211 protein-coding genes, 3 tRNA genes and 3 pseudogenes (2 of these 217 running past the window's edge) are annotated in these 227,822 nt (G+C 56.8%); 96 read left to right on the forward strand and 121 right to left on the reverse strand.

Annotated features, from left to right (window positions below; translation table 11 throughout):
• Positions 1–85 (forward strand): annotated as a pseudogene (locus tag NWP14_RS03050) (XdhC family protein) (its annotated part extends 707 nt beyond the left edge of the window); the annotation flags it as partial.
• 83 nt (positions 86–168) lie between these two features.
• Here NWP14_RS03050 and arcC read toward each other — a convergent pair.
• The 5 genes from arcC to ygeW all read right to left on the reverse strand — a co-directional run bounded on the left by arcC (position 169) and on the right by ygeW (position 6,286).
• Positions 169–1,101 carry a carbamate kinase gene (gene arcC / locus NWP14_RS03055; protein WP_095103001.1) on the reverse strand — a complete coding sequence of 311 codons (933 nt, stop codon included), beginning with the start codon at positions 1,099–1,101 and terminating at the stop codon, positions 169–171.
• Between the two features lie 12 nt (positions 1,102–1,113).
• Positions 1,114–2,520 (reverse strand): dihydropyrimidinase, encoded by a 1,407-nt coding sequence (gene hydA, locus NWP14_RS03060; RefSeq protein WP_375214754.1) that lies wholly within the window; start codon positions 2,518–2,520, stop codon positions 1,114–1,116.
• Positions 2,521–2,571: 51 nt separating this feature from the next.
• Positions 2,572–3,783, reverse strand: a complete 1,212-nt coding sequence (locus tag NWP14_RS03065; RefSeq protein WP_095103004.1) for a YgeY family selenium metabolism-linked hydrolase — start codon at positions 3,781–3,783, stop codon at positions 2,572–2,574.
• Positions 3,784–3,844: 61 nt separating this feature from the next.
• A complete protein-coding gene (gene dpaL, locus NWP14_RS03070) occupies positions 3,845–5,044 on the reverse strand; it encodes a diaminopropionate ammonia-lyase (protein WP_331850363.1) in 1,200 nt (399 codons plus the stop codon).
• Between the two features lie 60 nt (positions 5,045–5,104).
• The gene (gene ygeW / locus NWP14_RS03075) at positions 5,105–6,286 is read right to left on the reverse strand and encodes a knotted carbamoyltransferase YgeW (RefSeq protein ID WP_095103007.1); all 1,182 of its coding nucleotides are present in this window, start codon (positions 6,284–6,286) and stop codon (positions 5,105–5,107) included.
• A 485-nt stretch (positions 6,287–6,771) separates the two neighbouring features.
• Here ygeW and NWP14_RS03080 point away from each other — a divergent pair, with 485 nt between their 5' ends.
• From NWP14_RS03080 to NWP14_RS03090, 3 genes are all read left to right on the forward strand, one after another.
• Positions 6,772–8,550: a sigma-54-dependent Fis family transcriptional regulator gene (locus NWP14_RS03080; RefSeq protein ID WP_346431378.1), complete on the forward strand. Its 1,779-nt coding sequence runs from the start codon at positions 6,772–6,774 to the stop codon at positions 8,548–8,550.
• A gap of 272 nt (positions 8,551–8,822) precedes the next feature.
• Positions 8,823–10,472 (forward strand): OFA family MFS transporter, encoded by a 1,650-nt coding sequence (locus NWP14_RS03085; protein ID WP_375214755.1) that lies wholly within the window; start codon positions 8,823–8,825, stop codon positions 10,470–10,472.
• Positions 10,473–10,623: 151 nt separating this feature from the next.
• A complete protein-coding gene (locus tag NWP14_RS03090; protein ID WP_095103016.1) occupies positions 10,624–11,259 on the forward strand; it encodes a carbonic anhydrase in 636 nt (211 codons plus the stop codon).
• Between the two features lie 4 nt (positions 11,260–11,263).
• Here the strand turns inward: NWP14_RS03090 and NWP14_RS03095 are convergent, their stop codons facing one another.
• Both NWP14_RS03095 and NWP14_RS03100 read right to left on the reverse strand, forming a co-directional pair.
• Positions 11,264–12,382, reverse strand: a complete 1,119-nt coding sequence (locus tag NWP14_RS03095; protein ID WP_375214756.1) for a hypothetical protein — start codon at positions 12,380–12,382, stop codon at positions 11,264–11,266.
• A 221-nt stretch (positions 12,383–12,603) separates the two neighbouring features.
• A complete protein-coding gene (locus tag NWP14_RS03100) occupies positions 12,604–13,488 on the reverse strand; it encodes an SDR family oxidoreductase (protein ID WP_095103020.1) in 885 nt (294 codons plus the stop codon).
• A 558-nt stretch (positions 13,489–14,046) separates the two neighbouring features.
• Between NWP14_RS03100 and NWP14_RS03105 the strand changes: the two genes are divergently transcribed.
• Positions 14,047–14,196, forward strand: a complete 150-nt coding sequence (locus NWP14_RS03105; protein ID WP_331850402.1) for a hypothetical protein — start codon at positions 14,047–14,049, stop codon at positions 14,194–14,196.
• 43 nt (positions 14,197–14,239) lie between these two features.
• Here the strand turns inward: NWP14_RS03105 and NWP14_RS03110 are convergent, their stop codons facing one another.
• Positions 14,240–15,850, reverse strand: a complete 1,611-nt coding sequence (locus tag NWP14_RS03110; RefSeq protein ID WP_375214757.1) for an FAD-NAD(P)-binding protein — start codon at positions 15,848–15,850, stop codon at positions 14,240–14,242.
• A 730-nt stretch (positions 15,851–16,580) separates the two neighbouring features.
• Between NWP14_RS03110 and NWP14_RS03115 the strand changes: the two genes are divergently transcribed.
• The gene (locus NWP14_RS03115) at positions 16,581–18,848 is read left to right on the forward strand and encodes a TonB-dependent siderophore receptor (protein WP_375214758.1); all 2,268 of its coding nucleotides are present in this window, start codon (positions 16,581–16,583) and stop codon (positions 18,846–18,848) included.
• Between the two features lie 307 nt (positions 18,849–19,155).
• Here the strand turns inward: NWP14_RS03115 and NWP14_RS03120 are convergent.
• The 5 genes from NWP14_RS03120 to NWP14_RS03140 all read right to left on the reverse strand — a co-directional run bounded on the left by NWP14_RS03120 (position 19,156) and on the right by NWP14_RS03140 (position 21,207).
• Positions 19,156–19,232: transfer RNA gene (locus NWP14_RS03120), tRNA-Val, on the reverse strand.
• Positions 19,233–19,235: 3 nt separating this feature from the next.
• Positions 19,236–19,312, reverse strand: a tRNA-Val gene (locus tag NWP14_RS03125).
• A 4-nt stretch (positions 19,313–19,316) separates the two neighbouring features.
• Positions 19,317–19,393: transfer RNA gene (locus NWP14_RS03130), tRNA-Val, on the reverse strand.
• 570 nt (positions 19,394–19,963) lie between these two features.
• Positions 19,964–20,389 carry an acid resistance repetitive basic protein Asr gene (gene asr / locus NWP14_RS03135; RefSeq protein WP_375214759.1) on the reverse strand — a complete coding sequence of 142 codons (426 nt, stop codon included), beginning with the start codon at positions 20,387–20,389 and terminating at the stop codon, positions 19,964–19,966.
• 188 nt (positions 20,390–20,577) lie between these two features.
• Positions 20,578–21,207 carry an NADPH-dependent F420 reductase gene (locus tag NWP14_RS03140; protein WP_095103029.1) on the reverse strand — a complete coding sequence of 210 codons (630 nt, stop codon included), beginning with the start codon at positions 21,205–21,207 and terminating at the stop codon, positions 20,578–20,580.
• Positions 21,208–21,314: 107 nt separating this feature from the next.
• Between NWP14_RS03140 and NWP14_RS03145 the strand changes: the two genes are divergently transcribed.
• A complete protein-coding gene (locus tag NWP14_RS03145; RefSeq protein ID WP_331850370.1) occupies positions 21,315–22,223 on the forward strand; it encodes a LysR family transcriptional regulator in 909 nt (302 codons plus the stop codon).
• Between the two features lie 35 nt (positions 22,224–22,258).
• Here NWP14_RS03145 and mdtK read toward each other — a convergent pair whose 3' ends face one another.
• Positions 22,259–23,632 carry an MdtK family multidrug efflux MATE transporter gene (gene mdtK / locus NWP14_RS03150; RefSeq protein ID WP_095103033.1) on the reverse strand — a complete coding sequence of 458 codons (1,374 nt, stop codon included), beginning with the start codon at positions 23,630–23,632 and terminating at the stop codon, positions 22,259–22,261.
• A gap of 216 nt (positions 23,633–23,848) precedes the next feature.
• On the opposite strand from mdtK, the gene NWP14_RS03155 reads away from it, so the two are divergent.
• Positions 23,849–24,484: a riboflavin synthase subunit alpha gene (locus NWP14_RS03155; protein WP_095103035.1), complete on the forward strand. Its 636-nt coding sequence runs from the start codon at positions 23,849–23,851 to the stop codon at positions 24,482–24,484.
• A 171-nt stretch (positions 24,485–24,655) separates the two neighbouring features.
• Here NWP14_RS03155 and cfa read toward each other — a convergent pair whose 3' ends face one another.
• The gene (cfa, locus tag NWP14_RS03160; protein WP_095103037.1) at positions 24,656–25,804 is read right to left on the reverse strand and encodes a cyclopropane fatty acyl phospholipid synthase; all 1,149 of its coding nucleotides are present in this window, start codon (positions 25,802–25,804) and stop codon (positions 24,656–24,658) included.
• Between the two features lie 298 nt (positions 25,805–26,102).
• Positions 26,103–27,287 (reverse strand): purine nucleoside transporter PunC, encoded by a 1,185-nt coding sequence (gene punC, locus NWP14_RS03165; protein WP_095103039.1) that lies wholly within the window; start codon positions 27,285–27,287, stop codon positions 26,103–26,105.
• Between the two features lie 112 nt (positions 27,288–27,399).
• On the opposite strand from punC, the gene punR reads away from it, so the two are divergent.
• The gene (gene punR, locus NWP14_RS03170; protein ID WP_123708176.1) at positions 27,400–28,311 is read left to right on the forward strand and encodes a DNA-binding transcriptional activator PunR; all 912 of its coding nucleotides are present in this window, start codon (positions 27,400–27,402) and stop codon (positions 28,309–28,311) included.
• A 17-nt stretch (positions 28,312–28,328) separates the two neighbouring features.
• Here punR and purR read toward each other — a convergent pair whose 3' ends face one another.
• The gene (gene purR, locus NWP14_RS03175; protein ID WP_095103044.1) at positions 28,329–29,354 is read right to left on the reverse strand and encodes an HTH-type transcriptional repressor PurR; all 1,026 of its coding nucleotides are present in this window, start codon (positions 29,352–29,354) and stop codon (positions 28,329–28,331) included.
• Positions 29,355–29,648: 294 nt separating this feature from the next.
• Between purR and NWP14_RS03180 the strand changes: the two genes are divergently transcribed.
• Together NWP14_RS03180 and NWP14_RS03185 are read left to right on the forward strand one after the other, a co-directional pair.
• Positions 29,649–29,738, forward strand: a complete 90-nt coding sequence (locus NWP14_RS03180; protein WP_004862736.1) for a YnhF family membrane protein — start codon at positions 29,649–29,651, stop codon at positions 29,736–29,738.
• Between the two features lie 163 nt (positions 29,739–29,901).
• A complete protein-coding gene (locus NWP14_RS03185) occupies positions 29,902–31,068 on the forward strand; it encodes an MFS transporter (RefSeq protein WP_095103046.1) in 1,167 nt (388 codons plus the stop codon).
• Positions 31,069–31,107: 39 nt separating this feature from the next.
• On the opposite strand, the gene sodB is transcribed toward NWP14_RS03185, so the two are convergent.
• Together sodB and NWP14_RS03195 are read right to left on the reverse strand one after the other, a co-directional pair.
• Complete coding sequence (sodB, locus tag NWP14_RS03190) at positions 31,108–31,689, reverse strand: superoxide dismutase [Fe] (protein WP_095103048.1); 582 nt, start codon at positions 31,687–31,689, stop codon at positions 31,108–31,110.
• 119 nt (positions 31,690–31,808) lie between these two features.
• Positions 31,809–32,693, reverse strand: coding sequence for a C40 family peptidase (locus tag NWP14_RS03195; protein WP_331850374.1), 885 nt, complete (start codon positions 32,691–32,693; stop codon positions 31,809–31,811).
• A gap of 337 nt (positions 32,694–33,030) precedes the next feature.
• On the opposite strand from NWP14_RS03195, the gene NWP14_RS03200 reads away from it, so the two are divergent.
• A complete protein-coding gene (locus NWP14_RS03200) occupies positions 33,031–33,378 on the forward strand; it encodes a Grx4 family monothiol glutaredoxin (RefSeq protein WP_095103052.1) in 348 nt (115 codons plus the stop codon).
• Positions 33,379–33,430: 52 nt separating this feature from the next.
• Here NWP14_RS03200 and rnt read toward each other — a convergent pair whose 3' ends face one another.
• The 7 genes from rnt to NWP14_RS03235 form a co-directional block, all read right to left on the reverse strand.
• A complete protein-coding gene (gene rnt / locus NWP14_RS03205; protein ID WP_375214760.1) occupies positions 33,431–34,078 on the reverse strand; it encodes a ribonuclease T in 648 nt (215 codons plus the stop codon).
• 106 nt (positions 34,079–34,184) lie between these two features.
• On the reverse strand, positions 34,185–34,592 hold the full coding sequence (gene gloA, locus NWP14_RS03210; RefSeq protein ID WP_041147656.1) for a lactoylglutathione lyase: 408 nt from the start codon (positions 34,590–34,592) through the stop codon (positions 34,185–34,187).
• Positions 34,593–34,791: 199 nt separating this feature from the next.
• Positions 34,792–35,967: a YncE family protein gene (locus NWP14_RS03215; RefSeq protein ID WP_331834345.1), complete on the reverse strand. Its 1,176-nt coding sequence runs from the start codon at positions 35,965–35,967 to the stop codon at positions 34,792–34,794.
• A 70-nt stretch (positions 35,968–36,037) separates the two neighbouring features.
• On the reverse strand, positions 36,038–38,257 hold the full coding sequence (locus NWP14_RS03220) for a TonB-dependent receptor domain-containing protein (protein WP_375214761.1): 2,220 nt from the start codon (positions 38,255–38,257) through the stop codon (positions 36,038–36,040).
• 225 nt (positions 38,258–38,482) lie between these two features.
• A complete protein-coding gene (locus tag NWP14_RS03225) occupies positions 38,483–39,274 on the reverse strand; it encodes an energy transducer TonB (RefSeq protein ID WP_331834344.1) in 792 nt (263 codons plus the stop codon).
• A complete protein-coding gene (locus tag NWP14_RS03230; protein ID WP_375214762.1) occupies positions 39,271–40,137 on the reverse strand; it encodes a ChaN family lipoprotein in 867 nt (288 codons plus the stop codon). Before NWP14_RS03230 ends, NWP14_RS03225 begins: the two co-directional genes overlap by 4 nt.
• A gap of 235 nt (positions 40,138–40,372) precedes the next feature.
• Positions 40,373–41,206 (reverse strand): oxidoreductase, encoded by an 834-nt coding sequence (locus NWP14_RS03235; protein WP_375214763.1) that lies wholly within the window; start codon positions 41,204–41,206, stop codon positions 40,373–40,375.
• A 164-nt stretch (positions 41,207–41,370) separates the two neighbouring features.
• Between NWP14_RS03235 and NWP14_RS03240 the strand changes: the two genes are divergently transcribed.
• On the forward strand, positions 41,371–42,303 hold the full coding sequence (locus NWP14_RS03240) for an AraC family transcriptional regulator (RefSeq protein WP_095103067.1): 933 nt from the start codon (positions 41,371–41,373) through the stop codon (positions 42,301–42,303).
• On the opposite strand, the gene NWP14_RS03245 is transcribed toward NWP14_RS03240, so the two are convergent.
• Complete coding sequence (locus NWP14_RS03245) at positions 42,292–42,942, reverse strand: GntR family transcriptional regulator (RefSeq protein WP_095103069.1); 651 nt, start codon at positions 42,940–42,942, stop codon at positions 42,292–42,294. The genes NWP14_RS03240 and NWP14_RS03245 overlap by 12 nt on opposite strands.
• 228 nt (positions 42,943–43,170) lie before the next feature.
• Between NWP14_RS03245 and NWP14_RS03250 the strand changes: the two genes are divergently transcribed.
• From NWP14_RS03250 to NWP14_RS03275, 6 genes are read left to right on the forward strand one after another with little or no spacing between them, the layout of a single operon-like run.
• Positions 43,171–44,031: an alpha/beta hydrolase gene (locus tag NWP14_RS03250; protein WP_375214764.1), complete on the forward strand. Its 861-nt coding sequence runs from the start codon at positions 43,171–43,173 to the stop codon at positions 44,029–44,031.
• A gap of 12 nt (positions 44,032–44,043) precedes the next feature.
• Positions 44,044–45,150, forward strand: a complete 1,107-nt coding sequence (locus NWP14_RS03255; protein WP_331834339.1) for a C45 family peptidase — start codon at positions 44,044–44,046, stop codon at positions 45,148–45,150.
• Positions 45,151–45,163: 13 nt separating this feature from the next.
• The gene (locus tag NWP14_RS03260) at positions 45,164–46,708 is read left to right on the forward strand and encodes an ABC transporter substrate-binding protein (protein WP_331834338.1); all 1,545 of its coding nucleotides are present in this window, start codon (positions 45,164–45,166) and stop codon (positions 46,706–46,708) included.
• 18 nt (positions 46,709–46,726) lie between these two features.
• Positions 46,727–47,668 (forward strand): ABC transporter permease, encoded by a 942-nt coding sequence (locus tag NWP14_RS03265; RefSeq protein ID WP_045858579.1) that lies wholly within the window; start codon positions 46,727–46,729, stop codon positions 47,666–47,668.
• Positions 47,665–48,486 (forward strand): ABC transporter permease, encoded by an 822-nt coding sequence (locus NWP14_RS03270; RefSeq protein ID WP_095103077.1) that lies wholly within the window; start codon positions 47,665–47,667, stop codon positions 48,484–48,486. The genes NWP14_RS03265 and NWP14_RS03270 overlap by 4 nt, the downstream gene beginning before the upstream one ends.
• Positions 48,486–50,123, forward strand: a complete 1,638-nt coding sequence (locus NWP14_RS03275) for an ABC transporter ATP-binding protein (protein ID WP_189339909.1) — start codon at positions 48,486–48,488, stop codon at positions 50,121–50,123. The genes NWP14_RS03270 and NWP14_RS03275 overlap by 1 nt, the downstream gene beginning before the upstream one ends.
• Positions 50,124–50,200: 77 nt before the next feature.
• Here the strand turns inward: NWP14_RS03275 and NWP14_RS03280 are convergent, their stop codons facing one another.
• The gene (locus NWP14_RS03280; protein ID WP_375214765.1) at positions 50,201–51,298 is read right to left on the reverse strand and encodes an alkene reductase; all 1,098 of its coding nucleotides are present in this window, start codon (positions 51,296–51,298) and stop codon (positions 50,201–50,203) included.
• Between the two features lie 53 nt (positions 51,299–51,351).
• Entirely contained in the window at positions 51,352–51,951 is a 600-nt protein-coding gene (locus NWP14_RS03285; RefSeq protein ID WP_331834336.1) for a TetR/AcrR family transcriptional regulator, read from the reverse strand.
• Between the two features lie 143 nt (positions 51,952–52,094).
• On the opposite strand from NWP14_RS03285, the gene NWP14_RS03290 reads away from it, so the two are divergent.
• Complete coding sequence (locus tag NWP14_RS03290; RefSeq protein WP_076946795.1) at positions 52,095–52,334, forward strand: DUF1289 domain-containing protein; 240 nt, start codon at positions 52,095–52,097, stop codon at positions 52,332–52,334.
• Positions 52,335–52,382: 48 nt separating this feature from the next.
• Positions 52,383–53,279: an aldo/keto reductase family oxidoreductase gene (locus NWP14_RS03295; protein WP_331834335.1), complete on the forward strand. Its 897-nt coding sequence runs from the start codon at positions 52,383–52,385 to the stop codon at positions 53,277–53,279.
• Positions 53,280–53,375: 96 nt separating this feature from the next.
• Here NWP14_RS03295 and NWP14_RS03300 read toward each other — a convergent pair whose 3' ends face one another.
• Genes NWP14_RS03300 through NWP14_RS03310 form a run of 3 tightly spaced genes read right to left on the reverse strand, consistent with a single transcriptional unit; the run spans position 53,376 to position 56,543 of the window.
• Positions 53,376–55,400 (reverse strand): FUSC family protein, encoded by a 2,025-nt coding sequence (locus NWP14_RS03300; protein ID WP_375214766.1) that lies wholly within the window; start codon positions 55,398–55,400, stop codon positions 53,376–53,378.
• Positions 55,400–56,296 (reverse strand): HlyD family secretion protein, encoded by an 897-nt coding sequence (locus NWP14_RS03305; protein WP_095103088.1) that lies wholly within the window; start codon positions 56,294–56,296, stop codon positions 55,400–55,402. The genes NWP14_RS03300 and NWP14_RS03305 overlap by 1 nt, the downstream gene beginning before the upstream one ends.
• A 10-nt stretch (positions 56,297–56,306) precedes the next feature.
• Positions 56,307–56,543, reverse strand: a complete 237-nt coding sequence (locus tag NWP14_RS03310) for a DUF1656 domain-containing protein (protein WP_346431395.1) — start codon at positions 56,541–56,543, stop codon at positions 56,307–56,309.
• Between the two features lie 170 nt (positions 56,544–56,713).
• Here NWP14_RS03310 and slyA point away from each other — a divergent pair, with 170 nt between their 5' ends.
• Positions 56,714–57,154: a transcriptional regulator SlyA gene (gene slyA, locus NWP14_RS03315; RefSeq protein WP_071844932.1), complete on the forward strand. Its 441-nt coding sequence runs from the start codon at positions 56,714–56,716 to the stop codon at positions 57,152–57,154.
• Between the two features lie 121 nt (positions 57,155–57,275).
• On the opposite strand, the pseudogene NWP14_RS03320 reads toward slyA, so the two are convergent.
• Positions 57,276–57,863, reverse strand: a pseudogene (locus tag NWP14_RS03320) (MASE4 domain-containing protein).
• Between the two features lie 123 nt (positions 57,864–57,986).
• Positions 57,987–58,454 carry an outer membrane lipoprotein SlyB gene (gene slyB / locus NWP14_RS03325; protein WP_095103095.1) on the reverse strand — a complete coding sequence of 156 codons (468 nt, stop codon included), beginning with the start codon at positions 58,452–58,454 and terminating at the stop codon, positions 57,987–57,989.
• Between the two features lie 363 nt (positions 58,455–58,817).
• Here slyB and anmK point away from each other — a divergent pair, with 363 nt between their 5' ends.
• The 5 genes from anmK (at position 58,818) to pdxY (ending at position 63,515) form a co-directional block, all read left to right on the forward strand.
• Positions 58,818–59,942 carry an anhydro-N-acetylmuramic acid kinase gene (gene anmK / locus NWP14_RS03330; protein ID WP_375214767.1) on the forward strand — a complete coding sequence of 375 codons (1,125 nt, stop codon included), beginning with the start codon at positions 58,818–58,820 and terminating at the stop codon, positions 59,940–59,942.
• A gap of 91 nt (positions 59,943–60,033) precedes the next feature.
• Entirely contained in the window at positions 60,034–60,357 is a 324-nt protein-coding gene (gene mliC / locus NWP14_RS03335; RefSeq protein ID WP_095103098.1) for a C-type lysozyme inhibitor, read from the forward strand.
• Between the two features lie 57 nt (positions 60,358–60,414).
• Complete coding sequence (gene pdxH / locus NWP14_RS03340) at positions 60,415–61,071, forward strand: pyridoxamine 5'-phosphate oxidase (RefSeq protein WP_375214768.1); 657 nt, start codon at positions 60,415–60,417, stop codon at positions 61,069–61,071.
• A gap of 247 nt (positions 61,072–61,318) precedes the next feature.
• Positions 61,319–62,593, forward strand: coding sequence for a tyrosine--tRNA ligase (gene tyrS, locus NWP14_RS03345; RefSeq protein WP_095103101.1), 1,275 nt, complete (start codon positions 61,319–61,321; stop codon positions 62,591–62,593).
• A 61-nt stretch (positions 62,594–62,654) separates the two neighbouring features.
• Positions 62,655–63,515: a pyridoxal kinase PdxY gene (gene pdxY, locus NWP14_RS03350; protein WP_095103105.1), complete on the forward strand. Its 861-nt coding sequence runs from the start codon at positions 62,655–62,657 to the stop codon at positions 63,513–63,515.
• A gap of 46 nt (positions 63,516–63,561) precedes the next feature.
• Here pdxY and gstA (NWP14_RS03355) read toward each other — a convergent pair whose 3' ends face one another.
• The 13 genes from gstA (NWP14_RS03355) to blr form a co-directional block, all read right to left on the reverse strand.
• Positions 63,562–64,167: a glutathione transferase GstA gene (gene gstA / locus NWP14_RS03355; protein WP_375214769.1), complete on the reverse strand. Its 606-nt coding sequence runs from the start codon at positions 64,165–64,167 to the stop codon at positions 63,562–63,564.
• 108 nt (positions 64,168–64,275) lie between these two features.
• A complete protein-coding gene (dtpA, locus tag NWP14_RS03360; protein WP_095103113.1) occupies positions 64,276–65,781 on the reverse strand; it encodes a dipeptide/tripeptide permease DtpA in 1,506 nt (501 codons plus the stop codon).
• A 607-nt stretch (positions 65,782–66,388) separates the two neighbouring features.
• Positions 66,389–67,027 carry an endonuclease III gene (nth, locus tag NWP14_RS03365; protein WP_095103115.1) on the reverse strand — a complete coding sequence of 213 codons (639 nt, stop codon included), beginning with the start codon at positions 67,025–67,027 and terminating at the stop codon, positions 66,389–66,391.
• The gene (locus NWP14_RS03370) at positions 67,027–67,731 is read right to left on the reverse strand and encodes an electron transport complex subunit E (RefSeq protein WP_095103117.1); all 705 of its coding nucleotides are present in this window, start codon (positions 67,729–67,731) and stop codon (positions 67,027–67,029) included. Before NWP14_RS03370 ends, nth begins: the two co-directional genes overlap by 1 nt.
• Before the next feature lie 3 nt (positions 67,732–67,734).
• Positions 67,735–68,355 carry an electron transport complex subunit RsxG gene (gene rsxG, locus NWP14_RS03375; protein ID WP_375214770.1) on the reverse strand — a complete coding sequence of 207 codons (621 nt, stop codon included), beginning with the start codon at positions 68,353–68,355 and terminating at the stop codon, positions 67,735–67,737.
• 9 nt (positions 68,356–68,364) lie between these two features.
• Positions 68,365–69,417, reverse strand: a complete 1,053-nt coding sequence (gene rsxD, locus NWP14_RS03380; protein WP_346431397.1) for an electron transport complex subunit RsxD — start codon at positions 69,415–69,417, stop codon at positions 68,365–68,367.
• Positions 69,418–71,592: an electron transport complex subunit RsxC gene (gene rsxC, locus NWP14_RS03385; protein ID WP_375214771.1), complete on the reverse strand. Its 2,175-nt coding sequence runs from the start codon at positions 71,590–71,592 to the stop codon at positions 69,418–69,420.
• The gene (gene rsxB / locus NWP14_RS03390) at positions 71,585–72,163 is read right to left on the reverse strand and encodes an electron transport complex subunit RsxB (RefSeq protein ID WP_095103126.1); all 579 of its coding nucleotides are present in this window, start codon (positions 72,161–72,163) and stop codon (positions 71,585–71,587) included. Before rsxB ends, rsxC begins: the two co-directional genes overlap by 8 nt.
• 1 nt (position 72,164) lies before the next feature.
• A complete protein-coding gene (rsxA, locus tag NWP14_RS03395) occupies positions 72,165–72,746 on the reverse strand; it encodes an electron transport complex subunit RsxA (RefSeq protein WP_095103128.1) in 582 nt (193 codons plus the stop codon).
• Positions 72,747–72,824: 78 nt separating this feature from the next.
• On the reverse strand, positions 72,825–73,265 hold the full coding sequence (locus NWP14_RS03400) for a DUF2569 domain-containing protein (protein WP_095103130.1): 441 nt from the start codon (positions 73,263–73,265) through the stop codon (positions 72,825–72,827).
• Between the two features lie 179 nt (positions 73,266–73,444).
• Positions 73,445–73,660: a transcription modulator YdgT gene (gene ydgT / locus NWP14_RS03405; RefSeq protein WP_041147653.1), complete on the reverse strand. Its 216-nt coding sequence runs from the start codon at positions 73,658–73,660 to the stop codon at positions 73,445–73,447.
• Positions 73,661–74,024: 364 nt separating this feature from the next.
• Positions 74,025–75,395 carry a GH1 family beta-glucosidase gene (locus tag NWP14_RS03410; protein ID WP_095103132.1) on the reverse strand — a complete coding sequence of 457 codons (1,371 nt, stop codon included), beginning with the start codon at positions 75,393–75,395 and terminating at the stop codon, positions 74,025–74,027.
• Between the two features lie 115 nt (positions 75,396–75,510).
• Positions 75,511–75,648 (reverse strand): division septum protein Blr, encoded by a 138-nt coding sequence (gene blr / locus NWP14_RS03415; protein ID WP_072051871.1) that lies wholly within the window; start codon positions 75,646–75,648, stop codon positions 75,511–75,513.
• Positions 75,649–75,838: 190 nt separating this feature from the next.
• On the opposite strand from blr, the gene NWP14_RS03420 reads away from it, so the two are divergent.
• A complete protein-coding gene (locus NWP14_RS03420) occupies positions 75,839–76,879 on the forward strand; it encodes an oxidoreductase (protein WP_331834328.1) in 1,041 nt (346 codons plus the stop codon).
• Between the two features lie 37 nt (positions 76,880–76,916).
• Here NWP14_RS03420 and add read toward each other — a convergent pair whose 3' ends face one another.
• The gene (gene add / locus NWP14_RS03425; RefSeq protein ID WP_375214772.1) at positions 76,917–77,918 is read right to left on the reverse strand and encodes an adenosine deaminase; all 1,002 of its coding nucleotides are present in this window, start codon (positions 77,916–77,918) and stop codon (positions 76,917–76,919) included.
• Positions 77,919–78,139: 221 nt separating this feature from the next.
• On the opposite strand from add, the gene NWP14_RS03430 reads away from it, so the two are divergent.
• The 4 genes from NWP14_RS03430 to metQ all read left to right on the forward strand — a co-directional run bounded on the left by NWP14_RS03430 (position 78,140) and on the right by metQ (position 81,419).
• Positions 78,140–79,090: a GNAT family N-acetyltransferase gene (locus NWP14_RS03430; protein WP_375214773.1), complete on the forward strand. Its 951-nt coding sequence runs from the start codon at positions 78,140–78,142 to the stop codon at positions 79,088–79,090.
• Positions 79,091–79,324: 234 nt separating this feature from the next.
• On the forward strand, positions 79,325–79,540 hold the full coding sequence (gene cspA / locus NWP14_RS03435) for an RNA chaperone/antiterminator CspA (RefSeq protein ID WP_041145816.1): 216 nt from the start codon (positions 79,325–79,327) through the stop codon (positions 79,538–79,540).
• 528 nt (positions 79,541–80,068) lie between these two features.
• On the forward strand, positions 80,069–80,257 hold the full coding sequence (locus NWP14_RS03440; protein ID WP_071844929.1) for a cold-shock protein: 189 nt from the start codon (positions 80,069–80,071) through the stop codon (positions 80,255–80,257).
• Positions 80,258–80,603: 346 nt separating this feature from the next.
• Positions 80,604–81,419 carry a methionine ABC transporter substrate-binding lipoprotein MetQ gene (metQ, locus tag NWP14_RS03445; RefSeq protein WP_095103142.1) on the forward strand — a complete coding sequence of 272 codons (816 nt, stop codon included), beginning with the start codon at positions 80,604–80,606 and terminating at the stop codon, positions 81,417–81,419.
• Between the two features lie 44 nt (positions 81,420–81,463).
• Here the strand turns inward: metQ and NWP14_RS03450 are convergent, their stop codons facing one another.
• The 3 genes from NWP14_RS03450 to yedE form a co-directional block, all read right to left on the reverse strand.
• Positions 81,464–81,910: a GNAT family N-acetyltransferase gene (locus NWP14_RS03450; RefSeq protein WP_095103144.1), complete on the reverse strand. Its 447-nt coding sequence runs from the start codon at positions 81,908–81,910 to the stop codon at positions 81,464–81,466.
• Between the two features lie 281 nt (positions 81,911–82,191).
• Positions 82,192–82,425: a sulfurtransferase-like selenium metabolism protein YedF gene (yedF, locus tag NWP14_RS03455; RefSeq protein ID WP_041145813.1), complete on the reverse strand. Its 234-nt coding sequence runs from the start codon at positions 82,423–82,425 to the stop codon at positions 82,192–82,194.
• A complete protein-coding gene (yedE, locus tag NWP14_RS03460; RefSeq protein ID WP_095103146.1) occupies positions 82,422–83,633 on the reverse strand; it encodes a selenium metabolism membrane protein YedE/FdhT in 1,212 nt (403 codons plus the stop codon). The genes yedF and yedE overlap by 4 nt, the downstream gene beginning before the upstream one ends.
• Positions 83,634–83,897: 264 nt before the next feature.
• Here yedE and NWP14_RS03465 point away from each other — a divergent pair, with 264 nt between their 5' ends.
• Entirely contained in the window at positions 83,898–84,926 is a 1,029-nt protein-coding gene (locus NWP14_RS03465; protein WP_095103148.1) for a CorA family divalent cation transporter, read from the forward strand.
• 84 nt (positions 84,927–85,010) lie between these two features.
• On the forward strand, positions 85,011–85,370 hold the full coding sequence (locus NWP14_RS03470; RefSeq protein ID WP_331834325.1) for a TonB family protein: 360 nt from the start codon (positions 85,011–85,013) through the stop codon (positions 85,368–85,370).
• A 52-nt stretch (positions 85,371–85,422) separates the two neighbouring features.
• Here the strand turns inward: NWP14_RS03470 and NWP14_RS03475 are convergent, their stop codons facing one another.
• Together NWP14_RS03475 and malX are read right to left on the reverse strand one after the other, a co-directional pair.
• Entirely contained in the window at positions 85,423–86,595 is a 1,173-nt protein-coding gene (locus tag NWP14_RS03475) for a MalY/PatB family protein (RefSeq protein WP_375214774.1), read from the reverse strand.
• A 49-nt stretch (positions 86,596–86,644) separates the two neighbouring features.
• On the reverse strand, positions 86,645–88,237 hold the full coding sequence (malX, locus tag NWP14_RS03480; protein WP_095103154.1) for a maltose/glucose-specific PTS transporter subunit IIBC: 1,593 nt from the start codon (positions 88,235–88,237) through the stop codon (positions 86,645–86,647).
• 172 nt (positions 88,238–88,409) lie between these two features.
• Here malX and NWP14_RS03485 point away from each other — a divergent pair, with 172 nt between their 5' ends.
• Positions 88,410–89,438 carry a Mal regulon transcriptional regulator MalI gene (locus NWP14_RS03485; protein WP_095103156.1) on the forward strand — a complete coding sequence of 343 codons (1,029 nt, stop codon included), beginning with the start codon at positions 88,410–88,412 and terminating at the stop codon, positions 89,436–89,438.
• Positions 89,439–89,464: 26 nt separating this feature from the next.
• Here NWP14_RS03485 and NWP14_RS03490 read toward each other — a convergent pair whose 3' ends face one another.
• A complete protein-coding gene (locus NWP14_RS03490; protein WP_375214775.1) occupies positions 89,465–91,009 on the reverse strand; it encodes a YdgA family protein in 1,545 nt (514 codons plus the stop codon).
• Between the two features lie 98 nt (positions 91,010–91,107).
• Complete coding sequence (gene manA, locus NWP14_RS03495; protein WP_375214776.1) at positions 91,108–92,286, reverse strand: mannose-6-phosphate isomerase; 1,179 nt, start codon at positions 92,284–92,286, stop codon at positions 91,108–91,110.
• A 196-nt stretch (positions 92,287–92,482) separates the two neighbouring features.
• Here manA and fumA (NWP14_RS03500) point away from each other — a divergent pair, with 196 nt between their 5' ends.
• Together fumA (NWP14_RS03500) and fumC are read left to right on the forward strand one after the other, a co-directional pair.
• Positions 92,483–94,129, forward strand: coding sequence for a class I fumarate hydratase FumA (gene fumA, locus NWP14_RS03500; protein WP_375214777.1), 1,647 nt, complete (start codon positions 92,483–92,485; stop codon positions 94,127–94,129).
• Between the two features lie 204 nt (positions 94,130–94,333).
• Positions 94,334–95,734, forward strand: coding sequence for a class II fumarate hydratase (gene fumC / locus NWP14_RS03505; protein WP_375214778.1), 1,401 nt, complete (start codon positions 94,334–94,336; stop codon positions 95,732–95,734).
• Here the strand turns inward: fumC and tus are convergent.
• The 3 genes from tus to rstA form a co-directional block, all read right to left on the reverse strand.
• Positions 95,724–96,656 carry a DNA replication terminus site-binding protein gene (tus, locus tag NWP14_RS03510; protein WP_375214779.1) on the reverse strand — a complete coding sequence of 311 codons (933 nt, stop codon included), beginning with the start codon at positions 96,654–96,656 and terminating at the stop codon, positions 95,724–95,726. The two genes, fumC and tus, sit on opposite strands and share 11 nt — an antisense overlap.
• A gap of 73 nt (positions 96,657–96,729) precedes the next feature.
• On the reverse strand, positions 96,730–98,031 hold the full coding sequence (gene rstB, locus NWP14_RS03515; RefSeq protein ID WP_375214780.1) for a two-component system sensor histidine kinase RstB: 1,302 nt from the start codon (positions 98,029–98,031) through the stop codon (positions 96,730–96,732).
• A gap of 15 nt (positions 98,032–98,046) precedes the next feature.
• Entirely contained in the window at positions 98,047–98,763 is a 717-nt protein-coding gene (gene rstA / locus NWP14_RS03520; RefSeq protein ID WP_095103170.1) for a two-component system response regulator RstA, read from the reverse strand.
• A gap of 127 nt (positions 98,764–98,890) precedes the next feature.
• On the opposite strand from rstA, the gene NWP14_RS03525 reads away from it, so the two are divergent.
• Entirely contained in the window at positions 98,891–99,226 is a 336-nt protein-coding gene (locus tag NWP14_RS03525; protein ID WP_045858494.1) for a GlpM family protein, read from the forward strand.
• Here the strand turns inward: NWP14_RS03525 and folM are convergent.
• From folM to ydgH, 3 genes are all read right to left on the reverse strand, one after another.
• The gene (folM, locus tag NWP14_RS03530; protein WP_095103172.1) at positions 99,223–99,948 is read right to left on the reverse strand and encodes a dihydromonapterin reductase; all 726 of its coding nucleotides are present in this window, start codon (positions 99,946–99,948) and stop codon (positions 99,223–99,225) included. The genes NWP14_RS03525 and folM overlap by 4 nt on opposite strands.
• Before the next feature lie 36 nt (positions 99,949–99,984).
• On the reverse strand, positions 99,985–101,367 hold the full coding sequence (locus tag NWP14_RS03535; RefSeq protein WP_346431409.1) for an amino acid permease: 1,383 nt from the start codon (positions 101,365–101,367) through the stop codon (positions 99,985–99,987).
• 178 nt (positions 101,368–101,545) lie between these two features.
• On the reverse strand, positions 101,546–102,496 hold the full coding sequence (ydgH, locus tag NWP14_RS03540) for a DUF1471 family protein YdgH (RefSeq protein ID WP_095103176.1): 951 nt from the start codon (positions 102,494–102,496) through the stop codon (positions 101,546–101,548).
• Between the two features lie 520 nt (positions 102,497–103,016).
• Here ydgH and pntA point away from each other — a divergent pair.
• The 3 genes from pntA (at position 103,017) to NWP14_RS03555 (ending at position 106,297) form a co-directional block, all read left to right on the forward strand.
• Positions 103,017–104,546: a Re/Si-specific NAD(P)(+) transhydrogenase subunit alpha gene (gene pntA, locus NWP14_RS03545; protein WP_095103178.1), complete on the forward strand. Its 1,530-nt coding sequence runs from the start codon at positions 103,017–103,019 to the stop codon at positions 104,544–104,546.
• 10 nt (positions 104,547–104,556) lie between these two features.
• On the forward strand, positions 104,557–105,945 hold the full coding sequence (gene pntB / locus NWP14_RS03550; RefSeq protein WP_095103180.1) for a Re/Si-specific NAD(P)(+) transhydrogenase subunit beta: 1,389 nt from the start codon (positions 104,557–104,559) through the stop codon (positions 105,943–105,945).
• A gap of 163 nt (positions 105,946–106,108) precedes the next feature.
• A complete protein-coding gene (locus NWP14_RS03555) occupies positions 106,109–106,297 on the forward strand; it encodes a YdiH family protein (RefSeq protein WP_041145794.1) in 189 nt (62 codons plus the stop codon).
• Positions 106,298–106,443: 146 nt separating this feature from the next.
• Here NWP14_RS03555 and uspE read toward each other — a convergent pair whose 3' ends face one another.
• From uspE to ogt, 3 genes are all read right to left on the reverse strand, one after another.
• Positions 106,444–107,394: a universal stress protein UspE gene (gene uspE / locus NWP14_RS03560; RefSeq protein ID WP_095103182.1), complete on the reverse strand. Its 951-nt coding sequence runs from the start codon at positions 107,392–107,394 to the stop codon at positions 106,444–106,446.
• Between the two features lie 136 nt (positions 107,395–107,530).
• Complete coding sequence (gene fnr / locus NWP14_RS03565) at positions 107,531–108,283, reverse strand: fumarate/nitrate reduction transcriptional regulator Fnr (protein WP_095103185.1); 753 nt, start codon at positions 108,281–108,283, stop codon at positions 107,531–107,533.
• A 195-nt stretch (positions 108,284–108,478) separates the two neighbouring features.
• Positions 108,479–108,994 carry a methylated-DNA--[protein]-cysteine S-methyltransferase gene (gene ogt / locus NWP14_RS03570; protein WP_095103187.1) on the reverse strand — a complete coding sequence of 172 codons (516 nt, stop codon included), beginning with the start codon at positions 108,992–108,994 and terminating at the stop codon, positions 108,479–108,481.
• An 821-nt stretch (positions 108,995–109,815) separates the two neighbouring features.
• Here ogt and smrA point away from each other — a divergent pair.
• Positions 109,816–110,379, forward strand: a complete 564-nt coding sequence (gene smrA / locus NWP14_RS03575; protein ID WP_375214781.1) for a DNA endonuclease SmrA — start codon at positions 109,816–109,818, stop codon at positions 110,377–110,379.
• Here smrA and NWP14_RS03580 read toward each other — a convergent pair.
• A complete protein-coding gene (locus tag NWP14_RS03580) occupies positions 110,376–111,182 on the reverse strand; it encodes an IclR family transcriptional regulator C-terminal domain-containing protein (RefSeq protein ID WP_041145790.1) in 807 nt (268 codons plus the stop codon). The genes smrA and NWP14_RS03580 overlap by 4 nt on opposite strands.
• Positions 111,183–111,349: 167 nt before the next feature.
• Here NWP14_RS03580 and NWP14_RS03585 point away from each other — a divergent pair, with 167 nt between their 5' ends.
• The 9 genes from NWP14_RS03585 to NWP14_RS03625 all read left to right on the forward strand — a co-directional run bounded on the left by NWP14_RS03585 (position 111,350) and on the right by NWP14_RS03625 (position 119,803).
• Positions 111,350–112,036, forward strand: coding sequence for a 3-oxoacid CoA-transferase subunit A (locus NWP14_RS03585; RefSeq protein ID WP_331834315.1), 687 nt, complete (start codon positions 111,350–111,352; stop codon positions 112,034–112,036).
• A 10-nt stretch (positions 112,037–112,046) separates the two neighbouring features.
• On the forward strand, positions 112,047–112,703 hold the full coding sequence (locus NWP14_RS03590; RefSeq protein WP_331834314.1) for a 3-oxoacid CoA-transferase subunit B: 657 nt from the start codon (positions 112,047–112,049) through the stop codon (positions 112,701–112,703).
• 10 nt (positions 112,704–112,713) lie between these two features.
• Positions 112,714–113,916, forward strand: coding sequence for a 3-oxoadipyl-CoA thiolase (gene pcaF / locus NWP14_RS03595; protein ID WP_375215091.1), 1,203 nt, complete (start codon positions 112,714–112,716; stop codon positions 113,914–113,916).
• A gap of 9 nt (positions 113,917–113,925) precedes the next feature.
• Positions 113,926–115,278 carry a 3-carboxy-cis,cis-muconate cycloisomerase gene (locus NWP14_RS03600; RefSeq protein ID WP_375214782.1) on the forward strand — a complete coding sequence of 451 codons (1,353 nt, stop codon included), beginning with the start codon at positions 113,926–113,928 and terminating at the stop codon, positions 115,276–115,278.
• A complete protein-coding gene (gene pcaD, locus NWP14_RS03605; RefSeq protein WP_375214783.1) occupies positions 115,268–116,032 on the forward strand; it encodes a 3-oxoadipate enol-lactonase in 765 nt (254 codons plus the stop codon). The genes NWP14_RS03600 and pcaD overlap by 11 nt, the downstream gene beginning before the upstream one ends.
• On the forward strand, positions 116,025–116,414 hold the full coding sequence (pcaC, locus tag NWP14_RS03610) for a 4-carboxymuconolactone decarboxylase (protein WP_375214784.1): 390 nt from the start codon (positions 116,025–116,027) through the stop codon (positions 116,412–116,414). The genes pcaD and pcaC overlap by 8 nt, the downstream gene beginning before the upstream one ends.
• Positions 116,415–116,598: 184 nt before the next feature.
• On the forward strand, positions 116,599–117,054 hold the full coding sequence (locus tag NWP14_RS03615; RefSeq protein ID WP_375214785.1) for a MarR family transcriptional regulator: 456 nt from the start codon (positions 116,599–116,601) through the stop codon (positions 117,052–117,054).
• A 24-nt stretch (positions 117,055–117,078) separates the two neighbouring features.
• Positions 117,079–118,257 (forward strand): efflux RND transporter periplasmic adaptor subunit, encoded by a 1,179-nt coding sequence (locus tag NWP14_RS03620; protein ID WP_095103203.1) that lies wholly within the window; start codon positions 117,079–117,081, stop codon positions 118,255–118,257.
• A gap of 10 nt (positions 118,258–118,267) precedes the next feature.
• Positions 118,268–119,803 (forward strand): DHA2 family efflux MFS transporter permease subunit, encoded by a 1,536-nt coding sequence (locus tag NWP14_RS03625; RefSeq protein WP_375214786.1) that lies wholly within the window; start codon positions 118,268–118,270, stop codon positions 119,801–119,803.
• Positions 119,804–120,231: 428 nt separating this feature from the next.
• Here NWP14_RS03625 and fumA (NWP14_RS03630) read toward each other — a convergent pair whose 3' ends face one another.
• Both fumA (NWP14_RS03630) and NWP14_RS03635 read right to left on the reverse strand, forming a co-directional pair.
• Complete coding sequence (fumA, locus tag NWP14_RS03630; RefSeq protein WP_375214787.1) at positions 120,232–121,881, reverse strand: class I fumarate hydratase FumA; 1,650 nt, start codon at positions 121,879–121,881, stop codon at positions 120,232–120,234.
• Positions 121,882–121,934: 53 nt separating this feature from the next.
• Positions 121,935–123,446, reverse strand: a complete 1,512-nt coding sequence (locus tag NWP14_RS03635; protein ID WP_095103208.1) for an anion permease — start codon at positions 123,444–123,446, stop codon at positions 121,935–121,937.
• Positions 123,447–124,080: 634 nt separating this feature from the next.
• On the opposite strand from NWP14_RS03635, the gene NWP14_RS03640 reads away from it, so the two are divergent.
• A complete protein-coding gene (locus NWP14_RS03640) occupies positions 124,081–126,858 on the forward strand; it encodes a flavocytochrome c (RefSeq protein ID WP_375214788.1) in 2,778 nt (925 codons plus the stop codon).
• 54 nt (positions 126,859–126,912) lie between these two features.
• Positions 126,913–127,866 (forward strand): FAD:protein FMN transferase, encoded by a 954-nt coding sequence (locus NWP14_RS03645; protein ID WP_375214789.1) that lies wholly within the window; start codon positions 126,913–126,915, stop codon positions 127,864–127,866.
• On the opposite strand, the gene dcuR is transcribed toward NWP14_RS03645, so the two are convergent.
• Positions 127,847–128,566, reverse strand: a complete 720-nt coding sequence (gene dcuR / locus NWP14_RS03650) for a two-component system response regulator DcuR (protein ID WP_095103214.1) — start codon at positions 128,564–128,566, stop codon at positions 127,847–127,849. The two genes, NWP14_RS03645 and dcuR, sit on opposite strands and share 20 nt — an antisense overlap.
• Positions 128,563–130,182 (reverse strand): sensor histidine kinase, encoded by a 1,620-nt coding sequence (locus tag NWP14_RS03655; RefSeq protein WP_331834307.1) that lies wholly within the window; start codon positions 130,180–130,182, stop codon positions 128,563–128,565. The genes dcuR and NWP14_RS03655 overlap by 4 nt, the downstream gene beginning before the upstream one ends.
• Before the next feature lie 174 nt (positions 130,183–130,356).
• Between NWP14_RS03655 and NWP14_RS03660 the strand changes: the two genes are divergently transcribed.
• The 3 genes from NWP14_RS03660 to NWP14_RS03670 all read left to right on the forward strand — a co-directional run bounded on the left by NWP14_RS03660 (position 130,357) and on the right by NWP14_RS03670 (position 134,338).
• Positions 130,357–131,277: an N-acetylmuramic acid 6-phosphate etherase gene (locus NWP14_RS03660; protein ID WP_095103571.1), complete on the forward strand. Its 921-nt coding sequence runs from the start codon at positions 130,357–130,359 to the stop codon at positions 131,275–131,277.
• Between the two features lie 266 nt (positions 131,278–131,543).
• Positions 131,544–133,196 (forward strand): malate dehydrogenase (quinone), encoded by a 1,653-nt coding sequence (mqo, locus tag NWP14_RS03665; protein WP_331834306.1) that lies wholly within the window; start codon positions 131,544–131,546, stop codon positions 133,194–133,196.
• Positions 133,197–133,411: 215 nt separating this feature from the next.
• The gene (locus tag NWP14_RS03670; RefSeq protein WP_346431421.1) at positions 133,412–134,338 is read left to right on the forward strand and encodes a LysR substrate-binding domain-containing protein; all 927 of its coding nucleotides are present in this window, start codon (positions 133,412–133,414) and stop codon (positions 134,336–134,338) included.
• Here NWP14_RS03670 and mdcH read toward each other — a convergent pair.
• The 9 genes from mdcH to NWP14_RS03715 form a co-directional block, all read right to left on the reverse strand.
• Positions 134,328–135,230, reverse strand: coding sequence for a malonate decarboxylase subunit epsilon (gene mdcH / locus NWP14_RS03675; RefSeq protein WP_095103220.1), 903 nt, complete (start codon positions 135,228–135,230; stop codon positions 134,328–134,330). The genes NWP14_RS03670 and mdcH overlap by 11 nt on opposite strands.
• Entirely contained in the window at positions 135,230–135,847 is a 618-nt protein-coding gene (locus tag NWP14_RS03680) for a malonate decarboxylase holo-ACP synthase (protein WP_346431423.1), read from the reverse strand. The genes mdcH and NWP14_RS03680 overlap by 1 nt, the downstream gene beginning before the upstream one ends.
• 1 nt (position 135,848) lies before the next feature.
• Positions 135,849–136,808 carry an AEC family transporter gene (locus tag NWP14_RS03685; protein ID WP_095103224.1) on the reverse strand — a complete coding sequence of 320 codons (960 nt, stop codon included), beginning with the start codon at positions 136,806–136,808 and terminating at the stop codon, positions 135,849–135,851.
• A 341-nt stretch (positions 136,809–137,149) separates the two neighbouring features.
• Entirely contained in the window at positions 137,150–137,950 is an 801-nt protein-coding gene (gene mdcE / locus NWP14_RS03690; protein WP_375215092.1) for a biotin-independent malonate decarboxylase subunit gamma, read from the reverse strand.
• The gene (locus NWP14_RS03695; protein ID WP_375214790.1) at positions 137,950–138,783 is read right to left on the reverse strand and encodes a biotin-independent malonate decarboxylase subunit beta; all 834 of its coding nucleotides are present in this window, start codon (positions 138,781–138,783) and stop codon (positions 137,950–137,952) included. The genes mdcE and NWP14_RS03695 overlap by 1 nt, the downstream gene beginning before the upstream one ends.
• Positions 138,776–139,075, reverse strand: a complete 300-nt coding sequence (gene mdcC, locus NWP14_RS03700; protein ID WP_331834303.1) for a malonate decarboxylase acyl carrier protein — start codon at positions 139,073–139,075, stop codon at positions 138,776–138,778. The genes NWP14_RS03695 and mdcC overlap by 8 nt, the downstream gene beginning before the upstream one ends.
• Positions 139,076–139,092: 17 nt before the next feature.
• Positions 139,093–139,935, reverse strand: a complete 843-nt coding sequence (locus NWP14_RS03705) for a triphosphoribosyl-dephospho-CoA synthase (protein WP_375214791.1) — start codon at positions 139,933–139,935, stop codon at positions 139,093–139,095.
• Positions 139,935–141,590 carry a malonate decarboxylase subunit alpha gene (gene mdcA / locus NWP14_RS03710; protein WP_346431427.1) on the reverse strand — a complete coding sequence of 552 codons (1,656 nt, stop codon included), beginning with the start codon at positions 141,588–141,590 and terminating at the stop codon, positions 139,935–139,937. Before mdcA ends, NWP14_RS03705 begins: the two co-directional genes overlap by 1 nt.
• A 205-nt stretch (positions 141,591–141,795) precedes the next feature.
• Positions 141,796–142,830, reverse strand: a complete 1,035-nt coding sequence (locus tag NWP14_RS03715) for an AI-2E family transporter (protein WP_375214792.1) — start codon at positions 142,828–142,830, stop codon at positions 141,796–141,798.
• Positions 142,831–143,386: 556 nt separating this feature from the next.
• On the opposite strand from NWP14_RS03715, the gene mdtJ reads away from it, so the two are divergent.
• The 3 genes from mdtJ (at position 143,387) to NWP14_RS03730 (ending at position 146,327) form a co-directional block, all read left to right on the forward strand.
• On the forward strand, positions 143,387–143,749 hold the full coding sequence (gene mdtJ, locus NWP14_RS03720) for a multidrug/spermidine efflux SMR transporter subunit MdtJ (protein WP_095103237.1): 363 nt from the start codon (positions 143,387–143,389) through the stop codon (positions 143,747–143,749).
• Positions 143,736–144,065, forward strand: coding sequence for a multidrug/spermidine efflux SMR transporter subunit MdtI (gene mdtI, locus NWP14_RS03725; protein ID WP_095103239.1), 330 nt, complete (start codon positions 143,736–143,738; stop codon positions 144,063–144,065). Before mdtJ ends, mdtI begins: the two co-directional genes overlap by 14 nt.
• 105 nt (positions 144,066–144,170) lie before the next feature.
• A complete protein-coding gene (locus NWP14_RS03730) occupies positions 144,171–146,327 on the forward strand; it encodes a putative bifunctional diguanylate cyclase/phosphodiesterase (protein WP_375214793.1) in 2,157 nt (718 codons plus the stop codon).
• Positions 146,328–146,330: 3 nt separating this feature from the next.
• Here NWP14_RS03730 and NWP14_RS03735 read toward each other — a convergent pair whose 3' ends face one another.
• Together NWP14_RS03735 and NWP14_RS03740 are read right to left on the reverse strand one after the other, a co-directional pair.
• A complete protein-coding gene (locus NWP14_RS03735) occupies positions 146,331–147,143 on the reverse strand; it encodes a serine protease (protein ID WP_095103243.1) in 813 nt (270 codons plus the stop codon).
• Positions 147,144–147,802: 659 nt separating this feature from the next.
• Complete coding sequence (locus tag NWP14_RS03740) at positions 147,803–148,720, reverse strand: LysR substrate-binding domain-containing protein (RefSeq protein ID WP_346431430.1); 918 nt, start codon at positions 148,718–148,720, stop codon at positions 147,803–147,805.
• 116 nt (positions 148,721–148,836) lie between these two features.
• Between NWP14_RS03740 and NWP14_RS03745 the strand changes: the two genes are divergently transcribed.
• Both NWP14_RS03745 and NWP14_RS03750 read left to right on the forward strand, forming a co-directional pair.
• On the forward strand, positions 148,837–149,451 hold the full coding sequence (locus tag NWP14_RS03745; RefSeq protein WP_375214794.1) for a LysE family translocator: 615 nt from the start codon (positions 148,837–148,839) through the stop codon (positions 149,449–149,451).
• A gap of 36 nt (positions 149,452–149,487) precedes the next feature.
• Positions 149,488–149,742: a hypothetical protein gene (locus tag NWP14_RS03750; RefSeq protein ID WP_346431431.1), complete on the forward strand. Its 255-nt coding sequence runs from the start codon at positions 149,488–149,490 to the stop codon at positions 149,740–149,742.
• A 164-nt stretch (positions 149,743–149,906) separates the two neighbouring features.
• Here the strand turns inward: NWP14_RS03750 and asr (NWP14_RS03755) are convergent, their stop codons facing one another.
• Both asr (NWP14_RS03755) and NWP14_RS03760 read right to left on the reverse strand, forming a co-directional pair.
• Positions 149,907–150,332, reverse strand: coding sequence for an acid resistance repetitive basic protein Asr (gene asr, locus NWP14_RS03755; RefSeq protein ID WP_331834294.1), 426 nt, complete (start codon positions 150,330–150,332; stop codon positions 149,907–149,909).
• 160 nt (positions 150,333–150,492) lie between these two features.
• Positions 150,493–151,980 (reverse strand): carboxypeptidase M32, encoded by a 1,488-nt coding sequence (locus NWP14_RS03760; RefSeq protein WP_375214795.1) that lies wholly within the window; start codon positions 151,978–151,980, stop codon positions 150,493–150,495.
• A 276-nt stretch (positions 151,981–152,256) separates the two neighbouring features.
• On the opposite strand from NWP14_RS03760, the gene NWP14_RS03765 reads away from it, so the two are divergent.
• Positions 152,257–152,349: a KPN_01571 family protein gene (locus NWP14_RS03765; RefSeq protein ID WP_223261803.1), complete on the forward strand. Its 93-nt coding sequence runs from the start codon at positions 152,257–152,259 to the stop codon at positions 152,347–152,349.
• Between the two features lie 33 nt (positions 152,350–152,382).
• On the opposite strand, the gene NWP14_RS03770 is transcribed toward NWP14_RS03765, so the two are convergent.
• Positions 152,383–153,633, reverse strand: coding sequence for an MFS transporter (locus NWP14_RS03770; RefSeq protein ID WP_331834292.1), 1,251 nt, complete (start codon positions 153,631–153,633; stop codon positions 152,383–152,385).
• 118 nt (positions 153,634–153,751) lie between these two features.
• Between NWP14_RS03770 and NWP14_RS03775 the strand changes: the two genes are divergently transcribed.
• The 3 genes from NWP14_RS03775 (at position 153,752) to bioD (ending at position 156,945) form a co-directional block, all read left to right on the forward strand.
• Positions 153,752–154,654 (forward strand): LysR family transcriptional regulator, encoded by a 903-nt coding sequence (locus NWP14_RS03775; protein WP_331834291.1) that lies wholly within the window; start codon positions 153,752–153,754, stop codon positions 154,652–154,654.
• Between the two features lie 124 nt (positions 154,655–154,778).
• Entirely contained in the window at positions 154,779–155,999 is a 1,221-nt protein-coding gene (gene mlc, locus NWP14_RS03780; protein ID WP_095103577.1) for a sugar metabolism global transcriptional regulator Mlc, read from the forward strand.
• Between the two features lie 250 nt (positions 156,000–156,249).
• On the forward strand, positions 156,250–156,945 hold the full coding sequence (gene bioD / locus NWP14_RS03785; RefSeq protein ID WP_095103253.1) for a dethiobiotin synthase: 696 nt from the start codon (positions 156,250–156,252) through the stop codon (positions 156,943–156,945).
• Here the strand turns inward: bioD and NWP14_RS03790 are convergent.
• The 5 genes and pseudogenes from NWP14_RS03790 to NWP14_RS03810 all read right to left on the reverse strand — a co-directional run.
• Positions 156,907–157,212 (reverse strand): annotated as a pseudogene (locus NWP14_RS03790) (chloride channel protein); the annotation flags it as partial. The gene bioD and the pseudogene NWP14_RS03790 sit on opposite strands and share 39 nt — an antisense overlap.
• 86 nt (positions 157,213–157,298) lie before the next feature.
• On the reverse strand, positions 157,299–157,907 hold the full coding sequence (gene dmsD / locus NWP14_RS03795; protein ID WP_346431433.1) for a Tat proofreading chaperone DmsD: 609 nt from the start codon (positions 157,905–157,907) through the stop codon (positions 157,299–157,301).
• Positions 157,908–157,932: 25 nt separating this feature from the next.
• Positions 157,933–158,790 carry a DmsC/YnfH family molybdoenzyme membrane anchor subunit gene (locus NWP14_RS03800; protein WP_375214796.1) on the reverse strand — a complete coding sequence of 286 codons (858 nt, stop codon included), beginning with the start codon at positions 158,788–158,790 and terminating at the stop codon, positions 157,933–157,935.
• 11 nt (positions 158,791–158,801) lie between these two features.
• Positions 158,802–161,237, reverse strand: coding sequence for a selenate/tellurate reductase subunit YnfE (gene ynfE, locus NWP14_RS03805; RefSeq protein WP_375214797.1), 2,436 nt, complete (start codon positions 161,235–161,237; stop codon positions 158,802–158,804).
• A gap of 147 nt (positions 161,238–161,384) precedes the next feature.
• Entirely contained in the window at positions 161,385–161,648 is a 264-nt protein-coding gene (locus NWP14_RS03810) for a DUF1161 domain-containing protein (protein WP_375215093.1), read from the reverse strand.
• A gap of 103 nt (positions 161,649–161,751) precedes the next feature.
• Here NWP14_RS03810 and NWP14_RS03815 point away from each other — a divergent pair, with 103 nt between their 5' ends.
• On the forward strand, positions 161,752–162,462 hold the full coding sequence (locus tag NWP14_RS03815) for a YnfC family lipoprotein (RefSeq protein WP_095103260.1): 711 nt from the start codon (positions 161,752–161,754) through the stop codon (positions 162,460–162,462).
• Here the strand turns inward: NWP14_RS03815 and speG are convergent.
• Both speG and NWP14_RS03825 read right to left on the reverse strand, forming a co-directional pair.
• Positions 162,456–163,016: a spermidine N1-acetyltransferase gene (gene speG / locus NWP14_RS03820; RefSeq protein ID WP_375214798.1), complete on the reverse strand. Its 561-nt coding sequence runs from the start codon at positions 163,014–163,016 to the stop codon at positions 162,456–162,458. The two genes, NWP14_RS03815 and speG, sit on opposite strands and share 7 nt — an antisense overlap.
• 70 nt (positions 163,017–163,086) lie before the next feature.
• A complete protein-coding gene (locus NWP14_RS03825; RefSeq protein ID WP_095103264.1) occupies positions 163,087–163,428 on the reverse strand; it encodes a DUF1283 family protein in 342 nt (113 codons plus the stop codon).
• 148 nt (positions 163,429–163,576) lie between these two features.
• On the opposite strand from NWP14_RS03825, the gene NWP14_RS03830 reads away from it, so the two are divergent.
• The 7 genes from NWP14_RS03830 to NWP14_RS03860 all read left to right on the forward strand — a co-directional run bounded on the left by NWP14_RS03830 (position 163,577) and on the right by NWP14_RS03860 (position 171,864).
• Positions 163,577–163,903, forward strand: coding sequence for a YnfA family protein (locus tag NWP14_RS03830; protein WP_290018672.1), 327 nt, complete (start codon positions 163,577–163,579; stop codon positions 163,901–163,903).
• 222 nt (positions 163,904–164,125) lie between these two features.
• Positions 164,126–165,340 carry a D-mannonate dehydratase ManD gene (gene manD, locus NWP14_RS03835; RefSeq protein WP_095103268.1) on the forward strand — a complete coding sequence of 405 codons (1,215 nt, stop codon included), beginning with the start codon at positions 164,126–164,128 and terminating at the stop codon, positions 165,338–165,340.
• A gap of 10 nt (positions 165,341–165,350) precedes the next feature.
• The gene (locus tag NWP14_RS03840) at positions 165,351–166,355 is read left to right on the forward strand and encodes a Zn-dependent oxidoreductase (RefSeq protein ID WP_331834284.1); all 1,005 of its coding nucleotides are present in this window, start codon (positions 165,351–165,353) and stop codon (positions 166,353–166,355) included.
• A gap of 51 nt (positions 166,356–166,406) precedes the next feature.
• Entirely contained in the window at positions 166,407–167,783 is a 1,377-nt protein-coding gene (locus tag NWP14_RS03845; protein WP_331834283.1) for an MFS transporter, read from the forward strand.
• 397 nt (positions 167,784–168,180) lie between these two features.
• Positions 168,181–169,515: an MFS transporter gene (locus NWP14_RS03850; RefSeq protein ID WP_095103275.1), complete on the forward strand. Its 1,335-nt coding sequence runs from the start codon at positions 168,181–168,183 to the stop codon at positions 169,513–169,515.
• A 161-nt stretch (positions 169,516–169,676) separates the two neighbouring features.
• On the forward strand, positions 169,677–171,140 hold the full coding sequence (locus NWP14_RS03855) for a mannitol dehydrogenase family protein (protein WP_331834282.1): 1,464 nt from the start codon (positions 169,677–169,679) through the stop codon (positions 171,138–171,140).
• A gap of 292 nt (positions 171,141–171,432) precedes the next feature.
• Positions 171,433–171,864, forward strand: coding sequence for a universal stress protein (locus NWP14_RS03860; protein ID WP_041145735.1), 432 nt, complete (start codon positions 171,433–171,435; stop codon positions 171,862–171,864).
• 53 nt (positions 171,865–171,917) lie between these two features.
• On the opposite strand, the gene NWP14_RS03865 is transcribed toward NWP14_RS03860, so the two are convergent.
• Both NWP14_RS03865 and ydfG read right to left on the reverse strand, forming a co-directional pair.
• Entirely contained in the window at positions 171,918–172,604 is a 687-nt protein-coding gene (locus NWP14_RS03865; protein WP_331834281.1) for a GntR family transcriptional regulator, read from the reverse strand.
• A gap of 89 nt (positions 172,605–172,693) precedes the next feature.
• A complete protein-coding gene (gene ydfG, locus NWP14_RS03870) occupies positions 172,694–173,443 on the reverse strand; it encodes a bifunctional NADP-dependent 3-hydroxy acid dehydrogenase/3-hydroxypropionate dehydrogenase YdfG (protein WP_375214799.1) in 750 nt (249 codons plus the stop codon).
• A 194-nt stretch (positions 173,444–173,637) separates the two neighbouring features.
• Between ydfG and dcp the strand changes: the two genes are divergently transcribed.
• Positions 173,638–175,683, forward strand: coding sequence for a peptidyl-dipeptidase Dcp (gene dcp / locus NWP14_RS03875; protein WP_375214800.1), 2,046 nt, complete (start codon positions 173,638–173,640; stop codon positions 175,681–175,683).
• A gap of 631 nt (positions 175,684–176,314) precedes the next feature.
• On the forward strand, positions 176,315–176,518 hold the full coding sequence (locus tag NWP14_RS03880; protein ID WP_095103286.1) for a hypothetical protein: 204 nt from the start codon (positions 176,315–176,317) through the stop codon (positions 176,516–176,518).
• Between the two features lie 122 nt (positions 176,519–176,640).
• On the opposite strand, the gene ydfZ is transcribed toward NWP14_RS03880, so the two are convergent.
• Complete coding sequence (ydfZ, locus tag NWP14_RS03885; protein WP_133599646.1) at positions 176,641–176,844, reverse strand: putative selenium delivery protein YdfZ; 204 nt, start codon at positions 176,842–176,844, stop codon at positions 176,641–176,643.
• A 451-nt stretch (positions 176,845–177,295) separates the two neighbouring features.
• On the opposite strand from ydfZ, the gene NWP14_RS03890 reads away from it, so the two are divergent.
• Positions 177,296–177,505: a hypothetical protein gene (locus tag NWP14_RS03890; RefSeq protein ID WP_133599647.1), complete on the forward strand. Its 210-nt coding sequence runs from the start codon at positions 177,296–177,298 to the stop codon at positions 177,503–177,505.
• 332 nt (positions 177,506–177,837) lie between these two features.
• Here NWP14_RS03890 and NWP14_RS03895 read toward each other — a convergent pair whose 3' ends face one another.
• Complete coding sequence (locus NWP14_RS03895; protein ID WP_223261804.1) at positions 177,838–178,008, reverse strand: YnfU family zinc-binding protein; 171 nt, start codon at positions 178,006–178,008, stop codon at positions 177,838–177,840.
• A gap of 358 nt (positions 178,009–178,366) precedes the next feature.
• Positions 178,367–179,221 carry a PLA/ORN/TER family class A beta-lactamase gene (gene bla, locus NWP14_RS03900; RefSeq protein ID WP_331834279.1) on the reverse strand — a complete coding sequence of 285 codons (855 nt, stop codon included), beginning with the start codon at positions 179,219–179,221 and terminating at the stop codon, positions 178,367–178,369.
• Between the two features lie 287 nt (positions 179,222–179,508).
• On the opposite strand from bla, the gene NWP14_RS03905 reads away from it, so the two are divergent.
• The gene (locus NWP14_RS03905; RefSeq protein WP_045859573.1) at positions 179,509–179,769 is read left to right on the forward strand and encodes a hypothetical protein; all 261 of its coding nucleotides are present in this window, start codon (positions 179,509–179,511) and stop codon (positions 179,767–179,769) included.
• 84 nt (positions 179,770–179,853) lie between these two features.
• The gene (locus NWP14_RS03910; RefSeq protein WP_095103294.1) at positions 179,854–180,942 is read left to right on the forward strand and encodes an AAA family ATPase; all 1,089 of its coding nucleotides are present in this window, start codon (positions 179,854–179,856) and stop codon (positions 180,940–180,942) included.
• A gap of 37 nt (positions 180,943–180,979) precedes the next feature.
• Here the strand turns inward: NWP14_RS03910 and NWP14_RS03915 are convergent, their stop codons facing one another.
• Positions 180,980–182,245 carry an MFS transporter gene (locus tag NWP14_RS03915; protein ID WP_095103296.1) on the reverse strand — a complete coding sequence of 422 codons (1,266 nt, stop codon included), beginning with the start codon at positions 182,243–182,245 and terminating at the stop codon, positions 180,980–180,982.
• A gap of 256 nt (positions 182,246–182,501) precedes the next feature.
• Positions 182,502–185,609 (reverse strand): beta-galactosidase, encoded by a 3,108-nt coding sequence (locus NWP14_RS03920; protein ID WP_375214801.1) that lies wholly within the window; start codon positions 185,607–185,609, stop codon positions 182,502–182,504.
• A gap of 221 nt (positions 185,610–185,830) precedes the next feature.
• On the opposite strand from NWP14_RS03920, the gene NWP14_RS03925 reads away from it, so the two are divergent.
• Entirely contained in the window at positions 185,831–186,895 is a 1,065-nt protein-coding gene (locus tag NWP14_RS03925; protein WP_331834277.1) for a LacI family DNA-binding transcriptional regulator, read from the forward strand.
• A gap of 355 nt (positions 186,896–187,250) precedes the next feature.
• On the opposite strand, the gene NWP14_RS03930 is transcribed toward NWP14_RS03925, so the two are convergent.
• Entirely contained in the window at positions 187,251–187,451 is a 201-nt protein-coding gene (locus NWP14_RS03930) for a hypothetical protein (protein ID WP_095103300.1), read from the reverse strand.
• Between the two features lie 211 nt (positions 187,452–187,662).
• Between NWP14_RS03930 and NWP14_RS03935 the strand changes: the two genes are divergently transcribed.
• Together NWP14_RS03935 and map are read left to right on the forward strand one after the other, a co-directional pair.
• Positions 187,663–187,881 carry a ParD-like family protein gene (locus NWP14_RS03935; RefSeq protein ID WP_095103302.1) on the forward strand — a complete coding sequence of 73 codons (219 nt, stop codon included), beginning with the start codon at positions 187,663–187,665 and terminating at the stop codon, positions 187,879–187,881.
• The gene (map, locus tag NWP14_RS03940; RefSeq protein ID WP_331834276.1) at positions 187,862–188,641 is read left to right on the forward strand and encodes a type I methionyl aminopeptidase; all 780 of its coding nucleotides are present in this window, start codon (positions 187,862–187,864) and stop codon (positions 188,639–188,641) included. The genes NWP14_RS03935 and map overlap by 20 nt, the downstream gene beginning before the upstream one ends.
• A 64-nt stretch (positions 188,642–188,705) precedes the next feature.
• On the opposite strand, the gene NWP14_RS03945 is transcribed toward map, so the two are convergent.
• Positions 188,706–189,038 carry a helix-turn-helix domain-containing protein gene (locus NWP14_RS03945; protein ID WP_095103307.1) on the reverse strand — a complete coding sequence of 111 codons (333 nt, stop codon included), beginning with the start codon at positions 189,036–189,038 and terminating at the stop codon, positions 188,706–188,708.
• Between the two features lie 111 nt (positions 189,039–189,149).
• Here NWP14_RS03945 and gstA (NWP14_RS03950) point away from each other — a divergent pair, with 111 nt between their 5' ends.
• Both gstA (NWP14_RS03950) and NWP14_RS03955 read left to right on the forward strand, forming a co-directional pair.
• Positions 189,150–189,794 carry a glutathione transferase GstA gene (gstA, locus tag NWP14_RS03950; protein WP_346431441.1) on the forward strand — a complete coding sequence of 215 codons (645 nt, stop codon included), beginning with the start codon at positions 189,150–189,152 and terminating at the stop codon, positions 189,792–189,794.
• A gap of 57 nt (positions 189,795–189,851) precedes the next feature.
• Positions 189,852–190,061, forward strand: coding sequence for a hypothetical protein (locus NWP14_RS03955; protein WP_095103311.1), 210 nt, complete (start codon positions 189,852–189,854; stop codon positions 190,059–190,061).
• A gap of 185 nt (positions 190,062–190,246) precedes the next feature.
• Here the strand turns inward: NWP14_RS03955 and NWP14_RS03960 are convergent, their stop codons facing one another.
• Positions 190,247–191,662 (reverse strand): PLP-dependent aminotransferase family protein, encoded by a 1,416-nt coding sequence (locus tag NWP14_RS03960; RefSeq protein ID WP_375214802.1) that lies wholly within the window; start codon positions 191,660–191,662, stop codon positions 190,247–190,249.
• Positions 191,663–191,760: 98 nt separating this feature from the next.
• On the opposite strand from NWP14_RS03960, the gene NWP14_RS03965 reads away from it, so the two are divergent.
• A complete protein-coding gene (locus tag NWP14_RS03965) occupies positions 191,761–192,564 on the forward strand; it encodes an arylamine N-acetyltransferase (protein WP_346431443.1) in 804 nt (267 codons plus the stop codon).
• Between the two features lie 102 nt (positions 192,565–192,666).
• Here NWP14_RS03965 and NWP14_RS03970 read toward each other — a convergent pair whose 3' ends face one another.
• Positions 192,667–193,914, reverse strand: coding sequence for a diguanylate phosphodiesterase (locus NWP14_RS03970; protein WP_331834272.1), 1,248 nt, complete (start codon positions 193,912–193,914; stop codon positions 192,667–192,669).
• Between the two features lie 291 nt (positions 193,915–194,205).
• Between NWP14_RS03970 and NWP14_RS03975 the strand changes: the two genes are divergently transcribed.
• Complete coding sequence (locus NWP14_RS03975; protein ID WP_346431444.1) at positions 194,206–194,814, forward strand: glutathione S-transferase; 609 nt, start codon at positions 194,206–194,208, stop codon at positions 194,812–194,814.
• Positions 194,815–194,942: 128 nt separating this feature from the next.
• On the opposite strand, the gene NWP14_RS03980 is transcribed toward NWP14_RS03975, so the two are convergent.
• Positions 194,943–195,404, reverse strand: a complete 462-nt coding sequence (locus NWP14_RS03980) for a GNAT family N-acetyltransferase (RefSeq protein WP_095103320.1) — start codon at positions 195,402–195,404, stop codon at positions 194,943–194,945.
• A gap of 146 nt (positions 195,405–195,550) precedes the next feature.
• Between NWP14_RS03980 and NWP14_RS03985 the strand changes: the two genes are divergently transcribed.
• Positions 195,551–197,020 carry a PLP-dependent aminotransferase family protein gene (locus NWP14_RS03985; protein WP_375214803.1) on the forward strand — a complete coding sequence of 490 codons (1,470 nt, stop codon included), beginning with the start codon at positions 195,551–195,553 and terminating at the stop codon, positions 197,018–197,020.
• Positions 197,021–197,162: 142 nt separating this feature from the next.
• On the opposite strand, the gene NWP14_RS03990 is transcribed toward NWP14_RS03985, so the two are convergent.
• Positions 197,163–197,951 carry a MipA/OmpV family protein gene (locus NWP14_RS03990; protein WP_375214804.1) on the reverse strand — a complete coding sequence of 263 codons (789 nt, stop codon included), beginning with the start codon at positions 197,949–197,951 and terminating at the stop codon, positions 197,163–197,165.
• A 124-nt stretch (positions 197,952–198,075) separates the two neighbouring features.
• On the opposite strand from NWP14_RS03990, the gene NWP14_RS03995 reads away from it, so the two are divergent.
• The 4 genes from NWP14_RS03995 (at position 198,076) to NWP14_RS04010 (ending at position 204,290) form a co-directional block, all read left to right on the forward strand.
• The gene (locus NWP14_RS03995) at positions 198,076–198,771 is read left to right on the forward strand and encodes a response regulator (RefSeq protein WP_095103324.1); all 696 of its coding nucleotides are present in this window, start codon (positions 198,076–198,078) and stop codon (positions 198,769–198,771) included.
• Positions 198,768–199,955, forward strand: coding sequence for a cell wall metabolism sensor histidine kinase WalK (locus NWP14_RS04000; RefSeq protein WP_095103325.1), 1,188 nt, complete (start codon positions 198,768–198,770; stop codon positions 199,953–199,955). The genes NWP14_RS03995 and NWP14_RS04000 overlap by 4 nt, the downstream gene beginning before the upstream one ends.
• A gap of 88 nt (positions 199,956–200,043) precedes the next feature.
• Complete coding sequence (locus NWP14_RS04005; protein ID WP_375214805.1) at positions 200,044–201,192, forward strand: efflux RND transporter periplasmic adaptor subunit; 1,149 nt, start codon at positions 200,044–200,046, stop codon at positions 201,190–201,192.
• An 8-nt stretch (positions 201,193–201,200) separates the two neighbouring features.
• Complete coding sequence (locus NWP14_RS04010) at positions 201,201–204,290, forward strand: efflux RND transporter permease subunit (RefSeq protein WP_375215094.1); 3,090 nt, start codon at positions 201,201–201,203, stop codon at positions 204,288–204,290.
• A gap of 110 nt (positions 204,291–204,400) precedes the next feature.
• Here the strand turns inward: NWP14_RS04010 and NWP14_RS04015 are convergent, their stop codons facing one another.
• Positions 204,401–207,517 carry a multidrug efflux RND transporter permease subunit gene (locus NWP14_RS04015; RefSeq protein WP_375214806.1) on the reverse strand — a complete coding sequence of 1,039 codons (3,117 nt, stop codon included), beginning with the start codon at positions 207,515–207,517 and terminating at the stop codon, positions 204,401–204,403.
• 85 nt (positions 207,518–207,602) lie between these two features.
• Entirely contained in the window at positions 207,603–207,998 is a 396-nt protein-coding gene (locus tag NWP14_RS04020) for a transporter (protein WP_331834265.1), read from the reverse strand.
• Positions 207,999–208,512: 514 nt separating this feature from the next.
• Here NWP14_RS04020 and NWP14_RS04025 point away from each other — a divergent pair.
• Positions 208,513–209,217, forward strand: coding sequence for a response regulator (locus tag NWP14_RS04025; RefSeq protein WP_095103335.1), 705 nt, complete (start codon positions 208,513–208,515; stop codon positions 209,215–209,217).
• A complete protein-coding gene (locus NWP14_RS04030) occupies positions 209,214–210,287 on the forward strand; it encodes an ATP-binding protein (RefSeq protein ID WP_095103337.1) in 1,074 nt (357 codons plus the stop codon). The genes NWP14_RS04025 and NWP14_RS04030 overlap by 4 nt, the downstream gene beginning before the upstream one ends.
• A gap of 47 nt (positions 210,288–210,334) precedes the next feature.
• On the opposite strand, the gene NWP14_RS04035 is transcribed toward NWP14_RS04030, so the two are convergent.
• The 5 genes from NWP14_RS04035 to NWP14_RS04055 form a co-directional block, all read right to left on the reverse strand.
• The gene (locus NWP14_RS04035) at positions 210,335–211,219 is read right to left on the reverse strand and encodes an ATP-grasp fold amidoligase family protein (RefSeq protein ID WP_375214807.1); all 885 of its coding nucleotides are present in this window, start codon (positions 211,217–211,219) and stop codon (positions 210,335–210,337) included.
• Between the two features lie 196 nt (positions 211,220–211,415).
• The gene (locus NWP14_RS04040) at positions 211,416–212,084 is read right to left on the reverse strand and encodes an ATP-dependent Clp protease proteolytic subunit (protein WP_095103341.1); all 669 of its coding nucleotides are present in this window, start codon (positions 212,082–212,084) and stop codon (positions 211,416–211,418) included.
• Between the two features lie 427 nt (positions 212,085–212,511).
• Positions 212,512–213,051, reverse strand: a complete 540-nt coding sequence (locus NWP14_RS04045; protein ID WP_375214808.1) for a GNAT family N-acetyltransferase — start codon at positions 213,049–213,051, stop codon at positions 212,512–212,514.
• 288 nt (positions 213,052–213,339) lie between these two features.
• Positions 213,340–213,546, reverse strand: coding sequence for a DUF1471 domain-containing protein (locus tag NWP14_RS04050; RefSeq protein ID WP_095103345.1), 207 nt, complete (start codon positions 213,544–213,546; stop codon positions 213,340–213,342).
• 29 nt (positions 213,547–213,575) lie between these two features.
• Positions 213,576–214,505: an aromatic alcohol reductase gene (locus tag NWP14_RS04055; protein WP_375214809.1), complete on the reverse strand. Its 930-nt coding sequence runs from the start codon at positions 214,503–214,505 to the stop codon at positions 213,576–213,578.
• Positions 214,506–214,648: 143 nt separating this feature from the next.
• Between NWP14_RS04055 and NWP14_RS04060 the strand changes: the two genes are divergently transcribed.
• Entirely contained in the window at positions 214,649–215,551 is a 903-nt protein-coding gene (locus tag NWP14_RS04060; RefSeq protein ID WP_331834351.1) for a LysR family transcriptional regulator, read from the forward strand.
• A 27-nt stretch (positions 215,552–215,578) separates the two neighbouring features.
• Here the strand turns inward: NWP14_RS04060 and NWP14_RS04065 are convergent, their stop codons facing one another.
• Positions 215,579–216,220 carry an HD domain-containing protein gene (locus tag NWP14_RS04065; RefSeq protein WP_375214810.1) on the reverse strand — a complete coding sequence of 214 codons (642 nt, stop codon included), beginning with the start codon at positions 216,218–216,220 and terminating at the stop codon, positions 215,579–215,581.
• Between the two features lie 118 nt (positions 216,221–216,338).
• On the opposite strand from NWP14_RS04065, the gene NWP14_RS04070 reads away from it, so the two are divergent.
• Complete coding sequence (locus tag NWP14_RS04070; RefSeq protein WP_370525582.1) at positions 216,339–217,298, forward strand: GlxA family transcriptional regulator; 960 nt, start codon at positions 216,339–216,341, stop codon at positions 217,296–217,298.
• 83 nt (positions 217,299–217,381) lie between these two features.
• Here NWP14_RS04070 and NWP14_RS04075 read toward each other — a convergent pair whose 3' ends face one another.
• The 3 genes from NWP14_RS04075 to NWP14_RS04085 all read right to left on the reverse strand — a co-directional run bounded on the left by NWP14_RS04075 (position 217,382) and on the right by NWP14_RS04085 (position 218,595).
• Positions 217,382–217,591 carry a DUF6434 domain-containing protein gene (locus NWP14_RS04075; RefSeq protein ID WP_095103355.1) on the reverse strand — a complete coding sequence of 70 codons (210 nt, stop codon included), beginning with the start codon at positions 217,589–217,591 and terminating at the stop codon, positions 217,382–217,384.
• Positions 217,592–217,710: 119 nt separating this feature from the next.
• Positions 217,711–217,926, reverse strand: a complete 216-nt coding sequence (locus tag NWP14_RS04080) for a DUF6500 family protein (RefSeq protein ID WP_331834255.1) — start codon at positions 217,924–217,926, stop codon at positions 217,711–217,713.
• Positions 217,927–217,935: 9 nt separating this feature from the next.
• On the reverse strand, positions 217,936–218,595 hold the full coding sequence (locus tag NWP14_RS04085; RefSeq protein ID WP_375214811.1) for an epoxyqueuosine reductase QueH: 660 nt from the start codon (positions 218,593–218,595) through the stop codon (positions 217,936–217,938).
• 447 nt (positions 218,596–219,042) lie between these two features.
• Between NWP14_RS04085 and NWP14_RS04090 the strand changes: the two genes are divergently transcribed.
• Both NWP14_RS04090 and NWP14_RS04095 read left to right on the forward strand, forming a co-directional pair.
• Complete coding sequence (locus NWP14_RS04090) at positions 219,043–220,128, forward strand: sensor domain-containing diguanylate cyclase (RefSeq protein ID WP_095103359.1); 1,086 nt, start codon at positions 219,043–219,045, stop codon at positions 220,126–220,128.
• A gap of 330 nt (positions 220,129–220,458) precedes the next feature.
• Entirely contained in the window at positions 220,459–221,151 is a 693-nt protein-coding gene (locus NWP14_RS04095) for an EAL domain-containing protein (protein ID WP_375214812.1), read from the forward strand.
• Between the two features lie 582 nt (positions 221,152–221,733).
• Here the strand turns inward: NWP14_RS04095 and NWP14_RS04100 are convergent.
• The 7 genes from NWP14_RS04100 to ftrA form a co-directional block, all read right to left on the reverse strand.
• Positions 221,734–223,506 carry an EAL domain-containing protein gene (locus NWP14_RS04100; RefSeq protein ID WP_375214813.1) on the reverse strand — a complete coding sequence of 591 codons (1,773 nt, stop codon included), beginning with the start codon at positions 223,504–223,506 and terminating at the stop codon, positions 221,734–221,736.
• Positions 223,507–223,828: 322 nt separating this feature from the next.
• Positions 223,829–224,311: a glutathione peroxidase gene (locus NWP14_RS04105; RefSeq protein WP_375214814.1), complete on the reverse strand. Its 483-nt coding sequence runs from the start codon at positions 224,309–224,311 to the stop codon at positions 223,829–223,831.
• A gap of 315 nt (positions 224,312–224,626) precedes the next feature.
• On the reverse strand, positions 224,627–225,637 hold the full coding sequence (gene gap, locus NWP14_RS04110; protein ID WP_375214815.1) for a type I glyceraldehyde-3-phosphate dehydrogenase: 1,011 nt from the start codon (positions 225,635–225,637) through the stop codon (positions 224,627–224,629).
• Between the two features lie 78 nt (positions 225,638–225,715).
• The gene (locus NWP14_RS04115) at positions 225,716–226,696 is read right to left on the reverse strand and encodes a GlxA family transcriptional regulator (RefSeq protein ID WP_375214816.1); all 981 of its coding nucleotides are present in this window, start codon (positions 226,694–226,696) and stop codon (positions 225,716–225,718) included.
• A gap of 297 nt (positions 226,697–226,993) precedes the next feature.
• The gene (gene mgtS, locus NWP14_RS04120) at positions 226,994–227,089 is read right to left on the reverse strand and encodes a protein MgtS (RefSeq protein WP_004102377.1); all 96 of its coding nucleotides are present in this window, start codon (positions 227,087–227,089) and stop codon (positions 226,994–226,996) included.
• A gap of 169 nt (positions 227,090–227,258) precedes the next feature.
• Positions 227,259–227,474 carry a DUF4177 domain-containing protein gene (locus NWP14_RS04125; RefSeq protein WP_095103364.1) on the reverse strand — a complete coding sequence of 72 codons (216 nt, stop codon included), beginning with the start codon at positions 227,472–227,474 and terminating at the stop codon, positions 227,259–227,261.
• Positions 227,475–227,527: 53 nt separating this feature from the next.
• A protein-coding gene (gene ftrA, locus NWP14_RS04130; RefSeq protein WP_095103366.1) for a transcriptional regulator FtrA crosses the window boundary here: on the reverse strand, positions 227,528–227,822 show its end. 719 nt of this gene lie beyond the right edge of the window; 295 of the gene's 1,014 nt are visible here — the last part of the coding sequence; its start codon lies off the right edge, out of view — the gene reads right to left on this strand; the stop codon is at positions 227,528–227,530.

Here is a 227,822-nt window from a genome sequence, read left to right on the forward strand (position 1 = left end):
GCACGAGATTGCCGTCAGCGTACTGGCCGAGATCCTGCAGATTAAAAATCAGGCTCCCGGCGGTCTGATGATGTCTGTACATCCGGAAATTGAGGGACAAAAAGCGCTGACGACCGCATGATGCGACTCCCCCGCGACGGAGGCGAGGGGCCGCTGGCGCCGGGTTGGCTACCCCTCAATCAGCGTCCCCGTTTTTCCTTCTATCCCTTCCCGGGCCTTGCTTAGCATGGTAATTAAGGCCCGGCGCCCAGGCCGCGAGCGGGCGAACGCCGCGGCGGCTTCGACTTTCGGCAGCATAGAGCCTTTGGCGAAATGACCTTCGGCAATAAAGCGGTCGATATCGTTAAGCGAGAGCCTGTCCAGCCATTGCTGATTAGGCTGGCCAAAGTTGATCGCCACTTTTTCCACCGCGGTGAGGATAATCAGCATATCGGCATCGATCGTGGCGGCGAGCCTGGCGCTGGCCCGGTCCTTATCAATGACCGCGCTAACCCCGCGCAGGTGGTTCCCCTCGCGGATCACCGGGATACCGCCGCCGCCGACGGTAATCACCACCTGTCCGGCATCCATCAGCGCCTTCACCGTCTCTTTTTCGATAATATCGACGGGCTCCGGGGAGGCCACCACCCGACGATAGCCGCGCCCGGCATCCTCTTTCAGCGTGTAGCCCTGGCGGATCAGAACCTGGGCTTCCGCTGCGCTGAAGAATGAGCCGATGGGTTTGCTGGGATCGCGGAAAGCTTCATCGGCGGCGTCAACCTCAACCTGGGTGATCACCGTGGCGACCGGAACGGGCATCCCGCGCGCGAGCAGCGCCTCACGCAGCGCATTTTGCAGATCGTAGCCAATATACCCCTGGCTGAGCGCGACGCAGACCGACATCGGCAGCATCGGGGTATGGGCCTCGGTTTTGGCGGCGGCCTCGAAGGCCAGATTGATCATCCCGACCTGCGGGCCGTTGCCGTGCGTCACCACGACCTGATGCCCCTGGGCAATGAGATCCACAATCGCCTGCGCCGTTTGCGTAACGGCCTGCATCTGTCCGGCAAGATCGTCCCCTAAGGCATTCCCGCCGAGGGCGAGAACAATTTTCTTACTCATGGATTCCTCTCTTTAAAGGCGTGCGCCGCGCGCCAATGCCTGCGCGGTTGAAAAAGGGTTACGGCGTATAAAACGGCCTTGTCCGGCGCTGCCGGTAAAGGTGCCGTTGCTGAAAATGACCCTGCCATGAGACAGCGTCTGGCGGATGGCGCCCTGGCAAATAAACCCCTCCCACGGCGAGTAGTCGGCGTTGTCGTGGAGCTGCTGGTGGCGGATGGTGGTGGTTCGTCGCGGGTCGATAATGACCACATCGGCATCCGCGCCGGGCGCCAGCAGGCCTTTTTGCGGCCAGAGGCCAAACAGCTTCGCCGGAGTGGCGCTGGTGAGCGCCACGAAGCGCTCCGGCGAGATCCTTCCGCTCATCACGCCGTGCGAAAACAGCAGCAGCAGGCGGTTCTCAACCCCGGGAAGGCCGTTCGGACAGCGGCTAAAATCGCCGCCGGATAGCTGCCGCCGCTGGGCCATCGAGAAGGCGCAGTGATCGGTTGCCACCACGTCAATGGCGCCATCGGCTATGCCGCACCACAGCGCGTCGTTGTTGCTGGCGTTGCGCAGCGGCGGGCTGAGCAGAAACTGCAGCGCGTCATCACGCTCATAGCAGCGATCGTCGAGCAGCAGATACTGCGGGCAGGTTTCGACCCAAACCGGCTGTCGACGCGCCTGGGCAAGGCGGAGATAATCGAGCCCCAGTCGGTTAGACAGGTGCACGATATACAGCGGCGCGTTGCCGGCAAGCCGGGCCAGGTTGATCGTCCTGGCGATGGCTTCGGCCTCGCACTCCGGCGGACGACTCAAGGCGTGGTAGCGGGGCGCGGTTTTGCCGGCGGCGAGAAATTCGGCGCGCTTTTGCGCAATGGCGGCATCGTTTTCCGGGTGGACGGTGGTGAGCGCTCCGGCGTGATGCAGATGCTTTAGCGCCTGAAGCACCTCGTCATCGTTCAGCTTGTACTGGTAGGTTAAATAGAGCTTAAAGCTGCTGATCCCTGCCTCAACCATCGACGGAATTTCATCAAGAATGGCGTGGTTGATATGCTGAATAACGCCGTGAAAGCTGTAATCGATTGTCGCTTTGTAGGCGGCGTAGCCGTGGTAGGCTTCGAGCTGATGGTGCAGCCGGCAGCCGGCTGGCCCGAAGCCCATATGATCGATAATGGTCGTTGTTCCGCCGCAGGCGGCGGCGCGGGTACCGGTAAAAAAATCATCACAGCTGCGGGCGAGGCCGGTATCAATATTGAAATGCGTGTGGACGTCCACGCCCCCCGGCATCACGTAGCATCCCTCGGCGTCAATTATTTCGCAGGGTTGCTCCACGGCGATGTCTGCCGCCAGCTGGCTAATTAACCCGTTTTCAATCAGCAGGTCCTGTTTGGCCTGGCCGTCAGCGTTGACGACGGTGCCATTTTTAATCAGTACGCGCATAAAAAGCTCCAGACTCCCGTCGCAGGCGGCGGGAGGGATTGCGGATCATTATTATTCTGTTGCCAGCCAGCTAAGTGGGATAGCGGCGTACATTGCGGCGCAGGTCACGAGGTGCGATTTCCAGGTTTTTTCATTCGGGGCGTGGGCTTCCGGCTCTTTGCCGGGGCCAAAGCCAATGACCGGGATCCCGTGACGGCCCATGATCGAAACGCCGTTGGTAGAGAACGTCCATTTATCGACCACCGGCGCTTTGCCGAACAGGCCTTCATAGGCGTTGCTGAGCGCCTGGACGGTAAAGTGGTTCTCCTCTACTTTCCAGGTCGGGAAATAGCACTCGGTGGGGTAGACGAGGCCGGTCCAGGAAGGGCGATCGTAGTTGTACATCGACACCACGGCCCCCGTTTTTTGTACCGCCGGCAGGGCGCGGATTTCGTCCAGCGCGCCTTCCCAGGTTTCTCCCCAGGTCAGGCGGCGGTCGATGGAGACGGCGCAGCTGTCGGCGACCGCGCAGCGGCTTGGCGAGGTAAAGAAGATTTCCGAAACGGTCAGGGTACCTTTGCCGAGGAAGTCGTCGTTGCCCAGATGTCGGGAAAGGTCCTGCAGTTCGTTAAGAATCGGCCCCATTTTGAAAATAGCGTTATCGCCGCGTTCCGGCGCCGAGCCGTGACAGCTGACCCCCTGTACGTCCACGCGGATCTCCATGCGCCCGCGCTGGCCGCGGTATATCTGGCAGTCGGTGGGCTCAGTGCTGACCACGAACTCGGGGCGAATGCCGGACTGCTCGATGATGTACTGCCAGCAGAGGCCGTCGCAGTCCTCTTCCTGGACGGTGCCGGTCACCAGCAGGGTATACTCATCCTCCAGGCCCAGGTCTTTGATGATTTTTCCGGCATACACCATTGAGGCCATGCCGCCTTCCTGATCCGACGTCCCGCGCCCGCCGATCAGCTCGTCGGTCTCCATACCCTCGTAGGGGTCGAAATTCCAGTTTTTGATATTGCCGATGCCCACGGTATCGATATGCGCATCCATTGCCACCAGGCGCGGGCCGTGGCCGATATAGCCGAGTATGTTGCCCATCGGGTCGATTTCAACTTTGTCGAAACCGACCTTCTCCATCTCTTCTTTTATTCGCTGGACGACGCGCTTTTCGTCGCAGCTTTCGCTGGGTATGGCCACCATATCGCGTAAAAAGCGGGTCATGTCCTGCTGGTAGTGGTTGGCTCTTTCGAGAATCAGTTTGAATGGAATTTGCTTTGCCATGGATTCGTTCTCCGGTCCTGTTTTCCCGCCGCGCGGGATGAGTTGAAAAGTATGCTGAGGCCTATCGCGTCGCCGGGTGTTTGCCTTCCCAGACCACTTCCCGGTAGTGCTTCACGTCGGTGTCACCTTCGGTGCTGATGACCAGCACGATGGAGTCGCTGTCCAGCCTGAGCTTGTGCATTAGCGCTTCGCGCTGGGGATGAAAATGTACGGCGGCCAGCACTCCGAGACCGACGGCGCCGGACTCGCCGGAAATCACCCGCGGATCGTCGCCGGTGGGGTTACCCAGCACGCGCATCCCGAGGGCGGCAACGGCGTCCTGACAGGAGATAAACTGGGTGGCGCAGTTGCGCAGAATTTCCCAGCCCAGCGGGTTGGGTTCGCCGCAGGCCAGGCCGGCCATGATGGTGGCCATTTCGCCGCCGACGTTGACGATTTGGCCTTTAACGCCGGAGCGGTATAAACAGTCGGCCAGCTCAGGTTCGATAATCACCGAATGCAAATTGTTGGCGCCATAGGCGTCGACCAGGTAGCCCAGCACGCCGCCCGCCATCGCGCCGACGCCGGCCTGCAGGAACACATGAGTGGGGCGGGCAATTCCCATCGAGGAGATCTGCTCGACCGCTTCGTCGGCAAGGGTGGCGTAGCCTTGCATAATCCAGGTCGGGATGCGGGTATATCCTTCCCAGGCCGTATCCTGCACCACCTCCCAGCCGTTTTGCTGCGCCGTTTGCAGAGTGAAGCGCACGGTATCGTCGTAGTTCATTTCGGTGACGATACATTCGGCGCCGAGGCGTCGGATGGCGTCGACGCGCTCCTGAGCAGACCCTTTTGGCATGTAGATCACCGCATTCTGCCCCAGCTGCTGGGCGGCCCACGCCACGCCGCGGCCGTGGTTGCCGTCGGTGGTCGTCGCGAAGGTCATCTTCTCCGTCATGCCGGGCTTGAACGTGTCGAAGGAAAATTCGTTGATATCCAGGCGGTATTTTTCGCACAGCAGCTGCGCAATGGCCCAGGCGCCGCCGAGCATCTTGAATGCGTTCAGGCCGAAGCGCTGCGATTCGTCTTTGACCAGAATCCGGCCCAGGCCAAAGAGGGCGGCAAGGTCGTTCAGGGCATACAGCGGGGTGGGTTTATAGCCGGTGATTTTTTGATGAAAATGGCGCGCCTGTTTCGCCTGCTGGCGAGAAAAAAGCGGCGAACTGATGGCGTTAAAAAACCGATTATCGGCAATATCCATTTTCAATGAGAAAGCAGACATACTCTTTCCTTATCCTTCATGGCGTGAGCGGAGAGCCGGCCAGCAGGCCGGCCTGAGGGGTTATTTGATTCGTTTTTGCGCTTCGACGAGCAGTTGTTCCAGCAGCAGGCCGGGTTTGGCATATTTACGGCAGAGGATCATCGAGGCGATGATGTACGGCTTCCAGCTCGCCTCTTTGTAGGTGGCGATGCGATATTTTTCGAAGACCGCTTCGGTGACTTCGCCTTCAGCGCAGGAGACGCCGGTGATATCGGCCGGCAGGCAGTGCATATACAGCGCGTCGCCGGTTAGCGCCATCATCTCTTCGGTGCAGTGCCAGTCTTTATGATTAGCGTTCTGTGCCAGACAGGCCGCCTCAAGGGCTTTCAGCCCTTCGCGATCCTCGGCGCGCAGCAGTTCGGTACGCTTTTCCATCACTTTGTACGGCGCCCAGGATTTCGGGTAGACGATATCCGCATCCTTGAAGGCCTCTGCCATCTCGGTGACCTGGCGGAAGCTGCCGCCGGAGGCCTCGGCGTTGTTTTTCGCCACTTCGATAACGTCGGGGATCAGATCGTAGCCTTCCGGGTGGGCGAGGGTGACATCCATACCGAAACGGGTCATCAGGCCGATGATGCCCTGCGGAACCGAAAGCGGTTTGCCGTAGCTGGGTGAGTAGGCCCAGGTCATGGCGATTTTTTTGCCCTTGAGATTCTCTAACGATCCGAAATGCTCCCGCAGCCAGGCGAGGTCGGCCATTGCCTGCGTTGGGTGATCGATGTCGCACTGCAGATTGATAAGCGCCGGGCGCTGCGGCAGCACGCCCTGACGATAGCCGTCGTCGAGCGCTTCGCCCACTTCGCGCATATAGGCGTTGCCGGCGCCAAGGTACATATCGTCGCGGATGCCAATAGCGTCAGCGCAGAAGGCGATCATATTGGCCGTTTCACGCACGGTTTCGCCGTGGGCGATTTGCGATTTCCCCTCGTCCAGGTCCTGCTGCGCAAGTCCGAGCAGGTTCAGCGCCGAGGCGTAGGAAAAGCGCGTACGGGTTGAATTGTCGCGAAAAACCGAAATTCCCAGACCGCTATTGAAGACTTTGGTGGCGATATTTTCCGCGCGCAGAGTTTTCAATGCCGCCGCAACGTCCAGTACCTGTTTTAGCTCATCCGGGGACTGCTCCCACGTCAGCAGGAAGTCCTTCTGATGAAGATGCGAGTTCAGCTTGTTGATATCCTTAATCAGGTCGTTAACAGTTTTCATTTTTTAAATCCTGGAGTGAGTGACGGCTTAATGATTGCTGTGCGGTCGGAAAAGGGTGGTGACTGAATAGCGACTGCCAGCGCTATATTTCTACTAACAATAAGCATGCCAGTTCATACAGCCCCAGGCGTAATATGGCTGAGGTGGCGAAAATTATGCGAGGGATGTCACGAAATATAGTTTCGAATGGGGGCGGGAAATAATAACCGGGCGATCCTGTCAGGAGGGGAGTGAAAGCACTTCCCGCATCCGGCGAGATATACCAGCGGCAGCGACGTTAAAACCCACCAAAGTGATAAAGGCGGCGCGTCTATTCTCATATTGATATGAAAATGTGATACTTCTTACATATTTTCGTCAAGGAATGAAAAAGAAACCTGCCTCAGTCAAATATTGTTGGCGGCTGGGTTAGTATCATGACCGAAGAATAAGAGCAGTCACATTGCCAGATATCTCAGCTGGTTAGTGATATTAAAAGGTTTATTATGATGACCTCGAACACATTTTCCGTTTTGATGCAGATTCAGCCGACCATTCAGCGTTTTGCCAGGATGCTATCCAGCGTGCTTCAGCTCGAAGTTGAAATTGTCGATAACACGCTATGCCGGGTTGCCGGGACCGGCGTGTATGCCAAATCGCTGGGGCGCAAATTAAATACAGATTCGCGACTTTTGCGCTACATTATTGAAACAAAAAAAGAGAAGGTGGTGACCCATTCCCGCTTTGACCCTTTATGTAAAGAGTGCACCAGTAAAGATAGCTGTAAAGAGAAAGCCTTTCTTGGTACGCCGGTTATTTATCAGGATCGGTGCGTCGGAGTCATTAGCCTGGTGGCATTAACCTGCGAGCAGCAGGAGCGTATTAATGACAACCTGCGCGAGTTTTCCGATTATGTCCGCCACGTCTCCTCGATATTTGTTTCCCGGCTGCTGGAGGATCAGGGCGGCAGCGATAATATCCAGAAAATGTTTTTAACGATGATCGAAAATATGGATCAGGGGGTCCTGGTTATTGGTCACGATCAGAAGGTCAAGTTTGCTAATCACACGGCGTTAAAAACTCTCGGGGTGAACCAGGGAAATATGATCGGTAAACCCATCAATTTTAGGCCGCTGACTTTTGAGCATAATTTTACTCGCGGCCATATGCAGCACGTGATCTCATTCGATAACAAGACCGAAATGATTATTGGCCAGCTGCACGCGGTTCAGGATCAGTGGCTGTTTTTAATGGCCTTCCATCAATCGCACTCATCTTCAAGTTTAAGCGCCTCTGTGGAAGAGCCGCAGATTGAGCAGATGGTGGGAGAGTGCCGGTCGATGCGCCAGCTGAAAAAGCTGATCAGGCGCATTGCGCCCAGCCCCTCAAGCGTCATGATTGCCGGCGAAAGCGGCACCGGGAAGGAGGTGGTCGCCAGAGCGATACATAAGCTCAGCGATCGTCAGGCCAAACCTTTTATCGCCATCAACTGCGCGGCCATTCCTGACCAGCTGCTGGAAAGCGAGCTCTTTGGCTACGTCAAGGGCGCTTTTACCGGCGCCTCGGCGAACGGCAAAACCGGGCTAATCCAGGCGGCGAACCACGGCACGCTGTTTCTCGACGAGATTGGCGATATGCCGCTGACGCTGCAGGCTAAGCTGCTGCGGGCCATTGAGTCGCGAGAAATCCAGCCCGTCGGCGCCAGCCATCCGGTGCCCGTCGATATCCGCATTATTTCGGCGACTAACCAGAATCTCGAACAGTTTATCGTTGCCGGCAAATTCCGCGAAGATCTCTACTACCGGCTCAACGTTATCCCTCTGATGCTGCCGCCGCTGCGGGAACGTCAGGATGATATCGAGCTGCTGATTCACTACTTTCTGCAGCTGCATACGAGGCGCCTGGAGCTGGTCTACCCCGGCGTGGCTGCGGAGGTCGTCGCCATGCTCAAGGGCTACCGCTGGCCGGGTAATATTCGCGAGCTGAGCAACCTGATGGAGTATCTGGTCAACGTGGTTCCCTCAGGCGAGGTTATCGACGCCTCACTGCTGCCGCCCAATATCATCAGCAGCGCCAGGCTGGCGGAGCGTGAGCCGGCCGCCGCCGGTCCGCTGAGCGTGCCGGGAGAAGAGGAGAGCGTCACGGCGCTGGATGAGATGGAAAGGCAGATGATCCGCGAAGCGCTAACCCGCCACAGCAATAAGAAGCAGGCGGCAGATGAGCTGGGTATTGGCATTGCCACGCTGTATCGTAAGATTAAAAAGTATGAGCTGGTGGGGCTGTAAAAGCGCCGGCCGCAGGGGCTGAAAGCGCCCCGCGTATCACTCTGAGAGTCCGGTTATCAAAATCGCTACCGGGCGCCCGCTGCGTTGCCGCTATTTGATGAATTTGGGGTTGTTCGTTTTTTGAGCATAATGTTCAAAGCGATCCGCCGTCGTGCTTGCTCGCTTCAGTCGCCATTTCATAGTCTTAACGGGATGAATGGCACCGTTCTTGCCTTGTGATGTTCTCTTCGGCCGCCGCGGCGGCCGGTAGCAAACATGATAAGGACAGGAACATGGCGCAAACCAATGACAATATCGCTCCCTCATCCGTACCCTCGCGACACGCTTTTTTTTCAAAACCGCGCATTATCGCCCGACCGGGATTTAACCGCTGGCTGGTGCCGCCGGCCGCGCTGGCGGTGCATCTCTGTATTGGGATGGCCTACGGTTTTTCCGTTTTCTGGCTGCCGATGTCGCAGCTGGTGGGCGGCAGCGGATCGCTGCCGTGCCCGGTCACGATGTCCTTCTGGCAGCAGCTTTTTACCCGCGAATGCGACTGGAAAATCTCGCTGCTAGGCTGGACCTATACGCTGTTTTTTGTCTTTCTCGGCTGCTCCGCGGCGCTGTGGGGAAGCTGGTTGGAAAAGGTCGGGCCGCGGCTGGTGAGCTTCATCGCAACGCTATGCTGGTGCGGCGGGCTGCTGCTCTCAAGCGTCGCCATCTATTTTCATCAGCTCTGGCTATTGTGGCTGGGGGCAGGGGTTATTGGCGGAATCGGCCTTGGGCTGGGCTATATTTCACCGGTCTCGACCCTGCTGCGCTGGTTCCCCGATAAGCGCGGAATGGCCGCCGGCATGGCGATAATGGGCTTTGGCGGCGGCGCGCTGGTGGGGGCACCTCTGGCAAACGCGTTGATGAATTTTTTCGCCGACGCGGCGGGTAACGGCGTCTGGCAGAGCATTCTGGCGCTGTCAGCCATCTATGCCCTGTTTATGCTCTGCGGTACCTTCGGCTATCGTCTGCCGCCGATGGGCTGGCATCCTGCCGGGGAGAAGGCGCTAAAAGTGATGAGCGGGCATTCCACCATTCAGGTACACGTCAGCGTAGCCTGGCGCACGCCGCAGTTCTGGCTGCTGTGGCTGGTGCTGTGGCTGAACGTGACGGCGGGGATCGGTATTTTAGGGATGGCCTCACCCATGCTGCAGGAGATTTTTGCCGGCAAGCTGCTGGCGACGAGTCTGCAATGGCACGAGCTTAACGCCGACCAGCTGCGGCGCATCGCGACTATGGCGGCAGGCTTTACCGGGCTGCTGAGCCTGTTTAATATCATCGGCCGCTTCTTCTGGGCTTCGGTTTCGGATCTTTGCGGCCGGAAAATGACCTTTGCCATGATTTTTCTTCTCGGCGCCGTGCTGTACGGCTCCCTGCCGCTGATCAACCACGGCGGCTACGTCGCCATTTTCGTCTGCGCCCTGTGCGTTATCATTTCGATGTACGGCGGCGGCTTTGCCACTATCCCCGCCTATCTGGCCGATATCTTCGGCGCGCAGATGGTGGGGGCGATTCACGGGCGTCTGCTGACGGCATGGTCCGCCGCCGGTATTAGCGGCCCGGTTTTAGTGAATTATTTACGCGAATATCAGCTGGCCCAAGGGCTTGCTCCACAGCGGGTGTACGATATTACGCTGATGGTCCTCACCGGGCTGCTGGTTATCGGCCTGATCTGCAATCAGCTGATCCGCCCGATACCGCAAAAATATGCCATGTCCGCCCAGGAACAGCAGCAGGCGAAGGGGCTGTATACGGTGAATGAAAACGCGCAGCTCAGCTGGGAGCCGCGGCCGTCGCGGGCGCTGATGGCCTTGAGCTGGTTTGCGGTAGGGGTGCCGCTGCTGTGGGGAATAGGGAGCACCTTCCAACAGGCGGTGAAGTTCTTTATGTAGCTATCCGTCAGGCAAGCGCCCGCCGGGGCATTGGCCGGGTGCTCGCTAAATCGCCGTTTATCAAAATAATTCCCATTCGACCCGTCGGTGATACACTACATACTGTGATCTTTGTCATACCGTAATTAAAACAGAGAAAAGAGACACTGCTATGCAACATATCATTGAGGGTTTCCTCAACTTCCAAAAAGAGATCTTTCCCCAGCGTAAAGAGCTTTTCCGCAGCCTGGCTTCCAGCCAGAATCCCAAAGCGCTTTTCATCTCCTGCTCCGACAGCCGTCTGGTACCAGAACTGGTGACCCAGCAGGAACCTGGACAGCTCTTTGTTATTCGTAATGCGGGTAATATCGTTCCTTCCTTCGGGCCGGAGCCGGGTGGGGTCTCAGCTACCATTGAGTATGCGGTTGTTGCCCTCGGGGTGACCGATATCGTGATTTGCGGCCATTCGAACTGCGGCGCGATGACGGCGGTTGCAACCTGTCAGTGTCTGGACTCCATGCCGGCGGTTTCCCACTGGCTGCACTACGCCGATGCGGCCAGAGCGGTGGTTGACAGCAAAACCTGGAATAGCGAAATCGATAAAGTGAATGCGATGGTGCGCGAGAACGTTATCGCCCAGCTTAACAATATCAAAACGCACCCGTCGGTAGCCGTCGGCCTGCGCGACGGCGCGCTGCGCCTGCACGGCTGGGTATATGATATCGAAAGCGGCGCGATTGGCGCCCTGGATAAAAACACCAAATCCTTCGTCTCGCTCTCTGAAAACCCTGAAGTTTTCTTCGAGTAATTCTTCAACAGGGCATGGAAGCCCTGCATCCCGCGCCGATCGACACCAAAGCCGAGATCGCCATCTGCAATCGGTAGCTTCTGGCGATCGCGGTCGGAACCTGCTGTTGATCGAAGCTTCTGAGCAGCGTATAGACGGCGAGAGAAAACACGACATTGGAGAAAACGTGCGCCACAAAGACCAGCGCCAGCGCCAGGTAGGGCGACGGTGAGAAGGGGAGCAGCCCGTAGCACAGCAGAAAAATCGCCAGGCAGCCGATCGACAGCCCGTTGCTGCTGCTGTTTTTTTCAAAACGCGCGGGATTGAGCAGCAATGGCCCAATCAGCTGGCCGAGACTGCGGGTAAAAAGCAGCGCCAGGGCGATCGTTTGTTCCGGCGATCCTGAAAGCCCCCTGGGAGCGAGCCCCGGGAGCAGCGCCATTGCCGGCGCGCCCGCAGCGGCCAGCAGAGGCAGCAGCAGCATCGCGCGGCGCTGGGAATGGGTCAGGGTCTGCCAGCGCAGCGGGGATACGCTGCGGATGTGATTGACAAAATGCGCGCTGAAGTGCGTTTTCGCCCGTCCGAGTATGAGGACGGCGGCGGCGAAGCTCAGCAGATCGATAACCAGCAGATAAGCCGCGCTCATATATCCGAGCAGGGCTAACCCCAGGCCAATGCCGCAGAGCACGTTACCGGCAAAAATAATGCTTTCGAGGGTAGTGGCGACCGGGAGTTCATCTTCGGCAAGGCCGGTTTTGAATATTTTACTCAGCGCCGGGAAGGTCATGCCGGTGGTGAACGCCCCGATTGCCTGAGCGATGAGAAGCAGCGGGATGGAATCCATCGCCACGGCGTAAAACGGTGCCGCCAGGCCGATAAGTCCGAGCCCCTCGCCGAGTATCAGGATCGTAAAGGGGCTCAGGTGCTGGCAAAAGCGTTCCCCCGCGATGCTGCCGAGGAGTCCGGGGACGGTGGAAAGAACGTAGGCGAGAGCCAGCGACGCGACGGGGGCCGACAGGCGGATCAGTTCACTAAAAACGACGATCCAGGTGATGCCGTTGCCTATCGAGGAGATAAGAAACGCGAGAGCGAGCAGACGCAGCCACGGCTTGTCCGCCACGGTCCGGAGAAGGATTCGAATCATTGTCATGTCCGTAATAAGCGAAAAATTACCCTTCCAGCCACGGGCTAGCTGCCGTTAGCTGAAAAATTAATACGATTGTCATCGGGCTTATTTCAGGACATTACATAACCAAGGGTCCGGCGGGGATGAGTGAATGTGTTAATTTAATATTGCATATTTGTAGCGTTGTCAACGCCGGGCGCTGACAACGCTATCGGAAGCCAGGCTATGCGCCGGGCGCCTTACAGCACGCCGTCGCCGCCGTCCGAGCACCAGACCTGGCCGGAGGTGAACGAGCAGGCGTCAGAGGCCAGCGTCACGTACAGCGGGGCGATTTCGACCGGCTGTCCCGGGCGACCGAGCGGAGTATCCGCGCCAAACTGGCGGACCTTCTCCTCAGGCTGGCCGCCGCTGGATTGCAGAACCGTCCAGTAAGGACCGGGCGCAACGGCGTTGACGCGGATCCCTTTTGGACCCAGCTGCCTGGCTAATGATTTGGTGAAGGCCACGAGGCTGGCTTTGGTCTGGGCGTAATCAAACAGTATCGGGCTGGGCTTAAAGGCCTGAACCGAGGAGGTGTTGATGATAGCGCTATGCTCTTTGAGATGGCGCAGCGCGGCTTTGGTTATCCAGAACGGCGCGTAGACGTTGGTTTTGAAGGTGGCGTCAAAATCCGCCGTCGTGAGTTCCGCCAGCGACTCGCAGTACTGCTGACGTCCGGCATTATTGACCACAATATCCAGACCGCCCAGCTCTCTGGCGGCCTTTTCAACCAGCGCTTCGCAAAAGGATTCGCTGCGAATATCGCCGGGAATAGCCGCCGCCTTGCGCCCGGCGGCCTCAATCAGAGCGATGACCTCTTCGGCGTCGGCTTCTTCCTCCGGCAGATAGTTTATCGCCACGTCCGCTCCTTCACGAGCAAACGCAATGGCCACCGCGCGGCCGATACCCGAGTCGCCGCCGGTAATCAGCGCCCTCTTGCCGGCAAGCCTGGCTGAACCGACGTAGCTTTCCTCGCCATGATCCGCAACGGGCAGCATTTCTGATGCCAGGCCGGGGGGCGTTTGCGGCTGGTCAGCAAAGGGGGGACGGGGATAGTTTGCGCTGTGTCTGGCGTTGTCGCTCATATGAAGTTCCTCCAGCTAAATATTAAGCATAGGCTCTGTGACGGCCAGCTAAAGATATTTAACGAGTCAATTAACCCGGGTTGCAAAAATTATTATGCTATCCTCTGGAGGATGTTTTACGTAATTATCTGATAATCCACCAGGTTTTATATATGTGGTCGGAGCGGACTGCGGTTATTTTTAGGATTGTTCCGGCGGCAGGGGCGGAAATTTATTGCTGGGCGCGATGGGGGTAATTTCCCTGCGCGCAGCGCGCGCCCGAGAAATTAACCGAAAAACCCGCATGGTATTAATTTTATGTTCTTTACAAACTCCCGTATTTTACCGCTGAAAATAGAGTTCAGCCCTGCTCTGTTTGTTATCCGGCAGCGGGTTACGCAGGATGGAGTGAGATGTTTAAATTTATTTCTCGCGGTATCTTTTCGTCCTGAACCGCCGAGAATACGGCGCGACGGTTTGACACCGGCCTTATATCACTTACTGTTAACGCTCGACGGCGATGATTTGCCATTGCGGATCATTTTATATTACCGCCGCCCGCAACGGAGGATAAATAATATGTCCCTGTCTACCATGAATGACCCTGATAAAGCCGGCCAGCATCCGGCAAAAGACGATCCCCGTGAGCGGGGGGAAATACCGCGTAAAAGGGATGATAGCGAGGATCGGAAAAGAGATCCCTGGCATCCGGCCCCCGAGCGGCGCTAAGGGCAGGCGCCGCCTGCCCGCTGGTGAAACGCGTCAATGTCGGCTAGCGCTCGATAAACGGCAGCCACCGCCGCGGACGCGCTGCCGGCTGCGACGCGGCTTTGGCCATCGCCGCACCGATCTCCGCGCACACCGTAAGCCCCTGAACGAACGGGCGGTCGTGCATCAGATAGGGCAGTGCGCCAAACGCAATACGCCCGCGAACGATGTCCGGCTGCAGCAGAGTGTAGTCTTCACCGACTTCGGGGATAGCGTCTCCGGCGGCGAGGATCTGCCCGCGCAGCGTCGGGAAAGGCAGGTCTTTAGTCTTAAGCGGCTTTTGCCCGCGGGCATCGATAAATGCATCGAAGGCGTACGTGGATTGTCCAACGGTAATTTCCGTCAGGTTATCCTCAATGGCGATGGCGTAATCGGGGCCAAGGGGGAGAATGTCGATCGCGCCTGCCTCGCGCAGCGCCAGCAGCCGGCGAATGGATTGTGAAGGGATCGCCGCGTAATTATCGATAAATACCCGGGCCAGGCCGGCGCTAAACCGCTTGCTGTCCCGGGAGTCGAGGTGGGGAACGATGGCCTGGACCGCTTCGTGCAGTCTGAGGATCGCGTAGCGCCAGGCTACGGTGCGCCTGTCACGCTTGTTGCGTTCCACCTCAATGAGATTCTCCTCAGCCCAGCGGAAAGGGTCACATTTCCTGCGCGCGGCGAACCAGGCATCGTGGAAGCTGTCGGCGTTGAGCGCGTGAAGGGCTATCTCCCGGCTCCACCGCGGGTCGGCGGCGTCAATTTCCTGCGCCATCAGCGCAAAGACCCGGTCGAGCAGCCCCTCGGGTCCGGCGGCGATTTGCTGTTGAATAGCTTCGTCGCTGGCGATGGCTAAAGGCTCATAGGGGATGGGGCAGTAGAAATCTGCTTCAGGTAGGATCCCGGAGCGGGACATCATCACCATCTTCAGCTCCTCGCTGCCGCGATCCAGTCTGAAGCTAAGCGACTGGTTCTCGGCCTCCACAAACTCCCCGTGCTGCGCGGCCACCGCCATGACGGCATCGATACCGCTGAGCGACGTTCCCATGACTCCGACCCGACAGGGCGCGATACGCGCGCTCATTAGTCCTGACCACGGGCTCGGGAAGTGGGCGCGCGGCGTGGTATCGTCATCAGGCCAGACGTGGCCGGTGGCGATGACCGCAAGGTCAAAACGCGCGGGTTCTGCCACACCCTGGGCGGAAAGCATCACGCCTGCGGGGGTGACCTGCAGATCCTCTACCTGGCAGGATTCGTGGATCGCGACCGCAAACCCGCGCTGGCGGGCTGCGGCAACCAGCTGCTGAAACTGGTCATGGAAATATTCGCCCAGCAGCAGGCGCGGCAGGAACTGGCGGACATGCAGGGATTCTTTACGCACCCCGTAGCGCGCCAGATGCTCAGCGCTCAGCCCCTGCAGCCACTCGATATAGGTCGAGAAAATGGGGGGGATTTCGATGCTGGCAATGTTCGCCAGCATCATCCGCGCGGTGTCTTCCTTGCTATAGGGCATCCCGACGCCGGCCCGATCGGCCTGTTCATAGATGGAGACGGCAAGCGGTACCGCGCTCTGTAAAAGCGCGTGAAAAGTATAAATCCCCGTCGGTCCGGCGCCGATAATCGCAATTTTCTTCATTGATATGGGCTCGTTGTTTTAGGCGCAGCCATCCATTAGCGGGCTGCCGCTGAAGGTGTCCCTAAGGGCACTACCCGAAGTATAAACGAGGGATGGCGGGGCAGCGGTAAAGTGCCTGTTGCTGATGGCGAATGGTTGGCTGAAGCTGCGGGGAGCGCCATGTCATTAAAGAGGGCTTAAAATCATCTTGCCCGGTAAGCCGGTACCAGGCACTGCATATCATCGAGTGAACGGGCGTGAATAATAACCGGCGCGGCATTTTTCTGGCAATAATAAAGGCGTGTCGATTTTAACAATTGTGGGGATATTATGATTAAATTGTGCTTATTTGATGTAGATGTAATTCATTTATTTTAATACGTTTAAAATTTAAATATTAATCATGTATCTAATTGATTTTGTTGTGATATTTAAATATAGCATTCTGCCGCTTAATTATCGGCTTGATAATAAATCTCATTTCTAATAACGTAGAACGGCACAATAATCCGATTGGCTGCCGATCGGAATACGCTATCAAAGAATAGCGTGGCGCGTTTATTTCTTCATTTTTCCAGGGCGGAATTTTTTCGGTGCAAATGGTTAATTAATATCCCGATATGACCTCGGGGGGCTTTGCTTACGCCCAAACCAGAGAAGATGTTCTGTGCCTGGAAGTCGCTGCCGGTGTTTATCTGACGAATGAAGAAGGCGTGCCCCGACGGCAATAAAAGAAAACAGGGCATATTCCATGAAACATTATTCACACTACTCGCTGGCCGTGCTGATTCATATGGCTATCTGGGGAGTGGGGTTGCCGGCGCAGGCCGCTGACGACAGCACTCCAGACGAAACGAAGAGATCCGCTGCGGTAACCGCATCGGAGAATCACGACGAAACGATGGTCGTTACCGCCGCCGCGCAGACTCTCCAGGCCCCCGGCGTTTCCACCATCACTGCCGATGAAATCCGCAAACATCCACCCGCACGCGACGTCTCCGAACTGATTCGCACCCAGCCCGGCGTCAACCTGACGGGCAACTCCACCAGCGGTCAGCGCGGCAATAACCGCCAGGTCGATATTCGCGGGATGGGGCCTGAGAACACGCTGATTCTGGTGGACGGTAAACCGGTGACCAGCCGTAACTCCGTGCGCTACGGCTGGCGCGGTGACCGCGACACGCGCGGTGACACCAGCTGGGTACCGGCGGAAATGATCGATCATATCGACGTTATTCGCGGCCCGGCGGCGGCCCGCTACGGCAATGGCGCAATGGGGGGCGTGGTGAACATCGTCACTAAACCGACCAGCAGCGAGTGGCATGGTTCCTGGAATACCTATATGAACGCCCCTCAGCACCGTAAAGAGGGTTCGACGAAGCGCACGAACTTCAGCCTGAACGGTCCGCTGTCGGATGAGGTCAGCTTTAATCTATGGGGCAATCTGAGCAAGACGCAGGCCGATGCCCAGGATATTAACTCCGGCCATGAAGCGGCACGAACCGGTACCTATGCGGGATCCTATCCTGCAGGGCGCGAAGGCGTTGTGAATAAAGATATCCACGGCAAGCTGCGCTGGGAGTTTGCGCCGATGCAGGCGCTGGAGTTCGAAACCGGCTACAGCCGTCAGGGCAACCTGTACGCCGGCGACACCCAGAACACCAACACCAGCACGCTGGTAAAAAGTATGTACGGCAAGGAGACCAACCGCCTCTATCGCCAGACTTATGGCGTGACCTGGACCGGCGGCTGGGATAACGGGGTGACCAGCAACAGCTACGCCCAGTATGAACATACCCGCAACTCCCGGATGAACGAAGGGCTGGCGGGCGGAACGGAGGGCATCTTCTCCAGCAGCGAATTCTCGGATATCGACCTGTCGGACGTGCTGTTGCACAGTGAAGTGAATATTCCGTTTACCCTCGGGGTTGAGCAGAATCTGACGCTGGGCACCGAGTGGAACCAACAGCGGATGAAGGATGGCGTGTCGACCACCCAGTCTCTCTCCTATGGCTCCATCGACGGCATCTCGGCTACCGGGCGCAGTCCGTACTCCAGCGCCGAAATTTTCTCGCTGTTTACCGAAGACAATATCGCGCTGACGGATAGCACCATGCTGACGCCAGCCCTGCGCTTTGACCACCATAGTATTGTCGGCAATAACTGGAGCCCATCGCTGAACCTCTCCCAGGGGCTCTCCGATGACTGGACGCTGAAGCTGGGGATTGCCCGCGCCTATAAAGCGCCGAATCTCTACCAGCTCAACCCGAACTATATTCTGTACAGTAACGGCCAGGGCTGCTACGCCAGCAGTTCCGCCTGTTACCTGATGGGTAATAGCGATCTGAAGGCAGAAACCAGCGTCAACAAAGAGATCGGCCTTGAGTATAAGCACGAGGGTTATCAGGCGGGGCTGACCTGGTTCCGCAACGACTACCGCAATAAGATTGAATCCGGCTACTCGGCGGTAGGCACGGCCAGCAACGGCACGACCAATATTTATCAATGGGAAAACGTGCCGAAGGCGCTGGTAGAAGGGCTGGAAGGCTCGCTAAGTCTGCCGGTGAGCGAAACGGTCAGCTGGAGCAATAACCTGACGTGGATGCTGCAGAGCAAGAACAAGACCACCGGCGATCGCCTGTCGGTGATCCCGCAGTTCACGCTGAACTCGACCGTGAGCTGGCAGGTGCGTGACGATCTCTCTTTACAGAGCACCTTCACCTGGTATGGCCGCCAGAAGCCGAAGCGCTTTAACTATAAAGGTGAGGCGGTGTCCGCAAGCGAGCTAAACGAAGTCAGTCCATACAGCATCGTTGGGCTGAGCGCGACCTGGGACGTGAATAAAAACCTCAGCCTGACCAGCGGCGTGGATAACCTTTTTGATATTCGCCACTATCGCGCCGGTAATGCGCAGACGACGGGGAACTCGACAACCGGGGCTTATCTGTATGGTGCCGGCGCGGAAACCTACAACGAGTCGGGGCGGACGTTCTATGTGAGCGTGAATACGCATTTCTAAGGCGTCATCCATCGCGGGCCGGAATATTTTGCTATTCCGGCTTTTTTTTGCCGCCAGCTAAAACGGCAGAGGGAAGCTTCACGACTTGTCCGTAGCGTTTGCCGGGCGGATTGCTGGCGCTGAAAGCGCTTGCGGTCCGTGCTGCCGACAGGTCCGATCAAGAATCCGGGGCTCTGGGATATCAGGTTGGCAGCAGGCGTAGGGGATTAAATGAGTTTAAATGCCGTGGAATAAGGGGGCGTTGCGTAAGGCTGAACGGCTGCAGGAAGCGCTTCTTTCGAGGAAAATGCACCAGATTAAGAAAATCTGGTGCGTCCGAGTGGACTCGAACCACCGACCCCCACCATGTCAAGGTGGTGCTCTAACCAACTGAGCTACGGACGCATTTGGTGCGTTTAATTGGACTCGAACCAACGACCCCCACCATGTCAAGGTGGTGCTCTAACCAACTGAGCTATAAACGCTTTATGGTGCGTTCAATTGGACTCGAACCAACGACCCCCACCATGTCAAGGTGGTGCTCTAACCAACTGAGCTATGAACGCAATGTTGTGGTGACAACGGGGACGCATATTAGCGATCGGGAGAGGTTGTGGCAAGAGGCAAACGTCACTTTTCTTGCAGATCGCACGCGATTGCGGAAGTTTTACTCATATTGCCTATATTTTACTGATGATAAAGGATATTTGTTGTCCCGTTCCGCCCGGCAGGCTTTATCGACCGGTCGTCAGGGGGGCTTTACCTTGCCCGGAGGGGAGTCCATTGAATAGCGGGGCGTTCAGGCGAAGCCGGATACCTCTACCGGTACTTCATACGGCCAGTTCGTAGTCATTGAAGTTGCGCCTGGGGTATTAGACGTGACGCGTCGCACTTAATTAAAAGCATCTGCGCGGGCCGTTTATAGTATTGATGTTCCCAAGATCGCCGCTGCGGCCTTTTTATGGTTTTAGCAGGCGTGAATGTTATTTAAATATAAGGCGAAGGGTGAAGAGTGCGCAGATTATCAACAGGATCAGAATGAGCTCAAAACGATAGCGTTGCAGCATAGTGCTCTCCTAAAAAAATCGGCGCTGAAGCAGCGCCGATTTACTACGAAACCAGACTAACCGGATTAATTATGCAGCCGGCTGTGCAGCAGGTTTAGCCGCAGCATGGTGTTTGGTGGTTTTGTGATGTTTTTTAGCAGCCTGAGCTTTCTGCGCTACCGGTTTAGCGGCTGCTTTGTGGTGTTTTTTAGCGGCCTGAGCTTTCTGGGCAGCGGCTGGTTTAGCTGCAGCTTTGTGGTGTTTCTTAGCGGCCTGGGCTTTCTGAGCGGCAGCCGGTTTAGCTTCAGCTTTTTTGTGTTTTTTCACAGCCTGAGCTTTCTGCTCTGCGGCCGGTTTAGCGGCGGCTTTGTGATGTTTTTTGTGATGAGTGGTCCTGGCAGTGGTGCTGTGAGTTGCAGCAGCCGGAGCCTGAGTGGTGCTTACCGCGTCAGCGGCGAAAGCAGCAGAAGACAGACCCATAGCAGCGGCAACGACCAGAGCTAATACTTTTTTCATTCTGATATCCTCGAAAATGTTTCTTCAGTTAACCCCACTGCGGGGCTGTTGAAACAACTATATGCTGGTCGTTGCGGGAGTTCAGTGAGTGTTTGGTATCGGCAGGTAACCGAATGTACGATGAGGTTGCGGGAGAGCGTAAGAGGTTATCCGCTAACGAGAAAGCGTTAGCGGAGGTGGAGCATAGCTTAGCCGCGCGGCGTTCGGGCAAGCGTTGAGACAAGCTCCTGGCGGGTCATGCGTACGCAATAGGCGGGTGTGCCGCGTTCAAAGCGCCACCCCTCGGACAGCGGCCCGGCGTCAACGGCATCAAAACCAAAGGCTTCGTACAGCGCGGCGGCGATGGCTTTCCCCTCTGCGTCATCGCCCGCCAGCGGCAGCGCCCGGCGATTTTCCGCCCCTGCGGGTAAGCCATCGCTTTCCAGTTGCGTCATCGGAATGGCATTAAAAGCTTTGGTTATTCTGGCGGCGGGCAGGATACGCGCCAGTAATTCACTGGTGGTGGTTTGCCCGCTATCGAGCTCGGCGATTTCGCCGTCCCGGTCAGGGTAGTAATTGACCGCATCCACGACCTGTTTATTTTTAATACCGGCGACCGGCAGCGCGTTTACGGCGCTGAGAGGGACGGCAATCACCACCACCTCGCCAAATTCGGCGGCTTCGTCTGCGCTGCCAACCTGACAGCCGATCATCGGCCGCAGGCTGAACAGCGTCTGCGGCCCCCGCGAGTTGCTGAGCATGACTTCATGCCCGGCCTGCAGGGCAAGTTTCGCGATAGATCGCCCCACAAACCCGGCACCTATTATTCCGATCTTCATCTTTCACTCCTGACAAATTGCCTCGTTGAGTGAATAAATTTAATTCCCTCATCACAGAAGATAAATCGTAAGATGGTTGCATGATAAACAACTAAAATGAGTGAATCATGGACCAGCTCACCAGCATGAAGGTTTTCGTCAAGGCGGCGGAAACCGGCTCATTTGCCGCCGTCGCCGAGCAGCTGCAGCTTTCGCCGCAGATGGTTGCCCGCCACGTGGCCGCGCTGGAGGCGCATCTCGGCACCTCACTCATCGCGCGGACGACGCGACGGCAAACGCTTACCGATATCGGCCGCAGCTATTATGAACGCTGCCGCGTCGTGCTGGACGAAGTCGCCGAGGCGGACGCGCTGGCGCTGGAGATGAAAGCGACCCCCTCAGGCATCATCAGAGTCAATGCGCCGGTCACCTTCGGCTCGCATGCGCTATCGACGTTTATCACCGACTATCTCGCCCGCTACCCCGATGTTCAGGTTGAGCTGACGCTCAGCGATCGTATCGTCGACCCGATAGAAGAGGAGTTCGAGGTCATTATTCGCATCGGCGATCTGGCCGACAGCACGATGGTCGCCTGGCCGCTGCTCCCTTACCGGCTAATTGCCTGCGCCTCTCCTGACTATATTTTGCGCCACGGCGAGCCGCAGACGCCGGCCGATCTGCAGCAGCACTCCTGCCTGGTCTACGGCCACTGGTCGGCCATGAACGCCTGCCGCTGGCAGTTCACCAGGGAGGGAACCACGGTAGAAGTGAAACCCGCCGGGCGCTTCCGCTCGAACGACTGGAAAGCGCTGATGAACGCCGCTCTCGCCGGGCACGGCATCACCCTCGGGCCTGAAGAGGTGCTGAGAGTTGAAGTTGAGCAGGGGAGGCTGGTGCAGGTTTTATCGGGATTTTCCGGCCCTTCGCGGCCGATGCATGTGCTGGTGCCGGCCGGACGCCGACGAACGACCAAAATAAAATGCTTTGTGGAGGCGCTGAGAAAGGCGCTAGGTCCGCGCGGACCCGGCTATCGCTGAGAAACGGCGCCCCACAAACGGGGCGCCGCAGGAGGCTAGCGCGCAGCGCGCTGTAAAATGACGTTCGACGGCTGACGCTGGAGGAAGCGCATCCGCAGCATCATCAGGATCGCCGCGGAGGTTAACCCGATAATAAATCCACACCAGAAGCCGGCAGGCCCCATACGCGGAACGACCATATCGGTTAATGCCAGCACGTAGCCGCTCGGCAGCCCCAGAACCCAGTAGGCGGTAAAGGTAATAAAGAAGATTGATCGCGTATCTTTATAGCCGCGCAGGATCCCGCTGCCAATGACCTGGACGGAGTCAGAAATCTGATATATCGCCGCCAGCAGCATCAGCTGGGAAGCCAGCACCACCACTTCCGGGTTGTCGTTATAGAGGAGCGCGATTTGTTTACGCATCAGGATGGTGAAAATCGCGGTGATCGCGGCCATACAGACGCCAACGCCGACGCCGGTTCTGGCGGAGGTTTGCGCATCCAGGGTTGAGCCCTGACCGAGGCGAAAACCGACGCGAATAGTCACCGCCGCCGCCAGCGATAGCGGTAAAACGAACATCAGCGAGCTGAAGTTAAGCGCAATCTGATGGCCGGCGACATCGACAATGCCCAGCGGAGACACCAGCAGCGCAACCACCGCAAACAGGGTCACTTCGAAAAACAGCGCCAGCGCGATCGGCAGCCCAAGCTGAACCAGACGCTTGAGGACGGCGAAATCCGGCTTGCTGAACCCCTCGGCGCCCCGAATATCACGCATTGAGCGCGACCGGCGAACCCAGGAGATCATGCTGAAAAACATCACCCAGTAAACGGAAGCCGTTGCCACGCCGCAGCCAACGCCGCCCAGTTCCGGCATCCCGAAATGGCCGTAGATAAAGATGTAGTTTACCGGGATGTTCACCAGCAGGCCGATGAAGCCCATAACCATCCCCGGCTTGGTTTTCGCCAGGCCTTCGCACTGGTTACGCGCAACCTGGAAGAAGAGGTAGCCTGGAGCCCCCCACAGCAGCGCGCGCAGGTAGCCGACGGCTTTATCCGCCAGCGACGGGTCAATATTATGCATTGAGCTGATGATATAGCCGGCGTTCCACAGCACCACCATCACCAGCACGGAGACGAACCCCGCCAGCCAAAAACCCTGGCGCACCTGGTGCGCGATGCGCTCACGGCGCCCGGAGCCGTTGAGCTGAGCGACGACCGGGGTTAACGCCAGCAGCAGGCCGTGACCAAAGAGGATCGCCGGCAGCCAGATGGAGGTTCCGATAGCAACTGCCGCCATATCGGTGGCGCTATAGCCGCCCGCCATGACGGTATCGACGAAGCCCATTGACGTCTGGGCCACCTGCGCAAGGATGACGGGAATAGCCAGTGCCAACAACTGACGCGCTTCAATGAAGTACTTCTGCACCTGTACACCTTTATATTGTTGTTATTTTGAGACTAAAAAAGCCGCCGTAAATGGCAGCGAGAAGAAAAAACAGAGGGATTAGCCAGTCTATTGTAGCGAGGATTAGCCATTAAGCCAGTGAAAAAATGGTAGGGCACGATGCGTGCTGGCAACCTTATTTACCACCTGTTATTGTTCCCGATTAATATATTGTGAGCATTTCTACAGGAGCAAAGCATGTTTACTGGCATTGTGCAGGGGACCGCTAGAGTGGTGTCCATCGATGAGAAGCCCAACTTTCGTACCCACGTGGTGGAACTGCCTGAGCACATGCTCGACGGACTTGAAACCGGCGCGTCGGTTGCGCACAACGGCTGCTGTCTGACGGTAACCGAGATTGACGGCGCGCGCATCAGTTTTGACCTGATGAAAGAAACCCTGCGTATTACTAACCTCGGCGCCGTGCGTCAGGGTGACGTGGTGAACGTCGAGCGCGCGGCGAAGTTCAGTGACGAAATCGGCGGCCATCTGATGTCCGGCCATATTATGACCACCGCGGAGGTGGTTAAGATCCTGACCTCGGAAAATAACCGCCAGATCTGGTTCAAGGTCCAGGACCCGACGCTGATGAAGTACATTCTGTATAAAGGCTTTATCGGCGTTGATGGCATCAGCCTGACGGTTGGCGAAGTCACGCCGACGCGCTTCTGCGTGCACCTGATCCCGGAAACGCTGCAGCGCACCACCCTGGGCGTGAAAAAGCTGGGTGACCGGGTGAATATCGAAATTGATCCGCAGACGCAGGCGGTGGTCGATACCGTTGAGCGCGTGCTGGCGGCGAAAGAGGCCGTGCAAAAGGCGACGGAAGAGTAATAGTCCCGGGTCGTCTGCTATGCGATCTTTCTGCTGGATTCAGCGGGGTGCCAGGCCCCGCTGCAGGCGTTTTCCGCGCCTAACGTGCAGCATCGCGGAAATAAAGACAGGATGGGGCAAAAAAAAGCCTGCCGGTGCAGCCACCGGCAGGCGTGATAGGTGGATGCAGGCTTAGCGCGCAACGCGAAGGCCGTTCTCAACGCCGCGAGAAAACACCACCTGCCACAGCTGAATATCGCGCGCGCGGAAGGCGCCGGCGCAGGCGTTCAGATAATAGCTGAACATGCGCTTGAAACGCTCGGTATAGTTATCGGCAATATCCGGCCAGCTGGCGAGGAACCGCTCGTACCAGGCCATCAGCGTGGTATCGTAATCGGCGCCTATATTGTGCCAGTCTTCCATAACGAAATGCGTTTCGCTGGCTTGCGCAATATGGCGTACCGACGGCAGGCAGCCGTTAGGGAAGATATATTTATTGATCCACGGATCGACGCTCAGGTCCGTTTTGTTTGAACCGATGGTGTGCAGTAAAAAACGACCGTCCGCTTTCATATTTCGGTCGACTACATCGAAATAGGTCGCGTAGTTTTTCGGCCCCACGTGCTCAAACATACCGACGGAAACTATCCGGTCAAAACTATCATGTAAGTCGCGATAGTCCTGCAACAGGATAGTGACGTCTAATCCTTCACACCGCTGCTGGGCCATTTTTTGCTGTTCGGCAGAAATGGTCACGCCAACCACGCTAACGTGATAATTTTTTGCCATGTAATAGGCCAGACCGCCCCAGCCGCAGCCAATATCCAGCACCCGCATCCCGGGCTCAAGCTGCAGCTTACGGCAAATAAGATCTAATTTAGCCTGCTGGGCCTCTTCCAGAGATTGCGCCTCTTTCCAGTAAGCACAGGAATATTGCATATAGGGATCGAGCATCCGACTAAAAAGATCGTTGCCAAGATCGTAGTGCTCTTTGCCGACTATCCAGGAACGTTTTTTACTTTGCAGATTGAACAGGCGAGCGGCAGCAATACGCAGCGTGTCTTTGATATGGCGGGGAAGCTGGTTTTCCAGCCCGGCGCGCAGCACCTTGTGGAAGAAAATATCCAGACGCTCGCAGTCCCACCAGCCGTCCATATAGCTTTCACCTAACCCCAGAGACCCTTCCTGTAGTACGCGCTTAAAAAAGAGGGGGTTTTTTATCCGTAGATCGGCGGGAGCGGGGCCATTAATTTCAATACCCGCACGACCGAGTAACTCAGCTGTAATTCGGTACCAGTCATCATTTGGTACACTTACTTCTTCTATACACGATGAACTCATAGCTTCTCCATCACGCCCAAGTGATCAGAACCTTAAAACAGCGTAGACGCTTTTTTTGGCATTGTGAGAAATCTCACGGAAAAATCCGTGAAGCTGCTATCCGACGTAGAACAGAGGAAGGGAGATAACCCTTGCCGAAAGGCCTTCCATGGTTAAACGGGAGGCATCCTGCCCCCGTTAATATCGATAAACTTTCTATTTATGTGATACGGGATCCAGTATAGGCCCCTATTTTAAGGCTTTCAATAAAAAGATATTAGCAGGCTAATTACTGGACCGTAACATCACTGAAACCCTTTTATGCGTGTGACGACTCGGTGCTCAGACGGGTTGTACGCAGCTGCATGACATACCCCAGCCCGGCCAGCGCGATGGAGGCCAGCATCACGCTGGTTGTGGTGAGCAGCGGGGTGGCAATCAGCGTCGACACCAGCAGGCTGGTCAGGAAGCACAGTCCGAGCTGCAGGGTATTCTGCAGCGCGGCGGCGCGACCCGTGGCCTGAGGGAATGGCCGCAGGGCCTGAGCGACGACAATCGGGTAAATCCCGCCGTTAACGATAGCCATCACGCAGAACGGTGCCATCAGCGCCACGATGGAGACATCCTGCTGCAGTCCCACCAGCCAGGTGGCGGCAACGCTGATAGCAAAAATGACCAGCAGCCACGGCAGCAGCTGCTGCCCCTGCCATTTCTGCAGCGCCGCCCGGCAGCCGTATCCGCCGATTAAAAAGGCGATAGTCTGCGGCACGTAGCTCAGGCCGATTGCGGTTGGCCCGTAGCCCATGTCATGCAGAATAAACGGCGAGCCGGTCAGCCAGGCGAAAAAGCTGGCGGAGCAGGCGGCGTAAATCAGCACGTTGCCGCTATATTCGCGTGAGCGCAGCAGCGCCAGGAAGGTCAGTTTTTTCTGCGTACCGCTCTCGGGCTTGCTCACCGGCTTGAGGCGTAACGCGGGCAGCATCAGCAGCAGGGCGATGACCAACAGGGTCGCGAAGATAGCCTGCCAGTCGAAATGGGCGAGCAGCCAGCTGCCGAGCAGCGGCGCCAGGGCCGGCGATAGACCTACCAGCGGCATAATGGTGGCGAAGATGCGGTTAGTACGTTGGGCTGGATAATAGTCGGTGACCATCGCCTGCCAGGTTACCGCCGCCGCGCAGACGCCGATGGCCTGCACAAATCGCAGCGCCAGCATCAGGGTCGCGTTCTGCACCCACAGCATGCCAAGGCAGCCGACGGCGAAGATCGCCAGGCCGCTGAGCAGCACCGGCTTGCGCCCGTAGCGATCGGAGACCGGGCCCCAGAACAGCTGACCAATGGCGAAACCGGCGAGAAACACGCTGAGGCTGGCGCTGACCGAAGCCGCCGAAGTGTTGAGATCCTGTTGGATCGCCGAAAACGCCGGCAGATACATATCGGTTGCCAGGAAGCCGAGCACGCTGAGGCCCGCCAGCCAAACCAAAAATCCTTTCCCAGGTTGTTGCATAAAGTTCTCTTTCTTCTGATGCAGGTAAGATGCCGCTGAGTGTAGGGAGTGCATTCTGGCTTGTGAAACGCTAATATTTGTTACATGCGTTCAAAAAATTTGCAGGCAGAATATGTGGTCCGAATACTCTCTTGAAGTGGTTGATGCGGTTGCGCGCAACGGCAGCTTCAGCGCGGCGGCTCAGGAGCTGCATCGTGTACCCTCGGCGGTCAGCTACACCGTGCGTCAGCTCGAAGAATGGCTGGCCGTTCCGCTCTTTGAGCGCCGCCACCGGGACGTTGAGCTCACGCCGGCCGGCGTGTGGTTTTTACAGGAAGGGCGTTCTGTTATCAAAAAAATGCAGATCACCCGCCGTCAGTGCCAGCAGATCGCCAACGGCTGGCGCGGGCAGCTCTCGATCGCGGTTGACGATATCGTTAAGCCGGCGCGGATGCGGCAGATGATTGTCGATTTTTATCGTCACTTTCCGGACGTCGAGCTGATTGTCTTTCAGGAGGTGTTTAACGGCGTCTGGGATGCGCTGGCCGACGGCCGCGTGGAGCTGGCCATCGGCGCGACCCGCTCGATTCCGGTCGGCGGACGATACGCCTTTCGCGATATGGGCATGCTGAGCTGGCACTGCGTGGTGGCCAGTCACCATCCGCTGGCGAAAATGAGCGGCCCGCTGAGCGATGACACGTTGCGCAACTGGCCGTCGCTGGTCAGGGAGGATACGTCGCGTTCGCTGCCCAAGCGCACGACGTGGCTGCTGGATAACCAGAAGAGGGTGGTGGTGCCGGACTGGGACGCCTCGGCCACCTGCCTGTCGGCCGGACTCTGCATCGGCATGGTGCCGTCGCACTTCGCCCGCCCGCGAATCGATAGCGGCGAGTGGACGGCGCTGGAGCTGGAAAATCCGTTCCCGGACGCCGCGTGCTGCCTGACCTGGCAGCAGAGCGATATCTCGCCGGCTCTCTCCTGGCTGCTGGACTATCTTGGCGACAGCGAAACGTTAAATCGGGAGTGGCTGCGGGCGCCGGAATAGCCGGCGCCACGGCAGGATTAGCGGCGGTAGTCGACGAACGGGCCGTCGATCACCGAGCGACGCTCGACCAGTCGCGGGTGAACTTCGATAGACTGCGACTCTTCGCGCTTATTGACGATACGGTCCATCAGCATATTGAATGCGGCTTCGCCGAGTGAATCCTTCGGCTGATGGATGGTGGTCAGCGCCGGGCTGAAGTAGCGGGCGTTGCGCACGTTGTCATAGCCAATGAGCGAAATATCCTGCGGGACGCGCAGGCCCATTTCGTCGGCGGCGCAGATGGCTCCCATTGCCATGATATCGCCGCCGCAGAATATGGCGGTCGGGCGATGCGGCTGGCTGAGGATCTGCTGCATGGCGCGGTAGCCGGATTCCGGCTCGAAGTCGCCCTGAACAACCCAGCTTTCCGGGACGCTAATCTGCGCTTCTTCCATCGCTTTCATAAAACCGGCCAGGCGTCCGGCGCCGGTATTGCGCTCCAGCGGACCCGGGATCACGCCGATTTCACGGTGGCCGCGCTCAACGAGGTAGCGACCGGCCATATAGCCGCCTTCAAAGGCGTTATCGATCACCGAATCGGTAAAATCAGCCTTGGACTCACCCCAATCCATGACGACCATCGGGATGTTGCGGTACTCTTCCAGCATGGACAGCACCGACTGCGGATATTCGGAACACATCACCAGCAGGCCGTCGACGCGCTTTTGCGCCATCATCGACAGGTAGGCCTGCTGCTTTTCCGGATCGTTCCATGCGTTGCCCAGAATCAAGGTGTAGCCCTTCTGGAAGCAGCTCTTCTCAACGGACTCGATAATCTCGGCGAAATAGGCCGCTTCGCTGCTGGTAGCCAGCAGACCGATCGATTTGGTGTGATTAACCTTCAGGCTGCGCGCCACCGCACTCGGAGAGTAGTGCAGCTCTTTGATGGCAGCCCATACCGCGTTGCGGGTCTCTTCAGCCACAAAGCGGGTTTTGTTAATTACATGTGAAACTGTTGTAGTGGAAACGTTTGCGCGCTTCGCTACATCTTTAATTGTTGCCATTACTTCTCTCTCCAGACCTTGACCTGATCGTCTGATTATCGATACGGAAACGTTTGCCTATACACACCCTGAGCACAATGTTCAACATTGCATCACGTCGGGAAACGACACAGAACGACAGGAAGGGGTCAATGGCCGATACGCTTTCAAATTAGCGTGGGATTTTGTCCGATCTTGCGGCAAAGGGGAAGAGTAAAAATGTGCATCACCCTAAATCTCAGAAGATTTTTGTGCAATATTGTGCAAAAATGAGCAGGCTCACTTTTCTTGTGGGGATAATCAGGGGGAAAATTGATGGATACAGATTTAAAGTTTTCGCTGACCACGACGATTATTGTTCTGGGTCTGATCGTGGCCGCAGGGCTGACCGCCGTACTGCACTAATTTTTTCGGGGGAGAGGCTCCTTTCCCCCCGTTCCCGCGCATTATTATCAAATTCGCAAAAATCTTTTGCCATTTCGTTTACTTTTGTTTTTCTGTGATTGATGTCATGCTTTTGACTTCTGATGAGATACCGTCGCTGAGGACGGTTTGCTGGAGTCATTGAATGAAAATCAACTTTCCCCTGTTAGCGCTGGCCGTTGGGGCGTTTGGTATCGGTACGACCGAATTTTCCCCGATGGGATTACTGCCGGTTATCGCTAAAGGCGTGGATGTGTCCATTCCCGCCGCGGGGATGCTGATCAGCGCCTATGCCATCGGCGTGATGGTCGGGGCACCGCTGATGACGCTGCTGCTGTCGCATCGCGCGCGCCGCAGTGCGCTGATTTTCCTGATGGCTATTTTCACACTTGGCAACGTCCTCTCGTCAATGGCGCCGGATTACACCACGCTGCTGCTTTCGCGCATTATCACCAGCCTGAACCACGGCGCCTTCTTCGGCCTCGGCTCGGTGGTGGCCGCGAGCGTGGTCCCTAAACACAAGCAGGCCAGCGCGGTGGCAACTATGTTTATGGGGCTGACCATCGCCAACATTGGCGGCGTCCCGGCGGCGACCTGGCTGGGTGAAACCATCGGCTGGCGCATGTCCTTCCTTGCCACGGCGGGTCTTGGCCTGGTGGCGATGATCGGCCTGTGGTTCTCGCTGCCAAAAGGCAGCGCAGGGCAGCGGCCGAACGTGAAGGAGGAGCTGTCGGTTTTGATGCGGCCGCAGGTGCTCTCCGCGCTGCTGACCACCGTACTCGGAGCCGGGGCGATGTTCACCCTCTATACCTATATTTCGCCGGTGCTGCATACCATTACCCACGCCTCGCCGCTGTTCGTCACCGCGATGCTGGTACTGATTGGCGTCGGCTTCTCTCTGGGCAATTATCTTGGCGGAAAATTTGCCGACCGCTCGGTTTCCGGCACGCTGAAGGGCTTTTTACTGCTGCTGATGGTTATCATGCTGGCGATCCCGCTGCTGGCGCAGTCGCAGATTGGCGCGGCCATCAGCATGGTGGTGTGGGGCGCGGCGACGTTTGCCGTGGTGCCGCCGCTGCAAATGCGCGTGATGCGCGTGGCTCACGAAGCGCCGGGGCTATCTTCTTCGGTGAATATCGGAGCGTTTAACCTTGGGAATGCGCTCGGCGCGGCGGCCGGCGGGGCGGTGATTTCCTCTGGCCTGGGCTACGCATTTGTTCCGGTGATGGGCGCTATCATTGCCGGGGTGGCGCTGATGCTGGTGTTGTTCAGCGGTCGCTCGCGGCCGGAAGAGGCCTTAGCCAGCCGATAATAATTACCGCAGAAGGGGAAACCCTTCTGCGGTAGAGTTTTATGCCGCCAGATTAGCCGCGACAAACTTCCAGTTTACCAGCGCCCAGAAGTGCTCCAGATAGTTTGGACGGGCGTTACGGTAGTCAATGTAATAAGCATGTTCCCAGACATCCACGGTCAGCAGCGGTGCGGCATTGCCGGTGAGCGGCGTACCGGCGTTGCTGGTGGAGACAATCGCCAGGCTGCCGTCGGAATTTTTGACCAGCCACGTCCAGCCAGCGCCGAAGTTTTTCACCGCAGCATCGGTGAATTGCGCTTTAAAATCAGCAAAGCTGCCGAAGGATTTAGCGATGGCTGCCGCCAGTTCGCCTTCCGGCTCACCGCCGGCATTCGGCGCGAGACAGTTCCAGTAGAAGGTGTGGTTCCAGACCTGGGCCGCGTTGTTAAAGACGCCGCCTTCGGAAGAACGAACGATCTCTTCTAAAGAGTGGCCTTCAAAAGCGGTGCCCTTGATCAGGTTGTTGAGGTTAGTGACGTAGGCCTGGTGATGCTTACCGTAATGGTATTCCAGGGTTTCAGCGGAAATGTGCGGCGCCAGGGCGTCTTTCGCATATGGTAATGCAGGTAATTCGAACGACATTGCTACTCTCCTTATTATATTAATGCGTGCAATAACCATGTAATGCACAGGGAGATAGTAGCAAATTAAAAGATGTGGCAAAAGAGAGAGTTAACCTGCCGCAGGCGCGGCAGGGGGCGTCAGCGGATGGTTTTAGGCGTCATCACGCGGCGGGCGCCAACGTAGTGGCGAACCCAATAATCTTCGCTTAACGAGGTAATCTGAATATCGCGTCCGGTACGCGGCGACTGAATAAATTTACCGTTACCGACGTACACGCCGACGTGATCCGCCGTGCCGCGGCCGCGGGTGCGGAAGAAGACCAGATCGCCGCTCTGCAGCTCACCGCGATCTACGGGGCGAGCATCGCGCAGGTGGTACATCTCGTTCGCCGTCCGCGGGATATGAATTTTCACCAGGTCTTTATAGGCGTAATAAACCAGCCCGCTGCAGTCAAAGCCGGTGCGCGGCGAGGTGCCGCCCCAGCGGTAGGGCTTGCCAATTTGGCCCATCAGCTTCGACATGGCGGTGCTCTGCGCTTTTTGCACCCGCACCTTATGCGCATCGGCCAGCGTCAGCGGCACTTCCTCTTCAACCACTGGCTTACAGCGCTTTTTGTAGCCTTTCCGCACGACGCATTTCTGCTGCACGCTGGCCATCGCCCGCGTCGGTTCGATGTTTGACTTAGCCGACGTCGCGCACTGCTTTTTATAGCCCTTGCGCAACACGCACTTTTTGGTTCCGCCGGCGGCCTGACGGTTTAATGCCGTTTGGCTGGAGGCGGTGGTGCGGGTTGGGTGTTTGGCGCGGGAGGAGGTCGATGCTTTCTTGCTGGAGGTTTTGGCGCTGGATTTTGTTTTCTGACCGGAGACTTTTTTCTTGCGTTCGGTGGTGCCCTTTGCCTGATGCGCTTTTGACGCGGCGGAGGCGTGCGTATGCCCTGAAGCATGCGCCAGTGGTGTAAATGAGATAGATGTAAACAGTAATGCGCAGAGCGAAATCGCGATTTTGTTTAGCCGCGCCACCGAGCACTCCCCTGATTAATTACAGACATGTACACATACCTGACCATGAATGACAAAACCCAACGATTCTAATGCATAAAAACCCTGAAAGTTAATACTCTTTTGTATCTAAAGTGTCGTTTGATTAACAATTGCAAAAAAATATGCCAGACATTGACCGCCTTGTACAGAAAGTGCGCGGCAGGACGGCGCGCTGGCTGATGAAGTAATATTTTTAAGGCAACTTCAGTCCACAGAAGATAAAATAGAACGAGTGAACAAAATGTTATTATCTGTCCTGCGTTCAGGACGCTACAATGACAAATTACTGCCGTATAGAAGTTAAGGAAGCATGACAATGAGTACTACTGTAGAAAAAATCGAACGTCAAATCGCTGAAAACCCGATCCTGTTGTACATGAAAGGATCGCCGAAACTGCCAAGCTGCGGCTTTTCCGCTCAGACCGTGCAGGCGCTGTCCGCGTGCGGCGAACGCTTTGCCTACGTAGATATCCTGCAGAATCCGGACATCCGCGCGGAGCTGCCGAAGTATGCAAACTGGCCGACCTTCCCGCAGCTGTGGGTTGATGGTGAGCTGGTTGGCGGTTGCGACATCGTGATTGAAATGTATCAGCGCGGTGAGCTACAGCAGCTGATCAAAGAAACGGCGGCGAAGTACAAGGCCGACGAGCCGAAAGCAGAATAATTTTGCTGCCAGTAAAAAAGCGACTTCCAGTGAAGTCGCTTTTTTTTGTCTCTTATTCCGCTTCAGGCTGCGGTAGCGGCCATCCGCCAAGACGCTTCCAGCGGTTGACTATCTCGCAGAACAGCCGGGCGGTCTGGTCGGTATCGTACAGCGCAGAGTGCGCCTTGGTGCCATCAAACGCCATACCGGCGGCAAGGCAGGCTTTAGACAGCACGGTCTGACCGAGCGCCAGCCCGCTCAGCGCGGCGGTATCAAAGGTGACGAAAGGGTGGAACGGATTGCGTTTTAGCCCGGCGCGCTCGGCGGCAGCCATGGTAAAACTGAGATCGAAAGCGGCGTTATGCGCCACCATGATGGCGCGATTACAATCGCTGTCCTTCATCCCTTTGCGGACCATTTTGAAAATCGCGTGCAGCGCGTCGTACTCGCTTACCGCCCCGCGTTCCGGATCGTTAGGGTTGATGCCGTTAAATGCCAGCGCTTCGGGCTGCAGGTTCGCACCCTCGAAAGGTTCAACATGAAAATGCAACGTTTCGTCCGGCATCAACCAGCCCTGCTCATCCATTTTCAGCGTAATGGCAGCGATCTCAAGCAGGGCGTCGGTTTTGGCATTGAACCCGGCGGTTTCGACATCGATAACCACAGGGTAAAAACCGCGAAAACGGTCGCACAGACCATTAAGTTGAACGTTCTCGGACATCAGATTCTCTTTACTGGAAAAAAGTAGCGCGCATTATGGCAAATTTTGCCGCGCCTTGCAGCAGTCAGGGGATAAAACAGCGGGCGCCGACGGGCGCCCGCAACCGTTAGTGGCCGAGGCCTTTGCCGGCGTCTTTCTCTTCGATCAGTTCGATTTTGTAACCATCCGGATCTTCAACGAAGGCGATAACCGTGGTGCCGCCCTTAACCGGACCGGCTTCGCGGGTCACGTTGCCGCCGTTCTGACGAATACGCTCGCAGGCTTCTGCCGCATTATCCACGCTAAGGGCGATATGGCCGTAGGCGCTGCCGAGATCGTATTTGTCCACGCCCCAGTTATAGGTCAGCTCGATAACCGCAGTATCGCTCTCCTCGCCGTAACCAACGAAGGCCAGCGAGTATTTATATTCGGTGTTTTCGCTGGTACGCAGCAGCTTCATGCCGAGCACGTTGGTGTAAAACTCGATAGAACGCTGCAGATCGCCAACGCGCAGCATGGTGTGAAGTAAGCGCATGTTTGTATACTCCTGTTTTACAACAGCCTGTTAGCCGCCGTATTTGAAAATGGCCAGAATGGCATCAGAAACGGACAAGGCGTTTCCGGCACCGGAGCACTATAACGTAAAAAGGCGACCTTTTCAGGCCGCCCATACAATCAGAGGCATCATGCGCTAAAAACGATTGGCTGCCTTGTCCTGACCGCGCGCCGGTCGGCTACGATTTCGTCAAATCGATGCTCAGGATGCGCTCCTTCGCGCCTTCCACAAAGACGTCCGGGTCCCAGTCGCGGTTGAAGCCTTCCTTTATACCGACGTACAGGGTATTCATATCCGGCGATAGCACCATCTGGTTTGGATAAACCGGAGTGCGGAATTCACGGGTCACGCTGTAGGTCGCGGCATCGATTACGCTGAGGGTGCCGCTGGTGAAATTGGTGACGTAGAGCTCGTTATATTTCGGATTGTATTTTACCGCGTTGGCCCCGGCGCCGGTATGCACATAGCCCAGCTGCCTGCCGTCGCGCAGATCGAAAATATAGAGCCCGTCGCGGGGGCCGCTGCGATCGTCATGGTCGAAAGCCACGACAAAGATCCTGCCGGAGTCGGAGTCCACCGCCAGATTCTGCGCGCTGGGCAGCTGCGGCTGCGTATTCTGGAGGGTAATGGTGCGCAGCACCTGCTGCTTTTTCGCGTCAATCTCGTTGATGTAATCCCGGCCGCCAACGTAGATTTTCTGCGTTTTTTCATCGAGCGTCAGCCCATAGGCCGTGCCCTTATAAGCCTCTTTGACCTCGCCTTTTAGCGCCAGCGTCGTGCCGTCGAGCATCAGCAGCTTATGCAGCGGCTGCGTACCCTGCGCCGTCTTGAGCATATTGCTGTAGCTCACGAACAGGGTATCGGCATCCGGGCTGTAGACCATATGGCGCAGGTGCTCGAAGCGAGAATCGGCGGCGTTAGGCGTTTTAAAGCTGAGCCTGTCGCTGGTTTTGGTTAGCTTCCCTGTGGTGGTATCAAGCATGCTTATCCGCAGCGAGGCCGACTGGGTATGACCGATATAGAGCCGGTGCTGCGGCTGATTCATCGCCAGGGAAAACGCCCGGTACGGCATATCGTAGCGATGTTCAATTTTCAATGACGTCGGGTTAAAGGCGTATAAATAGCCTCTGTTCGCCTCGCGGTTCACGCGGTCGGTTACCGCCGCAAACACGTACTGATTGGCGTTATCGAAGGCCAGTTCGTAAATCCCTTCATCCGCCTGCTGAAGGTAATTGGTCTTCAGGGCGAAGCGCGAGGTTTCGCGCGGCGGTGGGTCAATGGCTAACGCCGAGGCCGGCAGGAGAGCCGCAATAAGCAGGCATCCCAGTCGTGTTCTTAAATTGAATCGATTCATTTTTTATTCCTGATATGAAAAGTGGGGGCGCGGGATAAACCCGGGGCATTACCCCGCGCCGGGTTTTAACTCAGAACTGGATCTCTCCGCCGAAGATCCAGGTTCGTCCGCGGGCGGTGGTATTCACCGACGTGCCCGCCCGGGCGTAATCGACGCTCTGATTCATGCGGTTCAGCGCTTCGGCGTAATCGCGGTTGGTGACGTTCTGCACGCTGAGGCGCAGCTGGACGTTGTCGGTCGCCTGCCAGGTGCTGTAGAGGTCGATGATGGTCGGGATATTCGGCATGTCCTCTTTCGGTACGGTATTGCTGTCGAGGCTGATGCCCTCGGTGCTCAGGCGTTTGGTTTTACCGGTGAATTTGACCAGGCTGCCGACGGTCAGACGCCGGTCGAAGAGGCGGCCGCCGACGTCGAGCGTGGCGTAGCTATCGGGCAGGTCGCTGAGGTCGCTGTAGGCAAAGCTGTAAACCGTGCTGGCAATCGAGGTGGGCTGATCGGTGTGCTGCTTGCTCCATGAGAGGTTCGCATAGGCGAAGCCGATATCATATCCGGCCTCAATTTCGTAACCTGTGGCGGTTACCGTCGAAGGTACGTTGATGTAGATGTTGGCGTTGAAGCTGTCGGATGCGTTATCGATATCCTGACAGAGCCTGCCGTCGTGGCACAGGAAAAAGGATTCGCTGGTGATATAGTTTTTAATCCGCGAGCGGTACGCCAGCGCCTTTAAATGAAAGCTGTCCTGCTCGTGCAGCAGGCCCTGCTTATTGATATTAAAGCCGGCCTCCCAGGTCTCCGCTTTTTCCGGTTTGAGGAACGGGTTCATCGAGGCGCCGCCCTCGTTAGCGAAGAAGACCTCCTGCACGTTTGGCGCGCGGGAAGATCGGCTCCAGCTGACGAAGGGCTGTAGCCACGGGGTGACCTGGGCGGAAAACGTTGCCGATGGATTAACGTCGGTATTATCCAGCTTGAGATGGCTTTCCCCCTGCGGGAAACACTTCTCGTTATCGCCGCAGGCCGGCTTGTAGCCTGTAACCTGGCTGCGGGTGTAGTTAAGGTTGAGATCCAGCTGATAAATATCTTTGTTCAGCGTCAGGCTGCTGTATAAGGACGATATCTTTTGTTTGCCGGCGGGAGCAAAGGCGTTGTGATCGGTTTCAGTATTCTGCACAAAGCGCCGGGTATAGCGGGTATCCATTAATTTCCCGCCGACCTGGAATACGGTAAACAGATCCTCACTCATTTTAAATCGACTGGTGTTGCTAATATCGATAGCGTTGGATTTATTGGTGGTCGAAGAACTGTTGAAGTTATACAGCGATTCCGGCTTGTACGCCTGATTTCCGCGGCTGGTGCTGGCCAGCAGGTTTAATTCCACCAGCTCATTCAGCGGGGCGTAATTATAGCGCAGGGCGTAATCGTCGCTGGTGATGTCGCGACGGGTAAAGCTGTTGCTGTAATTACGGCCGGAAAACTCAATTTTATTGAACTGGTCCGGATTGAAGTTCAGCTTATAAAGCTGGGAGCGGGGCTCCTGGCGCAAATATTTATTATCTTCGCCGATAAAATCTTCGCTGCTGCGCCCGCCGCCGTTTTTATAGGTCGCATAGGTTCGTCTACCGCTGACGCCGACCAGCGCGCCGAGGGCGCCGCCGTTTTCGAAGGTATCGGTCTTACCGGCCACCGCCACCATCCCGGTGCGCCCCAGGCCGTTATCGCCCACCGAGAAGCGGGAAAGTACCCCCGCCTGGCGTCCCTCCCGCAGAACGTCATCGATGCCGATGGTGCGCATATTGGCGCTGCCTGCGAGGGCGTTAACGCCCTGAGAGCCGGCGCTGCTGCCGCGCGTCACGTCAACTTCGGCAAGAAAGTTCGGGTCGAGCGGGACGCCGGCGGCGGTGTTGGCGCCGCCGTGATAGTTGGCGGGCGCCATGCCGAAGTAGGTCTGGGTGACGCCATCGACCATCGTATTCACCCGGCCCAGCCCGTTCATGCCGCGAATATTCACGCTGATCGAACCCTGCAGCGGATCGATTTGCGTATAGGTCCCCGCCATACTGCGCAGCGACGCATCCAGGCTCTGCAAGTTTTTATTTAGCGTACGCGAACTGTAGGCTCCGGGGCGGGTATAGCTCTCCTCAGAGGAGCCGACCTGATTTTTTTCAGCCAGCGGGTTATCGGTAATAGTGAGCGGAGAAAAGACCGATTCCCCCTCATTTTCTGCCGCAAAGGTATGGCCGTGGACAATAATAAGCCCGGCCATAATCCCTTTGGCTATTTGCGATTTTTCCATAATCAATTCCTGTTTTTGTATTTTATCAATGCACCAAATGAACAAAATTACCCCGCGCAGCCGAACGGCTGCGCTACGATAAATTGCTCATAAATAAAAATAAAAGCTCCGCCGCCGCCCGAGAATACTCTCCCCGCAGCGGCCGGTTATTCAGAAATGAATAATCTAAATGACGCTATTTAAGTTTGTTAACCGACCAACGGTTAATACAGGTAACGCTCATTGTTATATTTTTAACAGCCCGAACTCCACCGGTAGCGTGACCTTCTGGACGCCGTTTTTGAGCATCTCTTTTGGCGGCGGCGGCAGCGGTCGCGCGCTTTCAAGCGCAATGAGCGCCGCCCGATCCAGTGACAGAGTGCCGGATGAGGTGACCAGTTTTGTACTAAGTATTTCGCCGCGCTCATCGACGCTGAAGGCGATGACGGCCGTCCCGGTGCGTTTACGCCGCCTTGCATCGTCCGGGTAGTTGCGCATTTTGTTGATTTTGCCCTTTACCAGCGATTCCCAGCTGATTTTACTTTGGCTGATTCTGGCGGCGTCGGTATCCAGCGGTGCCGTATTGCGCTGAGTCCGCGCGGACTGTACCGGCGGGGCGGCCAGGCTGGTGGTGGTCGAGTTTCCCTGCTCTTCTTTACGCTCCTGCGACGATTTCTTCTTTCTTTCCGTTTTCTTTTTGCGCTCTTTTTCCGGCGTTGCTGCCGCCAGCTTAAGCTCAGCGTCCTCGTGCTCGCGCAGCTTCGGCAGCTCTTTATTATGGAGCGACTCGCGTTCGGTCATGGCTTCTACCTTGCGCTGCTGGCTGACGCCTGGCGGCAGTTCGGGGCGAATGAAGGAGACCTCAAACTCAGGCGCATATTCAAGCATCACTGCGGCAGGCGTCGACTCGGGCTGGTTGAGGGAAAAATGAAGCATAAACGGCAGCACCAGCGCCGCGTGGAACAGCACGCTGCCGGCGGAGCCCTTTATCCACGGCGCGCGCGAGAGGATCGGTGGCGTGTTCATTGCGATCTTCATTTGGCCGCCGGTACCGACCAGATATAGTCGGCCTGTTTTGCCGTCAGCGTGGTGCCGTCGGTGGTGAGCATCACCACCCGCGGTTTTTCCGCGCCTAAGTCGGCCAGATGCAGGGGCACGCCGGTATCTTTGGCGGCGTGGTAGCCGCCGGCAATCAGCAGCGCCGGGCGCGGCGCTTGAATGAGCTGTTGGGCCATAAAGCGATCGCGATTCTGCTGAATGGCCATCATCGCGGTGACCTGTTCGCCGCTAATTTTGCCGTCGTGCATCAGGTAGATGATCGCCGACAGGGCTTCATGTACCTGCGGGCGGGAAGAGCGTTCTCCGCTCGGGAAAGTGGGGCGTTGGTACAGTTCGTTGACCTGCTGGCGGCTGATATTGGCGGCCAGCAGAGGCCAGGGACCCTCCAGCGCGGTCATCACCAGGTCACGATACAGATCCCACGGCCAGCCGCTGTTCCAGCGCATCGCTTCCGCCGCGCGGGTGGCGCTGACCGACGTTCCGGACGCGCTGGCCTGCTTGACGCGGTTGACCGCATCCTGCTGGCTGATATCGATCATCTCCAGCAGCACGCTGCCCTGGGGGCGGGATTGGTTCAGATTTTTTAGCAGCCACTGCTCAATCTGATGGTGGCGCACGTTGGTGTGCTCTTCGCCGACGATAACTATCGAGGCGCTGCGCACCCTGGCGATAAGCTGCGCCGGCGTCAGGGTGCTGCCGGAGGCCGTATCCACAATACATGCGCACGCTTCCACCGATGCGGCGGCGGGGGCTGATGTCGTCGAGGACGCGCTTTGGCATGCCGCCAGGGCCAGAGCGCTGCTAACAACCAGAGATTTTAACAAGCATTCCATATTAAACATAAATATCCATTTTCTGTTTCATTGGTAGCATTTATTTTCATGCTAAAATTTTTCACAGAATTATATGTAAAAATGATAATGATTATCAAGATCATTCGTATTATCATTAATGCGCTGGTTTTAACCAAAACGTCGCAGAGAGCGGCAGGAGTCATGCGGAGAAGAGCGGGAGCTGGGGAGCGTCAAACGGCGGGCGGGTTCTCGTCCTTCCCTGGACAGAGATCCGGCGTATTTTTTAGCCATCCGTGGAGCGGCTGACCTCCTCCCAGGCGTCGATCCCGGCGCTCATCTGCTGCAGCTTTTCTTTAACCAACGTCACGGCATCGCTTCCCAGCAGCAGCGACGCCGGAGGCGCCGGATGGTTAATCAGCTCCAGCATCGCCCGCGCCGCCCGGCGCGGATCGCCCGGCTGATGGCCGCTGCGCTGCATTCGCGTTTCGCGAATGGGGCCGAAGCTGCTGTCGTAATCGTCAATACTGCGGGCAGCGCGCACCATTGAGCGCCCGGCCCAGTCGGTTCGAAACGATCCCGGCTGCACCGCCGTCACGGCGATATTAAAGGGCTTAAGCTCTTTGCTTAGCGTTTCAGAAATCCCCTGCAAAGCGAATTTGCTGCCGCAGTAGTAGCTGATGCCGGGCATGGTGATGAATCCCCCCATCGAGGTGATATTCAGAATGTGGCCGGCGCGGCGCGCGCGGAACCAGGGTAAGAAAGCTTTAATTACCGCGACCGCACCAAATACGTTAACGTTGAATTGCGCCACGAGCTCCTCAATCGGCGACTCTTCCATGATGCCCTCGTGGCCGTAGCCGGCGTTATTGACCAGCACGTCAACCGCGCCAATTTCCCGCTCTACGGCCTCAACGAGCGGCGGAATGGCGGCAAAATCGGTGACGTCCAGGACTCTGCCAAAGCACTGACCCGGCGACAGGGCCTCGAACTGCTGCCGATCTCTCTCGTTTCGTAGCGTTCCGACCACCCGATGCCCCGCGCTGAGCGCCTCTTCGGCCAGCGCCCGGCCAAATCCGCTGCTGACGCCGGTGATGAAAAATAGTTTTGCTGAGTGCATACCAACTCTCCTTCATTAAATTGAGCCGGCAGAATAGGGCCGAACGGCGCTCTGGCGTAGCCCCGATCCTCTTCGGTCTTTGCCTGTTCCTATGAGCCGTCTGGACGCGGCGGGCCGTGAGTGCCACACTTCACCTACGTTCCGGCTTCTTTAACGCAGGCTTTATGACAATGATCGCTGATCGGCAAATGGTGACGCTGCTGGACCACCTGACCCCGCAGGAGGGCTATAACCTCACGGTTTTACCTGACGTTCGCTTTTTGCGATCTAACCGACCGCTGCTGCGCACGCCGGTTTTATACGAGCCGGGGATCGTTATTGTGGTGCAGGGAAGAAAGCAGGGGTTTCTTGGGAATGATGTCTATTTGTATGACGCCCGGCATTATCTGATGGTCTCCGTGCCGGTGCCGTTCACCATGGAAACCGACGCCAGCGCCGCCGAGCCGATGCTGGCTATTTACATTCGGCTGGATTTCACCTTAGCGGCAGATCTGCTGCTGGAGCTCGACGGTCGCGGCGCCCCCGTCGTCGCCGCGCCGCGCAGCATGATGTCGAGCCTGATGGATGCGCAGATCGGCGGCTCGGTGTTACGCTTCCTGCAGATTATGTCTTCGCCGCTGGACGCGGAAATGCTCGGGCCGTCGATGCTGCGGGAGATATATTACCGGGTGCTTACCGGCGAGCAGGGGCCGGCGCTGCGCAGCGCCCTGCGGATGCAGGGCCAGTTTGGCAAAGTGGCGAAAGCATTACGAAAAATTCATGCGCAATATGCCGAGAGCCTTGACGTCACCGCCCTGGCGAAAGAGGTCGGAATGAGCGTTCCGACCTTTCACAGCCACTTCAAGGCGGTAACCAACACCTCGCCGATGCAGTACCTGAAATCAACGCGCCTGCATCAGGCCCGGCTGCTGATGCTGCGCAACAACCTGACCGCCTCCGCCGCCGGCGTGCGGGTCGGCTATGAGAGCATTTCTCAGTTCAGCCGCGAGTTTAAGCGCCTTTTTGGCCTGACGCCGGTGCGCGAAGTTGAGCGCATGAAGCACAATTTTTCCCTGCCCGCCCCGGTTACGCCCTCCGCGTTTATCTCATCGCATTGAGCCGTCCGCCGGGGCCGGCACATCGTCATCCTGTAAGATATGCTGGCGCAGCAGCGTCGCCAGGGTAGAAGGATCGCCTCGCTCTATCGCCTCGACCATCGCGAAATGTTCCTGCGAGGACTGGACGATCCTCGCATGCGAGTTCCATTGCCCCAGCGCCGCAGAGGGAACCCGGCTGCGGAGTTCGAAAATCAGTTCAATCATGTCTTTGTTCGAACACGGAGCAAGCAGCGCGCGGTGAAAGGCGAGGTTGGATTCATACTGTTGCAGGATCGTGCCGAACTGAGTGTAGTGGTCAAACAATTCGGCGCACTGGCGCAGGGCGGCTAACTGCGCGGGCTGGATATGCTCCACGATATCGCTGGCCGATGCGCTTTCCAGCACCGCGCGGATGCGCGAAATATTCCTACGCTGCTGCACGTCAGGCGAATAAACATGGTACCCACGATTGGGAACATGCTGCACCAGCCGTTCAATGACCAGCTGATCGAGGGCGCGGCGAACATCGCTGCGCGTACACTCATAGCGTTCAGCCAGCTCGACCTGTTTCAGCCAGGCGCCTGGCTGGAAAACCCCGGTATTAATATCCATCGCCAGCAGGTTGGCAACGTGCACCAGAGTGCTTTTACCTTGCATCATATCCTCAGCTCCTTGTCCTGGTTCCCGCGATTTTTTGCAGCCTGATAATGAACGGTTCCCGGCTTTGGCACCAGTTTAAACCGTCGGTCTATTGGCTTTTGCTCTGACCCAAAGCTGAATTGTGACATGAACCAGATCTTTTGTTAATAAATTGTTTATTAAATTGGCGCCAATTTTGGTTTTGTGTTTGAATCAATTTTGAACAGCCGATCAACGAGAAAACAATTTATGCAACTATCAGTAATTAAAAATGATTCTGAGCATGCTGCCGGGCGTAGCCAGGCGCTTTACTATCGCGGCAGCACGACTATCTTTTCCAGCCGGCACGATCCCCGCTTCCAGTATTGCCTGTACGTTCCGCCCGGATTCGATGGCGACAAAACCGATTATCGCCTGGTCGTGGCGATGCACGGCACCGGCCGTTCGATGGTGCAATACCGGGATGCTTTTACCGAGTTTTCCCGCTATAACCGCTGCGTTGTTCTGGCCCCGCTGTTTCCCGTCGGGCCGCTAGGGGACGGCAATTCACACGGCTTTAAATACATTATTGAGCAGGATATTCGCTATGACCTGGCGCTGCTGGCGATGATCGATGAAGTTAGCGAGCTGCTGGATCGCGACTTTGGCAAGTTTCTGCTGTTCGGCTACTCGGGAGGCGGTCATTTCGCCCATCGCTTCCTTTACATTCACCCGGAAAAGCTGTTGGGAGTCTCCATTGGCGCCCCGGGTTCCGTCACGCTGCTGGACGACAGCAAGGCCTGGTGGCCGGGGGTGCAGAACTTTGAGCAAATCTTTGGCAAACCTCTGGATTACCACGCCTTAAAACAGGTAGCGGTGCAGCTGGTGGTCGGCAAAGTCGATCTCGAAACCTGGGAAATCACCCATCAGCCCGGCGGCCGGTACTATCAGCCGGGATGTAATGATGCCGGCGTTACCCGAATCGAACGGAATACCGCGCTGCTCAACAGCCTACGCGAGCACGGCGTGAAAGCTGAACAAGAGATAGTGCCAAACGTCGGCCACGACGGCATGAAAGTGCTGGATCAGGTGAAAGACTTCTTCCTGCGCGTACTGCAGGCAAATCGCTGAGGAGCGAACAACGTGACGCAACCTTTTCCCTTAATCGAAATCTCCGGTACGCCGTACGAGCGGGGCTGCCAGTACGGTGAGCAGGCTAAGGCTCGGATCCACGCCAGCGTGGCTATTTATGGCGACCAGCTGAACGCCCTGCGGATCGGTCAGGAACAGCGTGACCGCCTGATTAATAGCTTCAGCGCCATCATCCGCGAGTTTGATGCGGACTATCTCGACGAAATGCGCGGCATTGCCAGCGCATCCGGCGTTTCGCTGGAAGCGATTGTGATGATCAACGCCCGTACCGAAGTTATCGCTCAGGCGCGTAGCCTGCAGCACTGCCCGACGCCGCATGATGACAACATAAAAGATGGCTGTACCGGCGCGGTGATCCTGCCGCAGCGCAGCCCGCACGGCAAACTGATTCATGGTCAAAACTGGGACTGGCGTGCGGAGTGCGCGGAGAGTTCGGTGGTGGTGAAAATTAAGCGTCAGCAGGGGCCGGATGTCCTGACTTTCGTGGAGGCCGGAGGACTTGGCCGCAGCGGGATGAACAGCGCCGGGATCGCCATCACCGCTAACTATCTGCGGTGTGAGCGCGATTATCAGCAGCAGGGCGTTCCGCTGTCGCTGATCCGCCGTAAAGCGCTGGAACAGCAGCATATGGCGCTGGCGATGAAGGTGGTCGCCACCACGCCAAAGTCGTGCTCTAACAATATGATCCTCAGCACAAAAGAGGGCTTTGCTATCGATTTTGAATGCGCTCCGGACGAAAGCTTCACCCTCTATCCGCAAAATGGCCTGCTGGTTCATGCCAACCACTGGGAGAGCCTGCCTGCCCGCTGCAAAATTCGCGAGGAGGGCGTCGATGCCTCGCCGGATTCGCTGTATCGCGGCTGGCGCGTCCATGAATTACTCAACGCCCATGCAAAACCGGGCGCAGAGGAGATGAAAAACGCCTTTTTCGATGACTTCGGCTCCCCCTATTCCGTATGTCGTCCGCCGCGGCCGGGGTTCAGCAGCGATTTATCCGCCACGGTGGCGATGATCGTGATGACTCCCGCTGAGGGGATGATGGATGTAGTACCGCTTCCGGCACTTAACCGCGACTTCACGCGCTACACGCTCGATTAACAGAGAGATCGCTATGAAAAAATTATTATCAGCTGTTGCCCTGTTACTGCCGGGCATGGTGGCGCAGGCGGCCGATGGCGAAGTTATCCGTTTTGCGCTGAATCAGGATATCCGCAGCAGCCAGCCGGGCGTCAACCGGGACGGAAACACCGATGATGTCCTGATGCACGTGGTGGAAGGCATGGTGGGCTACCGCGAGGACGGTACCGTTGGGCCGATGCTCTCGTCATCGTGGGATGTGAGTAATGAAGGCAAAACCTATACCTTCCATCTGCGCGAAGGGGTGAAGTTTCACAACGGCGACGCCATGACGGCGCAGGACGTGGTGTGGAGCTGGAAGCACTGGAACGACCCGAAAACCCAGTGGCGATGTTTGCGCGAATTTGACGGCAGCGGGTTGATTCATGTTACCGACGTCAGCGCGCCGGATGCGCATACCGTGGTCATGACGCTGGAGAAACCGGTGGCGCTGTTTCTGGACACGCTGGCGCGCACCGATTGCGGCGCTGCCGCGGTTATCAGCTCTAAATCGGTTGCCGCGGACGGAACCTGGATCGCGCCGATCGGCACCGGGCCGTTCAGCTTTGGCGAGTGGAAGCATGGTGAGTACGTTTCATTGAAGCGTTTTGCCGACTACAGCGCGCTGGCGGGGAAAGAGGACGGCTTTGTCGGCGGGAAAAAAGCGCTGGTGGAGGAAGTGCGCTTTATGGCGATCCCCGATGCGGCAACGGTGAAGGCGGGCCTGCAGTCGGGAGCCGTGGATCTGGCGCAGGTGAGCCCGATTGACGGCATCGACCTGAAAAAAGACCCCAATATCTCCCTCGAAGTGGCGCCGAACGCCCAGCGTCACGTGATGCTGATCCAGACCGACGATCCGCTGCTGAAAAACGTCAAGCTTCGTCAGGCGATAGCCTCTGCGCTGGATAGCGAACAGATCGCGCTGGGAACCAGTCAGAATCTGGCGCAGGCGTCCAACTCCAACATTTCCGTGGCCTCCGCGTTCTACAGCAATATCCAAAAGCAGGGCTATAAGTACGATCCGGCCCGCACGGCCCAACTGCTGAAAGAGGCGGGCTATAAAGGCGAGCCGCTGGAGATTATCGCCAACAAGCGCGCCACCGTGCCGAGTTTTGATATGGCCATTATTATCCAGGCGATGCTGCAGGCGGCGGGAATTAACGCCCGCGTCACTACCATGGAGTGGGCGACCCAGCTTGAGCGCTATCAGTCCGGGCGCTATCAGATGATGACCTTCACCTACTCCGCGCGCTTTAACCCGGCGCTGGCCTTCGAGCAGCTGGTGGGGGATAAAACTAAACAGAAACGCAAGGTCTGGGGAGATCCGCAGGCGATCGCTATGACCGATGAGCTGGCCACCGTCGACGATCCGGCGCGGATCCAGGCCATCACCGATAAGCTGCACCAGCAGATGATTGCTGATGTCCCGCTAATCATCTTTTATCCTGGGCTGGATATTGTCGCGCACCGTAAGGCTATCAGCGGCTATAAATCCTGGCTGGCTGCCGCCGCGCGGCTGTGGAACGTCAGCAAAGCCTGATGAGATAAGGAGACGCGCATGTTGCAGTTTCTGCTTACCCGTATTTTGACCGCTATTCCGACGCTGCTGCTGGTGACCGTGCTGGTCTTTCTGCTGACGCGCATGGTGCCGGGCGACCCGGCCCTGCTGATGCTGGGGGATATGGCGACGGAGTCCAGCCTTGCCGATCTGCGCCACAGCATGGGGCTGGATCAGGGGATAGTGCAGCAGTTCTTTATCTGGTCCGCTAACGTGCTGCACGGCGACTTTGGCCACTCAATTCAGAGCGGTCAGGCGGTGCTGCCTTTGATTCTGCAGCGCTTCGGCGTGACGCTAAGCGTGGTGCTGGTAGCCATTGTTATCGCTTCGCTGCTGGCGGTGCCTGCGGGAATGCTGGCGGCGTGGAAACAGAACTCCTCCCTGGATACCGGGCTGGTGATGTTCTCCACGTTTCTGCTGTCGATCCCGAGCTTCTGGATGGGACTGCTTATCCTGCTGCTGCTCGGCCTGAAGCTCGGCTGGCTGCCGGTTGTCGGCTACGTCTCATTGAGCGATGACCTGAAGGCGGGGCTGCTGTATCTGCTGATGCCGGTAATGACGCTGGTGCTGGTGGAGATCGGCGCGCTGGTCCGCATGATGCGGGCCAGTACGCTGGAGGTGCTGCGGCTTGATTATGTTTCCCACGCCCGGGCGAAGGGGCTGCGCGAGCGCGCGGTCCTGACGCGCCACGTGTTCCCGAATGCCTTTGGGCCGACGTGGACGCTGATTGGCCTGACGCTCGGCAACCTGCTCAGCGGGGTGGCGGTGACGGAAACGGTCTTCAGCCTGCCGGGGCTCGGCCGCCTGCTGGTGGATGCCATTTATGCCCGCGACTATCCGGTTATTCAGGGATGTATGCTGTTTATCGCCACGCTCTATGTGCTCACCAATCTGCTGATTGATGCGCTCTATCCACTGTTCAATCCGAGGGTTTCTGCGTGAAGAGAAAACATATCGTCCTCGCGCCAAACGCGCTGCTGGGAATAGCGCTGATTGGCACCATCGCGCTGGCCGGCATCGTGGGCTTCTTCTGGACCCCGCTGGACCCGTCGCGGATCAATATTCTGGCGCGCCTGCAGTCTCCGGGAGCGGGTCACCTGCTGGGCACCGACGAATACGGTCGCGACGTGCTGAGTCGCCTGCTGGCCGGAGCCAATGCCAGTATGACTATCTCTCTGGTGACGGTTGGCTTTGCGCTGTTGGTCGGTATTACGCTGGGGCTGATCAGCGGCTACCTGCGCGGCGCGGTGGACCGGCTGATTATGATGCTGACCGACGCGCTGCTGGCCTTTCCCGGCATTCTGCTGGCGCTGGCGCTGTTGAGCATTCTCGGCAACAACCGCTACGGCATTATTCTGTCGCTGGGTCTGGCCTACACCCCCTCGGTGGTGCGCATCGTTCGCGGCACCGTGCTGGGGCTACGCGAGGCGGAGTTTGTCTCCGCGGCGAGGGTCATGGGGCACAACGAATGGGCGATCCTACGCCGTCATATTCTTCCTAATTGCCTGGCGCCCCTGACGGTGCTGGCTACCTCGATGCTGGGCTGGGTATTGATTTCCGAAAGCGCGCTCTCCTTTCTCGGCCTCGGCGTGCCGCCTCCGGAGCCGACGTGGGGCAATATGCTGGCCGCCAGCCGCAGCTATCTCGCCCAGGCGCCGTGGCTGGCGCTCCTGCCGGGCGTCTGTATATCGCTGGCGCTGCTGGGGGTCAACATGCTGGGCGACGCGTTACGTGATTATCTCGATCCGAGGATGCAATGATGAACAACACAACCGCATTATTGCAGGTCAGCAACCTGCGGGTTAGCGTCGCGGGGCGTGAAGTCGTAAAAGGCATCTCGTTTACGCTCGCTCCCGGCGAAGTGCTGGCGGTGGTCGGGGAGTCCGGCAGCGGTAAAACCCTGGCGATGCGCTCCTTAATTTCGCTGCTGCCGACGGGGGTAACCAGCTTTGCCGATTCGCTAATCTTTGACGGCCACGATCTCAATCACCTCGCCGCGGAGCAGCTGCGCGAGCTGCGCGGTGCGGGCATCGGTATGGTTTTTCAGGAGCCGATGACATCGCTAAACCCGGCGATGACCATTGGCCGCCAGCTTGATGAAGGGCTGGCGTTACACACCCGCCTCAGCGAGCCCGCGCGGCGGGAAAAGATCGTTGCGATGCTGGAGCGCGTCGGTCTGGCTGATGCCGGGAAATTATTAGGCTCTTATCCCCATGAGTTTTCGGGAGGGATGCGTCAGCGGGTGATGATCGCCGCGGTCATGCTGCTTGAGCCGAAACTGATTGTTGCCGACGAGCCGACCACCGCGCTGGACGTGCTGGTACAGCATGAGGTTATGGATCTGATGCTGGGGCTAACCGCCGAAAAGGGCAGCGCCGTGATTCTGATTAGCCACAATCTGTCGATGGTTGCGCGCTATGCATCACGCATTATGGTGATGGAGCAAGGCGAAGTGGTTGAGCAGAACGGCAGCCAGCGGCTGCTGGCCGAACCGCAGCACGCCTATACCCGGCGTCTGCTGGAAGCGCTGCCGGTACGCCAGCCGGCGCCGGACCGCCAGCGCCTGCTGGCGGCGGAAAGCGTCATTGCGCTGACGGACGTCGATATCCGCTACGTAGGACGTAAGTCCTGGTTCCGCCCGGCAAAGGTGACGCACGCGGTAAAAGGGATCAGCTTTAACGTGCGCGCCGGTGAGACGGTGGCGCTGGTCGGCGCGAGCGGTTCCGGTAAAACCACCATCGGCAAGCTTATAGCGGGAATGCTGAAGGCCAGCCAGGGCGTGCTGGCGTTTCGGGGGCGGGCGCTGGATCCAGCGGATAAGGCGCTGATGACCACCTGGCGACGGGAGTGTCAGATGATCCAGCAGGACCCGTTCTCCTCGCTTAATCCGCGGATGCGCGTCGCGCAACTTATTGAAGAGCCGCTGCTGCTGGTGGCGACGATGAACCGCAGCGCTCGCGAACAGCGGGTTCGCGAGGTATTAGATGAGGTTGGGCTGGGAAGCCTGTTTATGTCCCGCTATCCCCATCAGCTTTCGGGAGGCCAGCGCCAGCGGGTGGCGATTGCGCGGGCGATTGTCCGGCGTCCGGCCTTTATCATTGCCGATGAGCCGACTTCAGCGCTGGATATGACGGTGCAGAAACAAATTCTCGAACTGCTCAAGCGGCTCCAGCAGCATTACGGGTTTGCCTGTTTGTTTATTACGCACGATCTCGGTGCCGTCGAGCAGATAGCGGACAGAGTGCTGGTGATGGAAAAGGGGAGCCTGGTCGAGAGCGGGTGGAGTGATGACGTTCTGGATAATCCTCAGCACCCCTATACGCAGCGGCTGCTAAGCTGCCTGCCGGTTCTTATAGCGCGGGAGCAGGGAGGATACCAGCTGCAGCAGCCGGCGTGAGCGGATTAACGGGCGGATATACGAAAAATAGCGGCGGTACTCCGCCGCTATTTCTTTGGCCGCTGTAAAAGAGGGCGTTACAGCGTCGGATAATCGGTATAGCCTTCCGCGCCGCCGCCGTAGAAGCTCTCCGGACGCTGCGGGTTCAGCGCCGCTTTATGCTTCAGGCGGGCAACCAGATCGGGGTTGGCGATAAAGTCGCGACCGAAAGCGACGGCGTCAATCAGGCCTTTGCTAATCAGATCGTTGGCCTTTTCAACCGTATAGGCGCCCGCGCCGATAATGGCGCCCGGGAAGCGCGCGCGAACCTTCTGACGGAACTCATCGCTGTACGGCTGGCCGCCGGCCCAGTCCGGCTCGGACATGTGCAGGTAGGCGATACCGCGTTTAGCCAGCTCTTCAATCAGATACAGCGCGTCGTCTTCTTCATTCGGGCCGTTATCGACGTTCTGGAAGCTGCCGATTGGCGATACGCGGATACCGATGCGATCGGCGCTCCACTCTTTACTGACCGCATCAACCACTTCCAGCACCAGGCGCGCGCGGTTTTCAACGCTGCCGCCGTACCGATCGCTACGATGGTTAGAGGTCGGGGAGAGGAACTGGTGCAGCAGGTAGCCGTGGGCGGAGTGCAGTTCCACCAGATCGAAGCCGGCGTCGCGCGCGTTGCCTACCGCCTGGCGGAAGTCGTTGACGATCCCTGGGATCTCATCGAGCTCCAGCGCCCGCGGCATGGAGGTATCGGCGCGAACGGCGTGGCCGTTCTCATCACGCAGCGACGTACGGGTGCCGGCGCTGATTGCGGACGGCGCAACCGGCGCCGCGCCGCCTGGCTGCAGGCTGTTATGTGAGATACGACCGGTATGCCACAGCTGTACGGCAATATGTCCCGCTTCGGCGTGAACGCCGGCGGTGATTTTCTGCCAGGCCGCGATCTGTTCAGGGCTGTGCAGACCCGGGGCGCCGGCATAGCCTTTAGCCTGGGCGGAGATCTGCGTCGCTTCCGAAATAATCAGTCCCGAGCTGGCGCGTTGACAGTAATACTCGGCCATCAGCGGAGTAGGGATGTCGCCGGGCTCAATGCTGCGCAGGCGGGTTAACGGAGCCATAAACACGCGGTTAGGTACGGTGACCGCACCCACTTTCAACGGGGTAAACAATTTTGATTCGGACATAATGACTCCTGAGTAGACCGGTCGTCTTGAAATTGGTTAAATAAAAACGCCTGTCAAACGCCAGGCGCGGCAATAATACTTTTGGCATGGGCAAGGGCGCTTTCAAGCGGCGTTGCGCTGCGCGTAATTTTGGCCTGCAGGTTGGCGCCCAGCCACAAGGAGTAGAGCACCTGCGACAGGGTTAACGCGTCGCCGCTGAAAACCAGGCTGCCTTCCTGACGCCCCTTGTCCAGCGCTTCGCCAAGCAGGGTAATAATCTGGCTGGCCCCTTTGTCCATCTCGGTACGCATCGACTCCGACAGATCGCAAACTTCCGCCGACAGCTTTACCGTCAGGCAACCGCTGATAATGCCCTGCTGGCAAAACTGGGTAAGCGTATGCTGATAGTAAGCCAGCAGGCGATCGCGATAGTTGCCTTCGCCGTGGGCGAAATGCTCCACCAGCCGCCGCAGATAGCCGGCGTAGTGATGTTCCAGCAGCGCAACCCCGTAAGCTTCCTTTGAGCGAAAATAGTGATAGAAAGAGCCCTTCGGCACTTCCGCCGTTTTCAGCAGTTCGCTCAGGCCCATGCCGGTAAAGCCGCGGTGCATGCACAGCTGTTCGCCGGTGGCCAGGATATGTTCGCGGGTATCGCATTCGCTATGTTTGTTCATGCCGCTCACTGTAGTAGACCGATTGGTCTAATGCAAGTGATAAATTTAAATGATGCGTGGCGTAGAGGCTGAGCAACAAAAGTTGCCAACCGCGGATGAAACGTCTTCAATGAGAGAGAGAAAGAGGCAACCGGAGGCGTGAGGTGGCAGAGCAGCTGGAGTTTTTCCCGGTACAGAGTCCGTGCCGGGGAATTTGTCAGTCGGACGAACGCGGCTATTGTCGCGGCTGTTTGCGCAGCCGCGAGGAGCGTTTTGCCTGGCAAACGATGAGCGACGTACAAAAGCAGGACGTTCTGCGGCTGTGTCGCCAGCGCCTGTTGCGCAAATTACGCGCGGCTAAGGCGGAAACAGCGGAAGAACCGCAGCAACCCTCACTGTTTTAATTGCAAAAATGGGTATACTCAAAGCACTTTTTTGTTGAGGACGTTGTTATGGTTCAGCGTATTGCTATGGCTCCGCAGGGGCCGGAATTCTCGCGTTTTGTTATGGGCTACTGGCGTTTGATGGACTGGAATATGTCCGCGAAAGAGCTGGTCAGCTTTATTGAGCAGCACCTGGATCTTGGCGTCACAACCGTCGATCATGCGGATATTTACGGTGACTATCAGTGTGAGGCGGCGTTTGGCGAAGCGCTGAAGCTGGCTCCGCATCTGCGTAGCCGGATGGAGATCGTCAGCAAATGCGGCATCGCCACGATGGCGCGGGCGGAAAATACCATTGGCCACTATATTACCGATCGCGACCATATTGTGCTCAGCGCCGAGCAGTCGCTGCGTAATCTGGCTACCGACCATCTCGATTTGCTGCTGATTCATCGCCCGGATCCGCTGATGAATGCCGATGAGGTGGCGGAAGCCTTCCTCGCGCTGCACCACAGCGGCAAGGTGCGCCACTTCGGCGTCTCAAACTTCACGCCGGCCCAGTTTACCCTCCTGCAATCGCGCCTGCCGTTTACGCTGTCGACTAACCAGCTGGAAATCTCGCCGGTGCACCAGCCGCTGCTGCTGGACGGCACCTTAGATCAGCTGCAGCAGCTGCGGATCAGGCCGATGGCGTGGTCCTGCCTGGGCGGCGGCCGTCTGTTTAATGATGAAAGCTTCCAGCCGCTGCGCGATGAGCTGGCCCAGGTTGCCAGGGAGCTTAATGCCGAAAGCATCGAGCAGGTGGTCTACGCGTGGATCCTGCGCCTGCCGTCGCAGCCGCTGCCGATTATTGGCTCCGGCAAGATTGAGCGCGTCCGCTCCGCGCTGGTGGCAGAAAAGCTGAATATGTCCCGTCAGCAGTGGTTCCGCATCCGCAAAGCCGCACTGGGATACGACGTCCCGTAAGCAACGCAAGAGCGCTACCGGCGCTCGTGATACGCCCCGATAAACCCGGATACGGCCCGCGCCGCTCTCCGGGTTTTTTCTTTCAGCGCCAACGCCTCACGCCGTCCTTTCTTCTATCGTTCCGGCGACAGGCGCCTGCTCCAGCTGCGACAGCGCGCAGTAGAGGCGCCAGATAACCGCCGCCAGCTCCTTCGCCGCCGGCTGATGATGATGACTAAGCGTGTCGCAAATGCGCTGTAGCTCCTGCAGTGTCGACGCCAGCGGCCGCTGCTGAACGCCGCGCTCGCTCATCACATCCCGCAGCAGGCTAATGCACAGATCGCGCACCTGAGAGAGCGGGTCGGAGCGGGTTTCCCACTCCCGAAGCTGCCACACCACGTGGGAGCAGTTAAGCAGCACAACCCCCCAGCGCAGCAGCCAGCGGCGCGCCAGGGCATCCTGGCTGTTACTCAGCTGGCTGATATGGTGATAAACCAGAGACTCAAACTCGTGTTCGCTATGCTGCGGATGGCGGCTAAGCTGGTCGACAAAGTGACGCCGTAACGCTTTGATGTGGCGACGGCTTTTGCGCGCATCCGAGCCCGGGCTTATCACCGCGAAGGCAAGCCAGGCAAGGCCTACGCCGATGATTTTCCCGAGGTTATCGTTAAGGAATGCGGCAAAGTCGTACACCGGCGGGTTGGTCACCGAAATAAACGAGCCCATAAATACGATCAGCTGCCCCCACAGGCCCGCCAGCTTCGGCATCTGCAGCTTGAGCAGCTGCATGGTGGTGAGCAGCGGAAAAAGAAACAGCAAAAATTGCCATAAATCGGTTATCTGCACCATCAGGCCGAACTTCACCACGAAGCTGAACAGCGAAAGCAGCACCAGGGTGCGCATCAGCAGCGTCAGCGATTTGAACGGCGAGGGCGAGATGGAGTAGAGCACGCAGCAGATGGCGGAGAGGGTGAGCGCGGCGGCGCTGGACTGCCACTGGGTGCTGATGCCCCACGCCCCGACCATCACCAGCGCGCAGAAGGTTCGCACGCCGTTCCACAGCGCTTCCGCCTGATCGGTGTGGCGGGCCAGCGCGGGCGCCGAAGGAACGTTGAATTCGGTCACCGCCATCGCGTTCTCCACCCGGGCTATCCAGCGGCTGCTCTGCAGATACAGGCGGCAGAAGTAGCGCAGGCGCATCCAGAACGCCAGGTGCCGGTAGTCGGCAGCGGCTCCGGGCGCCAGCGGGGCGATAATGCGCGCGACGGAGTAGAGATCGGCGCGCGGGCTGGCCAGCTCGCTCAGCAGCGTCTCCAGCACCGCGCGGGTATTCCTGGGGGCATCGGGCCAGTTGAGCAGCATCCGGCGCAGGCTGGAGATGACGCTGGTCATACGCAGCTGCTGGTGCAGCAAATAGTTCAGCAGCGGATTCTGCCGGCGGAAGCGGTAGTGGCTCCAGAAGGCCTGAATACGCAGCAGGTTCATGGTCAGGATCTGGCCAATAACGCTTTCGTGGGCGGTGCGAATCGCATCGGTAGTTTCCGGCACCCACAGCAGGCTGGCATGCTCCAGCAGGCGCGCATGCATATTTTTCAACGCCGTCAGCAGCGTGGTGCCGTCGGAGGTGCTGGGCAGGATCATCATCATGACCCCGCCGCAAAGGATCCCGACGATGACTTCGCAAACGCGCGACTGGGCAATGCTCCACAGCTCGTTGGCGTCGGTAACGTTGATAACCGGGAAGGCAATAATGGCGCAGGTATAGCCGGCAAGCTGGAAAGCGTAGGCCACGTTGTTGGTGTACATCGCGCAGGCCCAGGTGCAAAGCGCGATCCATGCCGAGATGCTGAATAAGAACAGCCACGGATCGTTCAGGGTATGGCCGGCCAGCAGCAGGGCGGCACAAGCGCCGAGCAGGCTGCCGGCGATGCGGCCAAAGCTTTTGCTGATCACGCCGCCGACGGTAGGAAAACTGACCACCGCCGCTGAGGTCATCGCCCAGTAGGGCTCATCCAGGTTCAGCCAGTAGGCGACGCTCAGCGCCAGGCACATGGCAATGCCGTTGCGCAGCGCGTATCGCCACTGCGCCCGGCTGGCCTTAACCCAGGGAAGCGCGCGCCACGTCAGGGCCTGCACCTTCACTATGGCCGGCCGATAGAAACGGTACAGGTGGTGCCGGAGATAAGCGTGATCTCCTGCGGCAGGCCGGTCAGCTCAATGCGTACCGGCACCCGCTGGGCCAGGCGTACCCAGGGAATATTCGGTTTAATATCCGCCACCAGCGCGGCGCCGTTTTCAACGCTTTGGTCAACAATGGCGCGGCCAATGCTGGAAACGTGACCTTGTAACTTTTGCTTGCTGCTATAGAGAATCACCTCGGCGCTATCCCCGGCGCGGATATGACGCAGCTTGGTTTCTTCAAAATAGCCAATGACGTAGAACGAGTGGCTGTCCACCAGCGCGAACTGGGGGCGGCCGACGGAGGCGTAGTCGCCAACGCGGGTGGAGAGATTGGTGACCCAGCCGTCAACCGGCGCCTTAATCACGGTCTGGCTGAGCTGCCAGCGGGCGCGTTCGAGACTGGCCTGCGCGACGCCCATCACGGCTTTGGCCGCTTCGAGGACCGCGTTGGCGGTATTCAGCGCGGTGCCGGCGCTTTCCAGATCTTCGGCGGAAATCACGTTTCGCGACAGATTTCGGCGGCGGGCGGCGTCACTGGCGGCTTTTGCCTGTTCCACCTGGGCCTTCGCCAGATCGGCCCGGGTTTTGGCCAGCTGTGCCTCGGCGTCGAGCAAGGCAATACGATAGGGGGTGTCATCGATCTTAAACAGCACGTCTCCGGCTTTCACCAGCTGGTTATCGCGGACGTTAAGCTGCAGGATGCTGCCGGATACCTGAGGCGTGATGCTGACCTGCTCGGCGCGCACCTTGCCGTCACGGGTCCACGGCGATTGCGTGTAGTAGTTCCAGACCAGCCAGGCGGCAATAATCGCCAGCGCCGCAATCAGTAGGGTTGAGAAATATTTTATTTTTTTCATCGAGTTAACATTACCAGACGGTCAACAGAACCAGTGCCAGACACACTGAAAGCGCAAACAGGGAGAGATCCATCAGCAGCGGGTGCCAGATATCGCCGGCGTACATCCAGTCGCGCAGCTGACGATGAAGCACCAGCCAGATAAAGAACCCCAGCAGGACGGCTTTAAACAGAGGGGGGAAATAGATAGAAGCGCCAAACACCAGGTCCTGGAGCGACAATCCGCAAGAGTTAAGACTCAGTTTCACAAGCAAAAATCCTTTGCCGTTGCAGGGAGAATGTCAGGTAATGCTATTATTTGCATTGTAAATCATTGTTTTCATATTAGTGAATCAGGTAATTCATTTGTTTTGATTATTTAAATGCTGCACACTATTCTAAAATCAGTATAATAACTTAGCAAGCTAATTATAAGGAGATGAAATTGGAATCGCCACTGGGTTCTGATCTGGCACGTTTAGTGCGCGTCTGGCGCGCGCTGATCGACCATCGCCTGAAACCTCTGGAGTTAACGCAGACGCACTGGGTCACGCTGCATAACATCCATCAGCTGCCGCCTGAGCAGTCGCAGATTCAACTGGCGAAAGCCATCGGAATTGAGCAGCCTTCTTTGGTGCGTACGCTGGATCAGCTGGAGGAGAAAGGTCTCATTTCTCGCCAGACCTGCGCCAACGATCGGCGGGCGAAGCGTATTCGGCTGACGGAAAAAGCGGAGCCGCTGATCAATGAGATGGAAGAGGTTATCAGCAAAACGCGCGATGAAATTCTGGCTGGCGTCTCGACGCAAGAGGTTGAAATGCTGCTCGGTTTGATCCGCAAACTGGAACACAATATTCTGGACCTCCAGGCAAAAGATTAACCTGTTCAGGGCCTTGATCTCTCAAGGCCCTTCATTCTCTACTTCGACTCATGCCACACGACGACGCGGTTTTTCGCTTCGTACATTGCCGCATCCGCACTCTTCGGTCGTCAGGCGACCGTCAACGGCGGTAAATACGCCGCGCGTGATACCACGAATACAGCATGTCACTCTGCGGGATTAGCACCGGTAGCGTAAATATATAGGCCGAACAAAAGAAGGCGCTGCTGTACCAGAATATATTGCGCAATCGGCTTATATAAACCAGCAGCATTAGCGTTATTAACCAACTGGCGACTATAACCCGGCCAATACGGTTATGCCAGAGCGGATGATTACTTGAATAAAGCCATGACGGAGTAATTATCAGTGTCGTAAAACTCGGGCGGTTCGTCAGAATAACGGTATGAACCTTTCTGGTGAGGCGCGGGCTATGGCGGAAGTGATATAAAATAATCGCGGGAGTAAAGAGTATGACCAGCATCGCGTTGCGCGGAAGATAAAGAAAATCAAAGCGGCGCTAGCGTCAGGTATGGCCCTGGTTGCAGAGAAGCCAGTCCGAATGGCCGCTAAACCTTCCCGGCACCAGCAGCGCCGATCCGCCGTAGGCGCAGGCAATGGCGGTCAGATGCAGGCGCTCCCGAACGCACCAGTACTTCATAGTGAGGTGTAATATCAATAAAAATATAGTCAATACCGGCAACAGCACCGGACTGGACGTCGATGTGCGACTATAACGTCAGGGGCGGCTGAACCGCAAAACGATATGGCCGGATTCAATATCTTGATCTTTGGGGAATAATGCGGCCCCGAAAGGCCGCATGAAAGAATATTAACGCGGGGACACGGTGACCTGGCTGCCGCTGCCGGCAATCGCGACGCGCTGGCCAACGGAGAACGGGGTGCTGCCCTGTTTCTGGACCACCAGAATGGTGTTGCCGTCATCCTTACGGATTTCCAGCTCAACGCCCTGGGTTTTATTCATTGCGCCCTGGACGCCCTGGCCGGCTACGCCGCCCGCAACTGCGCCTGCTGCCGTTGCCAGCGAACGGCCCGTGCCGCCACCGATGGTGTTACCGAGGAATCCACCCAGAACTGCGCCGCCGATAGCACCGATGGCATTGCTGTCATCGCCGCCCTGGATCTGAACCGCGCGGGTATGAACGATGGTTCCGTAAGTTACGCTCTGGACCTGTTTGGCTTCGGATGCGGAGTAAACATCACCGGAAAGGCCGCTGCTGCTGACGCAGCCCGCAAGAGTAAAACCAATCATCGAGACAGCCAAAACACGTAAAATCATTTATGAATCTCCTTCACCAAATAGCGTTCTGTTGAACTTCCATGTGGTCAATTATATGGCATTTAAGCGCCAGCTGGCATAGCTTCCGCATGGACAATATGAAAAATAATAAGCAAAAACGTCTTAACCGCAGCTAAACGTAAGCGCTTTACGCGAAGCGTCGCGTTTATAACTGCGAGGCTTCGGGCTTCTCTGTTCAGGCTTTGGCGCCGTTTTAAAGCGGCTAAAACCTGATTATCTGACAGCCGGAATGATTTAAGGTTTATCCGTTTTAGTGTTAAAAAAAATTATTGTCCCATAGCAATGACCCCGTCTTTATGATGGAGTGTCGCTATACGAGAGTCATGGAATGAAGGAAGGCGTATGAAATCAGGTCGCTTTATTGGCGTAATGTCCGGCACCAGCCTGGATGGCATCGACGTGGTTCTGGCGGTAATTAACGAAAGTATTGTGGCCCAGCAGGCCAGCCTGACCTATCCCATCCCTATCGCAATAAAAGAAGAGATTCTGGCTATCTGTCAGGGGCAGCCGCTCACCTTATCGCAGTTAGGACAGCTTGATACGCGCCTGGGACGGCTGTTTTCCGATGCGGTACGGGCGCTAATGCGCCAGGAGAATTTGCAGGCCTCGGAGATCGTTGCGATTGGCTGCCACGGTCAGACGGTCTGGCACGAGCCGATGGGCGATGCGCCTAACACATTGCAAATCGGTGACAATAACCAGATTGCCGCCCATACCGGCATCACGGTGGTGGGTGATTTTCGCCGTCGCGATATGGCTCTTGGGGGCCAGGGCGCGCCGCTGGTTCCGGCCTTCCACCACGCGCTGTTGGCGCATCCGGTTGAGCGCAGGATGGTGCTAAACGTTGGCGGCATCGCTAATCTCTCGCTGCTGGCGCCCGGCCTGCCGGTCCGCGGCTACGACACCGGTCCTGGCAATATGCTGATGGACGCGTGGATCTGGCGTCAGTGCGGTAAACCGTACGATAAAGATGCCCACTGGGCCAGCGGAGGCAAGGTGCTGCTGCCGCTGCTGCAGGATATGCTCAGCGATCCGTGGTTCGCGCTGCCCGCGCCGAAAAGTACCGGGCGGGAATACTTCAACTACGGCTGGCTGCAGCGGCATCTGGCCCGCTATCCCGGCGTTAGCGCGCAGGACGTTCAGACCACGCTGACGGAGCTTACCGCGGTCACGATTAGTGAACAGGTGATGCTCAGCGGCGGCTGCGAGCGGCTGCTGGTGTGCGGCGGCGGGGCCCGTAATCCGCTGCTGATGGCGCGACTGGCGGCGCTGCTGCCGGGTACGGAGGTCTCTACCACCGATGCGGCGGGGATCAGCGGTGACGATATGGAAGCGCTGGCCTTTGCATGGCTGGCGTGGCGGACTATGTCCGGGCTGCCCGGCAACCTGCCGTCGGTGACCGGTGCCGCAGAAGCCTCCATCCTTGGCGCGATTTTCCCGGCGAATGCGCCGCAGAATCAGAGTTAACTGAATTCGCTATATTTTATTAACCGGTAAACTGGATGAAGTGAGCGGAGGGTCAGTACCCTCCTGGACCGGGAAAGTCGAAGGCAACCAAATGAAAAAAATCCTTATCGCAGCGATACCTTTTATGCTCGCAGGCTGTAGCTATTACAACCAGTTTGTCGAGCGCATGCAGACCGATACGCTGGAGTATCAGTGCGATCAGAAACCGCTGACCGTTCATCTCAATAACGCCCGCCAGCAGGTAAGCTTCATTTACGATAACCAGCAGCTGAATCTGCAGCAGGGGCTATCGGCGTCGGGGGCGCGCTATACCGACGGCGTATACGTCTTCTGGTCAAAAGGCGACGGTGCCACGGTCTACAAACACGACCGCGTGGTGCTGGAAAACTGCCAGCTGCAAACCGCCAAACGTTGAGATTTCTGTCCCGGGGGCGCACAATGACGCCACCCGACGACTATTTTCTCAATTGCCATGTCAGACAACGACGAATTGCAGCAAATCGCGCATCTGCGCCGAGAGTATACCCGTGGCGGCCTGCGTCGCCACGATCTTCCCGCCGAACCGCTGACGCTGTTTGAGCGTTGGCTCCGACAGGCCTGCGATGCCCGGCTGGCCGACCCCACGGCGATGGTGGTGGCCACCGTTGATGAAAGCGGCCAGCCCTATCAGCGTATCGTGCTGTTAAAGCACTATGACGAAAAGGGGCTGGTGTTTTACACCAACCTCGGCAGCCGCAAAGCGCACCAGATCGAAAAAAATCCCCGCGTGAGCCTGCTGTTTCCGTGGCATATGCTGGAGCGCCAGGTGATGGTGAGCGGCAAAGCTGAACGTCTGTCGACGCTGGAAGTGGTTAAGTATTTCCACAGCCGCCCGCGCGATAGCCAGATCGGTGCCTGGGTTTCCCGCCAGTCCAGCCGCATTTCTGCCCGCGGTATTCTTGAAAGCAAGTTCCTTGAGCTGAAGCAAAAATTCCAGCAGGGCGAAGTGCCGCTGCCGAGCTTCTGGGGCGGGTTCCGCGTCAATATCGAACAGATGGAGTTCTGGCAGGGCGGCGAGCATCGTCTGCACGATCGTTTTCTGTACCAGCGGCAAAACGACGGCTGGCAAATCGACCGCCTGGCGCCATAAAGGACGCAAAATGTTGTTTTAAGCGCTGGTACTACGTTCCCCGGCGCTTTATTCTATAGGCTTCATTTTTCACGCTGCATCGTAGCTGGCCATGCCTGCTCATCCGGTAGCTTACCCGCGTAAGCGCCTGAGGCTTCCCATGCTTGCCGCTTTGATGCAGCCTGAATCATTTTGTGTAGTATTTTTTCGCGTCTGGCGAAAAGTCGTGTACCGGCAAAGGTGCAGTCGTTTATACATGGAGAATTTGATGGCAAGCAGTAACTTGATTAAACAATTGCAAGAGCGGGGGCTGGTAGCCCAGGTGACGGACGAGGAAGCGTTAGCAGAGCGACTGGCGCAAGGCCCGATCGCGCTCTATTGCGGCTTCGATCCTACCGCCGACAGCTTGCACTTGGGGCATCTTGTTCCATTGTTATGCCTGAAACGCTTCCAGCAGGCAGGCCATAAGCCTGTGGCGCTGGTGGGTGGTGCGACCGGTCTGATTGGTGACCCGAGCTTCAAAGCCGCCGAGCGTAAACTGAACACCGAAGACACCGTGCAGGAGTGGGTTGATAAAATTCGTAAACAGGTCGCGCCTTTCCTCGACTTTGATTGCGGAGACAACTCGGCCATTGCCGCGAATAACTACGACTGGTTTGGCGGCATGAACGTGCTGACCTTCCTGCGTGATATCGGCAAGCATTTCTCCGTCAATCAGATGATCAATAAAGAAGCGGTTAAGCAGCGTCTGAACCGTGACGATCAGGGCATCTCCTTTACCGAGTTCTCCTATAACCTGCTGCAGGGCTACGACTTCGCGTGCCTGAATGAGCTGCACGGGGTTGCGCTGCAAATCGGTGGTTCGGATCAGTGGGGTAACATTACCTCCGGTATCGACCTGACCCGTCGCCTGCATCAGAACCAGGTATTTGGTCTGACCGTTCCGCTGATCACCAAAGCGGATGGCACCAAGTTCGGTAAGACCGAAGGCGGCGCGGTATGGCTGGATCCGAAGAAAACCAGTCCGTATAAATTCTACCAGTTCTGGATCAACACCGCGGATGCCGACGTTTATCGCTTCCTGAAGTTCTTCACCTTTATGGAAATTGACGAGATCAATGCCCTTGAGGAAGAAGACAAAAACAGCGGTAAGGCTCCGCGCGCGCAGTACGTGCTGGCGGAACTGGTGACGCGTCTGGTGCATGGTGAAGAGGGTCTGATCGCCGCAAAACGCATTACCGAGAGCCTGTTTAACGGCAACCTGAGCGAGCTGAGCGAAGCGGACTTCGAGCAGCTGGCGCAGGACGGCGTACCGATGATTGAAATGGAACAGGGCGCCGACCTGATGCAGGCGCTGGTGGATTCCGAGCTGCAGCCATCCCGTGGCCAGGCGCGTAAAACCATCGCCTCCAACGCGGTGACCATCAACGGTGAAAAACAGGCCGACCCGGAGTATGTCTTCGGCGAAGGCGATCGCCTGTTTGGTCGCTATACCTTACTGCGCCGCGGTAAGAAAAATTACTGTCTGGTCTGCTGGAAGTAATTGCGTAAAGGCAGGGGCGTGGGAAACCACGCCCCTTATTTTTTGCTGTCAGGTATCCAAGATGAAGAATATCCTCGCCATCCAGTCTCACGTTGTGTTTGGCCATGCCGGCAATAGCGCCGCCGAGTTTCCGATGCGCCGCCTTGGCGCGAACGTCTGGCCCCTCAATACCGTGCAGTTCTCAAACCATACTCAGTACGGTAAATGGACCGGCTGCGTTATGCCGCCAGCGCATCTGACCGAGATCGTACAGGGCATCGCTGATATTAATCAGCTTCAGCGCTGCGACGCGGTGCTCAGCGGTTATCTGGGATCGGCGGAACAGGGCGAACATATTCTCGGGATTGTTCGTCAGGTGAAAGCGGCCAATCCGGCGGCAAAATATTTTTGCGATCCGGTGATGGGCCATCCTGAAAAGGGCTGCATCGTAGCACCTGGCGTAGCCGAGTTTCACGTGCGCCATGCGCTGCCTGCCAGCGATATTATTGCCCCGAATCTGCTGGAGCTGGAAATTCTCTGCGAGCATCCGGTGGCGAACGTCGGCGAAGCGGTGGCCGCCGCGCGGGAGCTCATTGCCCAGGGGCCGGAAGTGGTGCTGGTGAAGCACCTGTCGCGCGCCGGGATTAGCATGGACCGTTTTGAAATGCTGCTGGTGACGCGCGACGAAGCCTGGCATATCAGCCGTCCGCTGGTGGACTTTGGCCTGCGTCAGCCGGTGGGGGTGGGGGATGTGACCAGCGGCCTGCTGCTGGTGAAGCTTCTGCAGGGAGCGAGCCTGCGCGATGCGCTGGAGCACGTCACCGCCGCGGTGTACGAAATCATGCTGGCGACCAAAGCAATGCAGGAGTATGAGCTGCAGGTCGTGGCGGCGCAGGATCGCATTGCGCTGCCTGAGCATCTCTTCAGCGCCACGCAGCTGTAGGCGCTGACAGCCTGCCCGGAGCCGCGCCCGGGCAGGGCAATCGACCTTACTTCAGACCTTCCGCTTCCAGCGCAGCCGCCACCGACGGGCGCGCGGCGATGTGCTTCATCCACGCCTCGATATGGCGATAGCCTGCCATATTAAGCTTCACCGCGTACGCCCAGCGCAGTACGGTAAACAGATAGCCATCGGCGATGGTGAAGCGATGGCCGTTCAGCCACTGCTTATCCTCCAGCGATTCGTCAATATACTGCAGCTTCTTCTCCAGCAGCGCCCGCGCCGTGGGTTTGTAATCTTCCGGCGTGTCCGGACGAAACAGCGGGGTGAAGCCTTTGTGCAGCTCCGTTGCGACGTAGTTCAACCACTCCAGCGTCTGGTAGCGGGCGATGGTGTCCACCGGGGCCAGCAGCTGTCGATCCGGGACGCGATCGGCAATGTACTGCATAATCGCCACGCCTTCCGTCAGCAGGAGATCGTCGTCAAGCAGCAGCGCCGGAACCTGGCCTTTCGGGTTAATCAGCAGGTAATCATCCCCGTTTTCAAGACGCTTTTTCATTACGTCCACGCCCTGCAAGGTGAAATCCAGCCCGCTTTCGCGCAGGGCGATATGCGAAGCAAGAGAACAGGCGCCGGGTTTGTAGAACAGTTTCATCGGTAACTCCTTGTGGCTGCAGTTTTCTGTATGGTAGTCCGCGCAGGGGTAAAAAAAAAGCCGCTAACGGCAGGTTAGCGGCTAAATTAAGTGGTTTTCCCGAAGCGCTTAGGCTGTTGCCGTCTCGCGATCTTTAGCGACGCTATCGTCGTCCAGAGTCATACGATTCAGCTTCGGCGCCGTCAGCAGCATCAGCGCGGCGATTACGGCCGTCACGATACCAATCTGCATGAATACGTGACCGTAAACGTTCAGAGAAACCAGCGGGTCGGTTACGTTTTCCGGAACGGCCATCAGGTTAGCAATCTTACCTGCAATAATTGCTGCGCCCGCGGTGGTCAGGAACCAGCTGCCCATGATGAAGCCCATCAGACGCTGCGGAACCAGCTGGGCAACCATTGCCAGACCGAGGCCGGAAATCATCAGCTCGCCAATACTCTGCAGCGCGTAGCTCAGAATCAGCCAGTTTACCGACACGATACCGGCATCGGTGGCGAATTTGGTGCCCAGCGGCAGCACCAGGAATGCGGCGGAACAGAGGATCATACCGATAGCAAACTTGTGCGGCATCGGCAGACGGTCGCCCATCTTGTTATAGATGGCGGCCAGAATCGGGCTACCGATCATAATCCAGAACGGGTTCAGCGCCTGGAACTGCTCCGGCTGGAAGCTGATGCCCATAATGGCATGCTCAACGTTGCGGATGGCGAAGAAGTTCAGGGACGTCGGCATCTGGCTGTAAAGGACGAAGAAGACGATCGCCTGCACCATCAGAATGAAGGCCACAACCATCTTACGACGCGCGGCGCCCTTCAGGGCGATAGCTTCTTTGGCGAAGATGATGACGATGCCCAGCGCAACCACGCCCAGAACCATACGAGCGATGCCCTGGTTATGCAGTAGCCAGGTAGCGATAACCACCAGGATAACCACGCCGACGAGGGTGGCCAGCAGTTTGCCGTAATGAACCGGGGCGAAGTCGGGTTTAGAACCGTAGTTTTTCACCCATTTCTTGCAGAACATAAAGTTCACCAGCGTAATCAACATGCCGACAAAGCTCAGGGAGAAGGCGATACTCCAGCCGAACTTCGCTGCCAGCCACGGGGTAGCCAGCATCGAGAAGAACGAACCGATGTTGATGGACATATAGTACATGGTAAATGCACCGTCCAGACGCGGGTCGTCTTTCTCATAACAGGTAGACAGCAGGGAGGACGGGTTAGCCTTAAACAGGCCGTTACCGACGGCGATAGTCGCCATACCCATATAAACGATAGCGGCGTCATGTCCGGAATACGCGACCAGCGCATAGCCGATCGCCAGTACGATCGTACCCAGCATAATGACGCGCTTGGTGCCGAGCACTTTATCGCCCAGCCAGCCGCCGATAGCCACGAGGCCGTAGACCAGCGCGCTGAAGGAGGAGAAGAGTGTAATAGAATCCGCTTCTGACATACCCAGCTGTTTTACCAGGTAAACGGCCATGATCCCTTGCAGGCCGTAATAACCAAAACGCTCCCATAATTCGATCGAGAAGATCAGGTAGAACGATTTCGGCTGCTTGAAAGCGTTCAAACTCACGCTTTCTGCTGGTTTATTGTTTGCAGTTGACACATATACCTCTTTTTTTACATCCCATATTAACGGGGGGTGTTCGGGGCGCAATCTTCGATGACCGCCGCCTTTATAGTTATTCTGGAGGGAAAACGGCAGGTAATGTTCACTATCCTGACCGTTCAGGCAATAGCTTTGTAATACTCTGTTACACATAACCGAGGCGTTATAATACGCCGGTCATTCAAATGTTATGCAGAGTTAAACTTCACCGTTTCGCCATTGGTGATATTTTTATCTGTCTGCATCCGCATGGCGGCGCATAAAGGCGATATATTCTGCTGATCAGCCTTGAACCCAGTGATATAGGCCATAATCCTAAAAAATGATGGGGTATTGTCCTGATAAGCAGGGCTCGGATATTGCAATTGCTGGCTTTAACTATCAAATAAGCAACAATAAATTAACATTGAGTTGCATGGATGATCTGGATCACAAATGTATAGAAATTTTTTCTTCGTAAAAAATGATTAACCTGGCTGAGAGTTATATGAGCAGACGATCACCCTGTTAACTGGCGAAATTATGGCGAAAGTGGCAGGGATGAAAGGGTATGAACAGAACCATTACCACAGACAGGGTAATGGTTCTGCTCAGGGAGCGGACATCAGGCAGCGTAGACCTTCTCTTTGAACTCGCAGAGGTCCTCGATCAGGCAGGAACCGCAGCGCGGCTTGCGGGCGATGCAGGTATAGCGGCCGTGGAGAATAAGCCAGTGGTGGCAGTCCACCTTAAACTCGGCGGGAACCACCTTCAGCAGCTTCTCTTCAACCTGCTCGACGTTCTTACCGGGGGCAAATTGTGTCCGGTTGCAAACGCGGAAAATATGCGTATCTACCGCAATCGTCGGCCAGCCGAAGGCGGTATTGAGTACCACGTTGGCGGTTTTGCGCCCGACGCCGGGCAGCGCTTCCAGCGCGGCTCTGTCCTCTGGGACTTCGCCATTATGCTGCTCCAGCAGGATCCGGCAGGTCTTAATGACGTTTTCCGCTTTGCTGTTAAACAGGCCGATGGTTTTGATATACGACTTGACCCCATCGACGCCCAGGCTAAGCATCGCCGCCGGGGTGTTGGCAACCGGATAGAGCTTCGCCGTCGCTTTATTGACGCTGACGTCGGTCGCCTGCGCCGAGAGCAGTACGGCGATCAGCAGCTCAAACGGCGAGCTGAAATTGAGCTCCGTGGTGGGATGCGGGTCGTTATCCCGCAGGCGGGTCAGAATTTCCAGACGTTTGCTCTTATTCATCAGGCTTTCCCGGTGGCGTCAGAGGGCGCAACGACCGGGGTTTCGGCGCTTACCGCCCGGGCCTTGCGCTGCTTGCTTCGCTCATCAATAAGATATTTGACCGCCAGCATCATTCCGAGGCCGATAAACGCCCCCGGCGGCAGCATCGCCAGCAGGAAGGGGGTATCGGTATGGAAGACCTCGATGCGCAGCGCTTTTGCCCAGCCGCCGAGCAGACTATCCGCGCCGTCAAACAGAGTACCGTTACCAATGATCTCACGCAGCGAGCCGAGCACAAACATGGCGCAGGTGGCCCCCATGCCAATTGCGAAACCATCCAGCGCCGACAGAGCCGGGCCCTTTTTGGCCGCAAAAGCCTCGGCGCGGCCGACGACAATGCAGTTAGTTACAATCAGCGGGATAAAAATCCCCAGCGACTGATAGAGGCCATAGGCGTAGGCGTTAATCAGCATCTGCACGACGCTCACCACCGAGGCGATGATCATCACGTAAATTGGAATACGGATCTCGGCCGGCGTCCAGCGGCGCAGGCTGGAGATAGTCAGGTTGGTCAGGGTCAGAACCAGGGTGGTTGCCAGCCCTAATCCCAGCGCGTTGGTGGCGGTGGAGGTCACGGCAAGCAGGGGGCACATCCCCAGCAGCTGGACCAGCGCGGAGTTGTTTTTCCACAACCCCTGAACAATAACGTCTTTTACTTCGCTCATGCTCTAGTCTCCACAGGCGGTGAATTCGGGAATCTGCGTTGGCAGCGTTTGTGCATACAGGCCAGCGCGCTTAACCGCGTTGACGACCGCGCGCGGCGTAATGGTCGCGCCGGTAAACTGGTCAAAATCGCCGCCGTCTTTTTTAACCGCCCAGCGGCCGTCATTCTGCCCGTGGATAACTTTGCCGGCAAAATGGGTGATCCAGTCAGAAAGACGCAGCTCAATTTTATCGCCAAGGCCCGGCGTTTCGTGATGTTCGGTCACCCGGGTGCCGAGGACGGTACCTTTAAAGTCGGCGGCGACCAGCAGCTGAATCGCCCCGGAGTAGCCGTCTGGCGCGGTGGTTTCCATTACCGCACCCACCGGGATGTCGTTATTTTTAGCAATCCAGATCTTACGCTGTCCTTTCCCCAGCTCCGGGGCGGAGACCAGATAACAGCTCTTCAGCAGATCGTTATTATACAGCTCTGCGGGCAGAACCTGGTCAAATAGCGCCTTTTGCTGCTGAGCCGCCTGATCTTCAATAGTCGATTTGGTCAGCTCATTGATAGCCGCCGTCAGGCCGGTGGAGCCGGCGGCGAAAAGCGCCAGCGTGATGCCGTGTTTGCGCATGCTTTTTAACATGACGGGTCCTCAGCGGTGGCCATACACGCGGGGACGCGTGTAGTAATCAATCAACGGAACGGTAATGTTCGCCAGCAGCACCGCGAAGGCAACGCCGTCAGGATAGCCGCCGAAGCTGCGAATGAGCCAGACCAGCAGACCCGCCAGCGCGCCGAAAATAAGGCGTCCGCGGTTGGTGGTGGAGGCGGTTACCGGATCCGTCAGAATAAAGAACGCGCCGAGCATGGTGGCGCCGGACAGCAGATGTATCTGCGGCGCGGCCAGGCTCTGCGGCGAGAAAAACCAGCCGAGCGCGGAGCATACGGCCAGACTCAGCAGGAAGCTGAGCGGAATATGCCAGCGAATCGTCTTCTGCCACAGCAGGAACAGCCCGCCGACCAGATAAGCGATATTAACCCACTGCCAGCCAAGCCCCGCCAGCGTGCCGCCGAATATCGGGTACTGGAGGATCTCCTGCACCTTATGGCCGGCGTGCAGGGAGGTTTTAAAGGTGTCCAGCGGCGTGGCCTGGCTGATACCGTCGACCCCGAGGCGCAGGGCGTTCATATCGCCCCCGGAGGCGGTATGGCCGGTGAAAATGACCCGCAGCGCGTCGGTAAAGCCTGGAATGTGGGCCGCAATCTCCTGCGGCGGCAGCCAGGAGGTCATCTGCACCGGGAAGGAGATCAGCAGCACGACGTAGCCAATCATGGCCGGGTTAAACGGGTTATGCCCCAGCCCGCCGTACAGCTGCTTGGCGATGATAACGGCAAAGGCGGTACCGAGGACAACCATCCACCAGGGCGCAAGGGGCGGAATACTGACGGCCAGCAGCAGGCCGGTCAGCAGCGCGGAGTTGTCGGCCAGAATGGCGGCAATATTCTGTTTTCGCAGTTTGAGGATGGCGGCTTCGGTTCCCCAGGCGGTTAAGGCCGCCAGGATAAGCTGCAGCACGGTGCCCCAGCCGAAAAACCAGGTCTGCACCACGATGCCGGGTACGGCGGCGAGCAGCACCAGCAGCATAATCCGCGAGGTCTGACGCTGGTTGTGGGTATAGGGAGAGCTTGCGATTCTGAAAACCATTTAATCCTCGTTAACTGCCTGCCGGGATGCTTTCCTGGCCTGAACTCGGGCGATTGCTTCTGCGACTGCAGCCTTGCGCGGGTCGACCGCCTCAGCCGCCGGCGCGGCAGCGACGTCAGCCTGCTGCTGTTCGGCCTTGCGGGCCTTGGCGCGGGCGATTGCGGCTTCTACCGCGGCCTTGCGCGGATCGACGACCTCAGCCGCCGGCGCGGCCACGACGACGTCAGCCTGCTGCTGTTCGGCTTTGCGGGCCTTGGCGCGGGCGATAGCGGCCTCTACCGCGGCTTTGCGCGGATCGACGGTCTCAGCCGCCGGCGCGGCAGTGACGTCAGCCTGCTGCTGTTCGGCCTTGCGGGCCTTGGCGCGGGCGATAGCGGCTTCTACCGCAGCTTTGCGCGGGTCGACGCCCTCAGCCGCCGGCGCGGCCGCGACGACGTCAGCCTGCTGCTGTTCGGCTTTGCGGGCCTTGGCGCGGGCGATAGCGGCCTCTACCGCAGCTTTGCGCGGATCGAGACCTGCGCTGGCCGGCTGCTCAGGCGCGATCTCAGACTGTTCGCTTTTACGGGCGCGAGCCTGGGCTTTACGCGCTTCGCGCGCGGCGATGGCTTCGCTATTATCCGGCTTAGCGCCCGCCTGAATGATAATCGGCTGCGCCGCATCCTGCTGTTTTTCCCGCACGCGGGCGAGGGCGGCGTTAATCGCCTCGCTATCTTTCGCTGCGGGCTGTACGGCAGACTGCTTATGCCGTTCAAGGCGCGCGGCCTTATCGCGCTCCAGACGCGCCTGGCGGGCTTCAAAACGGGCTTTGGCTTCGGCCGCGCGCTTCTCTTCCAGGCGAATCTCCGCGATCTCGGCCTTCTCCTGACGGAAGTACTGCACCAGCGGAATATTGCTCGGGCAGACCCAGGCGCAGGCGCCGCATTCAATGCAGTCGGCCAGATTGTGGGTCGTGGCCTTGTCGTGCTGCTGGCCTTTACTGAACCAGTACAGTTGCTGCGGCAGCAGATCGGCAGGGCAGGCATCGGCGCAGGCGCTACAGCGGATGCAGCCTTTTTCTTCTTCCGCCTCGCCCATTTCGCTGGCCGACGGGGCCAGCAGGCAGTTGGTGATTTTGACAACCGGCACGTCGAGCCACGGGAGGGTAAAGCCCATCAGCGGGCCGCCCATAATCACCATCGGCTCAGCGCTGGGGCAGAAACCGGCGTCATCCAAAAGGTGGCGCACCGGCGTGCCCAGGCGGGCCCAGACGTTGCCCGGGCGCGAAACCGCTTCCCCGGTTAAAGTCACTACGCGTTCGGTCAGCGGTTCGCCATCAATCACCGCGCGTTTAACCGCGTAGGCGGTGCCGACGTTTTGCATCAGGACCCCGATATCGGAAGAACGGCCGCCGTGGGGAACCTGCTTACCGGTGAGGATCTGCGTCAGTTGCTTAGCGCCGCCGGAGGGATATTTGGTCGGGATCACGCGCAGGGAGATGCCGTGCGCGTCGCTGAGTACCGCACGCAGCATGGAGATAGCCTGCGGTTTGTTGTCTTCAATGCCGATCAGCACCTGGCTCGGCTGTAATATATGGGCCAGGATGCGAATGCCGTCGATAATCTGCGCCGCGCAGTCCTGCATCAGGCGATCGTCGGCGGTAATGTAGGGCTCGCACTCGGCGGCGTTAATAATTAAAGTGTCGATTTTGTCGCCGCCGCCGCGCAGCTTGATCCCGGTGGGGAAGCCGGCGCCGCCCAGCCCGGCAACGCCGAACTGATGGATGCGCTCGATAAGCTCATCCCGGGATTTGCTCTGGTAGTCACTCCAGCCGTCGCGTTCAATCCAGCGGTCTTCGCCATCGGCATCAATGATAACGCTCATCTCCGCCAGCGCGGAGGGATGCGCCGTCGAATGCGGAGCGATGGCGCTGACGATACCTGACGTCGGGGCGTGTACGGGCAGCATTTTTCCCCAGCCGCGGGTAAGCGGCTGGCCGCGCAGGACGCGATCGCCAGGCTGCACGCACAGCTCGCCCTCCGCGCCAATATGCTGCTTCAGCGGAATAACAAACTGCTGCGCAAGGGAGACCTGGCGCAGCGGCGTACCGTTTGACTGGGTTTTCATCTCCGGCGGATGAATACCGCCGTTGAAATCCCAGACCTTGTCTTTTTTGAACGCGGAAAATAGCTTAAACATGTTGTTCCACAGGAATGATGCGCACCGGGATGGTGTGTAGATCCCATTTCCAGGTTGCGGTGGTCGTCGCAACCGGAACCATCTCTATACACTGCGTCGGGCAGGGGGCGACGCAAAGATTACAGCCGGTACAGAGGTCGCTCATCACCGTATGCATCGCGCGGGTCGCGCCGACAATGGCGTCAACGGGGCAGGCCTGGATGCATTTCGTGCAGCCAATACAGTTTTTTTCGTCGATGACCGCCAGCATATGCACGGGCTCGGCCTCCTGCGCATCGCCGTCAGCAGGCTGCGGGTCGACGTTCAGCAGGGTGGCAATTTTTAACATCACCGCTTCGCCGCCGGGGGCGCAGCGGTTGATTTTCTCACCCTGCAGGCCTACCGCTTCCGCATAGGGACGGCAGCCGGGGTAGCCGCACTGGCCGCACTGGCTTTGCGGAAGAAGTTCGTCGATCTTTTCAACGACCGGATCGTCTTCCACCTCAAAACGGCGGGAGGCATAACCCAAAATTAAGCCGAAAATCAGCCCGAGAAGGCTAATAGCAATGACGGCTATCCAGACAGCACTCATATTACAACTTCACCAAACCACTAAAGCCCATAAATGCCAGCGACATTAAACCTGCCGTCACCAGCGCAATGGCGTTACCGCGAAACGGCGCCGGGACGTCCGCAACCACCAGACGCTCGCGAATGGCGGCAAACAGCACCATTACCAGAGAGAAGCCGACCGCCGCCGCAAAACCATACAGCGCGGACTGCAGAAAATTATGTCCAAGGTTAATATTCAGCAGCGCCACGCCGAGCACGGCGCAGTTGGTGGTGATCAGCGGCAGGAAGATACCCAGCAGGCGATACAGCGCCGGGCTGGTTTTGCGCACCACCATTTCAGTGAACTGCACGACCACCGCAATGACCAGAATAAAGGTCAGCGTGCGTAAATAGACCAGATCCAGCGGGATGAGAATCCAGGTATCAATTAACCAGGCGCAGATAGAGGCTAGCGTCATCACAAAGGTGGTGGCCAGCCCCATTCCCATAGCGGCCTCCAGCTTTTTGGAAACCCCCATAAACGGACACAGCCCAAGAAACTTCACCAGCACGAAGTTATTAACGAGGACGGTACCAATAAAGAGCAGTAAATAATCAGCCATCAATTCGACCTGAAACGGAAAAAGCCGCCTATTATCGAATAAAACGATACCGGCGACAACAGGTTAACTGTGGGGTTATTACGGATTGACAAAGGTCCGTTTAACCCGTTCGGAGCGCTTGAAGTAAGGAACCAGCAGCGCGGCAGCAAGGAGTGGGAACAGCAGCTGGCGCAGGGCCAGAATGTCCGATATTGGCGAGAAGGCAAAGGCTTTAATCGCCAGCAGCAGTGAAATCAGCAGCCAGATAATATAGTGCTTCGGCACAATCTTTCGCCGTTTGAAAAAAGCCAGCGTCAGCCACAGGGTGTAGTACCACATGGCAACGGCGAACAGCAGAGACGCAATCCAAAGGATAAGATTCCCGGCGCTCATTGCGCCCAGCAAGGAGAACGTTTGGGGCGCCATTAACGCATTGGCAAATATAAGCAGCGATAGCGAAGCGCTTAATAGCGCCACCAGCAGCCACGCGAGCGGCCCCAGCAGCCATCCGCCAATTCGTTCTGCAGAGTCAGAGGACATACTTTCTCCCGGATTTAACGCCAGTGATATACCCGTTGAGCGTCAGGCTGCACGCGCTTGCCTGAGCAAGCGTCCGCATATTCGTGCTGCTCGCCCGGCGGGCCAGCGCTCAATTTATTCAGGTACAGATCAAAATCAAGGGCGGGAGTATAAGCAACTGGCGTGCTTCAGAACAGTCTTTATTGCACGTAACGCCAGACTGACTTAGGAACCTGTCCAATATCGAACAGTTTACCGCCAGAAACCAGCTCGGCCCGGCGATGGTCAGCGGCGCGGTACATGTTAACAATCTCTTCGTTATCGGTCAGGGAGTAGTTAAGGTGGTCAAAAAGTTTTTCCAGACTTTCCAGCGAGCTGATTTTACGAAATTTTAATAAATAGTCCTGAACGGTCATTTGCGTATCCATTTTATAATCGGAATAAATATAAGCCTATCCCATCAGGCTATTCTGTTTGCCATTTTGGCTCAGGGCCGCGCTCGCATCCTCACGTACTGCGCGTACGCTGCGGTTGTTCCACGTTCCCGGCCTCCAAACTGGCGGCAACAATGACCCTTGGTGGGATAGCTTCTAAGTCGAATATTACCAGCTTTCAGTAAACCTGTTCTCAACCAGCGGCACCTTGTTAACGGGCCTGGGCGGAATTATTTCGGTTGTAAATACTAAAGACAAGAACTGATTACATTCCTGGTGTAGTAATAAGAAATTTAAGAATATTCTAGCGCTGAATCAGGCGCCGGACGGCGCCTGGAGGAGAAGATTAACGCTGTTGGCCGCGGGTGGCAATAACGTTTTGATACCAAAAATAGCTCTTTTTCCGTTTGCGGGCGAGCCCCTGCTGATGGTCGACAAAAACGAAGCCGTACTGCTTCTGATAGCCGTTCAGCCAGCTCAGCAGATCGATAAAGGACCAGGGATAATAGCCGCGCACGTCGGCCCCGGCGTCCAGCGCTTTTTCCAGCGCATCAATGTGGGCGCTGAGGTAGTCGATACGCGGATCGTCGACAATTTCGCCGTCAATAATCGGGTCTTTGGCTCCTAAACCGTTTTCGGTGATGTAAATCGGGATATCGCCGTAGCGCTCCTTAATCATCATAATGCCGTCCGTTAACCCCTGCGGCCAAATTTCCCAGCCCCATTCGGTATAGGTGCTTTGCGGATTACGGACGAAACAGAACAGGCCCTCTACGCCAGGCTCGCCGCCGCTTAATCCTTCCTGCGGATGGGCAGAAACGGTTTCGCGGCGATAGTAGTTGAGGCCGATAAAATCGCTGTGGTTTTCTCGCAGCAGCGCGTCATCTCCGGGGGCAAAGCGCGGGACGCCCCACAGCGCCTGGGTTTGTTGCAGCAGCTCTTCGGGATAGGTGCCTTTCAATACCGGGTCGTATAGCCAGTGGGTATGGATGGCGTCCGCCAGCTCGGTCGCCCGACGATCCTCATCGCTATCGGTGAGCGGCGTATGCGGCTGGAGAACGTTGACGAAACCAATTTCACCCTTAACGCCCATTTCACGAAACGCTTTAATCGCCATCGCGTGGGCCACAAAAACGTGGTGGCAGGCCTGAATTGCGCGGGCCGGGTCGCGGACCGCCGGCGGATGGCAGCCGTTAATGTAGCCATGTCCAATAAAAACGATGGTCTCGTTAAAGGTGGCCCACAGTTTGACCCGCGAACCGAAACGCGCGTAGCACAAGCGCGCGTATTCGGCGAAGGCCTCCGCCGTGCTGCGGGCTTCCCAGCCGCCTTCATCCTGCAGCGCCTGCGGCAGATCCCAGTGGTACAGCGTAATCATGGGCTCGATATTATGCGCCAGCAGTTCGTCGATCAGATCGCTATAAAACTGAATGCCGGCTTCATTTACCTCACCGCGGCCGCCGGGCAGCAGGCGCGGCCAGGAGATGGAAAAGCGGTAGCTCTGCAGGCCCATTTCGGCCATCAGCGCGACGTCTTCGCGAAAGCGGTGGTAGTGATCGACGGCAACGTCGCCGTTAGTCTCCTGGAAAGTGGTGCCCGGCTGGTGAGAATAGATGTCCCAGATCGACGGTCCTTTCCCGTCGGCATCGTGGCCGCCCTCAACCTGATAGGCTGCGGTAGCGGCGCCCCATAGAAAATTTTGCGGAAATGCGGCCATCAGAAAGCTCCTTAGCAAATGATAAGGAGAGTGTAATGAAGGGCAATATGCATATGCAACCGGTTTCAGAAACCGGTTGCATACTTGCGAAGCGGGTCACTCTTTAGCGTTAACGCTATTTTGTTTGCACAACGTTAGCGGGAGGCGGGGATTGGTAGTTATCAATGTGATGAGCGATAACTAAAAGCAGGGCTGAAACGCCAAAAACAACCCAACCTATAAGCTCGACAATTCTGCTGAAAACGGCTGCCATAGTTCTGCTATTGAAAGTTAAAACAGAGGTAAATGTTACTAAATGAGGCGAACAACGCAAGTATTAGCTGGCGTTGTTTTGGTGATTGATGCAAGAGTGAGCGGTCGATAATGCATAAGTAAAGCTAATAAGACATTTGAGTCCTATAGTTATGGTGAATCCCCGAACTTTTCGCCAGAGAGGTTGCAAGATGAGTGACAATATTCGCGTCGCAATAATCGGCTACGGGTACGCCAGTAAAACGTTCCACGCGCCGCTGATCGGCGGTACGCCGGGAATGACGCTGGCCGCAGTGTCGAGTAGCGATGAAAGTAAGGTGCGGATCGATTGGCCGACGGTGCGCGTTGTCGCCGAACCCCGCCAGCTGTTAGACGACCCCAACATCGACCTGATCGTGATCCCTACGCCGAACGATACCCATTTCCCGCTGGCGAAGGCCGCGCTGGAGGCGGGCAAACATGTGGTGGTTGATAAACCCTTTACCGTGACACTGTCACAGGCCCGGGAGCTTGACGCCATTGCCAGAAGCCGGGGGCAGCTGCTTTCGGTGTTCCATAATCGCCGCTGGGACAGCGATTTTTTGACGGTCAAGTCATTGATTAACGAAGGGCTGCTGGGCGAAGTCTGCTATTTCGAATCGCACTTCGACCGCTACCGTCCCCAGATACGCAACCGCTGGCGTGAACAGGGCGGTCCTGGAAGCGGGATCTGGTTTGATCTTGGACCTCATCTTCTCGATCAGGCAATCAACCTGTTCGGCCTGCCGGTCAGCATGACCGTCGATCTCGCCCAGCTGCGCCCGGGAGCGCAATCTACCGACTATTTCCATGCGGTGCTGGTTTACCCGCAGCGTCGGGTGATCCTGCACGCCACTCTGCTGGCAGCGGCGGAAACGGCGCGCTATATCGTGCACGGATCGCGGGGAAGCTATATCAAATATGGTCTGGATCCGCAGGAGGAGCGGCTAAAAAACGGCGAGCGCCTTCCGCAGGAAGACTGGGGATACGATATGCGCGACGGGACCCTGACGCGCGTAGACGGCGCGGATCGCAGCGAGGAGAGCTGGCTAACGCTGCCGGGCCACTATCCGGCGTACTACGCCGCCATCCGCGATGCGCTAAACGGAGAGGGCGAAAATCCGGTACCGGCGGGTCAGGCTATTCAGATTATGGAACTGATCGAGCTGGGGATTGAATCAGCAAAGCATCGGGCCACGCTGTGCCTGATTTGAGGGGAAACGCCCGGCAGGAGTTCCGCCGGGCAGGAACCTAGGCGCGCTGCACGCGCTGAATCAGCGCCGCTTTTTCCTGTGCGCTGAGGAAGGCGAGCTCCAGACCGTTGATTTGCGCCTGGCGAATTTGCTCCCGGCTCAGGCCCGCGGCCGGGGCGGCCACGTTGTATTCATGAATAATATCGATGCCCTGTACCGCCGGATCGTCGGTATTAATAGAGGCCAGCACGCCGTGTTCGAGGAACGTCTTTAACGGATGCTCGGCCAGCGATGCGACGGTGCTGGTCTGAATATTCGAGGTCAGGCAGGATTCAATACCGATACGCTGCGCGGCTAAAAAGTCCATCAGCGCCGGGTCCTGCACCGCTTTCACCCCGTGGCCGATACGCTCCGCGCCCAGCTCACGAATGGCCTGCCAGATGCTTTCCGGGCCAGCCGCTTCCCCTGCGTGAACGGTAATACGCCAGCCGGCGTCGCGGGCTTGCGTAAAGTGTTCCATAAACAGGGCCCCGGGGAAACCGAGTTCGTCACCGGCGAGGTCGAGAGCGGTAATGCCGTCGCGGTGGGCAAGCAGCGCGTCAAGCTCCTGCTGGCAGGCGGCCTCGCCGAAGGTTCGGCTCAGGATACCAATCAGCCGCGCCTCAACGTTAAAATCGCGGCTCCCGTCGCGCACGCCGGCAATCACCGCCTCAACCACGCCGTCAACCGGCAGCCGGTGGGTCATCGCCATATAGCGCGGGGAAAAGCGCAGCTCAACGTAGTGCAGGCCATTGCGGGCCGCGTCCTCGACGTTTTCATACGCCACGCGACGGCACGCTTCCAGCGAAGCGAGAACCTTTACACCCCAGTCAAGTTTGGCAAGGAAGCTCACCAGATCGGGTTCATTGCTGGTGACCTGGACATGTGGACGAAGGGCGTCGAGAGTGGTTGCCGGGAGCGCGATGTCAAACTGGCGGCCAAGATCGAGAATCGTTTGGGCCCGGATATTGCCGTCAAGATGGCGATGAATGTCGGTTAATGGCAAAGTTGAATCAATCATGGTCGCACTCATTTTTTAGTAAAAGTGCACATCATTATACATCAGGGTTATAACTGTTTAAAAGTATTGAAAAAAACCTGTCTATACAAGCATCTGGGGGCATAACGGCAACGCTTAGCTCAATTTAAGATCCAGCCAGGCTGCGGCCCGTCCCGCCGCGTTGACAGTCCGCTGCGGGATATGGTTGTATTATACAACTATGCTGTCAGGAGCGGTTGTTTATGAATAGCGAAATGCAGATCGTTGAAGAAATACGCGTGGCTTCTCGTCAGATGGTACGGGAGCTCGGATTCATGAACAGCACTCTGGCAGCGAGCGATTACTCCCCCTCCGTAGTCCACTCTTTGCTCGAAGTGCACGCGCAGGAGCTAATGACGGCGGCGCAGCTGGTGCAGATTCTGGGTCTTGAGAAGTCCAGCGTTAGCCGCATGTTGGCAAAACTGGTTCGCGCCAATGAGCTGGAAGAAGTTCTGTCGGCTGAAGATGCCAGGGTCAAGTATCTGAGGCTGACGGTAAAAGGCAGGGATACGGTGGCGAAAATTAATAGCTATGGTAACGAACAGGTGCTTGCCGCGCTGAAAAAAATGCATCCCCACCAGCAGCAGACCGTGGCGCAAGGGCTTACATATTACGCTAACGCCTTAGCCGCCTGTCGTGAAAACAGCGAGAACGTTACTCGGGATAGCTTTGACATTATCCCCGGCTATCATCCGGGAATGATTGGCCGCATCGCTGAAATGCACGGCAGCTACTATGCCAGAGAGCATCATTTCGGCATCTTCTTTGAATCCAGGGTTGCCGCTGGGCTGGCTGATTTTTCTGGCCGTCTGGATAGGGCATGCAATCAGATCTGGCTGGCCATGCTGAACGGGCGTATTGTTGGCTCGGTCGCGATTGACGGCGACGATCCTGGCAACGGTGAAGCGCATCTGCGCTGGTTTATACTCGACGATGGATGTCGTGGCAGCGGCGTGGGCAGAAAGCTGCTCGCCGAAGCGATGAAATTCTGCGCAGAGAGCGGCTTCAGTACCGTTCAGCTATGGACGTTTAATAAACTTACGGCCGCTCGTCGGCTATATGAATCGTTTGGCTTTAAGCTGGTAAAAGAGTGGCAGGGCGACCAGTGGGGAACCCTTGTCATGGAGCAGCAGTTTACCTGCACGCTGCGCTAAATGGTAACGGCTTCCCGGCGGTGACGGAAAATAATGCTTGCTATCGATGGTTATCTATGTGATCAATAGCAGGTCGGTTTGGTACACAGAACCAATAAAGCGGTTTAGTAAAGCAGTCCTCATCTCAAGCGTTATTCCTAAATAATCCTTTTTTCGAGCCTCCTTATCGTTATTAATTAATTTCTGTGATGCGAACTTTTTCGCCGCAAGGCTTTGAACATTGGGATAATACTTATGTCTGGTAAGATGATTGGTTTAGTAAAATGGTTTAACGAAGGTAAAGGTTTTGGCTTTATTTCTCCTGTAGACGGCAGCAAAGATGTTTTTGTGCATTTTTCTGCGCTGCAGGGCGATGGCTTTAAAACCCTGTTTGAAGGGCAGAAGGTCGAGTTTACTATCGAGAGCGGTGCTAAAGGCCCTGCTGCCGGTAATGTCGTTCTGCGTGATTAATTAATTTTGCGTTTTTATGAATCTGCGATAACGATGACGGTGTAATCCTGAGTAGTCAGATTGATAAAAAACGCGTGCGGTCATCGTGAAGTCGGTAGCGTCTACCGGCTTTAATACCTGCGGCAGGTTGGCTTTTGTCTGGAATTTCAGCAGGCTAAACGTCGTATGGGTGCTGTGGCATGAAGCGTTTTACGGGCTGATGCACTCTAAATCATTACCCCGAGCGACCATGCATCGAAGGAGTGACCGCCTCCTGAAGCAGTACATTGTGTAATTTTTTGTATTTCGTATGCCTGCGGGCAAATTAAAAACCAACAACATCCAAAATAATCGCTGATAAAGTAACATGGTTTTATCTGAAATGGTTTTCAGATTTAGCGTTAAGAAATAATGACAATGATGTCTTTGTTCTACCAACCATTCGAACAGTGATTTCCGCTGTCATTGAAGGTCAAGAAGAGCCTTCAGTTAAATATGGCTAAATGCCCCTGCGGTAGTGAATGTTGTAGCAAATAAAAGGCTAACATCATGACTGACCACATTCATTTCAGGTGCCCATGCTGCCATGGGTCACAGTACAGAACATCAAACTACGATGTATCTGAAAGCAATCCATTCGGTGCGAAGTGTATCTTTTGTAAATCCTCGATGATTACATTTGATAATATTGCCCCCTATATTTCGGCAAAAGCAGCCGTATCTGGATTACGCAATTAAGCAGAAGGCCCCGGAAGGGGTCTTTTAATATCCGTGCGGCGGCGCTGGGTTTGTCCACAGCATCATGAAATCTGCTCGCGAGGCGTTAACGCCCGCGCATTTGATGCGCTTCTGCGCCATCCGTACATCAAGCCCCGGCCATCGCCGGGGCTTTGCTATTTTAGCGATCGGCGTAGGCTGCGCGTAGAGCGTGCGGGTCAACAGAGGCCTGGCGGCCGGGCTCATAGCAAAACGCTATTAATCATAGTGAATCAGTATTTAATTTCAGAGATGAGATTTTTTATAGTTCCTGGCGCTACTTTTCCTGCAATGACTGGCAGGCTATTTTAAAAAGGACCCTGGGACTATGGTATTCACTCTAAAAAAATTTGCTGTTTCGCTGGCCGTTGCCGGCTCGCTGCTCCTGACCGCCTGCGGACCCGCCGGACAGGACCCTAATCATATCAAGGTTGGGATCAGCGCCGGTATTGACCAGCAGGTGTGGTCGGTGGTGCAAAAGGTGGCGAAAGAGAAGTACAACCTCGACGTCGAAGTTGTGACCTTTAACGATTTCGTGCTGCCGAACGAGGCGCTCAATAACGGCGATCTGGACATTAACGCTTTTCAGCATAAGCCGTATCTGGATAAGCAGATTCAGGAGCGCGGCTACAAGCTGGTAGAGGTGGGTACCACCTTTGTTTACCCCATCGCCGCCTATTCAAAGCAGATTACCGCTATTGACCAGCTGCCGGACGGCGCGCAGGTTGCCGTACCGAACGATCCGACTAACCTTGGTCGCTCGCTGCTTCTGCTGCAAAAGCAGGGGCTGATTACCCTTAAAGAGGGCGTTGGTCTCCTGCCGACCGCGTTGGATATCGTCAACAATCCGAAGCACTTAAAAATTGTTGAGATTGAGGCTCCGCAGCTGACGCGGGCGCTGGACGATCGGCAAATATCTCTCGCGGTTATCAATACGACGTTTTCCAGCCAGATCGGACTATCGCCGAGCCGTAACGGGCTATTCGTCGAAGATAAGAACTCGCCGTACGTCAATATTTTTGCCAGCCGCGTCGATAATAAAGATAGCGATAAGGTAAAAAATTTGGTGAAAGCGTATCAGACCGATGAGGTGGCCGCGGCGGCGGCGGAACTGTATAAAGGCGATGCGGTTAAGGGCTGGTAATCTCTCTTTCGATATCAGGGCGAGGCCCTGATATCGAATATCGCCTATTTGTTCAGCATTTTATTGTAGACAAAAAAGTCCGTATCTCGCACAAAGCCGTTGCGCTCGTACAGCCCCTGCGCCGGGACGTTGTCGGTCGCGGTGCTGAGCATGATAAATGCGGAATCTGTTTCCGCAGCCAGCTGCTCGGCGCGCTCAATCAGCTTCTGCGCGACGCCATGTTTACGCGATTTGGCATCGACGAAGAGATCGTAAAGCAGCCAGATCCTTTTCATTTCTAATGAGCAGAACAGGGGATAGAGCTGCGCGAAGCCGACGGGCTGGCCGTCAATTTCCGCGAAAAAGATAACCGATTCATTAAGCTCTAAACGTTTGAGAATAAAGTCACGGGCCTGAGCCGGCTGCGCCTCAACCTGATAAAAATGACGATAGCCTAGATACAGCGGCAAAATTTTATCGACGTCCTGGGGCTGAGCTTGAAATATGTTCATTACGTACCTCACACTAAAAGTAAGATAATTGTATTACAAATAGGCTTCGGGTAAATACCTGAGGAACGCCTTCAGGCCGCTGTACGTCGAGGTTGCCGCGCGCGCGGCGTCTTATTTCCGTCCGTCCGCCGTGCGAATTGCCTGAGGGGCGGAAATAATGCGGGGGAATAACGATCGAAGTCATATCGTAGCCAAAAAATAGCCGCTTATTGTTCGACGTTGCTAATTTTCTGGCCGATCTGCCGGCCGGCGGCGGGGCGCCAGCCGGCCTTTTGGCTGATCTATTTCTGAATCAGGTAGCGGATTGTGGGCCCGTCCTGCTGAATATCCAGAACGGTATAGCCGTAGTTTTTTGCATCGTGCGGAATGTTGTTGATCGACTGCGGGCAATCGCTGACCACTTCGAGAATTTCCCCTTTCTTTAACGACGGCATCGCTTCAAGCGTCGCGACGGCAGGATAGGGGCAGGGCTCGCCGACCATATCGAGGCGATAATCAGGAACGATAGTTTTCATGCGGTTTCCTTAGCGCCGGCAAGGGCAGCGGATTTTTGACGGAAAAAGCGTTTCTCCCAGGCAATGACCAGCATCAGGGCGATAAACAGCAGGAGATAGGTTACCAGCAGGCCGCCGAAAGGACCGAAGGTGCTCAGCAGATTGACCTTATCCCAGCTTGTGGCCAGCGCCGGCGACAGGTCGTCCCAGAAGTAGGCCAGAATGGTTGAGCCGATAACGTTGCCCAGGCCGACCCACCAGTAGTGAACCTGGCCTTCAACGGCGCGATACATCCAGCCGGTTTCACAGCCTCCGGCGAGAACAATCCCAAAACCGAACAGCAGACCGCCGATGACCGCATTAGGGCCGGCCCACATAATTTTCGGCTCCATCCCGAGCTGCACGTAGCTAAAGATGCCTATTGCGCTGGCGGCCATACCGAAAATAATGGCTTTGGCCATATAGGTCCGGCCGGTTATCCACATATCGCGAAACGCCGAGGTAAAGCAGATCTGCGCTCGTTCGATCAGCAGACCGAAACCGACGCCAAACAGCATGGCCAGGCCCAGCTTCGGCCGGTCGACCGCGGTCAGCAGTCCCCAGGCAATCATGGCGAAAAAGACCAGCATCCCGAGACGAAAACGGCGCCGTGCCTGCTGAGGTTTTTGGGTTAACGGCGAGGCCGCGGAGACTTTCTGCATCTTCACCGCGATACGAAAAACCGGCAGCAGGGTAAAGCGGGCGCCAAACCAGGTCCCAATCGCGGTGGCGATGGCGAAAAACCAGGCGTGCAGCGAGAACTGTGGGATCCCGGTGAAAAATGCCGCCAGGTTACAGCCCATCGCCAGGCGGGCGCCGAATCCGGCAATAATACCGCCAGCGACGGCCTGGATAATGCGGATTCGGCTACGCGGCATACGCAGCTTAACGTTATTAGCCCAGAGCGCGGCGGCAAAACAGCCGCCAAACATGCCAATAATCATCATTCCATCAATGCGGGTTAACGGCGTCCCGTCGAGGTGAATGAGCTTATAGTAGCCCCACTGCTCGCTATGTACGCCGGCAAGCTGCAGTAATTGCCCGCCCCAGCGGGTAAATTCGCCGGTAACGGCCCAAAAGGTGCCGGTAATACCAAAGTAGTAAGTAGAAAGAATACCTGCGGCAATAACCGCCGGGGCGGGAGCCCAGAATTTAATCAGGTAGGTTTGTTTAAATTGTTGCCATGTCATAGAGCTGCCTCTGAACTCAGAAGGTAAATCACCCCTGGCGGGGTTTAAGAGGAGGGAATAATACGCTGACCGGCATGACAAAACGCTCGACGGGATCAAAAGGAATATTTTTCCTGCGCGGAATTAGCGCCCGGTTGATAAATCGAATATGTCAGCCAGGTTACTGTTTTATGAACAAATCATTAACCTTGCCAAGGTGGATAAAATAGCGAAAGATGACCGCGTTCGGGCCTGAATACTGCTCAATGAGATCCTGAGGGATATATGAGTCAAGACGTTACGTTAAAAATGTTAAAGCCCGATTTTGATATGGAAGTGTCCGGGTTGGTTTATGGCTATCTGTTCCGCGAAGGCAATGCGCCGCGGCAAATATCCTCGAATGAGGTCTGCGCCCAATATCATGAGCTGGTCGGAGGAAATGATTTCGTCTGGCTGCATCTCAACCTGAATCATGCCACTGCCGAAAAATGGCTGATGGCGCATTTTCCCGTCGATGACTTCTTCTTTGAGGAAATTCGCGATGGTTCCCACACTACGCGCATCGAACGTCAGGGCGATAACCTGTTTGCCGTCCTCAACGATGTGCTGTTTAACCCCAAAGAGACCACCTCTGAAACATCAACGCTGTGGCTGTATTGCAGCCAGAAGCTGGTGGTGACGGCGCGCTATAAACCGCTGCGCTTTATTGAATGGATGCTGCCGCGGCTGGCAACGCTAAAGGTGAACTCCTCTACCGAGCTGCTGGCCTTTTTGCTGGAAGAGCAGGAAGAGGTGCTGGAACAGGTCGTCAGGCAGGCAAGCCGCCACGTCGATGCTATTGAGGAGCGCCTGTTAAGTAACCACGTTCAGCGCAACCGTGCCGATCTGGCGCGCCTGCGGCGCATGCTGCTGCGCTTTCAGCGCCTGCTGGCGCCGGAACCGGCGGCGATGTTCCGTCTGCTGAATCGGCCCCCGGCATGGATCGACCGCGCGGTAGTTCAGGAGTTTCGCCAGTTCACGGAGGAGTTTACGGTGGTGCTGAATGATTTGTCCGGCCTGATTGAGCGTATTAGCCTGCTCCAGGAAGAGATTAGCGCCAGGCAAATGGAGCAAAGCAACCGCACGCTGTATACCCTGACGGTGATTACCGTCCTGGCGCTGCCGATTAACATTGTGGCCGGTTTCTTCGGCATGAACGTCGGCGGGATCCCGCTGTCGACCAACCATCATGGCTTCATTTTACTGGTGCTCATTGTCGGCGTCTTTACGATCGGCGCCGGCTATCTGGCCTTTCGGCGGCGGGACGATCTTTAGGCGCCAGCTATGATTTTCGGTAGAAGACCGCGGCGCCAGCTTGCGCTACCTTATTGAGAGGAATTATCAATAAGGAGTTATGGGATGACGAGACTAAGCGCAATGCTGGCTCCGGGCCTGCTGCTGTTGCTGCTGTCGGGCTGCGCCTCCGACGGCGTAAAAAAACCGTTACCGCAGCCGAAGCCGCTGAAAAGGAGCCAGCCTGCCTATCCGATCGTGGCTCGCGCCAACCATCTGACGGGCTACGTTCAGGTTGTCTATGATGTCAACGCGCAGGGCAAAGTTGCGGAGCTGCGGATTGTGGACTCGCAGCCCCGCTATCTGTTTGATGAGGAGGTGGTGCGGGCGATGGCGCAGTGGGAGTTCGAGAAGAATAAACCCTACAAGGATCTGGAGATGCGCTTTAACTTCCGCCTCGCGCAGCTCAACCCGCCCGGCCAGTGAAAGCGCGTGGATGAGCGTTACGCAGCGGCCCCGCGTAACGCCTCGCGAAGTCCTACGTCAGCGAACGCAGGGCGGCAATCAGCCCCTGAACCCCTCTCTCAAGCTTCACCCGCGGACACCCGGCGTTGAGGCGCACAAACCCCGCGCCTTCTTCGCCGTAGGTCGAGCCCGGCATGATGGCAATCTTTTGCTCGTGGATTAACGCGTGCTGCAGGGCGCTATCGTCAACCTTGAGCGCCCGCAGGTCAATCCACGCAAGATAGGTCGCTTCCGGCGGACGCCAGTTCAGCTGCGGGAAAGCCTGATTCAGCTCCCGGGCGATATAGCGCAGGTTTTCCTGCAGATAGTCCCGCAGGGCGTCCAGCCAGCCGGCGCCTTCGCGATAGGCGGCAATATGGGCAACCAGCGCCGGTACGCTGGGTGAGGAGAGGCCATCTCGTGATTTCAGCGCGCTGAGGTAGCCATCGCGGGCGGCTGCGTCGTCAATCAGGCCATAGGCGCCGGTTAGCGCCGGAATATTGAAGCTTTTCGACGCGGAGGTGAACAGCGCCCACGGGCTGCGGGCGACGTCGCACCACGGCGTATGTCGGTGGTTTTCCCACGCCATATCCATATGAATCTCATCGCTGATAACCTTGACGCCGTGCTTTTCGCACAGCTGGGCCATCGTTGCCAGCTCATCGCGGCTCCAGACCTTTCCGGTCGGATTATGCGGGCTGCAGAGCAGCAGGATTTTATTGCGCGGCTCGGCCAGCGCCCGCTCCAGCTGAGCCATATCGCTGCGCCACTGGCTATCGTGAACGACGAGCGGAACCGGAACCAGCCGCCGCTGGTTGCCGGCAATGGTCTTATAGAAAGCATCGTAGGCCGGGGTATGTACCACGACGCCGTCGCCCGCATCGGACCACTGGCGAATGGTTTCCGCCACCATGTAAATCACCGATGGCCCGTAGACGATAGTATCGCGATCGATGGGGCTCTGAAAACGGCTGGAGAACCAGTGGCTAACGGCGCCGAGAAACTCATCGTTTTTCCAGCGGCTGTAGCCCAGCACGCCGTGGGCCAGACGCTGGCTGATGGCATCAAGAATGCAGGGCGCGGCGGCAAAATCCATGTCGGAGATGGTGAAGGGCAGCAGCTCGGCGGTGCCGAAGCGGTCGGCGACGTAATCCCACTGCGTACACCAGGTACCGTGGCGATCGACGGGCGTTGAGAAATCAAACATCGGAACTCCCTTTATCTGAACCCCCTCCGGGCGGGAGGGGGCGCGGCGTTTATGCCTGGACGGTATTCATCAGCACGCTCATCTCATCCTTCACCGACTGCACCTGCGGCCCAATGACCACCTGCAGATTATGCTGGTTGAGCTGAACGACACCAATGGCGCGGTTGGCCTTCAGCGCGGCGGCGTCGACTTTGCTCATGTCGCTTACCGACAGACGCAGGCGGGTAATGCAGTTATCCAGCGAGGTGATGTTTTCTGCGCCGCCCAGCGCGGCAAGGATCGCCGGCACATTATAGCCGGACTTCCCGACGCTACCGGCCGTGGCTTTCTCAAACGCGGCGCTATTTTCGCTATCGCGGCCCGGCGTTTTGAGGTTAAAGCGGGTGATGGCGAAGCGGAAGATTCCGTAGTACACCGCGAACCAGATGGCGGCGACGACCGGAACCAGGTACCACTTCGTAGAGAGACCGTGCAGGATGCCAAAGACCACGAAATCAATGACGTTGCCGTCGGTATTGCCGATGGTCACCCCGAGCACCGCCATGATGGTGAACCCGAGGCCGGTCAGCAGCGCGTGGATGAGGTACAGCGCCGGGGCGACGAACAGGAACAGGAATTCCAGCGGCTCCGTAGTGCCGCCAATGACGCAGGCGATCACGCCGGAGATCAGCAGACCCTTAATTTTGTGACGATTTTCCGGGCGGGCGCAGTGGTACATGGCCAGCGCCGCGCCCGGCAGGCCGCCGAGGAACGCCGGCATTTTGCCCTGGGAGAGGAAGCGGGTGGCGCTTTCTGAGAAACCGTGGGTTTCCGGACAGCTGAGCTGTGCCTGGAAGATGGTCAGCGCGCCGCTGACGCTGTGGCCGCAAACGTCCATGGTACCGCCCGCTTCGGTAAAGCGGATCAGCGCCACCAGAATATGCTGCAGGCCGAAGGGCAGCAGCAGGCGTTCGCCGGTGCCGAAAATCATCGGGCCGAAGTTGCCCGCGCTGTTAATGACGCTGCCCAGCGCGTTGATACCCATTGCAAAGATCGGCCAGACCAGCGGGATTGCGAGGCCGACCAGCCCCATAACCACGGTAGTCGCAATTGGCACAAAGCGGGTGCCGCCGAAGAAGGCGAGCGCATCCGGCAGGCGGATGTTATGAAAACGCTCATGCAGCATCCAGATAATAATCCCGGCGATGACCGCGCCGAGGATCCCGGTATCGATCGACTGAATGCCGATAACGTTCTGGATATTGTTGGCTTTAAGGATGGCCGCGTCGGTGGTCGGCAGAATGCCTTTCGCCGTCAGCCAGAAGTTGACCGCGAGATTCATCACCGCATAGCCGACAAAACCGGCAAAGGCGGCGACGCCTTTATTTTCGCGGGCCAGACCAAGAGGAATGGCAATACAGAACATCACCGGCAGGAAGCTGAAGGCGAAAGAGCCGATCTTGCTCATCCACACGAACACCGCCTGCAGCAGCGGGGTATTCAGCCACGGCTGCAGGGTGAGGACATCATGGCTACTTAAGGAACTGCCGATCCCCAGCATGATCCCGCAGAATGAGAGCAGGGCCACGGGTAACATAAAGGTTTTCCCTAACTGCTGGAAAAATTCCCACAACGTAATTTTTGGAGTTGTTTTCGCCGTCATAACACGAATCCTGCTGCTTAGGTTATTGGTAGGATGTAACGTCACGGAAAGATAAAACGTTTTACCACTTTTTAGTGCGATAAAAATCACATAATCAAGCGATAATAACGTTTATAAAGGTCACTCATTGATAAAACGTTTTATCGACAGCCACAGGGAGTCGGTTGCAGGCATGGCTATCGCAAGAAAAATCACCATCAACGACGTTGCCCAGGCTGCGGGCGTCTCGGTCAGCACGGTTTCGCTGGTGCTGAGCGGCAAAGGACGCATCTCGTCAGCCACCGGCGAACGCGTCAATCAGGCCATCGAGCATCTGGGTTTTGTCCGCAACCGCCAGGCGGCATCGCTGCGCGGCGGGCAGAGCGACGTAATAGGCCTGATCGTCAGCGACCTCTCGAAGCCTTTCTACGCGGAGCTAACCGCCGGGCTTACGGATGCCCTCGAATCCGCAGGTAAGATGGTCTTCCTCACTCAAGGGGGACATCGGGGCGAAAAAATGCTCCAGCGTTTTGAAACTCTGGTTTCACAGGGGGTCGATGGGGTGATTATCGCCGGCGCTATCGATCGGGGCGGCGAGCTACGCGACCGGGCGGCGGAGGTCGGGATGCCGCTGGTGTTTGCCTCCCGGGCCAGCTACCTCGAGGATATTGATTTAATCCGCCCGGATAATATGCAGGCCGCGCAGATGATCACCGAGCATCTGATCCGCCGCGGACATCAGCGTATCGCCTGGCTGGGCGGGCAAAGCTCGTCCTTAACCCGCGCCGAGCGGGTGGGCGGCTACTGCGCGACGCTGCTGAAGTATGGTCTGCCGTTTCACAGCGAATGGGTGCTGGAGTGCGAATCGAGCCAGAAGCTGGCGGCGGAGGCGATGGCCTCGCTGTTGCGGCAAAATCCGACCATCACCGCGGTGCTGTGCTACAACAGCGTCATTGCCACCGGCGCGTGGTTTGGCCTGATGCGGGCAGGGCGCCAGAGCGGTGAAGACAGCGTTGAAAGCTATTTTGAGCAGCGGGTGGCGCTGGCGGCGTTTGCCGAAGTGCCGGAGGCCGCGCTGGATGACGTGCCCTTAACCTGGGTGACCACGCCGGCGAGAGAGATGGGCAAAAGCCTGGCCGGGTGCATTTTGCGTCGTCTTGAAAAGGGGCCGGAATCAGCGCGCAACCAAATCATGCCGCCGCGGCTGGTGACCAGAAAATAGCCCTCCGAAGAGGGCTATTTCGCATCTTACTGCTGAGGTGTGACCGGCGGGACCAGCTCTTCCGGCTCCGCGCTCTGCGGGGCGGGCTCCGGCGCCGCGGGAACCGACAGGCCGAACATACCGGCGAACTCATCCAGCGGCATTTTCTGCCCGTTCAGGGTCACCTGGCCGTCGGCATACTGCAGGCTGGAGGTGATGGCGTTATTTTCCATGGCGGTGATGCGGAACATCTGCCCCATTGCCGCCAGGCCTTTGACCTGCTGGTCCGCCAGCTTCGCTGCGTCAGCCGGCTGATAGCCTTCCAGACCCGCAATCTGCGTCATAAATTCGGTCGCCATGTCTAGCGGAACGACCAGCTTGCCATCAAGAGACTTCACGCTGCGGTCAATCTCGTCAGCCAGGGTTTGCGCCGGAGCGGTCACCACGGTCGAATCTTTCAGCAAAATTGACAGATTAAAGGTACTTTCGCCCTTCGCATTGCGCCAGCTCAGCGGGGCGATGGTCAGCGACGGGTTGCCTTTCAGCAGCACCGGCAGCGCCTTAAAGAAGGTCTCGGTCATCGCCTGCTGGTAAAGCTCCGGATTCTGGGTCAGCTCCGGCTTCGCCATCAGCGCCTGCGCTTCGCTATTGTACTGCTGGCTGAACTGGTGCCACGCCTGGCCGTCGAGATTATCCAGCTTCACGGTCAGCCTGCCGCTACCCAGATCCTTGTTTTGCAGCTTCAGGCTGTTAACGGTGTAATCGAGCTGGCTGTTGATGCCTTTGCCATCTTCCGTCAGCGTAGATTTCCCGTCGATGTTCATCCCTTCCAGCAGGGCCAGCTCTTTGCCTTCTACGCCAATCGACAGTTTCTCCAGCGAAACTTTTTGCTTGCCGATGCGCTCGTTAAAGCTGGTCATCTCGGTTGTGCCGTCGGTTTTCAGATTGCTGAAGTTCAGCTGCACTTTCTGGTTGTACTCGTTGACCGCGTTGATCTGGCCGCTGCCCGCTTCGCCGGTCAGCGCAATGGCCTTGCCGTCGCGATCGGCATTCAGCTGGAACTGGCCGCCGCTAAAGGTGACTTTTTCGTCGCCTTTACTGTAATCCAGGGGCTTCAGGTCGATAGCCGACCGGCTGTCGCCGCTATAGGCGATCAGGGTATCGATGGTAAACGGCGTGCTGCCCTTAGCGATATCAAACAGCGCCTTGCTGGCTTCATTATTGACCAGCGTTGTTTTGACCGACGCCATCGATGGGCCAAACTGGCCGCTTTTCAGCGCCGCCAGCGGAAACGGCCCGTGGCTGACGACTTCGTCAAACACCAGAGGCTGTCCGCCAGCGAGCCAGCTGCTCTCTTTACCCGCGGCCGGCTTCACAACCAGCTGCAGGTGGCTGCTGAACAGACCGCGCTGATAGTTCTGCCAGCCCAGCTCAAGCCCGGCTTCCGGGGCGCTGTTTTGTAGCTGAGCATTGGCCTGCTGAACCACCTCGGCGATCCGGTTTTCCAGCTGCTTGCCCGTATACCAGGAGCCTCCGGTCCAGACCACGCCCAGGGCCACGATAATTCCTGCTGCGACCAGCGATTTCTTCATAGTATTTGTCCATAAATAAAACCAGGCGCAATAAGACGCCTGGCGATGCTGTCATGATGGGTGAAAGTCTAGCAAGAGCGGCTAAAAAGTTCAGTAACTTACTGGAGCTTATTGAAGACGCGCGCCAGGCGGCCGGTGCCGCTCACCTGTACCGGCGATTCGTCGCAGGCAATAAACGCCGACTCGCCGGGCTTCAGGGTCAGGCGCTGCTCGTCTTTGCGAATTACCGCTTCGCCTTCGACGCAGAAAACAATCGCGGCGCTCTGCTGGGCGATGGTGGACTCTTGCGCCGACAGCGCGTGCAGGGAGAAGGCAAAGTCATCCACCGGGATCGGGAAGTCCAGCTCGGCGCCGTGCTGCTCCGGCTGCGTCAACAGCTCGGCTGCCGGTTTGGCTACGAACTTAACGTTGGCGACCAGCTCCGGAATATCGATGTATTTCGGCGTCAGGCCGGCGCGCAGCACGTTATCAGAGTTGGCCATCACTTCCAGGGCGACGCCCTGCAGGTAGGCGTGCGGAGTTTCAGCAAACAGGAACATGGCATCGCCGGGGTTCAGCTTCACCACGTTGAGCAGCAGGGGAGAGAACAGGCCGCTATCGTCCGGATAGAATTCGGCGATCAGGCGAATCGTCTGCCAGGGTTCGCCCTGCTCGGCGTCGAGCGCTGACTGCAGTACGCTCAACGCGTGAGATTTTTCATCGCCCTGCATATTCAGCAGGCTGGCAAACAGCTGGCTTAAACGTTCAGCATCCGGGCTGCTGAGGAAGTCGCCGATGGCCGGGTGGGCGTCGGCAACCGGCTGCAGGAGCGTGACGATTTCCGCAAACTCGCGAAAGGCGTTCATGGCGAGGAACGGCGTCAGGGCAAATACCAGCTCCGGCTTGTGGTTTGGATCCTTGTAGTTGCGCTCTGCGGCATCAAGTGGGATCCCGGCGGCATTCTCTTTGGCAAAGCCGATTTCAGAGGCCTGCTTATTCGGATGCACCTGAATAGACAGCGGCTGGTCGGCGCACAGCACTTTGAACAGGAACGGCAGCTCGCCGAAGCGTTCGGCCACTTTGCTGCCGAGCAGGCGGGCTTTGTCGCCATCGATAATCTCGCGCAAAGAGCGCGGGGTACCGCTGGCATCGAGGATCTGTGAGCTACTTTTCGGGTGCGCGCCCATCCACAGCTCTGCCATCGGCAGATTGTTGGGGTTAGCGATCCCATAAAGTTCGGTTAATGCGGTGTGACTTCCCCAGGCATAGTTCTGTACTGAGTTAATGAGCTTCTGCATTCTCAATCCCTGTTTCCACTTGATAGTCATCGCTCTATTAAACCAGTAAACGCCTGAGAAGCAACTGCTGAAAGAAAAAGTCGACCTTGTCTCAGTTTTTGTTAAAAAATTGTGTAAAATCGATCGACTCGCTTTTCTACAGGCAAATGGAGTGTCTGCCTGAAATATAATCAGCCAAGCAGTAAGTGAGAGCACAATGTCGAATAAACCGTTTGTTTATCAGGATCCTTTTCCCCTCAAAAAGGATGACACCGAGTATTATCTCCTCAGCAGTGACTACGTCTCCGTTACCGAATTCGCCGGTCAGGAAGTCCTTAAAGTTGAACCCCAGGCGCTAACCCTGCTGGCCCAGCACGCGTTCCACGACGCCTCCTTTATGCTGCGCCCGGCGCATCAGCAGCAGGTGGCCGATATCCTTAGCGACCCGGAAGCCAGCGAAAACGACAAATACGTCGCCCTGCAGTTCCTGCGTAACTCCGATATCGCCGCTAAGGGCATTCTACCCACCTGCCAGGACACCGGCACCGCCATTATTACGGGTAAAAAGGGCCAGCGGGTGTGGACCGGCGGCGGCGACGAAGCGGCGCTGTCGCAGGGCGTTTACAATACCTATATTCAGGACAACCTGCGCTATTCGCAGAACGCCGCGCTGGATATGTATAAAGAGGTTAACACCGGCACTAACCTGCCGGCGCAGATTGACCTCTACGCCACCGACGGCGACGAGTATAAATTCCTCTGCATCGCCAAGGGTGGCGGCTCGGCCAACAAAACCTATCTCTATCAGGAGACCAAGGCGCTGATTACCCCGGCGAAGCTGAAGGACTACCTCGTCGAGAAGATGCGTACCCTCGGTACCGCCGCCTGCCCGCCGTACCACATTGCTTTTGTCATCGGCGGGACCTCTGCTGAATCGACGCTGAAGACCGTTAAGCTGGCTTCCACCCACTATTACGACGGTCTGCCAACCGAAGGCAATGAGCACGGCCAGGCGTTCCGCGACGTGCAGCTGGAGCAGGAGCTGCTGCTGGCCGCGCAGGATCTCGGCCTCGGCGCGCAGTTTGGCGGCAAGTACTTTGCCCACGACATCCGCGTTGTGCGCCTGCCGCGCCACGGCGCCTCCTGCCCGGTCGGGATGGGGGTTTCCTGCTCCGCCGACCGCAACATCAAGGCGAAGATCAACCGTCACGGGATCTGGCTGGAGAAGCTGGAAAGCAATCCGGGCCAATATATTCCGCAAGCGCTGCGTCAGGCGGGCGAAGGTGAGGCGGTGAAGGTCAACCTCAACCAGCCGATGAGTGAGATTCGGGCGCTGCTGTCGCAGTATCCGGTGTCGACGCGCCTGTCGCTGAGCGGCACGATTATCGTCGCCCGCGATATCGCCCACGCGAAGCTCAAGGAGCTGCTGGATAACGGCGAGGCGCTGCCGCAGTACGTTAAAGATCACCCGATCTACTACGCGGGTCCGGCCAAAACGCCGGACGGCTACGCTTCCGGTTCGCTGGGGCCGACCACCGCCGGGCGCATGGATTCCTACGTCGATCAGCTGCAGTCCCACGGCGCGAGCATGGTGATGCTGGCAAAAGGCAACCGCAGCCAGCAGGTGACCGACGCCTGCCACAAGCACGGCGGCTTCTACCTTGGCAGCATCGGCGGGCCGGCGGCGGTGCTGGCGCAGCAGAGCATCAAGAGCCTTGAGTGCGTGGCTTATCCGGAGCTGGGAATGGAGGCTATCTGGAAAATCGAGGTGGAAGACTTCCCGGCGTTTATTCTGGTGGATGATAAAGGCAACGACTTCTTCCAGCAGATCCAGACCTCGCAGTGCGCGAGCTGCGTGAAATAATCGCCCCGATCGTCGGGTGAGCGCCTGCCGGCGAATCCACCGGCAGGTATTTTTAACACGCCGCCGCTGCGCTCTGCGGGGCGGTTATTTGTGTCGCTTAGCGGCACGAACGACTAAAACTAATTATAAATCTGACCAATACTTAACGCTTTTAAGCCAGTGGGCTTTGTCGAAATTACGTACTTTTTATTCAAGGAGACAGTAATGACAACGCATCGCAGTGAAAAAGACTCTATGGGCGCGATTGAGGTTCCTGCCGACAGGCTATGGGGCGCGCAAACCCAGCGTTCGCTGGAGCATTTCCGTATCTCAACGGAAAAAATGCCGGGCGAACTTATCTACGCCCTGGCGTTGACCAAGCGCGCGGCGGCGAAGGTGAATCAGGATTTAGGCCTGCTGGCCGGCGAAAAAGCGCAGGCCATCGTCGAGGCCGCCGATGAAGTGCTGGCGGGAAAGCATAGCGCAGAATTTCCGCTGGCTATCTGGCAAACCGGCTCCGGTACCCAAAGCAATATGAATATGAATGAGGTGCTGGCAAACCGGGCCAGCGAGCTGCTGGGCGGCGTGCGGGGCATGGAGCGCAAGGTGCATCCGAATGATGACGTCAACAAGAGCCAGAGCTCCAACGACGTCTTCCCGACGGCGATGCACGTGGCGGCCATTATCGCGCTGCGGGAGACGCTCATTCCCCAGCTTAACGTGCTGAAAAAAACGCTTAGCGACAAATCCGCCGCGTTCAGCGATATCGTTAAAATCGGCCGCACGCACCTGCAGGACGCCACGCCGCTGACCCTGGGGCAGGAGTTCTCCGGCTGGGTCGCCATGCTCGAACATAACCTCCGCCACCTTGAGCTGAGCCTGCCGCATCTGAGCGAGCTGGCGCTGGGCGGTACGGCGGTGGGAACCGGGCTGAACACCCATCCCGAATACGCGGTGCGGGTCGCGGCAGAGCTGGCGCAGAGTAGCGGCCAGCCGTTCGTTACCGCGCCGAATAAGTTTGAGGCGCTGGCAACCTGCGACGCGCTGGTCCATGCCCACGGCGCTCTGAAGGGGCTGGCGGCGTCGCTGATGAAGATTGCTAACGACGTGCGCTGGCTGGCCTCGGGCCCGCGCTGCGGTATCGGCGAAATTGCGATTCCGGAGAATGAGCCGGGCTCATCGATCATGCCGGGCAAGGTCAACCCGACCCAGTGCGAAGCGCTGACCATGCTGTGCTGTCAGGTGATGGGTAACGACGTGGCGCTGAATATCGGCGGTGCTTCCGGTAACTTTGAGCTCAACGTCTATCGCCCGATGGTGATCCATAACTTCCTGCAGTCGGTGCGGCTGCTGGCCGACGGCATGGAGAGTTTCAACGAACACTGCGCGGTCGGGATCGAGCCTAATCGGGAACGAATCAACCAGCTGCTCAACGAGTCTCTGATGCTGGTGACGGCGCTGAATACCCATATCGGCTATGACAAAGCGGCGGAAATTGCCAAAAAAGCGCATAAAGAGGGGCTGACGCTGAAAGCCTCGGCGCTGGCGCTCGGCTACCTGACGGAGGCCGAGTTCGACAGCTGGGTGCGCCCGGAAGAGATGGTCGGCAGCATGGCTACTCGCTAGCCAGCCACAGGTGCAGGCGCGGGATCAGTAATCTGAGCGACTGCGCCTGGGGTTTATAGCGATACTGGACATTGTCGGCATCGTAATTCAGTAACTCGCCAATATCCGGCACGCTGACCCCCTGAGTGCCGGATATCAGCGTAATGAGCGGCCCAGGGCAGGCGTACTGCACCTGTTTTTGCTCGCCGGCGTACCAGACGCGGGCGATAGGCTGGACTTTGACCGGTCGCTTAATCTTCAGCTTCGCCCGCTGCGGCAGGGCGGCGATATCCTGATATTCCCGTTCCAGCTTGCTCTGCCACTGTTCGCGGGTCCACGGCGGCACCGCGCGCGGCGACTGCAGGCTTTTTTCCAGCTGCATTAGCACCTCATCGCGGGTTAAATTCTTAATCACGTGCTTATTAGCCCAGCCAAAGCGGATGCTGCTGGGATCGAACAGCGGCGTCAGCGTGCGGTAGGCGCTAAGGGTGATTAATCCCGGCAGATGACGATGCACCCACTCAAAGCGGGCCGCGGCGGGGAGGGCGGAGTCGACGGTAATGATTTTTTCGAAGGTGGCCTTTAGCGCGTTGATGCTGGCGATTTTTTGCCGCAGGTCGGCCTGCTCCTCGGCGCTGGTTTGCAGGCAGATCGTCCCGGGAAGGCGCACCGCCGCCTTGCTGCTGCGGCTTTCCGATTGCTGCTGGATAAACAGATGGCCGTAGTGCCTGAGGGCCATCTCCAGCGCCGTTTTACCGATATGCTGCACGACCTGAATCGTCTCAAGCGGGTCGTGTTCGGCATCTTTGCTCACCGCCGGTAGCTCAAATACCCGCGCGGCTAGCAGACGACAGCGGCTTAACGCCTGCTGCAGCTCCTGTAGCTCCCGCTCAAGCTGGCGAAAGGTGCCATTGAGTCGTTCAACGAGGTCGTAATTTGCCATCCGCGCCACCTTAGTTACAACATACTAATCGATTTTTAACTATACGCAGGCCGCAGCGCCTGCGCAAGGGGGGTCAGCCAGAGGTAAAATTCGGCAGCTGGTGGTAGATAGGCCAGCTAAAGCTGAAGCATGCGCCCCCCAGCGGACTGGTGCGGCAGCTCACCTCGCCGGACATCGCCTGGGCGATGCTGTGGACGATAGCCAGGCCGAGCCCACAGCCGCCGGTCGCCCGATCGCGGCTAGGGTCAAGCCGGACAAACGGCTCAAACACTCGTTCGCGCTCGGCAGGGTCGATGCCCGGGCCGTCGTCATTGACCTGGAGAGTCGCCCGCGATCCCGCGAGCGTCAGGCTCACCTGAATCTGCTGATTACTGTAGCGAAGCGCGTTATTGACCAGATTGTCGAGCACGCGCTCCATCAGGCGCATATCCAGCGCGCCGTAGTCGCCGGCGACCACCTCGTGAAGGGTCACCTCGCGCTGCGGGTTAACCATCTGAACGTCTTCCACGTGGGCCTTAATCCAGGCCGGGAAGTCAGGGGTGGTCAGGCTCAGCTCATTTTGCGGCCGGTCAAGGCGGGCGTAGGTTAAAAGCTCTTCGATAAGGGCTTCCAGCTGTCCGATATCGCGGTTTAAGGCCTGTGATTCCGCGGCGGTGAGATTTTCACTCATCTCAAGGCGGTAGCGCAGGCGCACCAGCGGCGTGCGCAGCTCGTGCGCAATGCCGTCGATCAGCTGCTTTTTACTGGCGATCAGAGCGTTGATATTATCGGCCATCTGGTTAAAGGCCACGCCGAGCCGCTCAAAGCTGGACATGCTATCGAAATGAATGCGCTCGCTAAAATGTCCCTCGCCGAAACGCTGGGCGGCGGTCTCAAGGCGCAGCATATCCTGCCAGTGCGGGCGCATCCAGACGAAGACCGGGAACGCCAGCGAAATGGCGATAAAGGCCATCAGCGCGACGTCCAGCAGGCGCATCTCATGCAAAAAGTAGAGATAGGGCACCGGGCCTACCGACAACACGTAGTGGCTGCGCGGAATGCGCTGAATAAAGGTGTATTGATCGTCCAGGGCGACGATATCGCCGGCGCGCAGATGCTGCATCGAACTCTCCGCCAGCTTGAATTTGCTCAGCGGTTCAATATGCAGATCAAACGACAGGTTGAGGTCCAGCTCTTTGAGCGTTTTGCTCCAGTCACGCGGCGGAATTTCCCGCAATTCGCTGCGCATCAGGTACAGCGAGCTTTTCATCAGATCGTCCAGCGACTGGCGGCCCGCGCGCTCGGCGGTAAATTTATACACCAGACCGACCAGCATGGTCATGACCAGAAAACAGACGAACAGCAGGAGGTAAAACTGCACAAACAGCTTTTTCATAGCCGGACCCGTTAATTAATTGTCCCAGGCATGGGGAGCAAACAGATAGCCTTTGTTGCGTACCGTTTTGATACGGTAGGGTTCCGTTGCGCTATCGAGAAGCTTTTTACGCAGGCGTGAAATGGCCACATCGACGCTGCGGTCCATACCATCGTAGCTGACGCCGCGCAGGTTTTTCAGCAACGCATCGCGATCCATAATTTGTCCAGCGTGGGTCGCGAGCTCCCACAGCAGTTCGAAATCAGCCGTCGAGAGCGCGACGCTGTCGCCGGCGAGCAGCACCTGGCGGTTCACCGGATCGATGGAGAGTGAGCCAAAGGCGATGGTTTTATGCGGCGTCAGCGAGGCGGGCGCCGGGGTGAGCGGAACGGCAACGTGCTGGCGCAAATGCAGGCGCAACCGCGCCAGCAGCACGGCGGGCGGGGTGGTTTTGAGGATGTAATCACTCGCCCCCATCTCCAGCGACAAAATATGGTTCATATCGCTGTCAAGGGAGGTCAGCAGCACGATCGGACCCTGCCACTGCCCGCGCAGGTCGCGGCAAATCGTCATTCCGTCCTTGCCCGGCAGCATGATATCTAATAACACCAGATCGGGTTTTTCCCGCGCAATAACCTCTTCCGCCCGGTCACCGCGTGGTTCAACCACCACGTCCATATCATGCTTACCCAGATAGGCGGCAATCAGTGCGCCAACTTCCGGATCATCCTCAACAAACACGATCTTATTCATATTTTATATGTATATGTAAAAGGTTAAACATACACCGCCAGCAAATTGCCTGCCATTACTCTTTTATAAACAAATGTTCTTCCGCTATGCTGGCGTAACTTGTTGTTTAAATGTTAAGGCAAAAGGCATGGGGCTGTTGATTAAAGCGCTGCTCGGGGCGCTGGTGGTTGTACTGATTGGCGTACTTTCCAAAACCAAAAATTATTATATTGCCGGGCTCATTCCGCTATTTCCGACATTCGCCCTGATCGCTCACTATATTGTCGCCAGCGAGCGCGGTATTGAAGCCCTGCGTACGACTATCGTATTTGGGATGTGGTCAATCATTCCCTATTTTATCTACCTGCTGTCGCTGTGGTACTTCACCGCAACGATGCGCCTGCCGTACGCGCTGGCGGGCGCCGTTGTTTGCTGGAGCCTGTGTGCCTGGCTGCTGATCCTCGGCTGGAGCCGGTTCCACTAGCGCAGGTGGCGGCCGCCGTCGACGGCGAAGGAGCGGCCTGTAACAAAATGGCTGCTAAACAAATAGTCGAGTAATTCGATGATTTCCGTTTCGCCCGCCGCTATTTTCATCAGCGATTTATCCAGCGCCTGCAGGCGATACTCGGCGTCGTCGCCGTCATTAAACATAATGAGCGACGGGGCGATGGCGTTGACCTTTATTTCCGGCGCCAGCTTGCGGGCAAAGGAGCGGGTCATATTATCCAACGCCGCTTTACTGGCGGCATAGGCGATGTGCTTATCGCTGCCGCGCTCAACCACGTAGTCCGTAATATGAATAATATCGCTGCCCGCGTGACCGTGGCCGCGCAGCAGCGCTTCCAGCGCGTGATTGAGCAGATAGGGCGCATTGACGTGAATTTGCATCATGCTGGCGAGCACCGTGCTGAGAGGCGTCCCCGGCTTTTCCGCCATCCAGCCGCTGGCATTGTGGATAACGGCGCGCAGGCCTTGGCCGGCGTGGGATTTCACCGCCTCGGCGAAGGTTAAAATCCCATCGTCGGTGCTAAAATCCGCCTCCAGACAAACGGCGCCTGCCGCGCGCAGCGCGTCAATAGCCGGATAGTGGGTACGATAGCTGACGATAACGGACTGCTGCCGCTGAAGAAAATGGTGTGCCAGAGCGAGGCCGATTCGGCGGCCTCCTCCTGTTATAAGGACCGGGCGGGGCTGTAGTTCAGCCATGGGTATCTCCTTTGAGTTCCGCGGCAGGGCAACCGCTTACCCCACCAGCATCCACGTTGCCGGTACAGCGGCAACCAGCAATAAACCAATTAAGGCTAATTCACGGCGTTTAAGCATGCGATCGTGCTGGTGCGTACGGCGGGCGTACAGGAAAACCAGAAGACCCGGAGCGTAAAGTATCACTGACAGCAATAAATGCACAGGGCCCGACGCATATAATAACCATAAGCCATAAGCGCAGGCCCCGACGCCTACGGCCTTATGCAGCGGGCGTACGGCAATTTTCAGCAGGAAGGCGCCGACGAGCAGATAGGGAACGAGGATCATCTCGGAGGCGATGGTGAGCAGCGTACCGTAATCCGAACCGGTCAGCCAAATCAGCACCAGCGAGACCTGGACGCTAATATTGGTCAGCCACAGCGAAGCCGACGGCGCATTGTGGCGATTTTGCCGGGCAAACAGGCGCGGAAACGCTTTGTGGGTGGCGGCCAGCCAGGGAACTTCTGCAGCCATGATGGTCCAGCTTAGATAGGCGCCGCAGACGGAAACGATCAGTCCGGCGGCGATCGCCACCTCGCCCCAGGACCCCATCATTCTGACCATCAGCCCGGCCATCGACGGATTACGCATTTCCGCGAGCTCCGGACGCGCGACAACGCCCAGCGAGAGCAGCGTGACCAGAAGATAAACCGCCAGCGCCGAAAGTACGGCCAGCAGCGTCGCGCGGCCAACGTCCTGCTTGTTCCGCGCTCGCGCCGACACTACCACCGCGCCCTCTACGCCGATAAACACCCACAGGGTAATCAGCATGGTATTTTTCACCTGCTCCCACACCGGCACGCCGAGCGCCAGGCCGCTGAAATCGAGAGTGAAGGTCTCTAAACGGAAGGCCATCGCGGCGAGAACGATAAACGCGCCGAGCGGTATTAGCTTGGCCATCGTCGCGACCAGGTTGATGCCGGCCGCCGTCTGCACGCCGCGCAGCACTAAGAAATGAACGACCCACAGCAGAATCGATGCCCCGACGATTGCCTGCCAGGTATTGCCGTTGCCAAAAATAACCGAGCCGGGCGCGTCGGTGAAGAAGCTCAGCGCCGCAAACACGATAACCAGATAGGAGACGTTGGCGATAACCGCGCAAAGCCAGTAGCCCCAGGCGGAGCAAAAGCCCACCAGCTCGCCGAATCCTTCGCGCGCGTAGGTAAAGATACCGCCGTCGAGGTCGGCGCGAATGCGGGTCAGCAGGAGCATGGCGAAGGCGAGGAATAAGATGCCGACGCCGGTAATGGCCCAGCCGATCAGCAGGGCGGACGGGCTGGCCACGGCGGCCATATTTTGCGGCAAACTGAATACGCCTGCGCCCAGCATTGAGCTGAGGACCAGGGCGGTCAGGGCGCTCAGGCCCAGTCTCTTTTCCATTGCATTCCCGAAGTGACAACCGTGAAGTAAAGAATATTTATTTGGCGAAATCGCATAAAATGGACGATTACGCTAAGGCGCGGGATTTTACGGAGTGTCTTGTGCGCATGCAATGGCGGCGGATGAAAAAAAGCAAAAAGGCGGCAAAGCGCCGCCTTTTTGTTCAGCTGAAGTCCCGTTATTTATACAGGTCAGCGCTGATAGTTATGTTACCGCCGCGTTCCTGCCACTGGCGGGTGATGTGGTAATACTTCGCGCCTTTCTTCGCCGCACGTTTGGCCACCTGGTAAGAAATTTCGGTCATATTGCCGTAGTTACCGGTGAACTTAATGCTATCGAACGGGGCCATCTGCGCCGCGGTGATTTTGTTCACTTCTTCGACTTTGGTGCCGTCAGGAAGCGTGACGGTGTAACGCCCACCCTTAGAGGACTGCGTTTCGAAGAAGCGGCCTACGCCGGTACCGGAGCCGACGGCTGCGGTGGTCGCCACGCCGGGGATTTCAACGTTTTTGGCCGCCGCGCCGCCTTCAGCCAGCGCTGCGCGCCCGGCTTGAGAATCGGCAGGGATTGCGTCCGGACTTTGCAGAACGCGTTTTTTGGCATCGGCCTTATAAACATAAGCGGTGATGCGCTGGTTGCCGCCCTGGTTAGCATCAACCTGACGAACGATAAAGAAAGAGGCCGCGCCTTTCGCTTTTGCCGCTTTGGTGATGGCATCGTTCACTTCAGGCTGGCTGCGGTAGAAACCCTGCACGGTAACGGTGTCAAACGGTTCCAGCTCAACGGCCTGGTCTTTCGGCAGCTCCATGACTCCATTAATCATTCGATTTTTTGGAGCATCTGCCTGCGGGGCGTTGTCTTTATAAAAATCTGCCGTTACGCGCCAGTTACCGCTGTTGCCATAGTCTGAGGTGTCGACAACATAAAAGGAGGCCGCGCCGTCTTTGTCGGCTTTGCGGGAGACCGCTTTAACAGCATCGCCAATCGCAGTAAAGCGGCCGGTGATGACCACGCGATCGTAGGGCTTCAGCGCCGCCGCCTGCTCCGGTGTCAGCTCGGTCGCTGCATGGGCAGACAGTGCGGTCGTAGCCAGGAGAGCAGACGCCAGGAGTGAGTTCTTAAGCTTCATAAAAATAGTCCTTTGCCTTGCGCAAACCATGTACTGGTATTGTTGTTGACTGAAAACGCTCGATTATTGCATTTAAAAGGAGTGACTGTCTGCGTCAATTTTTGCTAACCGCCCGAAACGCGCGTCACAATAATATAACATTTTGCGATATGTTGAAAAAACAGCCTCTTGACCAGCAAAATCGATAATCGATATCGCTTTAATAAGTTAATGTAATGTTAATACCATGTTCTGGCTGGCGATTAATTGCGTATTAGTGGATAAGCTAAGCGAATTATCAGGCTCGCTTATAAATTTAAGGTAAATATTGCTGCCTGACGCAGTTTGGCGCGCGTTTTACCAATAAAATCAAAAATTCTGTTTTATCGCAGTAGATCACAATCGGGATTTTCAGTAGGTTATAAAAAGTTTGTTACTGTTTCATTTTTTCAGTCGAATATCTGAGCCGGCGGGTTTTGCCGGCGGATAGTCGGCTGTAAGAAGAGAAAACCATCATCAAAAACCGATGAAAGGGAAAACTATGCGTATCGGGGTACCAAAAGAACGGTTAGCCAATGAAACCCGCGTAGCGGCCACGCCGAAAACGGTGGAGCAGCTGCTCAAACTGGGGTTTACCGTCGCAGTTGAAAGCGGCGCGGGCCAGCTGGCAAGTTTCGATGACGAGGCGTTTGCTCAGGCAGGCGCTGAGGTTGTGGACGGCGCCGAAGTCTGGCAGTCGCCTGTTATTCTCAAGGTGAATGCGCCTGACGATAATGAAATTGCGTTACTGAATCCAGGCACCACGCTGGTGAGCTTTATCTGGCCGGCGCAGAATCCGGAGCTGCTGGCAAAACTTTCTGCCCGCAATGTGACCGTCATGGCGATGGATTCGGTGCCGCGTATTTCGCGCGCCCAGTCGCTGGATGCCTTAAGCTCGATGGCCAACATTGCCGGCTATCGCGCAATCGTTGAGGCCGCTCACGAATTTGGCCGCTTCTTCACCGGGCAGATCACCGCCGCGGGTAAAGTGCCGCCGGCCAAGGTGATGGTGATTGGCGCCGGCGTTGCCGGTCTGGCCGCGATTGGCGCCGCCAACAGCCTGGGGGCGATCGTCCGCGCGTTCGACACTCGCCCTGAGGTCAAAGAGCAGGTGCAGAGCATGGGCGCCGAGTTCCTTGAGCTGGACTTTAAAGAGGAGGCGGGCAGCGGCGACGGCTATGCCAAAGTGATGTCCGAAGCCTTTATTAAAGCCGAAATGGCGCTGTTTGCCGCGCAGGCGAAAGAGGTCGACATTATCGTCACCACGGCGCTGATCCCCGGCAAACCGGCGCCGAAGCTGATTACCCGCGAAATGGTTGACTCGATGACGTCAGGCAGCGTGGTGGTTGATCTGGCCTCGCAGAACGGCGGCAACTGTGAATACACCGTGCCTGGCGAAGTGGTAACGACCGCCAACGGGGTGAGAATTATCGGCTATACCGATCTGCCGGGTCGCCTGCCGACCCAGTCATCCCAGCTTTACGGCACCAACCTGGTCAACCTGATCAAGCTGCTGTGCAAAGAGAAAGATGGCAACATTGCCATCGATTTCGACGACGTCGTGGTACGCGGCGTAACGGTTGTCCGCGATGGGGAAGTGACCTGGCCGGCGCCGCCGATTCAGGTATCCGCCCAGCCGCAGGCTGCCGCGAAGAAGGTGGAAGCCCCTGTTGAAGCGAAAAAACCGGTTTCGCCGTGGCGTAAATACGCGCTGATGGCGCTGGCGATTATTCTCTTTGGCTGGCTGGCAAGCGTCGCCCCGAAGGAGTTCCTCGGTCACTTTACGGTCTTTGCGCTCTCCTGCGTGGTCGGATATTACGTGGTGTGGAACGTGTCCCATGCGCTGCATACGCCGCTGATGTCGGTAACTAACGCCATCTCGGGGATTATCGTTGTCGGGGCGCTGCTGCAGATAGGCCACGGCGGCTGGGTCAGCGTGCTGAGCTTTATCGCGGTGCTGATCGCCAGCATTAATATTTTTGGTGGTTTCACCGTCACTCAGCGCATGCTGAAAATGTTCCGCAAAGGATAAGGGGTAACAAATGTCTGGTGGATTAGTTACAGCTGCATACATTGTTGCCGCGATCCTCTTTATTTTTAGCCTGGCAGGGCTTTCCAAACATGAGTCATCGCAGCAGGGCAACTACTTCGGCGTTGCCGGGATGGCGATTGCGCTGATCGCGACCATTTTGGGTCCGGACAGCAGCAACGTCGCGTGGATCCTGCTGGCGATGGTTATCGGCGGCGCTATCGGTATCCGTCTGGCGAAGAAAGTCGAAATGACCGAAATGCCGGAGCTGGTGGCGGTTCTGCACAGCTTCGTCGGCCTTGCGGCGGTGCTGGTGGGCTTTAACAGCTACCTGCAGCATGAAACCGGTATGGAGCAGATCCTGGTCAATATTCATCTGACCGAAGTGTTCCTCGGCATCTTCATCGGTGCGGTGACCTTTACCGGCTCCATCGTGGCCTTTGGCAAGCTGTGCGGCAAGATGTCCTCTAAACCGCTGATGCTGCCGAACCGTCACAAGCTGAACCTTGCCGCGCTGGTCGTCTCTTTTGTGCTGCTGATTGCCTTTGTTCGCACCGATAGCACCGCGACGCAGGTGCTGGCGCTGCTGGTGATGACCGTTATCGCTCTGGCGTTTGGCTGGCACCTGGTTGCCTCCATCGGCGGCGCGGACATGCCGGTGGTGGTATCAATGCTGAACTCCTATTCAGGCTGGGCGGCGGCGGCGGCGGGCTTTATGCTGAGCAACGATCTGCTGATCGTAACCGGCGCGCTGGTAGGCTCTTCCGGTGCGATTCTGTCCTACATCATGTGTAAGGCCATGAACCGCTCCTTCTTCAGCGTCATTGCCGGCGGATTTGGTACCGATGGTTCCTCTTCCGGCAGCGATGATGAAGTTGGCGAGCATCGTGAAATTAGCGCAGAAGATACGGCTGAAATGCTGAAAAACTCGCACTCGGTGATCATTACCCCGGGCTACGGCATGGCGGTAGCGCAGGCTCAGTATCCGGTTGCGGAAATCACCGAGCGTCTGCGCGCCCGTGGTATCAAGGTGCGCTTTGGTATTCACCCGGTTGCCGGTCGTCTGCCTGGGCATATGAACGTGCTGCTGGCGGAAGCCAAGGTTCCCTACGACGTGGTGCTCGAAATGGATGAAATCAACGATGACTTCACCGATACCGACACCGTACTGGTTATCGGCGCTAACGATACCGTGAACCCGGCCGCGCAGGACGATCCGAAAAGCCCTATCGCCGGTATGCCGGTGCTGGAGGTCTGGAAAGCGCAGAACGTGGTGGTCTTCAAACGCTCGATGAATACCGGCTACGCCGGCGTACAGAACCCGCTGTTCTTCAAAGAGAACACCCATATGCTGTTTGGCGATGCCAAAGCCAGCGTGGATGCGATTCTGAAAGCGCTGTGATGCCCTGAAGAGAGCAGACGAGAGTCGCTATACAACGTTTGCTTCTGAAGCCGTCTCCGTTGAGACGGCTTTTTTATATATAGCGCCAGCCCATGAATCGCTCATAAATTAATCGCCCTGGAGTGCTATACTAAAAACGTTTTTTCATCACACTGAGGATATTATGGATACCGAATTAACCCCCGCGCAAATGGCCATCGAATTTCTGCGTCGCGACCCTACCGCTTTAACCCCCGCGCAGTACCTGAAAAAATTTAAACTTCTCGAGCTGGAATTTGCCGATTTAATGTCGCTCTCCTCTATCGAACTGAAAGAAGAGATCGATCACGCCTGGCGTTTGGGTATCCATTAAAAGCCACACTTCAGCCTGCATGCATCGCTGATGAAGGGGGCCGAAAGGCCCTTTTTTGCGCGCTACGCCAGGCTACGGGCAAAAAAATCCCCCGCGACTGCAGGGGAGTGGGGAGTGGCTACGACTGGCGGCCGGCTTGCTGGAGGTTAGTCGTCGTCTTCATCGTCCATTTCAACCGGCGTTTTGTACTGGTCCGGCTTCAGCGCCAGCAGATCGCAGCGCAGATGGTCGATCACCTGCTCGGCGGTATTGCCGAGGAAGGCCGCCGACAGTCCGGTACGTCCGATGGTGCCGAGCACGACAATCCCCGCCTGCAGATGCTCCGACAGATCGGGAATCACTTCTTCCGGTAAACCCTTCTCTACGTGGGTGCGGCTCTCATCAATACCAAACTTTTGCCGCAGCGTTTTCATCGCCAGCAGGTGCTGGCCGCGAATCGCGTCGTTATAGATGCTGGGATCGAAATCAGGTAACTCAATGGCGATATTGATTGGCGTAACCGGATAGGCGCCCACCAGGTGGACCTCGGTGTGGTTAACCTGTTCCGCCAGCTCAAGCGTCTCTTTTACCAGTTTCTCATTCAGAGCATCGTGGTAGTTTTCTTCACTGGCAAGGTTCACCGCCACCAGCGCTCTGCCGCCCTCAGGCCACGGCTGGTCTTTAACCATCCACACCGGGCACGGGCATTTGCGCAGAAGATGCCAGTCGGTCGGGGTGAAGATCACCGCTTCCAGCTTGTCGTGCTGGTGCGCCATTTTCAGCACTAAATCATGCTTGTCGCTGAGGATTTCCTGAATGATGGCTTCGAAGGGGCGGTTGTGCCATACCACCTTGATGTCAATCGGGATCCCGGATTCGATATAGAACCGGGCCTGCTCCTTGATCCAGGCGCTGCGTTGGCTGATAACGCCCTGGCGCATAGCCGTTCGCTCGTCGGGAGACAGCAGGGTCGTCATCTCATATGAAAAATCATAGATTGGCAAAAAGGCTTTAATGCGGCCACCAATCCGTTGGTGTAGGTATACCGCACGCCGTAATGCGGGCTGGTCGTCCTGATTAGGGTCGATTACTACCAGCATGTTCTGATACTTCGCCATACAGGGTCTCCTTACAACTGTAACTGCAGTCTGTAATTAAAAAGATAACCTATATAGATGGATTGAAACAGGGGATGACCCTGGCCAGATCAACAAATAAGAAAAAAATTAGCGATCTGGCGAAGGGATCGGGCAATCAGGCGACGTTACGCGCTTGACCTGCCAGCTGAGAGAGGAGGTCGCTGTTTTCGATGGTGATATATTTACCTTTAACCGCCAGCATTCCGCTTTTCTGGAAACGGCCCAGCAGGCGGCTGATGGTTTCTACGGTCAGGCCGAGGTAGTTACCGATATCGCCGCGGGTCATGGTCAGACGGAATTCACGAGGCGAGAAGCCGCGTTGGGCAAAACGGCGGGAGAGATTATAGATAAAGGCCGCCAGGCGCTCCTCGGCGTTCTTTTTGGAAAGCAGCAGGATCATGTCCTGATCGCCTTTGATCTCGCCGCTCATCAGGCGCATCATCTGCTGACGCAGATTCGGCATCTTACCTGAGAGGTCATCCAGCGTTTCGAAGGGGATTTCGCAAACCATTGAGGTTTCCAGCGCCTGAGCGAAGCTCGGGTGGAGACCGGTGCCGATAGCGTCAAAACCGACCAAATCACCCGCCAGGTGGAAGCCGGTAATCTGCTCGTCGCCCTGCTCGGTAATGGTGTAGCTTTTGATGGTGCCTGAACGAATGGCGTACAGCGACTTCAGCTCATCGCCGGCTTTGAACAGGGTCTGTCCTTTCTGGATAGGCTTTTTTCGCTCGATGATATTATCAAGCTGATCAAGCTCGTGCTCGTTCAGAGTAAAAGGGATGCAAAGCTGGCTGATGCTGCAATCCTGACAATGGATTGCGCAACCGCCAGACTGAATGCGTCGTATAATTCTCTTTTCCGGGATCATAAGTCTGCTCAAGCCTTAATTGATATTGGTCAATTTTAACATCTTTTTGGTGAGCAGGTAAGCCTCGAACCGATGAAACACGTAATATTAAAAGGGTAAAGCAATTACACCATTTATCTCATTGATAAGAAATAAGATGTCCGAACATAGCTGATTGTAAAGTTGCCTGATGCTTCCGATAAAAGGCACTTACGGTCAAAGAAGCAAATACCCCTCATGGCGCAATAACCACTCTTTACGCTGAACGCCGCCCGCGTATCCGGTCATGGTGCCGTTACGTCCAATGACGCGATGGCAGGGAACCACGATACTGACCGGATTAGAGCCGTTGGCCGCCCCGACCGCCCGCGCAGCGCCCGGCCGACCCAATGCCTCCGCCAGCTGGCCGTAATGCATGACGTGACCGCAGGGAATGGTGCGCAGCGTTTTCCAGACTTCGCGTTGAAACGGGGTGCCCGCCGTTGCCGTCGGCAGCGTCTCGATAATCGCAAGGTCACCGGCGAAATAGTCGCCGAGCCTGCTGCTCAGCCCGCCCGGATCGCGGGAATCCACGCGCTGATACCCTTCATGGCGATAGTGCAGCTCAAGCAGCTGCTCCATCCGATCGCTATGTTCCTCCCACTCAACGGCACGCAGGCGGAACTGTTCGTCGCAAATGATCCATAGCGGCCCGACCGGGGTATCGATTTTGTCCTGAAGCAGTACCAGCATCGTTTTTCCTTATTACCTGATTCAAATGATTATTACTGCAGCCTGAGCACAAGATATCACGCCATCCGGGTGGGCAACTATACTCCATAAAGGTAAACGGTGAACGGTGCGGCTGAGGGGGCGAATCAATGAGAAAGTTTTCCATTTTGCATCTGCCTGCTGAGCAGAAGCAAAATCAATACGCAACGAAGTGCGTGATATTTAATTTTGTATTCACTACGCCGCGCGGTGGTAAATGGATTTTACTACTTTCTCCGGGCGGTAAATTCCCCTCTGCGAAGGAGCGTCCGGTTCACCCCTTTATGCAGTTTGTCATCCGCACGCGGACTAGTTTGCACTGGCTAATTCATCGGGAGGCACCCGACGCCGCAATACGCTATACAGGCACTCCTTGAATCAATTATTTGTCAGCACTTCAGTGCTGGCTTTTTTTTGTTAACGAGAAAGGTGATGGTATGCAATATATGCTGACTGGCGTTTTGATATTGATTATCAGTGGTTTGCTGTTAAATGCTGTCTCTATTATGATCGAATCGCTTTATAAGTTAATGAAAGATATGCACTTAAAGAAAAAACATCTTTAGGTGCCTGAGCAGGTTCGGCAAGCGTTTTAACGACGAACGCTTGCCGACCTGTTATTCCCGCCAGCAATACAAATATTCAGCAGGTTATCCGTTATTTTCTGGCACTTCCTTTGGCGTAACCGATCTTCAGCGCGGCGGGACGGGCGATTAACGTCGCTATTCGCCCGCCGACAAACGCGTTGAGGGCGCGCGTTGCGGCGGCTATAGTAGCCTCCGGTAGCAGCCGGAGGAGTGGAGATGAACCTTGACGACAAATCGCTATTTCTGGATGCCATGGAGGATGTCCAGCCGCTTAAGAGCGGCAACGACGTGCTGTGGCATCCCGAGCGCCACGCCCGTACCCCGCAGCGCATCGACGCGCTGCAGCTGGATAACTTTTTGACCACCGGCTACCTCGACGTACTGCCGCTGACGACACCGCTGGAGTTCAGGCGCGATGGGTTACAAAACGGCGTGCTGGACAAGCTGCGGCAGGGGAAATATAGCCAGCAGGCGAGCCTCAATCTGCTGCGCCGGCCGGTCGAACAGTGCCGGCAAATGCTGTTTGCCTTTGTGGTTCAGGCGCAGAAAGAGGCGCTGCGCAACGTGCTGATTGTTCATGGCAAAGGGCGCGACGACAACGCTCACCCCAATATTATCCGCAGCTACCTGGCGCGCTGGCTGGAAGAACTTCCCGAGGTACAGGCGTTTTGCGTCGCCTCTGCGCATCACGGCGGCAGCGGGGCGTGCTATGTCGCCCTGCGCAAATCGGCCGAGGCAAAGCAGGAAAACTGGGAACGCCACGCCAAACGCAGCCGCTAGCGCAGCAGCAGCGTCAGCTCCCGGGCCGCCTTTTGTAGCTCGGGCAGCACCCGATCCAGCATTTCGCGGGTGGAAACCTGTCCGGCATGGACGCCGACGTTCAGCGCCGCCTGAACCTGTCCCTGTGGGTTAAACAGCGGCACCGCCAGAGAGCGCAGCCCCATCTCCAGCTCCTGATCGTTCAGCGCATAGCCCTGCTGGTGGACGCGCTTGAGCTCGGCGCGCAGCTTATTCACCGAATCCACCGTCTGCGGGGTATAGCGAATCATCGTCACCCGACCCAGCATATCGTTCAGCTTCTCCTCCGGCTGATGGCTTAACAGCACCCGGCCCATCGAGGTTGCCCAGGCCGGCAGCCGGCTGCCTATATCCAGATCGATAGTCATAATGCGCGAGCTGGAGGCGCGGGCAATGTACAGAATATCGTCGCCGTCGAGGGTGGCGATTGAGCAGGATTCATTAAGCATTTCGCTCAGATGCTTGAGTACCGGCTGGGCAGAACGCGCCAGCGGGGTTGAGGCGAGCCAGGCGTGGCCAAGGGCGAGGATGCGCGGGCGCAGCTGAAAATTCTTACCATCTTCGGCATAGACAAACCCCAGCTTGCCCAGCGTGTAGAGGCAGCGGCGCACTGCCGCGCGCGGGATGCCGGTCTTCTGGCTGATCTGTGAGATCGACAGCACCGGACGCTGCGGGGTGAATGCCTGGATCACCTCCAGCCCGCGGGCCAGCGAGGCCATAAAGTTCGGATCGCCCTTAAACGGGTCGCTATCGCCGGTCAATAAATCGTCTGGATGCTTCTCCATTTTGTTCTCCATATTTGCCATCGATCACATTCTTTCGCTAAAGATATACGATGTTCGATTATCGCACAATATTTCGATTATCGCCCTTGACCAACATCGTTAAGCGGGTCACATTTTGTGCGAACAACGTATATAAGTGCGATTACCGCACATAAAGGAGCGACCTGATGATTGATAAAAGCGTGTCGACGCTAAGCGATGCCATCGCCGGGATCCACGACGGCGCGACCATCATGATCGGCGGTTTTGGTCCCGCCGGTCAGCCAACGTACCTGATTGATGCCCTGATTGAGCAGGGCGCCCGCGACTTAACCATTATCAACAACAACGCGGGCAACGGTGAGGTGGGCCTGGCGGCGCTGCTGAAGGCCGGGCGGGTGAGCAAGATGATCTGCTCTTTCCCGCGTCAGGTTGACTCGCAAATTTTTGACGATCTCTACCGTCGCGGCAAGGTTGAGCTGGAGCTGGTTCCGCAGGGCAATCTGGCGGCCCGCATCCAGGCCGCCGGCGCCGGGCTGGGCGCGATATTTACCCCGACCGGCTACGGCACGCCGCTGGCGGAAGGCAAAGAGACCCGCGAAATCGACGGGCGGCACTACGTTCTCGAATATCCGATTAAGGCCGATTTTGCGCTGATCAAGGCCCACCACGCGGATCGCTGGGGCAACCTGGTCTATCGCAAAGCGGCGCGCAACTTCGGCCCGATTATGGCGACCGCCGCCAAAACCACCATCGCTGAGGTCTCCCGCCTGGTCACTCTTGGCGAACTGGACCCGGAAAATATCATTACCCCGGGGATTTTTGTCCAGCGCGTCTTCTCGCTGGAAAACGCCATTACCGCACAGAGCGCCTGAGGAGCCAACGATGCAAAAATTAACTCGTGATGAAATGGCCCAGCGCGTGGCTCTCGATATTCCGGAAGGGGCCTATGTGAACCTCGGTATCGGCTTACCGACCCGCATCGCCAACTATCTGCCGGCGGATAAAGAAGTGTTCCTGCACAGCGAAAACGGCCTGCTGGGAATGGGGGGCAGGCCGCAGCCGGGCGAAGAGGACCCGGAGCTGATTAACGCCGGGAAAGAGTACGTCACGCTGCTGAAAGGCGGCTGTTTCTTCCACCACGGCGACTCCTTCGCCATGATGCGCGGCGGCCATCTTGATATCTGCGTGCTGGGAGCCTATCAGGTCTCTGCCCGCGGCGACCTCGCCAACTGGAGCACCGGCGCGCCGGACTCGATTCCGGCCGTCGGCGGGGCGATGGATCTGGCCATCGGCGCGCGGCAGGTCTTCGTGATGATGGATCATCTGACCCGCGACGGCGAGTGCAAGCTGGTCGAACGCTGCAGCTATCCGCTGACCGGCGTTGGCTGCGTCAGCCGCATCTATACCGACCTTGCGGTTATCGATATCACCCCCGGCGGCCCGGTAGTACGGGAAATTTTCAACGGCCTCTCTTTTGAAGAGCTGCAGCGCATCACGCCGGTGGCGTTGACCTGCGAACATCTGGCGAAAAGCGCATAAGGAACCTATGATGAATCAGGCATTTATCTGTGATGCGGTACGTACACCCTTCGGTCGCTTTGCGGGCGCTCTGGCGCCGATGCGCGCCGACGATTTAGGCGCGCTGCCGCTAAAAGCGCTGCTGGAGCGCAATCCGGGGCTGGATCCTTCACGCATCGATGACGTGATTTACGGCTGCGCCAACCAGGCCGGTGAGGATAACCGCAACGTCGCGCGCATGGCGCTGCTGCTGGCTGGCCTTCCGGAAACGGTTCCCGGAAGCACCATTAACCGTCTGTGCGGCTCGAGCCTTGATGCGATCGGCGTCGCAGCGCGGGCGATTAAAAGCGGCGAGACTCAGCTGATGATCGCCGGCGGGGTAGAGAGCATGTCGCGCGCGCCCTTTGTCATGGGTAAAGCTGAAAACGCCTATAGCCGCAGCATGCAGATTGAAGATACCACTATCGGCTGGCGCTTTATCAACGCGCGGATGAAGGCGCTGTATGGCGTCGATTCGATGCCGGAAACCGCCGAAAACGTGGCCGCTGATTTCGCGATTTCGCGCGCAGACCAGGACGCTTTCGCCCTGCGCAGCCAGCGGCGAACCGCAGAGGCGCAGGAGGCCGGGCGCTTTGCCGATGAGCTCATCGCGGTCTCGATCCCGCAGCGTAAGGGCGAGCCGCTGCTGTTCACCCGCGATGAGCACCCGCGCAGCACCTCGCTGGAGGCGCTGGCGAAGCTAAAAGGCGTGGTGCGTGCCGACGGCTCGGTGACCGCCGGCAACGCTTCGGGGGTCAACGACGGGGCCTGCGCGCTGCTGCTGTCAAGCGAACAGGCGCTGATGGCGAACGACCTGCAGCCGCTGGCGCGCGTTGTCGGCGTGGCGACGGCCGGGGTCGCGCCAAGAATTATGGGCTTCGGCCCGGCTCCGGCAGTGCGCAAGGTGCTGGCATTGACCGGGCTGACGCTGGCGCAGATGGATGTTATTGAACTCAACGAAGCCTTTGCCGCGCAGGCGCTGGCGGTGACGCGCGATTTAGGCCTGCCGGACGACGCCGCGCACGTTAACCCTAACGGCGGAGCGATTGCCTTAGGCCATCCGCTGGGCGCATCCGGCGGGCGGCTGGCGATGACCGCCGCCTATCAGCTACGGCGCACCGGCGGCCGCTACGCGCTGTGCACCATGTGCATCGGCGTCGGCCAGGGAATTGCGCTGATTATTGAACGTGTTTAAGGAGCCAAAATGAGTTTGCTGACCCCGATGATGCGCACCAGCCCGCTAACCGCCTGGTTTAGCGATGCGCAGCGGGTACAGGGGATGCTGGATTTTGAAGCCGCGCTGGTTCGTGCCCAGGCCGCCTGTGGCATTGTGCCGCAGTTCGCCGTCGCGCCGGTGGTCAACGCCTGTCGCCATTCGCAGATCGATTTTTCCGCTCTGGGACAGGCGGCGACCCGCGCCGGTAACCTGGCGATCCCGCTGGTCAAACAGCTCACCGCCTGCGTTAACGCCGCGGACCCGCAGGCCGCTCGCTACGTGCACTGGGGAGCCACCAGCCAGGATGCTATCGACAGCGGTCTGGTTCTGCAGCTGCGCGGCGCGCTGGTGGAGACCGACTTGCTGCTGCAGCGCCTGACAGCTGAGTTTGCGCTGCAGGCGCAGCGGCATCAGCATGCGGTCATGCCGGGGCGCACCTGGATGCAGCACGCGCTGCCGGTGACCTTTGGCCTCAAGCTTGCGGGCACCCTCGATGCGCTGCTGCGCTGGCAGCTGCGGCTGCGAGAAATGCGCGCCCGCGTCCTGGTGCTGCAGTTTGGCGGCGCGGCGGGCACGCTGGACGCGTTAAAAGGGCGCGGGCCGGAGGTCGCCGGGCAGCTGGCGACCGAGCTTGGCCTGGCGCTGCCGGACGCCCCGTGGCACAGCCAGCGCGATCGGCTGCTGGAAGTGGGCGCCTGGTACGCCGGGGTCTGCGGGACGTTGGGAAAATTTGCCAACGACTTTTCGCTGCTGATGCAAACGGAAGTTGCCGAAGTTGCGGAGCCGGTAGGGGAAGGCCGCGGCGGCTCGTCGACGATGCCGCACAAGCGTAATCCGATCGCCTGCGCGGCGATTCTGACGGCGGCCCAGCGCACGCCGGGCCTGGTGGCCTGCCTGTATGCCGGCCAGATCCAGCAGCACGAGCGCGCGCTCGGCGGCTGGCAGGCGGAGTGGGAAACGCTGCCGGAGCTGATTACCCTCGTCGGCGGCGCGCTGCAACAAAGCGTCGATCTGGTGCGCGATATGCAGGTTTTCCCGCAAAAAATGCGCGCCGATCTCGATATGACCCACGGCCTGATTATGGCTGAAGCGGTCACTCTGGCGCTGGCGGAGTTTATCGGTAAGGCCGACGCCCATCATCGGGTCGAGGCGCTGTGCCGTCAGGCGATTGACCAGTCGCGCCCGCTGCTGGCGCTGCTGGAAAGCGATCCTCTGGTGAGCCAGCACTTTAGCGCAAGCCGTTTAACCCAGCTGCTGGACCCGACAACGGCGACCGGCAGTGCGGAAATTTTTGTGCGCCAGGTCGTGGCGCGTTACAAGGAACAACGTGATGAACCTTGATTACCAGATTGACGGGCCGGAAGGTGCGCCGGTTATCGTTCTGTCCAACTCGCTGGGCACCACCCGATCGATGTGGCAGCCGCAGCTGGCTGCCCTAACCGCGCAGTTTCGCGTGCTGCGTTACGACACCCACGGTCATGGTCAAACCGCTAAAAGCGGTAAAGTGACCCTCGCCCAGCTTGGCGAAGACGTTATTGCGCTGCTCGATCATCTGCAAATTGAGAAAGCCTGGTTTTGCGGGATTTCGATGGGCGGGCTGACCGGACTATGGCTGGGACGCTTTGCCCCGGAACGATTTTACGCCATCGCGGTGGCCAATACCGCCGCGCGGATTGGCGACCAGGCCAGCTGGCTCTCGCGGGCGCGGGCCGTCCGTCAGGAGGGGATGGATGTCGTCGCCGCCGGCGCGGCGGATCGCTGGTTTACCCACGCCTTTCGTCAGAAAGCGCCGGAGGTGGTGGAGTCGCTATGCCATCAGCTGACCCATAGCGATGCCGAAGGGTATGCCGCCTGTTGTGAAGCGCTGGCGGCGGCCGACCTGCGTAGCGAAGTGGGGCACATTAGTCTTCCAACCCTGATTATCGCCGGGGAAAGTGACCCTGTCACGACGGTGGCGGATGCTGACTTTTTGCATCAGCAGATCCCCGCCTCGCAGGTGGTGGTAGTGGCCGCATCGCATCTGTCTAATATCGAAGCGGCGGGGGTATTCAGCGCCACATTGCTGGGGTTCTTCCGGGGGGAACGGCATGGATGATAAAGCGCGTTATGAGGAGGGAATGGGCCTACGGCGCAAGGTGCTGGGCGATGCGCACGTCGACCGCACGCTGGACAAGCTGACCCCGCTTAATGCCGAGTTTCAGGATTTTATTACCCGCTACGCATGGGGCGAAACCTGGACCCGGCCGGGGCTGGATCACCATACTCGCAGTATGATCACCATCGCGATGCTGATAGCGCTTAACCGCGAAGCGGAGCTCAAAATGCATCTGCGCGCTGCGTTTAATAACGGCGTGACCCGCGATGAGCTCAAGGAGTTGATTATGCACTCCGCGCTCTACTGCGGTCTGCCTGCGGCCAACGCCACGATGCACCTGGTGCAGCAGGTGTTTGACGAGCTGGACGCGCAGCAGGCGTAAGCAAGCGTTCTCGGGCCGGGCGTTTGCGCCCGGCTTTCCTCGCGTTAACCCTCTATTTTGTTGACCTCTTCCGGCGCAACCGTCGGCGCTCGTCCTGACAAAATGTGCGATCTTCTTGACACGGCGTTGACAAATAGATGCCTGGTCAGTAATTTCATCTGCAATTACTGACCAGGCAAATATCATGAGTAACCATCCGGGTATTATCAATAACAAGTTCCACTTGGGTTTATTAATTCATCTGGCAAACCAGTATAAAGACCAGCTAATCAGCCAGTACTTCTCCGGCATGGATATCACTGCCGCCCAGTTTAAGGTGCTGATCAGCATCTATAAGGGCGTCACCAGTCCGGTTGAGATCAGCAAAAATCTGGTCATGGATGCCGGGGCGATGAGCCGCATGGTGGATCGCATGGTTAAGCGCGATCTCATCAGCCGTTCGCCTAATCCGCAGGATAAGCGGCAGGTCGTGCTGGCGCTGAGCGGCAAAGGCGAGCTGATTTGCGAGCGCTTTGTTAATGAAGCGCTGGCGTCAATCATCAGCGACCTTACCGCCCGACTGACCCCCGACGAGTCTCGTTTACTGGTAGAGCTAATGACAAAAATGCTGCCAGACGAAATTGTTGCCCCTCATCGCTAACGTATTCAAGAAGGTCCGGACAAGATGGAAACCACACCTGCACAGCACGCCGAGCGCGGCAGCAAGCGCAAACGCAACTTTATTATTTTACTGATTATTCTGCTTCTGGCCGCCGCAGGCGGCCTGGCATGGTACCTGCTGTACGCCCGCTACTATGAATCGACCGACGATGCCTACGTCAACGGCAACCAGGTAACGCTGACCCCGCAAATCGGCGGTACGGTGACCCAGGTTACGGTGGATGAGGGCGACTTTGTGCAGAAGGGGCAGCCGCTGGTGCTGCTCGATCCGAGCGATACCGAAATTGCGCTGCAGCAGGCGGAAGCCAATCTGGCCAACACCGTGCGTCAGGTTCGCGGACTCTACAGCACGGCGGATAACTACCGTGCCCAGGTCGCGGCGAAAAGGGTTGCCCTGCAGACGGCGCAAAACGACTACGCCCGGCGGCAGAAAATCTTCCAGAGCGGCGCCATCGCTGCGGAAGATCTCTCCCACTATCGGGATGCGGTCACCAGCGCGCAGAGCGACTTAGCCGCCGCTCAGGAGGCGTTACGCACCAACACGGCGATGGTTGATGACACGGTTATCGACAGTCATCCCGAAATCAAAAGCGCGGTGGCCACGCTGCGTCAGCGCTATCTGGATAATTCGCGCAGCACCATCGTTGCGCCGGTCAGCGGCTTTGTAGCCAAACGCGCGGTCCAGCTCGGCATGCGCGTCGATTCGGGGACCACCCTGATGGCTATCGTGCCGCTGAATGAGGTTTGGGTCGACGCCAACTTCAAAGAGAGTCAGATGAACGCGATGCGCCTGGGGCAGAAAGTGACGCTCAGCGCGGATCTTTACGGCGACGACGTGGAATATCACGGCACCATTGAAAGCCTGGGCATTGGCACCGGCAGCGCGTTCTCGCTGCTCCCCGCGCAGAACGCCAGCGGCAACTGGATCAAAATCGTCCAGCGTCTGCCGGTACGCATCACGCTGGACCCGCACGATATGCAGAAAAACCCGCTGCGGGTGGGGCTGTCGATGAACGTTCGCGTTGATATTCGCGATACCGATGGCCATCTGCTGCCGCAGCAAACCGTTAGCGCCCCGCGTTTCACCACGGATGTGTATCAGAACCCGCTGGAACAGGCGGACCAGCTGGTGGCTAAAATCCTTCATGACAACAGCAAAGCGGTAGCCGCCGGCGCCCGTTAAGAGAGACGTTATGCAAGATAAGGCCGCATTTACGCCGCCCAATATGTGGCTGGCGGTGCTCGCGCTGTCGCTGGCCACGTTTATGCAGGTGCTGGACTCCACTATTGCCAACGTGGCGCTGCCGACGATTGCCGGCAACCTCGGGGTGAGCGCCGATCAGGGGACCTGGGTTATCACCTCCTTTGCGGTGTGTAACGCCATTGCGCTGCCGCTGACCGGCTGGTTTACCCGGCGCTTCGGCCAGCTAAAGCTGTTTATCGGCTCGGTGGTGCTGTTTACCCTGACGTCGTTCCTGTGCGGCTTTGCCCACAGCATGAGCGAGCTGATTATCTTTCGCGCCCTGCAGGGTTTTTTCGCCGGACCGATGTTCCCGATGTGCCAGACGCTGCTGCTGGTTATCTTCCCGTCGAGCAAGCGCAGCATGGCGCTCGCGCTGCTGTCGATGGTGACGGTGGTGGCGCCGATTGTCGGGCCTATAACCGGCGGCTGGATCACCGATAACTACTCCTGGCCGTGGATTTTCTACATCAACGTGCCGATCGGCATCTTCGCCGCGATCGTCGTCTGGACGCAGATGCGCGCGCGGGAAGAGACCACCACCCATGCGCCGATTGACTACATCGGCATTGCGCTGTTGGTGCTTGGCGTCGGGCTGCTGCAGGTGGTGCTGGACAAAGGCAACGATCTCGACTGGTTCGCCTCAATTCACATCGTTGTGATGTCGACGATTTCGGCGATTTCGCTGGTTGCGTTTGTCATCTGGGAGCTGGGCGAGCGCCATCCGATCGTCAACCTGCGCCTGTTTAAGGACCGTAACTTTGCGATCGGTACGCTTTCGCTGACCCTGGGCTATGCGGCGTTCTTTGCCATCAATATTATTTTGCCGCAGTGGCTGCAAACGCAGATGGGCTATACCGCCATTTGGGCCGGGCTTGCCGCCGCGCCGATGGGCGTGCTGCCGCTGGTGATGACGCCGGTTATTGGCCGCTACGCCAATAATTTCGACCTGCGTATTTTGGCTTCGCTCTCGTTCCTGACGATGGGGGCTTCCTGCCTTATTCGCGCGCAGTTCAACACCGACGTCGATTTTCGCACTATCGCCGAAGTGCAGCTGTTTATGGGGATTGGCGTCGCGTTTTTCTTTATGCCGATCACCACTATCGTGCTGTCGAACCTCAGCGGGGCGGAGGTGGCGGAAGGCTCCGGTCTGGCGACCTTCTTCCGCGTGCTGGGCGGCTCGTTTGCGTCTTCGCTGACCACATGGATCTGGTCGCGTCGGGAGGTGTTCCACCATGCCAACCTGACCGAAAGCGTCTCTGCTTATAATCCGGCGGCGGTGGACTACGTGGAGAAGATGGGCGGAGCGACCCAGCAGCATATGGCGCTGATCGATAAAACCATTGAGCAGCAGGCCTATATGATGTCGACCATCGACTACTTCTGGGTTTTAGGCTGGGGCTTTATGGCGCTGATTGTGGTTATCTGGTTTGCCCGTCCGCCGTTCAGCCGCGCCGGAGCGCCGGGCGCGCCCTCGGCCGGTCACTAGCCGCGGGGTGATAAAAAACGTGCCCGAGCTGCGCCTGTCAATTCGATCGTTGCCTGCTTTTTCCTCGACCGTTGTTGCTCTCCGCAGTGATGGACATTTTGGGATGAAAAGGCGTGCAGCGGGGCCCTGGACCCCGCTGAAATCGGCGAACCGAAGGCCGGAAGACAAGGGCTGGCCGCCAGGGATGGCGGCAAGAGGCGAATCGAGACAGGAGCGAGCCCCGGAACGGGCGAGCAGGTCGAGTTGAGCCGATCGCAGGCTGCAGGCCGTGCGCAGCACCGATTTCCGTGCGGGACCGCGGGGATTGTTAAGGGGAAGACGGTTATCTTCCCCTTAACCCGGTCACCTCGCACTGAGGCCGCATGTTCTGCCTGACGTAGGGTGAACGGAATACCTCTTAGCTCAGCGCCCGGCTTTAGCCGGCAACATTACCGCTGGGCACAGCCGTTACACTGCTGGTTCTGGATCTGCTGGAAGAAGTCGTTGCCTTTATCATCCACCAGAATAAACGCCGGGAAGTCTTCCACCTCGATTTTCCAGATAGCCTCCATTCCCAGCTCCGGATAAGCCACGCACTCAAGGCTCTTAATACTCTGCTGTGCCAGCACCGCCGCCGGCCCGCCGATGCTGCCGAGATAGAAGCCGCCGTGCTTATGGCAGGCATCGGTCACCTGCTGGCTGCGGTTGCCTTTCGCCAGCATCACCATGCTCGCGCCGTGGGACTGCAGGAGATCGACGTAGGAGTCCATCCTTCCGGCGGTGGTCGGCCCCAGCGAACCTGACGCATAACCCTCCGGCGTTTTCGCCGGACCGGCGTAGTAGATCGGGTGATCTTTCACATACTGCGGCAGCGCTTCACCGTTATCCAGCAGCTCCTTGAGCTTAGCGTGGGCGATATCGCGGGCGACGATAATCGTGCCGTTCAGCGTCAGGCGGGTTGAAACCGGATGGGCCGAAAGCTGCTTGAGGATATCGTTCATCGGCTGATTGAGGTCAATGCTGACGACCTGGCCTTCACCCTGCCGGCGCAGCGCTTCCGGGATGTACTGGCCGGGGTTGCTCTCCAGTTTCTCAATCCAGATCCCGTGACGGTTGATCTTCGCCTTGATGTTGCGGTCGGCGGAGCAGGAAACCCCCATCCCGACCGGGCAGGAGGCGCCGTGGCGCGGCAGGCGAATCACGCGGATGTCGTGGGCAAAGTACTTGCCGCCAAACTGCGCGCCGAAGCCGAGATCCCGCGCGGCCAGCAGCAGCTCCTGCTCCAGCTGCACGTCGCGGAACGCCTGGCCGTGCTCGTTGCCTTCGGTTGGCAGGTCGTCGTAATAGTGGGTGGAGGCCAGCTTAACGGTTTTCAGCGTCGATTCCGCAGAGGTCCCGCCGATAACAAAAGCAATGTGGTACGGCGGGCAGGCGGCGGTGCCGAGGGTACGCATCTTCTCGACGAGGTAGTTTTTCAGCTTCGCCGGGGTAATCAGCGCCTTGGTTTCCTGATAGAGATAGGTTTTGTTGGCCGAACCGCCGCCTTTTGCCATGCACAAGAATTTGTATTCGTCGCCGTCAACGCTGTACAGATCGATCTGCGCCGGCAGGTTGGTGCCGGTGTTGACCTCTTTATACATATCCAGCGCGGCGTTTTGCGAATAGCGCAGGTTATCTTCGGTATAGGTGTTGTAGACGCCGCGCGCCAGCGCCGCTTCGTCGCCGCCGCCGGTCCACACCCGCTGGCCTTTCTTGCCCATGATGATGGCGGTGCCGGTGTCCTGACAGGTGGGCAGAATGCCCTTGGCGGCAATCTCTGAGTTACGCAGGAACTGCAGGGCGACGTACTTGTCGTTTTCGCTGGCCTCGGGATCGAGCAGAATGGCCGCTACCTGCTGCTGGTGGGAAACGCGCAGCATAAAGGCCGCGTCGTGAAATGCCTGCTGGGCCAGCAGGGTGAGCGCTTCAGGCGCAACCTTGAGAATTTCCTCGCCCTCGAACCCGGCGACGCTGACGTGCTCTTTGCTCAGCAGATAGTATTCAGTCTTATCTTTCGCCAGCGGAAAAGCTTCCTGATAAACAAACGGTTTAGTCGACATTGTTTAAGCTCCCTAAGAGTAAAACCGCCGGGAGTGACCCCGACGGTTGTGAATCAGAACATCATGGACATCCACGGATAACCAATCAGCAGCAGGGCGGCCAGGAAGATGGCGCCGAAGATGGTGCCGAGGCGCCAGTAGTCTTTGGTCGGCAGATAGCCGCTGCCGTAGTAGATCGGGCTGGGGCCGGTACCGTACGGGGTGATGATCCCCATAATGCCCAGCGAAGTGACCATCAGCAGTACGAATACCTGCATATTCATACCCGGAATGGTGGAGGCGATGGTCAGCATGGCCGGCAGCAGCGCGGTGGTATGGGCGGTGGTGCTGGCAAACAGGTAGTGCAGCAGGTAGAACGCCAGCAGCAGCAAGATGGTGGCGACTCCCGGAGAGATACCGCTCATCAGCGCGCCGCCTTCTTTACCCAGCCAGGCGATAAAGCCGGTGGAGGAGAGGCCATCCGCCAGCGCCACCAGGGTGGCGAACCAGACGAAGGTATTCCACGCCGCTTTATTATTGGTGATATCGCTCCATGACAGAACGCCGGTCCACAGCATCAGGACGATGACCAGCAGCGCCGCCAGCGCCGGTTCAATCCACTCGGCGGCGAAGATCCACATCGTCAGCGCGAAGCAGACGAACACCAGCAGCAGAATTTCATTACGCGACAGCCGACCCAGTTTTTCCAGCTCACGCGCGGCCCACAGCGGCACCTCATCATTCACCTTCACCTCCGGCGGATAGAACCAGTAGGCCAGCAGCGGCATCACCAGAATCAGCAGCACGCCCACCGGCAGGAAGGCGATAAACCAGGTGCCCCAGGAGATATTGATACCGACAATACTTTTCACCAGCGCGAGGGCCAGCAGGTTAGGCGCCAGCGCCGAGAGGAACATCGAGCTGGTAATACAGGCGGCGGTAATAGCCACCCACATCAGATAGGAACCGATCCGCCGGGCGCTAGGGTCGTTAGGCTTAGAGCCATACAGCGGCGGCAGGTTGGCGATAATCGGGTAAATCGTCCCGCCGCTACGGGCGGTATTCGACGGAGTGAAGGGGGCCAGCAGCAGGTCGGCAAAAGTGATGGCGTAGCCCAACGTCAGGCTGCGGCGGCCGAGGTATTTTACCAGAATCAGCGCCAGACGGCGTCCAAACTGGGTTTTGTCGTAGCCAGCGGCAAACATAAAGGCGCCGAAAATCAGCCACACGGTAGAGTTACCAAAGCCGCTTACCGCCCACTTAAACGAGGCGCCGGCAAGCTTGAATTTGGGGTCCGCCAGCTGCGCCGGATCGAATAGCAGCCACTGGCTGCACAGGGCGATAACCACCACCCCGGTGATCCCGATCACCGCCCCGGGAAGGGGTTCGAAAATCAGACCGACGATCACGCCGACGAAAATGGCAAAGTAGTGCCAGGCATATGGCGGCAGGCCATCAGGCACCGGGATGAAAAGTAGCAGTACGGCCACGATAATGGGCAGCGCCATCATCAGCAGACGACTTTTATCAACAGCCTTAGGACTGGCTGCACCGGCAGGCGGCGTGGTTGTCTTTTTCTCTTTCATAATGAGTATCTGCAAGTAGTTAAAAATAAGGTTTAGTCATCGGTGACTTCTGGTTTCTTTAATTTAAAAACTTTCTTTAGTTATTAATCATTGGCTTTTATTATCACCGCGACGGTTATTTAACGCATTTTTTAGGGCGCTAAATTAAATCTGTTGGTTATTTATATATTGCTCTTTGATGTCGAATTGCAATTGATTGAGATCAATAAATCCAGGGGTGTGGCGTTTTTTTTACTTCGCGTAATAACCCTACTGGAGAGGGTGGTTATTTGTGCGAAATATCGCTAAATGTTAAAAATAAGTCGGTTTTTAGAGTCTTTATGAAACAGGATTATCTTTTAACGTGTTGATTTTTATTGGTTAAAGTATTGACGATCATTTTATTTATTATTAACAAAAGTATCTTATTTGTTATCGATATTATGCTTTATGTAAACGTTGTATTTTAAAAAAATAATACGATAGAGGTAGTGATGTTATTGTTGGTATTAAATAGTTTTTTAACTAACGTAAGTGATTTGGTAACTAAAAAATTCGCTATATTATTAGCATGACAACAGGAATTAAAAGCACAACTAAAAATAAATTCCTTACCGAATTCTGAATTTCAATATTTAAAATCTGGAGTATTACTATGACCAGTAATCAACGTATTTTGCAGCCCTTTACCTTACCAAACGGAACTGAGCTAAAAAACCGCCTGTTTATGGCACCGATGACCACCTGCACCGGCTATTTTGACGGCTCCGTCACCAGCGAGCTGGTGGAGTACTACCGCGCCCGAGCGGGCAGCATCGGTACCATTATCGTCGAGTGCTGCTTTATCGATGACTATGGCCTGGCTTTCCCTGGCGCCATAGGCATCGACAATGATGACAAAATTGCCGGCCTGGCCAAAATTGCCGAAGCCATCCAGGCGGAAGGGTCGAAAGCCGTTTTGCAGATCTATCACGGCGGCCGCATGGTCGACCCGCAGCTTATCGGCGGCCGACAGCCGGTAGCGCCGAGCGCGCTGGCCGCTCCGCGCGACGGCGCCGCGATGCCGTGCGCGCTAAGCGCTGAGGAAGTAGAGGAGACGATCGCGAAATTTGGTGACGGCGTCCGCCGCGCGATTCAGGCCGGTTTTGACGGGGTCGAAATTCACGGCGCCAATACCTATCTTATCCAGCAGTTCTATTCCCCTAACTCTAACCAGCGTGACGACTGCTGGGGCGGCAGCCGCGATAATCGCGCCAGATTCCCGCTGGCGGTACTGGATATCACCCATAAAATGGTCAGCCAGTACGCGGACGACGCTTTTATTATCGGCTACCGTTTCTCGCCGGAAGAGCTGGAAGAGCCGGGCATCCGCTTTGACGACACCCTCTACCTGCTGGAAAAACTGGCGGCGCGGGGCCTCGACTATCTGCACTTCTCGGTAGGCGCCTCGCTGCGCCCCTCCATCGTCGATACCTGCGATCCGACGCCGCTGATTGAAAAATACTGCGCGCTGCGCTCCGCTAACCTCGCGCAGGTTCCGGTGATGGGCGTTGGCGGGATCGTTAACGCCGCAGATGCCGAGCAGGGGCTGGATCGCGGCTACGATCTGATCGCCGTTGGGCGGGCCTGCATTGCCTATCCTGACTGGACCGACCGCGTTGCCGATGGCGAAAATCTGGAGCTGTTTATCGACAGCACCCGGCGTGAAGCCCTGCATATTCCGGAGCCGCTGTGGCGCTTCTCGCTGGTGGAAGCGATGATCCGCGATATGAGCATGGGCGATGCGAAGTTTAAGCCCGGCGTCTTTGTTGAAACCGTACAGGACGAGGCCAGCGAGCTGGTTATCCACGTCAGCCTTGAGAGCGATCGCATTGCCGACGTGGAGCTGGCCTCCAGCGCGGTACAGACCGTGGAGTTCACCACCAGCTTTGAAGAGATCCGCGAGCGCATTTTGACCGCCAACACTCCGCACGTTGACGCCATATCCGGCGCCACCAGCCAAAGCGAGGCGGTGAAAAAAGCGGTATCCAAAGCGATGCTGAAATCCAGCAAAGCGCTGGCGATTGAAGAGGGCGGCGACGATCGCGCGGTGAAAAGCTACGACGTGGTGGTGGTGGGCAGCGGCGGCGCGGGTCTGGCGGCGGCGATTCAGGCCCATGATGAAGGCGCCAGCGTGCTGCTCGTTGAAAAAATGCCGACTATCGGCGGCAACACCATTAAAGCCTCCGCCGGGATGAACGCCGCGGAAACGCGCTTCCAGCGGGTAAAAGGGATCGTGGACAGCAAAGAGCTGTTCTATCAGGAAAGCCTGAAGGGCGGGCATAACAAAAACAACCCTGAGCTGCTGCGCCGCTTTGTTGAAAACGCCCCGGAGGCGATTGAGTGGCTGGCCCGCCGCGGGATCATGCTTAACGATATCACCACCACCGGCGGGATGAGCATTGATCGTACCCACCGTCCGCGCGACGGGTCGGCGGTCGGCGGCTATCTGATTAGCGGCCTGGTGCGCAATATCAGCAAACGCGGGATTGACGTGATGCTGGACACCTCGGTCGAAGAGATCCTGATGGCAAACGACGAAGTGAGCGGCGTACGTCTGCTCAACGATGAGCAGGAGCGCTTCGACGTGCAGACGAAGAGCATCGTGGTCGCCACCGGCGGCTTCAGCGCCAACAGCGCGATGGTGGTGAAGTACCGTCCGGATCTCGCCGGTTTTGTCACCACCAACCATAAAGGGGCGACCGGCGGCGGCATCGCGCTGCTGGAACGCATCGGCGCCGGCACCGTGGATATGGGCGAAATCCAGATCCACCCGACCGTTGAGCAGAAGACTTCATACCTGATTTCGGAGTCGATTCGCGGCGGCGGAGCCATTCTGGTGAGCCAGCAGGGGCGGCGCTTCTTTAACGAAATGGCGACCCGCGATAAAGTATCGGCGGCGATTATCGCGCTGCCGGAGCAGTACGCCTGGATCGTCTTTGACGAGCATGTGCGGGCAAAAAACAAAGCGGCAGATGAATATATCGCCAAAGGCCTGGCCACCAGCGCCAGCTCCCCGCGCGAACTGGCGGAGACGCTGGGGATGGATTACCATGCCTTCCTTGCCACCCTCGAACGCTACAACGGCTTTGTTGAAAACCAGCGTGACGATGATTTTGGCCGGACCACCGCGCTGCGGGCGCCGATTAACGAAGGGCCGTTCCATGCGATCCGCATCGCCCCGGGCGTTCACCACACTATGGGCGGGGTGACGATTAATACCGCGACCGCGGTGTTAAATACCGCTCAGCAGCCGATTCCCGGCGCCTATGCCGCCGGGGAAGTGGTCGGCGGCATCCACGGCGGCAACCGTATCGGCGGCAATGCGGTGGCGGATATCATTATCTTTGGCACCCTGGCGGGCCATGAGGCGGCAAAACGCGCCAGAGGATAACCCTTCGCGATATACCCCGGCCGCGAGCCGGGGTCATCCACAGGAGCTGCAACCATGTCTGACGATAGTCGCGTCTATAGCTACTCCGCCGTTTTAATGGGTTCGCCCATTTTGCTTAAACTGTTCCGTCACGATGATGCGCTCGCCTCCCGCACCTTCCAGCTGATTAAACGCTACGAAGATCTGCTTACCGTAAACCGCGCGCGCTCGCAGGTCATGGATATTAACCATGCCGCCGGTCGCCATGCGGTGGCCGTCAGCCGTCCGGTGTATCAGCTGATCAAATGCGCAAAAGCCGCCAGCATGGTGCGGGATAGCGCGTTCAACCTGGCGATTGGCCCGCTGGTAAAGCTCTGGCGCATCGGCTTTCAGGGGCGCAGCGTTCCGGCGGCGGCAGAGATTGCCGCCCGCCTGCCGCTGACCCGGCCGCAGGATGTGATCCTTGATGAGGCGGCGGGCAGCGTGTTTCTTGCTCAGCCGGGTATGGAGATCGACCTTGGCGCCATTGCCAAAGGCTACATTGCCGATCGGGTGCGGGATGACCTGCGGCGCCAGGGCCTCGACGCGGCGCTGATCAATCTCGGGGGTAACGTGCACACCCTCGGGGAGTGGTCCATTGGGCTGAAAAAACCCTTTGCCGCATCAGACCAGCTGGTGGGCACGATTGCGGTGAGCGGCCAGTCGGTGGTGACCTCCGGCGTCTATGAGCGCTATTTCGAGCAGGACGGCAGGCGCTGGCACCATATTCTCGACCCGCGCAGCGGCTATCCGTTGGATAACGAGCTGGAGAGCGTGACCATCATTTCTGATGACTCTCTCGACGGTGATATCTGGACCACCCTGATCTACGGCCTGGGCGTTGAGAAGGGGCGCGCAGCGCTGCGTCAACGTGAGGATATTGAAGCGATTTTTGTGACTAAAAATCGCGAAGTGATCCTCTCATCGCAGCGCCGCTTTCGCTTTCAGCTGCTGGATAGCGGCTATCGGCTTACTGACTGTACTGCTTGAGCAGGCTGTACTGCTCCGCCACCAGCCGATAGCGATAGACCGGCCGGCCGGTGGCGCCGTAGTGAATGCTGGTGTAGAGGATATTAATCTGCGCCAGCCAAATCAGATATTTGCGGCAGGAGACGCGGGAAATGTTCACCGCGACCGCCAGCTCGTCGGTGGAGAATTCGGTCGCCGGGTGCGCATCGATCCACTGGCAGAGCGTGCGCAGCGTTTGCGAGGTGAGCCCCTTCGGCAGCTTACGCGCGTCGGTTGCTTCCGGCGCGTCGCCGTGCAGCAGGCGGTCAACGTCCGCCTGCTCATAATAAGTCTGTCCGGTCATCAGCTTTCTTTTCTCGCGCCAGGCGGTTAACGCCTCCTCAAAACGCGGGAACTGGAAGGGCTTAATCAGATAATCGACAACGCCGTAGTGCATCGACGTTTGTACGGTGGCGGCATCGGCGGCGGAGGTGATCATAATCACGTCGATGGCGCGGCCGGAGGCGCGGATGGTCGGCAGCAGATCCAGCCCGCTATCGTGCTGCATATAGACGTCGAGCAGTACCAGATCGATCTCCAGCTCGTCGTCGTTAATCATCTCCCGGGCCTTATTCAGCGTAGATGCGGTGCCGCAGCAGCTGAAGCCGGAAATCCGCGCCACGTACAGGCGGTTCAGTTCGGCTACCATGGCATCGTCATCAACAATTAATACATTTATCACGCACTGTTCCTTTTACTATCCCAGGGTAGGTGGACAAAAAATTGGGTAAATACGCCGGGTTCGGACTCGACGGCAAGCGTCCCGCCCAGTTCGCGCAGCTGCTGGCTGGCAAGAAACAGGCCGACGCCGCGATTCTCGCCTTTGGTGGAGAAGCCTTTATTAAAGATGGCATCGATATTCGCCTCCGGGATCCCCGGGCCGTCGTCGCTCACTTCGCCGCTTAGCCAGCCATTTTGATAATGTAACAGCAGGCTGACTTCACCCTCGTGCTGCTCGTGCATGGCGTCGAGCGCATTCTCAATCAAATTGCCCAGTACGGTGACCAGGACGGTAATCTGCTTTTCGTTGGGGCAGTCGGGGACGAGGCTCTCCTCCGCGAGGTTAAGGCTAAACCCACGCTCTTTCGCACGCTGGATTTTACCAATCAAAAAGCCGGCTACCACCGGCGATTTTATGCGGTGCTGGATTTCGCCGATGTCGGCCTGATAGGTATGGGCGGTTTGTAGCACGTACTCCTCAAGCTTGTCATAGCTTTTCATATTCAGCAGGCCGAGGATGACGTGCAGCTTATTCATAAACTCGTGGGAAGTGGTACGCAGCGCATCCACATAGTTGACCATGCCGTCGAGTCGCTGCAGCAGCTGGCTGACCTCGGTCTTGTCGCGGAAGGTGCTGATGGCGCCGACGGTGGCGTTCTGGCTGCGCACCGGTACGGTATTGCTGATAAGCAGCAGACCGTTGCAGCCGAGCTCGCGGTCGTAAATTGGCGTCCCGGTGCGCAGGACCTCCTGTAAATCGGCGAGCAGCGGCGTATGGCCGAGGGTTTTATCGGGGCCGCTGAACAAAATTTCGCGCGCGGCCGGATTGATAAGGGTCACTTGCCCTTCGGTATCGACCGCCACCACGCCCTCTTTTAACGAGTGCAGCATCGCCTGGCGCTGCTGGTACTGGGTGGAGATCTCCTGCGGCTCCAGGCCGAGCAGCACGCGCTTGAGGCCGCGAACCAGGCTCCAGGTTCCGAGACCGCAGACCAGGGCGCTGAACAGCACGGTAAAGAGGACGTCCCAGCGGCTGTTGGCAATCTGGGTATCCACCTTGCTAAGCGAAATACCGATTGCCACGACGCCAATTTGCCGGTGGTTAGCGTCAAAGACCGGCGTAAAGGCGCGCAGGGCCGGGGCCAGCACGCCGTGGTTGACGGCAACGTTCTCCTTTCCCTGCAGCGTGGGGTTAATGTCATCGCCAATAAACCGCTTGCCGATAATCTGGCTGTTGGGGTGCGAGTAGCGAATACCCTGCATATCGGTGACCACCGCAAACAGCAGATCGTTGCGCCGGACGATCGCCTGCGCCAGCGGCTGAATAATATCGCTGTCCGCTGGCTGGGTCAGGCCGCGCTTCACTTCCGGCATATCGGCAAGCGTCCGCGCCACCGCCAGGGCGGTGTCTTTCAGCCCGTCGCGGGTGGTATCACTGATTTGGATAAACCACAGCGCGTAGACAAGCAGCAGTACCGAACCCAGCACGCTGCCAATCATCAGCGTCACGGCGGTACTCAGCTTCATGCTCTTACGGCGTTTGCGCGCGGGCGGTTCCTGCTCCGCTAACTCATTCATAACAACCCCAGGGTAAACAGCGAAGGCCTATTATCGCTGATGGTGTGAATTTCTTAAAGGCATGTAAAAAAGCAATAAACGATTCGCCGGGAACCGGGAAGCGTGACCCCACTCGCAGGAGACGGCGGTAAATATCCCTATAGTGAATGCGGAGTTATTTAAATGGAGGTTTTTATGAGCAGTAAGCCAACCGCTTCAATGACGGAACGACGCCACCCTGATACCCGCCGCATCGATAGTCTCACCACCTACGACATGCTGACGATGCTGCACGCAGACGGTCGGCAGATTGCCAACGCCATCGACGCCTGCCTGCCGGAAATGACCCGCCTGGTCGATAACGCCGCGGCGACCCTTAGCCGAGGAGGGCGGCTGGTGATTGTCGGCGCCGGCGCATCCGGACGCGCGGCCCTGCAGGCCGTCAACGAGTTTGCGCCTGAGGAGAAACATTCGCTGGTGGGGCTCATCGCCGGTGGGCCAGCGGCGGCGCTGCAGGAGATGGAAACGGCCGCCAACGACTACGATCTTGGCGCTTGCGAGCTGCAGGCGCTGCGCTTTAGCAATAACGATATGCTGCTGGCGCTGACGGTCAGCGGCAAAACGCCGTGGGTATGGGGAGCGATGCGCCACGCCTGGTCGCTCGGCGCGCCGGTCGCGGTGCTGACCCAGCAGGCGGATAGCGAAGCGGCGCAGCTGGCGGATATTATCGTTGCGCCGCAAACCGGTCCGGAAGCGGTCGCGGGGTTTGGTAACCCGAAAGCCCAGCTGGCGCAGCGGCAGCTCCTCAGCATGCTGACCACCGGGCTGGCCATTCGCGGCGGCAGGGTCTTCAGCAACCTGCGCGTCGATCTGCAGGCCACCAGCCCGCGCTGGGCTGAACGCCAAATCGCCATCGTAATGGAGGCCGCCGGCTGTTCGCGCAGTGAGGCGAAAGCCGCGCTTGCCGGCTGCAATCAGCACTGCCGGACGGCGATTTTGATGCTGCTTAGCGGGCTTGACGCATGGCGGGCGCGCGAGCTGCTGATGGAAAATAACGATCATCTGCGCATTGCGTTACAGGATAAAACGCATCAGCTGGCAGGGTCGCAGAGTTAATTCCCGGCGGCGCGCCATATTCCCGCGCGCCGCTGCTTTTACCTTATGTAACTAAAGAAACCGGCGGGGAGCGCCGTCAGCCCTTTAATTATCGCTATACGTTGACGCATTTTACTTTTATTAATCACTTTTTACTTTTTTAAGTTAAAAAAGTAAATTCAAATAATTGATTAACTGTGCGGAAAATGTAAATGATATTTTAAAATATAATGAAAGTGCGTTAACATGTTGGCACTTATTTCATTATGCTATGCGATAATTCTATTATGCCTGCAATAAAAAACTCGATCTTATCCGTGACCGCATTGGCGCTGTTCGTCAGTACGGCAACCTACGCAAATACCGACGCCGCAAAGAAAACCGATTTTCTGCTGATTGGCGGCGGGATCATGAGCGCCTCGCTCGGCACCTGGCTGCAGGAATTACAGCCGGACTGGAAGCAGGTGATGGTAGAGAAGCTTGACGGCGTTGCGCTGGAGTCCTCTAACGGCTGGAACAATGCCGGTACGGGCCACTCGGCAAACATGGAGCTGAACTACACGCCAGAGCGTGCGGACGGCTCCATTGACGTCAGTAAGGCGCTGGATATCAACGAGCAGTTTATGATTTCCCGTCAGTTCTGGACGGCGCAGGTAAAGCGCGGCATTTTGCATGACCCGCACTCATTTATTAATTCCACCCCGCATATGAGCTTTGTCTGGGGCGATAACGTTGATTATCTGCAAAAACGTTATACCGCTCTGCAGCAAACCACACTATTCCAGGGGATGAAATTCTCCACCGACCATGCGCAAATTAAACAGTGGGCGCCGCTGGTGATGGAAGGGCGCGATCCGCAGCAAAAAGTGGCGGCCACCTGGACCCCGGTCGGGACCGACGTCAACTACGGCGAAATAACCCGTCAGCTGATCGGCAGCCTGAAGAAAAATAATAACTTCTCGCTGCAAACTTCCTCTGAGGTAACCGCATTTAAGCGTAATGCCGATAATTCGTGGCACGTGACGATTAAAAACGTCAATAGCGGCGACGAGCAGACGATTGACGCGAAATATGTCTTTATCGGCGCCGGCGGCGGCGCGCTGAAATTACTGCAAAAGACCGGTATTCCGGAAGCCGACAACTATGCGGGCTTCCCGGTGGGCGGCTCCTTCCTGATGACCGAAAACCCGGCGGTGACTAAAGAGCATCTGCAAAAAGTCTACGGCCAGGCTTCGGTCGGCGCGCCGCCGATGTCGGTTCCGCATCTTGACGCCCGCTTCCTTGATGGCAAGCGAGTGGTGCTGTTCGGGCCGTTCGCGACCTTCTCGACGAAGTTCCTCAAAAATGGTTCTATCTTCGACCTGCTGAGCACTACCACCACCGATAACGTTCTGCCGATGACCCACGTCGGTCTCGACAACTTCGATCTGGTCAAATACCTGGTGAGCCAGGTGATGCTCAGCGACGATGACCGCTTTGCGGCGTTGAAAGAGTACTATCCGGACGCGCGTAAAGAGGACTGGAAGCTGATTCAGGCCGGCCAGCGCGTGCAGATCATTAAAAGAGACGCCGATAAGGGCGGAGTGCTGAAGCTGGGGACCGAAGTGGTGGTCGACGAGCAGAAAACCATCTCCGCGCTGCTTGGGGCCTCTCCGGGCGCCTCTACCGCCGCGCCGATTACCCTGAACGTGCTGAAGCAGATGTTCCCGCAGCAGTTCAGCTCCGCGGAGTGGCAGAGCCGCATCCACGCGATCGTTCCGAGCTATGGCCAGAAGCTGAACGATAGCCCGGCGCTGACCCAGCAGGTGTGGGACGACACCGCCGCGACGCTGCAGCTGACCAAACCGCCGGTGATTAATATGAGCGGCACGAAGCCTGCCGCCGCGCCGTCCGCGGAACTCAAGCCTGCGGACTCTCCGCAGCACGATATGGCGCTGTAGTCGCCGTATTAACCCCGCCCGCGTGCGTAATGCCGGTCAGCTCAGCAGCTGACCGGCATTTTTTTTGCCTATCCGCTATTGCGCTGCTCCCTGATGCCCGACAGCACCGGCTGGTTCCTTGCGCTGCGTTAAAACATTTACCGGCGTTACGGTTATACTGGCTTGAATTCACACAAGAAATAACGAGCCGCGGCGGAAAGAGGGAGTGCAGCGCCATGAAAGACGACATTAACCAGGATATTACCTTCCGTAAGCTGGCGGTATTTATGATGTTTATGACCAAAGGCAATATCGCCAGAACCGCCGAAGCGATGCAGCTCAGCGGCGTCAGCGTCCACCGGGCCCTGCATACCCTGGAAGAGGGGGTGGGCTGCCCGCTGTTTGTCCATAAGGGACGCAACCTGCTGCCGCTGCCGGCGGCCTGGACGCTGCTGGAGTATTGTCAGGACGTCACCACCCTGATGGCGCGCGGGCTGGAGGCGACGCGAAAGGTCGCCGGCGTCGGCCAGGGACGACTGCGGATCGGCACGCTCTATTCGCTCACGCTGGAGACCGTCCCGCGGATCATCATGGGGATGAAGCTGCGGCGGCCGGAGCTGGAGCTGGATCTGACGATGGGCTCCAACCAGATGCTGCTGGATATGCTGGAAGACGACGCCCTGGACGCGATCCTGATCGCCACCAACGCAGGGGAGTTCAGCAACTCGGCGTTTGACGTGGTGCCGCTGTTTGAAGACGACATTTTTCTCGCCGCTCCGGCGGCTGAACGGCTGGATACGACAAAACCCGCCGACCTTCGCGACTACGCCGACCGTAAATTCGTTTCGCTTGCGGAGGGCTTCGCGACCTACGCGGGCTTCCGAGAAGCTTTTCAGGTGGCCGACTTCGAGCCTGAAATTGTCACCAGGGTCAACGATATCTTTTCGATGATCAGCCTGGTGCAGGCCGGGGTCGGCTTCGCGCTGCTGCCCGGCCGGATGAAAAAGGTCTACGAAAACGACGTGCAGCTGTTAAAGCTGGCGGAGCCGTATCAGATGCGTCAGCTGATTTCGATCGTCTATTCCCACCATCGCGAACGCGATGCGGACCTGCTGGCGCTGGCGGCAGAAGGGCGGATGTACGCCCGCAGCCTTAACGGCTGAGGCGCTTCGCCAGATGCTGTGCTACTTCAACGCTGTTACGCTCCATGCAGATGGCATCGCCCTGCCAGCCTGCGAGGTGCGTCAACCCGGTCAGCACGCTACCGGGCGGCATCTCAATCGCCAGCCGCGCATCGCGCTGATTGGCGGAAACCATTGCGTCCTGCCACTGTACCGTCCGCGCCATGTTGAAGGCTAAATCTTCGGCGATTTTCTGCGCTTCCCACAGCACACGACCGGTAGATCCGCTAAGGTAGGCTAGCAGAGGACGTGACAATGTCACTGATTCAAACGCCTGAGCTAATTCTGCCGCCGGTTTATCCAGCAAAGCGCAGTGCGACGGCACGCTTACCGCAAGCCGGGCAGCCTTGTTGGCTCCGGCAGCCAGCGCTTTTCTCGCGACCTCCGCCATATCCTCATCCCGGCCGGCAATCACTATCTGCGTTTCGGCATTAAGGTTGGCGATGTAAGTGCCGCTACCTGTCATCAGCTTTTCAACCTGATTCAGCGTGAGGCCGACAATCGCCGTCAGGCCGTAGCCGTGGGGATACGCCTGCTCCATTAAATCGCCGCGCAGGGCCACCAGCCGCAGCGCGTCGCGAAAATCCAGCGCGCCAGCCACCACCGCCGCAGGGTAAGCGCCAATCGACAGGCCGCTGACGATATCGGGCGTCACGCCGTTACGCATCAGTTCACGTGCCCACGCCACGCCTGCAATAAGCAGGCAAAGCTGCACCGCGCGGGTGTGCTTCAGCGCATCGGGCGCGTCGAGCGTATTGGCTTCGTCGCCAAGCACCGCGCGGACTTCAGTAAGAACGGCATCGCCGTCGGGCAGGTTTTGCAGCATTCCCGGGCGCTGGGTGCCCTGGCCGGGAAAGGTAAAGAGGATTTTCATCATGACTCCCTGTGCCACGGCGTCGCGGTGAGCTGCGGCCCGGTGGCGGTTTTCAGCAGAACGCGTCCTTCGCGCAGCCATTCGTTGAGCGCAAACGCGCCAAAGGGCGTTTCAATCTGGGTGTCGGCGCGGCACGGCAGCTTTTCCACCTGCGCCTGCCACTGCCGCAGTTCGTCATCGGTCAGCGGTTCAGGGGCGCGAATCAGTAGATCGAGATCGCTGTCGGCGTGCAGGACGGGAATTTCGGTGGCGAGGGCGTAGGCCGTGCTGCCGGTAATGCCCCAGATCCACGGCCACGCAAAGGTGGTCAGCAAAATAGCCGCCTGAACGGGCGGCTGGGAAACAAACGGCGAGTGCAGCAGGCGCTGGCGCTCGACCAGCGCTTCCGGCGTGATAATGCGGGAAACGGCCTCGGGCTTAACCCATCCGGCGGCGCGCTGTTCGCGCTTTATGCCGCGCACGCCTACCGGAATATCGCCATTGTCATTCACGTCACGCCGCACGACTACGGGCAGACCCGGCTGCCACTGGCTGGCTACCCACGCCTCCTCAACGTTGAGCAGGGCGTCGCGGCTTTTCAGCCACAGTAAATCGTGAGGGCGCGAAGTGAATGTCATATCAGATACCTGAAGTTAAGGTGATGAACAGCGGCAGCGACAGGATACACAGAACCGAGCTTAACAGCAGCACCGCTTCCGCATCCGGCGACTGAACGCCAAAGCGGTTGCCGAACACCACGCCGAAGAAACCGGCAGACAGCGCAATCATCAGGATAGCGGTGATCGCCACGGAGCCGTGCAGGCCGAAAGCCAGAACGATAGCCCAGGCGATAAACGGCTGGATCAGCAGTTTGGCAATGGTCGCAATGCTCACCATCGCGTTCAGCTGCAGCTTACGCGCGGAGAGGATCACCCCGGTCAGGAACAGCGCCGCCGCGGTGGCTGAAAGACCGAGCGGTTTGATTGCCGCCAGCAGCAGCTCCGGCATTTTGATGCCGATAGCGGAGAGCACCACGCCGAGCAGCGGACCCCAGACAATAGGTTTTTTCACCGAACGCCACATCAGAACCGGCAGCATCGCCAGCGTTGAACCGCTGTTTTCACCGGCGGCGCGCGCTTTTTCACGCTCCAGAATCAGCAGACAGAACGGCGTCATCAGCACCGAACCGCAGGCGATGGAGACGGCGACGGAGAGAGACGTCGCGGAGCTTTCACCCAGTACGCTACCGAGAATCGGCAGGCCTAGCGCGGCATAGTTCGGCAGCGCCACGGTGAGGGTCAGCACGGCGGCATCCTGCGGGGACTTTTTAAACACGCTGGTGGCGAGGAAGTAGATCGCCGCGTAGGTGATCCACATCGCGCCCGTCAGCACTACAATCAGCGGCGACTGGGCAACAATACCGGCCCACGGCGTCTGCACGGTGGCGCTAAACAGCGCGGCGGGCAGGGCAAAGTCCATCACAAAAATATTAAGCAAAGAGACGTTTTTGTTATCAACCATTTTGGCTTTGCCGGCCCAGAAGCCCAGCAGCATGATGAGAAAAATCGGCGCAAGGGCATGAACAATTACATAAGTCATAGATCACCTGTAGTAAGAAAAAGAAATACGCGTCATCCTTCAAGCTGCCTCTGCGTTGGCTGCCTTCCTTATTCGGCTCATCCGTGAGCCTCACCCTTATCAGGGCCGCTGCGAGCAGCGTTCAAATCTGTTCCTGACAGATTTGTCACCCCAGTCACTTACTCAAGTAAGCTCCTGGGGATTCACTCAGTTGCCGCCTTGATCCAACTTGAATGATTTAGCGTATTGGGCTAATTGCGATGTTTTTATTTTTCTAAAAGCAGCGATCCGTGGGCGCTATGCTGCGCCCGACGGTTGCCGCTTTCGGCAGGTCTTTTTTTACGTACTTCTGATGTTGCCCGTTACCAGCTGGCGCGCATCCGTTCGCGTACCAGGGCAGAGCTGCGGCGATTCTCCGCGCCGAGACGGTTTTTCAGGCTTGGGTCTTTACGTGCATCCGAGATGGCCTTCTGCACGGTGAGTTCCACCAGCGCCAGATCGGCATCGGACGGCGCGTCCGGGTTGCTGAGGTTCAGCAGGTCGGAGAGCAGGCCGAGGGTGGCGTAGTTGCTGACGTCATAGGCCATTGGCGGAATGGTCGCCGCCAGTTTTTCCAGCGCATCGACGGTACGCAGAGTGATACGGGCGGCGGACTCTTTGCCCATCGCGTGCACCAGTACGCCTTTATCGTTGATGGCAATCAGTCGGTTGGCCTGATAACCGTGCGCCAGAAACGCCCCGGACATCGCCTTGCCGACGATCAGTCCGATTACCGGATGGCCCGCCAGGCGCGCTTTCGCGTAAGCCCCTGCGGCACCGGCCAGCGCCTGGTGAATGCCGAACGCTTCTTCCCGACGACCATAGGCCTGGCTTGGGACGTCGATGACCGCCACAATCGGGCGCTTTACGTCGCTGTTCGCGTCGGCATCGATGGTTTCATTCACCACTTTTGCCAGCGTCCAGCCTTCCAGCAGGCCCACTTCGCCTTTAGCGGCGCGCGGGTAGTGGTTATTGGCATCCGCCACCACGGCGATGAAGCGCGCGCTCTCGCCGTTCAGTTCACCGTCGGCGACCTGTACTGAAGGGCACAGGCCGTTCATGCGCGGCGCATTTGGCGCCAGTTTTTCCAGCCACAGGGCTCCACGGCTATTGGACTGAGTCATCATTTCACCTCCCCGGCGAAAAGCCGTTTAATCTGCGCGGTATCGGCCTGCTGACGAGTGTCAAAGTTGCTCAGACGGGTCAGGAAGTCGGCATATTTGTCGCTGCGATGCTGGGCCGGAACGCCTTTGGCGATGGCGGCGTTCATGGCGGTTTTTACGGCGTTGACGCCGTCGTTGACCAGCGCATCAACCAGGCCGCTCTCATAGCGGATCTCGCCGCCGGTCATGCTCCAGATGAACGGCCGATCGCGGGAGTCGTACTCTTCAATTCCCGCCTCCTGCTCGATGACCTGCGGGCCGTTGAGCCCAAGGCGCGCTTCGCGGGTGACGATCAGGTAGCTGCACAGCGCGGCGGCAATCGACATCCCGCCAAAGCAGCCCACGGTGCCGGCGACAATGCCGACCACCGGGGTATAGCGACGCAGGTCGACAATCGCGGCGTGGATGTCGGCAATCGCCGCCAGGCCGAGGTTGGCTTCCTGCAGGCGCACGCCGCCGGTTTCCAGGCACAGCACCGCCTGGGTCGGGATGCCGTTGCGGTTATCTTCTGCCGCCAGCTCCAGCGCGGCGGCCATTTTGGCGCCGGAGACTTCGCCCATGCTGCCGCCCTGGAAGGTGCCTTCGATGGCGATGACCACCGCCGGCTGACCGTTAATGGTGCCTTTTGCCACCACCATGCCGTCATCGGACTGCGGGACGATGCCCTGGGCGCCTAGCCACGGCGACATGATGCCTTCGAACGGGTCCAGCAGCTCGCGGTAGCTGCCGTCATCCAGCAGCGTGCGGGCGCGTTCACGGGCGCGGAGTTCGATAAAGCTGCGATCGTTACGCATGGGCGGCCTCCTCAAAAACCTGTTCGATGCGAATACGTGCGACGCCCGGCGTGGCGCCAAAATCATGAATAACCAGCCGTCCGGCGGGCAGGCCGTTGATTAGATTGAGCCGCTCAAACAGCGCGGTCCAGCGCGCCCGGCTGTTGTCCACCGAGGTGGTGATATCAACCTCAAGCGTGGCGTTTTGCCCGGCGGTATAGAGCACTTCCATATCGCCGGAGCCTACTACGCCTGCCAGGGCTTTGCCGCTGAGGGCGCGGTTGGCAGGGAATGACAAATTAATCTGTTCCATAACATCCTCTGAATGCGTTAGCCGGCAACCCGATCGAGAAACAGGGTGGCGGCAAGAAGATCGGCGGCGCCGCCCGGCGAGGCGTTTTGCGCCAGCATCTGCGCGTCAAGCTGCGCCAGCGTCCGGCGTCCGCACGCCGTGGCGCAACCGCCGGCGGCCAGCACCCGGCGGGCACCGTGCTGCATGGCCTCAAGGCCGGACATGCCGGCGCGGGAAAGCACGCAGGTGTCGCTCAGCGAGGTCATGATCGCCATCAGCGCGTCGAGGCGGGCCTCGTCTTCGCTGGCGCCCTCGGTCCGGCTGCGCCGCAGCTGCGGTAGCGCAAGGGTGGTGATATGCGGAAACGCGCGCTGCGCCTCTTCGCGAGCGCCCGGCACCTGCCAGCGGCGGCTGGCGCGCAGGCCTTTACTGAAGGTTTTGGGCGCCGCGGCGTCCGGCAGGGCGGCGAGAAGCGCGGCGGTCTCCGCTATCGACCGTGAATGACCCGTCCCGCCCAGCATCGCCGCGGCGCTAACCAGCAGGCCTAGCGCCCAAATTGCTCCGCGATGGGTATTCACCCCATCGGTAGCCAGCATCATCTGCCGCTCGCCTTCCCGGCCCAGGCGGCCGATGGTTTCGCGCAGCGCAATATCCGCCGGCCGCTGCCAGCTCTGTTCGGCGAGCACCTGAAAGGTGGGGAGCAGGCTGCGGGCCGAACGCTCCATCAGCGCAAGGCTTAAATCGAGATGCGCGCCGTTACCGCGGCTGTCGACCAGCCCCGGTTTGGGGCTGAGCCGCGCTTCGTCAATCAGGCACTCGCTGGCGGTGCGGGCAAGCCAGCCGGTTTGCGCTTCAGCGCGCCGGGGGGAGAGTCGTTTCATTACCAGCTCCGGAATTTTGCCGGTGGGTTATAGAGTCCGTCGGACCACTCCACCAGATCGGCTACGCTGCCGGCGGCCAGCAGAGAGCGGGTCGCATCGCTACGGCGGATGCCGATATCTTCCGGATAAACCACCTTGCCGCTCTGGCGCAGCGCGGCAACGCGCTTAGCGTCGACGCCAAGGCCGATATCGGTGATCCCGGCCACCGCGGCGACCATCGCCCGGCGCTCTTCCAGGCTTTCAGCGCGGTAGAGGTAGGCGATCCCTTCTTCGGTGAGCACGTGGGTGACGTCATCGCCGTAGATCATCACCGGCGCGAGCGGCATGCCGGAGGCTTTCGCCACCTCGATCGCATCGAGTTTTTCGACGAAGGTGGGCTTCACGCCGGCCTGGAAGGTTTCGACCATCTGCACTACCAGCTTTTTACCGCGCTGCATCGGGTCGGGCTCGGTTATCATGTTCAGCCAGGCCGGAGTCGCGTGGCGGCGGCCGTGCGGATCGTGGCCCATGTTGGGCGCGCCGCCAAAGCCTGACAGCCGGCCGCGGGTTACCGTGGACGAGTTTGCCAGGCCGTCGACCTGCAGGGTCGAGCCGATAAACATATCGACCGCATATTGCCCCGCCAGCTGGCAGAAGGCGCGGTTCGAGCGCATTGAACCGTCGGCGCCGGTGAAGAACACGTCCGGACGCGCGCGAATGTACTCCTCCATCCCCAGCTCGCCGCCGAAGCAGTGCACGCTTTCCACCCAGCCGCTTTCAATGGCGGGAATAAGCGTCGGGTGCGGGTTTAGCGTCCAGTGTTTACAAATTTTGCCCTTCAGGCCGAGCTGCTCGCCGTAGGTGGGCAGCAGCAGCTCGATGGCGGCGGTGTTAAAGCCGATACCGTGGTTAAGAGACTGCACCTGATGCTCGGCGTAGATGCCTTTAATCGCCATCATCGCCATCAGGATATGCTCCTGCTTGATCAGCCGCGGGTCGCGGGTAAACAGCGGCTCAATAAAGAACGGCTTATCGGCGACCACCACGTAATCGATCCACGAACCCGGAATGTCAACGCGGGGCAGGTCGCACTCGTCGTCGACAAGCTCATTAACCTGGGCAATAACGATACCGTCGTGGAAGGCCGCAGCCTCCACCAGCGCCGGGGTATCTTCGGTACTCGGTCCGGTATAGAGGTTGCCTTTGCGATCCGCTTTGTAGCCGGCAATCAGCGCGACGTTCGGCGAAAGATCGACGTACAGGCGGGAGTAGAGCTCGATATAGGTGTGAATCGCGCCGATTTCCAGCAGGCCGTCCTCCAGCAGCTGCGAAATACGCAGGCTCTGGGTGCCGGAAAAGGAGAAGTCGAGCTTGCGGGCGATACCCTTTTCAAAGAGGTCCAGATGTTCGCTGCGTCCGACGCTCGGCATGATCATATGCAGATCGTGGACTTTTTGCGGGTTCACTTCCGCCAGCATGCGGGAGAGGAAGTCAGCCTGCTTTTGGTTGTTGCCTTCCAGCACTACGCGATCGCCGGGGGCGAGCAGATGTTCCAGCGCGTCCACCAGCTGTGCGGTGGGGATAACCTTACCGGAGACGTTGGCGGCGGTCACTCGCCGCTGCTTTTCCGTACGGCGGCGGTTCCAGACCCGTCCCGTCGTTTGTTCGGCATTCATTATTAACCTCCTGATTCGACAAATCGTTTTGACTGTCATGGTGTGGAAGTTAGTGTGCGACGCGAGGCGTAGGGCATCAATTAAGCCCGCGGGCAGATTGTTAGCTTCAGAGTAATGAATGACGGACGTGAGATGTGACGAGGATCAATAATGCCAAAGGAGTAGTGGTCTACGGGCCGGTTAGCCCGTAGTGGGGAGTCGGGAGCTAATCCTTGCTGAGGTCGCTAAGCAGGAAGGCGATGCTCTGTCCGCTCTCGCTCTGTTCAAGGGCAATTTTAACAATGATGGTCAGCGGCACCGAAAGCAGCATCCCCACCGGCCCCAGCAGCCAGCCCCAAAAAATCAGCGACAGGAACACTACCAGCGTCGAGAGCCCGAGCCCGCGCCCCATAATCCGCGGTTCGAGGATATTGCCGAACAGCAGATTGATCACCAGATAGCCCGCGAGCACGATCAGCGCGTCATACAGGCCGCCGAATACCAGCACCTGCAAAATAGGCGGAATGGCCGCCAGCACCGAGCCGATATTGGGAATATAGTTGAGTGCGAAAGCCAGCAGCCCCCACATAAAGGCAAAGCGCACGTCCAGCAGTACCAGCATGCCCCAGACCACCAGCCCGGTAACCAGGCTAATGGCGGTTTTTAGCACCAGGTAGTGCGAGACGCTATCGAGCGCGCGCTGGATTGCGCCCATGCCCTCAACCGGGCGGGTCATCAGCTGCTGCAGCTTGGCCGGCAGCTGCGGAACCTCCAGCAGCATAAATACCACCGTCAGCAGCAGCAGGAAGATCGAGGACATGGCGTTCGAGAGCTGGGTAAGCAGGCCGGTCACCATCGTCATGACCGCGTTGGGGTCTATATATTTGTTCAGCTCGACGACGGAAACGGTAAAGCCGAATCTCTGCAGCCACGGGGTGATGGTCTGCACCGGCTCTGATAACGACGCGCGATACTGCGGCAGGGTGCGCGCCAGCTCGTTCAGGGAGGTGCCCAGCGAGGCCAGCAGAACCACCGCCAGCATAACGATGGCGCCGATCAGTAGCGAGATCGCCAGCACGCGCGGCACCCGACAGCGCACCAGCAGCTGCACCAGAGGGTTAAGGACCACCGCGAGAAACAGCGCCAGAACAAAAGGTACGATGATATCCGCGGCGAAGCGGATGCCGGTAAGGATGATGACCAGCATGCCCAGCATGATGACAATCTTTAATCCGTTAAGAGTGATGATGGGTTTGGCCATACGAATCCCTGAAAATAGAGCCTGGTTTTCCTCACAGTGTAGACGCAGATGCGGATAAAAAATCACGACTTTTTTGCGTGCAGACCGTGGAGTAATTGTTCGCCATGCTTCTGTCGGTGGCGATAAAATCATCACGCGACCCAATTAAAATAATGACGCGTAATCATAATGGCGATCGGCATCAGAAAAAGCTAATCCAAATCAAATAGTCGAAGTAAAGAAATGCAAAGGCTTTGAGTATAATGTAGCATTATGCTACAAATTAACTGTGTTTAACTACCGAGGACAATTTTCATCCGCAATGACGAGAAGCAATACCGCGGATAATTGTAATTTTATGGACAATCAGTTCAGTATGTATATTTCTAATCACCCTGCATTTTCCCGCACAAATTCCCGCTTTGTTGGCGAACAGCACTGGCGCTCGGCGCTTTAGACCCTCTCTCTCTGCCTGAGCTGGCGCAGCATGCGCACGGCTAAATCTACGTCAGAATTTTTTCGGTTTACCTTTGCTGTAGGCCGTCATGGATTATATTCTCAAGCAGGAGAAGGGATCATGTTTTATTGGGTTTTATTAGCCCTGGCCATCATTGCAGAAATTACCGGGACCCTTTCGATGAAATGGGCGAGCGTCAGCGGCGGCCATACAGGTTTTATTTTGATGCTGGCAATGATTGCGCTTTCATATATTTTTCTGGCCTTCGCGGTTAAAAAGATTGCCCTTGGGGTGGCCTACGCTCTGTGGGAAGGTATCGGTATTTTGCTGATCACTCTGTTCAGCGTGCTGCTGTTTGATGAGACGCTCTCGGTGGTCAAAATGGCGGGTCTGGCGACGCTGGTGGTCGGGATTGTCTTAATCAAGTCCGGGACCCAGAAGGCGGTAAAGCAGCCTGAAGAGAGGACCCATGCAGCAGTTTGAGTGGGTTCATGCGGCCTGGCTGGCGCTGGCCATCGTGCTGGAAATTGTCGCTAACGTCTTTTTAAAGTTTTCCGATGGTTTTCGTCGCAAGATCTACGGCGTGATGTCACTGCTCGCCGTGCTGGGCGCGTTCAGCGCGCTATCGCAGGCGGTGAAGGGGATTGAGCTGTCGGTGGCCTACGCCCTCTGGGGCGGCTTCGGCATCGCGGCAACCATAACCGCCGGTTGGGTACTGTTCGGCCAGCGTTTGAATAGTAAAGGCTGGATCGGCGTGATGCTGCTGATCATCGGAATGGTGTTAATAAAACTGGCCTGATCTAACGCCGCCTGCGTCCGCGGGCGGCAAAATCTGTTCTCTGTATTACTCTTTAAAAAAGAGTATATTCGGTGCGTTTTTCCCCAGCCGCGATGAGGATAGATAATGGTTAATTTGCCTGGTTGGCGTCATCTTCCTTCGGCCAAAACGCTTTCGGTCATTATTCTCCTGGCCGGGATGGGCCTGATCGCTTCCGTTATTTCTCTGCTTTATCTGTCGCAGCACCTGATTGGCATCAAGGCGAATGAGATCGATCGCCATCGCTCGGTACTGTCGGTTAACGGCGCGGTGCAGACCTCGGTGAATCGCGTGATGTCGCTGGTGCTGGATAACTCCATCTGGGATGACGCCGTGAAGCAGACCTACGCGCCAACGCTGGATAGCAAATGGCTGTTTGATTCCTGGGGTTCGGGGTTCAAAATAAATAACCTCTACGACGGTACTTTTGTCCTCGATCAGCACTACCGGGTGCTGTGGGGATCGTTTCGTAGTCAGTCCTTTAATGAAACGGATATCCGCTTTTTCGGCAGCGGCCTGCAGACGATGATCGCTCAGCACGCCGAGGCGCTGCGTAGCGGAAAAAGCGCCTACGCCGGGATCACCCGTACCCGGGAGGGCATTGCTTTTATTGGTATTGGCCTGATTCGCCCGACTATGGGCCGCCTGCAGGTGTACGACGATACGCGGCGCTATCTGGTCATTACCCGGCACATTAACCCCGATATGCTGCAAAAGCTCGGGGATACGTTTCAAATTCGTCATCTGCATACCAGCGAAACCCGCGGCGACTATAGCGTGGCGCTGCGCACCAACGCCGGTGAGACTATTAGCTATCTAAGCTGGCAGCCGCGGCTGCCGGGGGTGGAAGCGGCTCAGGCGGCCTCCGGCAGCATTCGCCTGATCGCGCTGGTGGCTGCCAGCCTGATCCTGCTGTTCATCCTCTTTAGCTGCCTTGGGCTGTATAAGCTGGCGCGCGGCGAGAAGCTGGCGCGTAAAATCGCCATGACCGACTGGCTGAGCCAGCTGCCCAACCGGCGGGCGCTGATTGAGCGGCTCAACGCGCTGTGCGAGCGTTCGCAGCACCAGATGCAGAGCGTGGTGTTTATCGACCTCGATGGCTTTAAAGATGTTAATGACAACTATGGGCATGACGTCGGCGATGCGCTGATTACCCATATAGCCTGCGAGCTGCAGGAGAGGGTGCCCGTCGGGGGAATGCTGGCGCGGATGGGCGGCGATGAGTTTGCCATGACCGTCGGCGGCGAGCAGGCGGTAGGTCAGGCGTCGGCGTTTGCATGGGCGGTGCTGGAAATGCTGAAATCACCGATTGACCTGAACGATCGCAAAATCTATATCAGCGCCAGCCTGGGGATCGCCAGCGGAACGCCGGCGGCCTGCTCCAGCACCGAGCTTTTTCGCCGCGCCGATATCGCCATGTATCATTCGAAGAAGACCGGAAAGGGGCGCACGACCTGGTACGACGAGGCGCTGAGCGACGCCAGGCAATATCAGCTGAATCTGGAAAACGGCATCCGTCAGGGGCTGGAAAATGATGAGTTTGACGTCTGGTATCAGCCGATAGTCAACGCCGGGACGCTGACCATCGAAGGCGTGGAGGCGCTGATACGCTGGCCGCGGCGGCCCCAGGGCGCGCTGCCGCCGGACGCGTTTATCAGCATCGCCGAGAGCAGCGGCCTGATTTACGCGCTCGGTCAGTTTGTGCTCCATCGCGCCTGCTGCGACCTGCAGCCGATGGGGGATCTGATGCTGTCGGTGAATATCTCGCCGGCGCAGTTTCGCGACCCGGAGTTCGAGTCGCGGGTGGTGCAGGTGCTCGCCCGCTGCCATTTCCCGGCCCGCCGCCTGCAGATTGAAGTGACCGAAAGCTACGTGATGGAGAACCCCGATCGCGCCCGCGCGGCCATTGAAAACCTGAAGGCGCTGGGTACGGCCGTTGTGCTGGATGATTTCGGCATCGGTTACTCCAGTATCGGCTATCTGCGCAGCTTCAGTTTTGACAGTCTGAAGATTGATAAATCGTTGGCCGGGCTGGTAGATACCGATCCGCAGGCGGCGGAGCTGGTGCGCGGTACCGTGCGCATTGCCGGCGCGCTGGGAATGACGGTGGTGGCGGAAGGGGTGGAAAATCAGCAGCAGCTGGCGCTACTGCGTCGTGCGGGATGCGACAAGCTGCAGGGCTACTATTTCAGCGAGCCCATGCCGATAGCCTCTTTGCTTCAGCTGCGCCAGCAGCAGGGCTAACGGTTACTCGCTGGCAAGCGTCTCCAGCTTGTCACGAAAACCGGTCACCGAAATGGCCCGATTATCCGCGCGCCAGCGATCTTTCGGCCCCGGAGCCGAGCTTTGGACGGCAATCACCTGCCAGCCGCTATCGGTTTTTAACAGCAGCGGCGAACCGCTATCGCCGGGTAAGGTATCGCACTGGTGTGACAGAACCGAGGTCTGCGCCCAGCCGGTAACGATGCAGTCCTGATGGTTGTACAGATTATCGAGGTGATCTTCCGGGTAGCCGGACTGGGTCACCTTGCGCTCGGCGACCTTTAGCGCGGCGGTCAGGTCGGCCTTACTGCCGGGAAACACGGGGATCGGGTCGATTCCCGAAGGCGCGTAGCGCAGTACCACTAAACCAAAGTCCGAGGGCGCGGCGGCGGAGGGGACGATCCAGCCGTCGCCGTCGGCCTTCAGGCGCTTGCCTAACGACGGGTCTACGCGACCCTCGACGCCGTGAATTTCGTAAACCCAGCCGTTTTTGCGCGAGATAAAGCGCAGCGCAACGACCTTATCCGGTTTACCCTTCGGCGGCGTCAGCAGGCAGTGCCCGGCGGTTAGCGCCAGGTTGGGGGAGATCAGGGTGGCGGTGCACAAATTGCCGCTGGCCGTTTCCAGCTGGCCGATGGCGTCCCAAGGGGCTTCGGCGGGGTTGCTTACCGGCTTGCGGTCATCATGACCAAAAAACAGGGTCTTGATATCTTTCGCGCTCATGCCGTCATCGTCAGCGTGCGCAAACAGAGGAAACAGGCAAAATGAACACAGTAATAACAGTACGTCTCTACGCATATCACTCTCTGAGGAGATAATTATACTCACCATCCTGCAGGACACCTTAGTGAGCGCGGCGGGGATGATTTTGGCTATATTGAAAGTAGCAGGAGATTTAAGTTTATGAAAGTTAACAGTAATTTTAATTAAACCAGCAGGCCGTCAGCATTCAGTAAAAGTCCCTTTTTTCACGCAAAGAAGGTCGATAACTCAACCAGTTAGCGCGCATTTCTTGCTGCTGTCATTTCCGCAGAAACCGGCTCCGGAAGCAACAGATATCGGGTTACAGAAAGTACCAAAAAGAGGACGCCGTGTACGCAAGGGCATGATGCGTTTTGCCAGCGTTTGTTCATGATAATTAGTCAACTAATGTCATAGAAAACAAACAACTTCACAAAAACCCGCCCATTTTTACACCATTTGTGCTTACTTGCAAAACGAAACATTTTCTCACTCAAAATGCTGTTATTGATAGCTGCCGTTGAGCAAGCAGAGATGTTGTCCCCGCGATGATATCGGTGATTTCTGGTTCCTGTCTCGGGAGGACATATGTCAAAAAAAGGTATTCGTGCGTTGGTTTATGTTTCCGTTGTCTCCGTCTTTATCTGGGGGGCTGCGGGGTATCTGGTGGCGCAGGCGGTTAGCGTTTTGTAAACCACCGCCCCAATCGCGGCACGTTATCGCGGCACCTTTCCCCGACGAAGGACCCCGTCGGGGAAAGGCCCCGGGAGGTGAGCGAGTAAAAACGCCTGCAGCAGGGCGATGGGCTGCGGGCTGAGCGTATTTGCGGACCACACCAGATAGTATCCCTCACCGGTCGCGACGGCCTGCCTGAACGGTAGCGTCAGCAATCCCGCCTGCAGCGCCTGTTGGCTAAGCAGCAGATCCCCCACCGAAACGCCGTGGCCGCTCATGGCCGCCATATTGCCCTGTTCAAGGCTATCGAAAACCAGCCCCTGGGCAAGATCTACCGCCGGCTGCTGCCCGCTATGCTGCAGCCAGCGCCGCCAGTCCCGGCGATCGGTGGTCGGATGAATCAGCGGGCAGGAGGCTAAGTCTTCACGCGCCGCTGAGGCCATTGCCGGCGAACAGACCGGGATCAGCCACTCCGCGAACAGCAGCGTCTGGCGCTTATCCGCGCCAAAATTCCCGTCGCCGAGGAGGATGGCGCAGTCGTACGGTTCCAGAGCAAAATCCACGCTATCCTTGTCCATCCACACGCTGCTGAGCTCGATTTCAGGGCGCTGATGCTGCTGGCGAAATTGCCGCAGTACGTCCAGCAGCCAGCGCATGGTTAGCGTGGACGGGGCCTTCAGCCGCAGTTTTCCCGCCTGTCGGCGCAGCGTATGACAGGCTCTGTCGATAGCCGAAAAGCTCTCCTCCAGCGCGTTTGCCAGCTGCCGCCCGGCATCGGTGATGATCACTTTTGGCCCCTGGCGAATAAAAAGTCGGCATTCGAACCAGGCTTCCAGGGTGCTGATATGCCGGCTGACGGCGCCGGGGGTAACGTGCAGCGCGGCGGCGGCCTGGCTAAATGAACCCAGCCGCGCGGCGGTCTCAAACGCGCGCAGAGCATACAGCGGAGGCGTTGACATCGTTATGGATCTCTATGGTGAGTAATACTCACATTCAAACTCACCATTTCTCGTTTTTCAACCAGGAAATCAAAGGACAGAATGCATCAATCTGAATAATTGAGTGAGTTATTGTCATGAACTACGTGCTGGTGGCGGGATATTGTCTGACGGTTGTGGCCCTGATTGCGACTCCGGGTCCGGTGGTGCTGCTGGTGACCGGTACGGCAGCGCGGGAGGGCTACGCCCGCGCGGTACGTACGATGGTCGGCGGAAATCTGGCCTCGCTGCTGCTGATTGCCGTAGCGGCGGCAATGCTGACCGGCGCGCTGCGCCTCGACCCGCAGGCGCTGGCGCTGGTGGCTATCGGCGGATCGCTGTACATTGCCTTTCTGGCGATAGGGATGCTGCGCGCAACCTCAGCCGCTCACCCGGCGGCCCGCCGCAGTGGTGGGCTGGCGGTGGGATTTATCACCGCGCTGGCTAATCCAAAAGATATCCTGTTTTTTGTCGCGTTTTTTCCGCAGTTTATTCATATCACCGCTGATACCGGCGTAAGCCTTGGGATACTCACCGCGCTCTGGGTCGTTATCGACCTCAGCGTACTCTCACTTTATATTCTCGCCATTCATCGCTGGCTGACGCTGGCGCATACCCGGCGTTTGACGACGATTTCAGCCGCTTTTTTGCTGGCCCTGGCCCTTTACGGTTTTGGTTACAATCTCTGGCAGCTGATCGGTAGCCGGGTATAAGAAAGCGGCTATGCTCGAAAGAGAGGAGAAAAAACGATGATAGAGAACGACGCGCTTCGCGCAGCTGCGAACGGTGAAAGAGACGATATTGCGCCTGCGGTATTCGCCGCCGGGCTCCTGGCTGCCAGGGAGAGAATTACGCAACTCGAACGGCAGCTGGCAACGCCGGTCAGGCTGCCCGTCTGTTGTGCGAGTCCGGTATGTGAAATTGAAGCGGGCTATGCGGCAGGGGTCAGCGATTGTCGAAATGCGATCCGCCTGGCGGGTTATCCGATCGAAGGGGATGATTAAGCGGTGCCGCGTTAGTAGAGGAAAAAGCGCGTCGCAACCAGCGCACAGATAATCAGCAGGATCAGAATAAGCTCGAAACGGTAGCGCCGCAGCATAGTATCCTCCAGAAAAAAACGGCGCTGAAGCAGCGCCGATTTATTACGATACCAGACTAACCGGGGTAATTATGCAGCCGGCTGTGCAGCTGGTTTAGCCGCAGCGTGGTGCTTGGTAGTTTTGTGGTGTTTTTTAGCAGCCTGAGCTTTCTGCGCTACCGGTTTAGCAGCGGCTTTGTGGTGTTTCTTTGCGGCCTGGGCTTTCTGAGCAGCGGCTGGTTTAGCTGCAGCTTTGTGGTGTTTCTTAGCGGCCTGGGCTTTCTGAGCGGCAGCCGGTTTAGCTTCAGCTTTTTTGTGTTTTTTCACAGCCTGAGCTTTCTGCTCTGCGGCCGGTTTAGCGGCGGCTTTGTGATGTTTTTTGTGATGAGTGGTCTTGGCAGTGGTGCTGTGAGTTGCAGCAGCCGGAGCCTGAGTGGTGCTTACCGCGTCAGCGGCGAAAGCAGCAGAAGACAGACCCATAGCAGCGGCAACGACCAGAGCTAATACTTTTTTCATTCTGATATCCTCGAAAAGGTTTTTTTCATTCAACCCCACTGCGGGGCCGGTGAAAGAACTATATGCTTCTCTTTTCGAGCTTTCCGTGAGTGTTTGGTATCGGCGTGTAACCGAATGTACGGTGGGGATAACGCGCCGGGACGCCGCCCGGCGCGGAGGCTTACAGATAGCGGGAGGTCAGATGCTGGCGGAAGTAGTCGCTGTTCAGGTCTTCCCCGGTGGCGTTGTGGATCAGCTGGGAGGTCGTGAAACGGCTGCCGTGCTGCCAGATATTCTGCTGCAGCCAGCCGAACAGGCTGGAGAAATCACCGCTGGCAATCTGGCTCTCCAGCTGCGGTAAAGCGCGTCTGGCGGCCGCCATCAGCTGCGCTGCGTACATCGCCCCCAGCGTGTAAGAAGGGAAGTAGCCAAAGCCGCCGTCGGTCCAGTGGATATCCTGCATACAGCCGTTGCGATAGTTACCGGTGGTGGACAGGCCCAGCCAGCTTTGCATTTTTTCATCCCAAAGCGCCGGAATATCCTCAACCTCGATGTCGCCATCAATCAGCGCCCGCTCAATCTCATAGCGCAGAATAACGTGCGCCGGATAGCTGACCTCATCGGCATCCACGCGAATAAACCCGGGCTTGACGCGCTGATTCCAGGCGATGAAATTGTCGCTGCCGAACGCCGGCTGCTCGCCGAAACGCTGGCGAACGGCAGGCAGCAGACGGTTTAAAAACGCTTCGCTGCGGCCCAGCTGCATTTCGAAAAACAGGCTTTGTGATTCGTGAATCGCCGTTGAGCGGGCGAGGGCGACCGGCTGGTCGAGCCATTTGCGCGGTAAATTCTGTTCATAGCGGGCGTGACCCGTTTCGTGGATAACGCCAAACAGCGCGCTCAGCAGATCGCTTTCGTTGTAGCGGGTGGTGATGCGCACGTCCTGCGGCACGCCGCCGCAGAACGGATGGGCGCTGATATCCAGACGCCCGGCGTTGAAGTCAAAGCCCAGCACGCGCATCGCTTCCAGCCCCAGCTCGCGCTGGTCGGCGATGGGGAACGGGCCCTGCGGCTCGATTAGCGGATGCTGCGCCTGTTTTTCAACGACGTTAGCCAGCAGCGACGGCAGCCAGGATTTGAGGTCGGCAAACAGCACGTCCAGCCGGGCGCTGGTCATATCGGGCTCGAAAATATCCAGCAGGGCGTCGTACGGCGAACAGCCCTTAGCTTCGGCGCGCAGGGCTGCCTCCTGGCGGCTGAGCCTGACGACTTCGCGCAGGTTTTCGGCGAAGCCCTCCCAGTCATTGGCCGGTCGCTGGCTGCGCCAGGCGTGTTCGCAGCGGCTGCCGGCCAGAGATTTAGCCTCAACAAGGCTCTCCGGCAGCAGGGCCGCCTGGGCGTGCTGGCGGGTCATTTCGCGCAGGTTGGCCTGCTCAACATCGTTAAGATCTTCCTGACGGGCGTCCTGGAGCGCCTGAGCCACGCTCTTATCGGTCAGGATTTGGTGCTGCAGCACGCCCAGCTCCGCCAGCGCCTCGCCGCGCGCCGCGCTGCCGCCCGGCGGCATCATGGCGAACATATCCCATCCGGCGATGGCGGCAAGATGCGAAAAGCGCGACAGACGTTGGAAAGTACGGGTAAGCTGCTGATAGTTTTTATTTTCTGCCATAGTAAATTCGGACCTGTTGCAAGTGAACGAAAGGCATAGCCTGTTGACTCCTACACTATCCTGATCCTCCGCACGGGTCGAGTGATGCGCGTGAATTGCCTCCCGGGATAAGCGCGGCGACAGCTGCAACTGAAACCACCGGGGCGTCCGCCTACGACCCGCATCGCCGCGGCGGTCAGTCATCATAATGTCATCGTGATGTGGCCAGGATAGCAGATTCTTTCTGAGCCAGCGGCTAAACTCATCAAGAGCCAGGGCCGCTGCTGCGGGGTAAATATGAATCCGTTCACCTTGCTGTTTATCGCACTACTTTCAATCGATGCCGTCAGGGAGCTGCTGGGGGCGTCATCGGTGCTAGGAATGTGGTGAGCAGCGTGGCCGTGAAGGCCACGTGATGACTTGCTATTTGAGACGGTTGTGCAAACAAGCGCCGGTAATGAGTGCTGCCGTTAACATCAGGGCGATAAAGCCGCCAACGCCATTCCAGCCGTAGTTATGCCAGAACACTCCGCCTAAGGTCCCGGCAATACTTGACCCCAGATAATAGCTAAACAGATACAGCGACGATGCCTGCCCGCGGGCGCGTCGGGCGCGTGGGCCAATCCAGCTGCTGGCGACCGAGTGCGCGGCAAAAAAACCGGCCGAAAAGAGCAGCATGCCGCTGAATATCAGCCACAGCGAGGCGAAAAGCGTCAGCAGCAGGCCGCCAAGCATTACTGCGATGGAGAGCAGCATCACCGGGCCGCGCCCGTAGCGGGCGGTCATTGCCCCGGCCTTCGGCGAGCTCCATGTTCCGGTCAAATAGGCGACCGAGAGCAGGCCGACCACCGCCTGATTCAGCGACCACGGCGACATCATCAGACGATAGCCGATGTAGTTAAACAGCGTCACGAAAGACCCCATCAGCAGGAACCCTTCGAGAAAGAGCAGCGGCAGACCGCGATCGCGCCAGTGCAGGCGGAAGTTAATCAGCAAGGATTTTGGCCGCAGCGAGGTCGGGCGGAAATGGCGCGACTCCGGCAAAATTCGCCAGAACATAATGGCTGACGCGAGGGCAAAACAGCCGATCGCCGCCAGCGCTACGCGCCAGCCGAAGAAATCGGTAAACACCCCGGTGAGCAAACGTCCGCTCATCCCGCCAATAGAGTTGCCGCTGATGTACAGCCCCATCGAAAAGGCCACCACGCTGGGGTGGATCTCCTCGCTCAGGTAGGTCATGCCGACGGCCGCTACGCCGCTGAGCGACAGGCCGATCAGCGCGCGCATGATAAGGATCCCGTGCCAGGTGGTCATTACCGTTGACAGCAGGGCGCAGCAGGAAGCCAGTACCAGCGCGGTGACCATCACCTTTTTACGCCCGATGGCGTCGGAGACAGGACCGGTAAACAGCAGCCCGACGGCGAGCATGGCAGTGGAGATCGATAGCGATACGCTGCTGCTGGCCGGGGTGATGCCGAACTCGCTCGACAGCACCGGCAGGATCGGTTGAACGCAATAGAGCAGGGCAAAGGTTGCGAGACCGGCAGAGAAGAGCGCCAGGGTGACGCGCATAAACTGAGGGGTACCGCGTTTGATGAACTGATTTGGCTGGGATACGACATTGTCGATGACCTCGCTTGCCGGCGCGGTGTCAACGGTAGTTGTGCGACTCACGGAAAATCCTTGCTGAGAAACTCGGGGGTTATGTGACCTCACAGATCACATTTTTAGGGTATGAAAATGTAAATATTCTGTCTAATATATTAATAATCTCAAATAAGACGTTTTAAATATGAATATCGAGCTGCGCCACCTGCGCTACTTTATTGCCGTTGCCGAAGAGCTCCACTTTGGTCATGCGGCGGCGCGGCTGAATATCTCTCAGCCGCCGCTCAGTCAGCAGATTCAGATCCTTGAGCAGCAGATCGGCGCCCGGCTTTTTGCCCGCACCAACCGCAGCGTAAGCCTGACGGCGGCGGGAAAACAGTTTCTTGCCGATAGCCGCCAGATCCTCACCCAGGTTGAGGATGCCGCCGCGCGGGCGGGGCGTCTGCACCACGGCGAAACCGGCGAGCTGCATATCGGCTTTACCTCCTCGGCGCCGTTTATTAAGGCCGTCTCCGATACCCTGTCGACCTTTCGCCGCCGCTATCCGGACGTGCACATCCAGACCCGGGAAACCAATACCCGGGAACAGATTGTGCCGCTTAACGAAGGGGCGCTCGACCTGGGGCTGATGCGCAACACCCAGCTGCCAGAAACGCTGGTGTGGCAGTGCATTCTGCGCGAACCGCTGCTGGCAATGGTGCCCAGCGATCATCCCCTGGCGCGCCAGGATGCGGTCAGCCTGGCGGAGCTGGCGCGTCAGCCGTTTGTCTTCTTCGACCCGCACGTGGGCACCGGGCTGTACGACGATATTCTGGGGCTGATGCGCCGCTATGGCTTAACGCCGACGATAGCTCAGGAAGTGGGCGAGGCGATGACGATTATTGGTCTGGTGTCGTCCGGGCTTGGCGTATCCATTCTGCCAGCCTCATTTAAGCGGGTTCAGCTCAATGAAATGCGCTGGCTGCCGATCGTCGAGCAGGATGCTGTTTCCGAAATGTGGCTGGTCTGGTCAAAGCATCGCGAGCAGGGGCAGGCGGCACAGCGCTTCCGGGAACAGCTTCTTCACGCCGCCGTAAGGCATAATTAGGACAAAATCAGCTCAAAATTGTGCAGTAAATCACAAGGCTAAGCAAAAATTTGACGTGCACCGTCGAAGTGCTTCACCATAGCTGAAAGTTTATTTCGAAGCGCGAAAATAAAGGGAGTCAACGGTGGTAGCGGATAGTCAGCCTGGCCATATCGATCAAATAAAGCAGACCAATGCAGGAGCAGTGTATCGCCTGATTGATCAGCTTGGCCCGGTATCGCGCATCGATCTCTCCCGTTTTGCTCAGCTGGCCCCCGCCAGTATTACCAAAATTGTCCGCGAGATGCTGGAAGCGCATCTGGTGCAGGAAACGGAAATCCAGGACCCGGGCAGCCGCGGGCGCCCGGCGGTGGGCCTGATGGTTGAAACCGAGGCCTGGCACTATCTTTCCGTGCGCATCAGCCGGGGAGAGATTCACCTCGCGCTGCGGGACTTAAGCAGCAAGCTGGTGGTCGAAGAGCAGCTCGAGCTGGCGCTGCAGCATGAGCAGCCTTTTCTGACGCGGGTCGTTGAGCATATCGATCGTTTTTTTATCCGCCATCAAAAGAAACTGGAACGCCTGACCGCGATTGCCGTCACCATGCCGGGAATTATCGATACCGAAAATGGCATCATTCATCGGATGCCGTTTTATGATGACGTGAAGGATCTGCCGCTCGGCGAAGTGCTGGCCAACCATACCGGGGTTTCGGTTTATATTCAGCACGATATCAGCGCCTGGACTATGGCGGAATCGCTGTTTGGCGCCTCCAGAGGGGCGAGGGACGTGATTCAGGTGGTTATCGACCACAACGTCGGCGCCGGGGTGATTACCGACGGTCGCCTGCTGCATGCCGGGAGCAGCAGCCTGGTGGAAATAGGTCATACTCAGGTCGACCCTTATGGCAAACGCTGCTACTGCGGCAACCACGGCTGTCTGGAAACCATTGCCAGCGTGGAGAGCGTGCTGGAACTCACCCAGGTGCGGATGACCAAATCGATGAGCTCAATGCTGCACCAGCAGCCGCTGAGCGTTGAGTGGCTCTGTCAGGCCGCGCTGCAGGGGGATTTGCTGGCCCGGGATATTATTAGCGGCGTTGGTCAGCACGTAGGACGGATTCTGGCGATCATGGTTAACCTCTTCAATCCGCAAAAAATTCTTATCGGCTCTCCGTTTAGCCTCGCGGCGGATATTCTGTTTCCGGCTATTTCTGACTGTATTCGTCAACAGTCGCTGCCGGCCTATAGCCGACATATTACCGTCGAAAGCACCCAGTTCTCCAACCGCGGAACCATGGCCGGTGCCGCGCTGGTCAAAGATGCCCTCTATAACGGATCGCTGCTGATACGACTGTTACAGGGTTAACATTTTTTCATAGTCACACTAAAAATTGCGCTATCTCAAGCTGGCATTCATCGGCTTCGCGTAGACTTTTCCCACAGTTTAGTATCCATTTTCTGTATATATCCGCAAAAATCACGCAGCAGGAAGGCCGCCACGCAGGGAATCCCGATCCTTACTCCGGTAAGCGTCCAGGGGGAGCGAGGACGCTAACCGCAATGCCGCCTGAGGGCTGACGGATATATATTTCATCAATATAACTGTGGGGTTAGTGATGTTTAAGCGTTTCTTTATAACAGGTACTGACACTGCCGTCGGGAAGACGGTGGTTTCGCGTGCGCTGCTGCAGGCTCTGGCCGCTGATGGCAAAAGCGTAGCCGGGTATAAACCTGTGGCGAAGGGCAGCAAAGAGACGCCGGACGGATTGCGTAACAAAGACGCGCTGATTTTACAAAGCGTGTCGACGCTGGCGTTACCCTATGATGCTGTCAATCCCATAGCGTTAAGCGAAGATGAAAGTAGCGTGGCGCACAGCGGGCCGATCAACTACGGGCTGCTGACTGACGGCCTGCAGCGCCTGAGCGGTCAGGTTGACCACGTGGTCGTTGAAGGGACCGGCGGCTGGCGCAGCCTGATGAACGATCTGCGTCCGCTTTCCGAATGGGTGGTGCAGGAGCAGCTACCGGTACTGATGGTGGTGGGCATTCAGGAAGGCTGCATCAACCACGCTCTGCTGACCGCCCAGGCCATCGCCAATGACGGCCTGCCGCTTATCGGCTGGGTCGCCAACCGCATTAATCCGGGGCTGGCGCACTACGCTGAAATCATCGACGTATTAAGCAAAAAGCTGCCGGGGCCGCTGATTGGCGAACTGCCCTATCTGCCGCGCCCCGAGCAGCGCGAGCTGAGCCAGTATATTGACCTGGCGCGGCTAGGCGAGGTGATGGCGGTAGATCGAGTCCTGGCGTAGCGTCCGGGAAAGCACCGATGCCAGCACGCTGGCCTTCAACAAACCGGGCAGGAGCGCATATTGCCCGGTCATTTCACAAATCATCAGGGTCGACATAATCGGGGGCATGCGTTGTTGCCGCCAGAAACGTCGCCATTCCAGCCAGACCCAGCATAATTGCCGCTGCAGAGCTATGCCGCCACAGGCCGCTGAAGCTGGCGAACAGCATCCCATTGCCAGCCCGACGAACAGCGTCGGCGTAAACACGCCGCCAGGCGCTTCCGAGCCGCCACCACCGGGGGAGATGGAAAGTTTTTATGTGACGTTGTCACTCATGGGTTGACCATGCCGAGGTCGTCGGCATGGTCATAAGGCTAGCGATACAGCGGTTTATCGGCGACGGCAAGAGTCAGCGCGTTTTGCCACTCCGCCAGCGTTGCCTGGCTTAGCTGACCCAGGGCCTGGTAGAAAGGATGTCCGGCTTCGCTGACGAAAACCGCCAGGAAGCGGCCCGACCAGGGCAGCAGATGCCGGGCCAGCAGCTGCGAAAAGGCCTCGTCCTGCCCGGACTCACATAGCCAGGCGGCCAGCAGCAGAAGGGTGCCGAAACTATCTTCCGGCTCGTTATTCTGCGCGGCGCGGGCGATGCCGTTCAGCCGCATCCACTCCCTGAGCTCCAGCGTCGAGTCGCCAAACAGGACGTTTTCTTTATCCAGCCAGACGGAACCCCACGGCGGCGCCGGCAGGGCCCAGGGGCCGATAAACAGGCGCTGCCACGCCTCGGCTAGCGGCTCGTCGTTTTCTTCAGCGAACCGGGCAACCAGCGTAGCGGGCACCGTATAGGGCCACTGGCTCTGCCAGCTTCCGTCGCGCAGGGCGTTGACCAGCGGGGCGGCCTGCTCGCTCTGCGGGGCAAATGAAAATAGCGCGCCCAGAGTGCGGGCGCTCAGCGCGACGGCGTCGCGGAATGGGGGTTGCATCATGCTCATGTTCCTTACGCGCGAAAAATTAACCGGCAACCGCCGTGCCGACGGTCATATGCAGGCCATAAAACAGCCCGCGGCCAATCAGCTCTCCGGCCAGTACCAGCAGCAGCCCGAGGGATAACCCGCCGATACGCGGGCGGGTGCGTCGGATCAGCGGGCACAGCCAGCAGCCCAGGCCAAGAGCCAGCAGCGCGATGCGCCAGATTTGCCAGCTCCCGTACCCGGGAACCAAGGCGTCGGCGCGCTGCACCGGGCTCTGAATATCGCCGAGGCCAAAACCTTGCAGCACGACGATGGCGATGCTGGCCAGCAGCGCCAGAACGCTCAGCGAGGCGAAGACGCGGCCGTCAAACTCCACGTTGGCGGCGCGCAGCAGCAGCGCGGCAAACAGCGGGCCGCAGAGCAGCATGGTCAGAAAAAAGGCGCAGGTGGTATAGCCATTATACCATGTCGGGACGGTATCAATCTGGTAAACCCGGGTCATCGCAAAGACAAAAACGCCCCCCAGCAGCATGCTCGCGGCCAGCCATATCGTGCTCAACGCGACGGGCATTTTTTGCGTTATTGCCAGCAGCCACCACAGGCCGCCGATGGCAAAGAAGAGCATCCCGCTGGCGATTTCGTTACTCAGCGCCGACTCGCCGAGGCGATTGAGCAAATTGAACGCCCGCAGCGGTGAGCCGAGGTGCAGCGTGGAGGCGAGAAACCCGATCCCCATCAGCAGCCAGATATAAAACATGCTGCGCACCAGGCGCTGCCGGGCCTCGGAGTTATTTTTCAGCGACAGCCAGCCCAGACCGCTCACAATAAGCGCCCCCGCAGCGCATTGCCCCAGCACCGTAAACAGCACCAGCGGCCATTCATGCCATCCGTTTCCCATACTCGTCCTCCTCAGACTTTGGCGATTTCAACCAGGTTGGTGTGCTGCGGATTACCTTTCGCCAGCGGCGACGGACGATGGGTGGTCAGCGTATTAATGCAGGCGCCGCGGTCGATACGATCGCCGAGCATGTTGGCGTCATGCCACGCGCCCTGACCCATTGCCGATACGCCGGGCATAATGCGCGGCGTCACTTTCGCCGGAATGCGCAGCTCGCCGCGCTGGTTAAAGACGCGTACCAGATCGCCGTTTTTAATCCCGCGCGGTTCCGCGTCCAGCGGGTTAATCCACACCTCCTGGCGGCAGGCGGCCTGGAGAATATCGACATTGCCGTAGCTTGAGTGGGTACGTGCCTTATAGTGGAAGCCAAAAAGCTGCAGCGGAAACTGGCTGCGCAGCGGGTCATCCCAGCCTTCAAAGGTGGAGGCGTACACCGGCAGCGGGCTGATGGTTTCATCCGCCGCCAGCTGCCAGCTGGCGGCGATGTCGGCCAGCCGGCTGGAGTAGATCTCAATTTTACCGGAAGGCGTCTTGAGCGGATTGGCGAGCGGGTCGCGGCGGAAATCCCGGTAGGCGACAAAATGTCCTGCGGGATCCTTACGCTTATAGATCCCCATTGCTTTGAGTTCGTCGTAGCCGGGCAGCGCGGGGTCTTTCGCCAGCATCAGGGCGTAAAGGTGCTGCAGCCACTGCTCCTGGGTTCGTCCTTCGGTGAACTTTTGCAGGACATCATCGCCAAGGCGTTTTGCCACTTCGCTGAGGATCCAGTAAATCGGTTTTCGCTCAAACTTCGGCGACGTGGCGGGCTGAATAAAGATCAGGTAGCCCATATTACCGGCGTAATCGTTAGGAATAATGTCCTCCTGCTCGACGGTCATCAGGTCCGGAAGCAGGATATCGGCATACTTAGCCGATGAGGTCATAAAGTTATCAATCACCACGATGGTTTCGCACTTTGTCGCGTCCTGCAGAATCTCGTGGGTCCTGTTGATGTCAGAGTGCTGATTGATGAGGGTATTCCCGGCGTAGTTCCACAGGAACTTGATCGGGACGTCCAGCTTATCCTTCCCGCGTACGCCGTCGCGCAGGGCGGTCATTTCCGGCCCGCGCTCGATGGCGTCGGTCCAGCTGAAGCAGGAGATGGCGGTTTTCACCGGGTTGCTCAGCACCGGCAGGCGCTCGATGGTGATGGTATAGGTTGATTCACGCGCGCCGCTGTTGCCGCCGCTGATTCCGACGTTACCGGTCAGAATGGGCAGCATAGCGATTGCCCTGGCGGCCAGCTCGCCGTTGGCCTGGCGCTGCGGCCCCCAGCCCTGACAAATACAGGCCGGTTTGGTGCTGCCGATTTCTCGCGCCAGCTTGACGATACGATCGACCGGAACGCCGCAAATCAGCGACGCCCAGTGCGGCGTTTTAGCGGTTCCGTCATCACCTTCGCCAAGGATGTAGGCCTTATAATGGCTATTTGCCGGCGCGCCTGCGGGCAGCGTTTTTTCATCGTAGCCCACGCAGCAGGTATCAAGGAACGGCTGGTCGACAAGGTTTTCAGTAATCAGCACCCAGGCGATACCGGCCACCAGCGCCGCATCGGTTCCGGGGCGAATGGGTATCCATTCGTCTTCACGCCCGGCGGCGGTATCGGTATAGCGCGGATCGATAACGATCATTCTGGCGTTGGAGCGCTCGCGGGCCTGTTCGAGATAATAGGTTATCCCGCCGCCGCTCATGCGGGTTTCCGCCGGGTTATTGCCGAACATCACCACCAGCTTGCTGTTCTCGATGTCGGAGGTGCTGTTGCCTTCGTTGGTGCCGTAGGTGTAGGGCATGGCGCAGGCAATTTGGGCGGTACTGTAGGTTCCGTACTGGTTCAACGAGCCGCCGTAGCAGTTCATCAGGCGGGTCACCGGGGAAGCGGAGGGCGACGAGCGGGTCATATTGCCGCCGACGATCCCGGAAGAGTAGTTGATATAGACCGCCTCGTTACCGTACTCCTTAACGATCCGCTGCAGGCTGCTCGCCAGGGAGTCCAGCGCTTCGTCCCAACTGATGCGTGCAAACTTTCCTTCGCCGCGTTTACCGACTCGTTTCATCGGATAGTTCAGGCGGTCAGGGTGGTTGATGCGCCGGCGGATAGAGCGGCCGCGCAGACAGGCACGCACCTGATGATCGCCATAAATATCCTGCCCGGTGTTATCGGTCTCAACCCACACCACTTCGTCATCGCGGACGTGCAGACGCAGGGCGCAGCGGCTGCCGCAGTTAACCGAGCAGGCTCCCCACACCACCCGCTCTTCGCCCTGGGCGGCCTGCTGAACGGCCGCCGCCGCGCCGCGCAGGCTAAACGGAAGCGACAGTCCGCCGGCCGCTAATGCCAGTGAACCGATCGCTGAGGATTTTATTAGGGTACGACGGCTGAGGCCGCCATCATATTCCGGATCAGACATTACTCACTCCCTGATTGTTATTATGATGAAATTCCGCCGGTGGCTTAATTCGTGCGGACGGGAGAGTAATAATACTTATATAGAGGTAGGTGGATATTATCCCTGGTCAACCCAGGGATAATATCCTTCACTTGAAGCAGCGGAGAGCTACTGCGCTTCGCTGTCGGTACCGGCGCCGCGGGTATAGGTAATTTTATAGGCGTCGTTGGCGCAATGTCCGACAACCTGGGTGCCGGGCTGGTCAGGCTGGTCGCTGGGGACAATGCTCAGGCTAAAGCCCGTCGCCGGTACGCCGTTATTGATAATTTTCTGCTGAATATCGTTTTTTACGCGTTCGCAGGAATCCGGTGCGGCAAGCGCTGATGTCGAACCCAGCAGCAGAGCCGCGCATAGCCAGGGTGATATTTTCATCATAAACTCCTTATTAACGTCATCCAGATCTAAGCATAGCAGAACTGGTGTAAACAATTGTATTTGCTAATATGATTGCATATGTACACAGAAGGAACCGGGCGTGAACAAACTGTTTTTACTGGTACTGGCGGCCGTGGCGCTCAGCGCCTGCGACAATAAATCCGCGCCGCAGGCTTTTACGCCTGAAATGGCGAGTTTCTCCAACGAATTTGAATTTGATCCGCTGCGTGGCCCGGTGAAAGATTTCAGCCAGACGCTGCTCGATGAACATGATGAAGTGGTGAAACAGGTCAGCGGACGATTATCCAGCGAGGGCTGCTTCGATCTGCTGGCTTTCCAGGATCGCGAAAACAACACCGGCGCGACGCTGCTGCTTGACGCGAACTACTATCTCGATGCGCAAACGCGGGAAAAGCGCCTGCGTCTGCAGGGTAAGTGTCAGCTTGCCGAAATGCCGTCGGCGGGGATGAGCTGGGAAACGGATGATAATGGCTTCGTGGTGACCGCGCGAGGCAAAGAGACCACGGCCAGCTACCGGTACGATGACGAAGGCTATCCGCTAGGCAAAACCACCACCGCCAAAGATCAGCGCTTTACGGTGGTCTCAACGCCGGCGGCCGATCCGCGTAAAAAGCTGGACTACACGGCGGTGAGCACCTTTAACGATCGTGAGCTTGGCAGCGTGCGGCAGACCTGCGACTACGATGGTCACGACAACCCGGTGAAGTGCGAGCTGCAGGTTGTCGATGAAAGCGTGCAGCCGCCGTTAACGCGCCGCTACACCATCAAAAATAGCATCGAATACTACTGAGCGGTTGGCTTCAGCAGCGTCGGGCCCGGCGTGCGATGTTCGCTAAGATACTGGTGCTGGAACAGGCACATCCGAATGGTATTACGATATTCGCCGTTAATGAAAAACTCGTGAATGAGTTCGCCTTCCACCATAAACCCAAGCTTGCGGTAGATGTGGATCGCTTTTTCATTTTCGCTGTCGACGATGAGGTACAGCTTATAGAGGTTGAGTACCGTAAAGCCGTAGTCCATCGCCAGCTTAGCGGCGCGGGTAGCAAGACCTCGCCCCTGATAATCCGGGGAGATAATAATCTGAAACTCGGCGCGACGGTGGACGTGGTTAATTTCAACCAGCTCGACCAGTCCGGCTTTTTCGCCGTCGCACTCAATCACAAACCGGCGTTCGCTCTGATCGTGAATATGCTTGTCATAGAGGTCCGAGAGCTCGACAAAGGCCTCATACGTCTCTTCAAACCAGTAGCGCATCACGCTGGCGTTGTTATCGAGCTGGTGAACAAAACGGAGATCTTCGCGCTCTAGCGGGCGCAGCTTGACGGTATGAGCGTCAGTCATGGGAGTTCCTGTGCAGCAATGCTGGAGATAATAGTGGATTATGGCGCCCGCAGGCGCCATGCGTGACGGGTTACGGTGCTACCGCGCGGCCGGTGCGGCGATCGAGGCAGCGCAGGGTGTTCGGCTCCCAGTACGCGTTGACGTTCGCGCTTTTCTGGCAGTTATCCTGGGCATCAAAAGCGACGTCGGCCTTATCCCATTCTTTCTCGGTGCGGGTGTTGACCTTATGGCGTAAAGAGCGGGTATCGTTCCACTGCTCTTTTTCCATGGCGGCGTGCTGACGGCTCTGCGCGCTATCGCCGGATTCAATCACCAGCGTGTCAGTTTTGGCAAAAGACGATGCGGTGTAAGCCGCGGCGCTCAGCGCCAGCATGGCGGTCAGGCACCAGCGTTTATTCAGTGTCATTTTCATCACGGTTTCCTTTGAGTGATAAAAAGGGTTAGCCCTTAATATGAGTTTACTACATCTCTTTTCTACGGCATACCCGGCAAAAGGAAGTGGGAGCGGAGCAATTATCGCGTAGAATGGCGCCATTCTCTGCGCTATTTACGTATCTTTAATGCTTAAAACCACGCTGCTCTTTTTTGCGACCGCCCTGTGCGAAATCCTCGGCTGCTATTTACCCTGGCTCTGGCTAAAGCGGGGCGCCACGCCGCTGCTGCTGCTCCCCGCCGGGCTCGCGCTGGTTATGTTCGTCTGGCTGCTGACCCTGCACCCGGCGGCGAGCGGGCGCGTTTACGCCGCCTACGGCGGAGTATATGTCTGCACCGCGCTGCTGTGGCTGCGCTTCGTTGACGGCGTTAAGCTCAGCCATTATGACTGGGCCGGCGCCGTTATTGCGCTGTGCGGAATGCTGATTATCGTCGCCGGGTGGGGCCGCGCCTAGCCCAACCGTCAGCTGCGGCGTAGGGCAAACGCCGCGCCGTTCGCGCGGCATTGTGCCCGTTTCCTCCTCTGTTTTCCGCCTTTCTTTCGCAAATGACCGCCGCGTCACGCCCGGGCATTAATGTGATCGATGACATCTTTTTCGATCATCATACTTGTATGGTAGTAGGTCTGGTGATTTAATTTTATTCACTAACCGCAGAGATGTAAGGAATAAAAAAAGATGAAGATCGTTGCCGCTGAAGTTTTCGTCACCTGTCCCGGACGTAACTTTGTTACGCTAAAAATTACGACCGATGACGGGATCGTCGGGCTGGGGGATGCCACCTTAAACGGCCGTGAGCTGTCCGTCGCATCGTACCTGCAGGATCACCTCTGCCCGCAGCTTATCGGCCGCGATGCCCAGCGTATCGAAGATATCTGGCAGTTCTTCTACAAGGGAGCCTACTGGCGCCGCGGCCCGGTGACCATGTCGGCCATCTCCGCCGTCGATATGGCCCTGTGGGATATTAAAGCGAAGGCGGCGGGGATGCCGCTGTATCAGCTGCTGGGCGGGGCATCCCGTGAAGGGGTAATGGTTTACTGCCACACCACGGGCCACTCCATTGACGAAGTGCTGGATGATTATGCCCGCCACAAAGAGATGGGCTTTAAGGCCATCCGCGTGCAGTGCGGTATTCCGGGAATGAAGACCACCTACGGGATGGCAAAAGGTAAAGGGCAGGCCTACGAGCCGGCGACCAAGGGCCTGTGGCCGGAAGAGCAGCTGTGGTCGACGGAGAAGTATCTTGATTTTACCCCGCAGCTGTTCGCCGCCGTGCGCGAAAGATTTGGCTTCAATGAACACCTGTTACATGACATGCACCATCGCCTGACGCCGATCGAAGCCGCGCGCTTTGGCAAGAGCATCGAGGAGTATCGCCTGTTCTGGATGGAGGACCCGACTCCGGCAGAAAACCAGGAGTGCTTCCGCCTGATCCGCCAGCATACCGTGACGCCCATTGCGGTGGGGGAAGTCTTTAACAGCATCTGGGACTGCAAGCAGCTGATAGAGGAGCAGCTGATTGATTATATCCGTACCACCGTGACCCACGCCGGCGGGATCACCGGCATGCGCCGTATCGCCGATTTTGCTTCACTCTATCAGGTGCGCACCGGCTCCCACGGGCCGTCCGACCTGTCGCCAGTCTGTATGGCGGCGGCGCTGCACTTCGACCTGTGGGTACCGAACTTTGGCGTGCAGGAGTACATGGGCTACTCCGAACAGATGCTCGACGTTTTCCCTCATAGCTGGACGTTCGACAGTGGCTATATGCACCCAGGGGAAAAGCCGGGGCTGGGAATTGAGTTTGACGAGAAGCTGGCGGCGAAATATCCCTACGATCCGGCCTGCCTGCCGGTTGCCCGGTTAGAAGACGGCACATTGTGGAACTGGTAAGGAGAATAAAATGAAAAGTATCGTTATTCGCCAGCCAAATGAGCTGGTTATCGAAGAGCGCACGCTTCCACAGCCTGCCGCAGGGGAAGTTCGGGTCAAGGTGCAGCTGGCGGGAATATGCGGTTCGGATAGCCATATCTATCGCGGCCACAACCCCTTTGCAAAATACCCGCGCGTTATCGGCCATGAGTTTTTCGGCATTATCGATGCCGTCGGCGCCGATGTGGCGGATAAAGCCATAGGTCAGCGGGTGTGCGTGGACCCGGTTATCAGCTGCGGACACTGCTATCCCTGCTCGGTAGGCAAACCGAACGTCTGCACCTCTTTGGTGGTGCTCGGCGTGCATCGGGACGGCGGCTTCAGCGAGTATGCGGTGGTGCCGGCGAAAAACGCCTGGCGGGTGCCGGACAGCGTTCCGGACAGGCATGCGGTGATGGTTGAACCCTTCACTATCGCCGCCAACGTGACCGGGCAAGTGACGCCGACCGGGCAGGATGTGGCGCTGGTTTACGGCGCCGGCCCGATGGGCTTAACCACCATCCAGGTACTCAAGCAGGTGTACAAAGTCGGCCAGGTCATTGTGGTTGACCGAATCGAAGAGCGTTTGCAGATGGCAAAACGCAACGGCGCGGACCGCGCGATCAATAACGGCGAAGCGTCATTAGCTGAGGTATTACAGGTGAAGCCAACGCTGATTATCGACGCCGCCTGCCACCCGACAATTCTCCAGGAGGCGGTTACGCTGGCGTCGCCGGCGGCCAGAATTGTCCTGATGGGGTTCTCCACTGAACCGTCCCAGGTGGCGCAACAGGGTATTACCGGTAAAGAGCTGTCGATATTTTCCTCGCGGCTTAACGCCAATAAATTCCCGGTTGTTCTGCAATGGCTGGAGCAGGGGCTCATTAATCCAGAGATGTTAATTACCCATGCCTTTGACTATCAACAGGTCGCTGAGGCAATTGAGCTATTTGAAAATGACAGGAAGAGCTGCTGTAAGGTTTTATTAACCTTCTGACACTCAATACAACGCCAGACTCTATATCCTACACAATTAGAGATTATAAAGATGACGACAGTAAAGAATGAGAGAACAACCTCCGATCTCATCCGCGCGGCTGTATCCGGCTGGTTAGGCACCGCGCTGGAGTTTATGGATTTCCAGCTTTACTCTTTAGGCGCCGCGCTGGTATTCCATGAAATATTCTTCCCCGAGCAATCCGCGGCGATGGCGCTGATTTTAGCGATGGGGACCTACGGCGCAGGATATGTTGCCCGCATCGTCGGGGCGTTTATTTTCGGCAAAATGGGCGATAGCATCGGCCGGAAGAAAGTGCTTTTTATTACGATCACCATGATGGGCATATGTACGACGCTAATCGGCGTTTTGCCGACCTATGCCCAGGTGGGGATCCTGGCACCGGTGCTGCTGGTTACCCTGCGCGTGATTCAGGGGCTGGGGGCCGGAGCGGAAATATCCGGGGCCGGCACGATGCTGGCAGAATATGCGCCGAAAGGTAAGCGCGGGATTATCTCCTCGCTGGTGGCGATGGGAACCAACTGCGGCACCCTCAGCGCCACGGCTATCTGGGCGGTGATGTTCTTCCTGCTCGACCGTGAGCAGCTGGTGGCGTGGGGCTGGCGCGTTCCGTTCCTTGCCAGCGTGGTGGTGATGATCTTCGCCATCTGGCTGCGTTTAAACCTCAAAGAAAGCCCGGTATTCGAAAAAGTCGCCGAGGGCGGCAGCCGGCAGAGCGCCGCCAGCATCCAGGAGAATACCTTCGGCGCGATGCTGAAGAGTAAATCGTTCTGGCTGGCAACGGGCCTGCGCTTCGGCCAGGCGGGCAACTCGGGGCTGATTCAAACCTTTCTTGCGGGCTATCTGGTGCAAACCCTGCTGTTTGATAAAGCGATCCCAACAGATGCGTTAATGATTAGTTCGGTGATTGGTTTTATCACGATTCCGCTGCTGGGCTGGCTTTCAGATAAGGTAGGGCGGCGCATTCCATATATTATCGTGAATATCTCCGCGATTATTTTAGCCTATCCGATGCTGGCGATTATCATGGATAAAAGCCACAGCGTGAGCACCATTATGGCCTCGTTGGTTGTGATCCATAACGTGGCGGTGCTGGGTCTGTTTGCGCTCGAAAATATTACGATGGCCGAGCTGTTTGGATCGCGTAATCGCTTCACCAGAATGGCTATCTCAAAAGAGATGGGGGGACTGGTTGCCGTTGGCTTCGGCCCGGTGCTGGCGGGTATTTTCTGTAATATGACCGACTCGTGGCTGCCCATCGTGGTGATGCTGGTGAGTTATTCGGTTATCGGCCTGCTTGCCGCATCCCTGATGCCGGAAGTACGCGACCGCGATCTGAGCCTGGCTAACGATGCGGCTGATACTGCCCTGTTGCGTGAAGAACAGAAATCCGGTCAGTATATTTAAAAACAGAGTCAGGCTCCGCGCCATTATCATCTCTGTTTATATCTGAAATGTATTTATTGATATTAAAAATGGCCTCCCGGTCGTAGAACGCACTTCGCCTAAGGCTAATTTGACCTGTGGGTACCGAACTTTGGCTTCCGGGAGTACAAGCGCTATTCCGAACAGATGCTCGACGTTTTTTCCCGTAGTTAAACCTTAGATAATGGCTGTACGCACCTTAGTGACATCCGGGCTGAGTAATAAGTTTGACGAGTGCTGAGGGAAAAATACCCGTCCGACCCGGACTGTCTACCGATTACCCGGATAGGAGACGGCACCCTGGGAAACGGGTAAGCATAATGTGTACGCACGAAAGATGTTGATTAACCCAATACCCTATAAAAGGTAAAAAAAACCTATGGTTAGTTCAGTCGAAGTTAAAAGTGGTGCAGGTAATAAAACTATTATTCGCCGAGTAGCCAGTGCATCTGCAATTGGGACCGCTGCAGAATATTATGACTTTTTTGCATACGGAACGGCAGCGGTACTCTTTTTTGGACATCTATTTTTCCCAAGTGACGATCCTTTAATTAGTACTCTTGCTGCTTTTGCAACATATGCAGTTGGTTTCTTAGCGCGGCCATTAGGTGGAATTGTTTTTGGTCATATCGGCGATAAGGTTGGCCGTAAAAAAGCGCTGGTGATTACAATATTAATTGTAGGGTTAGGTACGTTTTGTATTGGGCTGTTACCGACGTATGAAAAAATTGGTATTTGGGCTCCAGCATTGCTTATCTTTATTCGTGTGTTACAAGGCTTTGGTGTTGGCGGTGAGCAGGCCGGTGCGGTATTGATGACAGCTGAATATTCTGAACCAAAGCATCGTGGATTCTTCTCCAGTTGGGTTCAAATCGGTGCACCAGTTGGTTTTCTGCTTCCATTAGCTCTGTTTGCTTTATTGAATGCCACGCTCTCTCCAGAGGCGATGATGGACTACGGGTGGCGTATACCGTTCCTGTTAAGTCTGCTACTGGTTATTGTAGGGTTGTTTATTCGTTTAAAAATTGATGAATCGCCAGTGTTCGCTCAAATTCGTGAGACCAAGGCTGAAGAATCTCGCCCATTGGTTGAAGTTATTCGTGATTTCCCCGGAATTGTTGTAAAGGGAGTGTGCGCAAAATTGATCGAAGCGTGTACATTTGCGATGTTTACAGTCATTGTTTTGGCCTATGGTAAGGCAAATAATCTCGATGCTAATATTTTGATGGAAGCAATGATTGTTGCTGTAATAATAGAAATTATTGCAATACCGCTGATGGGATCGCTATGTGATAAAATCGGGCGCAAACCAGTTTATATTATTGGGGCGTTGATTCAAGTTATTATGATTGTTCCATTCTTCCTTGCTATTAATCAGGATAGTTTCTGGCTTACTCAGTTAGTGATGATTTTGGTTCTGAGCGTAGGGCACAGTATGTGTTATGCCCCACAGGCATCATATTTCCCTGAACTGTTCCCGACCCATATTCGTTGTAGCGGTATTGCATTGATTTGGCAGATGGGATCTCTTATTGGTAGCGGGATCCTTGGCCTGGTGGCGGTGAAGATTCTGCAAGTTACAGGTGGCCATTATTACGGACTTGCAACCTACGTCATTGTTTTGGGTGTTATCTCAATAATTGGCTTGCTGATGATGCCAGAAACTGCACCACAGCGGCTCAAGCGTGAATACCAGCAGTGGCAAAAACACTAACAATCCCTGGCGGCTTCAATGCCGCCAAAACCTCTCCGTGTGGTACATAACTTCAAAATGATGTCATACCAATACTGCAAAACTTAATTCAAATCAAAACATACAACCATACAGGCGTTACTCTGAGACAGTCCTGATTTCATTTATAAGTAGGTTATATAATGCAAAACAAGCTATTGGCGGCAAAGGCTGCACTTCCTGACTACGATCGTACAAAACTGATTTCCCGTATTGTGCACCTCGGTTTCGGCGCCTTTCACCGCGCGCACCAGGCGGTTTATGCCGATATTCTGGCCGCGGAACATGGCAGCGACTGGGGATACACCGAAGTAAACCTGATTGGCGGCGAGCAGCAAATTGCCGATTTGCAACAGCAGGACCTGCTGTATACCGTCGCCGAAATGTCGGCGGATGCCTGGACGGCGCGGGTGGTTGGCGTCGTTAAGCAGGCGATGCACGCCCAGGTCGAGGGGCTGGAAAGCGTGCTGGCAAAAATGTGTGAGCCGCAGGTGGCGATTGTTTCGCTGACCATCACGGAAAAGGGCTACTGTCATTCGCCGGCCACCGGTGAGCTGCAGCTGGATCATCCGCTGATTGTCGCCGATGTCCAAAACCCGCATCAGCCGAAGTCTGCGCCCGGCGTTATCGTGGAAGCGCTGGCGCGTCGTAAAGCCGCCGGTTTACCGGCATTCAGCGTGATGTCCTGCGACAATATGCCGGAAAACGGCCACGTATTGCGCAACGTCGTCTGCGCCCTGGCGCGGGCGATTGATGGCGAGCTTGCCGACTGGATCGCCGCTAACGTGACCTTCCCGTCAACGATGGTCGATCGTATTGTTCCTGCGGTGACCCCAGCGACCCTGGATAAAATCGAACAGCTGACCGGCGTGCGCGATCCGGCCGGCGTCGCCTGCGAACCGTTCCGCCAGTGGGTGATTGAAGATAATTTCGTCGCCGGTCGCCCGGAATGGGAAAAGGCCGGCGCGGAGCTGGTGGCGGATGTTGTGCCGTTTGAAGAGATGAAGCTGCGCATGCTCAACGGCAGCCACTCTTTCCTTGCCTACCTCGGCTACCTGGCCGGATATCAGCACATTAACGACTGTATGCAGGACCAAAACTATCGTCGCGCCGCCCGCAGCCTGATGCTGGACGAACAGGCGCCGACGCTGAAAGTGCAGGGCGTTGACCTGGCTCGCTACGCCGGGCTGCTGATCGATCGTTATAGCAATCCGGCGCTTCAGCACCGGACGTGGCAGATTGCGATGGACGGTAGCCAGAAGCTGCCGCAGAGGATGCTGGATTCGGTACGCTGGCATCTGGCGCAGCAGAGCGACTTTAGCCTGCTGGCGCTGGGCGTGGCCGGCTGGATGCGCTACGTCAGCGGCGTCGACGACCGGGGAGAGGCGATTGAGATTTGCGACCCGCTGCTGCCGGTGATCCAGCAGGCCGTGCGCGAGAGCGCCGATGGCGAAGCGCGGGTGAACGCGCTGCTCGGCATCGAGGCGATTTTCGGCGCCAGCCTGGCGCAGGATGCGCGCTTTGTCGACGCGGTGACTCAGGCCTATCTTTCGCTGCAGCGTCAGGGAGCTAAAGCGACCGTTGCGGCCTGGGCGCTGGCGCAGTAACCGCTCTTCAATGCCGCCGGCTCCGGCGGCATTAACGCTGCTACGGGTAATAGAGCCGGCCGGCGCCTCTTACCCGTACGTAATTCTGCCGATCTTCACTCTTTCTGCAATAAATATGATCGAGACCATTGAATATACATAACTATAGCTATCCATAACTAAATAAATATAATTTGCATCTGTTTTAATGGATTAAATATTTATTCGGCGGATTGTTTGTTCTCCATTTAGGATAGTTATGTCATAGTGAGGCTACTGAAATACACTTCCTCGGGAAAAAGGAGAGCGGGCTATGTACAAAAAAATTTTATTGCCTGTAGATGTTTTTGAAATGGATTTAAGCGATAAGGCCGTACGTCACGCTGAATTTTTAGCATCAGCGGAAAACGGCGAAATTACGTTATTAAACGTTCTGCCAAACAGCAGTCGCTCTATTTTGCGCGGTTTTGCGGCAGATATTCATAAATTCGAAGCGTTTATGAAAGAGGAGTCTGAGAAGAAAATGAAGACCTTGTCGCGTCTTTTTTCAATTCCGCCAGAGCGTCTTCATACCCGGGTCGTGTTTGGCAACGTGCGTGATGAAATATTAGCTATCAGCAATAGCGATGAGTATGACGTGATTGTTGTCGGCTCGCGCAAGCCGGGTATTTCCACCCATCTGCTGGGCTCTAACGCCGAGTCTATTTTACGCTACGCTAAAATACCGGTGCTGGTGGTTCGATAACGGCGCCGATCTGCATCTGTAGCGGCAGGAGAGAGCGCCTGCCGCTGGTTCAACTACTCTTCGCTAAACCAGTCACGGTTTTCCTGGCGAATTAATAATACGGATTCGCTAATTTCATGCAGATGCAGATTCATCGCTGCGTCTACCGCATCCGCATCGCGATTTTCCAGCGCCTGAAAAATTTGGTGATGCTGACGTAGCAGCATTTCCGGCGAGCTGATGTGATCGAGACTCATATAACGCACCCGGTCAATCGTCGCCTTAATATTCTCAACGGTGTCCCAGGCAAGCTGGCAGTCGGCTATGAGAGACAGCTTCTGATGAAATTCATCATCCAGCTGGAAGAAATCATTAAGCTGCTGGCGCTCAACCGCCGTGCGCTGCTGGTTAAGATTTTGCTCAAGCTGATAAATTTGCTCGCTGTTCACCATTCCCGCCGCCCGACGAACTACCGCGCACTCGATAGCCTGGCGCACGAAGCAGCCGTTGCGGACCTGAGAAAGGGATATTTTATTCACGTAGCTGCCGCGCTGGGGGCGAATTTGGATCAGACCATTTTCCGCCAGCTTAATAAACGCCTCGCGCACCGGCTGACGGGAAACGTCAAAGCGCACGGAGACTTCCTTTTCAGACAGCGGCGTGCCGGGTGGGATCAGACAATGGACGATATCCCGGCGAAGGATCCGATAAATTTGCTGATTTACAGGCTGTGTTGGATTGAGCTGTGATTCTGCGGCCATTGATGATTACTTTTTAATGGATTATGTGCGCTATTTTACGCGTTTTTTGCCTTTGCGCCCATACCCGGCCCGCAGGCCGGGCAACGGGATTAGCCCTGGCGGTGTACGCTGAGGCCGGCGAAGCTTTGGCTGACCGGCATCATTTCCAGCGTGTTGATATTGACGTGCTGGGGCAGGTTGGCGACCCACCACACGGCTTCCGTCACGTCATCCGGCGTCAGCGCCTGGGTATTTTCATAGGCTTTACCGGCTTTGGCGTCGTCGCCTTTAAAGCGGACGTTGGAAAACTCGGTCCCGCCCACCAGCCCAGGCTCGATGTCGGTTACGCGAATCGCCGTGCCGAGCAGGTCGGTACGCAGGTTGAGGCTAAACTGGCGAACGAAGGCCTTGGTCGCCCCGTAGACGTTACCGCCCGCATAGGGCCAACGGCCTGCGGTTGAACCGATATTGATAATATGACCGCGGTTGCGCTCAACCATTCCCGGCAGCACGGCGCGGGTCATATAGACCAGCCCTTTGTTGTTGGTATCGATCATATCTTCCCAGTCCTCAACGCTGGCCTTGTGCGCAGGCTCCAGCCCCAGCGCCAGACCAGCGTTATTGACCAGCACGTCGATGGCCTGCCATTCCGCGGGCAGACCGGCGATCATCTCTTCGATGGCCGCGCGATTACGCACGTCGAGCCGGGCGGTGTAAATGCCGTCGCCGAGCTCATCTTTCAGCGTTTGCAGACGTTCGTCACGACGTCCGGTGGCGATCACTTTATGACCATTCGCGACAAAGCGGCGGGTCATGCTTTCACCAAAACCTGCTGTTGCTCCGGTAACCAGGATAATCATCTTACTGTTCCTCAACGCTTTTGTGTCGTCATACCATAGCATGCGTTAACGAGGACCGGTAACGGAAATCATTGCGCCTGATGCGGTTAGCGACGATGAAAAATGAGGCGCGGCCAGGCGCTTCCGCGATAAATGATTGCGGTCAATCAATGAGTTGCCTAATCTAACCTGATGCCCGCTGCCTGGAGATAATAATGTCGGAAAATAACCCCTTTTTAAGCGTCAGCCTGCTGCCTTATCAGGCGCCGCATTTCGATCTGATCAAGGATGAACACTACCGTCCGGCCTTCGATGAAGGGATGCGGCGCCAGCGCGAAGAGATTGCCGCGATAGTGAATAATCCGGCGCCCGCGGATTTTGCCAATACGCTGGTGGCGCTGGAGCTGAGCGGACAGCTGCTGTCGCGCGTGACCCGGGTCTTTTTTGCGATGGCCGGGGCGCATACCAATCCGCTTCTGCAGCAGCTTGACGAGCAGTTTTCCGCCGAGCTTGCGCAGGCAGGCAACGATATCTGGCTTAACACGGCGCTGTTTGAACGCGTGAAACGCGTGTGGGAGGAGCGCGATAATCTGCGCATTGATGCAGAATCCCGGCGCCTGCTCGAGGTCACCTGGCAGCGGTTTATGCTGGCGGGGGCGCGGTTAGCGGAGGAGCAAAAATCGGTGCTGCGGGGGCTGAATACCCAGGCCGCAGCGCTACAGAGCCAGTTCCAGCAGCGGCTCCTGAGCGCGGCAAAATCCGGCGGGCTGGTGATTGATTATCTGCACCAGCTGGACGGGCTCAGCGCGGAGGAGATTAGCGAGGCCGCAAACGCGGCTGCTGAAAAGGGCCTCCGCGATTGCTGGCTGCTGCCGCTGCTCAACACCACCCAGCAGCCGGCGCTGCTCTCACTGCGCAGTCGCCAGACCCGTGAGAACCTCTTTGCCGCAGGCTGGACGCGCAATCAGAAGGGGGATGCTAACGATACCCGCGAACTGCTGCTGCGGCTGGTGGCGATCCGGGCGCAGAAAGCGGAGCTGCTGGGGGCCGCTGACTATGCCAGCTGGTCAATGGCCGATCAGATGGCGGGCGCGCCCGAGCAGGCCTTGGCGTTTATGCGCCGAATTGCTCCGGCGGCGCGCGCCAGAGCGGAGCAGGAGCTGGCGGATATTCAGCAGGTTATTGATGATGAAGGCGAGAATTTCACCGCCGCCGCCTGGGACTGGCCCTATTATGCCGAACAGGTGCGGCGCGCCAGGTTTGCTATCGATGAGGCGCAGCTCAGGCCCTATTTTGCCCTCGATCGCGTGCTGCAGGATGGCGTATTCTGGGCCGCATCGCAGCTGTTTGGTCTGCGCTTCGTCGAGCGTTTCGATATTCCGCTCTATCATCCGGATGTGCGGGTGTGGGAAATTTTCGACGCTAACGGCGCCGGTATTGCGCTATTTTACGGCGACTATTACGCGCGAGATTCGAAAAGCGGCGGCGCGTGGATGGACGTATTCGTTGAGCAATCCACGCTGCTGAAGCAGCAGCCGGTTATCTACAACGTCTGTAACTATCAAAAGCCCGCTGCGGGCCACAGCGCGCTCCTGTCGTGGGATGAAACCATCACCTTATTCCACGAATTCGGCCACGCGCTGCACGGGCTGTTCGCCAGCCAGCGCTATGCCAGCCTGTCGGGAACCAATACGCCGCGTGATTTTGTCGAGTTTCCGTCGCAAATCTTTGAGCACTGGGCCAGCGAGCCGCAGGTATTCGCCCACTACGCGCGCCATTATCAAACCGGCGAAGCGATGCCCGACGCGCTGCGTGAGAGCATGTACCGTGCGGCGAAGTTTAACAAAGGCTACGACATGAGCGAACTGCTGGCGGCGGCGATGCTGGATATGCACTGGCATAGCCTGTCGTCGGCGAACGTCCCGCAGGATGTTGATGTGTTTGAGGCTGCGGCCCTGGGCGCGGAGCGTTGCGATCTTGCCGCCGTACCGCCGCGCTATCGCAGCAGCTTCTTTTCACATATTTTCGGCGGCGGCTACGCCGCGGGCTATTACGCCTATCTGTGGACGCAGATGCTGGCGGACGACGGCTATCAGTGGTTTGTTGAGCAGGGCGGCCTGACCCGCGAAAACGGCCAGCGCTTCCGCGAGGCTATTCTGTCGCGCGGCAACAGCACTGATTTAGCTGAACTGTATCGCCAGTGGCGCGGGCACGATCCAAAGATTGAACCGATGCTGGCGAATCGCGGGTTGAGTGCCTAGGGCCACCGGGAATCCTTCAACCGTCCATCATTGCACTGTTAAGGTGCAATGATGCGCACCCCGACCCGTTCGCAGATCGTCAAGGGAACGCAGTAAGTCAATTCATCGCTCCAAACCCCGCAGCCATTCTCTGGGGGGTTATTGTCTAAATGACGTACGGAGCCATCTTATCGGCAGGGCGAAAAACAGGATTGTTCTAGCCCCATTTCTCTGTGGGCGGGGCGTTGAGTTTTTCTTTCATATATTCGTATAACTCTGCGTTTTCCGCCCAGCGGAGCAGCGTCTGCTCATCGATATCTATTCGATTCGGATGTAGTCCCACGTACCGAAAGTAGCTGCTGTTGTTTGCATATGCAGGCGGCGGGGGGCCAAGCGGGTCGCACCAACATAGTCGCCCCAGTTTCAGCAACGTCATTAGCCCTTGTTCGCTCGGGGAAATTTTCCGAAACATCATCACCTCCTGCCATTTGCATCTTAGTAAGAGGTGATTTTGCAAAATACTTGCCATATTCAGAGTGGCGCTACAGGGCGACAATGAGTTTATTTGAATACGGGAATGAGGGCATAAATTTCGATCCCTCTAATAATACGCCATGTTATCCTGCTAAAAGACCGCAGGAGGTGTGTGGTTATGTTAAAAGAAAATGTGTTTTTTATGCGAATGCGACCTCAAATTATTAACGTGATAGGGACTGCGGTAGTGCAGCTAGTGGAGGAAAAGGCCGATATATCGAAGGAATCTATCGCCGAGAAGATTAAGGGGACGTGGCAGGAAGATGATATAGGTTTAGCGGTGGAGTTAGCGGTTTATATGCTGACCATCTCGAAAAGGTAGAAGGAGGGGGGAATGCGCGTCGGTTAGCCTAAGCCTTGCCTGTGGGAAGAATACGATGATGGGTAGAGACTTTAATTAAATCTGTTTGATTCATGAATGCCGCCGCAGCGGCATTCTTATCGTTAGTGGAAACCGAGGCGAATCAGTTCAACGGGTTCAAACTGGCCTTCACAGCCTTCCACTTCGACGGTTTTACCGCGGCGCAACTGGGCTGGAGTTAACCCATTAGAATGTATGGCAACGATCTTACCTGTTCTACGAGTCCCATTAATCATAACCCGGCTGCCATTGGTAATAGGGTTACGATTACGATCATAAGTGATCATGGTTATTTCTCCTCTTAATGTCTGGGTATAAAAAATCCGCTTAACAATCAGGTCCGTAGTTAACAAGCGGATGTAATACAAATACACCTTTGACATAAATATTTTTTGTTTTTGATCAATGTCACACTTTTTTCTCCGTTTCCCGGTGAGTGGCTTGACCTGCCGGTGACCCGTGCGCCCAGCGTATGACGGCTAAAAATCGCTATCATTTCAATCCGCTACGGCGCGTTTCTTATGCGACAATCCCGTGAAATAGATTGACGAAATTATTATCTACTGGATAATTTTACTATGTGGTGAATCCCCCTATGCGGAGGGGCGTACTGACCAGGTAATGTCGCAGAAGGTATTGCCAGCTGATGATAACGCGGGTCATAGTCGGTCAGGCAAAGGCTCACCGGGAGGCACCACAGCATTTCTGTAATATTTTATCCCAATGGAAGGGTTGAAAATGATTAAGTTTAATATATCTGCACTGGCTATTTTCCTGCTCTCTGGGTGTAGTTCTGATATTGCGATCGCTCCGGCGACAAAGCCTGTTTACAAGCCAATGCCTGAAATAACCCAGTCGGTGACGCCATCGCAACAGCGCGCGATTATGGCTGGTGAGCGGCCTGACTGGTCAGAAAGAACGCCGATCAATACAATGAAGCGATATTAATCGACTCTTATTAGTTTAAGGCTGCCCTGCGGCAGCTTTTTTATTTGTGCCGACAGAACGATATTCATTCTGTAGTTGGAAAAGATGTTTCTTCAGGGGCGATTGTGTGGAGCGCTGACGTTGGCATTCGCATCCGCTGAAGAGGACGAGCGTGTCGATCGCCCGAAGGGGGCCGCAGCCGGGCGCCCGGCGATACCGGTGATAAGGCTGACCAGTTGGAGGGGACGTCCGAATAAGCCGATCCTGACCCAAAATAAGGTATCGCGCTTGAGCCTTCTGTTTACTGAAGCCTGAGAGCGGACTCAAACTTCAGCTGGCGGGTCATCAATCAATTATTTGATTGGTTTACTTTCAGAAGGAAGGAAAATATTGCCGCAGTAGGGGCAGATTAACGTTATATCGTTTTTAATTCTCGACAGGCTATGCGTTGACTGGCGAGAGCAGTGGGGGCAGGTACTTTTTAACGGTCGTAACGTACGTACCTTATCTTTGAGAATAGACATGATATTTGTCCTGGTGAGCGGTTACTAACCATATACCATTGGAGAGAAAATAGCTTGCTTTATAACCACCGATCTTTCGCGGTTACTTAAACCTTAAATGTGCAGTACGGCAGCGAAGAACCGACTCCCTATAGATGTAATGTAATAAAAAATAATGGCTTACATGACTTTCCAGATTGGCGGACTCCGCTTAAACTCGCTGATGGTATAGCAGACGCCGTCCACGTCGCGGCGCGGGCAGCATCCGCGCATTGCGCGGATGCTAAAAAAACCGGGCAGCAGTCATATGCCCGTTATGCTCGCCAGGCGCGACGGGCATCCGTTGGCCGCTGCCGCCTCGCCAGCGACAGCGCCTGCCTTACCAGTGCTTAATCAGCGTCTCGCCGATCCCGGCAATCTCCCGGTTTCTCTCTTCCATCGATGCCTCGGTGCCGGTTAAATAAATAATAACGATGCGCGCGGGCTGCCCGTCCGGGCCGAGGGCGGCGATAATACCGCGCGAGCCGCGATTGCCCGCGCCGGTTTTGTCGGCGATAAACCAGCCGTTCGGCAGCGCCGAGCGCAGCAGCGGGCCGGCGACCTTGTCGTCAACCATCCAGCGGCGCAGCTGCTGCCGTGATGAAGCGGAGAGCACGCTGCCGGTGAGCAGGTTGCGCAGGGTTTTTGCCATCGCCTGCGGGGTGGTGGTATCACGCGCATCGCCGGGCAGAGCCTCATTAAGCTCGGTCTCCAGGCGGTCGAGCCGTGAAGTCTGGTCCCCGCTGCGGCGCAGGAAGGCGGTTAACCCCTCCGGGCCACCGACGCTCGCCAGCAGCAGGTTAGCGGCGCTGTTATCGCTGAGGGTGATTGCCGCAGCGCACAGCTCGGCGACCGTCATGCCGTCGGCGAGGTGCTTTTCGGTCACCGGGGAGTATTCAACCAGATCCTGCTGGCGATAGCGGACGCGGCGGTCGAGCTTTTCCTCTCCGGCATCCACGCGCGCCAGCACCGCCGCGCAGAGCGGCACTTTAAAGGTGCTCATCATCGGGAATCGTTCGTCAGGGCGATAGCTGGCCAGCAGTTGCCCGCTAGCTAAATCCAGTTCCGCATAGCCCACTCTGGCCTTGAGCTGGCTCTCTGCGGCTTTGACTTTATTCACCGTAGCGTCATGAGCCCAGCCGGGCAGGGCGAATACGGCGAGCAGGGGGATCAGGGCAAAACGATAGTGGCGCATTCCGGGTACTGTTCCTTAGTTTTTAATTCTTCACGCCGCGCTGGGCTTAGCCCGGCGACTCTCATACAAATAATGCGAAATAAGAGATGTGAAGATTCACAATTACCCTTTTTTCCTTCATCATTCGTCAGCTTTTAGTCGTAATAATCAATGCTTAGCTCAATATAAGAAAGAGTTTTTTTATTTAAGGCCGGTATGAACTATAAGAATGTACTGAAGGTAGCGTTATTGCTACCAGACGTCGGCTACCGAACGTTAATCATTGACCCCAATCCGGGAGGAACATGGTGGACCCGCTAATTAAGGTCATGCTGGTGGGGGGGAAGGCGGATGGCCTGCTGGTCAGCGTCGCCGATACCGCGACGGAACTTTCCGTCACCGCCGCGCAATATGGCGCGAAATCCGGGCAGCCGCTGAGTTATCGGATCGTCTCGCAGACTATCGATAATGAGCGTTACTTTTTTGGCGTGTTTAGCGATACTCACGACGATACGGATAAGCTAACGCGAGTTGCGCTGACCCGGGGTATGAAGAAATCGCTATGCTGAGCCTGTACCGGACGACCGATCGTCGTCCGGGCAGGCGGCGTTCTCCCGGCGGCGGCAAATGATTTCGCGATCTTAGGGAGCACCATGATCCACCATCTCCGCATACAAAATTTCAGATCGGTCAGGGATATCGAGCTGGAGCTGGGGGCGCTGAATATCGTCTTTGGCCCAAATGGCTGCGGCAAGTCCAATATCTACAAAGCCATCCATCTTCTCACCGCCTCCGCGGACGGTAAATTTTCCAGCTATATCAGCGAGGAAGGCGGCCTGGAAAATATTATGTGGTCCGGGAAGAGCGCGCCCACGGCCCGCTACCCGAAACGGCTGCAGATCTCCTGCCTGACGGAACAGTTCGACTATGAGCTGCAGGTTGGATTCCCGGAAAAGCTGCCGTATCCCACCCAGTTTATGCTCGATCCGATTGTGAAAGAGGAGTCTATCTGGCTTGCCGGCTTCTCCCGCCGCCCCTCGGCCAGAGTGCTGCAGCGCAAAAACCAGGCGGCGTTCCTGATTGACGTGCACGGCGAGAAAAACACCTTTACCGACACCATCTACGAGAATGAATCGATCTTCGGCCAGCTTGGTGAACCCCATCGCTTCCCGGAAATATCCCGGGTCCGGGAGACCATGCGCCAGTGGCGCTTTTATCACGAATTCAATATCGGCCGCCATTCCGCGCTGCGCCATCCGGCGGTGGGCTACCGATCGCCGGTGCTGGATAGCGACGGGCATAACCTGGCCGCCGCGTTTCAGACGATTGTCGAAATTGGCGCCGAGGAGCTGCTGCACGAAATCCTCGAGAGCGCCTTTCCGGAGTGCCGTTTCTTCTGTGAAAATGAAAATTCGCGCTTTTCGATAAAGATGCGGCGCGACGGCATTTACCGGCCGCTGCTGGCGGCGGAAATGTCTGACGGCACCCTGCGCTTTCTGTGCCTGGCGGTGGCGCTGCTGAGCCCAAGGCCGCCGGCATTTCTGGCGATCAACGAGCCGGAAAATAGCCTGCACCGGCAGATGTTTCCGGCGCTGGCGCGGCTGATTGTCGAAGCATCGCGCTATAGCCAAATCTGGCTGACCAGCCACTCGGCAGAGCTGACCGAGCTCATCTCGTCGCTGGCGGAAAGCCAAATTTACGAGCTGGAAAACAGCGGCGGCGAGACCCGGATCAGGACATAAAAGCCCGCCGCAGGCGGCGGGCGACGCGCTCTGCGCCTCAGGCGGCGTTGTTATATCCCGGGGCCGGCAGCAGGGTTTTACTGCCTTTCAGGGTAAACAGCGAAATAATCGTAAAGCAGAGCGTAATCGAACCGAGGATCAGATAGGCCTGATGGAATCCTACGGTGTCGTACATGCGTCCCACCCACGCCGACAGCACCACGCCGGAGAGCTGTTTCGATAAGTTAAAACCAATCAGGAACAGGGTGGCGGAGAGCTTCGGGTTAAACGCGGAAGAGATATATTTAAAGGTGCCGACCAGCAGGAACGGAACTTCAAACATATGCAGCATTTTTAATATGACGACTTCGACCGCGGTGGTGGCGAATGAGGAGCCGAGAATGCGCACCGACATAATTACCCCCGCGGTCAGCAGCGCATTTTTCGCCCCGATGCGGTTAACAATTGCCGGGGCGCAGAACATGACCAGCGCATTAAGCAGTTCGCCGCCGGTGGTGACAAAGCCAAAGACTTCGGTTCCGCGCTGCGGGCTGGCAAAGAAGCCTTTAAAGAAGTTAGCAAACTGCTGATCGAAGACGTCATAAACGCTGGCAACGCCGACCACGTAGATAATAAACCCCCAGAACCGCGGCATGCGCAGCAGCTCGGCGGCAACGCGCAGTGAGAAGGCCTGGCGGTTTGCGCCCAGCGCGTCCATCACCTGGGCGCTATTGCTGCTTTCCGGACGCGAAAACCACAGCAGTCCCCCTAGCACCAGCGCGAAACCGGAGGCAATCCAGAAGGTAATATTCGGGTCGATGCCGAACAGAATCCCGGTAATCGACGCGCAGATCGCCCAGCCGACGCAGCCGGCAACGCGCACCTTGCCGTATTCAAAACGGTTGGCGCGGCTGACGCGTTCGATATAGGCCTCGACCGCGCCGGAGCCGCTGGAAAAGACGATCCCCAGATAGACTCCGCCCACCAGCGCGCCGACAATAATATTCATCTGCAGCAGCGGTGAAAAAACGAATATAAAGAACGGGGCGAACAGGATTAATAAAACCACGATCGTCCACAGCAGATGCTTGCGCAGCCCGAGCTTGTCGGAAATCAGGCCAAATATCGGTTGGCAGATAATGGCGAACAGCGAAATTGAGGAGAAGACGATCCCGGTTTCCGTTTTGGTTAAGTGGTTAACGTCCGCCAGCCACACCGGGAAAAAGGGAAAATAGGCCGACATAATGAAGTAATAGAAGAAAAAGAACAGCATGAAATAAATAAAGTTATGCCGTTCTCGCGGCGCGAGTTCAGAGAATTTCATAGAGAGGTTCCATTTTTATTATGCCTGTAAGGTTGGGGAAGTAACGCCCCGTTTATACCCGTCATACCTCAGATCGCATGCGCGTTGCTTTTCCTTGCTCACCCCAGCCGCTGACTTCAGTAAGCTCCGGGGAATTCCTGCGTCGCCGCCTGCCTGCAACCCGAATTATGAGAGTACATACCGTCATGCTCCAGGCGGCCGACGGGCGATTCACTTGACGAATCACCCGCGGCGCGGCCCGATTATTCAGGGTTTATTATTGGAAATGAATGCTTATCTGATACTGCCACTGCGTCTCCTGCAGCAGCCATTGCGGCAGGACGCTCGGGGTCCAGGAGTCGTCGCCGCCGACGCCCATATGTTGGCCGTCGAGGGTAATCCAGACGCCGCTCTCCGGGCGCATCCGGTGCCAGTGATCCGTCGCCATCAGCTGCCCGGTGCCGTAGGGTTGCACCGAGAAGTGGAAGTTGCCCGCGACGTGCCAGCGTCCCCAGTCCAGCGCTTTGCTATCGCAGCGCAGGCCGTTCTCGGTGGGGAAGATGTACGGCGTGCTCATCTCCTCAAGGGGCAGCTGCCAGCGGGAGAACTCCGCGCTGCTCCGGCGATCCGGGTAGTTTTCATGGGGGCCGTAGCCGAGCCAGGAGACCGGCTGCTGCTGATCGGCGACCTGGAAATTAAGGCCGACTCGCGGCAGCGGCGGCAGGGTGCCGGCGCGCTCGCCGTCTACCGCCAGATGTAAACGGCCTTCGCTATCAAAGGTCATGCGCCAGCGGCTGACGATGACCGCTTCATCGCCGCGCAGATAGTGCCAGCGGCTGTCGATAACCACCTCATGGGCCAGACGCTGGGCTTCGCAGTGAACGCAGCGCGCTTCAAGATCGTACAGACCGGCGCTTTTCCAGCGCTCAACCCAGGCGTTAGGGTCGATGCGTTCCACTTCGCTGACGCCGATATCGTTATCCAGCGGGGCGCGGACAAACTGGTCGCGCAGCGGAGTGAGCAGCTGCTCCACGCCATCCGCGCGCCACTGGCTGAGCAGCCCGCTGTGACGATCGACGGTCCACTGCTGCGATCCCAGGCTGACGACATAGATCCCTTCATCGATCTCCAGCGTCGGCGCGCTACCGGCAGGCTCGGGTTTGGCGAGCGCGAGCGGGGCGGCGAGGGCAAACTGCTCCCAGGCCACGCGGTGTTCGGCTGGCGACCAGACGGTAGCCTGCGGCTGAACCACCTCCAGCAGCAGCCAGACCTCTTTTGCTCCCGCAGGCAGGGTCAGGGTATCGCACAGCGTAAGCTCCGCCTGGCCCTGCGGCGCGAGTTCGAGGGCGGCGCTGCCGCTGGCGAAGGTTTCGCCCGCTGACTGAACCTGCCAGCGCAGCACTTCATTGTTGGTCGCGCGGAACAGGTATTCACTATTTACGCTGACCCGCAGCGGCGACTGCGCCAGCAGCGCGAACTGGAAGAACTGCTGCGCGTGTTTGGCTTCGATAAGCGACGGGTGCGGGCGGCGATCGGGGAAAACAAGCCCGTTCATGCAGAACTGACGGTCGTTGGGTTTATCGCCAAAGTCACCGCCGTAGGCCCAGCCGGTGCTGCCGTCATCGAAAGTTTTGCTAATCGCCTGATCCGCCCAGTCCCAGATAAAACCGCCCTGCAGGCGCGGATACTCGCGGAACGCCTGCCAGTAGTCGGCAAAGTTGCCCAGGCTGTTGCCCATCGCGTGCGCGTATTCGCAGAGAATAAGCGGGCGCTGCTCGCCCGGCATGCTGATCCACTTTTTGATGCCCCATTTCGGTACCGCCGGAATGAGCTGGTCGCGCTCAACGCGGGCGTACATCGGGCAGATAATATCGGTGGCGCTGCTATCCGCTCCGCCGCCCTCATACTGCACCGGCCGCGAAGGATCGTTGCGTTTGAGCCAGTGATAGAGGGCTTGATGGTTGTCGCCGCCGCCGGATTCATTGCCCAGAGACCAGATAATAATCGACGGATGGTTGCGGTTGCTTTGCACCATGCGCGTCACGCGGGCGCTAAACGCCGGCAGCCACGACGGGTCGTCGGAAAGGCGGTTCATCGGCACCATGCCGTGGGTTTCGATATTGGCTTCATCGACCACGTACAGGCCGTACCGGTTGCACAGTTCGTACCAGCGGGAGACGTTCGGATAGTGCGAGCAGCGCACGGCGTTAAAGTTGTTCTGCTTCATCAGCAGGATATCCTGCAGCATATCCTCTTCGGTCACCACCTGGCCGCGCTGATGATGGTGCTCATGGCGGTTAACGCCGCGGATCAGCAGCGGTTTGCCGTTAAGCAGCAAAAGCCCGTTGTCGATCTCGACCCGGCGAAAACCGATGTCCCAGGCTTCAGCCTCAATCAGCCGATCGCCGTGCCACAGCGAGACGACCGCGCGGTAGCAGTGCGGCGTTTCGGCGCTCCACAGCGACGGGCGCTCGACCGCCAGGGTCAGGCTGGCCCGTTCGGCATAGTTACCGCGTTCGTCGATGGCCGGCGAGCCGGGACGCTGGCGGACGCTGGCAACCTGTTTATCTCCTTCCCACAGGCTGACTTCGGCGATCAGCGCCTCGAGCTCTCCGGCAGGCGCGGCAATGGTCAGATCCACGGCCAGCTCGCCGTCGCGGTACAGCGCGTCCAGCCTGGGGGTGATTTGCACGTCGCTGAGGTGCTGATGGGGCTTGTTGAGCAGCCACACCGAACGGAAAATGCCGCTCATGCGCCACATATCCTGATCTTCCAGCCAGCTTCCGGCGCTCCAGCGCATCACCATCACGCACAGGCGGTTATCGCCGGGCCGCAGGTGCGGCGAGAGGTCAAAAGCGGCAGGAAGACGGCTGTCCTGGGAGTAGCCGACCCACGCGCCGTTGCACCACAGGTGGAAGGCCGAGTTGACGCCGTCGAAGATCGCCTGGGTCTGGCCTTCCGCTAGCCACTGCGGATCAACGGTAAAGGTCAGCGAGTAGCAGCCCGTCGGGTTGTCTTCCGGCACGCGCGGTGGCGTGGTGTCGATAGGATAGCGGACGTTGGTATAGATCGGCGCGTCGTAGCCTTCCATTTGCCAGTTTGAGGGAACCGGGGTGCTGCGGCTGTCCGGCAGATCGTCGTCGATCCAGCTGGCGTCAACGGCAAACGGACTGCGGGCGTAGGAAAACTGCCACCGTCCGTCCAGCAGACGACGGCGATCGCCGGGCAGGTTATCGCGCGCGTCGGCGATGCTTCGCCAGCTGGCAAACGTCGGGTGAGCCGCTAAGCGGTTAAGCTGAGTAATGGTCTGGTTTTGCCAATCTTCACGGGCCAGCACTTCGTGGAACAGCGGAGAGCGGGCGGCGGTTGAGTCGTGTTGTTGCATACGCATACCTGACGGATAAGTGAAGGAAATGTCATTCGCTAGACAAGAATGAACGTGTTATCAGATATTTTTTCTTATGCCGCAATATTGTTGGAAATGAAACCCATTAACGATCACGAAATGCCGGAATTAGAGCTGATTTTTGTCGTGAATTAGACATAAAATGTTAGCGTGAGACATTTAACGCATTCGGACTCAATTTTGGCGACCAGGAGATGAGCATGCAGCGGCGTTCGGCAACCTTAGATGATGTGGCTAAAGAGGCCGGGGTGTCTCAGCAGACGGTTTCCCGGGTGCTGAATAATCCGGACGTGGTCTCTGAACGCACCCGCGATAAGGTGATTCGCGCGATGCAGGCGCTGCACTATGTGCCTAACCGCTCCGCCCAGCTGCTGGCGGGGAAGGCGGCGCCGTCCATAGGGCTGATCACCGCGTCGTTGACGCTGCATGCGCCATCGCAAATTGCCGCGGCGGTGAAGCGTCATGCCGGAATGCACCGGCTGGAGGTGTCGATCGCGATGCCGGAGCAGACCGACTATTCGTCGCTGCAGGCGCGGCTGGATGAGTTCCGCGCCCAGCATATTCGCGGGGCCATCGTGAGCCTGCCGCTGGAGAGCAGCACAGCCGAGCGCCTGGCCGCCGAGAATCCCGATATCTCCTGCCTGTTTCTCGACGTCTCTCCTGAAACGGACGTTTCCTGCGTGCGGTTCGATCATCGCGATGGCTGCGGCGCCTGCGTGCGTCATCTTTGGGAATCAGGGCATCGGGAATTTGGCCTGCTGGCGGGGCCGGAAAGCTCTGTTTCTGCGCGCATGCGCCTCGGCAGCTGGCGCGAGGCGCTGCATCGTCTGGGCATCAGCAGGGCGGTGACGGTCTTCGGCGACTGGAGCGCGGCCAGCGGCTGGCAAAAGACTTTTGAGCTGCTGCATCTTCAGCCGCGGATCAGCGCCATTGTGGTGGCCAACGATCAGATGGCGCTGGGGGTGCTCAGCGCGCTGGCGCAGCTTAACCGCACCGGCAGCAGCGCCATCTCGGTGACCGGCTACGACGATACCGCGGATAGCCTCTATTTTCAGCCGCCGCTGACTACCGTCGCGCAGGATTTCGATCTGCTGGGGAAAAGGGCCGTGGAGCTGCTGGCTGAGCAGATGGCGACGCCGCAGCTGCGCATTCGTGAACTCCTGCCGACCACGCTGATTGTACGCCAGTCGACCTGGGCGTACGGCGCGGAGCCCGCCCGCGATCCGCTGATCGCGGAGCTAAAAACGCTGGTGGAAAAGCTTTAAGCCGGGTTGGTTTAATCTTCATTGAAGTAGGGGATGCTAAAGTGCGCGGCAGGCGTAAAGAAAGATGGACTCTTACTTTGCGTACAATGCAAAACACAATCTATCCATGCAAGCATTTATTTACCGCCATTTCACTGGCGGTTTTTTTTTGCCTGCGTTTTGTCCATCTCGCCGGGCCGTATTTTATTTAACTCTGCTGATTGAGCGTTTATTATCCTGTTTCTGGAATAAATGCTCTGTTTCTGGAGGGGGCGGTGCGCCGAGCTTCCCGGGCCATAGTTTTTAACCCAGCATAAAATGCTGTGGAGACGACGGTCAGGCGGACGGTCCCGGCCGCAGGGGCCGGAGCTTCCGGTTATCGTAAAATATTGACGCGCTTGACCAGGGGATTTATGCGCCCGACTGCGCCATGCTGTTTGCTCAGGCAGGTCAGCATCACGCTATCGGACCACTGGCATTGACTGCGCCCGCGATGGGATGACGAAGAGTTAAACAAAGCGCTGACGATAAGCCCCACGAAAAGGGTCAGCAGCGGGAACGCGAGCGAGGTCTTCACTTTATGGCTATCCTGGCGGTCAATTCAATTTTTAGTACCCTACACTAAAAATGTGACAGTTATCCCATTTATGTTTTGTATGGTTTATGCAGTGGCGGGGGATGTCGGTCTTCCGTCCGACCGTTTTCGACGTTGACGGCAGCGCCGAACCGCGTGACTTCAGGCGCCAGAAAGTATACGATGCGCATATGTTTTATAACGGTATATATATATGGGAATCGTAAAAATTTCAGATCTGCTGCATGACGATATCCGTGATGCCAGCCGGGCCATGTCGCGGTCGGTGAACGCCCAGGCCGAATATTGGATCCGCGTGGGTATGCTGAGCGAGCTCTATCCCGAGCTGAACCACCAACAGATTAAGCTGCTGATGCTTAAGTCAGGGTCCGATCGTCTGCTGGAGGTGATTAATGCAATCAATTCCCATTAAAACCGCCGAAGAGCTCGCCCTGCAGCGCCATGCCGGCGAACTGCTAGCCGCCGTTTTTGCGATGCTGGACGAGTTTATTCAGCCGGGCGTGACCACAATGGAGATTAACAATCGCGCCGAGGATTTCATCGTCAACCAGCTGCATTCCCGCCCGGCCAGCAAGGGACAATATGATTTTCCCTATGTGCTGAATACGTCCATCAATGAGGTCGTGTGCCACGGGATGCCGAAGGAGACGGAGCACCTGAAATCGGGGGCGATTGTTAACGTCGATATTACCCTTGAGAAGGGCGGGCTGATCGCGGACTCCAGCAAAATGTACCTGATCGGCGACGTTTCTCCGCTGGCCCGCCGGCTGGTGAAAACGACCTATGAAGCGATGTGGAAGGGAATCAAGGTCGTGAAGCCCGGCGCCACGCTGGGCGATATCGGCCATGCGATTCAATCCCATGTGGAAAAAAATGGCTACAGCGTCGTCAGGGAGTACTGCGGCCACGGCGTGGGCAAAGAGATGCATGAGGACCCGCAGGTGCTGCATTATGGTAAACCCGGCGAAGGAGCCGTTTTGCGCGAGGGAATGGTCTTTACCATCGAGCCGATGGTCAATCAGGGCGGCAGCAAAACTAAGCTCAAGAAAGATGGCTGGACGGTGGTGACCCGCGACAAGAAGCTTTCGGCGCAGTGGGAACACACCATCGCGGTGACCGACACCGGCTTTGAAGTTCTGACGCTGCGTCAGGGAGAAGAGCAGCTGCTTTGACAGAACCGCTGCGCCGGCCATCTCTTATCGATGGGGAGGGGGGCCGGCGATGAAAACGAGCCCGTCAGCTATGCGCGGAACCCTGCTTCTGTTTCAGCCACAGCCCCAGTTCCTGAACGACCTCGACAACTTTAACCAGCCTGAGACCGTCCTCCGTCAGATTGTAAACAACCTTAACCGGCACTTCGGGATAAACGGTACGCTGCACGACGCCCGCCTCTTCTAACGCCCTGAGATCCATGGTGAGCATCCGCTGAGAGATTGCGGGTATATCCCGACGGAGGTCGCTGAATCTTTTCGGCCTTTCCAGCAGGTACGACACAATAAGCAAACGCCAGCGGCCGCCGATAAGGTTCATCGCGACTTCGACGGAACAGCCGGAGATAACGTCCTTCATTTTAATTCTCAGTATAATTTATGTACCTACCCTACAATAATGTGCCTTCTTTAAAGTATCAACCAACTTTGTTAACCTCCCGACATACTTAAACGGCGAGGGTATTACTGAATGAAACTATATTATTCCCCGGGCAGCTGCTCTCTTTCTCCCCATATTGCTTTGCGTGAAGCTGGCCTTGATTTTGAACTTATCCGCGTCGATACCAAAACGCATACCTACGGCGGCGGACAAAACTATTATGATATTAATCCGCTGGGCTATGTCCCGGCATTAGAGACCGCGCAGGGTGACATATTCCGCGAGGGCGTCACGCTCATTCAATATATCGCTGATTTAGCGCCCGAGGCCGGGCTGGCTCCCGCCAGCGGAACTATCGCACGCTATCGTCTTGAGGAGTGGCTGGTTTTTTTCAATAGCGAAATTCATAAAGCGTTTATTCCACTCTTTTATACCGAGCTCGGCGGAGCTTATATCGATATTGCGCGACAGAAATTACTTTCTCGTTTTGCGTGGATCAACCAGCAGCTGGCGGATAAAAAATATATTACCGGAGCTCGCTTCTCCATTGCCGATGGGTATTTGTTTGCGCTGGTCGGCTGGGCGAAAGCGGACTGGCTGATATCGGTTTATAACCTCGATATTAACCTGACGGAATATAAAAATATTGCCGCCTGGTACCGGCGGGTGCTTGCGCGACCGGCGGTGCGGCAATCTTTAAAGGAGGAGGGCATCGACTTCCTGCCGTTCATATAATGCCGCCGGTTTCCTGTGCTATTATGGGGCTCCACAAACGCTCATAGGGATGAAAGGATGTTAGAAGAATATTTTGGTAATGATGCCACGGCAGAAGAGAAGAAACGACTCCTTGCCGTCCAGGCCGCCTTAGAAATCTCGAAAGCAGCCGTCTCTTCATCAACCGCGAATGCAGGGATCCGCAGCCAGATGGATCTGCGCAACGTGGCGCAGGAGGTTTCCTCCTTAGCTGACGCTATTCAGGATGCTCTCGAAGAGAGCGAGTAAACCGGCATCGGGTTAATCTTTTAGCCCTCCGGCAGTAAGCCCCTTGATGTAGCGGCGCAGGGGGCGTTCTGAACAGCAGGCTGCCTGTCTACGGGTAACCGCGATGGCTGGAGTGAACTCTTTTTTTGCTCAACGCCCGGCATCAAATATTTTGCATCACGGCCTATAAATGCCGCCCCCAACCGCTATTGATTTTTATTCTCCGCATGCCGACAAATTGCGCCAAGCTCTATTACCGCCGCCAGCAGCTGCGGCGTCGGTTCGCAGGCACAATTCAGCCGGAGACAATGGGCCATATCCTGCCGTGGTGAAAAAAGCTGTCCCGGACTCACGCCAATTCCGGCTTCGAGCGCGGCGCGGTGCACGTCGAGCGCATTAATTGTTTTAGGCAGCTCCAGCCACATCAGAAATCCGGCCTGAGGGATAACGACCCGGGTCGGTTCGGGAAAGTGAGCCGCGACCGTGCGGGATATGATATCGACGCTTTTTTGGATCCGGCTCTTCAGCCGTAAAAGGTGGCGATCGTAGTCCCCTCGGGACATAAAATCGCTTACCGCCGCCTCCGTTAGCGGCGAGCCCGCCCAGTCGCTTGCCAGCCGAATTTTCATCACCTCTTCATAGTAGCGGCCCGGCGCAATCCAACCGGTGCGCCAGCCTGGCGTCAGGGCTTTCGACACCGAGGAGCAGTAGAGAACGGAGCCGCTGCGATCAAATGCCTTACAGGCCGGCGGACGAACGGCATCCCCGGCCAGATCGCCGTAGACGTCATCTTCAATCAGCGGGACGTCGTGTCTCTCCAGCATCGCGACCAGCTCCCTTTTGGCCGCAACCGGCATCACGGCGCCCGTGGGATTCTGTGCGCTGGGGGAGACCAGCACCGCCGCTGGGCGATACTTTATGATGGCCTCATTCAGCGCCGTAAGGGAGATGCCTTCCTGAGGATCGGTGGTGATTTCCAGCGCTTTGAGGCCCATTGATTCCAGAAGAAGTAGTGCGCCAAACCAGGCAGGACGTTCAATCGCCACAACATCGCCGGCAACGCAGACGGCCTGCAGCGCCAGACGTACGGCCTGGGTGGCGCCGGCGGTCACGATCAGTTCGTCGGGGCCAAAGGTCGCGCCCCACTGAACGGCCCTGCGGGCTATCTGATAACGCAGATCGGACCTTCCCGGCGGCATGCTGTAGGTCTGTCCGTAGGCTTCCAGGCGCCGGCTTGCGGACTGCAGGACCCGCTGCAGCCTGGCCGCCGGCAGCCAGGCCGGATCGGGCTGCGCGGCGCCCGGCGGAATAAGGCGGCTCTCCTGGCGGCTAAACAGCGTTCTGGCCAGGGTCGACATATCCACCGAGACCGGAGCGGCGTTGGGGACGGCGCTGGAAGAGGCCGCGGGCGGGGCGAGGCTGACATAGTACCCGGAGCGCGGGCGGGCGACGATCAGGCCTTCGGCTTCCAGAAAACGCAAGGCTTCCTGAGCCGTAGGGATGCTGACCTGTTCACGTTCAGCCAGCTTGCGTACCGAAAGCAGACGGTCGCCGGGATGCAGCGCGCCGGCAATAATGGCCTGTCGAAGCGAAAGAGCAATGCGCTGATAGCGGGGAAGCATGGGATCTGTACAGGCTGGTTTTCAATAAATCTGAATATATCCGCTTCGCGCCCGCAACGCTATTCTCGGCTGCAGATGACGAAGATACGGAGATTGCTATGAAAGCTAAAAATTTTGACCTCGCCGCCTATTTTCAGCGTATTGATTATCACGGTTCGCCGGGAGCGGATGCCGCCACGCTGTATGAAATAATGCAGAAACAGCTGTTTTCAATCCCGTTTGAGAATATTGACGTGCGGGACGGGAAAGGCGTCTCGCTGGTCCCGGAAGATATTGTAGAAAAACTGATCGGCCGGCAGCGGGGCGGATATTGTTACGAAGTCAACGCGCTGTTTGCTATGGCGCTTGACGCGCTGGGGGTTCCCTACCAGTTTGCCGCCGCGCGCCCTATGTTCTATCCAGCCCGTCGGCCGCGGACGCATATGGTGGTGATTGCTTTTGTCGGCGGCAGGCGCTGGCTGTGCGATCTCGGGTTTGGCCATTATGGCATCCGGGCGCCCGTCGACCTCGCTATTCTTGATACTGAGCAGCGGCAGAGCCCGGATACCTTCCGTCTCAGCCTCGATTCTGCCGGCGTGTATACGCTGCAGGCGCGGGTGGATAACGGCTGGCACAGCCAATATAGCTTCGATCTCTCCCGCCACGAGCTGATCGATTTTGAGCCCGCCAACTATCTGAATTCAACCCATCCGGAGACCATATTCGTCAGGCAGTTAGTGGTTGTATTACACCACCCTGACGGCAGAAGCATTCTCTCCGGCCGCGCGCTTAAGACGATCCGCGGCCAGGAGACGCGGCAGCGGATGCTCTCCGGGGGCGAGATCCCGCAGGTATTACGCGACACGTTCAGGGTGACCGCTCCCGAGCCTGCCATATTCCGCGCGGCGAAAGATCGCCCGTAGTGTGAGCCTTTTATCATCAGAAAAGAGGCAAGGGATTATCTTGCCTCCGTCGCTGAAAAAAGGCGCGCTGATGACGGCGCGAGAGCGGATGCTTCTCGCCGGTTATGGCGTCAGTTCGGCCGTTGGCAACCCTTTGCCGGGGAGTCTTACCGGCCAGCGGACTTCTCCTACGCCGTTCAGCTGGGGCCGCGAAAATAAAAAGCCCTGGAAAAGACGAATTCCGATGGCGTGCAGCCAGCACCACTCCGCAATGCTCTCCACGCCCTCGGCGACGACGGTGATCCCGAGGTCTTCGCAGCATCTGACAATGGACACCACAATCGCCTGCTTCGCTCCGCTCATATGAATATTGCGCACCAGTTCGGCATCGATCTTGATTTTATTCGGCTGGAAGCGGGTCAGGAGCGAGAGCCCGGAATAGCCGGCGCCAAAATCGTCAATGGCCAGGCTCATGCCGGCCACGCGGATATCCTTCAGCACCTGCTGAAACTCGGTAAAACCGGAAATAACCTCGGTTTCCGTGACTTCTATTATAATTTGCTCTGGCTTCAGCCCGGCGTCGCGGATTTTATCCAGTAGAAACGCCACCGAGCCCGAACGATTATATAGCGAGCCCGGCAGCAGATTAACCGCCAGCCGCTGCTCCCCGAGATTAATGCTGCCCGCAAGCGAAAAGGCGTAGGCCTTGGTTTCGAGGTCGAAATCGTAGCGCTTCTTTTCCGGGACGGAGGAGAACATCTCCGCCGGCGAGCCGCCTGATGGACTGCGGATCAGCGCCTCAAACGATGAGATATGGCCGCTTTCCGGCTCTACAATCGGCTGAAGCGCAAACTGGCAGGGCTGGCCGGACGATAATCCCGGCGACGAGCAGCGCGAGGGCGCCCCCCGGCTTTCCATCGTCCACAGCGCGGGGTTTAATGCTTTCGGCAGGATATAGCGCCCGCCGTGAGCGATAAAGGCCTTGATAAATTTGAACATCCGGTCATCCGGAGAGAGAGCGTTTCGGAACTCGCCCAAATGGAGGATCTCTTCCGTCAACGCTCCCGGCTTCTTTAGCTGCAAATCAAACAGGTGCATACCGATATCGCGAAACCGCCGGTAGGCAGAGTAATCGCGCATCAGCTCCACCACGTCGGTGTGGCGCGGATCGTTGCGAATTTGGTCGAAAAGCGCATCGACCACCTGCTCATCTCCCTCCAGAACCTGAAAAAACTGGGAACCACTAAAAATCAGGATTCCCGTGACGTGGAGGTTTGTGTTTTTCTGTCGTGCCCGGCTGACAAGATTGCTCAGGCCGTTCGGCCGCCAGGTGGGAGCTAACTGACTCCGGTAGATCAGTGTGGTCAGCATATATTTCCTTGTTGGATCGGACTAATGGGTACCAGTCTGCGCGAGGGAATAAATCCTGGCCCGAGGTCCTCTGACCTTAGCGGGTACGGTGTTCATGCCTTTGCCAATCATCAGGCCGTGAAGCCCGGCATTTGAGACTGCCGCTATCACACTGAGAGTCGCTTACTTTACCCTGAACGGAGCGGTATTCCATGTTTATCTTAGTTCCGGCTGGCGTTTGAGGGAAACTCTCCGGGCACGCGCGTCCGCTGCCGCGCAACGTATGCACCCACAAATTAATGAGGAGTCGTAATGAAGCTAATTGGCATGTTGGATTCACCCTATGTACGGCGCGTGGCGATATCGCTGGCGGCTTACGGTCTGGCTTTTGAACACCAGCCGCTCTCCGTGTTTAGCGACTATGCGGCCTTTGCCGAGCTGAATCCGGCGGTTAAGGCCCCGACGCTGCTGCTGGACGATGGCACGGTGTTAATGGATTCCACGCTGATATTGCACTATCTCGAAGCGCAGGCGGATGACGCTTCCAGGCTGCTGCCCGCGGATATTGCGGCGCTGGCGGAGGATAGCCGCCTGCTCGGGCTGGCCCTGGCGGCGAGTGAGAAAGCGGTGCAGCACGTCTACGAGCATCGGCTGCGGCCGGAGGAAAAAAGGCACCAGCCGTGGATAGACCGCATCACCCGGCAGCTGCTGGCGGATTGCGCCGCATGGGAGGCCGGATGGCGGCATCGTCAGGTCAACGCGGCAAAGCTGGACCAGGTCGCCATTACCAGCGCCGTGGTGTGGGGGTTCATTCAGATGATGATTCCAGAGGTGGTCAATGCCAGCGGCTATCCCCGCCTGCAGGCGATTTCCCGGGAGCTTGAGGGGTTGCCGCAGTTTGCGAAATATCCCGCCCGGTAGCAGAGGCGGACAATCGTTTGTGGTTCGCGGCGAAGGTGCTGCGCTCACTCTCTGCCCGGCGTGCCGCCGGGCTTTAATGATGGGGTTTCCGGCCGAGCTGAAGCCACCGCCGCTAATTCCGCCCGGCGCTAGCGGATTGGCATACGGTATTCGATCATCCCGCTTTTGTTGGCGATCCAGTCGTAAAGCCGCTGCCCGCGCAGGTTCGTTTCATGAGTGTGCCAGTAAAGGTGGGCGCAGTGCCGCTTTCGCGCCTGCCGCTGAACGTACTCGATCAGCCGTTTGCCGATCTGTTGGCCGCGCACGTCGGCGCTGACAAACAGGTCTTCCAGATAGCAGTAATCCGTGTCGGCCCAGGTCGAGCGGTGAAACAGGTAGTGCACCAGTCCGACAACGGTTCCGTTCTCTTTGGCGACGGCGCAGTACACCGGCTCGATGGGATTGAAGAAACGGTTCCACGTCAGTCGGGTCGTACTTTCCGGGATATCGACGCGATAGAACGTCTGATAGTTTTTCCATAACGGGAGCCACTGCGGGTAATCATCTTCGGCGACGATGGCGACAGTGATATTGTCTGAATCGCGGCTCATTTCTGCTCTATGCATCTCTTTTCCTTATTGTTTCATGACCTGATTGTCTCTACGTCGCTGATGTTAGGTGGAATTTTGGTTCCAGGTAAGACACACTTTTTGTATATTTACAGGAACCACTTTTACTGCAAAGGTCGCGGGCACCTGTGAAAAAAGCCGTTTCTCCTCTGTTTCAGGAGCTGTTGTTGCATAGCGGGACCATCAAGGATCAGGTCTATCATGCTATCCGCCGCGCCATCCTCGACGGCCGCCTGCCGGCGGGCGCAAAAATCCCCTCCAGCCGCGCGTTGGCCGAAGTGATGGGGATCGCGCGCAACTCGGTCATTGCCGGGTTTGAGCGGCTGAGCGATGAGGGCTATCTGGTCACGCGGGAGGGGGCGGGGACGTTTGTCGTCACGCATATCCCCGACTGGCTCATCCATACGGACAGCGCGGGCGCCGGGCGGGATGACGATCCGCCGTCGGTCGGGGCGCTTAATCCGGACATCACCGCGCTGCGGCCTCTGTGGTCAGAAAGTCAGGCTGGGGGCGCAGCAAACCGCCTTTTTGCCGTGGGGGTCGGCTGCACCGACCTCTTCCCCTATGATTTATGGGGCCGCCTGCTGGGGCGGGTCTGGCGGCAGTCGCGCCGCGAGATCGGCCTCCATGCCAGCCCCAATGGTTATCAACCTCTGCGGCGGGTGATATGCCAGTATATTCAGTCGACGCGAGGGGTTAACTGTAGCGAAGATCGCGTGATTATCGTCAACGGTATCCAGCAGGCGCTGGATATCACCGCGCGTTCGCTGCTTTCACGCGGGGATGAGGTGTGGCTCGACGATCCCGGCTATAACGGCGCGCGCGGCGCTTTCGCCTCGGTAGGGGCAACGATCAGGCCGGTGAGAGTCGATAGTCAGGGAATGGATGTTGACGACGGAATAACGCATTATCCTCATGCCCGGCTGGCCTATACCGCTCCCTCGCACCAGTTTCCGCTGTGCGGAACCCTTAGCCTCGCGCGCAGGCTCGCCCTGCTGGAGTGGGCCGAGTCCCGGCAGGCGTGGATCTTCGAAGACGATTACAATAGCGAATTTCGCTACGCCGCGCGTTCATTGCAGGCCCTGCAGGGGCTGGATAAGCATAACCGGGTCATCTATGCCGGAACGTTCTCGAAGATGATGTACCCGGAGTTTCGCCTCGGTTTCCTGGTCGTTCCGGGCCATTTACGTGAACAGTTTGCCACGACTAAATATTTCTCCGATCTGTGCAGCGGCTATCTTGAACAGGCGGTCCTGGCCCGTTTTATCGAGGAGGGCCACTACGCCAGCCACGTTCGCCGGGTGCGTAAAGCCTGCTATGAACGTAAGCTGGCGCTGGCCGCCGCCGTTGAACGCTATTTGCCGGAGAAAATGACCGTTCATCCGACGGATTCTGGCGTGCATCTGGTGTGCTGGCTGCACGGCGGCCTGACGGCGAAGTACGTGGTGGATAAAGCCCGCCAGCTAGGAATGGGGGTGCAGACGTTTGCGCGCTACTGCCAGCGGCCGATGCAGCGGGAGGGGGTTTTGCTGGGGTTTGCCAACCATTCGCCCGAGACCCTCGAGGAGGGAATTCGCCGTCTGGCGCAGGCGCTTTAAGGCTTGCCGTTCTGGTGTGCTCAAACCGCCCTGGCTGGAGCCGCGCTATTCCGCGCGATAATAAGCCGGAAGAGATATCCGCGCTTATTATGCTGCCGGGTCGAAGAGCTGGCGGTTATTGTTCACTCCGCGGGCAAGATAGTTAAAATGTCCAGCTGACGGCCATAGTCGCAGAACCTTCATTGCGGCGTAGGACTATCGGGCTAGCGGCAGCATGGTCGCCAAGCCAGCTATACCCTGCGCTAAGCGCCGTTCCCCAATGTTCATCAAATTGATGGCTCCACGTCAGGCTGCTGTCAATGCCATAAAATCCGCCGGGCGCCGAAAAACGCGGGTACCCGGAGCGCCGGCTCTGCTGCTGACTGACGCCATAAAAGGTATTCATATATCGATTATCGCCAAACAGGGCGGCAGACTGAAAAGCAACGACATCCTGTGAGTTCTGGAGGGGAATGAGCATAACCGACGTTTGATATTTTACCCCCTGGCTCCCGGTGAGCGGGAGCGCTGCTTTCGTCTCTAACACCAGCCATGATGTGGCCGCCCAGCCGACGGCAAATGCGGTATTGAGAGTCGCATCAATGTTCCCCATGCCTTTCAGATTGTTGGCACCGTCCCGCCAGCCGGAGTTTTTTTCCGCGCGCCCTGGATCGTAGCTAAGCGTATGCTCCAGATACAGGCCGTCCTCGTTTTGCAGGTCGTAGCCGATCCCTTTTTGGCTATCAACAAAGAAGGCCCCCTTGCGCCCCTGGAGTACCGGCACCGGGTGCCACACCTGTTTGTCCGAGCCGCTGTATCGGGGGCTAAACTGACCGCCCAGCCCGACGGTTAGCGAGTCTGGCTGGGCTGCTGCATCGTCAGCGATGGCATGCGTTGATATCGCCCCCAATAGCGAAATTGCCACATACAGCGTAGATTCCGTCGATATCATACTGTCTCCTCATTAATGGCGGGCACCGCCCGGTTCGCGTTGTGCCGTGATTTGCGCCCGGAGTATGATTCGGTCGTATCAATGAACGGTCGGGATATTGTTAAGAAACGGTCAAGGTGAGCTGATGTTATCCAGAAGAGTGCTGGTGGTTGAAGATGATGCCGACGCAGCGGGCGTGCTTGAGGCCTATTTGCGCCGCGAAAATTACGAAGTTATCGTTGCCGGGGACGGTCTGGCGGGGCTGGAAATCGCGCAGCGCTGGAAACCGGATCTGATCCTGCTTGATGTGATGCTGCCGGGACTCAACGGTACCGAGGTTTTGGCAAGACTGCGCCGCCTGAGCGATGTCCCGGTGATCATGGTGACTGCTATGGGCGATACGCCAGATCGCATCGGCGCGCTGCGCTACGGCGCTGATGATTACGTGGTGAAGCCGTATCATCCGGGCGAAGTGGTGGCTCGCGTGCAGGCGGTACTGCGGCGCAGCAATAAAACGGAAATGCGTGAGGAAGTATTGCGCTGGCAGGCGCTCGAGGTCGACGTAACCGCCATCACGGCGACCATCACCGGGCAGGGCGCGTCGCCCCGATATCTCGATTTTACCCCGACGGAATTTTCGCTGCTGACGACTCTGATGCGGCATCCCACGCGGCCTTTTTCCCGACAACATCTGCTGGAGAATTGCCTGCCGGAGAGCGAAGCGCTTGAGAGAGTCGTTGATACGCACGTTTATAATCTGCGCCGGAAGCTGGAGGTGGCCGGGGTATCCGGAGTGCTGGTCAACGTGCGCGGCATTGGTTACAGGTTCAGACAGCCATGATAAATAAGCGATACTCATCCCTCTGGCGCTGGATTTGCGGACGTATCCTCGCGCTGGCCATCGGTAGTGTCGTGGTCATTGCGGCATGTATGTGGCTGCGTTATGCGGTGCAAAACTACTGGATACTCCATAAGATGCCCTCCGCCGTGCGCCAGGAGTTTGTTACGCTCAGCCAGGCTCCGCAGATCAATCCGGGGCGCTTTCATGACATTGTGGATACCTGGTGGGGGCTGAGCTATTCAACGCCCTCCATCGCTTCGGCCGACTGGGCCACCGTCGCGCTTCTGGTGCTGGTGATGATCCCTTTTATTGTTCTGATGGGACTCAAATACGCCCGGCCTTTATCCATGCAGTTCGGCCATCTGCGCGATGCGGCGCAGGACGTGACCCAGGGGCAGTTCGGGCGTCAGGCGGAACTGATCAAGGACGCTCCCGCCGAAATGATCCGTTTCGCCGCTGACTTCAACACCATGACCCGCCAGCTGGCTCGATATGATAAGGAGATCCGCGCATCCCATGTGGCGATGGCGCATGAGCTACGCTCTCCGTTAACCGCCGCTATCGGCCGCTTACAGGGGATGCTGGATGGCGTTTTCGAGGCCAGCCCGCAGCAGCTGACGATGGTGATGAAACAGCTTCAGCATCTGAACCGCCTGACGGACGAACTCCATCTTCTATCCCTCGCCGATGCCGGAAATCTGGTCCTGGATGACCAGCAGTTTTGTCTGCTTGAGCTGCTGCAGGAAAGGGCTGCATGGATGATACCGCAGTCAGACGTGCACGGTATGACGGTACGCGTTCACGGCCATCAGCCGTGCCCGTTTCGCGGGGATGCCTTTCGGCTGGGGCAGGTTTTCACCGTGTTGATGGAAAACGCGCTGCGATACGGACGAGAGGGCGGACATCTTGATATCACCCTGCAAAACCGTGACGGAAATTATGTGCTGGAGTTTCTTGATGATGGGCCCGGCGTGGCGGTTCAGTTTTTACCGGAGATGTTTGAGCGTTTTACTCGCGAGGAGGCGTCGCGAGCAAGGCATTCCGGAGGAAGCGGTCTGGGATTATCGATCGCCCGCGCGATATGCGTCGCGCACGGTGGCGGCATCAGCGCCGCGCTTCCGCCTGGCGGCGGCCTGCTGATTCAGATCCTCCTGCCGTACCAGCCCTGCGCTGCGCAAAATTAAAACGTCTTGATAAACTCTTGACACAACGTCGAGTGAATCTCGATTAATGCACTATTTAATGACGCCATTCCCTATCTGGAGTGGCGTCATGTCAAACGAGTTTATTTTATCCCTCCGTCAGTGCCTGCACCATCTGTCCGGCGCAGCGCGCAATATCCCCTTATTGTCCTTCATCCCGCTGGTCATAATGGTATTCGCCATTAGCCTGCTTACCGGCTGCGGTGAAAAAACCGTCGATACGCCGAAGCCGGCGCGCCCGGTTCGCTACCTTGTTATCGCCTCCCCGACGTCGTTTGCCGATCTGCAGCGAACCGGCGAAATCCATGCCCATGATGAGACCGCCCTAAGCTTCCGCCTGGACGGCCGGATACTGAGCCGCAGGGTTGATATAGGCGATCGGGTTAAAGCGGGGCAGAGGCTGGCCACCCTTGATGATGTCAGCGTAAAGAACCGGCTGGCCGCCGCGCAGGCTGATGTTGAGAGCGCAAAAGCATCTGCGCAGGCGGCGGGGCTGAACCTGAGCCGGATGCAGAAGCTGATGCCAACCGGCGCCATCGCGCGGGCTCAGTTAGACAGCGTCCGTGCAGACTGGCTGGTGGCAAACGCCAGGCTGAAAAGCAGCGTCGCGGCACGGCGTGACGCCGAGGAAAATCTTAGCTGGACCCGGCTGGTCGCACCCGCCGATGGCGTCATCACCGGCGTAAGCGCATCGGCGGGAGAGGTGGTCAACGCGGGGCAGACGGTCCTTACGCTAGCGGCCGGTGACGCCCGCGACGCGGTGTTTGCTACGACCGAACCGGCGCAGCTTCTGGCGCAAAAAGGTGCGGCCTTCAGGGTCTATTTACTCGATGATCCCGCGGTCAGCACTACGGGAATATTGCGCGATATCAGCCCTCAGGCCGATCCCCTGACGCGGACCTGGCGTGTCAGGCTGTCTCTTCCGCAGCCGCCAGCCGCGATGGCGCTGGGCGCGAGCGTTACGGTCGCGCTGCCGGTTCCACGTGCATCGGGTTACGTCATACCGGCTTCAGCCTTGAGCCGCTCGGGAGATCGTCCGGCGGTATTTGTTATTGACTCGCGGATGCAGGCGCAGCTGCGGCAAGTCGTGCCGGCGGGCTACACCGCGTCATCAATTATTATCGCCTCCGGCCTGCACCCTGGCGACAGGGTCATCACCGCCGGCGTGAGCAAACTCCGCAGCGGAGAAAACGTGACCGCCGGGGAGAGACAGCCGTGAACGAGAGGATGCCGGGAGATAAATTCAACCTTTCAGCGTGGGCCCTCGAACATCAGCAGATGGTGAGTTTTTTTATGCTGCTGATTATCGCCGCCGGCGCGTTTTGTTATGAGCGGTTGCCGCAAAATGAAGATCCTGATTTCACCATTAAAACGGCCGTCGTCTCCGCACAATGGCCCGGCGCATCGGTGAAAGACACGACGAATCTGGTGACCGATGTGCTGGAGAAAAAGCTGCAGGAAACGCCCTGGCTGGATTATATCGAAAGCGAAACGCAGGCTGGCCGGTCGGTTATCTATGTGAATTTACGTGACGACACCCCGCCGCATAAGGTGGCGGATATCTGGTATCAAATTCGCAAGAAAATGCAGGATATTGCGCCATCGCTACCTGAAGGTGCGCGGGGGCCGGTCGTGAATGATGAGTTTGATGACACCTTTGGGACGATTTACGGATTTATTCCTGAGGGATATACGCTTCGCGAGGTTCGCGACCGCGTGGAGAAGATACGTCTCAATCTGATGTCACTACCTGATGTCGGCAAAATTACGCTGCTTGGCGAGCCGCAGGAGCAGATCGTTATCGCCTTTTCACCACCGCAGCTGGCAGGCATGGGGCTCGATATTCAGCAGGTCGCGGATGCCCTCAAAGCGCAGAACGCGGTTGTGCCCGCGGGGATCATGCGCACCCGGCAGGAAAATATGGCGATAAGGGTAAGCGGGGCGCTATCGTCGCTGGAGAGCTTACGCGCAACCACCTTACACATTAATGACCGATACGTTCCGCTAACGGATATCGCAACGGTTGAGCGCAAGGTCTCAGAGCCACCGGCACCGACGTTTCGCGTCAACGGCCGGCCGGCTATCGGACTGGCGATATCAATGGCGTCGACGGGAAATATGGCGCGGTTTGGCGCCGCGCTGAATGGCAAAATCGACGTCCTGAAAACCGAGCTGCCGCAAGGTATTGAGGTGGTGAAGGTTGCAGATCAGCCCGCGGTAGTCAGGGAGGCGGTCAGCGGATTTGTCCGGGTGCTGATCGAGGCGATACTTATTGTCCTCGCGGTCTCTTTTGTATCGCTAGGGCTACGGGCGGGACTGGTTGTGGCGGCGGCAATCCCACTGGTGCTGGCGATGACCTTCGCCGGAATGCTGCTGGCCGGCATTGGTCTGCAGCGCATTTCACTCGGCGCGTTGATTATTGCGCTGGGCCTGTTGGTCGATGACGCCATGATCGCCGTTGAAACGATGGTCTCCAGGCTTGAAGCCGGTGAAACCCGCCGCCGGGCGGCCAGCTACGCTTTCAGAACCACGGCATTCCCAATGCTGACCGGAACGCTGGTGATGATTGCCGGTTTTATTCCCGTGGGCTTTGCCGCCTCCAGCGCCGGGGAATACTGTTACTCATTGTTTGCCGTCGTATTTATTGCGCTACTCTGCTCGTGGGTGGTGGCGATCCTGTTTTCACCTCTGACCGGAACCTGGCTGTTATCTGAGGCGATGAACCGACGCGCTGCGGGCCGAGGAAAAATCGGACGGCTTTATAGCCGGCTCTTGCATCTGGCGCTTCGTCACCGGCTGTTCACCCTCGGTATTGCGGTGGCCGCCTTAGGCTTAGCGGTTTTTGGCACAAGATATATGCCGGGCGAATTTTTCCCGTCCTCCGACCGGCCTGAGCTGCTGGTAAGTTTAACGCTTCCGGCCAACGCGGCGCAGCCAGAAACGGAAAGACAGACCCAGCGGCTGGAGAAAGTCCTTGCCGGGAATGAAAACGTCGAACGCTACTCTGCCTACGTGGGCTCGGGCGCCGTACGATTTTATCTGCCGATGGACGTTCTACGCGAAAACGAAAACACGGCGCAGATCGTTGTGGTGGCCAAGGATCTTGCGGCGCGAGATCGCCTGCGACAGCAGTTAAATACGCTGCTGGCGGCTCAATTTAGCGACCTGACTTCGCGCGTATCGCCGCTGGAGCTGGGGCCACCGGTAGGCTGGCCGGTAAAATACAGGGTCAGCGGGCCGGATTATGAGCGCGTACGCGAGTATGCGAACCGTCTGGCCGAGGTGATAGGGCGCTCGCCGCTGTCCCGGGAGGTTAATCAGACGGCGGGGGAGCCTGAGAGGGTGATGACGCTAAAGGTCAATCAGACCGCCGCGCGAGCGGCGGGGATCTCATCCGAGAGCCTGGCGCAGACGCTTAATACCATCTGGTCCGGCAGCATCATAACGTCTGTACGGGACGGCGATCGGCTGGTGGATGTGGTTCTGCGCGCTAAAGACCAGGACCGGCTGAATATCGCCACCTTATCCTCACTGATGCTGACCGGAAATAGTGGGCGAAAAATCCCCCTCAGCGCCGTGGCGACGCCCGTTTGGGGCGTCGATGATCCGGTGGTGTGGCGTCGTCAGCGGCAACCGTTTATTACCGTTCAGACCGATCTTGCGCCAGGGCTGCGGGCAGCTGAGTTATCTTCCGGGCTGAGTCCGGCGATTGAAAAACTGCGCGCCTCGCTAGCCATCGGCTACAGCATCGAGGAGGGCGGCGCGGTAGAGGAGTCCGACAAGGGGAACGGCTCCGTTTACGCGACGTTACCGATCGCGATCGTCATCATGTTGCTATTGCTGATGCTCCAGCTTCGGCGCTACTCGCGTATGTTCCTCGCCCTGCTTATGGCGCCTTTTGGCCTGCCGGGCGTGGTGATGGCGATGCTTCCCGGGGGGACTCCGCTGGGATTTGTCGCTTTGCTGGGGGTGATAGCGCTGGCAGGTATGATTATCCGCAATGCCGTGATCCTGATTAGTGAAGTGGACAGTAATCTAGCGCTCGGTATGGCGCAGGAGGCCGCTATCATTGCCGCCGCGGAGCACCGTGCCAGGCCCATATTCCTGACGGCCTGCGCAGCCATTCTCGGAATGCTTCCCATCGCGCACCAGGTTTTCTGGGGACCGATGGCGTACGCCATTATCGGTGGGCTTGTTGTGGCCACGCTGGTGACGCTTACGGTACTGCCCGCATCCTTTAGCCTTTTGCTTCAGGCGAGCGCCAGGTTCGTTCCTGCGGGCGGCGTTCGACAGAAGATTCACTCAGACAGGAGCTAAATAGCGGGTTCAGAAAGAGATGTCATTAACGGGATCGATAAGCGATCCCGTTATTTGAAGCTTAGTCTGGCGCGATGCGCAGCCGGCTGGCGGCCGTAAAAGACGTAAACTTACTGCATTTTGGCGCGCGTCTTTTTATCGCCTGTTTTCGCAACAACCCGCGTGACGGTAATAAAAAAGAGGGGCACAAAGAAGACCGCCAGCAGGGTGCCGCCGATCATACCGCCGAAAACCCCCGTGCCAATGGCATGCTGCGTTTTGTCACTGGCTCCGCTGGCCAGCATTAATGGGACAACCCCTAACGTAAAGGCCAGCGAGGTCATCAGAATAGGGCGAAGCCGCTGCCTTGCCGCCAGTAACGTGGCGGCCATCGTCTCCATGCCCTGAGTGCGCAGCTGGCGAGCAAATTCGATAATCAGGATCGCGTTCTTGGCTGAAAGGCCAATGATGGTGATTAAGCCCACTCTGAAAAAGACATCATTCGTCATGTCTGCGACTATGACCGCTAAGACGGCCCCCAGCAGACCCAACGGCACCACCAGCATCACCGCAAGGGGAATGGACCAGCTTTCATAAAGCGCCGCCAGCACCATAAATACCACCAGCACGGAAAGCGCAATGAGCCCGGCAAGCTGGGAAGCGGACGCCTTTTCCTGCAGCGAGCTACCGGCCCACTCGGCGTTGAAACCGTGCGGCAACCCGCCGGCCAGCTGCTCCATTTCAGTCATGGCCGAGCCGCTTGAATATCCTGGCGCCGCGCTCCCGGTGATTCGGATGGCCGGATAGCCCTGATAACGGTTCAGCTGCTGCGGAGCCTGAGTCCAGGAGGCGGTCATAAAAGCGGAGAGCGGCACCATCTCGCCGACTCTGTTTTTGACCGAGATGTTCATCAGGTCATCGGGCTGCATGCGATATGGGGCATCGGCCTGCACGATCGCCTGTTGAACCCGGCCGTCGTCACTGTAGTCATTGACGTAATTTGAGCCGGAAGAGGCGGAAAGCGTCTGGTTAATTTCATCGAACGAGACGGCCATCGCTTCGGCCTTTTCTCTGTCGACGTTCAGCGAGAGGCTTACCCCTTCAGGCAATCCGTCTATCGTTACATCGGAGAGGAGCGGGCTGCGCTTCGCGCGGGAAACCAGACTATCGGCAGCCTGCTTCAGGGCGCGATACCCTTTACCGGCCCTGTCTTCGAGATAGAGGGTAAAGCCGGAAGATGTCCCCATGTCGGAGATCGACGGAGGTAACAGGCTCATGGTCACGGCATCGGCGACGGGCTCCATTCCGGCTTGTATAATATTGGCCTCCTCCTGCGCAGTGGCTCCGTTGCGCAGCCGCCACTCTTTTAACGTGGTAAAGGACATTGCCGTATTCGGCCCCGAGCCCGAAAAGTTAAACCCGAGGATCATCACATTACTCTTGATGGCTTCGCGAGCGGCGATCTGCTCCTCAAACTGTTTCACCACCTGCAGCGTTCGCGTCATTGTTGCATCTGAAGGGAGGTGAATCGAAGACATGAAATACCCCTGGTCTTCTTCAGGTAGAAACGATGACGGCAGTTTGGTCAGGGCGATGAACAGCGCCCCGCAAATCGCGACATACAGCAACATCATCCTGGCGCCACGCTTCAGCACATACGTCAGACCTGACTCATAACGGCAGGAAAAACGATGGAAATGACGGTTAAACCAGACGGAAAACCCGCCGGCGGCCTTGCCGTTTTTGTCGTGCGCTTTCAGCAGGGATGCGCACAGAGCGGGGGTCAGCGTCAGGGCCAGAAATGCCGAAAACAGTATGGAGACGGCCATCGACAGGCTGAACTGGCGGTAAATAACGCCAACCGAACCGTTTGCGAAACCCATCGGTATGAATACCGCGGTCAGTACCAGCGTAATGCCAATTATCGCCGGCGTGATTTCCCGCATTGCCTCACGGGTCGCCTCGCGCGGCGGCAGACCCTTTTCTTCCATCAAACGCTCAACGTTTTCAACCACCACGATCGCATCATCGACGATGATACCGATCGCCAACACCATGCCGAACATGGTCAGAACGTTGACGGAGTAACCGCAAAGCAGCATCACCGTAAAGGTGCCGAGCAGGGCGACGGGCGCCACGATCGCCGGGATAAGCGTGCAGCGTATTTTATGCAGAAATAGCAGCATTACGAGAAACACCAGCACCATTGCCTCTATAAAAGTCTGGATAACTTTCATAATCGACAGCTTCACGAAAGGGGCGGTATCAAAGGGAACCGAGAACGCCATACCATCAGGAAGTACCGTTGTAAGCTCAGCAAGACGTGCGTGAATACCGGCCGCTGTGCTGATGGCGTTAGCGCCGGGAGATAGCTGGATCGCCGCCGCCGTGGCCGGCAGGCCATTCTCGCGGATGGCAAATGCATAGCTCTGCAGGCCAGACTCTACGCGGGCGATATCCGCCAGCTTTAAACGGGCTCCGCTGGTGTTGGCTTTAATGGTTATATTGCGAAACTCTTCCACCGTCGCAAGCTGCCCTTTGACCATCAACGGATAGGTAACCTGCTGGCCGACGATGGCGGGCTCATCCCCGGTGCGGCCCGGTGAAACCAGAACGTTCTGCTGGCCGATCGCGCTAATGACGTCTCCCACGGAGAGCCGATAGTCATGCATCCTGGCGGGATTTAGCCAGATGCGCATCGCCTTTTCTGCGCCAAACAGCTGTACCTTTCCCACGCCAGGAACGCGACGCAGCTCATCGGTCACGTTCCGGGCAAAATAATCGCTAAGGTCCGCCTCCTGATAGCCGTCCGTTCTGGACTTCAGCCCAACCATCATCAGAAAGCCTGAGTTTGCGGCCTCGACGCTGATGCCATTTTGCCTTACCGGCTGCGGCAGGCGCGGCTCGACAATTTTAATGTGATTTTGGATATCCATCTGCGCGAGCTTGATATCCGTGCCGGGCTTAAACGTCACCGTTATCGAGGCCATTCCGGAAGTGTCGCTGGACGACTCGAAATAGAGCAGATCGTCAACGCCGGAAATTTCACGCTCGAGCAGTGAAATCACGGATGTATTCATTATTTCCGGCGTAGCTCCTGGGTAGCTGGCGGTGATAATGATACCCGGCGGGGCGATGGCCGGATATTGCGCCACCGGCAATTGAGGGATCGCCAGCAGCCCCCCTAATACGATAAATAGCGCGATTACCCAGGCAAACACGGGGCGGGCAATAAAAAAATAGGGCATCAGTTATATCCAGTATGCGAGCGGTGTATTAATCAGCTTAACGAGAGAGATTGGAAAAATGGGGGCTAAATCTTGTCTGGCAGCATTAAAGTAATCTGAACAGCAGATATAATGGTGAAATCCCTAAATTAACAATCAAAAAGCATTCGTAGTAAAAGGTCACATCAAAAATATCCAGTGGTAAAGAGAGCAGGACGTGAAAAATAATAACCAGGTAGGTAAACGTCAGCATCAGCATCAGCGTTATGATGTTTAACTCGCGCAATGCCTCCGGCTTCTTTTGAAATAAAAGGAGCAGGCTCGTCAGCACGATGCTGGCATACGTAAAGGGCGACGCCACTATGGTGAAACGCACTTTTTCTGCAATTGCATGTACCAGCGCCAGCCATCCATAGAGCATCACCCAGGTATAAACAAGAAATAGTGCCACTGAAGTTATCTTTGCCGTACTGAATACCGGCGTATTGTTGATGTTTGCCATAATCATTCAACCCCGGAGTATGACGCGCAAGAATCGGTAAAGTTCGTTGATATAATATTCATCCTGACGGCCCACGCTAAATATTTCTGTTGCTAAGGGCCATGAGTGCTGGCCTACCCATATTGACTGCAGATTAGTTGCTTATCGATAATATGGCATATCATTATGGAGTGCTGATTACTCTAATGTGGAGAGAGTATGTAGCGTGGAGTGTTCTACGGGGCATTGAGAATACTCAGGGTATTATTTTGTTAGCGATGCAACTTCCGCAGGAACACCCTGTCTTAATCTCGCGGATTAACTTCATCCCGAGCGACAAGACCGCCACAATAGATGCAGGACCGAGTAAAATGTAAGCATAACAAGCAACGATGTAGCAAATGACCAGGCTATATTCCTGGAGTGATGTTTTTTTGTGTAGCGCGCTTAAGATTAATGAGGGCAGGATCAGTGCTTTTCTCATGCCAACCCACCGTAGAGACTTTCGTCAGAACATACCGGGAACGGAGTCATCATGAATGATAAACCGCTTATTCTTGTGGCCGAAGATGATGACGAAATAGCCGACATACTAATGAGTTACGTTCACCGTTCAGGGATGAATACCGTCCGGGCGGCGGACGGCGAGCAGGCGATTAATACATTCGGCCTGCGCAAGCCCGATCTGGTTCTGCTGGATATACAGCTTCCCATTATTGACGGCTGGAATGTGCTTTCGACCTTAAGAAAAGAGAGCAACGTCCCCGTGATAATGGTGACCGCGCTCGATCAGGACGTCGATAAATTGATGGGGCTGCGGCTGGGTGCCGATGATTATGTAGTGAAACCTTTTAATCCGTCTGAGGTTGTGGCACGTATAGAAGCGGTACTGCGGCGGACTAAAGCCGGTAGCGAGCAAAGCTATCGCAAACCGATCCGCACGCCAAAGTTAACGATTTATCCGGACGACTTTTTTGTGGAGATTACCGTTGGAGATGACATGGTCACCCCGGTACTGACTACGACGGAATTCAAACTATTGACCTGTCTGGCCAGAAATCCCCGAAAAGTATTCTCCCGCGACGAACTGTTAAACTCTTGCCTGCCGGAAGGCGATACACTCGACAGAACGGTTGACAGCCACATGAGCAAGCTTCGTAAGAAGCTGGAAAACTGTGGATTAAAAGGCGTTCCTGAGAGTATCCGCGGCATAGGTTACCGGCTCGGAGAACACAAATGAACAGAGACCAGGCGTTAAGCCGGCAGATCCTGCGATTTATGATATCGCTAACGCTTATTGTTATTGCTATTTCAGTGATCGGCTCATATCTGTTCTATGCGTTTATCATTGATTATATTCCCGGAGGCTCGGCCGCCGGGAATGAAGACAGCGTGACTTATCTCGACTGGCTGTGGATTATGGTCATTTCCGCCACCGGGTTAATTATCTCACTCTTCTTCGCCGTCAGGCTTTCCGCGAGAATACTCACTCCATTAAGCTCGGTGGCCACCAGCCTGCGCCGGGTTGCCCAGGGCGATTTAGGCGCCCGGGCGTTTTGCACCAGCTCGCGTCTCGGGGAGCTTAACAACCTGGTTAATGACTTCAACGAGATGGCGGAAAAATTGCAGGCGCTGGATTCACAGCGTAAATCCTGGAATGCCGCTATTGCGCATGAGCTACGAACCCCGGTAACCATTATCCGAGGAAGGCTGCAGGGGCTGGTTGACGGGGTGTTTGAACCTACGCCGCCGTTATTCAACAATCTGCTGAAACAAACTGAAGGGCTATCCAGCCTGATTGACGATCTGCGGATGGTGAGCTCGTCCACGGCGGCTGAATTTACCTTAACCCTGGCCCGGGTTAATCTGCAGGAGACTATTCAGAGTGCGCTTGAGGCTTTTTCACTTGAATTCAGACGCAGCGGCTTCGAGGTTGTAACCGAGCTCCAGCGTCTGGAGTCGGTGTGCGATCCTTTACGTATTATTCAGTGCCTTACAGTCCTTTTTGATAATGCGATAAAATACTCGACCTCCAGAACGATGCTGGTTAAAAATGGCATCGCCGGCAACCGCTTTTATATTGTGGTTGAGGACTATGGCCCCGGCATTGCGCAAGAGTTTCAAAAGTTTCTCTTCCAGCCTTTCCAGCGCGGATCGGCCGCAAGAAATATCAATCCTAAGGGATGCGGCCTCGGGCTGTCCGTTGTTAAAGCGATTATGGACGCCCATGACGGGGAGGTCACCTATACGCTGTCGGCGAGTCATCATTCGATTTTTACGCTGTCATGGCCGCTACCATGCGATATTTAACCGCGGCGGTTAGCAGGCCTGCCGAGGCCTGTTTTCTCCGCCGCGGGCTACCACATTTGACCCAGTTTGATATCCCACTCGGCAGGATATATCTGCAGCTTACCGCGTCGGGGACTAAGCGTAATTTCACTAAAATAGATATCATCGCGCTGCAACATTAAATCCACCCGACAATAGTCCAGATCTCTTGATAGCTCCTGGGCTGCGGTTATAGCCTGGTGTAATAAATCGGGCGGTGGGATCCTGGCTGGCGTATTTGGATATTCCATCAGAAAGGGCTGGAGCCGCCAGGCTCTGTCGTAAACATTGATGTAATCATTTCCCCGCTCATCGGTGAAGTCGGCTTCGATCACCCCAGCAATGCCGTGAAAACAGTGGATACGCAACATTTCCGGCGTGGTATTCTTGTCTCTGCCGGTAAATAGATCAATATATTCCTCGCATAGAATTACCGGCGGTATATTTTTGTACTGCCACTCTCGGGTGCTGTAATACATGTTTTTCTTGAGCGCCAGACTCAACGAGCTCAGGGCTCTGGCCGTATTAAATTTCTGCTTGTCGGTACATATTACGCTACTGCCGCTATCATGATTACATTTCAGGACAAACCTGTCCGGCAAACTGTTCAGGTCAATATTCTGAATATCGCTATAGACGCCAACCAGCGCGGCCATTTTTAATTTGTCGGTTTTGTTATAAATATACTCGCGGACCGCAAGCTTATCGGCCAGCAGGGTGTAAAACGGATTGTGGTCATAGATCATGCGGTGACATATTTTCTCACTCAGCGTCACCGGGTGCACTAAATCTGGTTTCCTTCCGGATATTTTTTGTAATCTCCTGGTGTGAAATTCTTTGTCATTTAAAAGGTGAGTTCTTAATATCTTGACGAGATATTCGCTATACCGTAGAAAATAATTCAGTCTGTTCATTGTTCCTCCTGAGAACTCTGAACATTGTGAAAGAGTTTTATTGCTTGCTTTTGCGCAAGTTGTGGAGTCAATGTGGAGAGCGGCGTTTAACGGTTCGCAGGAGCAGGCGGTAATAGCCTGATGGCAGTATCCTCAGTCAAGGATACTGCCTGGGACGGCAAACGGACTTTAGGGGAATATTATCCAGCCGACTCTCTTAACCCTCACCGTCGGTAACGTAGTAGGTTACCGGATAGCTATGGCTCTCTTTGAGGCCACGGGTGATCAGACCGGCTTTGGCGGCCTCATCGACTTTATAAAATACGCGGCCGGTTTCCGATGACGTTATTTTGTTCAGTTCATCGGCGGAGATTTTTGTGCAGGTCGAATAGATAGTGCGGAACAGAACGTTGTAGCTTTCAGCATCTTCCAGAATGCGCCTCGCCTGATCGGGTTTCAAATACTCGGCTTTGTCGTTCCACGCTGCGGCAGGATGAAGCATAAACCTGGCAAGCGGCATGGCGTAGCGTTCATCCGATCCGCAGTAAACCATAGTTGCCGCTGAGGCTATTACTGAAGCATCGATCATATTCAGTTTGACTGGACTCTTACGCAGCGCTTCGTAGGCCACGTACCCCGCATCCATATCTCCGCCCTCGCTGTTAAGATATATGTCGACATTTTTGATATTACGGTAGTTACCCTCTATTTCTGCCAGCGAAGATAATAGCCAGGTAACGGTCCGGTTGTTGATCGCGCCATTAAAGTAGATGGCGACTTCGCTAACGTTGGTATTCTTGACTGTGTCGGCTTTGATAAAATAAACGTTGGCCTGTGTGCTCAAGGGGAGTATGAGGGCCAGCAGGGGGAGCAACCGCTTATTCATGGTTAGAATCGTCCTTGTATTAGGAAAAATTTAAGATATTGATGTCAGGCGCCCAATCAGCCACAACCAGGCAGGATAAAGCATATGCATAATTCCGCCAGCTGCGAAATGTAATAGCATAAGGTGGATCGGATATGGCCGATCTGCATCAGTTCTTGCGTGGTCCGTTGAAAGCGTGATGGCGTTGGTTAACAAAGTGCGCTGCTCTGCGGTTTCACTATTTCGCCGCCGCGTCGCGTTGCCCCGCGCAAGCGAACAAATAGTATTGCCAATGGCGCAATGAGGCCGTGTAGCAGAAAGGTATGGCTATAGCCCCATTTCTCAACAACGGCTCCCGCGACGACGCTGCTAAGGGTGGCGCCAATAACCTGCACGGTTAATATGTTCCTTCGGTCCTGGGGCAGAGAGTTTTTAGAATCAGCTCAGACTATTTATCGCGCCACTCTTTGGCCAGGACAGCAAACACCAGCGTGCTTTCGTAGACCACGGTTTCATCGTCCGTGATAAAAGAGACGTGTTCCTTAAAACATCCCTCCAGGCGCATACCGAGGTGGCGGCAAAGGTTTTGTGAAGGTTCATTATAATCAGCGACATAGGCATATATTCTTCTGGCGTTCTTATGATTAAACAGGTAGTCGAAAAATGCGTGTGCCGCTTCGCGGGCGAACCCCATGCCTTCATATTTTTTATTCAGAAGCCAACCCACACAGTATGTATCAGGGTCAGGTTCTCCGCTGTTATCCGCAAACAGCTCGCCTATCAGCGCCCCGGTTTCCTTCAGGCTAATCGCATAGTAGTGTTCTTCTTTTTGCCGGCGCGCAATTTCGTTAACAGCTTCATCACAGGAGTGAAGTTTTTCATCCATAAAACAGGCTACGCGTGGGTTTGATAAATATTCGAACAAGCCCGCGGCATCATTATCCTGAAAAGACCTGATGATTAGCCGGGGAGATTCAGTATATTTCATGAGGTCACTCATCGGTGTATAAGCTTTCGTCGATTTTATCTCTAATTGTATTGGATTGCCTATGAGATTGTGTATCGCAGTGCAATATTTTATGCCTGACGGCAGCCTTAGCGACGATGTCTGTAAAGGCGTCGATTTTTATGGCGCGCAGCGGGCATGGCAGGGCGTCAGATGGCGGCGGCAGGGCGAACAGCGCTAAGCGCAAGCTGCCTTGCCCCTGACTCCATCTTTGGCGTGGCGGTATAAGAAAATAAATACACCGAGGGGCCGCTGCCCCTCTGATTTTTTTCAGGGTTTTATTTCTGCCGTAATATGTACTTTATTGCCCATCCTCGCCTCGATTATTTTATACTCTTTTGCCCCTTGTTGTTTCGTGATTTGGCGGATTTTGTTTTCAGCATTTTCCAGCGTATCGCCGGTGGCGGTTACCGTTTTGGCGAATACCGAAAATGGCAGAATTAAATAGATAAATAAAACGGAAATTAAGGTTTTCATCGAGAATGTTGCTCCTTAGAGCCAGGGAATTAAATAAATGCCTTCAGCCAGTCTTCAACGTTTTGCGTGCTGATATTATTTCTCGCATTAAACGTTTCGCTCATTGGCCACCACATGCCGGCTCCACGTGCAAATGCGGTACGGTAGCGCAGCATTTGTTCATCTGGATCAGCGCGGAGCTCATCAAGCAGCGCAGGCAGGGTCAATACGCTTTTTCTAAACGTTTGTTCCGTCACGCGTTCTACCGTCGAAGCGAGCTGCCCGTAGGAGATCGTGTCGCCTGCAACAAACACCACTTCATTCTTGATTCGGGGCTGATGCAAATAAATGGCGGTAGTCAGACGCCCAATATCTGCGGGTGAGGTGACCGTGACCCGGGTATCCCAGCTCCCGAGGGCGTTAATTGTTTTTTCGGCGAGGTTCACGACATTAAATGCCGGCTCAAAAAGAAAGCTGGTAAACATTCCGGTTGAAACAATGACCCATTCCGTTGCGTTTTGTGCGCGTAGCAGGCTTCTGACATCATACTGCTCATCCCACACCGGCTGTCCGCTTCCTTTACCCACCACATCGTAGTTAACGCCGAACTGCCAGGGGAAATAACGTTTCACCTCGGCGGCCAGCGCTGCCTTCGTGATCTTCACCTGTGTGCCAGGGCCAGCGACAAAGCCCATGCAGTTTATGATGGTGTCATACCTTTTGAATGTTTCTCGCAGCGACTCTGCCGCGGCGCCGGCCATATCAAGCGGAATAAATTTAGCCCCCGCAGCTGCGTGTTTTTGATGACCTGCAGAACGAAGGTGGCCCTGTGCATCCCATGATTCAGGAGAAACGATGACGGTGACCGAACCATGAAGCTGCGCCACCGCAGGTACCAGCGCGCTTAGTATGGTATCGCCAAGTTGTCCCGCTCCTAGCACCAATACGTTTTCTGGAGAAGTGAGTTTACGATCTTGCATTTTGATTCCTCAGCCTATAAAGCAGCGAATTTACTGCGATGAGGGCAAGTTTACTGGCGCTAAGGTCATTCGATAAGTATACGAATACAGGTTAAACTGTTAGCGAAAATGGGATAGTCGCTTCTCAGGCTGCGGGTGAAATGATGGATAAGCTGGATTCAATGCAGGTATATGTCCACGTGGTGGATACGCACAGTTTCGCGAGGGCGGCGGAAGTTCTGGGCCTGCCGCGATCGACCGTGTCTCGCGTCATAAAGGAGATGGAAACCTATCTCGGGCTTCAGCTTTTACAGCGAACCACGCGCAAGCTGAGCGTCACGGCCGACGGACGCAGATACTACGAAGAGTGCAAAAGGATCCTGGCAGATATTGCTACGGTTGAATCTTCTTTTCCCGGCAGGGCTGGCCAGCCGCGAGGGCGCTTTAAGGTGGGTATGCCTCAGTCCCTTGCGAGGTCCAGCTTTATTCCCAGGGTGGATGAATTTTTGCAGCTGTATCCCGAGCTGGAGATGATCCTTTGCTCAAGCGACAATATTGAGGATCTGGTGCAGGAAGGGTATGACTGCGCGATCAGAGCGGGAAGAGTCGAGGATTCGACGACCCTGGTTGCCCGCCCGCTCGCAAACTTCAAATGGGCAGTGATGGCCTCGCCGAAATATATCGAGGCGCATGGCAGGCCTGAATCGCTGGACGATCTGGAGAACCACCGGGCGGTTGGGTTCCTGAATCATCGAACCGGGCGTACCACGGAGTGGCTATTTACCCTGGATGGCGAAGAGAGGGCGGTGCGTATGCAAGAAACCTTCGTCGTTGATGATACTGATGCCTATATACAGGCCGGTATTGAGGGGATTGGATTAATTAGGGTAGCGAGCTATCTGGTTGCTCCCTATCTAAAAAATGAAACGCTGGTTGCCTGCCTGAATGATCTCTCCTTCGATTTACCGCTGTCTTTGATCTACCCGCAGAACAGGTATCTTCCCCCAGCGGTGCGCTCGTTCTATGAATGGAGCAAATCGGTTCTTAATACGCCGGGCAATAGTTAATACTGCCCGGGTAGCGCCGGAGGAAGATTAGCCTTTCCAGGGCGACTGACGAATGATGCGACAGAAATCGAACGGCGCAAAGGCGGGGTCTTTGTCTTTCAGGACATCCCCCTTCACGTTGCCAAACGTCGTTTCAGGGCGGTGTTTGATACCGTCGTAGAAGGCCTGAATAATCTCCTCCTTGAAGTTGTCAGGGCGCGGATGCTGGCTAACGACGGCCATTCTCTCCTCATCGCCGAACGTATCGTAGCCTATTCCCAAAACGTCCATTTCCACCCCGGCGGTGACAAGCGCAATTTCCGGGGCCATAAACTCCGGGATGCCCGGCGTGGTGTGCAGGGCGATAGCGGTCCACACTTTATCCATATCCTCCTGCTTCACCGTATAGCTTTGCATAAACTCGCGGGCCGCATTTGCGCCATCCACCTCGAAACGTTTGTCACAGCTGCAGTGCTCATGCGTTAAACCAATATCGTGGAACATGCATCCCACGTATAAAAGCTCATGATCGACTTTTGCGTCACGCCTGCGGGCCGCCAGGGCCGCCCAGTAGTAGACTCTGCTGGAGTGGTTGAAGAGTAAATCCGATTCGGTATCACGGATGAATGCCGTGGCGTCACGGGCCATCTGCGTGTCGGGTATACGGATACCCTGTACGGTAAACTGCATGATTAATCTCCTTTGGAACGTTTCGCCACCATTCTAAGCAATCGCGCTTATGTCTATAATGGTCATTTTCATGCAATTTAGGACATCCGGTTAAATTCGGACCTGGAGAGAAAGAATAGTGCACAGTATCGTCATTTTGGCCGTTCCAGGAGTACAGCTGCTCGACGTCGCGGGGCCGCTGGATGCCTTCGCTGAGGTAAACCGCATTCTCCGTCGGCAAATATACCATTCGGTCGTCATATCGATTGATGGGGAGACTATTCACGCGTCTTCCGGGGTTACCCTCAGCGCGAACGGCTCTCTTTCTGACTATGCCGTCAACGGGCCGACGTCGTTTCTTATCGCCGGATCGCCGGATATGGCCGATCGCGAGCTCTCTGAAAAACAGAGCCAGGCAATAACGGCGCTTTGCCGGCTCAGCCGTCGGTACGGTTCAGTGTGTACCGGCGCGCTATTGTTGGCGCAAACCGGGTTAATCAACCACCGTCAGGTCACCACCCACTGGTCCGTCGCCGGGGAGCTTGCCAGACGTCATCCGGAAATTCAGGTTAATGCCGATGCCCTGTACGTTGCTGATGGCCCGGTGAGAACGGCCGCCGGAGTCACTTCGGGTATGGATCTGGCGCTGAGATTTATTGAAGAAGACGTGGGGCGCGAAATCGCGTTAGATGTCGCGGCGAACCTGGTGATGTTTTTTCGCCGTCCCGGCGGACAGGGCCATTTCACGCGCAAGCAGCAGGTGTCGACCACCGGGCGGGCGGCTCTGCAGGATTTACAGCGCTGGGTGCTGACGAATCTGGATACAACGGCTACCGTCGCGGAGATGGCAAATCATATCAACCTCAGCGTTCGCCATCTGAACAGGGTGTTTCAACAGGAAATGGGCGTGAGTACGGGAGAGTGGCTGGAGCAGGCGAGAATATCCCGCGCCAGGGAGCTGCTTAGCGAACGGCAACCGATCAAGTCAGTCGCCGTAATGTGTGGATACAGCAGCAGCGACGTCATGCGCAGGGCGTTTATCAAAGTGACGGGAATGAGCCCGGCGATGTACCAAAAAATTTATGCCGCCGGCAAATAAAAACGTGTCCGGGATGCGCCAGCGCCTTTTGCGCGCATTCGCACGATCGTAAAAGCGGTCAGCGAAGCACGGGCGCTCGCTTTCTAGCGTAAATGCCTGCGCTTCCACTCATCGACAGCGTCACCCAAATTTTTGGGGATATCGTTACGGATCCAGGCCATGAATTCACGGTTAAATCGAAAGTCCTTCCCACACTCCGCGAGCATAAAGCGACGAACGTTTTGCGTGTTTTTATAGTCTTTATCAATAACGGTAGTACGTGTGAGTAATGCGCTATGCCAGTCAATTTTCAATTTTCAATTTTTCCGCTCCCGCGATGAAGCATCGATACAACGCCGCTCGACAACTTAGCCTGACCCGATGAAATGTTGAAAGGGTGACGAACGGCCTCAGCCAGAGCCGGAATCGTTCGTCACATCTCTACAACGAGGGATTTTATCTTTTCCGCCTTTTCAAAATGATCCAGCTTCATCTCCATAATCCACCAGCGCGCAACCTCCATCAGCAGTTCGGGATCGTCATTTTTATTGGCAAAAAAGGCATAGAACGAAAGCCCTACGCTACTGCCCTTAGCCACGATTTTCGCCTCACAGATTCTGATGATTTTTTCCTTCATTTCTGCCCGCACGCTCTCTCCTTATTCAGTTTCGTTATCGCCATAAAATACCTTGCCAAGCTTAATCAGTGGCCTTCCCTGCGATTTACGATGCATATTCGAGTCACGTAGTGAATAAACACACCCGCAGTATTCTTGCTGATAGAAACGTTCGCGTTTACTGATTTCTATCATCCGAGCAGACCCTCCTTGCTTGCGCCAGTTATAATCCCAGTACAGCATACCGGGGTAGGGATTTACGGCTCGATGCCCGCAGTCGTTAATCTGTTGCATATTTTTCCATCGTGAAATGCCCAACGAACTGCTGATTGCGCTGAATCCATTTTCCCATGCATAAAGCGCGGTGCGTTCAAAACGCATATCAAAGCACATGGTGCAGCGTATGCCTCGCTCAGGTTCCCACTCCATTCCTTTGGCGCGTTCAAACCAGTTATCGGTATCATAGTCGGCGTCAACGAAAGGTACCCCATGCTTTTCAGCAAAGCGGATGTTTTCCTCTTTGCGTAACAGATACTCTTTCTGCGGGTGGATATTCGGGTTGTAAAAGAAAATCGTGTAGTCAATGCCGGATGCCTGAATCGCCTCCATCACTTCACCTGAGCAGGGAGCACAGCAGGAGTGCAGTAAAAGTCTGGATGCGTTTTCAGGTAAGACGAGCTTTTGGCGTAGTAAATCAGTCATTATTGGCCTGGAATATATTGAAGGTCATACGCAAGTATACCCTGAGGGACTCGTTTGGGTAGCGCCGAAATGGCATTACTTCTGGGGGATCATCAGCTGAAGATAAGTACAGTTCTGCAAGTGCAAAAGCCGTAGTTGGTTAGATTTAGTTAACACATCCGATTTCCCTACCAATTTTAATAGGGGTGGTTCGGGCTGGCGAAATTTAATTTCGGCTTAATTGTATAACTAAGCGTATAATTCTGGCAGGTTGCTGGCTTACCGGGCAACTATCATGGACGAGCAGACCCTCACTTAAGAAAAAAACATGAATAACACTATTTTTATAAAACTTGTAAAAGTGATGTCCACACTATAATTTTAAAATATGCAAGCACTGTGCTTGTCCTGCGGGGGATACATCCTTAACGGCAAAGCGTGGGCGAAGTTATTCAAAAAGGATTTACTATGATAAATAAAATGCCTGATGAAAAATACCTTTCCGAAAGGAATGTATCATTTATTAAACGAGTTTATTTATTACGCCAGGCGGGAGTCATTCTGTGCTTTATCCCTGTATATTCAGTTTTGGATGAGCAGCTGTCAAGTAAATATACAATTGCATTGCTGATTTTAAACGCTTTAATTTGGCCGTCAGTTGCTTATCTGGCCAGTGCCTGTGGTCGCGATATGCTAAATGCCGAAAAAAGGAACATGATACTTGATTCATTCTGGGCCGGTATTTGGATAGCTGTCATACAGGTTAGCCCGCTGCCGTCTATATTCATAGTTTCAATACAGATAGCCGATCGCTACGCAGCTGGTGGTTGGCGAGTTTTAAAACCCGCATTGCTATGTATGGCTTTAACTTTTTTATTCGTATGGGCATTGAATAACTTCAATTATGTCACCGGGTTTAGTGAGAAAACGGTGTGGCTTTCTTTGCCCCTTGCAACGTGTTATCCCATTTTGTTGAGTATTGTTTCGAGACGTCTGTCTCTAAAATTGAGAAAACGGAGAGAGTTGCTTGAAAAACAAGCTCTTATGGACCCTGGATTAGACCTCCCAAACCGACGTTTTTTCGAGCAAAAGATGGAAAGTGCATATCGGGCAACCCGCAATAAACGTACTTTGGCCTATCTTATGCTAATTGATATCGATGATTTTAAATACATCAATGATACTTACGGTCATGAGGTTGGCGATGCGGTATTGTCGCGGATATCTACGATATTAAAAGAGTGCGTCGGCGAGCAAGATATTCCTGCAAGGTTCGGTGGGGATGAACTGGCCGTTATTGTTAATAATAGTAATGACCAGCTGGTGGTTGAGATGGTCCGGACAATTCAGCACAAGTTAAAAAATCTTTCATTACCTTCCTGTGACGGCATTTGTTGCACCGTCAGTATCGGTATCGCCGGGGCTAAAAATAAAGAATCGATGACAAGTTGGATAGGCGTTGCAGATAAAATGCTTTATAACGTGAAGAGAAATGGGAAAAATGGATACTGTATGGAGAACAATAATAATGTCTGGCGAGCAGCGTCGGCATAATCTTTTGAATGATTAATATAAATTAAAAGGTCAGAGAGCGTAAGGAACATAAAGCCAAACTTTCTTCACTAAAACACTTCCAACGCAAAGGGCATTCAGTTTACATAATTAAGATGATTTAATTTAACCTGTTGATTTTGAATCTAAAACAAACCCAGTCAATGTTCGCACTCCCTGGTTCCTCAATCAATCGATTCGTCTAATCGATCGATATAGATCTTGTGATAGGTTTTGCCTATCAAATGATCTTTATCGATCATTTTAAACTATTTCTTTTTGGTTTTTATTTATGTGATGATTAGGATTAATCCTACTCACGGTGTTTTGTTAATGATAAAGAATAGTGAGGAAATTGATTATTACAGTTTTGTTTTAGAGCCATCATTCAAGAGTGATGGTTCTGTACATTCATGGGAAATATTGACCAGAAATGTATGTAAAAAGAATTCTAATAATGAGTTTTCCAATGAAAAACTATTGCCTTTCTACTTGTTAAATGAGCAGGAGAGGATAGATGTTTTCAATAAACAGTTATTGATAATCCCTACGCTGGATCCTTCGAGGACAGAAGGTAAGCCAATTTCAATAAATGTTGATAGCTTGATTAGTGATTACATACTGCGTGACAGATATCTGTGTGATTACATTAAGCAACATAGCAATATTACTGTTGAGATTAATGAGGGATTTCATGAATTCAAAAAATGTAGCAGTATGGTAGAGTTAAATTCGCTTTCAAAATTGTGTCCGGTGTGGTTGGATGATTTTGGTCGCGGATTTACAAGTGTTAAATTACTTGAATCATTCAGGTTTGGGTGTATCAAGATCGATAAGGATTATTTTTGGGAAATTGAGAATGATTTTTATTTCTCTGAAAAACTAAAAAAAATAAAAAGCTATAGCGACTTCGTCATAGTGGAAGGAGTTGAAAAAATAGAGCAAAAAAAGAAGGTTTTCTCTGTTGATGAGATCGCATGTCAAGGGCGACTATGGGAAAGTCATTACTACTATATTAAATGTTAATATAAATCATGCACAACGATAAGAAATGTCCATTTTGTGGCGCTGGTTTAATCAATGAAAATCACTGCCACAGTTGTAACGCTTTATTGTCAGCCTCGCACAGCGGGGCTTTTTTCGCTTAATTTCAGAGGGTACTGGCATAAAAAAGAATATCGCCAGTCATGCCGCCAGTACGCCTTGGCTCTTAGCCTGCTAACCATGCGCTGAGTGATGCTGAGGTGCAACTGACGTATGGCGGGTATCTGCAGGGATACTTCGCCCGAAGAGGGCTGCCAGCTGCTCTGACCTCTGAAATAAACCTCGTAGAACTGAGATTTTTCTTAGATGATGCGTAGTGCGCGAAGACGCACACAGCAATAATATCAATCAGTATTTTCCCCCGGTGTGCCTCCGGGGGAGTTTTTTGGTTTTAATCAGTCTCTATTGTTCCGTATGCAGGCGTGGCGCCAAATGCCGCTAGTATTTACAGCTAAACGGTGAAACAGGTTCATAACCAACGGTAAACGCTACGGCAGCACCGCGGTATCCCTCAAAGAGTAATAGCCGGTGTGCTTACATATTTATCCTGATAATTAGCTCTCTTCAGGGTTTCTTTTCCAGCGCTTCGTTTCTGGCGTGATACCAGGCTTCAAAGGCAACAGACATCATCGGCCTGGCATAAAAATACCCCTGAACCTCATCGCAGCCCAGGCCTCTTAAAATCTCAACTGTTTTGGCATCCTCGACGCCTTCGGCCAGCACGACATAATCAAGTTGCTTGAGGAGCCTGACAACGTTGCGCACAATAATGCGGCTGGCTTTGTCGCGGTCAATCTTACTCACAATGGAGCGGTCGAGCTTGATGATGTCCATTGGAATTTGCCGCAGGTAATTAATGTTGCTGTATCCGGATCCAAAATCGTCCAGAGATATTTTAAATCCGCGTAATTTGAGCATGTCCAGTCCGTTAAGAGCGGCCGGACTTTCAAGCATCTTCTCCGTCTCCAGACACTCCACTCCCAGCAGGGATGGATCAAGACGCGCATCCCGCAATTTCTGCTCAAGTTCCTCGGCGAAATCTGGTCGAGAAAAATCGCTGGCGGCCAGATTAATTGACACCGGCAGAGAAAGCCCCCGGTCCCGCCAGGCACTCAGCTGTGCGATGGTGTGATCGATTACCCAGGCTGTGAGCTCACGCATCAGGCTGGTCTTTTCGACCAGAGGAATAAATTTCCCCGGCAGCACTTCGCCGTTTTTAGGATGCTGCCATCTTAGCAGCGCTTCAGCCCCCGTCACGCGTCCCGTCGCCAGTGAGATTTTCGGCTGATAGACCAGATATAACCCTTGGTTTTCCTGCAGCGTTTGTCTGAGTTCGGTCAGAAGGCTGAAATCACTCTTCTTACGAGTATCCAGGGCGCCATCATAGGTACTAAAACGATGCCCCTGACTTATCGCCTCATGCAACGCGCTGACCGCACGACGCAGAATTTCATTCGGCGTCAGGGTGTTATCACAAAGTCCGGAGTCACCCATGTGGATATCCAAATCCAGGGGGACTTCCGGGTTGATCCTGGCCTGGGTTCCCTGAAGAGTTAGGGCGATATTATCCAATGACAGAGCCATTTGCGTATGGGTGAAAAAGGCAAATCGTCCGACCGCCACGGCGTAGAGTTTCCCCGCCAACGGCAGCCGGGTTTGCAGCTCTGCAGCCATGTCGCGAAGTAGATTTTCTACGGCAATCATCCCCAATGAGCGGGCCATCTCGTAGGCAAATGGCATATCAATGCAGTCAATGATGACGAGCCTGAAGCTGCCCACCGCTGAAACCTCGATGTCCTTCAGTAGTCGCTGGCGATTTGGTAAAAGCGTGACAACATCGATATAGCCGACTGCGTACCAGGAAGCTAAAAAATCCGATATCAGCCCGGCGAGCGTTTCAAAAATACCGATTTGCTCATCTGAAAGTACCCTGGGCCGAGTATCTAAGATACACAAGGTTCCCACGGGCACTCCATCCCGGGTTTTAAGCGGGCACCCCGCATAAAAGCGAATGAATGGGGCTTCTCTGACAGCCTCATAGCGACGAAAGGCCGGGTGCTGATGTGTATCATGGCAAATGAAAGTTTCGCTCTGTTTCAAGGTCTGTACGCAAAATGCCTCGCCCAGGCTGGTCTCCGTGACTGCGATATTCTGAGCAGATTTGATGTATTGCTTTTCATCATCGAGAACCGACACAAAGCCCATCGGCATTTTCAGCAACTGGCAGACCAGATGCGTGTATTTTCTTAACGCCTCGTCCCGGCCTTCGTCAGGATTTTTCAACAGGTCAATCGCCGCGCGTCTTTTATTTTCATCGCTGCTGAGATCAGTCAACATTCCAATGCTCCCCGGTGCAGTAGATTTTTGGGTCATCCCAACCCGCTGATGGTGTGTATCTCTATACTAACGACTGGCGTCAATACGCGCACCATCACCCGCCTTGTCCCCAGATTAAAATGTTTGCCATTGATTGTCTGCGAAAAATATCGCCCGCCAGAAGCGTCCGGAAGAATCTGCCGCACGGCGGTAGCCTGCTCCCGGCCAGAAAAATACGTTAAAGATGGCCTGTAGGACTCACAGCGAAGAGCGGACGTTAACTACACGCGGATATAATCAGTTTGTCGGAAGCTTCCTAAAGAGATTCTAATTACCGGAGCACTTAGACTTCAAGTGCGGCAAGGATTACGCTTTCCATTTTCTCTGGGGTGATGAACGGCGCAAAACGCTTGAGAGGCTTGCCGTCGCGTCCGATCAGGAACTTGGTGAAGTTCCACTTGATCCGTCCCCCCAGCACGCCGGGTAATTCAGCTTTTAGGTAACGAAACACCGGATGCGTAGCGGCGCCGTTGACCGCCACTTTCTCGAACATCGGAAAGCTCACACCGTAGTTAATGTGACAGACCTGCACGATTTCGTCGGCGCCGCCGGGTTCCTGATTACCAAACTGGTTGCAGGGGAAACCCAGCACCACCAGACCCTGGGCGGCGTACTTCTTGTAGAGCGCTTCAAGGCCCGCGTATTGGGGCGTGAAGCCACAATGGCTGGCGGTATTAACCACCAGAACCAGCTTGCCAGCGTAGTCGGCCATCGAGATGAGCTGACCACGCAGACTGGTAGCAGTAAGTTGATGAAAGGCGGTCATGTTGGGATCCTCATAGCAGAACATGTTCAACGTCGATATTGCCATGTAGCGCGGTATTTCATAAAGCGATGGATGGAACGTTATCCCAGGTTACAGCTCATCGCTCCCGCATAACCACAATGTTTAAGTATCAATCCCTGGAGCAGCCAGGCGTGGGCTCTGATTGCCGTTTCGCCGATAAGGGAGACGTTAAGGTGGGATCGGTTGTTCCGCCAGCGAACTCACTTCACTATGCTGCCATGCGACGACTTACAAGCGACAGATATAAAAAATCCACGCCAGGCGTGGATTTTATAGGAGTGTGAGAGAAGGGGGCTAGCGTTCACGCCTTGCCATCAACAGCGCCAGGTCGACGAGGCGCCTGGAGAATCCCCATTCATTGTCATACCACGCCAGAATTTTGACCATATTGCCGCCAATCACCAGCGTTGACAGACCGTCGATAATGGAAGAACGCGGATCCCCCTGGTAGTCGCTTGAGACGAGCGGTTCATCGCTATAGCCGAGGATGCCTTTTAGCGGTCCCGTCGCGGCGGCTTCGCGAAATGCATTATTGACCTCTTCTGTCGTCACATCCCGCTCAAGCGTTACGGTCAGGTCGACAATAGAGACCACCGGAACCGGTACGCGCAGCGAGTAACCGGTTAAACGGCCATCCAGCTCAGGGATGACTTTGCCAAGCGCCTTCGCGGCACCGCTGGAGTAAGGCACAATCGACAGCGCGGCGGCGCGGGCGCCACGAAGGTCTTTTTCCGGCTGCTCGTGCAGCGCCTGGCTGTTGGTGTAGGCGTGGGTGGTGTTCATCAGACCATGCTTAATACCGAAATGCTGGTGCAGAACCTGCGCGGCAGGTGCCAGACCGTTGGTTGTGCAGCTACCGTTGCTCACCACGTAGTGTTTATCCGGAGAGTAGAGGCCATCGTTAACGCCCATCACGATGGTTAAATCATCGTTTTTACCGGGGGCGGAGATAATCACTCGTTTTGCGCCACCGCTGTGGATATGTACCGCCGCCTTGTCCCGGTCGGTGAATAGGCCGGTTGCTTCAATGACGATATCGACTTCGCTCTGACGCCACGGGATGTTGGCCGGGTCGCGTTCGCTGAACACGGTAATGGATTTACCGTCAACCACAAGCTGCCCCTCACCAGCGGTGACGTCGGCGTCGAGTTTACCGAGCAGCGAGTCGTATTTCAGCAGATGCGCCAGGGTTTTACTGTCTGTCAGATCGTTGATTGCCACAATCTGAATATCCGGGTTACCCAGTGCAGCACGCAGTACGTTACGTCCGATACGGCCAAAACCGTTAATACCGACCTTTACCATGATCAACTCCTTATCTGTTGTCTCTGAAGCTAATGTAGGCCGGTCACCAGTTGGCGTAAATGACATAAAAGGATCACTTTACGCCATTTTACGACAGTGAAAGCGCTGGCGATATTCACCAGGCGTGATGTGAAGCTGTTTTTCAAACAGCCGTCGCAGGTTAATGCTGCTGCCAAATCCCGTTTGTTCGGCGATACGATCCAGCGTCTCGTTGGTCTGCTCCAGACGCTGTCGGGCAGCGGCCAGACGGGCTTCGGCGACGTAGCGCGCCGGCGAAACGCCGGTTTCCCGGGTAAACACGCGGGTGAAATTACGTGGGCTCATGGCGACTTTTTCCGCCAGTTTATCCACACTGAGGTCGGCGGTAAGGTTCTCGAGCAACCAGGCCTGCAGATCGCTAATGGGGCCCAGGGTGCTGGTCTGCTGCAGGTTGTAGCGGCTAAACTGCAGCTGGCCTCCGGGACGGCGCAGGAACATGACGAAGTCCTGGGCGATGTCGCGCGCCAGATTGAAGCCGTAGTCCTCTTCAACCAGCGCCAGCGTCAGGTCAAAGCCGGAACTAACCCCGCCTGAGGTCCAGATGCGTTCGTCCTGAACGTACAGCGGACCGCCTTCGACGCGCACCTGAGGAAATTCTGCCTGCATGGTTTCCAGCAGCTTCCAGTGGGTGGTGGCTCGTCTGCCGTCCAGCAGCCCGGTTTGCGCCAGCAGCATCGCACCGCCGCAAATGGATGCAATGCGGCGGGCATGGGGAGCGGCAAGGCGCAGCCAGTCAACCACCGCAATCCCTTCCTGCGGGTTTTGACCTCTGCCGGTAATAATGATGGTATCGAGAGGCTCGCGAGGGTCTATCTCATGCAGGCGATGATCTGCCAGTAGATTTAAGCCGGACTGACCATGAATCACCTGATGCGGCTGGGTTGTCGCTAACTGAACCTGGTAACAGATATCCAAAGCGCCTTCCGGGTGCAGGCGGTTGGCCTGCATCAGAATGTCGGCAATACCGGCGGATTCAAACAGCATGCCGCCATCGGGGACAATGATGAGTATTTTCTTCATGTCCTGAAAAGTAATCTTTTTACAGAGTAAGTCAACAGAAGATACGCAGACGGAAAAAGTCTTATCCCTGCCGTAGCGACAGTACCGCTTCTGGCTGATGGTTTGATGTGGAGTTGCCTGCAAATGTCCGTCATTTGTTTAGCGCGTCCGCCAGCGCTGCTCTGATGCGCAGGCTAAATAACGCAACGCTGAATTTTTCGTGATGAGTGTAACGCGATGATCGTGAAGCAAAAAGCAGAACGCCCCTTGATGCATAAGCAGCAAGGGGCGTTTAAGGGTGGGGATTATCGCCGTTCATCAGTCATCCCATTTGTGGCTTAGATACGCGGCAAGAAAACCAAAGAACAGGATTGTTCCCAGTACTGCCATAAATACATGCATATTTCCCAGCATGATTAACCTCCATAAAGTTTCGATTTGCGCTAAGTTGTCCTTATTGAACAGGGTGTACGGTTGTTGAGCATAGAGTAGCCGGCGAAACTTCAACCGGATGTTAACAAAAGGTATTATTTACGATCTAAATAAATAGCCCGCGCCAGCGGCGGGCGGGCGAAGAGGGGGATCAGAGGGCGCGTTCAGGTACGAAAAGATAGGCTTCCCGCGACCAGAAAAGGCCGGTACGGCGCCTTTCCACGGACATCGTTTTCACTTCCCAGCCCTGCATGGTGTACTCATTCAGGAAACGGCTCATTTTATCGGGGTCCGCTTTTGCCTCACCGAAAAACATACTTCCCAGTATCCCTTCCTTATAAAGAACCACGCGACACTCTTTTTTCATCGGGGCAAGCTCCTTGCGCTAGCTATATAAAGTGAAGCCATTGTGCTCTGTCGCTACGGTTTTACAACCGCGGGGGGAGAAAACTTCTTGCGGTACTGCAGCGGGCTGAGGGCAAACTGCTGGCGAAAATGATGGCGCAGGGCGCCGGCATTGGCGAAGCCGCAAAGCTCGGCGATCTTCTCCACGCTAAGACGGGTATCGACGAGATGCTGCGTGGCGCGCTGCAAACGTTCATCCAGCAGCCAGCGCGCGGGGGTTTTGCCGGTTGCCGCCTCAAAGCGGCGTAAAAAGGTGCGCGGGCTCATGCCGACGCGCTGCGCCAGCGAGGCGACGCTATGGCTGACCGCC

The sequence above is a fragment of the Klebsiella sp. C349492 genome, from assembly GCF_042055345.1.
Classification (GTDB): domain Bacteria; phylum Pseudomonadota; class Gammaproteobacteria; order Enterobacterales; family Enterobacteriaceae; genus Klebsiella; species Klebsiella scottii.

What these genes read in the sequence shown, in the direction of transcription:
- arcC (WP_095103001.1), bottom strand. Translation starts at nt 1,101, where the DNA reads ATGAGTAAGAAAATTGTTCTCGCCCTCGGCGGGAATGCCTTAGGGGAC.
- hydA (WP_375214754.1), bottom strand. Translation starts at nt 2,520, where the DNA reads ATGCGCGTACTGATTAAAAATGGCACCGTCGTCAACGCTGACGGCCAG.
- NWP14_RS03065 (WP_095103004.1), bottom strand. Translation starts at nt 3,783, where the DNA reads ATGGCAAAGCAAATTCCATTCAAACTGATTCTCGAAAGAGCCAACCAC.
- dpaL (WP_331850363.1), bottom strand. Translation starts at nt 5,044, where the DNA reads ATGTCTGCTTTCTCATTGAAAATGGATATTGCCGATAATCGGTTTTTT.
- ygeW (WP_095103007.1), bottom strand. Translation starts at nt 6,286, where the DNA reads ATGAAAACTGTTAACGACCTGATTAAGGATATCAACAAGCTGAACTCG.
- NWP14_RS03080 (WP_346431378.1), top strand. Translation starts at nt 6,772, where the DNA reads ATGATGACCTCGAACACATTTTCCGTTTTGATGCAGATTCAGCCGACC.
- NWP14_RS03085 (WP_375214755.1), top strand. Translation starts at nt 8,823, where the DNA reads ATGGCGCAAACCAATGACAATATCGCTCCCTCATCCGTACCCTCGCGA.
- NWP14_RS03090 (WP_095103016.1), top strand. Translation starts at nt 10,624, where the DNA reads ATGCAACATATCATTGAGGGTTTCCTCAACTTCCAAAAAGAGATCTTT.
- NWP14_RS03095 (WP_375214756.1), bottom strand. Translation starts at nt 12,382, where the DNA reads ATGATTCGAATCCTTCTCCGGACCGTGGCGGACAAGCCGTGGCTGCGT.
- NWP14_RS03100 (WP_095103020.1), bottom strand. Translation starts at nt 13,488, where the DNA reads ATGAGCGACAACGCCAGACACAGCGCAAACTATCCCCGTCCCCCCTTT.
- NWP14_RS03105 (WP_331850402.1), top strand. Translation starts at nt 14,047, where the DNA reads ATGTCCCTGTCTACCATGAATGACCCTGATAAAGCCGGCCAGCATCCG.
- NWP14_RS03110 (WP_375214757.1), bottom strand. Translation starts at nt 15,850, where the DNA reads ATGAAGAAAATTGCGATTATCGGCGCCGGACCGACGGGGATTTATACT.
- NWP14_RS03115 (WP_375214758.1), top strand. Translation starts at nt 16,581, where the DNA reads ATGAAACATTATTCACACTACTCGCTGGCCGTGCTGATTCATATGGCT.
- asr (WP_375214759.1), bottom strand. Translation starts at nt 20,389, where the DNA reads ATGAAAAAAGTATTAGCTCTGGTCGTTGCCGCTGCTATGGGTCTGTCT.
- NWP14_RS03140 (WP_095103029.1), bottom strand. Translation starts at nt 21,207, where the DNA reads ATGAAGATCGGAATAATAGGTGCCGGGTTTGTGGGGCGATCTATCGCG.
- NWP14_RS03145 (WP_331850370.1), top strand. Translation starts at nt 21,315, where the DNA reads ATGGACCAGCTCACCAGCATGAAGGTTTTCGTCAAGGCGGCGGAAACC.
- NWP14_RS03155 (WP_095103035.1), top strand. Translation starts at nt 23,849, where the DNA reads ATGTTTACTGGCATTGTGCAGGGGACCGCTAGAGTGGTGTCCATCGAT.
- cfa (WP_095103037.1), bottom strand. Translation starts at nt 25,804, where the DNA reads ATGAGTTCATCGTGTATAGAAGAAGTAAGTGTACCAAATGATGACTGG.
- punC (WP_095103039.1), bottom strand. Translation starts at nt 27,287, where the DNA reads ATGCAACAACCTGGGAAAGGATTTTTGGTTTGGCTGGCGGGCCTCAGC.
- punR (WP_123708176.1), top strand. Translation starts at nt 27,400, where the DNA reads ATGTGGTCCGAATACTCTCTTGAAGTGGTTGATGCGGTTGCGCGCAAC.
- purR (WP_095103044.1), bottom strand. Translation starts at nt 29,354, where the DNA reads ATGGCAACAATTAAAGATGTAGCGAAGCGCGCAAACGTTTCCACTACA.
- NWP14_RS03180 (WP_004862736.1), top strand. Translation starts at nt 29,649, where the DNA reads ATGGATACAGATTTAAAGTTTTCGCTGACCACGACGATTATTGTTCTG.
- NWP14_RS03185 (WP_095103046.1), top strand. Translation starts at nt 29,902, where the DNA reads ATGAAAATCAACTTTCCCCTGTTAGCGCTGGCCGTTGGGGCGTTTGGT.
- sodB (WP_095103048.1), bottom strand. Translation starts at nt 31,689, where the DNA reads ATGTCGTTCGAATTACCTGCATTACCATATGCGAAAGACGCCCTGGCG.
- NWP14_RS03200 (WP_095103052.1), top strand. Translation starts at nt 33,031, where the DNA reads ATGAGTACTACTGTAGAAAAAATCGAACGTCAAATCGCTGAAAACCCG.
- rnt (WP_375214760.1), bottom strand. Translation starts at nt 34,078, where the DNA reads ATGTCCGAGAACGTTCAACTTAATGGTCTGTGCGACCGTTTTCGCGGT.
- gloA (WP_041147656.1), bottom strand. Translation starts at nt 34,592, where the DNA reads ATGCGCTTACTTCACACCATGCTGCGCGTTGGCGATCTGCAGCGTTCT.
- NWP14_RS03215 (WP_331834345.1), bottom strand. Translation starts at nt 35,967, where the DNA reads ATGAATCGATTCAATTTAAGAACACGACTGGGATGCCTGCTTATTGCG.
- NWP14_RS03220 (WP_375214761.1), bottom strand. Translation starts at nt 38,257, where the DNA reads ATGGAAAAATCGCAAATAGCCAAAGGGATTATGGCCGGGCTTATTATT.
- NWP14_RS03225 (WP_331834344.1), bottom strand. Translation starts at nt 39,274, where the DNA reads ATGAAGATCGCAATGAACACGCCACCGATCCTCTCGCGCGCGCCGTGG.
- NWP14_RS03230 (WP_375214762.1), bottom strand. Translation starts at nt 40,137, where the DNA reads ATGTTTAATATGGAATGCTTGTTAAAATCTCTGGTTGTTAGCAGCGCT.
- NWP14_RS03235 (WP_375214763.1), bottom strand. Translation starts at nt 41,206, where the DNA reads ATGCACTCAGCAAAACTATTTTTCATCACCGGCGTCAGCAGCGGATTT.
- NWP14_RS03240 (WP_095103067.1), top strand. Translation starts at nt 41,371, where the DNA reads ATGACAATGATCGCTGATCGGCAAATGGTGACGCTGCTGGACCACCTG.
- NWP14_RS03245 (WP_095103069.1), bottom strand. Translation starts at nt 42,942, where the DNA reads ATGATGCAAGGTAAAAGCACTCTGGTGCACGTTGCCAACCTGCTGGCG.
- NWP14_RS03250 (WP_375214764.1), top strand. Translation starts at nt 43,171, where the DNA reads ATGCAACTATCAGTAATTAAAAATGATTCTGAGCATGCTGCCGGGCGT.
- NWP14_RS03260 (WP_331834338.1), top strand. Translation starts at nt 45,164, where the DNA reads ATGAAAAAATTATTATCAGCTGTTGCCCTGTTACTGCCGGGCATGGTG.
- NWP14_RS03265 (WP_045858579.1), top strand. Translation starts at nt 46,727, where the DNA reads ATGTTGCAGTTTCTGCTTACCCGTATTTTGACCGCTATTCCGACGCTG.
- NWP14_RS03275 (WP_189339909.1), top strand. Translation starts at nt 48,486, where the DNA reads ATGAACAACACAACCGCATTATTGCAGGTCAGCAACCTGCGGGTTAGC.
- NWP14_RS03280 (WP_375214765.1), bottom strand. Translation starts at nt 51,298, where the DNA reads ATGTCCGAATCAAAATTGTTTACCCCGTTGAAAGTGGGTGCGGTCACC.
- NWP14_RS03285 (WP_331834336.1), bottom strand. Translation starts at nt 51,951, where the DNA reads ATGAACAAACATAGCGAATGCGATACCCGCGAACATATCCTGGCCACC.
- NWP14_RS03295 (WP_331834335.1), top strand. Translation starts at nt 52,383, where the DNA reads ATGGTTCAGCGTATTGCTATGGCTCCGCAGGGGCCGGAATTCTCGCGT.
- NWP14_RS03305 (WP_095103088.1), bottom strand. Translation starts at nt 56,296, where the DNA reads ATGAAAAAAATAAAATATTTCTCAACCCTACTGATTGCGGCGCTGGCG.
- slyA (WP_071844932.1), top strand. Translation starts at nt 56,714, where the DNA reads ATGAAATTGGAATCGCCACTGGGTTCTGATCTGGCACGTTTAGTGCGC.
- slyB (WP_095103095.1), bottom strand. Translation starts at nt 58,454, where the DNA reads ATGATTTTACGTGTTTTGGCTGTCTCGATGATTGGTTTTACTCTTGCG.
- anmK (WP_375214767.1), top strand. Translation starts at nt 58,818, where the DNA reads ATGAAATCAGGTCGCTTTATTGGCGTAATGTCCGGCACCAGCCTGGAT.
- mliC (WP_095103098.1), top strand. Translation starts at nt 60,034, where the DNA reads ATGAAAAAAATCCTTATCGCAGCGATACCTTTTATGCTCGCAGGCTGT.
- pdxH (WP_375214768.1), top strand. Translation starts at nt 60,415, where the DNA reads ATGTCAGACAACGACGAATTGCAGCAAATCGCGCATCTGCGCCGAGAG.
- tyrS (WP_095103101.1), top strand. Translation starts at nt 61,319, where the DNA reads ATGGCAAGCAGTAACTTGATTAAACAATTGCAAGAGCGGGGGCTGGTA.
- pdxY (WP_095103105.1), top strand. Translation starts at nt 62,655, where the DNA reads ATGAAGAATATCCTCGCCATCCAGTCTCACGTTGTGTTTGGCCATGCC.
- gstA (WP_375214769.1), bottom strand. Translation starts at nt 64,167, where the DNA reads ATGAAACTGTTCTACAAACCCGGCGCCTGTTCTCTTGCTTCGCATATC.
- nth (WP_095103115.1), bottom strand. Translation starts at nt 67,027, where the DNA reads ATGAATAAGAGCAAACGTCTGGAAATTCTGACCCGCCTGCGGGATAAC.
- NWP14_RS03370 (WP_095103117.1), bottom strand. Translation starts at nt 67,731, where the DNA reads ATGAGCGAAGTAAAAGACGTTATTGTTCAGGGGTTGTGGAAAAACAAC.
- rsxG (WP_375214770.1), bottom strand. Translation starts at nt 68,355, where the DNA reads ATGTTAAAAAGCATGCGCAAACACGGCATCACGCTGGCGCTTTTCGCC.
- rsxD (WP_346431397.1), bottom strand. Translation starts at nt 69,417, where the DNA reads ATGGTTTTCAGAATCGCAAGCTCTCCCTATACCCACAACCAGCGTCAG.
- rsxC (WP_375214771.1), bottom strand. Translation starts at nt 71,592, where the DNA reads ATGTTTAAGCTATTTTCCGCGTTCAAAAAAGACAAGGTCTGGGATTTC.
- rsxB (WP_095103126.1), bottom strand. Translation starts at nt 72,163, where the DNA reads ATGAGTGCTGTCTGGATAGCCGTCATTGCTATTAGCCTTCTCGGGCTG.
- rsxA (WP_095103128.1), bottom strand. Translation starts at nt 72,746, where the DNA reads ATGGCTGATTATTTACTGCTCTTTATTGGTACCGTCCTCGTTAATAAC.
- NWP14_RS03400 (WP_095103130.1), bottom strand. Translation starts at nt 73,265, where the DNA reads ATGTCCTCTGACTCTGCAGAACGAATTGGCGGATGGCTGCTGGGGCCG.
- ydgT (WP_041147653.1), bottom strand. Translation starts at nt 73,660, where the DNA reads ATGACCGTTCAGGACTATTTATTAAAATTTCGTAAAATCAGCTCGCTG.
- NWP14_RS03410 (WP_095103132.1), bottom strand. Translation starts at nt 75,395, where the DNA reads ATGGCCGCATTTCCGCAAAATTTTCTATGGGGCGCCGCTACCGCAGCC.
- blr (WP_072051871.1), bottom strand. Translation starts at nt 75,648, where the DNA reads ATGGCAGCCGTTTTCAGCAGAATTGTCGAGCTTATAGGTTGGGTTGTT.
- NWP14_RS03420 (WP_331834328.1), top strand. Translation starts at nt 75,839, where the DNA reads ATGAGTGACAATATTCGCGTCGCAATAATCGGCTACGGGTACGCCAGT.
- add (WP_375214772.1), bottom strand. Translation starts at nt 77,918, where the DNA reads ATGATTGATTCAACTTTGCCATTAACCGACATTCATCGCCATCTTGAC.
- NWP14_RS03430 (WP_375214773.1), top strand. Translation starts at nt 78,140, where the DNA reads ATGAATAGCGAAATGCAGATCGTTGAAGAAATACGCGTGGCTTCTCGT.
- cspA (WP_041145816.1), top strand. Translation starts at nt 79,325, where the DNA reads ATGTCTGGTAAGATGATTGGTTTAGTAAAATGGTTTAACGAAGGTAAA.
- NWP14_RS03440 (WP_071844929.1), top strand. Translation starts at nt 80,069, where the DNA reads ATGACTGACCACATTCATTTCAGGTGCCCATGCTGCCATGGGTCACAG.
- metQ (WP_095103142.1), top strand. Translation starts at nt 80,604, where the DNA reads ATGGTATTCACTCTAAAAAAATTTGCTGTTTCGCTGGCCGTTGCCGGC.
- NWP14_RS03450 (WP_095103144.1), bottom strand. Translation starts at nt 81,910, where the DNA reads ATGAACATATTTCAAGCTCAGCCCCAGGACGTCGATAAAATTTTGCCG.
- yedF (WP_041145813.1), bottom strand. Translation starts at nt 82,425, where the DNA reads ATGAAAACTATCGTTCCTGATTATCGCCTCGATATGGTCGGCGAGCCC.
- yedE (WP_095103146.1), bottom strand. Translation starts at nt 83,633, where the DNA reads ATGACATGGCAACAATTTAAACAAACCTACCTGATTAAATTCTGGGCT.
- NWP14_RS03465 (WP_095103148.1), top strand. Translation starts at nt 83,898, where the DNA reads ATGAGTCAAGACGTTACGTTAAAAATGTTAAAGCCCGATTTTGATATG.
- NWP14_RS03470 (WP_331834325.1), top strand. Translation starts at nt 85,011, where the DNA reads ATGACGAGACTAAGCGCAATGCTGGCTCCGGGCCTGCTGCTGTTGCTG.
- NWP14_RS03475 (WP_375214774.1), bottom strand. Translation starts at nt 86,595, where the DNA reads ATGTTTGATTTCTCAACGCCCGTCGATCGCCACGGTACCTGGTGTACG.
- malX (WP_095103154.1), bottom strand. Translation starts at nt 88,237, where the DNA reads ATGACGGCGAAAACAACTCCAAAAATTACGTTGTGGGAATTTTTCCAG.
- NWP14_RS03485 (WP_095103156.1), top strand. Translation starts at nt 88,410, where the DNA reads ATGGCTATCGCAAGAAAAATCACCATCAACGACGTTGCCCAGGCTGCG.
- NWP14_RS03490 (WP_375214775.1), bottom strand. Translation starts at nt 91,009, where the DNA reads ATGAAGAAATCGCTGGTCGCAGCAGGAATTATCGTGGCCCTGGGCGTG.
- manA (WP_375214776.1), bottom strand. Translation starts at nt 92,286, where the DNA reads ATGCAGAAGCTCATTAACTCAGTACAGAACTATGCCTGGGGAAGTCAC.
- fumA (WP_375214777.1), top strand. Translation starts at nt 92,483, where the DNA reads ATGTCGAATAAACCGTTTGTTTATCAGGATCCTTTTCCCCTCAAAAAG.
- fumC (WP_375214778.1), top strand. Translation starts at nt 94,334, where the DNA reads ATGACAACGCATCGCAGTGAAAAAGACTCTATGGGCGCGATTGAGGTT.
- tus (WP_375214779.1), bottom strand. Translation starts at nt 96,656, where the DNA reads ATGGCAAATTACGACCTCGTTGAACGACTCAATGGCACCTTTCGCCAG.
- rstB (WP_375214780.1), bottom strand. Translation starts at nt 98,031, where the DNA reads ATGAAAAAGCTGTTTGTGCAGTTTTACCTCCTGCTGTTCGTCTGTTTT.
- rstA (WP_095103170.1), bottom strand. Translation starts at nt 98,763, where the DNA reads ATGAATAAGATCGTGTTTGTTGAGGATGATCCGGAAGTTGGCGCACTG.
- NWP14_RS03525 (WP_045858494.1), top strand. Translation starts at nt 98,891, where the DNA reads ATGGGGCTGTTGATTAAAGCGCTGCTCGGGGCGCTGGTGGTTGTACTG.
- folM (WP_095103172.1), bottom strand. Translation starts at nt 99,948, where the DNA reads ATGGCTGAACTACAGCCCCGCCCGGTCCTTATAACAGGAGGAGGCCGC.
- NWP14_RS03535 (WP_346431409.1), bottom strand. Translation starts at nt 101,367, where the DNA reads ATGGAAAAGAGACTGGGCCTGAGCGCCCTGACCGCCCTGGTCCTCAGC.
- ydgH (WP_095103176.1), bottom strand. Translation starts at nt 102,496, where the DNA reads ATGAAGCTTAAGAACTCACTCCTGGCGTCTGCTCTCCTGGCTACGACC.
- pntA (WP_095103178.1), top strand. Translation starts at nt 103,017, where the DNA reads ATGCGTATCGGGGTACCAAAAGAACGGTTAGCCAATGAAACCCGCGTA.
- pntB (WP_095103180.1), top strand. Translation starts at nt 104,557, where the DNA reads ATGTCTGGTGGATTAGTTACAGCTGCATACATTGTTGCCGCGATCCTC.
- NWP14_RS03555 (WP_041145794.1), top strand. Translation starts at nt 106,109, where the DNA reads ATGGATACCGAATTAACCCCCGCGCAAATGGCCATCGAATTTCTGCGT.
- uspE (WP_095103182.1), bottom strand. Translation starts at nt 107,394, where the DNA reads ATGGCGAAGTATCAGAACATGCTGGTAGTAATCGACCCTAATCAGGAC.
- fnr (WP_095103185.1), bottom strand. Translation starts at nt 108,283, where the DNA reads ATGATCCCGGAAAAGAGAATTATACGACGCATTCAGTCTGGCGGTTGC.
- ogt (WP_095103187.1), bottom strand. Translation starts at nt 108,994, where the DNA reads ATGCTGGTACTGCTTCAGGACAAAATCGATACCCCGGTCGGGCCGCTA.
- smrA (WP_375214781.1), top strand. Translation starts at nt 109,816, where the DNA reads ATGAACCTTGACGACAAATCGCTATTTCTGGATGCCATGGAGGATGTC.
- NWP14_RS03580 (WP_041145790.1), bottom strand. Translation starts at nt 111,182, where the DNA reads ATGGAGAAGCATCCAGACGATTTATTGACCGGCGATAGCGACCCGTTT.
- NWP14_RS03585 (WP_331834315.1), top strand. Translation starts at nt 111,350, where the DNA reads ATGATTGATAAAAGCGTGTCGACGCTAAGCGATGCCATCGCCGGGATC.
- NWP14_RS03590 (WP_331834314.1), top strand. Translation starts at nt 112,047, where the DNA reads ATGCAAAAATTAACTCGTGATGAAATGGCCCAGCGCGTGGCTCTCGAT.
- pcaF (WP_375215091.1), top strand. Translation starts at nt 112,714, where the DNA reads ATGAATCAGGCATTTATCTGTGATGCGGTACGTACACCCTTCGGTCGC.
- NWP14_RS03600 (WP_375214782.1), top strand. Translation starts at nt 113,926, where the DNA reads ATGAGTTTGCTGACCCCGATGATGCGCACCAGCCCGCTAACCGCCTGG.
- pcaD (WP_375214783.1), top strand. Translation starts at nt 115,268, where the DNA reads ATGAACCTTGATTACCAGATTGACGGGCCGGAAGGTGCGCCGGTTATC.
- pcaC (WP_375214784.1), top strand. Translation starts at nt 116,025, where the DNA reads ATGGATGATAAAGCGCGTTATGAGGAGGGAATGGGCCTACGGCGCAAG.
- NWP14_RS03615 (WP_375214785.1), top strand. Translation starts at nt 116,599, where the DNA reads ATGAGTAACCATCCGGGTATTATCAATAACAAGTTCCACTTGGGTTTA.
- NWP14_RS03620 (WP_095103203.1), top strand. Translation starts at nt 117,079, where the DNA reads ATGGAAACCACACCTGCACAGCACGCCGAGCGCGGCAGCAAGCGCAAA.
- NWP14_RS03625 (WP_375214786.1), top strand. Translation starts at nt 118,268, where the DNA reads ATGCAAGATAAGGCCGCATTTACGCCGCCCAATATGTGGCTGGCGGTG.
- fumA (WP_375214787.1), bottom strand. Translation starts at nt 121,881, where the DNA reads ATGTCGACTAAACCGTTTGTTTATCAGGAAGCTTTTCCGCTGGCGAAA.
- NWP14_RS03635 (WP_095103208.1), bottom strand. Translation starts at nt 123,446, where the DNA reads ATGAAAGAGAAAAAGACAACCACGCCGCCTGCCGGTGCAGCCAGTCCT.
- NWP14_RS03640 (WP_375214788.1), top strand. Translation starts at nt 124,081, where the DNA reads ATGACCAGTAATCAACGTATTTTGCAGCCCTTTACCTTACCAAACGGA.
- NWP14_RS03645 (WP_375214789.1), top strand. Translation starts at nt 126,913, where the DNA reads ATGTCTGACGATAGTCGCGTCTATAGCTACTCCGCCGTTTTAATGGGT.
- NWP14_RS03655 (WP_331834307.1), bottom strand. Translation starts at nt 130,182, where the DNA reads ATGAATGAGTTAGCGGAGCAGGAACCGCCCGCGCGCAAACGCCGTAAG.
- NWP14_RS03660 (WP_095103571.1), top strand. Translation starts at nt 130,357, where the DNA reads ATGAGCAGTAAGCCAACCGCTTCAATGACGGAACGACGCCACCCTGAT.
- mqo (WP_331834306.1), top strand. Translation starts at nt 131,544, where the DNA reads ATGCCTGCAATAAAAAACTCGATCTTATCCGTGACCGCATTGGCGCTG.
- NWP14_RS03670 (WP_346431421.1), top strand. Translation starts at nt 133,412, where the DNA reads ATGAAAGACGACATTAACCAGGATATTACCTTCCGTAAGCTGGCGGTA.
- mdcH (WP_095103220.1), bottom strand. Translation starts at nt 135,230, where the DNA reads ATGAAAATCCTCTTTACCTTTCCCGGCCAGGGCACCCAGCGCCCGGGA.
- NWP14_RS03680 (WP_346431423.1), bottom strand. Translation starts at nt 135,847, where the DNA reads ATGACATTCACTTCGCGCCCTCACGATTTACTGTGGCTGAAAAGCCGC.
- NWP14_RS03685 (WP_095103224.1), bottom strand. Translation starts at nt 136,808, where the DNA reads ATGACTTATGTAATTGTTCATGCCCTTGCGCCGATTTTTCTCATCATG.
- mdcE (WP_375215092.1), bottom strand. Translation starts at nt 137,950, where the DNA reads ATGACTCAGTCCAATAGCCGTGGAGCCCTGTGGCTGGAAAAACTGGCG.
- NWP14_RS03695 (WP_375214790.1), bottom strand. Translation starts at nt 138,783, where the DNA reads ATGCGTAACGATCGCAGCTTTATCGAACTCCGCGCCCGTGAACGCGCC.
- mdcC (WP_331834303.1), bottom strand. Translation starts at nt 139,075, where the DNA reads ATGGAACAGATTAATTTGTCATTCCCTGCCAACCGCGCCCTCAGCGGC.
- NWP14_RS03705 (WP_375214791.1), bottom strand. Translation starts at nt 139,935, where the DNA reads ATGAAACGACTCTCCCCCCGGCGCGCTGAAGCGCAAACCGGCTGGCTT.
- mdcA (WP_346431427.1), bottom strand. Translation starts at nt 141,590, where the DNA reads ATGAATGCCGAACAAACGACGGGACGGGTCTGGAACCGCCGCCGTACG.
- NWP14_RS03715 (WP_375214792.1), bottom strand. Translation starts at nt 142,830, where the DNA reads ATGGCCAAACCCATCATCACTCTTAACGGATTAAAGATTGTCATCATG.
- mdtJ (WP_095103237.1), top strand. Translation starts at nt 143,387, where the DNA reads ATGTTTTATTGGGTTTTATTAGCCCTGGCCATCATTGCAGAAATTACC.
- mdtI (WP_095103239.1), top strand. Translation starts at nt 143,736, where the DNA reads ATGCAGCAGTTTGAGTGGGTTCATGCGGCCTGGCTGGCGCTGGCCATC.
- NWP14_RS03730 (WP_375214793.1), top strand. Translation starts at nt 144,171, where the DNA reads ATGGTTAATTTGCCTGGTTGGCGTCATCTTCCTTCGGCCAAAACGCTT.
- NWP14_RS03735 (WP_095103243.1), bottom strand. Translation starts at nt 147,143, where the DNA reads ATGCGTAGAGACGTACTGTTATTACTGTGTTCATTTTGCCTGTTTCCT.
- NWP14_RS03740 (WP_346431430.1), bottom strand. Translation starts at nt 148,720, where the DNA reads ATGTCAACGCCTCCGCTGTATGCTCTGCGCGCGTTTGAGACCGCCGCG.
- NWP14_RS03745 (WP_375214794.1), top strand. Translation starts at nt 148,837, where the DNA reads ATGAACTACGTGCTGGTGGCGGGATATTGTCTGACGGTTGTGGCCCTG.
- NWP14_RS03750 (WP_346431431.1), top strand. Translation starts at nt 149,488, where the DNA reads ATGATAGAGAACGACGCGCTTCGCGCAGCTGCGAACGGTGAAAGAGAC.
- asr (WP_331834294.1), bottom strand. Translation starts at nt 150,332, where the DNA reads ATGAAAAAAGTATTAGCTCTGGTCGTTGCCGCTGCTATGGGTCTGTCT.
- NWP14_RS03760 (WP_375214795.1), bottom strand. Translation starts at nt 151,980, where the DNA reads ATGGCAGAAAATAAAAACTATCAGCAGCTTACCCGTACTTTCCAACGT.
- NWP14_RS03765 (WP_223261803.1), top strand. Translation starts at nt 152,257, where the DNA reads ATGAATCCGTTCACCTTGCTGTTTATCGCACTACTTTCAATCGATGCC.
- NWP14_RS03775 (WP_331834291.1), top strand. Translation starts at nt 153,752, where the DNA reads ATGAATATCGAGCTGCGCCACCTGCGCTACTTTATTGCCGTTGCCGAA.
- bioD (WP_095103253.1), top strand. Translation starts at nt 156,250, where the DNA reads ATGTTTAAGCGTTTCTTTATAACAGGTACTGACACTGCCGTCGGGAAG.
- dmsD (WP_346431433.1), bottom strand. Translation starts at nt 157,907, where the DNA reads ATGATGCAACCCCCATTCCGCGACGCCGTCGCGCTGAGCGCCCGCACT.
- NWP14_RS03800 (WP_375214796.1), bottom strand. Translation starts at nt 158,790, where the DNA reads ATGGGAAACGGATGGCATGAATGGCCGCTGGTGCTGTTTACGGTGCTG.
- ynfE (WP_375214797.1), bottom strand. Translation starts at nt 161,237, where the DNA reads ATGTCTGATCCGGAATATGATGGCGGCCTCAGCCGTCGTACCCTAATA.
- NWP14_RS03810 (WP_375215093.1), bottom strand. Translation starts at nt 161,648, where the DNA reads ATGAAAATATCACCCTGGCTATGCGCGGCTCTGCTGCTGGGTTCGACA.
- speG (WP_375214798.1), bottom strand. Translation starts at nt 163,016, where the DNA reads ATGACTGACGCTCATACCGTCAAGCTGCGCCCGCTAGAGCGCGAAGAT.
- NWP14_RS03825 (WP_095103264.1), bottom strand. Translation starts at nt 163,428, where the DNA reads ATGAAAATGACACTGAATAAACGCTGGTGCCTGACCGCCATGCTGGCG.
- NWP14_RS03830 (WP_290018672.1), top strand. Translation starts at nt 163,577, where the DNA reads ATGCTTAAAACCACGCTGCTCTTTTTTGCGACCGCCCTGTGCGAAATC.
- manD (WP_095103268.1), top strand. Translation starts at nt 164,126, where the DNA reads ATGAAGATCGTTGCCGCTGAAGTTTTCGTCACCTGTCCCGGACGTAAC.
- NWP14_RS03840 (WP_331834284.1), top strand. Translation starts at nt 165,351, where the DNA reads ATGAAAAGTATCGTTATTCGCCAGCCAAATGAGCTGGTTATCGAAGAG.
- NWP14_RS03845 (WP_331834283.1), top strand. Translation starts at nt 166,407, where the DNA reads ATGACGACAGTAAAGAATGAGAGAACAACCTCCGATCTCATCCGCGCG.
- NWP14_RS03850 (WP_095103275.1), top strand. Translation starts at nt 168,181, where the DNA reads ATGGTTAGTTCAGTCGAAGTTAAAAGTGGTGCAGGTAATAAAACTATT.
- NWP14_RS03855 (WP_331834282.1), top strand. Translation starts at nt 169,677, where the DNA reads ATGCAAAACAAGCTATTGGCGGCAAAGGCTGCACTTCCTGACTACGAT.
- NWP14_RS03860 (WP_041145735.1), top strand. Translation starts at nt 171,433, where the DNA reads ATGTACAAAAAAATTTTATTGCCTGTAGATGTTTTTGAAATGGATTTA.
- NWP14_RS03865 (WP_331834281.1), bottom strand. Translation starts at nt 172,604, where the DNA reads ATGGCCGCAGAATCACAGCTCAATCCAACACAGCCTGTAAATCAGCAA.
- ydfG (WP_375214799.1), bottom strand. Translation starts at nt 173,443, where the DNA reads ATGATTATCCTGGTTACCGGAGCAACAGCAGGTTTTGGTGAAAGCATG.
- dcp (WP_375214800.1), top strand. Translation starts at nt 173,638, where the DNA reads ATGTCGGAAAATAACCCCTTTTTAAGCGTCAGCCTGCTGCCTTATCAG.
- NWP14_RS03880 (WP_095103286.1), top strand. Translation starts at nt 176,315, where the DNA reads ATGTTAAAAGAAAATGTGTTTTTTATGCGAATGCGACCTCAAATTATT.
- ydfZ (WP_133599646.1), bottom strand. Translation starts at nt 176,844, where the DNA reads ATGATCACTTATGATCGTAATCGTAACCCTATTACCAATGGCAGCCGG.
- NWP14_RS03890 (WP_133599647.1), top strand. Translation starts at nt 177,296, where the DNA reads ATGATTAAGTTTAATATATCTGCACTGGCTATTTTCCTGCTCTCTGGG.
- NWP14_RS03895 (WP_223261804.1), bottom strand. Translation starts at nt 178,008, where the DNA reads ATGTCTATTCTCAAAGATAAGGTACGTACGTTACGACCGTTAAAAAGT.
- bla (WP_331834279.1), bottom strand. Translation starts at nt 179,221, where the DNA reads ATGCGCCACTATCGTTTTGCCCTGATCCCCCTGCTCGCCGTATTCGCC.
- NWP14_RS03910 (WP_095103294.1), top strand. Translation starts at nt 179,854, where the DNA reads ATGATCCACCATCTCCGCATACAAAATTTCAGATCGGTCAGGGATATC.
- NWP14_RS03915 (WP_095103296.1), bottom strand. Translation starts at nt 182,245, where the DNA reads ATGAAATTCTCTGAACTCGCGCCGCGAGAACGGCATAACTTTATTTAT.
- NWP14_RS03920 (WP_375214801.1), bottom strand. Translation starts at nt 185,609, where the DNA reads ATGCAACAACACGACTCAACCGCCGCCCGCTCTCCGCTGTTCCACGAA.
- NWP14_RS03925 (WP_331834277.1), top strand. Translation starts at nt 185,831, where the DNA reads ATGCAGCGGCGTTCGGCAACCTTAGATGATGTGGCTAAAGAGGCCGGG.
- NWP14_RS03935 (WP_095103302.1), top strand. Translation starts at nt 187,663, where the DNA reads ATGGGAATCGTAAAAATTTCAGATCTGCTGCATGACGATATCCGTGAT.
- map (WP_331834276.1), top strand. Translation starts at nt 187,862, where the DNA reads ATGCAATCAATTCCCATTAAAACCGCCGAAGAGCTCGCCCTGCAGCGC.
- NWP14_RS03945 (WP_095103307.1), bottom strand. Translation starts at nt 189,038, where the DNA reads ATGAAGGACGTTATCTCCGGCTGTTCCGTCGAAGTCGCGATGAACCTT.
- gstA (WP_346431441.1), top strand. Translation starts at nt 189,150, where the DNA reads ATGAAACTATATTATTCCCCGGGCAGCTGCTCTCTTTCTCCCCATATT.
- NWP14_RS03955 (WP_095103311.1), top strand. Translation starts at nt 189,852, where the DNA reads ATGTTAGAAGAATATTTTGGTAATGATGCCACGGCAGAAGAGAAGAAA.
- NWP14_RS03960 (WP_375214802.1), bottom strand. Translation starts at nt 191,662, where the DNA reads ATGCTTCCCCGCTATCAGCGCATTGCTCTTTCGCTTCGACAGGCCATT.
- NWP14_RS03965 (WP_346431443.1), top strand. Translation starts at nt 191,761, where the DNA reads ATGAAAGCTAAAAATTTTGACCTCGCCGCCTATTTTCAGCGTATTGAT.
- NWP14_RS03970 (WP_331834272.1), bottom strand. Translation starts at nt 193,914, where the DNA reads ATGCTGACCACACTGATCTACCGGAGTCAGTTAGCTCCCACCTGGCGG.
- NWP14_RS03975 (WP_346431444.1), top strand. Translation starts at nt 194,206, where the DNA reads ATGAAGCTAATTGGCATGTTGGATTCACCCTATGTACGGCGCGTGGCG.
- NWP14_RS03980 (WP_095103320.1), bottom strand. Translation starts at nt 195,404, where the DNA reads ATGAGCCGCGATTCAGACAATATCACTGTCGCCATCGTCGCCGAAGAT.
- NWP14_RS03990 (WP_375214804.1), bottom strand. Translation starts at nt 197,951, where the DNA reads ATGATATCGACGGAATCTACGCTGTATGTGGCAATTTCGCTATTGGGG.
- NWP14_RS03995 (WP_095103324.1), top strand. Translation starts at nt 198,076, where the DNA reads ATGTTATCCAGAAGAGTGCTGGTGGTTGAAGATGATGCCGACGCAGCG.
- NWP14_RS04000 (WP_095103325.1), top strand. Translation starts at nt 198,768, where the DNA reads ATGATAAATAAGCGATACTCATCCCTCTGGCGCTGGATTTGCGGACGT.
- NWP14_RS04005 (WP_375214805.1), top strand. Translation starts at nt 200,044, where the DNA reads ATGTCAAACGAGTTTATTTTATCCCTCCGTCAGTGCCTGCACCATCTG.
- NWP14_RS04010 (WP_375215094.1), top strand. Translation starts at nt 201,201, where the DNA reads ATGCCGGGAGATAAATTCAACCTTTCAGCGTGGGCCCTCGAACATCAG.
- NWP14_RS04015 (WP_375214806.1), bottom strand. Translation starts at nt 207,517, where the DNA reads ATGCCCTATTTTTTTATTGCCCGCCCCGTGTTTGCCTGGGTAATCGCG.
- NWP14_RS04020 (WP_331834265.1), bottom strand. Translation starts at nt 207,998, where the DNA reads ATGGCAAACATCAACAATACGCCGGTATTCAGTACGGCAAAGATAACT.
- NWP14_RS04025 (WP_095103335.1), top strand. Translation starts at nt 208,513, where the DNA reads ATGAATGATAAACCGCTTATTCTTGTGGCCGAAGATGATGACGAAATA.
- NWP14_RS04030 (WP_095103337.1), top strand. Translation starts at nt 209,214, where the DNA reads ATGAACAGAGACCAGGCGTTAAGCCGGCAGATCCTGCGATTTATGATA.
- NWP14_RS04035 (WP_375214807.1), bottom strand. Translation starts at nt 211,219, where the DNA reads ATGAACAGACTGAATTATTTTCTACGGTATAGCGAATATCTCGTCAAG.
- NWP14_RS04040 (WP_095103341.1), bottom strand. Translation starts at nt 212,084, where the DNA reads ATGAATAAGCGGTTGCTCCCCCTGCTGGCCCTCATACTCCCCTTGAGC.
- NWP14_RS04045 (WP_375214808.1), bottom strand. Translation starts at nt 213,051, where the DNA reads ATGAAATATACTGAATCTCCCCGGCTAATCATCAGGTCTTTTCAGGAT.
- NWP14_RS04050 (WP_095103345.1), bottom strand. Translation starts at nt 213,546, where the DNA reads ATGAAAACCTTAATTTCCGTTTTATTTATCTATTTAATTCTGCCATTT.
- NWP14_RS04055 (WP_375214809.1), bottom strand. Translation starts at nt 214,505, where the DNA reads ATGCAAGATCGTAAACTCACTTCTCCAGAAAACGTATTGGTGCTAGGA.
- NWP14_RS04060 (WP_331834351.1), top strand. Translation starts at nt 214,649, where the DNA reads ATGGATAAGCTGGATTCAATGCAGGTATATGTCCACGTGGTGGATACG.
- NWP14_RS04065 (WP_375214810.1), bottom strand. Translation starts at nt 216,220, where the DNA reads ATGCAGTTTACCGTACAGGGTATCCGTATACCCGACACGCAGATGGCC.
- NWP14_RS04085 (WP_375214811.1), bottom strand. Translation starts at nt 218,595, where the DNA reads ATGACTGATTTACTACGCCAAAAGCTCGTCTTACCTGAAAACGCATCC.
- NWP14_RS04090 (WP_095103359.1), top strand. Translation starts at nt 219,043, where the DNA reads ATGATAAATAAAATGCCTGATGAAAAATACCTTTCCGAAAGGAATGTA.
- NWP14_RS04095 (WP_375214812.1), top strand. Translation starts at nt 220,459, where the DNA reads ATGATAAAGAATAGTGAGGAAATTGATTATTACAGTTTTGTTTTAGAG.
- NWP14_RS04100 (WP_375214813.1), bottom strand. Translation starts at nt 223,506, where the DNA reads ATGTTGACTGATCTCAGCAGCGATGAAAATAAAAGACGCGCGGCGATT.
- NWP14_RS04105 (WP_375214814.1), bottom strand. Translation starts at nt 224,311, where the DNA reads ATGACCGCCTTTCATCAACTTACTGCTACCAGTCTGCGTGGTCAGCTC.
- gap (WP_375214815.1), bottom strand. Translation starts at nt 225,637, where the DNA reads ATGGTAAAGGTCGGTATTAACGGTTTTGGCCGTATCGGACGTAACGTA.
- NWP14_RS04115 (WP_375214816.1), bottom strand. Translation starts at nt 226,696, where the DNA reads ATGAAGAAAATACTCATCATTGTCCCCGATGGCGGCATGCTGTTTGAA.
- mgtS (WP_004102377.1), bottom strand. Translation starts at nt 227,089, where the DNA reads ATGCTGGGAAATATGCATGTATTTATGGCAGTACTGGGAACAATCCTG.
- NWP14_RS04125 (WP_095103364.1), bottom strand. Translation starts at nt 227,474, where the DNA reads ATGAAAAAAGAGTGTCGCGTGGTTCTTTATAAGGAAGGGATACTGGGA.